Annotated in this window: 200 protein-coding genes, 1 tRNA gene, 3 rRNA genes, 2 pseudogenes and 1 riboswitch (2 of these 207 only partly in view); of the genes and pseudogenes, 89 read left to right on the forward strand and 117 right to left on the reverse strand. The window is 72.3% G+C overall.

Annotated elements, in window-relative coordinates; genetic code table 11:
* Window positions 1–256, forward strand: the final stretch of a protein-coding gene (locus D1J60_RS08470) for a DUF1015 domain-containing protein (RefSeq protein ID WP_125820697.1). Its footprint begins 1,016 nt before the window's first position; 256 of the gene's 1,272 nt are visible here — the last part of the coding sequence; its start codon lies off the left edge, out of view; its stop codon occupies window positions 254–256.
* 85 nt (window positions 257–341) lie between these two features.
* On the opposite strand, the gene D1J60_RS37675 is transcribed toward D1J60_RS08470, so the two are convergent.
* The 6 genes and pseudogenes from D1J60_RS37675 to D1J60_RS08505 form a co-directional block, all read right to left on the reverse strand.
* Entirely contained in the window at window positions 342–1,181 is an 840-nt protein-coding gene (locus tag D1J60_RS37675; protein WP_206436502.1) for a tetratricopeptide repeat protein, read from the reverse strand.
* A gap of 720 nt (window positions 1,182–1,901) precedes the next feature.
* Window positions 1,902–2,543: pseudogene (locus D1J60_RS38610) on the reverse strand (RNA helicase); the annotation flags it as partial.
* Between the two features lie 198 nt (window positions 2,544–2,741).
* Window positions 2,742–2,858 (reverse strand): 5S ribosomal RNA (rrf, locus tag D1J60_RS08485).
* Between the two features lie 106 nt (window positions 2,859–2,964).
* Window positions 2,965–6,078: ribosomal RNA gene (locus D1J60_RS08490) — 23S ribosomal RNA — on the reverse strand.
* Between the two features lie 281 nt (window positions 6,079–6,359).
* Window positions 6,360–7,883 (reverse strand): 16S ribosomal RNA (locus tag D1J60_RS08495).
* Together the 16S, 23S and 5S rRNA genes form the textbook arrangement of a ribosomal RNA operon.
* Before the next feature lie 541 nt (window positions 7,884–8,424).
* On the reverse strand, window positions 8,425–9,066 hold the full coding sequence (locus D1J60_RS08505) for a DNA-3-methyladenine glycosylase (protein WP_125820700.1): 642 nt from the start codon (window positions 9,064–9,066) through the stop codon (window positions 8,425–8,427).
* Window positions 9,067–9,166: 100 nt separating this feature from the next.
* Between D1J60_RS08505 and D1J60_RS08510 the strand changes: the two genes are divergently transcribed.
* The 3 genes from D1J60_RS08510 to D1J60_RS08520 all read left to right on the forward strand — a co-directional run bounded on the left by D1J60_RS08510 (window position 9,167) and on the right by D1J60_RS08520 (window position 11,179).
* The gene (locus D1J60_RS08510) at window positions 9,167–9,949 is read left to right on the forward strand and encodes a sporulation protein (RefSeq protein WP_125601053.1); all 783 of its coding nucleotides are present in this window, start codon (window positions 9,167–9,169) and stop codon (window positions 9,947–9,949) included.
* Window positions 9,950–9,989: 40 nt separating this feature from the next.
* Window positions 9,990–10,526, forward strand: coding sequence for a YbhB/YbcL family Raf kinase inhibitor-like protein (locus tag D1J60_RS08515; protein WP_125601056.1), 537 nt, complete (start codon window positions 9,990–9,992; stop codon window positions 10,524–10,526).
* 149 nt (window positions 10,527–10,675) lie between these two features.
* Window positions 10,676–11,179 (forward strand): HNH endonuclease, encoded by a 504-nt coding sequence (locus D1J60_RS08520; protein WP_042800736.1) that lies wholly within the window; start codon window positions 10,676–10,678, stop codon window positions 11,177–11,179.
* A 48-nt stretch (window positions 11,180–11,227) separates the two neighbouring features.
* On the opposite strand, the gene D1J60_RS08525 is transcribed toward D1J60_RS08520, so the two are convergent.
* The 4 genes from D1J60_RS08525 to D1J60_RS08540 form a co-directional block, all read right to left on the reverse strand.
* Window positions 11,228–11,998, reverse strand: a complete 771-nt coding sequence (locus tag D1J60_RS08525; protein WP_125601081.1) for a sulfite exporter TauE/SafE family protein — start codon at window positions 11,996–11,998, stop codon at window positions 11,228–11,230.
* Window positions 11,999–12,093: 95 nt separating this feature from the next.
* On the reverse strand, window positions 12,094–13,068 hold the full coding sequence (locus D1J60_RS08530; RefSeq protein WP_125601060.1) for an SPFH domain-containing protein: 975 nt from the start codon (window positions 13,066–13,068) through the stop codon (window positions 12,094–12,096).
* 84 nt (window positions 13,069–13,152) lie between these two features.
* On the reverse strand, window positions 13,153–13,581 hold the full coding sequence (locus D1J60_RS08535; RefSeq protein ID WP_125601062.1) for an NfeD family protein: 429 nt from the start codon (window positions 13,579–13,581) through the stop codon (window positions 13,153–13,155).
* Window positions 13,582–13,646: 65 nt separating this feature from the next.
* On the reverse strand, window positions 13,647–14,447 hold the full coding sequence (locus D1J60_RS08540; protein WP_125601065.1) for an ABC transporter ATP-binding protein: 801 nt from the start codon (window positions 14,445–14,447) through the stop codon (window positions 13,647–13,649).
* A 135-nt stretch (window positions 14,448–14,582) separates the two neighbouring features.
* Between D1J60_RS08540 and D1J60_RS08545 the strand changes: the two genes are divergently transcribed.
* Window positions 14,583–15,356, forward strand: coding sequence for a hypothetical protein (locus D1J60_RS08545; RefSeq protein ID WP_125820701.1), 774 nt, complete (start codon window positions 14,583–14,585; stop codon window positions 15,354–15,356).
* 76 nt (window positions 15,357–15,432) lie between these two features.
* On the opposite strand, the gene D1J60_RS08550 is transcribed toward D1J60_RS08545, so the two are convergent.
* The 3 genes from D1J60_RS08550 to D1J60_RS08560 form a co-directional block, all read right to left on the reverse strand.
* Window positions 15,433–15,678, reverse strand: coding sequence for a chaplin (locus D1J60_RS08550; RefSeq protein WP_042803098.1), 246 nt, complete (start codon window positions 15,676–15,678; stop codon window positions 15,433–15,435).
* A 161-nt stretch (window positions 15,679–15,839) separates the two neighbouring features.
* Entirely contained in the window at window positions 15,840–16,499 is a 660-nt protein-coding gene (locus D1J60_RS08555; protein WP_007263346.1) for a response regulator transcription factor, read from the reverse strand.
* Window positions 16,492–17,628, reverse strand: coding sequence for a GAF domain-containing sensor histidine kinase (locus D1J60_RS08560; RefSeq protein ID WP_125601071.1), 1,137 nt, complete (start codon window positions 17,626–17,628; stop codon window positions 16,492–16,494). Before D1J60_RS08560 ends, D1J60_RS08555 begins: the two co-directional genes overlap by 8 nt.
* A gap of 472 nt (window positions 17,629–18,100) precedes the next feature.
* On the opposite strand from D1J60_RS08560, the gene D1J60_RS08565 reads away from it, so the two are divergent.
* Window positions 18,101–18,739, forward strand: a complete 639-nt coding sequence (locus tag D1J60_RS08565; protein WP_125820702.1) for a transglycosylase SLT domain-containing protein — start codon at window positions 18,101–18,103, stop codon at window positions 18,737–18,739.
* Between the two features lie 98 nt (window positions 18,740–18,837).
* Here D1J60_RS08565 and D1J60_RS08570 read toward each other — a convergent pair whose 3' ends face one another.
* Window positions 18,838–21,342, reverse strand: a complete 2,505-nt coding sequence (locus tag D1J60_RS08570; RefSeq protein ID WP_125820703.1) for an FHA domain-containing protein — start codon at window positions 21,340–21,342, stop codon at window positions 18,838–18,840.
* A 334-nt stretch (window positions 21,343–21,676) separates the two neighbouring features.
* On the opposite strand from D1J60_RS08570, the gene serB reads away from it, so the two are divergent.
* Window positions 21,677–22,876 (forward strand): phosphoserine phosphatase SerB, encoded by a 1,200-nt coding sequence (gene serB, locus D1J60_RS08575; RefSeq protein WP_125605625.1) that lies wholly within the window; start codon window positions 21,677–21,679, stop codon window positions 22,874–22,876.
* Window positions 22,877–22,945: 69 nt separating this feature from the next.
* Here the strand turns inward: serB and D1J60_RS08580 are convergent, their stop codons facing one another.
* The 4 genes from D1J60_RS08580 to D1J60_RS08590 all read right to left on the reverse strand — a co-directional run bounded on the left by D1J60_RS08580 (window position 22,946) and on the right by D1J60_RS08590 (window position 25,322).
* Window positions 22,946–23,467 carry a histidine phosphatase family protein gene (locus tag D1J60_RS08580; RefSeq protein ID WP_125820704.1) on the reverse strand — a complete coding sequence of 174 codons (522 nt, stop codon included), beginning with the start codon at window positions 23,465–23,467 and terminating at the stop codon, window positions 22,946–22,948.
* A gap of 88 nt (window positions 23,468–23,555) precedes the next feature.
* Entirely contained in the window at window positions 23,556–23,756 is a 201-nt protein-coding gene (locus D1J60_RS08585) for a hypothetical protein (RefSeq protein ID WP_125820705.1), read from the reverse strand.
* 157 nt (window positions 23,757–23,913) lie between these two features.
* Window positions 23,914–24,033 (reverse strand): SGM_5486 family transporter-associated protein, encoded by a 120-nt coding sequence (locus tag D1J60_RS38615; RefSeq protein WP_260614628.1) that lies wholly within the window; start codon window positions 24,031–24,033, stop codon window positions 23,914–23,916.
* 5 nt (window positions 24,034–24,038) lie between these two features.
* The gene (locus tag D1J60_RS08590; RefSeq protein WP_125820706.1) at window positions 24,039–25,322 is read right to left on the reverse strand and encodes an MFS transporter; all 1,284 of its coding nucleotides are present in this window, start codon (window positions 25,320–25,322) and stop codon (window positions 24,039–24,041) included.
* Between the two features lie 105 nt (window positions 25,323–25,427).
* Here D1J60_RS08590 and D1J60_RS08595 point away from each other — a divergent pair, with 105 nt between their 5' ends.
* Window positions 25,428–26,105 (forward strand): FadR/GntR family transcriptional regulator, encoded by a 678-nt coding sequence (locus tag D1J60_RS08595; RefSeq protein WP_125823929.1) that lies wholly within the window; start codon window positions 25,428–25,430, stop codon window positions 26,103–26,105.
* 37 nt (window positions 26,106–26,142) lie between these two features.
* On the opposite strand, the gene D1J60_RS37970 is transcribed toward D1J60_RS08595, so the two are convergent.
* The 3 genes from D1J60_RS37970 to fabG all read right to left on the reverse strand — a co-directional run bounded on the left by D1J60_RS37970 (window position 26,143) and on the right by fabG (window position 28,274).
* Window positions 26,143–26,586, reverse strand: coding sequence for a hypothetical protein (locus D1J60_RS37970; RefSeq protein WP_125595341.1), 444 nt, complete (start codon window positions 26,584–26,586; stop codon window positions 26,143–26,145).
* A 192-nt stretch (window positions 26,587–26,778) separates the two neighbouring features.
* Complete coding sequence (fabI, locus tag D1J60_RS08605) at window positions 26,779–27,549, reverse strand: enoyl-ACP reductase FabI (RefSeq protein ID WP_007263356.1); 771 nt, start codon at window positions 27,547–27,549, stop codon at window positions 26,779–26,781.
* Window positions 27,550–27,554: 5 nt separating this feature from the next.
* On the reverse strand, window positions 27,555–28,274 hold the full coding sequence (fabG, locus tag D1J60_RS08610; protein ID WP_125595342.1) for a 3-oxoacyl-[acyl-carrier-protein] reductase: 720 nt from the start codon (window positions 28,272–28,274) through the stop codon (window positions 27,555–27,557).
* Between the two features lie 184 nt (window positions 28,275–28,458).
* Here fabG and D1J60_RS08615 point away from each other — a divergent pair, with 184 nt between their 5' ends.
* From D1J60_RS08615 to tyrS, 3 genes are read left to right on the forward strand one after another with little or no spacing between them, the layout of a single operon-like run.
* On the forward strand, window positions 28,459–29,982 hold the full coding sequence (locus D1J60_RS08615) for a TldD/PmbA family protein (protein WP_125595343.1): 1,524 nt from the start codon (window positions 28,459–28,461) through the stop codon (window positions 29,980–29,982).
* Complete coding sequence (locus D1J60_RS08620) at window positions 29,982–31,376, forward strand: metallopeptidase TldD-related protein (RefSeq protein WP_125595344.1); 1,395 nt, start codon at window positions 29,982–29,984, stop codon at window positions 31,374–31,376. Before D1J60_RS08615 ends, D1J60_RS08620 begins: the two co-directional genes overlap by 1 nt.
* A 52-nt stretch (window positions 31,377–31,428) precedes the next feature.
* Window positions 31,429–32,697 (forward strand): tyrosine--tRNA ligase, encoded by a 1,269-nt coding sequence (tyrS, locus tag D1J60_RS08625; protein WP_125820707.1) that lies wholly within the window; start codon window positions 31,429–31,431, stop codon window positions 32,695–32,697.
* Window positions 32,698–32,769: 72 nt separating this feature from the next.
* On the opposite strand, the gene D1J60_RS08630 is transcribed toward tyrS, so the two are convergent.
* Window positions 32,770–33,048, reverse strand: a complete 279-nt coding sequence (locus tag D1J60_RS08630; protein ID WP_125595346.1) for a GlsB/YeaQ/YmgE family stress response membrane protein — start codon at window positions 33,046–33,048, stop codon at window positions 32,770–32,772.
* Window positions 33,049–33,226: 178 nt separating this feature from the next.
* Here D1J60_RS08630 and D1J60_RS08635 point away from each other — a divergent pair, with 178 nt between their 5' ends.
* On the forward strand, window positions 33,227–33,559 hold the full coding sequence (locus D1J60_RS08635; protein WP_185899364.1) for a DUF3099 domain-containing protein: 333 nt from the start codon (window positions 33,227–33,229) through the stop codon (window positions 33,557–33,559).
* 138 nt (window positions 33,560–33,697) lie between these two features.
* A complete protein-coding gene (locus tag D1J60_RS08640) occupies window positions 33,698–33,928 on the forward strand; it encodes a hypothetical protein (RefSeq protein ID WP_125595347.1) in 231 nt (76 codons plus the stop codon).
* Between the two features lie 24 nt (window positions 33,929–33,952).
* On the opposite strand, the gene moaA is transcribed toward D1J60_RS08640, so the two are convergent.
* From moaA to D1J60_RS08655, 3 genes are all read right to left on the reverse strand, one after another.
* The gene (gene moaA / locus D1J60_RS08645) at window positions 33,953–34,942 is read right to left on the reverse strand and encodes a GTP 3',8-cyclase MoaA (protein WP_221890416.1); all 990 of its coding nucleotides are present in this window, start codon (window positions 34,940–34,942) and stop codon (window positions 33,953–33,955) included.
* A gap of 176 nt (window positions 34,943–35,118) precedes the next feature.
* A complete protein-coding gene (locus D1J60_RS08650) occupies window positions 35,119–36,756 on the reverse strand; it encodes a cation acetate symporter (RefSeq protein WP_125595348.1) in 1,638 nt (545 codons plus the stop codon).
* Entirely contained in the window at window positions 36,753–37,118 is a 366-nt protein-coding gene (locus D1J60_RS08655; protein WP_125595349.1) for a DUF485 domain-containing protein, read from the reverse strand. Before D1J60_RS08655 ends, D1J60_RS08650 begins: the two co-directional genes overlap by 4 nt.
* 257 nt (window positions 37,119–37,375) lie before the next feature.
* Between D1J60_RS08655 and D1J60_RS08660 the strand changes: the two genes are divergently transcribed.
* Complete coding sequence (locus tag D1J60_RS08660; RefSeq protein ID WP_125595350.1) at window positions 37,376–38,920, forward strand: S8 family serine peptidase; 1,545 nt, start codon at window positions 37,376–37,378, stop codon at window positions 38,918–38,920.
* A gap of 84 nt (window positions 38,921–39,004) precedes the next feature.
* Here the strand turns inward: D1J60_RS08660 and D1J60_RS08665 are convergent, their stop codons facing one another.
* Genes D1J60_RS08665 through D1J60_RS08675 form a run of 3 tightly spaced genes read right to left on the reverse strand, consistent with a single transcriptional unit; the run spans window position 39,005 to window position 41,674 of the window.
* Complete coding sequence (locus D1J60_RS08665; protein WP_125595351.1) at window positions 39,005–40,048, reverse strand: zinc-dependent alcohol dehydrogenase family protein; 1,044 nt, start codon at window positions 40,046–40,048, stop codon at window positions 39,005–39,007.
* Window positions 40,049–40,076: 28 nt separating this feature from the next.
* Window positions 40,077–40,730 (reverse strand): lysoplasmalogenase, encoded by a 654-nt coding sequence (locus tag D1J60_RS08670; protein WP_241253542.1) that lies wholly within the window; start codon window positions 40,728–40,730, stop codon window positions 40,077–40,079.
* Window positions 40,731–40,762: 32 nt separating this feature from the next.
* The gene (locus D1J60_RS08675) at window positions 40,763–41,674 is read right to left on the reverse strand and encodes a sterol desaturase family protein (protein WP_125820709.1); all 912 of its coding nucleotides are present in this window, start codon (window positions 41,672–41,674) and stop codon (window positions 40,763–40,765) included.
* Between the two features lie 121 nt (window positions 41,675–41,795).
* Here D1J60_RS08675 and D1J60_RS08680 point away from each other — a divergent pair, with 121 nt between their 5' ends.
* Entirely contained in the window at window positions 41,796–44,891 is a 3,096-nt protein-coding gene (locus D1J60_RS08680; RefSeq protein WP_241253184.1) for an NACHT domain-containing protein, read from the forward strand.
* 52 nt (window positions 44,892–44,943) lie between these two features.
* Here D1J60_RS08680 and D1J60_RS08685 read toward each other — a convergent pair whose 3' ends face one another.
* Genes D1J60_RS08685 through D1J60_RS08700 form a run of 4 tightly spaced genes read right to left on the reverse strand, consistent with a single transcriptional unit; the run spans window position 44,944 to window position 49,147 of the window.
* A complete protein-coding gene (locus tag D1J60_RS08685) occupies window positions 44,944–46,164 on the reverse strand; it encodes an amidohydrolase family protein (RefSeq protein WP_125820710.1) in 1,221 nt (406 codons plus the stop codon).
* A complete protein-coding gene (locus D1J60_RS08690; RefSeq protein ID WP_125595355.1) occupies window positions 46,161–47,453 on the reverse strand; it encodes an amidohydrolase family protein in 1,293 nt (430 codons plus the stop codon). Before D1J60_RS08690 ends, D1J60_RS08685 begins: the two co-directional genes overlap by 4 nt.
* Window positions 47,454–47,463: 10 nt before the next feature.
* On the reverse strand, window positions 47,464–48,348 hold the full coding sequence (locus D1J60_RS08695) for an SDR family NAD(P)-dependent oxidoreductase (protein WP_125820711.1): 885 nt from the start codon (window positions 48,346–48,348) through the stop codon (window positions 47,464–47,466).
* A 1-nt stretch (window position 48,349) separates the two neighbouring features.
* Entirely contained in the window at window positions 48,350–49,147 is a 798-nt protein-coding gene (locus D1J60_RS08700; protein WP_125820712.1) for an acetoacetate decarboxylase family protein, read from the reverse strand.
* Between the two features lie 139 nt (window positions 49,148–49,286).
* Here D1J60_RS08700 and D1J60_RS08705 point away from each other — a divergent pair, with 139 nt between their 5' ends.
* The 5 genes from D1J60_RS08705 (at window position 49,287) to D1J60_RS08725 (ending at window position 52,966) form a co-directional block, all read left to right on the forward strand.
* Window positions 49,287–49,937, forward strand: coding sequence for a TetR family transcriptional regulator (locus D1J60_RS08705; protein WP_125820713.1), 651 nt, complete (start codon window positions 49,287–49,289; stop codon window positions 49,935–49,937).
* A 75-nt stretch (window positions 49,938–50,012) separates the two neighbouring features.
* Complete coding sequence (locus D1J60_RS08710; RefSeq protein WP_125820714.1) at window positions 50,013–50,990, forward strand: DEDDh family exonuclease; 978 nt, start codon at window positions 50,013–50,015, stop codon at window positions 50,988–50,990.
* Between the two features lie 88 nt (window positions 50,991–51,078).
* Complete coding sequence (locus D1J60_RS08715) at window positions 51,079–51,312, forward strand: hypothetical protein (RefSeq protein WP_125595359.1); 234 nt, start codon at window positions 51,079–51,081, stop codon at window positions 51,310–51,312.
* Window positions 51,313–51,414: 102 nt separating this feature from the next.
* Window positions 51,415–52,200 (forward strand): SURF1 family protein, encoded by a 786-nt coding sequence (locus tag D1J60_RS08720; protein ID WP_125605738.1) that lies wholly within the window; start codon window positions 51,415–51,417, stop codon window positions 52,198–52,200.
* Window positions 52,201–52,210: 10 nt separating this feature from the next.
* Window positions 52,211–52,966, forward strand: a complete 756-nt coding sequence (locus D1J60_RS08725) for an SDR family oxidoreductase (protein ID WP_125820715.1) — start codon at window positions 52,211–52,213, stop codon at window positions 52,964–52,966.
* A gap of 74 nt (window positions 52,967–53,040) precedes the next feature.
* On the opposite strand, the gene D1J60_RS08730 is transcribed toward D1J60_RS08725, so the two are convergent.
* The 3 genes from D1J60_RS08730 to D1J60_RS08740 form a co-directional block, all read right to left on the reverse strand.
* Window positions 53,041–53,820, reverse strand: a complete 780-nt coding sequence (locus D1J60_RS08730) for an enoyl-CoA hydratase/isomerase family protein (RefSeq protein ID WP_125820716.1) — start codon at window positions 53,818–53,820, stop codon at window positions 53,041–53,043.
* Window positions 53,821–54,025: 205 nt separating this feature from the next.
* On the reverse strand, window positions 54,026–54,247 hold the full coding sequence (locus tag D1J60_RS08735) for a helix-turn-helix domain-containing protein (RefSeq protein WP_007263382.1): 222 nt from the start codon (window positions 54,245–54,247) through the stop codon (window positions 54,026–54,028).
* A gap of 374 nt (window positions 54,248–54,621) precedes the next feature.
* Window positions 54,622–56,220 carry an ABC-F family ATP-binding cassette domain-containing protein gene (locus D1J60_RS08740; protein ID WP_125601950.1) on the reverse strand — a complete coding sequence of 533 codons (1,599 nt, stop codon included), beginning with the start codon at window positions 56,218–56,220 and terminating at the stop codon, window positions 54,622–54,624.
* A 256-nt stretch (window positions 56,221–56,476) separates the two neighbouring features.
* Here D1J60_RS08740 and D1J60_RS08745 point away from each other — a divergent pair, with 256 nt between their 5' ends.
* Together D1J60_RS08745 and D1J60_RS08750 are read left to right on the forward strand one after the other, a co-directional pair.
* The gene (locus D1J60_RS08745) at window positions 56,477–57,367 is read left to right on the forward strand and encodes a neutral zinc metallopeptidase (RefSeq protein ID WP_125820717.1); all 891 of its coding nucleotides are present in this window, start codon (window positions 56,477–56,479) and stop codon (window positions 57,365–57,367) included.
* A gap of 69 nt (window positions 57,368–57,436) precedes the next feature.
* Complete coding sequence (locus D1J60_RS08750) at window positions 57,437–57,832, forward strand: VOC family protein (protein ID WP_125601944.1); 396 nt, start codon at window positions 57,437–57,439, stop codon at window positions 57,830–57,832.
* 143 nt (window positions 57,833–57,975) lie between these two features.
* Here the strand turns inward: D1J60_RS08750 and D1J60_RS08755 are convergent, their stop codons facing one another.
* Entirely contained in the window at window positions 57,976–59,301 is a 1,326-nt protein-coding gene (locus D1J60_RS08755) for a hypothetical protein (protein WP_125823931.1), read from the reverse strand.
* 230 nt (window positions 59,302–59,531) lie between these two features.
* Window positions 59,532–60,662: an alpha/beta fold hydrolase gene (locus D1J60_RS08760; RefSeq protein ID WP_125820718.1), complete on the reverse strand. Its 1,131-nt coding sequence runs from the start codon at window positions 60,660–60,662 to the stop codon at window positions 59,532–59,534.
* A 299-nt stretch (window positions 60,663–60,961) separates the two neighbouring features.
* On the opposite strand from D1J60_RS08760, the gene D1J60_RS08765 reads away from it, so the two are divergent.
* The 7 genes from D1J60_RS08765 (at window position 60,962) to D1J60_RS08795 (ending at window position 69,620) form a co-directional block, all read left to right on the forward strand.
* The gene (locus D1J60_RS08765) at window positions 60,962–62,236 is read left to right on the forward strand and encodes an inorganic phosphate transporter (RefSeq protein ID WP_125820719.1); all 1,275 of its coding nucleotides are present in this window, start codon (window positions 60,962–60,964) and stop codon (window positions 62,234–62,236) included.
* 28 nt (window positions 62,237–62,264) lie between these two features.
* On the forward strand, window positions 62,265–62,486 hold the full coding sequence (locus D1J60_RS08770) for a hypothetical protein (RefSeq protein ID WP_007263389.1): 222 nt from the start codon (window positions 62,265–62,267) through the stop codon (window positions 62,484–62,486).
* A gap of 157 nt (window positions 62,487–62,643) precedes the next feature.
* A riboswitch (cobalamin riboswitch) is annotated at window positions 62,644–62,730 on the forward strand.
* 58 nt (window positions 62,731–62,788) lie between these two features.
* Window positions 62,789–63,745, forward strand: a complete 957-nt coding sequence (locus tag D1J60_RS08775) for a cobalamin biosynthesis protein (protein WP_125820720.1) — start codon at window positions 62,789–62,791, stop codon at window positions 63,743–63,745.
* Window positions 63,742–65,268, forward strand: a complete 1,527-nt coding sequence (locus D1J60_RS08780) for a cobyric acid synthase (RefSeq protein WP_125820721.1) — start codon at window positions 63,742–63,744, stop codon at window positions 65,266–65,268. Before D1J60_RS08775 ends, D1J60_RS08780 begins: the two co-directional genes overlap by 4 nt.
* A 292-nt stretch (window positions 65,269–65,560) precedes the next feature.
* Complete coding sequence (locus D1J60_RS08785; protein ID WP_125820722.1) at window positions 65,561–67,660, forward strand: putative cobaltochelatase; 2,100 nt, start codon at window positions 65,561–65,563, stop codon at window positions 67,658–67,660.
* Window positions 67,660–68,259 (forward strand): cob(I)yrinic acid a,c-diamide adenosyltransferase, encoded by a 600-nt coding sequence (gene cobO, locus D1J60_RS08790; RefSeq protein ID WP_125603847.1) that lies wholly within the window; start codon window positions 67,660–67,662, stop codon window positions 68,257–68,259. The genes D1J60_RS08785 and cobO overlap by 1 nt, the downstream gene beginning before the upstream one ends.
* A gap of 5 nt (window positions 68,260–68,264) precedes the next feature.
* The gene (locus tag D1J60_RS08795) at window positions 68,265–69,620 is read left to right on the forward strand and encodes a cobyrinate a,c-diamide synthase (protein WP_125820723.1); all 1,356 of its coding nucleotides are present in this window, start codon (window positions 68,265–68,267) and stop codon (window positions 69,618–69,620) included.
* A gap of 20 nt (window positions 69,621–69,640) precedes the next feature.
* Here the strand turns inward: D1J60_RS08795 and D1J60_RS08800 are convergent, their stop codons facing one another.
* On the reverse strand, window positions 69,641–70,405 hold the full coding sequence (locus D1J60_RS08800) for a ZIP family metal transporter (protein ID WP_125603849.1): 765 nt from the start codon (window positions 70,403–70,405) through the stop codon (window positions 69,641–69,643).
* Window positions 70,406–70,512: 107 nt separating this feature from the next.
* On the opposite strand from D1J60_RS08800, the gene cobC reads away from it, so the two are divergent.
* Window positions 70,513–71,934: an Rv2231c family pyridoxal phosphate-dependent protein CobC gene (cobC, locus tag D1J60_RS08805; RefSeq protein WP_241253185.1), complete on the forward strand. Its 1,422-nt coding sequence runs from the start codon at window positions 70,513–70,515 to the stop codon at window positions 71,932–71,934.
* A gap of 702 nt (window positions 71,935–72,636) precedes the next feature.
* Window positions 72,637–73,302 carry an HAD family hydrolase gene (locus D1J60_RS08810; RefSeq protein ID WP_125820724.1) on the forward strand — a complete coding sequence of 222 codons (666 nt, stop codon included), beginning with the start codon at window positions 72,637–72,639 and terminating at the stop codon, window positions 73,300–73,302.
* Here the strand turns inward: D1J60_RS08810 and D1J60_RS08815 are convergent.
* On the reverse strand, window positions 73,283–74,527 hold the full coding sequence (locus D1J60_RS08815) for a transcriptional regulator (RefSeq protein ID WP_206436631.1): 1,245 nt from the start codon (window positions 74,525–74,527) through the stop codon (window positions 73,283–73,285). The genes D1J60_RS08810 and D1J60_RS08815 overlap by 20 nt on opposite strands.
* Window positions 74,528–74,872: 345 nt before the next feature.
* Here D1J60_RS08815 and D1J60_RS08820 point away from each other — a divergent pair.
* A pseudogene (locus D1J60_RS08820) lies at window positions 74,873–75,127 on the forward strand (hypothetical protein).
* 611 nt (window positions 75,128–75,738) lie between these two features.
* Window positions 75,739–76,929 carry a CapA family protein gene (locus D1J60_RS08825; RefSeq protein WP_241253186.1) on the forward strand — a complete coding sequence of 397 codons (1,191 nt, stop codon included), beginning with the start codon at window positions 75,739–75,741 and terminating at the stop codon, window positions 76,927–76,929.
* 19 nt (window positions 76,930–76,948) lie between these two features.
* Here D1J60_RS08825 and D1J60_RS08830 read toward each other — a convergent pair whose 3' ends face one another.
* Together D1J60_RS08830 and D1J60_RS08835 are read right to left on the reverse strand one after the other, a co-directional pair.
* Complete coding sequence (locus D1J60_RS08830) at window positions 76,949–77,872, reverse strand: SCO1860 family LAETG-anchored protein (protein ID WP_125820726.1); 924 nt, start codon at window positions 77,870–77,872, stop codon at window positions 76,949–76,951.
* Window positions 77,873–78,045: 173 nt separating this feature from the next.
* Window positions 78,046–79,140, reverse strand: coding sequence for an amidohydrolase family protein (locus D1J60_RS08835; RefSeq protein WP_125601576.1), 1,095 nt, complete (start codon window positions 79,138–79,140; stop codon window positions 78,046–78,048).
* A 64-nt stretch (window positions 79,141–79,204) separates the two neighbouring features.
* Between D1J60_RS08835 and D1J60_RS08840 the strand changes: the two genes are divergently transcribed.
* A complete protein-coding gene (locus D1J60_RS08840; RefSeq protein ID WP_125820727.1) occupies window positions 79,205–80,275 on the forward strand; it encodes an aminotransferase class V-fold PLP-dependent enzyme in 1,071 nt (356 codons plus the stop codon).
* 177 nt (window positions 80,276–80,452) lie between these two features.
* On the opposite strand, the gene D1J60_RS08845 is transcribed toward D1J60_RS08840, so the two are convergent.
* The 9 genes from D1J60_RS08845 to D1J60_RS08885 all read right to left on the reverse strand — a co-directional run bounded on the left by D1J60_RS08845 (window position 80,453) and on the right by D1J60_RS08885 (window position 90,660).
* On the reverse strand, window positions 80,453–81,538 hold the full coding sequence (locus tag D1J60_RS08845) for an aminotransferase class V-fold PLP-dependent enzyme (protein ID WP_125820728.1): 1,086 nt from the start codon (window positions 81,536–81,538) through the stop codon (window positions 80,453–80,455).
* A 93-nt stretch (window positions 81,539–81,631) separates the two neighbouring features.
* Window positions 81,632–83,593: a DNA/RNA non-specific endonuclease gene (locus D1J60_RS08850; protein WP_125820729.1), complete on the reverse strand. Its 1,962-nt coding sequence runs from the start codon at window positions 83,591–83,593 to the stop codon at window positions 81,632–81,634.
* Between the two features lie 242 nt (window positions 83,594–83,835).
* The gene (locus D1J60_RS08855; protein WP_125820730.1) at window positions 83,836–84,543 is read right to left on the reverse strand and encodes a DsbA family oxidoreductase; all 708 of its coding nucleotides are present in this window, start codon (window positions 84,541–84,543) and stop codon (window positions 83,836–83,838) included.
* Between the two features lie 62 nt (window positions 84,544–84,605).
* The gene (locus tag D1J60_RS08860) at window positions 84,606–85,097 is read right to left on the reverse strand and encodes a GNAT family N-acetyltransferase (protein WP_241253187.1); all 492 of its coding nucleotides are present in this window, start codon (window positions 85,095–85,097) and stop codon (window positions 84,606–84,608) included.
* A 62-nt stretch (window positions 85,098–85,159) separates the two neighbouring features.
* Complete coding sequence (locus tag D1J60_RS08865) at window positions 85,160–86,608, reverse strand: penicillin-binding transpeptidase domain-containing protein (protein ID WP_125601594.1); 1,449 nt, start codon at window positions 86,606–86,608, stop codon at window positions 85,160–85,162.
* A gap of 62 nt (window positions 86,609–86,670) precedes the next feature.
* Window positions 86,671–87,336: a response regulator transcription factor gene (locus D1J60_RS08870; protein ID WP_125820732.1), complete on the reverse strand. Its 666-nt coding sequence runs from the start codon at window positions 87,334–87,336 to the stop codon at window positions 86,671–86,673.
* Window positions 87,333–88,673, reverse strand: a complete 1,341-nt coding sequence (locus D1J60_RS08875) for a histidine kinase (RefSeq protein ID WP_125820733.1) — start codon at window positions 88,671–88,673, stop codon at window positions 87,333–87,335. Before D1J60_RS08875 ends, D1J60_RS08870 begins: the two co-directional genes overlap by 4 nt.
* 89 nt (window positions 88,674–88,762) lie before the next feature.
* Window positions 88,763–89,767 (reverse strand): hypothetical protein, encoded by a 1,005-nt coding sequence (locus tag D1J60_RS08880; RefSeq protein WP_241253188.1) that lies wholly within the window; start codon window positions 89,765–89,767, stop codon window positions 88,763–88,765.
* A 92-nt stretch (window positions 89,768–89,859) separates the two neighbouring features.
* Window positions 89,860–90,660, reverse strand: coding sequence for an IclR family transcriptional regulator (locus D1J60_RS08885; protein ID WP_125604074.1), 801 nt, complete (start codon window positions 90,658–90,660; stop codon window positions 89,860–89,862).
* A gap of 136 nt (window positions 90,661–90,796) precedes the next feature.
* On the opposite strand from D1J60_RS08885, the gene D1J60_RS08890 reads away from it, so the two are divergent.
* The 4 genes from D1J60_RS08890 (at window position 90,797) to D1J60_RS37195 (ending at window position 94,118) form a co-directional block, all read left to right on the forward strand.
* A complete protein-coding gene (locus tag D1J60_RS08890) occupies window positions 90,797–92,323 on the forward strand; it encodes an aldehyde dehydrogenase (NADP(+)) (RefSeq protein WP_125820734.1) in 1,527 nt (508 codons plus the stop codon).
* A gap of 42 nt (window positions 92,324–92,365) precedes the next feature.
* Window positions 92,366–92,587 carry a hypothetical protein gene (locus D1J60_RS08895; protein ID WP_125604072.1) on the forward strand — a complete coding sequence of 74 codons (222 nt, stop codon included), beginning with the start codon at window positions 92,366–92,368 and terminating at the stop codon, window positions 92,585–92,587.
* Between the two features lie 53 nt (window positions 92,588–92,640).
* Complete coding sequence (locus D1J60_RS08900) at window positions 92,641–93,828, forward strand: TerD family protein (protein ID WP_206436503.1); 1,188 nt, start codon at window positions 92,641–92,643, stop codon at window positions 93,826–93,828.
* Window positions 93,829–93,941: 113 nt separating this feature from the next.
* Window positions 93,942–94,118: a hypothetical protein gene (locus D1J60_RS37195; RefSeq protein WP_164720863.1), complete on the forward strand. Its 177-nt coding sequence runs from the start codon at window positions 93,942–93,944 to the stop codon at window positions 94,116–94,118.
* Window positions 94,119–94,170: 52 nt separating this feature from the next.
* Here D1J60_RS37195 and D1J60_RS08905 read toward each other — a convergent pair whose 3' ends face one another.
* A complete protein-coding gene (locus D1J60_RS08905) occupies window positions 94,171–95,619 on the reverse strand; it encodes an alkaline phosphatase PhoX (protein WP_125820736.1) in 1,449 nt (482 codons plus the stop codon).
* Window positions 95,620–95,969: 350 nt separating this feature from the next.
* Entirely contained in the window at window positions 95,970–97,472 is a 1,503-nt protein-coding gene (locus D1J60_RS08910; protein ID WP_125820737.1) for a hypothetical protein, read from the reverse strand.
* A gap of 329 nt (window positions 97,473–97,801) precedes the next feature.
* Between D1J60_RS08910 and D1J60_RS08915 the strand changes: the two genes are divergently transcribed.
* From D1J60_RS08915 to D1J60_RS08925, 3 genes are all read left to right on the forward strand, one after another.
* Window positions 97,802–99,643 carry an endonuclease/exonuclease/phosphatase family protein gene (locus tag D1J60_RS08915; RefSeq protein WP_125820738.1) on the forward strand — a complete coding sequence of 614 codons (1,842 nt, stop codon included), beginning with the start codon at window positions 97,802–97,804 and terminating at the stop codon, window positions 99,641–99,643.
* Between the two features lie 198 nt (window positions 99,644–99,841).
* Complete coding sequence (locus D1J60_RS08920; protein ID WP_241253189.1) at window positions 99,842–100,096, forward strand: hypothetical protein; 255 nt, start codon at window positions 99,842–99,844, stop codon at window positions 100,094–100,096.
* A 232-nt stretch (window positions 100,097–100,328) separates the two neighbouring features.
* Window positions 100,329–100,490, forward strand: coding sequence for an RICIN domain-containing protein (locus D1J60_RS08925; protein ID WP_241253190.1), 162 nt, complete (start codon window positions 100,329–100,331; stop codon window positions 100,488–100,490).
* Window positions 100,491–100,585: 95 nt separating this feature from the next.
* On the opposite strand, the gene dapD is transcribed toward D1J60_RS08925, so the two are convergent.
* Together dapD and D1J60_RS08935 are read right to left on the reverse strand one after the other, a co-directional pair.
* Window positions 100,586–101,566, reverse strand: a complete 981-nt coding sequence (dapD, locus tag D1J60_RS08930) for a 2,3,4,5-tetrahydropyridine-2,6-dicarboxylate N-succinyltransferase (protein ID WP_125820740.1) — start codon at window positions 101,564–101,566, stop codon at window positions 100,586–100,588.
* Between the two features lie 9 nt (window positions 101,567–101,575).
* Window positions 101,576–102,832, reverse strand: a complete 1,257-nt coding sequence (locus D1J60_RS08935) for an MFS transporter (RefSeq protein WP_125820741.1) — start codon at window positions 102,830–102,832, stop codon at window positions 101,576–101,578.
* Between the two features lie 105 nt (window positions 102,833–102,937).
* On the opposite strand from D1J60_RS08935, the gene D1J60_RS08940 reads away from it, so the two are divergent.
* The gene (locus D1J60_RS08940) at window positions 102,938–103,813 is read left to right on the forward strand and encodes a winged helix-turn-helix transcriptional regulator (protein ID WP_125820742.1); all 876 of its coding nucleotides are present in this window, start codon (window positions 102,938–102,940) and stop codon (window positions 103,811–103,813) included.
* Between the two features lie 254 nt (window positions 103,814–104,067).
* On the opposite strand, the gene D1J60_RS08945 is transcribed toward D1J60_RS08940, so the two are convergent.
* Window positions 104,068–104,604: a TetR family transcriptional regulator gene (locus D1J60_RS08945; RefSeq protein WP_125820743.1), complete on the reverse strand. Its 537-nt coding sequence runs from the start codon at window positions 104,602–104,604 to the stop codon at window positions 104,068–104,070.
* On the reverse strand, window positions 104,604–104,927 hold the full coding sequence (locus D1J60_RS08950) for a multidrug efflux SMR transporter (protein ID WP_125820744.1): 324 nt from the start codon (window positions 104,925–104,927) through the stop codon (window positions 104,604–104,606). Before D1J60_RS08950 ends, D1J60_RS08945 begins: the two co-directional genes overlap by 1 nt.
* A gap of 113 nt (window positions 104,928–105,040) precedes the next feature.
* Here D1J60_RS08950 and D1J60_RS08955 point away from each other — a divergent pair, with 113 nt between their 5' ends.
* Window positions 105,041–105,874, forward strand: a complete 834-nt coding sequence (locus tag D1J60_RS08955) for a hypothetical protein (protein WP_125820745.1) — start codon at window positions 105,041–105,043, stop codon at window positions 105,872–105,874.
* An 11-nt stretch (window positions 105,875–105,885) separates the two neighbouring features.
* Here the strand turns inward: D1J60_RS08955 and D1J60_RS08960 are convergent, their stop codons facing one another.
* The 9 genes from D1J60_RS08960 to D1J60_RS09000 form a co-directional block, all read right to left on the reverse strand.
* On the reverse strand, window positions 105,886–107,193 hold the full coding sequence (locus D1J60_RS08960) for a hypothetical protein (protein ID WP_241253543.1): 1,308 nt from the start codon (window positions 107,191–107,193) through the stop codon (window positions 105,886–105,888).
* A 230-nt stretch (window positions 107,194–107,423) separates the two neighbouring features.
* Window positions 107,424–107,768: a metal-sulfur cluster assembly factor gene (locus tag D1J60_RS08965; protein WP_007263433.1), complete on the reverse strand. Its 345-nt coding sequence runs from the start codon at window positions 107,766–107,768 to the stop codon at window positions 107,424–107,426.
* Entirely contained in the window at window positions 107,765–108,226 is a 462-nt protein-coding gene (gene sufU / locus D1J60_RS08970; RefSeq protein ID WP_125594331.1) for a Fe-S cluster assembly sulfur transfer protein SufU, read from the reverse strand. The genes D1J60_RS08965 and sufU overlap by 4 nt, the downstream gene beginning before the upstream one ends.
* 22 nt (window positions 108,227–108,248) lie before the next feature.
* Complete coding sequence (locus tag D1J60_RS08975; RefSeq protein WP_125594330.1) at window positions 108,249–109,505, reverse strand: cysteine desulfurase; 1,257 nt, start codon at window positions 109,503–109,505, stop codon at window positions 108,249–108,251.
* Window positions 109,502–110,266 (reverse strand): Fe-S cluster assembly ATPase SufC, encoded by a 765-nt coding sequence (gene sufC, locus D1J60_RS08980; RefSeq protein WP_125820747.1) that lies wholly within the window; start codon window positions 110,264–110,266, stop codon window positions 109,502–109,504. The genes D1J60_RS08975 and sufC overlap by 4 nt, the downstream gene beginning before the upstream one ends.
* A gap of 7 nt (window positions 110,267–110,273) precedes the next feature.
* Entirely contained in the window at window positions 110,274–110,591 is a 318-nt protein-coding gene (locus tag D1J60_RS08985) for a bifunctional 3-phenylpropionate/cinnamic acid dioxygenase ferredoxin subunit (protein WP_042820167.1), read from the reverse strand.
* A complete protein-coding gene (gene sufD / locus D1J60_RS08990; protein WP_125820748.1) occupies window positions 110,591–111,769 on the reverse strand; it encodes a Fe-S cluster assembly protein SufD in 1,179 nt (392 codons plus the stop codon). The genes D1J60_RS08985 and sufD overlap by 1 nt, the downstream gene beginning before the upstream one ends.
* Window positions 111,770–111,849: 80 nt before the next feature.
* The gene (gene sufB / locus D1J60_RS08995; RefSeq protein ID WP_125594328.1) at window positions 111,850–113,265 is read right to left on the reverse strand and encodes a Fe-S cluster assembly protein SufB; all 1,416 of its coding nucleotides are present in this window, start codon (window positions 113,263–113,265) and stop codon (window positions 111,850–111,852) included.
* Window positions 113,262–113,999, reverse strand: a complete 738-nt coding sequence (locus tag D1J60_RS09000; protein WP_125594327.1) for an ArsR family transcriptional regulator — start codon at window positions 113,997–113,999, stop codon at window positions 113,262–113,264. Before D1J60_RS09000 ends, sufB begins: the two co-directional genes overlap by 4 nt.
* Before the next feature lie 261 nt (window positions 114,000–114,260).
* Here D1J60_RS09000 and D1J60_RS09005 point away from each other — a divergent pair, with 261 nt between their 5' ends.
* The 4 genes from D1J60_RS09005 to D1J60_RS09020 all read left to right on the forward strand — a co-directional run bounded on the left by D1J60_RS09005 (window position 114,261) and on the right by D1J60_RS09020 (window position 118,193).
* A complete protein-coding gene (locus D1J60_RS09005) occupies window positions 114,261–115,187 on the forward strand; it encodes an ABC transporter ATP-binding protein (RefSeq protein ID WP_125820749.1) in 927 nt (308 codons plus the stop codon).
* On the forward strand, window positions 115,184–115,951 hold the full coding sequence (locus tag D1J60_RS09010) for an ABC transporter permease (protein WP_125594325.1): 768 nt from the start codon (window positions 115,184–115,186) through the stop codon (window positions 115,949–115,951). Before D1J60_RS09005 ends, D1J60_RS09010 begins: the two co-directional genes overlap by 4 nt.
* 111 nt (window positions 115,952–116,062) lie before the next feature.
* On the forward strand, window positions 116,063–117,199 hold the full coding sequence (locus D1J60_RS09015; RefSeq protein ID WP_125820750.1) for a hypothetical protein: 1,137 nt from the start codon (window positions 116,063–116,065) through the stop codon (window positions 117,197–117,199).
* A gap of 4 nt (window positions 117,200–117,203) precedes the next feature.
* Entirely contained in the window at window positions 117,204–118,193 is a 990-nt protein-coding gene (locus tag D1J60_RS09020; protein ID WP_185899168.1) for a COX15/CtaA family protein, read from the forward strand.
* Between the two features lie 111 nt (window positions 118,194–118,304).
* Here the strand turns inward: D1J60_RS09020 and D1J60_RS09025 are convergent, their stop codons facing one another.
* The 3 genes from D1J60_RS09025 to D1J60_RS09035 all read right to left on the reverse strand — a co-directional run bounded on the left by D1J60_RS09025 (window position 118,305) and on the right by D1J60_RS09035 (window position 120,840).
* On the reverse strand, window positions 118,305–119,399 hold the full coding sequence (locus D1J60_RS09025) for an amidohydrolase (RefSeq protein WP_125820751.1): 1,095 nt from the start codon (window positions 119,397–119,399) through the stop codon (window positions 118,305–118,307).
* 106 nt (window positions 119,400–119,505) lie between these two features.
* Window positions 119,506–119,874, reverse strand: coding sequence for a hypothetical protein (locus D1J60_RS09030; RefSeq protein ID WP_125820752.1), 369 nt, complete (start codon window positions 119,872–119,874; stop codon window positions 119,506–119,508).
* Between the two features lie 24 nt (window positions 119,875–119,898).
* On the reverse strand, window positions 119,899–120,840 hold the full coding sequence (locus tag D1J60_RS09035; protein ID WP_125820753.1) for a heme o synthase: 942 nt from the start codon (window positions 120,838–120,840) through the stop codon (window positions 119,899–119,901).
* 320 nt (window positions 120,841–121,160) lie between these two features.
* Between D1J60_RS09035 and tkt the strand changes: the two genes are divergently transcribed.
* The 5 genes from tkt (at window position 121,161) to pgl (ending at window position 127,894) form a co-directional block, all read left to right on the forward strand.
* Window positions 121,161–123,245 (forward strand): transketolase, encoded by a 2,085-nt coding sequence (gene tkt, locus D1J60_RS09040; RefSeq protein WP_125594320.1) that lies wholly within the window; start codon window positions 121,161–121,163, stop codon window positions 123,243–123,245.
* Between the two features lie 36 nt (window positions 123,246–123,281).
* Complete coding sequence (gene tal, locus D1J60_RS09045; RefSeq protein ID WP_125820754.1) at window positions 123,282–124,400, forward strand: transaldolase; 1,119 nt, start codon at window positions 123,282–123,284, stop codon at window positions 124,398–124,400.
* 2 nt (window positions 124,401–124,402) lie between these two features.
* Window positions 124,403–125,932 (forward strand): glucose-6-phosphate dehydrogenase, encoded by a 1,530-nt coding sequence (gene zwf, locus D1J60_RS09050; RefSeq protein ID WP_042803143.1) that lies wholly within the window; start codon window positions 124,403–124,405, stop codon window positions 125,930–125,932.
* Window positions 125,929–126,999 (forward strand): glucose-6-phosphate dehydrogenase assembly protein OpcA, encoded by a 1,071-nt coding sequence (opcA, locus tag D1J60_RS09055; RefSeq protein WP_125820755.1) that lies wholly within the window; start codon window positions 125,929–125,931, stop codon window positions 126,997–126,999. Before zwf ends, opcA begins: the two co-directional genes overlap by 4 nt.
* A gap of 112 nt (window positions 127,000–127,111) precedes the next feature.
* Window positions 127,112–127,894: a 6-phosphogluconolactonase gene (gene pgl, locus D1J60_RS09060; protein ID WP_125594317.1), complete on the forward strand. Its 783-nt coding sequence runs from the start codon at window positions 127,112–127,114 to the stop codon at window positions 127,892–127,894.
* Window positions 127,895–127,973: 79 nt separating this feature from the next.
* Here the strand turns inward: pgl and pgi are convergent, their stop codons facing one another.
* From pgi to D1J60_RS09125, 13 genes are all read right to left on the reverse strand, one after another.
* The gene (gene pgi / locus D1J60_RS09065; protein WP_125823935.1) at window positions 127,974–129,629 is read right to left on the reverse strand and encodes a glucose-6-phosphate isomerase; all 1,656 of its coding nucleotides are present in this window, start codon (window positions 129,627–129,629) and stop codon (window positions 127,974–127,976) included.
* A 171-nt stretch (window positions 129,630–129,800) separates the two neighbouring features.
* Window positions 129,801–130,136: an RNA polymerase-binding protein RbpA gene (locus D1J60_RS09070; protein WP_007263454.1), complete on the reverse strand. Its 336-nt coding sequence runs from the start codon at window positions 130,134–130,136 to the stop codon at window positions 129,801–129,803.
* A gap of 178 nt (window positions 130,137–130,314) precedes the next feature.
* Window positions 130,315–130,548 carry a preprotein translocase subunit SecG gene (secG, locus tag D1J60_RS09075; protein WP_125594341.1) on the reverse strand — a complete coding sequence of 78 codons (234 nt, stop codon included), beginning with the start codon at window positions 130,546–130,548 and terminating at the stop codon, window positions 130,315–130,317.
* Window positions 130,549–130,661: 113 nt separating this feature from the next.
* Entirely contained in the window at window positions 130,662–131,447 is a 786-nt protein-coding gene (tpiA, locus tag D1J60_RS09080) for a triose-phosphate isomerase (RefSeq protein WP_125594316.1), read from the reverse strand.
* Between the two features lie 6 nt (window positions 131,448–131,453).
* Window positions 131,454–132,665 (reverse strand): phosphoglycerate kinase, encoded by a 1,212-nt coding sequence (locus tag D1J60_RS09085; protein WP_125820756.1) that lies wholly within the window; start codon window positions 132,663–132,665, stop codon window positions 131,454–131,456.
* A gap of 157 nt (window positions 132,666–132,822) precedes the next feature.
* The gene (gene gap / locus D1J60_RS09090) at window positions 132,823–133,827 is read right to left on the reverse strand and encodes a type I glyceraldehyde-3-phosphate dehydrogenase (protein ID WP_125820757.1); all 1,005 of its coding nucleotides are present in this window, start codon (window positions 133,825–133,827) and stop codon (window positions 132,823–132,825) included.
* Window positions 133,828–134,059: 232 nt separating this feature from the next.
* Window positions 134,060–137,032, reverse strand: a complete 2,973-nt coding sequence (locus D1J60_RS09095; protein WP_125820758.1) for a M14 family metallopeptidase — start codon at window positions 137,030–137,032, stop codon at window positions 134,060–134,062.
* Window positions 137,033–137,193: 161 nt separating this feature from the next.
* Entirely contained in the window at window positions 137,194–138,189 is a 996-nt protein-coding gene (gene whiA, locus D1J60_RS09100; protein WP_030237199.1) for a DNA-binding protein WhiA, read from the reverse strand.
* The gene (yvcK, locus tag D1J60_RS09105; protein ID WP_125594312.1) at window positions 138,180–139,244 is read right to left on the reverse strand and encodes a uridine diphosphate-N-acetylglucosamine-binding protein YvcK; all 1,065 of its coding nucleotides are present in this window, start codon (window positions 139,242–139,244) and stop codon (window positions 138,180–138,182) included. Before yvcK ends, whiA begins: the two co-directional genes overlap by 10 nt.
* Entirely contained in the window at window positions 139,241–140,212 is a 972-nt protein-coding gene (gene rapZ, locus D1J60_RS09110; RefSeq protein ID WP_125820759.1) for an RNase adapter RapZ, read from the reverse strand. The genes yvcK and rapZ overlap by 4 nt, the downstream gene beginning before the upstream one ends.
* Window positions 140,209–142,212 (reverse strand): excinuclease ABC subunit UvrC, encoded by a 2,004-nt coding sequence (gene uvrC / locus D1J60_RS09115; RefSeq protein ID WP_125594310.1) that lies wholly within the window; start codon window positions 142,210–142,212, stop codon window positions 140,209–140,211. The genes rapZ and uvrC overlap by 4 nt, the downstream gene beginning before the upstream one ends.
* Before the next feature lie 250 nt (window positions 142,213–142,462).
* Complete coding sequence (locus tag D1J60_RS09120; protein WP_125820760.1) at window positions 142,463–143,263, reverse strand: hypothetical protein; 801 nt, start codon at window positions 143,261–143,263, stop codon at window positions 142,463–142,465.
* A complete protein-coding gene (locus D1J60_RS09125) occupies window positions 143,260–143,961 on the reverse strand; it encodes a papain-like cysteine protease family protein (protein ID WP_241253191.1) in 702 nt (233 codons plus the stop codon). Before D1J60_RS09125 ends, D1J60_RS09120 begins: the two co-directional genes overlap by 4 nt.
* A 249-nt stretch (window positions 143,962–144,210) precedes the next feature.
* Here D1J60_RS09125 and D1J60_RS09135 point away from each other — a divergent pair, with 249 nt between their 5' ends.
* The gene (locus tag D1J60_RS09135) at window positions 144,211–145,161 is read left to right on the forward strand and encodes a hypothetical protein (protein ID WP_125820761.1); all 951 of its coding nucleotides are present in this window, start codon (window positions 144,211–144,213) and stop codon (window positions 145,159–145,161) included.
* On the opposite strand, the gene D1J60_RS09140 is transcribed toward D1J60_RS09135, so the two are convergent.
* On the reverse strand, window positions 145,142–146,032 hold the full coding sequence (locus D1J60_RS09140) for an alpha/beta hydrolase (RefSeq protein ID WP_125820762.1): 891 nt from the start codon (window positions 146,030–146,032) through the stop codon (window positions 145,142–145,144). The genes D1J60_RS09135 and D1J60_RS09140 overlap by 20 nt on opposite strands.
* 75 nt (window positions 146,033–146,107) lie before the next feature.
* On the opposite strand from D1J60_RS09140, the gene D1J60_RS09145 reads away from it, so the two are divergent.
* Window positions 146,108–147,097 carry a DUF5937 family protein gene (locus tag D1J60_RS09145; RefSeq protein WP_125820763.1) on the forward strand — a complete coding sequence of 330 codons (990 nt, stop codon included), beginning with the start codon at window positions 146,108–146,110 and terminating at the stop codon, window positions 147,095–147,097.
* Here the strand turns inward: D1J60_RS09145 and D1J60_RS09150 are convergent.
* On the reverse strand, window positions 147,094–147,525 hold the full coding sequence (locus tag D1J60_RS09150) for a Rieske (2Fe-2S) protein (RefSeq protein ID WP_125820764.1): 432 nt from the start codon (window positions 147,523–147,525) through the stop codon (window positions 147,094–147,096). The genes D1J60_RS09145 and D1J60_RS09150 overlap by 4 nt on opposite strands.
* A gap of 90 nt (window positions 147,526–147,615) precedes the next feature.
* Here D1J60_RS09150 and D1J60_RS09155 point away from each other — a divergent pair, with 90 nt between their 5' ends.
* Window positions 147,616–148,506, forward strand: a complete 891-nt coding sequence (locus D1J60_RS09155; RefSeq protein ID WP_125820765.1) for a carbohydrate kinase — start codon at window positions 147,616–147,618, stop codon at window positions 148,504–148,506.
* Window positions 148,507–148,749: 243 nt separating this feature from the next.
* Here the strand turns inward: D1J60_RS09155 and uvrA are convergent, their stop codons facing one another.
* Window positions 148,750–151,740, reverse strand: a complete 2,991-nt coding sequence (uvrA, locus tag D1J60_RS09160) for an excinuclease ABC subunit UvrA (RefSeq protein WP_125820766.1) — start codon at window positions 151,738–151,740, stop codon at window positions 148,750–148,752.
* A 185-nt stretch (window positions 151,741–151,925) separates the two neighbouring features.
* Here uvrA and D1J60_RS09165 point away from each other — a divergent pair, with 185 nt between their 5' ends.
* Together D1J60_RS09165 and D1J60_RS09170 are read left to right on the forward strand one after the other, a co-directional pair.
* Window positions 151,926–152,621 carry a maleylpyruvate isomerase family mycothiol-dependent enzyme gene (locus tag D1J60_RS09165; protein WP_125597868.1) on the forward strand — a complete coding sequence of 232 codons (696 nt, stop codon included), beginning with the start codon at window positions 151,926–151,928 and terminating at the stop codon, window positions 152,619–152,621.
* A gap of 9 nt (window positions 152,622–152,630) precedes the next feature.
* The gene (locus D1J60_RS09170) at window positions 152,631–153,284 is read left to right on the forward strand and encodes an MBL fold metallo-hydrolase (RefSeq protein WP_125820767.1); all 654 of its coding nucleotides are present in this window, start codon (window positions 152,631–152,633) and stop codon (window positions 153,282–153,284) included.
* Window positions 153,285–153,356: 72 nt separating this feature from the next.
* Here the strand turns inward: D1J60_RS09170 and D1J60_RS09175 are convergent, their stop codons facing one another.
* A complete protein-coding gene (locus D1J60_RS09175) occupies window positions 153,357–154,787 on the reverse strand; it encodes a DUF2252 domain-containing protein (protein WP_125820768.1) in 1,431 nt (476 codons plus the stop codon).
* Between the two features lie 216 nt (window positions 154,788–155,003).
* Between D1J60_RS09175 and D1J60_RS09180 the strand changes: the two genes are divergently transcribed.
* The 3 genes from D1J60_RS09180 (at window position 155,004) to D1J60_RS09190 (ending at window position 157,933) form a co-directional block, all read left to right on the forward strand.
* Window positions 155,004–156,356: an MFS transporter gene (locus tag D1J60_RS09180; RefSeq protein ID WP_206436632.1), complete on the forward strand. Its 1,353-nt coding sequence runs from the start codon at window positions 155,004–155,006 to the stop codon at window positions 156,354–156,356.
* 111 nt (window positions 156,357–156,467) lie between these two features.
* Complete coding sequence (locus tag D1J60_RS09185; protein WP_125820770.1) at window positions 156,468–157,559, forward strand: glutamate--cysteine ligase; 1,092 nt, start codon at window positions 156,468–156,470, stop codon at window positions 157,557–157,559.
* A gap of 86 nt (window positions 157,560–157,645) precedes the next feature.
* Window positions 157,646–157,933: an SHOCT domain-containing protein gene (locus D1J60_RS09190; RefSeq protein WP_125820771.1), complete on the forward strand. Its 288-nt coding sequence runs from the start codon at window positions 157,646–157,648 to the stop codon at window positions 157,931–157,933.
* 40 nt (window positions 157,934–157,973) lie between these two features.
* Here the strand turns inward: D1J60_RS09190 and D1J60_RS09195 are convergent, their stop codons facing one another.
* The 6 genes from D1J60_RS09195 to D1J60_RS09220 form a co-directional block, all read right to left on the reverse strand.
* Window positions 157,974–158,441 carry a DUF6325 family protein gene (locus tag D1J60_RS09195; RefSeq protein WP_185899488.1) on the reverse strand — a complete coding sequence of 156 codons (468 nt, stop codon included), beginning with the start codon at window positions 158,439–158,441 and terminating at the stop codon, window positions 157,974–157,976.
* A 108-nt stretch (window positions 158,442–158,549) separates the two neighbouring features.
* Entirely contained in the window at window positions 158,550–159,233 is a 684-nt protein-coding gene (locus tag D1J60_RS09200) for a GAP family protein (RefSeq protein ID WP_125820772.1), read from the reverse strand.
* Window positions 159,234–159,260: 27 nt separating this feature from the next.
* Complete coding sequence (locus D1J60_RS09205; RefSeq protein ID WP_125820773.1) at window positions 159,261–161,123, reverse strand: glycoside hydrolase family 15 protein; 1,863 nt, start codon at window positions 161,121–161,123, stop codon at window positions 159,261–159,263.
* Window positions 161,124–161,176: 53 nt separating this feature from the next.
* Entirely contained in the window at window positions 161,177–161,596 is a 420-nt protein-coding gene (locus tag D1J60_RS09210) for an SHOCT domain-containing protein (RefSeq protein WP_125820774.1), read from the reverse strand.
* A gap of 37 nt (window positions 161,597–161,633) precedes the next feature.
* On the reverse strand, window positions 161,634–162,467 hold the full coding sequence (locus D1J60_RS09215) for a class II glutamine amidotransferase (protein WP_125820775.1): 834 nt from the start codon (window positions 162,465–162,467) through the stop codon (window positions 161,634–161,636).
* A gap of 125 nt (window positions 162,468–162,592) precedes the next feature.
* Window positions 162,593–163,903, reverse strand: coding sequence for a hypothetical protein (locus D1J60_RS09220; protein WP_241253192.1), 1,311 nt, complete (start codon window positions 163,901–163,903; stop codon window positions 162,593–162,595).
* Between the two features lie 209 nt (window positions 163,904–164,112).
* Here D1J60_RS09220 and D1J60_RS09225 point away from each other — a divergent pair, with 209 nt between their 5' ends.
* Window positions 164,113–165,435 (forward strand): MFS transporter, encoded by a 1,323-nt coding sequence (locus tag D1J60_RS09225; protein ID WP_241253193.1) that lies wholly within the window; start codon window positions 164,113–164,115, stop codon window positions 165,433–165,435.
* 74 nt (window positions 165,436–165,509) lie between these two features.
* On the opposite strand, the gene D1J60_RS09230 is transcribed toward D1J60_RS09225, so the two are convergent.
* From D1J60_RS09230 to uvrB, 4 genes are all read right to left on the reverse strand, one after another.
* Window positions 165,510–166,496, reverse strand: a complete 987-nt coding sequence (locus tag D1J60_RS09230; RefSeq protein ID WP_125820776.1) for a TerC/Alx family metal homeostasis membrane protein — start codon at window positions 166,494–166,496, stop codon at window positions 165,510–165,512.
* Between the two features lie 258 nt (window positions 166,497–166,754).
* Window positions 166,755–168,731: a TerD family protein gene (locus D1J60_RS09235; RefSeq protein ID WP_125820777.1), complete on the reverse strand. Its 1,977-nt coding sequence runs from the start codon at window positions 168,729–168,731 to the stop codon at window positions 166,755–166,757.
* Between the two features lie 45 nt (window positions 168,732–168,776).
* Entirely contained in the window at window positions 168,777–169,355 is a 579-nt protein-coding gene (locus D1J60_RS09240) for a TerD family protein (protein WP_125820778.1), read from the reverse strand.
* A gap of 84 nt (window positions 169,356–169,439) precedes the next feature.
* Entirely contained in the window at window positions 169,440–171,581 is a 2,142-nt protein-coding gene (gene uvrB / locus D1J60_RS09245; protein ID WP_125820779.1) for an excinuclease ABC subunit UvrB, read from the reverse strand.
* 247 nt (window positions 171,582–171,828) lie between these two features.
* On the opposite strand from uvrB, the gene D1J60_RS09250 reads away from it, so the two are divergent.
* The 3 genes from D1J60_RS09250 (at window position 171,829) to D1J60_RS09260 (ending at window position 174,852) form a co-directional block, all read left to right on the forward strand.
* Complete coding sequence (locus tag D1J60_RS09250) at window positions 171,829–172,731, forward strand: glycerophosphodiester phosphodiesterase family protein (protein WP_125604095.1); 903 nt, start codon at window positions 171,829–171,831, stop codon at window positions 172,729–172,731.
* Window positions 172,732–172,796: 65 nt separating this feature from the next.
* Entirely contained in the window at window positions 172,797–173,360 is a 564-nt protein-coding gene (locus D1J60_RS09255) for a methylated-DNA--[protein]-cysteine S-methyltransferase (protein ID WP_125820780.1), read from the forward strand.
* Between the two features lie 166 nt (window positions 173,361–173,526).
* Complete coding sequence (locus D1J60_RS09260; protein ID WP_125603376.1) at window positions 173,527–174,852, forward strand: MFS transporter; 1,326 nt, start codon at window positions 173,527–173,529, stop codon at window positions 174,850–174,852.
* Here D1J60_RS09260 and D1J60_RS09265 read toward each other — a convergent pair.
* Both D1J60_RS09265 and D1J60_RS09270 read right to left on the reverse strand, forming a co-directional pair.
* Complete coding sequence (locus D1J60_RS09265; RefSeq protein ID WP_125603377.1) at window positions 174,842–175,216, reverse strand: cupin domain-containing protein; 375 nt, start codon at window positions 175,214–175,216, stop codon at window positions 174,842–174,844. The genes D1J60_RS09260 and D1J60_RS09265 overlap by 11 nt on opposite strands.
* 73 nt (window positions 175,217–175,289) lie before the next feature.
* The gene (locus D1J60_RS09270) at window positions 175,290–176,075 is read right to left on the reverse strand and encodes a class I SAM-dependent methyltransferase (protein WP_125820781.1); all 786 of its coding nucleotides are present in this window, start codon (window positions 176,073–176,075) and stop codon (window positions 175,290–175,292) included.
* Between the two features lie 82 nt (window positions 176,076–176,157).
* Between D1J60_RS09270 and D1J60_RS09275 the strand changes: the two genes are divergently transcribed.
* The gene (locus D1J60_RS09275; RefSeq protein WP_125820782.1) at window positions 176,158–177,090 is read left to right on the forward strand and encodes a pseudouridine-5'-phosphate glycosidase; all 933 of its coding nucleotides are present in this window, start codon (window positions 176,158–176,160) and stop codon (window positions 177,088–177,090) included.
* Window positions 177,087–177,992, forward strand: coding sequence for a PfkB family carbohydrate kinase (locus D1J60_RS09280; RefSeq protein ID WP_206436504.1), 906 nt, complete (start codon window positions 177,087–177,089; stop codon window positions 177,990–177,992). Before D1J60_RS09275 ends, D1J60_RS09280 begins: the two co-directional genes overlap by 4 nt.
* 349 nt (window positions 177,993–178,341) lie before the next feature.
* Here the strand turns inward: D1J60_RS09280 and D1J60_RS09285 are convergent, their stop codons facing one another.
* The gene (locus tag D1J60_RS09285) at window positions 178,342–178,980 is read right to left on the reverse strand and encodes a uridine kinase (protein WP_125820783.1); all 639 of its coding nucleotides are present in this window, start codon (window positions 178,978–178,980) and stop codon (window positions 178,342–178,344) included.
* 92 nt (window positions 178,981–179,072) lie between these two features.
* Here D1J60_RS09285 and D1J60_RS09290 point away from each other — a divergent pair, with 92 nt between their 5' ends.
* Entirely contained in the window at window positions 179,073–180,518 is a 1,446-nt protein-coding gene (locus tag D1J60_RS09290) for a WGR domain-containing protein (RefSeq protein ID WP_125820784.1), read from the forward strand.
* On the opposite strand, the gene D1J60_RS38830 is transcribed toward D1J60_RS09290, so the two are convergent.
* Window positions 180,482–180,910: a cupin domain-containing protein gene (locus D1J60_RS38830; protein ID WP_125603382.1), complete on the reverse strand. Its 429-nt coding sequence runs from the start codon at window positions 180,908–180,910 to the stop codon at window positions 180,482–180,484. The two genes, D1J60_RS09290 and D1J60_RS38830, sit on opposite strands and share 37 nt — an antisense overlap.
* Window positions 180,911–181,033: 123 nt before the next feature.
* Here D1J60_RS38830 and D1J60_RS09300 point away from each other — a divergent pair, with 123 nt between their 5' ends.
* Entirely contained in the window at window positions 181,034–181,693 is a 660-nt protein-coding gene (locus tag D1J60_RS09300) for a DUF2293 domain-containing protein (RefSeq protein ID WP_125603383.1), read from the forward strand.
* Here the strand turns inward: D1J60_RS09300 and D1J60_RS09305 are convergent.
* Window positions 181,686–182,384 (reverse strand): chaplin, encoded by a 699-nt coding sequence (locus D1J60_RS09305; RefSeq protein ID WP_206436505.1) that lies wholly within the window; start codon window positions 182,382–182,384, stop codon window positions 181,686–181,688. The two genes, D1J60_RS09300 and D1J60_RS09305, sit on opposite strands and share 8 nt — an antisense overlap.
* Before the next feature lie 127 nt (window positions 182,385–182,511).
* Here D1J60_RS09305 and D1J60_RS09310 point away from each other — a divergent pair, with 127 nt between their 5' ends.
* Window positions 182,512–183,060, forward strand: coding sequence for a hypothetical protein (locus tag D1J60_RS09310; RefSeq protein WP_125820785.1), 549 nt, complete (start codon window positions 182,512–182,514; stop codon window positions 183,058–183,060).
* Here the strand turns inward: D1J60_RS09310 and D1J60_RS09315 are convergent.
* From D1J60_RS09315 to D1J60_RS37980, 3 genes are all read right to left on the reverse strand, one after another.
* Entirely contained in the window at window positions 183,041–184,246 is a 1,206-nt protein-coding gene (locus D1J60_RS09315) for an SWIM zinc finger family protein (RefSeq protein ID WP_125820786.1), read from the reverse strand. The two genes, D1J60_RS09310 and D1J60_RS09315, sit on opposite strands and share 20 nt — an antisense overlap.
* Complete coding sequence (locus D1J60_RS09320) at window positions 184,243–187,116, reverse strand: DEAD/DEAH box helicase (RefSeq protein ID WP_241253194.1); 2,874 nt, start codon at window positions 187,114–187,116, stop codon at window positions 184,243–184,245. Before D1J60_RS09320 ends, D1J60_RS09315 begins: the two co-directional genes overlap by 4 nt.
* A 129-nt stretch (window positions 187,117–187,245) precedes the next feature.
* Window positions 187,246–188,127, reverse strand: coding sequence for a hypothetical protein (locus D1J60_RS37980; RefSeq protein WP_241253195.1), 882 nt, complete (start codon window positions 188,125–188,127; stop codon window positions 187,246–187,248).
* 904 nt (window positions 188,128–189,031) lie between these two features.
* Between D1J60_RS37980 and D1J60_RS09330 the strand changes: the two genes are divergently transcribed.
* Both D1J60_RS09330 and D1J60_RS09335 read left to right on the forward strand, forming a co-directional pair.
* On the forward strand, window positions 189,032–189,670 hold the full coding sequence (locus D1J60_RS09330; RefSeq protein ID WP_241253196.1) for a hypothetical protein: 639 nt from the start codon (window positions 189,032–189,034) through the stop codon (window positions 189,668–189,670).
* A 74-nt stretch (window positions 189,671–189,744) separates the two neighbouring features.
* Complete coding sequence (locus tag D1J60_RS09335) at window positions 189,745–190,005, forward strand: DUF6343 family protein (RefSeq protein ID WP_185899614.1); 261 nt, start codon at window positions 189,745–189,747, stop codon at window positions 190,003–190,005.
* A gap of 208 nt (window positions 190,006–190,213) precedes the next feature.
* Here D1J60_RS09335 and D1J60_RS09340 read toward each other — a convergent pair whose 3' ends face one another.
* The 4 genes from D1J60_RS09340 to rpsA all read right to left on the reverse strand — a co-directional run bounded on the left by D1J60_RS09340 (window position 190,214) and on the right by rpsA (window position 194,221).
* A complete protein-coding gene (locus D1J60_RS09340; protein WP_125823940.1) occupies window positions 190,214–190,546 on the reverse strand; it encodes a tetratricopeptide repeat protein in 333 nt (110 codons plus the stop codon).
* Window positions 190,547–190,693: 147 nt separating this feature from the next.
* Complete coding sequence (gene coaE / locus D1J60_RS09345) at window positions 190,694–191,296, reverse strand: dephospho-CoA kinase (protein WP_125820790.1); 603 nt, start codon at window positions 191,294–191,296, stop codon at window positions 190,694–190,696.
* A 243-nt stretch (window positions 191,297–191,539) separates the two neighbouring features.
* Window positions 191,540–192,478 carry a PAC2 family protein gene (locus D1J60_RS09350; RefSeq protein WP_007263496.1) on the reverse strand — a complete coding sequence of 313 codons (939 nt, stop codon included), beginning with the start codon at window positions 192,476–192,478 and terminating at the stop codon, window positions 191,540–191,542.
* 228 nt (window positions 192,479–192,706) lie between these two features.
* Window positions 192,707–194,221, reverse strand: a complete 1,515-nt coding sequence (gene rpsA / locus D1J60_RS09355) for a 30S ribosomal protein S1 (RefSeq protein ID WP_007263497.1) — start codon at window positions 194,219–194,221, stop codon at window positions 192,707–192,709.
* A 408-nt stretch (window positions 194,222–194,629) separates the two neighbouring features.
* On the opposite strand from rpsA, the gene D1J60_RS09360 reads away from it, so the two are divergent.
* On the forward strand, window positions 194,630–195,460 hold the full coding sequence (locus D1J60_RS09360) for a class I SAM-dependent methyltransferase (protein ID WP_125602784.1): 831 nt from the start codon (window positions 194,630–194,632) through the stop codon (window positions 195,458–195,460).
* Between the two features lie 62 nt (window positions 195,461–195,522).
* Window positions 195,523–198,333 (forward strand): ATP-dependent helicase C-terminal domain-containing protein, encoded by a 2,811-nt coding sequence (locus tag D1J60_RS09365; RefSeq protein ID WP_125823941.1) that lies wholly within the window; start codon window positions 195,523–195,525, stop codon window positions 198,331–198,333.
* Here D1J60_RS09365 and D1J60_RS09370 read toward each other — a convergent pair.
* Together D1J60_RS09370 and D1J60_RS09375 are read right to left on the reverse strand one after the other, a co-directional pair.
* A complete protein-coding gene (locus D1J60_RS09370) occupies window positions 198,320–199,291 on the reverse strand; it encodes a DUF3068 domain-containing protein (protein WP_125820791.1) in 972 nt (323 codons plus the stop codon). The two genes, D1J60_RS09365 and D1J60_RS09370, sit on opposite strands and share 14 nt — an antisense overlap.
* Window positions 199,292–199,304: 13 nt before the next feature.
* A complete protein-coding gene (locus D1J60_RS09375; protein ID WP_125602786.1) occupies window positions 199,305–199,445 on the reverse strand; it encodes an SPW_0924 family protein in 141 nt (46 codons plus the stop codon).
* 128 nt (window positions 199,446–199,573) lie between these two features.
* On the opposite strand from D1J60_RS09375, the gene D1J60_RS09380 reads away from it, so the two are divergent.
* Window positions 199,574–199,969, forward strand: a complete 396-nt coding sequence (locus D1J60_RS09380) for a DUF6234 family protein (RefSeq protein ID WP_125820792.1) — start codon at window positions 199,574–199,576, stop codon at window positions 199,967–199,969.
* A gap of 12 nt (window positions 199,970–199,981) precedes the next feature.
* Here the strand turns inward: D1J60_RS09380 and D1J60_RS09385 are convergent, their stop codons facing one another.
* Window positions 199,982–201,253 carry a lytic murein transglycosylase gene (locus D1J60_RS09385; protein ID WP_125820793.1) on the reverse strand — a complete coding sequence of 424 codons (1,272 nt, stop codon included), beginning with the start codon at window positions 201,251–201,253 and terminating at the stop codon, window positions 199,982–199,984.
* 147 nt (window positions 201,254–201,400) lie between these two features.
* Between D1J60_RS09385 and D1J60_RS09390 the strand changes: the two genes are divergently transcribed.
* Entirely contained in the window at window positions 201,401–202,261 is an 861-nt protein-coding gene (locus D1J60_RS09390) for a DUF4184 family protein (RefSeq protein ID WP_125820794.1), read from the forward strand.
* Window positions 202,262–202,301: 40 nt separating this feature from the next.
* Here the strand turns inward: D1J60_RS09390 and polA are convergent, their stop codons facing one another.
* Window positions 202,302–205,022: a DNA polymerase I gene (gene polA, locus D1J60_RS09395; RefSeq protein ID WP_125820795.1), complete on the reverse strand. Its 2,721-nt coding sequence runs from the start codon at window positions 205,020–205,022 to the stop codon at window positions 202,302–202,304.
* Between the two features lie 162 nt (window positions 205,023–205,184).
* On the opposite strand from polA, the gene D1J60_RS09400 reads away from it, so the two are divergent.
* The 9 genes from D1J60_RS09400 to D1J60_RS09440 all read left to right on the forward strand — a co-directional run bounded on the left by D1J60_RS09400 (window position 205,185) and on the right by D1J60_RS09440 (window position 215,152).
* A complete protein-coding gene (locus tag D1J60_RS09400; RefSeq protein ID WP_125820796.1) occupies window positions 205,185–207,455 on the forward strand; it encodes an FdhF/YdeP family oxidoreductase in 2,271 nt (756 codons plus the stop codon).
* 51 nt (window positions 207,456–207,506) lie between these two features.
* Window positions 207,507–207,971 (forward strand): hotdog fold thioesterase, encoded by a 465-nt coding sequence (locus tag D1J60_RS09405; protein ID WP_125605995.1) that lies wholly within the window; start codon window positions 207,507–207,509, stop codon window positions 207,969–207,971.
* Between the two features lie 56 nt (window positions 207,972–208,027).
* Window positions 208,028–208,462, forward strand: coding sequence for a hypothetical protein (locus tag D1J60_RS09410; RefSeq protein WP_125820797.1), 435 nt, complete (start codon window positions 208,028–208,030; stop codon window positions 208,460–208,462).
* 122 nt (window positions 208,463–208,584) lie between these two features.
* A complete protein-coding gene (locus D1J60_RS09415; RefSeq protein ID WP_125820798.1) occupies window positions 208,585–209,085 on the forward strand; it encodes a Tat pathway signal sequence domain protein in 501 nt (166 codons plus the stop codon).
* A 298-nt stretch (window positions 209,086–209,383) separates the two neighbouring features.
* A complete protein-coding gene (locus D1J60_RS09420) occupies window positions 209,384–210,613 on the forward strand; it encodes a branched-chain amino acid ABC transporter substrate-binding protein (protein WP_164720865.1) in 1,230 nt (409 codons plus the stop codon).
* A gap of 116 nt (window positions 210,614–210,729) precedes the next feature.
* Window positions 210,730–211,650 carry a branched-chain amino acid ABC transporter permease gene (locus tag D1J60_RS09425; protein ID WP_125603304.1) on the forward strand — a complete coding sequence of 307 codons (921 nt, stop codon included), beginning with the start codon at window positions 210,730–210,732 and terminating at the stop codon, window positions 211,648–211,650.
* Between the two features lie 5 nt (window positions 211,651–211,655).
* A complete protein-coding gene (locus D1J60_RS09430; RefSeq protein WP_125820799.1) occupies window positions 211,656–213,473 on the forward strand; it encodes a branched-chain amino acid ABC transporter permease in 1,818 nt (605 codons plus the stop codon).
* Window positions 213,474–213,476: 3 nt separating this feature from the next.
* A complete protein-coding gene (locus D1J60_RS09435; RefSeq protein WP_125820800.1) occupies window positions 213,477–214,439 on the forward strand; it encodes an ABC transporter ATP-binding protein in 963 nt (320 codons plus the stop codon).
* Window positions 214,436–215,152, forward strand: a complete 717-nt coding sequence (locus D1J60_RS09440; RefSeq protein ID WP_007263512.1) for an ABC transporter ATP-binding protein — start codon at window positions 214,436–214,438, stop codon at window positions 215,150–215,152. The genes D1J60_RS09435 and D1J60_RS09440 overlap by 4 nt, the downstream gene beginning before the upstream one ends.
* Before the next feature lie 78 nt (window positions 215,153–215,230).
* On the opposite strand, the gene D1J60_RS09445 is transcribed toward D1J60_RS09440, so the two are convergent.
* Window positions 215,231–215,884, reverse strand: coding sequence for a response regulator (locus D1J60_RS09445; RefSeq protein WP_125603301.1), 654 nt, complete (start codon window positions 215,882–215,884; stop codon window positions 215,231–215,233).
* 93 nt (window positions 215,885–215,977) lie between these two features.
* Here D1J60_RS09445 and D1J60_RS09450 point away from each other — a divergent pair.
* The 4 genes from D1J60_RS09450 (at window position 215,978) to D1J60_RS09465 (ending at window position 217,926) form a co-directional block, all read left to right on the forward strand.
* Window positions 215,978–216,060 (forward strand) — tRNA-Leu (locus D1J60_RS09450).
* Window positions 216,061–216,146: 86 nt separating this feature from the next.
* Window positions 216,147–216,923 (forward strand): helix-turn-helix domain-containing protein, encoded by a 777-nt coding sequence (locus D1J60_RS09455; RefSeq protein ID WP_125820802.1) that lies wholly within the window; start codon window positions 216,147–216,149, stop codon window positions 216,921–216,923.
* A 44-nt stretch (window positions 216,924–216,967) separates the two neighbouring features.
* Entirely contained in the window at window positions 216,968–217,633 is a 666-nt protein-coding gene (locus tag D1J60_RS09460) for a MerR family transcriptional regulator (RefSeq protein ID WP_125820803.1), read from the forward strand.
* Between the two features lie 41 nt (window positions 217,634–217,674).
* The gene (locus D1J60_RS09465; RefSeq protein WP_125820804.1) at window positions 217,675–217,926 is read left to right on the forward strand and encodes an EF-hand domain-containing protein; all 252 of its coding nucleotides are present in this window, start codon (window positions 217,675–217,677) and stop codon (window positions 217,924–217,926) included.
* A 59-nt stretch (window positions 217,927–217,985) separates the two neighbouring features.
* Here the strand turns inward: D1J60_RS09465 and pyk are convergent, their stop codons facing one another.
* Window positions 217,986–219,413, reverse strand: a complete 1,428-nt coding sequence (gene pyk, locus D1J60_RS09470; RefSeq protein ID WP_125820805.1) for a pyruvate kinase — start codon at window positions 219,411–219,413, stop codon at window positions 217,986–217,988.
* Window positions 219,414–219,547: 134 nt separating this feature from the next.
* Complete coding sequence (locus D1J60_RS09475) at window positions 219,548–220,258, reverse strand: SIMPL domain-containing protein (RefSeq protein ID WP_125820806.1); 711 nt, start codon at window positions 220,256–220,258, stop codon at window positions 219,548–219,550.
* 141 nt (window positions 220,259–220,399) lie between these two features.
* Here D1J60_RS09475 and D1J60_RS09480 point away from each other — a divergent pair, with 141 nt between their 5' ends.
* Window positions 220,400–222,205 carry a 5'-nucleotidase C-terminal domain-containing protein gene (locus D1J60_RS09480; protein WP_125820807.1) on the forward strand — a complete coding sequence of 602 codons (1,806 nt, stop codon included), beginning with the start codon at window positions 220,400–220,402 and terminating at the stop codon, window positions 222,203–222,205.
* A 59-nt stretch (window positions 222,206–222,264) separates the two neighbouring features.
* Here the strand turns inward: D1J60_RS09480 and D1J60_RS09485 are convergent, their stop codons facing one another.
* From D1J60_RS09485 to gap (D1J60_RS09495), 3 genes are all read right to left on the reverse strand, one after another.
* Window positions 222,265–223,674: a SidA/IucD/PvdA family monooxygenase gene (locus D1J60_RS09485; RefSeq protein ID WP_125820808.1), complete on the reverse strand. Its 1,410-nt coding sequence runs from the start codon at window positions 223,672–223,674 to the stop codon at window positions 222,265–222,267.
* A complete protein-coding gene (locus D1J60_RS09490; RefSeq protein WP_125820809.1) occupies window positions 223,671–225,062 on the reverse strand; it encodes an aminotransferase class V-fold PLP-dependent enzyme in 1,392 nt (463 codons plus the stop codon). The genes D1J60_RS09485 and D1J60_RS09490 overlap by 4 nt, the downstream gene beginning before the upstream one ends.
* Before the next feature lie 243 nt (window positions 225,063–225,305).
* Window positions 225,306–226,258: the 3' portion of a type I glyceraldehyde-3-phosphate dehydrogenase gene (gene gap, locus D1J60_RS09495; RefSeq protein WP_125820810.1), read on the reverse strand. It continues 43 nt past the right edge of the window; only the last 953 of its 996 coding nucleotides appear in the window; the start codon falls outside the window, past its right edge; the stop codon is at window positions 225,306–225,308.

Here is a 226,258-nt window from a genome sequence, read left to right on the forward strand (position 1 = left end):
CGCGACCGTGCTGCACGCTTCCCTGCTCGACGCCCTGTGGCAGATCCCGGACGCCCCCGAGCACATCTCGTACATCCACGACGCCGCCGCGACCGTCGCGATGGCCGAGCGGCACGGCGGCACCGCGGTCCTCCTGCACCCCGTACGGGAGGAGGTCGTCCGGGACCTGGCCCGGCAGGGCGTCACGATGCCCCGCAAGTCCACCTCGTTCGGCCCGAAGCCGGCCACCGGCCTGGTGCTCCGCAGCCTGGGCTGACGGCCCCGCCGGGCGTCCCGGAACGACGGAAGGGCGGCACCCCCGAGGGGGTGCCGCCCTTCTTCTCGTCGTCCGAGCGCCGCGGTTACGCCTTGCCGCGCTCGTCGTCCTCGACGACCACGAGCTCGTCCGCCAGGTCGACGTCGGCGTCGTCGGCGGGCTCGTACTCCTCGTCGTCCTCGTCGTAGTACTCGGCCTGGTCGGCGGCGCGCTCGGCGGCGGCAACCTCGGCCGGGTCCTCGTCCTCGTCGTCCTCGTCGTCGAGGTCGGCGTCGTCGAGGTCCGCCTCGGCCGCGGCGGCGTCCACGAACTCCACGCCGTCGATCTCGGCGAGCCGGTCGGAGGCGTCGGTCGCGCCGTCCTTGTCGGCCTCGAGGGTCTTGGCGAACCACTCGCGGGCCTCGTCCTCACGGCCCGCCGCGAGGAGGGCGTCGGCGTAGGCGTACCGCAGGCGCGCGGTCCACGGCTGCACGGAGCTGGAGGCCAGCTCGGGGCTCTGCAGGGTCACGATGGCGGCGTCGATTTCGCCCATGTCCCGGCGGGCACCGGCCGCGACGAGACGCATCTCGACCTGGCCGGCCTTGTCCAGCTTCTGCACCTCGGGCTCGCCGGCCATAGCCAGGGCCCGCTCCGGACGGCCCAGGCCGCGCTCGCAGTCGGCCATGACGGGCCACAGCTCGACGGAACCGGTCATCCGCTTGGCGGCACGGAACTCGGCGAGCGCCTCGCTGTACTTCTGCGTCGCGTACGCGGCGAAGCCGGCGGCCTCGCGCACGGCGGCGACGCGGGAGGCCAGCCGCAGGGCGATGCGGGAGTACGCGTACGCCTGCTCGGGGTCCTCGTCGATCAGCCGGGCGACCATGACCAGGTTCCGCGAGACCTCCTCGGCCAGCCCCTTGGGCAGGCTCAGGAGCTCCTGGCGCACATCGGCGTCGATCTCGTTGCCGGTGACGTCGTCGTCGATCGGAAGCCGCTTGACCGGGTCGCGGTCGGAGCGGAAGTCGCGGTCACCGCGGTCGTCACGGCGGAAGCCGCCACGGTCGCCACCACGGTCATCGCGGCCACCACGGTACCCACCACGGTCGCCCCGGTCATCGCGACGGAAGCCGCCACGGTCGCCGCCGCGGTCGTCACGACGGGGGTACGAGGGACGGTCCCCACCACGGGACCCACCGCGCTCGTCGTCGCGACGCGGGTACGAGGGGCGCTCGCCCCGGTCGTCGCGACGGAAGGACGGACGGTCCCCGCCACGGTCGTCGCGGCGCGGGTACGAGGGACGGTCGCCGCCACGGTCGTCACGACCGCCGCGGAAGCCCCCACGGTCGTCATCACGACGCGGGTACGAGGGACGGTCCCCCCGGTCGTCACGGCGGGGGTACGAGGGACGGTCCCCGCCGCGGTCGTCGCGGCGCGGGTACGAGGGACGGTCGCCGCCACGGTCGTCACGACCGCCGCGGAAGCCACCACGGTCGTCGTCACGACGCGGGTAGGACGGACGCCCACCACGGTCGTCATCACGACGCGGGTACGAGGGACGCTCGCCCCGGTCGTCACGGCGGAAGGACGGACGGTCCCCGCCGCGGTCGTCGCGGCGCGGGTAGGACGGGCGGTCGCCGCCACGGTCGTCACGACCGCCGCGGAAGCCACCACGGTCGTCATCACGACGCGGGTACGACGGACGGTCGCCACCACGGTCGTCACGACGCGGGTAGGACGGACGGTCGCCACCGCCGGCGGGACGCCCGCCGCGGTCGTCACGGCGGAAGGACGGACGGTCCCCGCCGCGGTCGTCGCGGCGCGGGTACGAGGGACGGTCGCCGCCACGGTCGTCACGACCGCCACGGAAGCCACCACGGTCGTCATCACGACGCGGGTACGAGGGACGCTCGCCACCACGGTCGTCACGACGCGGGTACGAGGGGCGGTCCCCCCGGTCGTCACGACGGAACGACGGACGGTCCCCACCACGGTCATCGCGGCGCGGGAAGGACGGACGGTCCCCACCACGGTCGTCACGACGCGGGTAGGACGGGCGGTCGCCGCCACGGTCGTCACGACCGCCGCGGAAGCCACCACGGTCGTCATCACGACGCGGGTACGACGGACGGTCGCCACCACGGTCGTCACGACGCGGGTAGGACGGACGGTCGCCACCGCCGGCGGGACGTCCACCACGGTCGTCACGACGGAAGCCGCCACCGGCGGGCCGGCCGCCGCGGTCGTCGCGACGGAAGCCACCGCGGTCACCGCCGCGGTCGTCACGGCCCCCTCGGTAGCCGCCCCTGTCACCGCCGTCGCTGCGCCGAGGCTCGCGCTCCGGACGATCGTCGGAGTAGTTGGACATGGGTGTGACTCCTGTCTTCGGGGTACCGCTAGTCATTCTCGCGCAGCCAGCCCATGGCCGCGCTTCGACGTAAAGATGGGAAAAACAAAAAGGACCCTTGGTCCAGCGTTGAACGCTGGACCAAGGGTCCTTTGAAAGATTGTTCGGCGGCGTCCTACTCTCCCACAGGGTCCCCCCTGCAGTACCATCGGCGCTGAAAGGCTTAGCTTCCGGGTTCGGAATGTAACCGGGCGTTTCCCTAACGCTATGACCACCGAAACCCTATCGGTTTCGAGCGAACAAGCACACTCTGTAGTTGTGTTCCAGCTCTAGAAACCAGCAACCGTTCGTTGCTTCAGAACTAACACAGTGGACGCGAGCAACTGAGGACAAGCCCTCGGCCTATTAGTACCAGTCAGCTCCACCCGTTACCGGGCTTCCACATCTGGCCTATCAACCCAGTCGTCTACTGGGAGCCTTACCCTCTCAAGGAGGTGGGAATACTCATCTTGAAGCAGGCTTCCCGCTTAGATGCTTTCAGCGGTTATCCCTCCCGAACGTAGCCAACCAGCCATGCCCTTGGCAGGACAACTGGCACACCAGAGGTTCGTCCGTCCCGGTCCTCTCGTACTAGGGACAGCCCTTCTCAATATTCCTACGCGCACAGCGGATAGGGACCGAACTGTCTCACGACGTTCTAAACCCAGCTCGCGTACCGCTTTAATGGGCGAACAGCCCAACCCTTGGGACCGACTCCAGCCCCAGGATGCGACGAGCCGACATCGAGGTGCCAAACCATCCCGTCGATATGGACTCTTGGGGAAGATCAGCCTGTTATCCCCGGGGTACCTTTTATCCGTTGAGCGACGGCGCTTCCACAAGCCACCGCCGGATCACTAGTCCCGACTTTCGTCCCTGCTCGACCCGTCGGTCTCACAGTCAAGCTCCCTTGTGCACTTACACTCAACACCTGATTGCCAACCAGGCTGAGGGAACCTTTGGGCGCCTCCGTTACCCTTTGGGAGGCAACCGCCCCAGTTAAACTACCCATCAGACACTGTCCCTGATCCGGATCACGGACCGAGGTTAGACATCCAGCACGACCAGAGTGGTATTTCAACGGCGACTCCACAACCACTGGCGTGGCTGCTTCAAAGTCTCCCACCTATCCTACACAAGCCGAACCGAACACCAATATCAAACTGTAGTAAAGGTCCCGGGGTCTTTCCGTCCTGCTGCGCGAAACGAGCATCTTTACTCGTAGTGCAATTTCACCGGGCCTATGGTTGAGACAGTCGAGAAGTCGTTACGCCATTCGTGCAGGTCGGAACTTACCCGACAAGGAATTTCGCTACCTTAGGATGGTTATAGTTACCACCGCCGTTTACTGGCGCTTAAGTTCTCAGCTTCGCAACCCCGAAAGGTCACTAACCGGTCCCCTTAACGTTCCAGCACCGGGCAGGCGTCAGTCCGTATACATCGCCTTACGGCTTCGCACGGACCTGTGTTTTTAGTAAACAGTCGCTTCTCGCTGGTCTCTGCGGCCACCCCCAGCTCAGAGAGCAAGTCTCATCACCAGGAATGGCCCCCCTTCTCCCGAAGTTACGGGGGCATTTTGCCGAGTTCCTTAACCATAGTTCACCCGAACGCCTCGGTATTCTCTACCTGACCACCTGAGTCGGTTTAGGGTACGGGCCGCCATGAAACTCGCTAGAGGCTTTTCTCGACAGCATAGGATCATCCACTTCACCACAATCGGCTCGGCATCAGGTCTCAGCCTTAACGTGTGACGGATTTGCCTACCACACGGCCTACACCCTTACCCCGGGACAACCACCGCCCGGGCTGGACTACCTTCCTGCGTCACCCCATCGCTTACCTACTACCACCTTGGATCGCCGGCTCCACCACTTTCCATTCCCGAAGGGTCCGGAACGGCTTCACGGGCTTAGCATCAGAGGATTCGATATTGGGCGTTTCAAAGCGGGTACCGGAATATCAACCGGTTGTCCATCGACTACGCCTGTCGGCCTCGCCTTAGGCCCCGACTTACCCTGGGCAGATCAGCTTGACCCAGGAACCCTTAGTCAATCGGCGCACACGTTTCTCACGTGTGTATCGCTACTCATGCCTGCATTCTCACTCGTGAACCGTCCACAACTAGCTTCCGCTGCTGCTTCACCCGGCACACGACGCTCCCCTACCCATCACAGCGGGCGTTGGCCCTATTGCTGCAATGACACGACTTCGGCGGTACGCTTGAGCCCCGCTACATTGTCGGCGCGGAATCACTTGACCAGTGAGCTATTACGCACTCTTTCAAGGGTGGCTGCTTCTAAGCCAACCTCCTGGTTGTCTCTGCGACTCCACATCCTTTCCCACTTAGCGTACGCTTAGGGGCCTTAGTCGATGCTCTGGGCTGTTTCCCTCTCGACCATGGAGCTTATCCCCCACAGTCTCACTGCCGTGCTCTCACTTACCGGCATTCGGAGTTTGGCTAAGGTCAGTAACCCGGTAGGGCCCATCGCCTATCCAGTGCTCTACCTCCGGCAAGAAACACACGACGCTGCACCTAAATGCATTTCGGGGAGAACCAGCTATCACGGAGTTTGATTGGCCTTTCACCCCTAACCACAGGTCATCCCCCAGGTTTTCAACCCTGGTGGGTTCGGTCCTCCACGAAGTCTTACCTCCGCTTCAACCTGCCCATGGCTAGATCACTCCGCTTCGGGTCTAGAGCGTGCAACTCAATCGCCCTATTCGGACTCGCTTTCGCTACGGCTTCCCCACACGGGTTAACCTCGCTACACACCGCTAACTCGCAGGCTCATTCTTCAAAAGGCACGCAGTCACGAGGATCCGAAGATCCCGACGCTCCCACGGCTTGTAGGCACACGGTTTCAGGTACTATTTCACTCCGCTCCCGCGGTACTTTTCACCATTCCCTCACGGTACTATCCGCTATCGGTCACCAGGGAATATTTAGGCTTAGCGGGTGGTCCCGCCAGATTCACACGGGATTTCTCGGGCCCCGTGCTACTTGGGAGATGAGCAAGCAAGCCGTACAGATTTCAGCTACGGGGGTCTTACCCTCTACGCCGGACCTTTCGCATGTCCTTCGCCTATCCATACGGTTTCTGACTCGCCTCACAGCCGGCAGACTGTGAAAGCTCATTCCCACAACCCCGCATGCGCAACCCCTGCCGGGTCTCACACGCATACGGTTTGGCCTCATCCGGTTTCGCTCGCCACTACTCCCGGAATCACGGTTGTTTTCTCTTCCTGAGGGTACTGAGATGTTTCACTTCCCCTCGTTCCCTCCACACTGCCTATGTGTTCAGCAGTGGGTGACAGCCCATGACGACTGCCGGGTTTCCCCATTCGGACACCCCCGGATCAAAGCTCAGTTGGCAGCTCCCCGGGGCCTATCGCGGCCTCTCACGTCCTTCATCGGTTCCTGGTGCCAAGGCATCCACCGTGCGCCCTTAAAAACTTGGCCACAGATGCTCGCGTCCACTGTGTAGTTCTCAAGCAACGACCAGCCACCCATCACCCCACCAGACAAGCTGGCGAGTTCACTGGGGCCGGCGCTGAAGACCAGCCATACGGCCGTGCCTTCAGGACCCAACAACGTGCCAGGCACGATCTCTTTCAGTGACTCACTTTCCACGCCGAAGCAGTACTCGTGATCCATCCAGAAGACCGTGCCAAATAATCAACGTTCCACCCATGAGCTGACCGTGCAGAACGTTTGTCTGCAATCGGTACTGTGCTCCTTAGAAAGGAGGTGATCCAGCCGCACCTTCCGGTACGGCTACCTTGTTACGACTTCGTCCCAATCGCCAGTCCCACCTTCGACAGCTCCCTCCACAAGGGTTGGGCCACCGGCTTCGGGTGTTACCGACTTTCGTGACGTGACGGGCGGTGTGTACAAGGCCCGGGAACGTATTCACCGCAGCAATGCTGATCTGCGATTACTAGCGACTCCGACTTCATGGGGTCGAGTTGCAGACCCCAATCCGAACTGAGACCGGCTTTTTGAGATTCGCTCCACCTCACGGTATCGCAGCTCATTGTACCGGCCATTGTAGCACGTGTGCAGCCCAAGACATAAGGGGCATGATGACTTGACGTCGTCCCCACCTTCCTCCGAGTTGACCCCGGCGGTCTCCTGTGAGTCCCCATCACCCCGAAGGGCATGCTGGCAACACAGGACAAGGGTTGCGCTCGTTGCGGGACTTAACCCAACATCTCACGACACGAGCTGACGACAGCCATGCACCACCTGTATACCGACCACAAGGGGGGCACTATCTCTAATGCTTTCCGGTATATGTCAAGCCTTGGTAAGGTTCTTCGCGTTGCGTCGAATTAAGCCACATGCTCCGCCGCTTGTGCGGGCCCCCGTCAATTCCTTTGAGTTTTAGCCTTGCGGCCGTACTCCCCAGGCGGGGAACTTAATGCGTTAGCTGCGGCACCGACGACGTGGAATGTCGCCAACACCTAGTTCCCAACGTTTACGGCGTGGACTACCAGGGTATCTAATCCTGTTCGCTCCCCACGCTTTCGCTCCTCAGCGTCAGTAATGGCCCAGAGATCCGCCTTCGCCACCGGTGTTCCTCCTGATATCTGCGCATTTCACCGCTACACCAGGAATTCCGATCTCCCCTACCACACTCTAGCTAGCCCGTATCGAATGCAGACCCGAGGTTAAGCCTCGGGCTTTCACATCCGACGTGACAAGCCGCCTACGAGCTCTTTACGCCCAATAATTCCGGACAACGCTTGCGCCCTACGTATTACCGCGGCTGCTGGCACGTAGTTAGCCGGCGCTTCTTCTGCAGGTACCGTCACTTTCGCTTCTTCCCTGCTGAAAGAGGTTTACAACCCGAAGGCCGTCATCCCTCACGCGGCGTCGCTGCATCAGGCTTTCGCCCATTGTGCAATATTCCCCACTGCTGCCTCCCGTAGGAGTCTGGGCCGTGTCTCAGTCCCAGTGTGGCCGGTCGCCCTCTCAGGCCGGCTACCCGTCGTCGCCTTGGTGGGCCATTACCCCACCAACAAGCTGATAGGCCGCGGGCTCATCCTTCACCGCCGGAGCTTTCCACCACAGGAGATGCCTCCCGCAGTCGTATCCGGTATTAGACCCCGTTTCCAGGGCTTGTCCCAGAGTGAAGGGCAGATTGCCCACGTGTTACTCACCCGTTCGCCACTAATCCACCCCGAAGGGCTTCATCGTTCGACTTGCATGTGTTAAGCACGCCGCCAGCGTTCGTCCTGAGCCAGGATCAAACTCTCCATGAATGTTTACCGGTAATCCGGTCCACACCACGAAAGAGCGGGCCAGTCACGGTCGGAATAAGACCGACTGACCACAACGTCCTCGCTGTGTTCGTTGCCTGCAAGCATCACCCGAAGGCGACCTCACAGGTCTTTTTCAAAGGAACCTCATCCACCGGAGTGGACGGGGTATCAACTTCTGGCGTTGATTTTTGGCACGCTGTTGAGTTCTCAAGGAACGGACGCTTCCTTTGTACTCACCCGCAGTAACACTTACTGGGGCTTTCCTCCGGGCTTTCGTTCTTGCGATTCAGACTCTATCAGAGTCTTTCTCGCTTGCTTTCCAGGTCCTGCGCTTTCGCGCTTTCCCTTTCGGCGTGGTCACTACGTTAACGCTTTTCCCTGCCGACTCATAATCGAGCCGGTCGGCAGGGAATTCGGGCATGCCGAATAGGACCCCGCCAGGGGTACGTCGTAGGTAGTGGTTTGGCCGCTCCGGGGGGCTGCTGAAGACAGCGACCCGTTCAAGCGGCTCGGGCTACGTTAGGCGTCTCCCAAGATCGAGTCAAGTTGCGCGGCGGCGCGGCGCGTGGGCCCGGTAGGGGCTCACGGTGGGGTCGCCGGTGATCCAGTAGCGGTAGGGGTGGGCCGCGCCGGCTCCGCCGACGCCCGTGCGGGGGCCGTTGCCGACCTGGTCGGACGGGGTGTGGGTGCCGGCGAGCAGGGACAGGGGGGAATCGGGGCCCGCGCAGAGGTCCGTCCCGTCCAGGGAGCGGTCGATGCCCAGGGCGGTGGCCAGGCGGGCCGGCCCCTTGGCGAATTCACGCGGGTATCTGGCTGAAAGGCGGCGTTTGGCGGCCAGGTCGGCGCCCACCGTCACCTCCCCGGCGCGCAGCAGTACACCGCTCGCGTGGCCCGGCGGGCCGCAGACGAGGTTGAGGCTGAACCACATGCCGTAGATGAAGTAGACGTACGCGTGTCCGGGCGGGCCGAACATCGACGCGTTGCGGGCGGTACGGCCGCGGTAGGCGTGGGAGCCGGGGTCGGCCTCGCCCTCGTACGCCTCCACCTCCGTGATGCGCAGTTCCATGGGGCCGTCCGGGGTGCGGCGGACCAGGATCCTGCCGAGCAGGTCGGGGGCCACGGTGAGGACCGGGCGGTCGAAGAAGGACCGGGACAGGGGCGTACGGTCGGGGCGCGCGCTCATCCGGTCGAGGGTAGTGGAACGCGCGCCGCTGCAACCGGGCCCTATGGTTCCGCAGTGGTAAGGGGTCAGTGGATCCGTATATCTGTGTAGGGGAGAGAGCATGGGCTTCAGGAAGCTGTTCGCGAGCCTGGGTGCCGGCGGTGCGTCGGTGGACACGATCATCACCGAGCCGAACGTGGTGCCGGGCGGGATCGTCCAGGGCGAGGTGCGGATCCAGGGTGGGTCCGTCGAGCAGCAGATCGAGGGTCTGTCGGTGGGGCTCCAGGCGCGGGTGGAGGTGGAGGGCGGCGACGGCGAGTACAAGCAGGACGTCGTCTTCACCAAGCAGCGCCTCGGCGGTGCCTTCAAGGTGCAGCCCGGTGCGCTGCACGTGGTGCCCTTCGGGCTGGAGATCCCGGCGGAGACGCCGGTGACCCACTTCGGCGGCCGGCACCTGCACGGGATGAACATCGGGGTCAGCACGGAGCTGGAGATCGCGCGTGCGGTGGACGCGGGTGACCTGGACCCGATCAACGTGCACCCGGTGCCGGCGCAGCAGGCGATCCTGGACGCCTTCGGGCAGCTGGGCTTCACGTTCCGCAGCGCGGACATGGAGCGCGGGCACATCCGGGGGACCCGGCAGACGCTGCCGTTCTACCAGGAGATCGAGTTCCTGCCGCCGTCGCAGTACCGGGGTCTGAACCAGGTCGAGCTGACCTTCGTCTCGGACGGCCACGAGATGGACGTCGTGCTGGAGATGGACAAGAAGCCGGGGCTGTTCAGCGAGGGCAGCGACACCTACCGCTGCTTCCAGGTGGGTCTGCAGTCGTACCAGGGGACCGACTGGGCGGCGTACCTGAACCAGTGGATCGCCTCGGTCGGTTCGCAGCGCAACTGGTTCTAGGCTCGGGCGGGTACCCCTCATCCGATCCAGGAGGACAGCAGTGGCCGAACAGAAAAGGGCTCCCCTTCCGCACGACTTCCACCCCGAGGTGGCGTCCTTCACGGTGACCAGCGAGGATGTCTCGCCCGGTGCCGATCTGCACGCGGCCCAGGTCCTGACGGGCAAGAACCTCTCCCCGCAGCTGAGCTGGGAGGGCTTCCCCGAGGGGACGAAGAGCTTCGCGGTGACCTGCTTCGACCCGGACGCGCCGACGGGCAGCGGGTTCTGGCACTGGGTGCTGTTCGACATCCCGGCTTCGGTGACCTCGCTGCCGGCCGGCGCGGGCAGCGGGGACTTCGAGGGGCTGCCCGAGGGGGCGGTGCACGTGCGCAACGACTACGGCACGCGCGACTTCGGCGGTGCCGCCCCGCCGCGCGGGGAGCGGCACCGGTACGTGTTCACCGTGTACGCGGTGGACCGGGAGGAGCTGGGTCCGGACGAGGACTCCTCGCCGGCGGTGGTCGGTTTCCACCTCCGGTTCCACGCGCTCGGCCGTGCCCAGCTGATCGGTGAGTACGAGTCGCCCGCGGCGCGTTGATCGTTCTCCCGCTGTTCGCCCGGTCCTGGTCTAAAGAAGGCCAGGACCGGGCATTTTTATTGCGTTGTCCCGCGTGGCGCGCGCGGCCAGAGTGGTTGCGGGCCTTGCCGCCAGGGTGGTCGCGGGCCTGCACACGGGAGGTGGGCGAGATGCGGGACACGCTGGTACTGAACGCGAGCTTCGAGCCGCTGTCGACGGTGACGCTGAACCGGGCGGTCGTGCTGGTTCTGCAGGACAAGGCCGTCGTCGAACAGTCGCATCCCGAGCTGCGTGTGCGTGCGGCCACCATGGAGCTTCCGATGCCGCGGGTGATCCGGTTGTGCCGGTACGTGCGGGTGCCCTTCCGAAGACATGCTCCCTGGTCACGGCGGGGGGTGCTGGTCAGGGACCAGCACCGGTGCGCGTACTGCGGGAAGCGCGCGACGACCGTGGACCACGTGCTGCCGCGGGCCCAGGGGGGTGGTGACACGTGGCTGAACACGGTGGCCTCCTGTGCCGAGGACAACCACCGCAAGGCGGCGCGGACGCCGGAGGAGGCGGGGATGCCGTTGCTGCGGAAGCCCTTCGTGCCTTCTCCGGCGGACGCGATGCTGCTGGCTCTGGGGGTGGGCGGGGAGGACGCGCTGCCGGAGTGGCTGGCGCGCACCGCGTAGTCCGGCGTCCCCGCGGGCCCGTGGGGCGGCGTATTTCTTCTACGTCGCTCAGCGGAGCAGCAGTTGGACGATGGCGAGGATCCCGACCGTCACGATGACTCCGCGCAGGGCGGTCGGGGGGAGCCGGCGGCCGACCTTGGCGCCGATCTGGCCGCCGATGGTGGAGCCGACGGCGATGAGGAGGACGGCCGTCCAGTCGAAGTCGGCGACGAAGAGGAAGAAGACGGCGGCGATGCCGTTGACGAGCGCGGCGACCACGTTCTTGACGGCGTTGATCCGTTGCAGGTCCTCGTGGAGCAGCAGGCCCATCAGTCCGACGTAGAGGACTCCCTGGGCGGCGCCGAAGTAGCCCCCGTAGGCACTGGAGAGCAGCATGCCGGCCAGGAGCGGTGTGCCGCCGTCCGATCCGCCCGGATCGCGTCCCGCCGCTTCCTGGCGGCGGCGCAGGGCCGCGGCGAGCCGGGGCTGGAGGACGACGAGGACGAGGGCCAGGCCGATGAGGACGGGCACGATCGTGTCGAAGGAGTCCGACGGCAGGGTCAGGAGCAGGATGGCGCCGGCGAGTCCGCCGACGAGGGAGACGGAGCCGAGGCGGACGATGCGGGCGCGCTGGCCCTGGAGTTCCTTGCGGTAGCCGATGGCTCCGCTGATGGAGCCGGGCACCAGGCCGAGGGTGTTGGAGACGTTGGCGGTGACCGGGGGCAGGCCGGTGGCGAGGAGTACCGGGAAGGTGATCAGGGTGCCGGAGCCGACGATGGTGTTGATGGTCCCGGCGCCGATTCCGGCGCCGAAGACCGCGAGGGATTCCCAGATGGACATGGACATGGACGGAGCCATCCCCTTTGCGTGAGTGAGTCGCCTCCCCGCCGTGAAGGTCGAGGGGCCTCACTGATCATGCACGAGGGGTGGTCTCGTCAGTCGATGGGGGGCTGCTCGCGCCGCTCGGCGGGGGTGTCCTGGGCGGGAATGCCCTTGCCGGGGTTCTGCGGGTTGAAGCCCGTCGAACCGCCTCCGAGGGGGCCGAAGTTACCCATGGCGCCCGAGAGGCCCTTGAGTGCGTCCCCGATCTCGCTGGGCACGATCCAGAGCTTGTTGGCGTCGCCTTCGGCGATCTTCGGGAGCATCTGCAGGTACTGGTAGGCGAGGAGCTTCTGGTCGGCGTCGCCGGCGTGGATGGACTCGAAGACGGTGCGGATGGCCTGGGCCTCGCCCTCGGCCTTGAGGGCGGCGGCCTTGGCCTCACCTTCGGCGCGGAGGATGGAGGACTGCTTCTCGCCCTCGGCTCGCAGGATCTCCGACTGGCGGACGCCCTCGGCCTGGAGGATCGCGGCGCGCTTGTCGCGGTCGGCGCGCATCTGCTTCTCCATCGAGTCCTGGATGGAGGTCGGCGGCTCGATGGCCTTCAGCTCGACGCGGTTGACGCGGATGCCCCACTTGCCGGTGGCCTCGTCGAGGACCCCGCGCAGGGCTGCGTTGATCTCCTCGCGGGAGGTGAGGGTCCGCTCCAGGTCCATGCCGCCGATGATGTTGCGCAGGGTGGTGACGGTGAGCTGCTCGATGGCCTGGATGTAGCTGGCCACTTCGTACGTGGCGGCGCGGGCGTCGGTCACCTGGTAGTAGATGACGGTGTCGATGTTGACGACCAGGTTGTCCTGGGTGATGACCGGCTGCGGCGGGAAGGGGACGACCTGTTCGCGGAGGTCGATCCGGTTGCGGATGGAGTCGATGAACGGGACGACGATGTTGAGGCCCGCGTTGAGGGTGCGGGTGTAGCGGCCGAACCGCTCGACGATGGCGGCGCTGGCCTGCGGGATCACCTGGATCGTCTTGACCAGGGCGATGAAGACCAGTACCACCAGGATGATCAGGACGATGATGATCGGTTGCATGTGGTTCCCCGTGCCCTTCCGGCTGTCTGTGCTGCCCCGTTGCTCGGAGTCTCGCAGACCCCGGGGCCGCGGGTGGGCTGCTTGTCACATGACGACCGCGGTCGCTCCGTCGATGTCGACGACGTCGACGGACTGGCCGGGTTCGAAACTGGTGTCCGAGTCGAGGGTACGGGCGGACCAGATCTCGCCGGCCAGCTTGATGCGGCCGCCGCTGCCGTCGACCCGTTCGAGGACGACGGCGGATCTTCCCTTCAACGCCTCGATTCCGCTGCGGTGTTGGGGCCGCTGGTCGCGGTGGCGGTTGGCGATGGGCCGTACGACGGCGATCAGCGCGACCGACACGATGACGAAGACCAGGACCTGGGCCACCGCTCCCCCGCCGACGGCCGCGGTGACGGCCGCGGCGACCGCGCCGACGGCGAACATGCCGAACTCCGGCAGGGCGGTCAGGACCAGGGGGATGCCCAGTCCGACCGCGCCGATGAGCCACCACACCCATGCGTCGATGTCCACATGGTCATGGTAGGTCGGGCGGGCGCGGCCGGACAGGGCGCGAACGTCGGGGCCTGACGCCGGGCCTAGCGCAGGGGCAGGCCCTGGGCGCTCCAGCGGTCGTGCTCGTTGCGGTCGACGATGAGCGGGAGGCCGAAGCAGAGGGAGAGGTTGCGGGAGGTCAGCTCCAGGTCGATGGGGCCGGCGGCGACGACCTTGCCCTGCCGGATCATCAGGACGTGCGTGAAGCCGGGGGCGATCTCCTCGACGTGGTGCGTGACCATGACCATGGACGGGGCCATGGGATCGCGGGCGAGGCGGCCGAGGCGGCGGACGAGGTCCTCGCGGCCGCCGAGGTCGAGGCCGGCGGCGGGCTCGTCGAGGAGGAGCAGCTCGGGGTCGGTCATCAGGGCGCGGGCGATCAGGGTGCGCTTGCGCTCGCCCTCGGAGAGGGTGCCGAACTTGCGGTCGAGGTAGTCGGTCATGCCGAGGCGGTCGAGGAACGCGCGGGCGCGCTGCTCGTCGATGTCCTCGTACTCCTCCTGCCAGGTCGCGGTCATGCCGTAGGCGGCGGTGAGCACGGTCTGCAGGACGGTCTGCCGCTTCGGGAGCTTGTCGGCGAGCGCGATGCCGGCGACGCCGATGCGCGGGCGCAGCTCGAAGACGTCACTGCCGGGCTTGCCGAGGGTGCTGCCGAGGATCGTGGCGGTGCCCTTGGTGGGGAAGAGGTAGCTGGAGGCGAGGTTCAGCAGCGTGGTCTTGCCGGCGCCGTTGGGGCCGAGGATGACCCAGCGCTCCCCCTCCTTGACCGACCAGGAGACCTGGTCCACCAGAGCCCGGCCCTCGCGGACCACGGATACGTCCACCAGCTCCAGAACATCGCTCATGAGCGTGTTGTCACCCCTTGCAGTCACGGTTCTCTGTGCGCGCCTGTAGGCGCGGCCCCAGGGGAAAACCTACGCCACTCCGAGCGGGCTCCGGGCGCCAGGCCGGGTCGGGGGGCGGATCCGTAGAGTGGGGGGATGCTTTTCGAACCACGTTCAGGGCGGTTGGCCGCCTGGGGGAACGCTCTGCTGGCAGGTCTGGTCTCGCCCGACGAGGCGGCGCTGTCGATCGTGGGCGAGGACGCCGTGCACCGGGTCGCCGGGCTGCCGGGTGAGGCGGGGCCGGTGGGGCTCACGCTGGCGCTGGGGCGGCTGCGGGCGCTGGGGGTGACCGGGCTGCGGGTGGCGCTGCCGGTGGCGGGGCATCCGCTGGGGCTGAGCGGGCCGCCGGAGTTCAACGCGCGGGCGCTGGAGGCCGAGGAGGCGGTGGTGTGCGCGGGGGCCGCGCTGGGGCTGGTGCCGGAGGTCACGGAGGCGGGCCCGGCGGGTGACGTGCACGTCTCGGTGGTGTGGCACTGCCTGGCGGTGCGGGAGGCCCCGCCGGCGGACGTGCCGTCGCTGGGCGAGGCGGAGCGGGAGCTGGCCGAGGCGCTGCGGGAGGCGACGGTGGTGCTGACCCGGCTGGACGTGGCGGCGTCGGGGCCGGTGGCCCAGGCGGCGCTGTCTGCGTACCGGGCGCGGGCGGAGGCGGGGCGGGACGCGCTGGCGCCCGGGTACCCGGCGCGGGCGGTGCGGGTGCTGGCGCTGGCGCAGCGGGTGGACCTGATGGTGTCGCTGGCGTACGAGCGCGGGCACGGGGGCGCGGTGGCGGCCTCGGAGATGGCGGCGCGGGCGGAGGCGCTGCGGCCGGTGGAGCGGGTCGCCCGGCGGGCGCTGGTGGCGGCGTACAACTCGGCGGTGGAGGCGCTCTAGCCGTCCGGGTGCGGATGTGCCGCGGCCCCGCTTCCCGGGGAGAGGTGGAAGCGGGGCCGTTTTCTGGGGCCGGGGGTCAGGCGTTGACGCCGGTGTTGCCCCAGGCGCCGTTGAGCAGGCCGATCACGCTGACGGTGTTGCCGACCACGTTCACGGGGACGTGCACGGGGACCTGGAGCAGGTTCCCGGAGGCCACGCCGGGCGAGTTCAGGGCCTCGCCCTCCGCGGACGCACCGCCGTGCGCCGAGGAGACACCGGCGCCGGCGGCGACGAGGCCGCCCGCGATCATGGTGACGGCTGCGGCCTTCTTGAAGTTCTTCACGTTCTCGTCCTCCAGTACGTCTGCCGCGACCAGCCGTCGCGGCACGCCATGGAGAACGGCGTCCTCCGGCCCGGGATACGCCATGTGGGCTACATACACCCGACCGTATGAATCTCGGATCGGCCCATTACTCGGATCGGCCCACTATTCGGATCGGCCCGTCACTCCGCGATGCCGTGCCGTACGGCCCACAGCGCGGCCTGGGTGCGGTCGGAGAGGTCCAGCTTCATCAGGATGTTCGAGACGTGCGTCTTGACCGTCTTCTCGGACAGCACGAGCGTCCTGGCGATCTCCCGGTTGGAGCGGCCGTCGGCGATGAGGCCGAGGACCTCGCGTTCGCGGTCGGTCAGCGAGCCGGGGCGGCCGCCGGGGCCGCTCTGGTCGTCCTGGGCGGCCAGCAGGGCCTCGGCGACCTCCGGCTGGAGCAGGACGTGTCCCGCGTGCACGGAGCGGATGGCTCCGGCCAGGGCGTCGGGGTCGATGTCCTTGTAGAGGTATCCGGCGGCGCCGGCCCGCAGTGCGGGGACGACGGTCCGCTGTTCGGTGAAGCTGGTGACGATCAGGACCCGGGCCGGGTTCTCCAGGTCGCGCAGCCGCCGCAGGGCCTCGATGCCGTCGGTGCCGGGCATCTTGACGTCCATGAGGATCACGTCGGGCCGCAGTTCCTCGGCGCGGGCGGTGCCCTCCGCCCCGTCGGCGGCCTCTCCGACCACCTCGATGTCCTCCTGTACCTCCAGGAAGGTGCGCAGGCCGCGGCGGACCACCTGGTGGTCGTCGACGAGCAGGACGCGGATCCGGCCGCGGCCGGGGGTGTCAGCCACCGGGGACCTCCATCTCGATCGTGGTGCCCTCACCGGGCTCCGAGCGGACCTCCAGCCGTCCTCCGGCGCCGCCGGCCCGGTCGCGCATGGAGACGAGCCCGAGGTGGCGGCCGGCCGTGCGGACGGTGGAAGGGGAGAAGCCCCGGCCCCAGTCCCGTACGCGCAGGACGGCGCCGCCCGCGGGGGTGCGGGCCAGGGTGACCTCGACGCGGTCCGCGCCGGAGTGCCGCAGGGCGTTGTGGAGGGCCTCCTGGGCGACCCGCAGCAGTGCCTCCTCCTGGGCGGCGGGCAGGGCCCGTACGCCGTCACAGGTGAAGGTGACGCGCGCGGTGTGGGCGCGGTCGAGTACGCGGACGTGGTCGCGCAGGGTGTGGACGAGGCCGTCCTCGTCCAGGGCGGCGGGCCGCAGCTCGGTCACGGCGGCGCGGAGCTCGTCGGCGGCCTCGGCGGCGAGCGCGGCGACCTGCTGGAGCTCCCCCTTGGCCCGGGCCGGGTCGCGGTCGACGAGGGCGGCTGCGGCCTGGGCGGTCAGGCGCAGGGAGAACAGCTTCTGGCTGACGGCGTCGTGCAGCTCGTGGGCGAGCCTGGAGCGCTCCTCGGCGATGGTCAGCTCGCGGCTGCGCTCGTAGAGGCGGGCGTTGGTGAGGGCTATGGCCGCGTGCTGGGCGAGGAGGGACAGGAGCGCCTCGTCCTCGTCGGTGAAGCCGCCGGGGCCGTTCTTGTTGGCGAGGAAGAGGGCGCCGAGGTTCTCCTCCCCGTCCCTGATGGGCAGGCCGAGGAAGCCGGACATCTCGGGGTGGGCGGCGGGCCAGCCCCCGAAGCGCGGGTCGTCGCGCACGTCGGCGAGCCGCTCGGGGGTCTCCTCGTGGAGCATGGCGGCGAGGATGCCGTGCTGGCGGGGCAGCGGGCCGATGCGGCGCCACTGCTCCTCGCTGATGCCGTCCACGACGAACTGGGCGAAGCCCCCGTGGTCGTCCGGGACGCCGAGGGCGGCGTACTCGGCGTCGAGCAGTTCGCGGGCGGAGGCGACGATCGTGCGCAGGACGTCGTGGACCTCCAGCCGCCGGCTCATGGCGAGCAGCGCGGTGCTGACGGCCGCCAGTCCTCCCGTAGCGGGTCCGTTGTGCATGGGGTCACCGTACCGGCGGCCCTGACCTGCGGGATCGGGCGTCGGACGTAGGTCCCGCGTCCCGGGGGCGTACGGCTTCGGGAGGGGGTCCGGGGGCCGCTCCTCTGCCCTGGGTATGAGGGGGCGGACGCTCGCCTCGTCCGTAAGGCGGAGTTCGCTCACGCATTGAATTGCGGTCGCAACTCAGGGTGAGGCAGCCGCCCGGCCGGTGTGAGCCCCGGCATAGGACGCACGTCACTTACGAAGCCGCGTAGTGGACGGATAAAGACTCCGTGAGTGCTGCTGCGCCTAGCGGCGGGGGTGGAAATCCCGCGTCGGCGGGAGGCCCTGATCCACTAACGGGGATCGTACGTCACACCTTTGCCAGGCGATTTTGCCGCCGCTAAGAATGGCTGCCGTCGCACAGCGCCGCGGATCCCGGATCCGAGCGGCGCTTTCCTGCGGCCCCGGCTATTCGAAGAGGTTGCCCCGCATGTCTGCTTCCAGCACTCCCGGTCACTATCGTCTGACGAAGGCACACAAGCTGTCGATCGCCGGTGTCGCCACCCTCGGTGCCGCCGCCCTCGCCTTCTCCCTCGTCCCCGCCGGTACCGAGACCGCTCAGGCCCAGACGTTCGAGGCCGCTCCGGTCGCCTGGACCGAGTCCGTGCAGAAGCACGTCGGCGCGCAGCAGGCCGTCGCCGACCAGAAGGCCAAGGACGCGGCGAAGGCCGCGGCCGAGGCGCAGGCGAAGAAGGACCGCGAGGCCAAGGAAGCCGCCAGCCGTTCCGCGGCCCGTACGCCGGTCTTCGCGAACAACCTCGACGGCTGGATCAAGGAAGCGCTCTTCATCATGAAGCGCGAGGGCATTCCGGGCAGCTACTCCGGCATCCACCGCAACATCATGCGCGAGTCGAGCGGCAACCCCCGCGCGATCAACCTGTGGGACATCAACGCGAAGAACGGCATCCCGTCGAAGGGCCTGCTCCAGGTCATCCAGCCGACCTTCAACACGTACCACGTCAAGGGCACCAAGTTCGACCTGTACGACCCGGTCGCGAACATCGTCGCCGCGTGCAACTACGCCGCCGACCGCTACGGCTCGATGGACAACGTGAACAGCGCCTACTAGGCACCGCACGCCCCCCATGCGCCTCAGGGCGGCCCCCGGACTTCCGGGGGCCGCCCTGAGGCGTTCGTGCGCGTGCGCGGTCCTGGCGGACCCGCCCGCTACTTGCGCATGACCTCGGGCTCGTGGCGGCGCAGCAGGCGCGCCACGGCGAAGCCGCAGATCACACCGAGCGCCAGCAGGACGAAGACGTCCAGGAACCACTGGCCGGCGGTGTGGTCCCACAGCGGGTCGGTGTTGGTGGGGTTCTGCGGGTCCCAGGGCGCCATGAGCTTGCCCAGGTTCAGGGTGGTGCCGGCGGCGCCGATGGCCCAGCGGGACGGCATCAGGTAGGCGAACTGCTCCAGGCCGATCTTGTCGTACAGCTGGAACAGGATGCCGGTGAAGACGACCTGGACGATGGCGAACATGACGAGCAGCGGCATGGTCTTCTCGGCGGTCTTCACCAGCGAGGAGATGACGAGGCCGAACATCATGGCGGTGAAGCCGAGCGCGGTGACCGAGATGCAGAGTTCGACGGCCGGGTTCATGAAGAGGCCCTCGGCGGGCAGCTTGCGCGGGGTGAAGGCGATGGCGCAGATGATCACGCCCTGGAGGGCGGTGATCACGCCGAGGACGATCACCTTCGACATGAGGTACGCGGACCGGGACAGGCCGGTCGCGCGCTCCCGCTCGTAGATGACCCGTTCCTTGATCAGCTCGCGGACCGAGTTGGCCGCTCCCGAGAAGCACATGCCGACCGCGAGGATCAGCATGATCGTGCCCGCGTCGCCGTTGAAGCGCGACGGCGGGGTCGGCGGGGCGAGGCCGAACTTCGCGGGGATCACGATGGACACCACGCCCAGGACGGCGGGCATCAGCACCATCAGGGCGAGGAAGCCGACGTCGGAGGCGATCACCGAGACGTAGCGGCGCATCAGCGTCCACAGCTGCGATCCCCAGCCCTGCGGCTTCGGCGGGATCATCTGCTGCGGGGCCATCGCGACCTGCTGCGGGGCGACCGCGTCGAGGTCGGCGGCGTACAGCTGGTAGTGCTGCGAGCCCTTCCAGCGGCCGGCCCAGTCGTATTCGCGGTAGTTCTCGAAGGCGGAGAACACGTCGGCCCAGGTGGTGTAGCCGAAGAAGTTCAGCGCCTCGTCCGGCGGGCCGAAGTAGGCGACGGACCCGCCCGGGGCCATGACGAGCAGCTTGTCGCACAGCCCCAGCTCCGCCACGGAGTGGGTGACGACGAGGACCGTGCGGCCGTCGTTGGCGAGGGTGCGCAGCAGCTGCATGACGTCGCGGTCCATGCCCGGGTCGAGGCCGGAGGTGGGCTCGTCCAGGAAGATCAGCGACGGCTTGGTGAGCAGCTCCAGGGCCACGGACACGCGCTTGCGCTGACCACCCGAGAGCGAGGTGATCTTCTTGTCCTTGTGGATGTCGAGCTTGAGCTCGCGCAGCACCTCGTCGACGCGGGCGGCGCGCTCGGACTCGGCGGTGTCGCCCGGGAAGCGGAGCTTGGCCGCGTACTTCAGGGCGGTCGAGACCTTCAGCTCCTTGTGCAGGATGTCGTCCTGCGGGACCAGGCCGATGCGCTGGCGGAGCTCCGCGAACTGCTTGTACAGGTTGCGGTTGTCGTAGAGGACGTCGCCCTGGTCGGCGGGCCGGTAGCCGGTGAGCGCCTTCAGGAGCGTCGACTTGCCGGAGCCGGAGGGGCCGATGACGCCGATGAGCGACTTCTCCGGGACGCCGAAGGTGACGTCCTTGAGGATCTGCTTGCCGCCGTCGACGGTGACCGTGAGGTGGCGGGCCGAGAAGGAGACCTCACCGGTGTCGACGAACTCCTCGAGCCGGTCGCCGACGATCTTGAACGTCGAGTGGCCGACGCCGACGATGTCGTTCGGGCCGAGGAGCGCGGTGCCGGACTTGGGCAGCGGCTGGCCGTTGACGTAGGTGCCGTTGTGGCTGCCGAGGTCGTGGATCTCGAAGCGGCCGCCGGTGGAGCGGAACTCCGCGTGGTGGCGCGAGACCTGGAGGTCGGAGACGACGAGCTCGTTCTCCAGGGCGCGGCCGATGCGCATGACGCGGCCGACGGCGATCTGGTGGAACGTCGTCGGGCTGCGGTGGTCCCCGGCGTACCCGGGGGCCGCGGCCCCCTGCTGCGCGGGAATGCCGCCACCGGCGCCGCCGCCCTGCTGCTGCGGCACGTACGGCTGCTGCTGCGGCTGCTGGTCCCAGGCGGGCTGCTGCCGCGGCTGCTGCTGGGCCGGGGCCTGGCCCTGGGCCTGGTACGCCTGCTGCTGCGCCGGGGCCTGATAGGCCGGCTGCTGCGCCTGGGCGGCGCTCGGATTCAGCCGCGGGCCGTCGGTGGCGTTGCCCAGGTGCACCGGCGTGCCGGGCACGAGTTCCGTCTGCTGGACCCGCGCGCCGTGCACGTACGTGCCGTTGGTGCTGCCGTGGTCCTCAAGGGCCCAACCCCGGCCGTTCCAGCTGATGGTGGCGTGCCGCCACGACACCCTGGCGTCATCGATCACCACGTCTCCCTGGGGATCGCGCCCCAGCGAGTACGACCTGGACGGATCGAGCGTCCAGGTCCTTCCGTTCAATTCCAGTACGAGTTCCGGCACTCCAGCCCCACTTAAGGTCCCCCGAGAATCCCCCTGGCGTCCAGGGAGAACGACGTCAGGGAGTCTAGGGATGGCGAACATCCGGTGGAACTATTTCAGGCCTGCGGCCACATGTGGAATCGGGGCCTTCCGCGGGCGGCCGTGGGCGGCCGCCGGCAGGGGTGAAAGGCACCCGGAGAGTGCGATACGGGACTTCTCGCCCGGGCGATCCTTCACAGGGTTCTCGCACGGCGCGCACGCCTTCCTCCGAGGCGGGCCGGCGTGGGGGGCGACGCGTTCAGAACATGGGACGGGGATCCGGGAGAGGCGGGCGGGAAGATACGGTGTGGGCACCATGAGCGCTTCGCAGACCTCCGACGTCCCCACCCTCCTCGTCAAGATCTTCGGCAAGGACCGTCCCGGGATCACCGCCGGGCTGTTCGACACCCTCGCCGCCTACTCCGTCGATGTCGTCGACATCGAGCAGGTCGTCACCCGCGGCCGCATCGTCCTGTGCGCCCTCGTCACCAAGCCCGCCGCCGGCTCCGAGGGCGAGCTGCGCGCCACCGTGCACAGCTGGGCCGAGTCGCTCAGACTGCAGGCGGAGATCATCTCGGGTACCGGTGACAACCGGCCGCGCGGCAGCGGCCGCTCCCACGTCACGGTCCTCGGGCACCCGCTCACCGCCGAGTCCACCGCCACCATCGCCGCCCGGATCACCGCGACCGGCGGAAACATCGACCGCATCTTCCGGCTCGCCAAGTACCCGGTGACGGCGGTCGAGTTCGCCGTCTCCGGCGTCGAGACCGAGCCGCTGCGCACGGCACTGGCCACCACCGCCGCGCAGATCGGGGTGGACGTGGCCGTGGTCTCGGCCGGGCTGCACCGCCGGGCGCAGCGGCTGGTGGTCATGGACGTGGACTCGACCCTGATCCAGGACGAGGTCATCGAGCTCTTCGCCGCGCACGCCGGCTGCGAGGCCGAGGTCGCCGAGGTGACCGAGCGGGCCATGCGCGGCGAGCTGGACTTCGAGCAGTCCCTGCACGCCCGGGTGGCGCTGCTGGCGGGGCTGGACGTGTCGGTGGTGGACAAGGTCCGTTCCGAGGTGCGGCTGACGCCGGGCGCGCGGACCCTGATCCGGACGCTGAAGACGCTGGGCTACCAGGTGGGCGTGGTCTCCGGCGGGTTCACGCAGGTCACGGATGACCTGCGGGAGCGGCTGGGGCTGGACTTCGCCTCGGCGAACACCCTGGAGATCGTCGACGGGAAGCTGACCGGCAGGGTCACCGGGGAGATCGTGGACCGGGCGGGCAAGGCCCGGCTGCTGCGCCGTTTCGCCGGGGAAGCCGGGGTGCCGCTGTCGCAGACGGTGGCGATCGGTGACGGCGCCAACGACCTGGACATGCTGAACGCGGCCGGGCTGGGTGTGGCCTTCAACGCCAAGCCGGTGGTCCGCGAGGCCGCGCACACCGCCGTGAACGTCCCCTTCCTGGACGCCGTGCTGTACCTGCTCGGCGTCACGCGGGAGGAAGTGGAAGCGGCCGACCTGGCCTGACCCCGTACGGACGTACGCACGTACCGCGCCCGGCCGGGTCCTTCCGGCCGGGCGCGCGTCGTGGCGGGCTCAGTGCTCTTTGGGCGTCCAGTAGTCCAGCAGGGTGCAGGCGCCCGGTTCGAGGGACTTCCAGGTGCCGGTGAAGGAGACGATGGCCAGCGCGGCGGTCGGGAAGCCCGTACGGGTCATCCGGGCCAGGGCGTCGCCCTCGGAGCGTCCGGACAGGACGTCGGCGAGGGCGTGCATGCCGGGGTTGTGGCCGATGACGAGGAGGTCGGACACCTCGTCGGGGGTCTCGTTCAGCAGGGCGATGAGCTCGCCGGGCGACGCCTCGTAGATCCGCTCCTCGTACGAGGTCTTCGGCCGGGACGGGAGCTCCTGGACGGCGAGCTTCCAGGTCTCGCGGGTGCGGGCGGCGGTGGAGCAGAGGGCCAGGTCGAAGGGGATGCCGGTTTCGGCCAGCTTCAGTCCGACGGCGGGCGCGTCCTTGCGGCCGCGTTCCGCCAGCGGGCGTTCGTGGTCGGACACCTGCGGCCAGTCGGCCTTGGCGTGCCGGAGGAGGGCGATCCTGCGGGGTGTGTCGGCGCTCATGGCCCCCAGCTTCGCACGAAACGAGCCACCGGGCGCAGGGTGTTGGAGGGCCTCCGCGCCCCGGTGGGGCGTGCCCGGCGCACGCGGCTCAGCCGACGGCGCGCAGCAGCTGGTGGGTGACCTGGACGAGGGCGGAGCCCCCGTCGGTGGCGGCGTGCGCCTGGCCGGAGCCGGCGAGGAGGAGCAGGAGGAGGCCGAAGGCGAGCGCGGGCAGGGCCAGCGTCCACCAGTGCAGCCGGGTGTCGGGGGCGGTGGTGCGGGGGGCGGGAAGGTGCGCGGGGGCCGACATGGCCGCCTCCGTGGGTGTGCGGGTGGGACGGGCTCGCTCTCCTTCGAATCTATGGATCCGAAGGGCGGGTTCCCATCCGGGGCACACCCCAGGCGACCCTGAACCTGGCCCCCTAGGGGATGGTGGGGTTATCCCCACCCTCCCCCGGGCCGTGGTGTCAGGGGGAGGCGACGGTCGCGACGACCGCGATGACGATGGTCACCAGCAGCATCGCGCCGAGCACGAGGCCGAGCTTCTTGTGGCCGTTTGGGGGGTTGGGTTCGAGTACGGGCGACATGCCGTTCAGTCTCCCATGCCGCATTCGTCCTCGATCGTGCGGTCCCGGCCGGCGAGGACGCCGAGGGCGATCTGGGGGACGAGGAGGGCCGCCATCAGGGCCAGCGGGATGTCCCAGCCGCCGCTGTGCTGGTAGAGGGTGCCGATGACCAGGGGTCCGGGGATGGAGATGAGGTATCCGGTGCTCTGGGCGAAGGCGGAGAGCTTGACGACCCCGGCCGGGGACTTGGCGCGCAGCCCGATCATGGTGATGACGAGGGGGAAGGCGCAGTTGGAGATCCCGAGCAGCAGGGCCCAGGCCCAGGCTCCGGCGGCGGGGGCGAGGTAGAGCCCGAGGTAGCCGGCGAGGCCGAAGAGGCCGAGGACGGCGGCGATGGCGCCCTGGTTGCGCATCCGTCCGGCGAGGCCGGGGATGACGAAGGCCAGGGGGACGCCCATGACCATGGTGACGGCGAGCAGGACTCCGGCGGTGGAGGCCGAGACGCCCGCGTCGCGGAAGATCTGCGGGAGCCAGCCCATGGTGACGTAGGCGCCGGTGGCCTGGAGGCCGAAGTAGCAGGCCAGGGCCCAGGCGGTGCGGCTGCGGACGACGGAGGGGCCGGTGGCCCCGGCCGCGGCGGCGGGGGCGGCGGCCTTCTCGCGGCGGCCCGCGGCGGCGATCGGCAGCCAGGGCAGTACGGCGGCGACGGCGAGGACGGCCCAGATCAGCAGGCCGGTGCGCCAGCTGCCGCCGAGGGCGCCGGTGAGGGGGACGGTCGCGGCGGCGGCGAGGGAGGTGCCGGCGGCCAGGGCCATGGAGTAGAGGCCGGTCATGGTGCCGACCCGGTCCGGGAAGTAGCGCTTGACGATCACCGGGAGCAGCACGTTGGTCAGGGCTATGCCGGCCAGGGACAGGGCGCTGGCGGCGAGGAACCCGGCGGCGGCGTGGGTGAAGGGGCGGATCAGCAGGCCGGCGGCGACGGCGGCCATGCCGGCGCAGACGACGGCGGCCGGGCCGAAGCGGCGCGAGAGCCGGGGGGCGGTGACGCCGAAGACGGCGAAGCAGAGGGCGGGGACCGAGGTGATGAGCCCGGCGACGGCGCCGCTCATGTGGAGGCCGGTGCGGGCCTCTTCGAAGAGGGCTCCGAGGCTGGTGATGGCGGGCCGCAGGTTGAGGGCGGCCAGCACGATTCCGACGACGAGCACCGGGCCCAGCCACCGGGGGGCGGCGTCGGCGGGTGCGGGCAGGGCGGTGGAGGCGCCGTTCGCGACCGCGGGGCGGTTCATGGTCTGGATGTCTTCGTCGTGCATCCAGCCATCATAGAATCATGGGATGATTGGTTGTCCAGTCCGGAACCGTTCCGCACGGCTCCGTCCGTCGCCGCTCCGGCCGACCCCGAGGGGATTCCACCCGCCATGCCGCTGACCTCGCCCCGGCGATCCGCGCTCGTCGACCAGGTGATCGCCCAGCTGAGGAACCAGATCACCTCCGGCGAGTGGCCGGTCGGGAGCCGGATCCCCACCGAGCCCGAGCTGGTGGAGCTGCTGGGCGTCGCACGCAACACCGTGCGGGAGGCGGTCCGGGCCCTCGCGCACAACGGGCTCCTGGACATCCGCCAGGGTTCGGGTACGTACGTGCTCGCCACCAGCGAGCTGGCCGGGGTGATGCACCGGCGCTTCGCCGGGGCCGACCCGCGGCACATCGCGGAGCTGCGCTCGACGCTGGAGTCCTCGGCGGCCCGGCTGGCGGCGGAGCGGCGGACCGGCCGGGACCTCGTCCAGCTGGACGCGCTGCTGGCGCGGCGCGAGGAGGCGTGGGCGAGCGGGGACGCGGAGCTGTTCGTGGCGGCGGACGTGAGCCTGCACATGGCGGTGGTGACGGCCTCGCACAACGACGTGCTGATCGAGCTGTACGCGGACCTCGGCGATCTGGTCGCGGACTGGCTGCGGACGGACGTCGGCACCGAGCTGAACCCTGCGGACCACCTGGACCACGCCCGGCTGATCGAGGCGATCCGGCGCGGGGACGGGGACACGGCCGCGGCGGAGGCCGCGGGCTACCCCTTCGTCTGCCTGGGCAAGGCCCCGGCCTGATCCCGGCCCGACCCGGGCCCGGTCCGAAGGGCGCGGCCTACGGGCCTTCGGGGGTGCGCTGGTGGCTCACCCAGGCCGTGCGGACCTCCTTCCAGCAGCGGCCGGTGAGCCGGGTGCGGCCGGCCGGGTCCAGGGGGACGAGAGCGGCGTCCGCGTCGACGTCCCACCAGCGCTCGCACTCGACGTGCAGGCGGAGCAGGTCGGTCTCGGGGTAGCCGTTGTGGCAGGACGCGACCACCGTGGAGCCGGTGATCCGCGTGTCGCAGTCGGCGCCGAACAGCTCCAGGACGGGGGGCCGCGCGGGCCGTACGGGTGGCTCGGCGGGGATGTCGTCGAGGTGCACGACGGCCCGGCCGGCCGCTTCGGGGCCGGGGGCGGGTTCCCGTACGCCGGGCTGGGCGAGGGCTCCGGGGCCCAGGAGGCCGGTCAGGAACACTGAGGTGACCAGCAGCGATACCGCTCGGCTCGGCCTCGCGCGCACCCGTACCTCCTCCCCGGACACACCGGGAAGATCCCGGCATGGTCATTTTGCAGGTATCTGTCCCGGTTTTCGACTCGGGTGGATCCACCCCGGGCTCGGACATCCGGTCGAACACGACGGAAAACGGCGATGGCCGCGCCCTCCGGAAGGAGGGCGCGGCCATCGCCGCGGTACGGGAGGGCGGTCCTGGGATCAGGCACCCATCGCGTGCAGGCCGCCGTCCACGTGGACGATCTCGCCGGTGGTCTTCGGGAACCAGTCCGAGAGCAGCGCGACGACACCGCGGCCCGTGGGCTCCGGGTCGCTCATGTCCCACTCCAGCATGGAGCGGTGGTTCCAGGTGTCCGCCAGGTCGGAGAAGCCCGGGATGGACTTCGCGGCCATCGAGCCGAGCGGGCCGGCCGAGACCAGGTTGCAGCGGATGTTCTCCTTGCCCAGGTCGCGGGCCAGGTAGCGGCTGGTGGCCTCCAGGGCGGCCTTGGCCGGGCCCATCCAGTCGTACTGCGGCCAGGCGAACTGCGCGTCGAAGGTCAGGCCGACGACGGCCGCGCCCTCCGCCGGGAAGAGCGGCTTGCAGGCCATGGTCAGCGACTTCAGCGAGAACGCCGAGACGTGCATGGCGGTGGCGACCGACTCGAACGGGGTGTTCAGGAAGTTGCCGCCGAGGGCGTCCTGCGGGGCGAAGCCGATGGAGTGCACGACGCCGTCGAGGCCGCCGAGCTCGTCGCGGACGAGGCCCTCCAGGCGGGCGAGGTGCTCGTCGTTGGTGACGTCGAGCTCGATCACCTTGACCGGCTTGGGCAGCTTCTTGGCGATGCGCTCGGTCAGCGACGGCCGCGGCCACGCGGTGAGGATGACCTCGGCGCCCTGCTCCTGGGCCAGCCGGGCGGTGTGGAAAGCGATGGAGGACTCCATCAGCACACCCGTGATGAGGATGCGCTTGCCCTCGAGAATTCCGCTCATGGTGATCAGTGACCCATGCCCAATCCGCCGTCAACGGGAATGACGGCTCCGGTGATGTACGCGGCGTCGTCGGACGCCAGGAAGCTGACGGCTGCCGCGATCTCCTCGGGCTGCGCGTAGCGGGCGAGCGGCACGCTCGCCACGATGCCCGCACGCTGCTCGTCGGTGAGCACCTTCGTCATGTCGGTGTCCACGAAGCCGGGGGCGACCACGTTGAAGGTGATGTTGCGGGAGCCCAGCTCACGGGCGAGCGAGCGGGCGAAGCCCACCAGCGCGGCCTTGGAGGCGGCGTAGTTGGCCTGGCCGGCCGAGCCCAGCAGGCCCACGACCGAGGAGATCAGGACGACGCGGCCCTTCTTGGCGCGGAGCATGCCGCGGTTCGCGCGCTTGACCACGCGGAAGGTGCCGGTGAGGTTGGTGTCGACGACGGACGCGAAGTCCTCCTCCGACATCCGCATCAGCAGCGTGTCCTTGGTGATGCCGGCGTTGGCCACCAGCACCTCGACGTTGCCGTGCTTCTCCTCGATCTCCTTGTAGGCCTGCTCCACCTGCTCGGAGTCGGTGATGTCACAGCGCACCGCCAGCACACCGAGCGAGGTGAGCTCCTGCGGGGGCTCGCCCGAGCGGTACGTGATGGCGACCTTGTCGCCGGCCTCTGCGAAGGCTCGGGCGATGGCGAGGCCGATGCCCCGGTTTCCTCCGGTGACGAGAACCGAGCGGCTCAACGGATCACCCTTTCGCTAGCGGTCTGATGAGCAAAAACCTATAGGCCGCGCCGGTAATCCGGAGAATCGGGCTCCGACAGGGCCTCGCGATCCGCTCTGTCGAGTCCCTACAGAAAGATGTAGGCACAGCCGCCCCGGGCGCGACATGATCGGGGCGACCGGCCCCGACCCCGGGAGGACTTCCGTGGCCCATTCCATCGACGCGGCTTTCACCGCGCTGCCCCTGCGGGCGCTCGCCGACGCGGCACTCGCCCGGGCCCGCGCGCTGGGCGCCGACCATGCCGACTTCCGGCTGGAGCGGATCCGCAGCGCCTCCTGGCGGCTGCGCGACGCCAAGCCCTCCGGCGGCTCCGACACCACCGACCTCGGTTACGCGGTCCGGGTGGTGCACGGCGGCAGCTGGGGCTTCGCCTCCGGCGTGGACCTGACCATGGACGGCGCCGCCCGGGTGGCCTCGCAGGCCGTGGCCATGGCGAAGCTGTCCGCCCAGGTGATCAAGGCGGCCGGTTCGGACGAGCGGGTGGAGCTGGCCGAGGAGCCGGTGCACGCCGACAGGACCTGGATCTCCGCCTACGACGTCGACCCCTTCGAGGTGCCGGACGCCGAGAAGTCGGCGCTGCTCGCCGACTGGAGCGCGCGGCTGCTGGCGGCCGAGGGCGTGGCGCACGTGGACGCGTCGCTGCTCGCCGTCCACGAGAACAAGTTCTACGCCGACACCGCGGGCACCTCGACCACCCAGCAGCGGGTGCGCGTCCACCCCCAGCTCACCGCGGTCGCCGTCAACGGGACCACCGGCGAGTTCGACTCGATGCGCACCATCGCCCCGCCCACCGGGCGCGGCTGGGAGTACCTGACCGGCACCGGCTGGGACTGGGACGCCGAGCTGGAGCAGATCCCGGCGCTGCTCGCCGAGAAGATGCGGGCCCCCGGCGTGCGGGCCGGGCGCTACGACCTGGTCGTGGACCCGTCCAACCTGTGGCTCACCATCCACGAGTCCATCGGCCACGCCACCGAGCTCGACCGGGCGCTGGGCTACGAGGCCGCGTACGCGGGGACCTCCTTCGCCACCTTCGACCAGCTCGGCAAGCTCAAGTACGGCTCCTCGATCATGAACGTGACCGGTGACCGCACCGCCGAACACGGCCTGGCCACCATCGGCTACGACGACGAGGGCGTCGAGGCGCAGAGCTGGGACCTGGTCAAGGACGGCACCCTGGCCGGCTACCAGACCGACCGGCGGATCGCCCGGCTGACCGGGCTCGGCCGCTCCAACGGCTGCGCGTACGCCGACTCCCCCGGGCACGTGCCCGTGCAGCGGATGGCGAACGTCTCGCTCCAGCCGGATCCGGGCGGGCTCTCCACGCAGGACCTGATCGGCGGGGTGGAGCGCGGGATCTACGTGGTCGGCGACCGGTCCTGGTCGATCGACATGCAGCGCTACAACTTCCAGTTCACCGGGCAGCGCTTCTTCCGGATCGAGAACGGCAGGCTGGCCGGACAGCTGCGCGACGTCGCGTACCAGGCCACGACCACCGAGTTCTGGGGCTCCATGGAGAAGGTCGGCGGGCCGCAGACCTACGTCCTGGGCGGGGCCTTCAACTGCGGCAAGGCCCAGCCGGGACAGGTCGCGGCGGTCTCGCACGGCTGCCCGTCGGCCCTGTTCCGCGACGTGAACATCTTGAACACCACCCAGGAGGCCGGACGCTGATGTCGCCGAACCGCACGAAGCCCCACGAGATCGTCGAGCGGGCCCTGGAGCTGTCCACCGCCGACGGCTGCGTCGTCATCGCGGACGAGGAGTCCAGCGCCAACCTGCGCTGGGCCGGGAACGCGCTCACCACCAACGGCGTGACCCGCGGCCGGACGCTGACGGTCATCGCCACGGTCGACGGCGCTCAGGGCACGGCCTCGGGGGTCGTCTCGCGCTCCGCCGTCACCGCCGCCGACCTGGAGCCCCTGGTCCGGGCCGCCGAGGCGGCCGCGCGGGCGGGCGGCCCCGCCGAGGACGCCCAGCCGCTGGTGACCGGCACCCCGGCCTCCCCGGACTTCACCGACGCGCCGGACGAGACCTCCTCGGCGGTGTTCGCGGACTTCGCCCCCGCCCTCGGCGAGGCCTTCGCCCGGGCCCGGGCGGGCGGCCGCGAGCTGTACGGCTTCGCGAACCACGAGCTGACCTCGACGTACGTCGGCACCTCGACGGGGCTGCGGCTGCGCCACGACCAGCCCAACGGCACCCTGGAACTCAACGCCAAGTCGCCCGACCGGCTGCGTTCGGCCTGGGCCGGCCGGGCCACCCGGGACTTCAAGGACGTGGACCCCACGGCCCTGGACGCGGAGCTGGCCGTGCGCCTGGGCTGGGCCGAGCGGAAGGTCGAGCTGCCGGCGGGCCGGTACGAGACCCTGCTGCCGCCGACCGCGGTGGCCGACCTGCTGATCTACCAGATGTGGTCGGCGACGGCCCGGGACGCGACGGAAGGCCGGACGGTCTTCTCCAAGCCCGGCGGCGGCACCCGCATCGGGGAACGGCTGTCGCGGCTGCCGCTGACCCTGCGCAGCGACCCGAACGCGCCGGGCCTGGAGTCCTCGCCGTTCGTGATCGCGCACAGCTCGGGCGACGACGCGTCGGTCTTCGACAACGGCCTGCCGGTCCCGGCGACGGAGTGGATCAAGGAGGGCGAGCTGGCCCGGCTGACCACGACCCGGCACACCGCGGCGCTGACCGGGCTGCCGCTCGCGCCGGCGTTCGGGAACCTGATCCTGGACGGGGGCGGCGAGAAGTCCCTGGACGAGATGGTGGCGGGCACCGAGCGGGGTCTGCTGCTGACCTGCCTGTGGTACATCCGCGAGGTGGACCCGGCCACGCTGCTGCTCACCGGCCTGACCCGGGACGGGGTCTACCTGGTGGAGAACGGGCAGGTCACGGGCGAGGTGAACAACTTCCGGTTCAACGAGTCGCCGGTGGACCTGCTGTCGCGGGCCTCGGAGGCGGGGCGTACCGAGAAGACCCTTCCGCGCGAGTGGGGCGACTGGTTCACGCGGGCCGCGATGCCGCCCGTCCGCATCCCGGACTTCAACATGAGTTCGGTCAGCAAGGGCGTCTGATCCACCTAGACTGAGCTCGGCATTTCCACAATTCGTAAGGAGTCGAGAGACCGTGACGGACATCGTCGACGAACTGAAGTGGCGCGGGCTGTTCGCCCAGTCCACGGACGAAGAAGCGCTGCGCAAGGCCTTCGCGGACGGTCCCGTCACGTTCTATTGCGGCTTCGACCCGACCGCGGCCTCGCTGCACGTGGGACACCTCGTGCAGGTGCTCACCGTGCGCCGGCTCCAGCAGGCCGGCCACCGGCCGCTGGCGCTGGTCGGCGGGGCAACCGGCCAGATCGGTGACCCGCGTCCGACGGCGGAGCGCACCCTGAACGACCCGGAGACGGTCGCGAACTGGGTGAACCGGCTGCGCACGCAGATCGAGCCGTTCCTGTCCTTCGAGGGCGAGAACGCGGCGGTCATGGTGAACAACCTGGACTGGACGGCGGGGCTGTCCGCCATCGAGTTCCTGCGGGACATCGGCAAGCACTTCCGCGTCAACAAGATGCTGACGAAGGACTCGGTCGCCAAGCGGCTGGACTCCGAGCAGGGCATCAGCTACACGGAGTTCAGCTACCAGCTGCTCCAGGGCATGGACTTCCTGGAGCTGTACCGCCGCTACGGCTGCACCCTCCAGCAGGGCGGCTCCGACCAGTGGGGCAACCTGACGGCGGGCCTCGACCTGATCCACCGGGTCGAGCCGGGGGCGCACGTGCACGCGATGGCGACCCCGCTGATGGTCAAGGCGGACGGCACCAAGTTCGGCAAGTCCGAGAGCGGCGCCGTGTGGCTGGACCCGGAGATGACCACCCCGTACGCGTTCTACCAGTTCTGGCTGAACGTGGACGACCGGGACATCTCCACCTACATGCGGATCCTGTCCTTCAGGTCCCGTGAGGAGCTGGAGGAGCTGGAGGCGCAGACCGCGGAGCGTCCGCAGATGCGGGCCGCCCAGCGCGCGCTGGCGGAGGAGCTGACCACGCTGGTGCACGGTGCGGACCAGTGCGCCGCCGTGATCGCCGCGTCGAAGGCGCTGTTCGGCCAGGGCGAGCTGGCGGAGCTGGACGAGGCCACGCTGGCCGCGGCCCTCTCCGAGCTGCCGCACGCCCGCGTCACCGAGCTCGCGCAGGTCGTGGACCTGTTCGCGGAGACCGGCCTGGTCGCCAGCAAGTCCGCGGGCCGCCGGACCGTGAAGGAGGGCGGTGCCTACGTGAACAACGTGAAGGTCACCGCCGAGGACGCGGTCCCCGCGCCGGAGGACCTGCTGCACGGGCGCTGGCTGGTGCTGCGCCGCGGCAAGAAGAACCTGGCCGCGGTGGAGGTCACCGGCGCCTGACGCGCAGGGAGCACGGCGAAGGGGCCGGCGCGGACTTCACCGTCCGCGTCGGCCCCTTTCGCCGTGCCCGGGTCAGACCGTGTGGCGTCTGCCGCCCCGCAGGGCCATGTAGACCATGTCGCCGAGGCCGACGATGACCACGGCCCCGATGAGCTGGAAGAGGTGCCGGAGCCAGTCGATGCCCTTGGTGTCCTCGACGCCGACCCAGTGCGCGACCGCGTTGCCGAGGATGGCGCCGACGATGCCGAAGAGGGTGGTCAGCCACAGCGGCTGGTGTTGCTTGCCCGGCAGGATGGCCCGGGCTATGAGGCCCAGCACGAAACCGACGATGATCGCCCACAACCATTGCATGTCGAGCCTCCTCGTGGCGCGTTGTGCGCATGTGGGCCCAGTCTCGGCCCATCAGGCGTACAGCGCATTTCGGACACTCCCGTTCGGGGGACACCCCCTCTCCTGGTCCCGGCGGGCGCGGCGTACCGTGGAGTGGTCCGGACCGGGAGTGTCCGGCGGGCTGATCGGGCGGTGGAGTATGCAGCGGACGAAGCGGAACGGAGCCGAGGTCTTCCGGATCACGGGGGCCCGGATGGGCCTCGCCGAGGACGTACGGGGGCGCCAGCGCCGGTACGTCATCTCGATGGGGATCCGGACCCTGTCGGTGGTCGCCACGGTGGTCCTGTGGAACGTGGAGCGCCATGTGGCCGTGGTGACGCTGGCCGCCGGCCTGCTGCTGCCGTACATCGCCGTCGTCATCGCCAACGCGGGGCGCGAGTCGACGCCCAATCTGCCGTCGAACTTCATCCCCGCCCCTGTGCGCCCGGCACTGGACGCGGGAAACCTCAATAAAAGCTCAGATCAATCATGAAGTTCCGGTGCACCCCACGGGGTCGTGCGTGACATACTGCCTACGCGCTCCGCATCCCCCGTCGGAGCGACGGACCGACGCCGGGCAGCTCCCCCCGTGGCTGCCCGGCGTCGCCCTTCCGTTTGTAGGGTTGGGGCCGTGACTTCTCCCGAAACCCCCACCTGCTCCGCCAAGGGCTGCCGCGACGCGGCCGTCTGGGTCCTGGCGTGGAACAACCCGAAACTGCACACGCCGGAGCGGCGCAAGACCTGGCTGGCGTGCGCGGAACACCGCGAACACCTCTCCCAGTTCCTGGGGGTCCGCGGTTTCCTCAAGGACGTCGTGAGGCTGGAGGAGTGGGTCCAGCCCGAAGGCTCCGAGCGCCCGTGACCGCGGCCCGGGGCACCCGGGGTGTCAGCCGCCGATCGCCGACATGGGGCGGTCGGGCTGCAGGAAGGACGGGTCGTCGAGTCCGGACCCGGCCTTCTTGCCCCACATCGCCACCTTCCACAGGCGGGCGATCTCCTCGTCCGGGGCGCCCGAGCGCAGCGCGGAGCGCAGGTCCGACTCCTCGGTGGCGAACAGGCACGTACGCACCTGGCCGTCGGCCGTGAGCCGGGTGCGGTCGCAGGCTCCGCAGAAGGGGCGGGTGACGGAGGCGATGACGCCGACGGTGGCCGGGCCGCCGTCGACCAGCCAGCGCTCGGCCGGGGCCGAGCCGCGCTCCTCGGCGCCTTCCTCGGTGAGGGTGAAGCGGGTGCGCAGGGAGGCCAGGATGTCCCCGGCGGTGATCATGCCCTCGCGCTTCCAGCCGTGCTGGGCGTCCAGGGGCATCTGCTCGATGAAGCGGAGTTCGTACTCGTTCTCCACGGCCCAGGCGAGCAGGTCGGGCGCCTCGTCGTCGTTCAGGCCCGGCATCAGGACGGCGTTGACCTTGACGGGGGTGAGGCCGGCCTCGCGGGCGGCGGCCATACCGTCGATCACGTCGTGGTGGCGGTCGCGGCGGGTGAGGGTCTTGAAGACCTCGGGCCGCAGGGTGTCGAGGGAAACGTTCACCCTGTCCAGGCCGGCGGCCTTGAGGGCCTGGGCGGTGCGCTTGAGGCCGATGCCGTTGGTGGTCAGCGACATCCTGGGGCGGGGCTCCAGGGCCGCGCACTGCTCCACGATGCCGACCAGGCCGGGCCGCAGCAGCGGCTCCCCGCCGGTGAAGCGGACCTCGGTGACACCGAGGCTGGTCACGGCGATGCGGATCAGCCGGACGATCTCGTCGTCACTCAGCAGATCGGACTTTCCCAGCCACTGCAGGCCCTCCTCGGGCATGCAGTAGGTACACCGCAGGTTGCACCGGTCGGTGAGTGAGACGCGCAGGTCAGTGGCCACGCGGCCGTACGTGTCGAGAAGCACTGTGGGCCCCCTCCCCTGTCCGGATCTAGAGGTTTCGTCAGTTCGAGCGTACGCGACCGGTGTGTCGCACAGGGATGCCCGAATGAACGATACGTAACGCGGCCGCGTCGTAGGGAAGTACGACGCGGCCACGCACGGTGTTCGTACGGTTTCGGGCAGCCCCTGCCGAGGCGCCCTCAGTGGGCTCCGGTGCCGGTGAGGGAGCGCACCTCCAGCTCGGCGAACTTCTGCGGGTCGGCCTCTTCCTTCGACAGGACCGTCCCCAGCCACCCCAGGAGGAAGCCGAGGGGGATGGAGATGATCCCCGGGTTCTCCAGCGGGAACCAGTAGAAGTCGGCGTCCTTGAACATCGAGGTGGGCTTGCCGGAGACGACGGGCGAGAAGAGGACGAGCCCGACCGCCGCGATCAGCCCGCCGTAGATCGACCACAGCGCGCCCTGCGTGGTGAAGCGCTTCCAGAAGAGGCTGTAGAGGATCGTCGGGAGGTTCGCGGAGGCGGCGACCGCGAAGGCGAGGGCGACCAGGCCGGCCACGTTCATGTCGCGGGCGAGGGCCCCGAGGAAGATGGCGACGGCGCCGATGACCACGGTGGACCAGCGGGCGGCGCGCACCTCCTCCTTCTCGGTGGCCTCTCCCTTGCGGATGACGTTCACGTAGATGTCGTGCGCGAAGGAAGAGGAGGAGGCCAGGGTCAGGCCCGCGACCACGGCGAGGATGGTGGCGAAGGCCACCGCCGAGATCACCGCGAGCAGGACGGCGCCGCCGGTGGAGTCCGGTCCGCCGCCGATCTCCTGGGCGAGGAGCGGTGCGGCGGTGTTGCCGGCCTTGTTGGAGGCCAGGATGTCGGCGCGCTTGAGCAGGGCCGCGGCGCCGAAGCCGAGGGCGATGGTCATCAGGTAGAAGGCGCCGATGATGCCGATGGCCCAGTTCACGGACTTGCGGGCGGCCTTGGCCGTGGGGACGGTGTAGAAGCGGATCAGGATGTGCGGCAGGCCGGCGGTGCCGAGGACCAGGGCGAGGCCGAGGGAGATGAAGTCGAGCTTGGTGAGCCCGTCCTTGCCGTACTTGAGCCCGGGTTCGAGGAACTTGGTGCCCTGGCCGCTGTTCTCCGCGGCCTGGCCCAGCAGGGCGGAGATGTTGAAGTCGAACTTCAGCAGCACCAGGAAGGTGATCAGCAGGGCGCCGGCGATGAGCAGGACGGCCTTGACCATCTGGACCCAGGTGGTGCCCTTCATCCCGCCGATCGTGACGTAGACGATCATCAGCAGGCCGACCAGGGCGACGACGGCGACCTTCCCGCCGTCGCTGGTGATGCCGAGGAGCAGCGAGACGAGCACGCCGGCGCCGGCCATCTGGGCGAGCAGGTAGAAGATCGAGACCACGATGGTGGAGGTGCCGGCGGCGGTGCGGACGGGCCGCTGGCGCATCCGGTAGGCGAGGACGTCGCCCATCGTGTAGCGGCCGGAGTTGCGCAGCGGCTCGGCGACCAGCAGCAGGGCCACCAGCCAGGCGACGAGGAAGCCGATGGAGTAGAGGAAGCCGTCGTAGCCGAAGAGGGCGATGGCTCCGGCGATGCCGAGGAAGGACGCGGCGGACATGTAGTCGCCGGAGATGGCGAGGCCGTTCTGGAAGCCGGTGAACTGGCGGCCGCCTGCGTAGAAGTCGGCGGCGTCCTTGGTCTGGCGGCCGGCCCAGACGGTGATGACGAGGGTGGCGACGACGAAGAGCCCGAAGAGGGTGATGATCAGCGGGCGGTGCTCGCTCGCCCCGGCGGCGGACGTCAGGCCGGGGAGGGTGTGGGCGCTCGGGGTCATGCTCCGGCCTCCATGCGCTTCTTGATGGCCGCGGCCTTGGGGTCGAGCTCGGCGGCGGCGTGCCGCGAGTAGAGCCAGGCGATCAGGAAGGTCGTCAGGAACTGGGCGACGCCGAGGACCAGGGCGACGTTGATGTTGCCGAAGAGCTTGGTCCCCATGAAGCCGCCCGCGTAGCTGGACAGCAGGACGTAGAGCAGGTACCAGGCGATGAAGGCCACGGTGAGCGGGAAGGCGAAGGACCGGTAGGAACCGCGCAGTTCGGCGAATTCGGGGCTCTGCTGGACGCGCGTGAACTCTTCGGCCGACGGGAGTGCCGGGGCCGGTCCCGCGCCGCCCGGCGGCGGCGCTGCTTCGGTGGTCACGGGGGGTTCTCCTTGTGACGCGGGTGCGGTGGGGACGACGGACAAAACAACCTCCGTGTGGGGGGACGGTGGTGCTGATCCCCCCTGTCAACGGCACGGCCGGCGTGTCGGGACGGTTCAACACCCGCTGATTCTTTGAGAACTTCTTTCTCGAACTGATGGCGCAAACGGGAACGTCAGCGCTAGGTTCGCGTGTCATGAACCCGTCCGACGCGACCGCGTGCGGACGGCTTTTTCACGGATGATGTGGAGAACCCATGGCTCATCTGGGACACGGCCGCCGGCGAGCCCTCGCCGTACCGGTCGGCCTGGCGCTCACTGCCTCGCTCGCCTTCCTGCCCTCGGTGGCGGCCTCGGCCGCCCCGCTGGGCAACACGGCGGACTCGGTGACGGCCGCGAAGCCCGCCGCCACCGGCCCGAAGCTGTCCTACGTGGCGAACCTGAACGTGTACGCCACGGCGACGGCGGCGAAGAAGGCCATCGAGCGGGCCGGTGGGACGGTCGTGGTCGCACACGAGCAGATCGGGGTCATCGTCGCGCACTCCGAGAACCCGGACTTCGCCAAGCAGCTGCGGGCGCAGCGCGGCCTGTTCGCGTCGGTCGGCGCCACCCGCACGACCGCCCTGAAGGCGGTGCAGACCACCGAGGAGGGCACGACCCAGACGCTGAGCGCGGCCGACGCCGCGAAGGCGGCGGCGCAGGCCGAGCCGGGCCAGGAGCCCCTGGAGTCCAACCAGTGGGACCTGCGGGCTATCAAGGCCGACGCGGCGCACAAGATCAACGATGGCAGCCCCGACGTCACCGTGGGCGTCATCGACACGGGTGTCGACGACACTCACCCCGACTTGGCCCCCAACTTCTCCAAGGAGCAGTCGGCCAACTGTGTCGGCGGTGTCGCCGACACCACCGACGGGGCGTGGCGCCCGTACCCCAACGGCAGCGACCACGGCACCCACGTCGCCGGCACCATAGCCGCCGCCCGCAACGGGATCGGAGTCAGCGGTGTCGCGCCGGGCTCGAAGGTCGCCGGCATCAAGGTGAGCGAGCCCGGGACCAGCCTCTTCTACACCGAGGCGGTCGTCTGCGGCTTCATGTTCGCCGCCGAGAAGGGGATCGAGGTGACCAACAACAGCTACTACGTCGACCCGTGGAACTACACCTGCAAGAACGACGACGACCAGAAGGCGCTGGTGGAGGCCCTCACCCGGGCCACCAAGTACGCCGAGCGCAAGGGCGTCCTCAGCGTGGCCTCGGCCGGCAACTCCAACCACGACCTGGCGGCGGACTCGATCGAGGACACCACCAGCCCGAACGACAGCACCCCGGTGCCGCGCACCATCGACCCGAAGGTCTGCCTGGACCTGCCCACCCAGCTGCCGGGCGTGGTCACGGTGAGCGCGACGGGCGACAAGGGCCTCAAGTCGTACTACTCCAGCTACGGCCTGGGCGTCGTCGACGTCGCGGCCCCCGGCGGCGACAAGTGGCAGGTCCCGGCCACCCCGGACGCCAACGGCCGCGTGCTGTCGACCGTCCCGGGCGGCGGCTACGGCTACAAGCAGGGCACCTCGATGGCCGGCCCGCACGTCGCGGGCGTCGCGGCGCTCCTCAAGAGCGCCCACCCGAACGCCACGCCCTCGCAGCTCCAGGCCATGCTGAAGGCCCAGGCCACGAAGGTCGCCTGCCCGGAGAAGATCTACGACGCCACCGGCAACCTCGTCAACGCCACCACCTGCACCGCCAAGTGGGGCCAGACGGCGTACTACGGCTCGGGCGTGGTGGACGCGCTCAAGGCCGTCCAGTAGCAGCCACGGCCGTACCGCACGCGTGAACGCCCGAGGGCCGGGCGGGGTGCTCCCCCGCCCGGCCCTCGCGCGTGCGCCGCCCGGTCAGGGCTTGATCAGGACCTTCAGCGCGCTGCGGTCGTCCATCGCGCGGTAGCCGTCCGGGACCTCGTCCAGGCGGACGGCCCGGTCGAAGACGGGGGCCGGGTCGATCGCGCCGCTCAGCACGTCCTCCAGCAGCTCCGGAATGTAGGCCCGGACCGGGGCCACGCCGCCGCGCAGGGTGATGTTCCGGTCGAACATCACGCCGAGGTCGAGGCCGGTGCCGCTGCCGTGCGGTACGCCGACGTAGCCGATGGCCCCGCCGTCGCGGGTGATGTTCACGGCGGTCCGCATGGACTGCTCGGTGCCGACGGCCTCGATGACGGCGTGCGCGCCCTGGCCCCGGGTCAGCTCGCGGACGGCGGCCTCGGCGGCCTCCCCGCGCTCGGCGACGACGTCGGTGGCCCCGAAGAGCTTGGCGATGTCCGTGCGGGCGCTGTGCCGGCCGAGCGCGATGATCCGCTCGGCGCCGAGCCGCTTGGCCGCGAGGACCCCGCACAGCCCGACCGCGCCGTCGCCGACGACGGCGACGGTGGAGCCCGCCCGGACGCCCGCGCCCAGGGCGGCGTGGTGGCCGGTGCCCATGACGTCGGACAGCGCGAGCAGCCCGGTCAGCAGGTGGTCGTCGGAGGCGGCCGCGGCGGGCAGCTTCACCAGGGTGCCGTCGGCGTGCGGGACCCGGACGGCCTCGCCCTGGCCGCCGTCGGAGCCGACCGAGCCCCAGAAGCCGCCGTGCACGCAGGAGGTGTACAGGCCCTCGGAGCAGTAGTCGCAGGTGCCGTCGGACCACATGAAGGGGGCGACGACCAGGTCCCCCGCCTTGAGGCCCGAGACGGCGGAGCCGGTCTCCTCGACGACGCCGAGGAACTCGTGCCCGATCCGCTGGCCCGGCTGGCGGGCGGCCTCGCCGCGGTAGGCCCACAGGTCGCTGCCGCAGATGCAGGCGCGCAGGACGCGGACGACGGCGTCCTCGGGGCGCTGGATCGCAGCGTCGGGCACCTCCTCCACGCGGATGTCGTGCGGGGCGTGGATGACGGTGGCGCGCATGGTGGTGCAGCCCTCCGGATCAAGTGGTTCAGTCTTGTATGACTTCCCTACCGTACGCCTGCCCGCGGGTGATCGCGCCCGTGGCCAGCAGGTACTGGGCCGCCAGGTAGGTGGCCATGATCCAGAAGTCGGGGCGCGGCAGCTGCGGCCACTCGGCGACCCCGGTCGCGATGAGGGTGTCGGAGAGCAGGAACAGCGCCCCTCCGGCGCCCGCCGCGCGCCCCAGCGCGCTGGAGCGGTAGGCCATGGCGGTGAGCAGCAGGCTGTACCCGGCGACCGGGACGCGCAGGCCGGCCGGCAGGTCGGGCCACAGCAGCGCGACGGTCCCGACGAGTGCGAGGGCGTACGCGCCCCCGAGCGCGGGGCTCGTCCGTGCCCGCCCGAAGAGCGCGAGGTAGCAGACGTGCCCGGCGGCGAAGGAGCCCATGCCGACGAGGAAGGCGGGCTCGGCGTCGAAGAGCAGCGCGAGGTCCCCGCCCCAGCCGAAGAGCAGGGCGGCGACCAGCAGCCGGGGCGCGCCGCGGGTGATCACGTACGCCACCAGCAGCGGCATCAGCAGCGGCTTGGCGAGGACGTGCCCGAGGTGCCAGCCGGCCAGCAGCGAGGCGAGGTCGGCGGCGGTGGCCGCCGCGAAGCCGGCGAGCAGCACGCGCCCGGCCCGCCCGGCGGCCGCGGGCCGCACGGCCCAGGAGGGCGTACGGGTGCCCGCGGCGCTCACGCGGCGCGCTCCGGCGCCGTCGCGGCGGCGGGGGTGGCGGATGCGGCGGCCGCGGCCTGCGCCGCTTCGGCCCGCTGGGCGGCGGGCTGCCAGCCCGGGCCCCGGAAGACCCGCCCCGCGCGCTCGCGCCAGCTGTCGGCGGCGCGTACGTCGCGGGCGATGGCGGCGTACTCGTGGGTGGCGACGCGCAGCGGGTTGTGGGTGCCGATGTTCTTGGTCAGGCCGTAGACGGGCCGCTCCGTCTCCCCGACCCAGGAGCCGAACATCCGGTCCCAGACGATCAGGATCCCGCCGAAGTTGCGGTCCAGGTAGCCGCCCTGGGAGGCGTGGTGGACGCGGTGGTGGGAGGGGGTGTTGAAGACGTACTCGTAGGGCCGCGGGAGTTTGCCGATCCGCTCGGTGTGCACCCAGAACTGGTAGAGCAGGTTGATGCCGTAGCAGAAGGGGATCGCGGCCGGGTGCACGCCGAGGGCGACCATCGGCAGGTAGAACCACCAGGTGGTCGCGCTGGTCCAGGGCTGGCGCAGGGCGGTGGTGAGGTTGAACCTGCGGCTGCTGTGGTGGACGACGTGGCAGGCCCACAGGATCCGGATGACGTGGTGGAGCCGGTGCTGCCAGTAGTAGAGGAAGTCCTGGACGAGCAGCATGAGCAGGGCGGTCCACCACAGGAACGGCACCCGCAGCGGGGTGAGTTCGTAGACGGCGGTGAAGACAGCGACGACCGGGATCTTCCAGAGCAGGTCGAAGCCGATGCTGCCGATCCCCATGGTGACGCTCGTCACCGCGTCCTTGGTGTCGTAGCCGGCCGCGTCCTCGTCGGGATGGAGCCGGTAGCTGACCACCTCGATGACGGTGAGCAGCACGAAGGCGGGTATGGACCACAGCACGACATCGGGCAGGTTCGGCATGCCCGCACCATAGAGGCGCTTTCGGGGGTGCCGCTAGAGGTTGTTACCGATCGGTATCCGACGAAGTTACCGGCGGTACCCGCGATACTGGCGACCGGATCGGGGAGGTCCTGTGACGGGTGTGGAAAGCGTTCTCCTACGGGTGGCGGGCACCGCCGCGAGCGCCGTGGTCAAGTCCTTCCTGGCGCGGGCCCCCGGCGCGGGCCTGGCCCCCGCCCCGGTCCCCCTCGGCCGTCGCTGGTTCAAGCCCCCGGCGGAACTGCGCGACCCGGAGATCAGCCGGCTCACCGAGACGCTGGCCGGACGGCTCGATGCGGCCTCGGCCGCCCTGCCGGAGAACGAGCGGCTGGCCGCGGTGGACGCCGTCGGGGACGCCTTCGCCGCCCTCGGCACCCTGGACATGGACGACCTGCTCGCCCTGGACCTCTCACCCGAGGCCCTCGCGGAGCGCGTCCTGGCCCACACCCCGCCGGCCGGCCTCAGCGAGGCCGCACAGGCCCTGTACCGGGAACTGGTCGCCCAGAGCTGCCGGCACGCGGTGGAGCACATGACGGGCCTGCCGGCCTTCGCCCCACGGGCCGCCGTCGAGAACATCCGGCGCACCGGCGAACTGGCCAGGGCCGTCGAGGAGCTGAAGGAGCGGGCCGACGGCGCCGCCCACACCTTCGAGCAGCAGTACGCCGACTACGTCGCCGACACCCACGGCCGGCTCCAGCTCTTCGGCATCACGCTCAGCCGCTCCCCGCAGGAATGGCCGCTGGACGTGGCCTACTTAGGCCTCGCGGTGAGCGGGGAGCAGCTGCTCCCCGGGAACCCCGCCTCCCACCGCACGGTCCGCAGGGCGGACGACGCCCTGGCCTGCGCCGAACGCACGCTGCTGCGCGGCCCCGCGGGTTCGGGCAAGAGCACCCTCGTGCAGTGGCTGGCCGTCAACGCGGCCCGGCGCTCCTTCACCGGCGCCCTCGCCCCGTGGAACGCCTGTGTGCCGTTCGTCCTGCGGCTGCGTTCCTTCACCGCCGCCGAACGCCTGCCCGTCCCCGCCGAGTTCCTGCTCGAATCCGGGGTTCCGCTGACCCCTCCCCCGGGCTGGACCGAGGACGTCATGCGCGAGGGACGCGCCCTGGTCCTGGTCGACGGGGTGGACGAGGTACCGCTGCGCCTGCGGGGGCGCACGCAGATGTGGCTGCGCGGCCTGATCTCCGCCTTTCCCCACGCCCGGTACGTGGTGACCACCCGCCCGTCGGCGGTCCCCGAGGACTGGCTCGCCGGCCAGTCCTTCACGGCCCACTCCCTGCTGCCCATGGAACGGGAGGACATCGGCTCCTTCATCGGGCACTGGCACGCCGCCGCGCGCGCCGAGTGCTCCGACGACGCCCAGCGCGCGACCGTCGGCCAGTACGAGGCCTCGCTGCGGCTGGCCGTCAGCACCCGCCGTGACCTGGGCAAGCTCGCCGCCAACCCGCTGATGTGCGCCCTGCTCTGCGCGCTCAACCGGGACCGCCGCATGCAGCTGCCCCGGGCCCGCAAGGAGCTGTACGACGCCGCGCTGGAGATGCTGCTCGTACGGCGGGACGCCGAGCGGGAGATCACCGACGTGGAGGGGGTCCGGCTCACCCGTGACGAGCAGACCGTGCTGCTCCAGCGGCTGGCGTACTGGCTCATCCGCAACGGGCAGGCCGAGGCCGACTGCGGCGAGGTCGTGGAGCTGGTGGAGGAGTGGCTGGACTCCATGGCGCAGGTCCGGTCGCAGGGCACCGCGGTCGAGGTCTTCAACCACCTGCTGATCCGCAGCGGGCTGCTGCGCGAACCCGTCCCGGGCACCGTGCACTTCGTCCACCGGACCTTCCAGGACTACCTCGGCGCGAAGGCCGCGGTCGAGGCCCGCGACCTGGGCGTGCTGGTGAGCAACGCCCACGACGACACCTGGGACGACGTGGTGCGCATGGCCGTGGGGCACGCGCGTCCCGACGAGCGCGCCACGCTGCTGCGCCGGATCCTGGCCCGGGCGGACAGGACGAAGAAGTACCGGGGCCGGCTGGTCCTGCTGGCCGCCGCCTGCCTGGAACACGCGCCGGAACTCGACCCGGCGGTACGCCACGAAGTCGAGCGCCGCACGGCCGAACTCCTGCCGCCGCGCACCCCCGCACAGGCGGAGGAGCTGGCGAAGGCGGGGCCGCTGGTGCTGGAGCTGCTGACGGAGCCGCTGTTCCTGGAGGAGGACGCGGCGGCGGCCACGGTGCGGACGGCCACGCTGATCGGCGGGGACCAGGCGGTGGAACTGCTGGCGCGGTTCCGCCCCGACGACCGGTACAAGGTGCGGTGCGAACTGGCCGACGGCTGGGACCGCTTCGAGCAGGTGGAGGAGTACGCGGACGCCGTGCTCGCGCGCACCCGGCTCGACGACGTCCAGCTGTGGGCGCGCACCCCGGCGCAGCTGGCGGTGCTCCCCCGGCTGACCGGGCTCCGGCGGATCGCCCTGTCCGGGGGCGGGGGCCTGCCGCCGCAGGTGCGGGGCCTCGCACGGCTGGAGAACCTCGTGCTCCTGCAGAGTTCGCTGACGGACCTGTCCGCCCTCTCGGTGTTCGGGGAACTGCGGTACCTGGGCCTGTACGACTGCCGGCGGATCGCGTTCCTCGACCCGCTGACCGAGCTGCGGTCCCTGGAGAGCCTCACCCTCGTCAACGCCTCGGAGCGGCTGGGCCTCGCCCCGCTGGCCCGCATGGAGGCGCTGGCGTACCTGTTCCTCAACTACGCGGTGCCCGGCGTCGACCGGGTCTCCGACCTGCCCGCGCCCGAAGGGCTCAGGCACCTGCACCTGCACCCGCGGGCCGCGCACCTGGCCCTCGACGGGATCGAGCGCTGGCCGGGACTGAGCTGGCTGACCTTCTCCGGGCCCGCGCGGACGGCCGACTTCCTGGCCCTGCCCGATCCGTCCGCCCTCAAGGGGCTGCAGGTCATCGGCGCGGAGGTCGGCCCCGAGGTACCGCTGCGCTGTCCCGGGCTCGAGATGCTGGCCCTGAGCGACTGCACCGTCCCGCAGGGGCTGTCCGCCCTGCTGGACCTCCCGGAGCTGACCCGGCTGACCCTTCTGAACGGGGGCGAGTACGACCTGGCGCCCCTGGCCCGGGCGCCCGGAATCGGCGTCCACGTGGGAGCCGGCGTCCGCGTGCTCGGGGCCGAAGCGCTCTCCCCCGGGCAGATCACCCACCTGCCCTGACCCGCCGGGGCCGCCCCCACGGACCGGGGCCGCCCCGGCGGGAGCCGGAGGGCTACCAGACGCGGACCGACGCCCCCCGGGCGAAGGCCGGGCTGGTGGCCTCCGGGGGGATCCGGGTCAGGGGCTCGGCGATCTCCGAGACCAGCGGGCCGTGCTTCGCCGCGAGCGGGTCCAGCAGGGCCAGGTCGAAGCCGTACACGCGGGCCGCGTTGCCGCCGGCCATCGCCGCGACCTCCTCCCGCGGCAGGCCCGCGTACGCGATCCGCAGGCCTTCGCGGGAGAAGGGGGCGGTGCCCTCGTCGTGGGGGAAGTCGCTGCCCCACATGATCTTGTCCAGGCCGATCCGCTCCCGCAGCGGGACCTCGTGGGGGCGCATGAAGCTGGCACCGACGAAGCAGTTGTCCCGCCAGACCTCGCTCGGCCCCCGGCCCATGGACTCGGCCAGGCCCGCGCCGAACTTGGCCTCGGCGGTGGAGGACGCCGCGACCAGGCGGCCGTGGTAGTAGTCCAGCATCTCCAGCACGCCCGGGATCCAGCCGGAGCCCTGCTCCGTCAGGACCAGCTTGAGGTCCGGGTGGCGCCGGAAGGCGCCGCCGAAGATCAGGTGCCACAGGGCGCGGTGCGAGAACCAGGTGGTCTCCACCATGAAGACGGCCCGCGCGGCCGGTTCGTCACCGAGCGGCGGCGACGCCGAACCGCCGTGGTGGTTGACCGGGACGTCCAGCTCCGCGCACACCGCCCAGATCGGGTCGTACGCGGCCGAGTACAGCTCGGGGACGGGTGAACCGGGCGGGACGCCGGGCAGCAGGATCCCGCCGGTCAGGCCGTCGTCCCGGGTGCGGCGGATCTCGGCGACGGCCGCGTCCACGTCGTTGAGGAGGATCTGCGCGACGCCCGCCCGCCGCCCCGGGGCGTCCGCGCAGAAGTCCGCCAGCCACCGGTTGTGCGCCTGGAGGCCGGCCCACCTCAGCTCGTACTCCTCGGCCGTCGGCGGCTGGGCCATCAGCGAGGCCTTGGGGAAGAAGGGCGGGATGGTGTTCGGGAAGATGACTTCGGCGACGATGCCGTCCGCTTCGAGCTCGGCCAGGCGCCGGGCCGAGTTCCAGTTGAGGTCGGCCGAGTCGGCGAGGAGGTCCTCGTACGGGTTGACGTACGCGGCGGCCCAGGCGTCGAAGGCCTCGTGGTGGCGCTTGGCCAGGTACGGCCTGTAGTCGAGCAGGTCGGCGCCCGCGTGGCAGTCCGCCGAGATCACCGTGTAGCGGTCCTCCGTCATGACCACACCCCCGTGACCGGGAAGTCGTGGTCCGTGAGCCAGTGCCGGCCCACCTCGCGGGAGCGGGCCCAGGAGGCCTCCACCGCCGCCTGGTCGGGGCTCTGGCCCAGCTCGGCCGGGGTGGGGCCGATGCGGCGGGCGATCGGGGCGAGTGCCCCGGTGTCGAAGCCGAAGACCTCGGCGGCGGCCAGGCCGAGCATCCGGCGGGTCTCGGAGACCGGGATGTCGTGGAAGGTGTTCCTCAGCCAGTTGCGGGTGTCGGGCCAGGTGCCCTCGGGGTGCGGGAAGTCCGAGCCCCACAGGATGTTGTCCACGCCGATCTCGTAGCGCTGGGCCAGCTCCCGCCGCTTGGTGTTGGTCGCGCAGACGAACACCTGCCGGTCCAGGTACTCGCTCGGCGGGCGCTTCAGCTCCGAGAAGGGCGAGAGCTTCTTGCCGCCGTGCGCGCCGAGGTAGAGGCGGTCCATGAACCACAGCAGGTTCGGCAGCCACCAGCAGCCCGACTCGGCCACCCCGAACCTGAGGCCGGGGTGGCGTTCGAAGACCCCGGACCAGAGCAGGAACCACAGCGGGCGGGCCGGCCACCAGGTGACCTCGGAGACGTAGATGCCCAGGTGGTCGCCGTACTCCTGGCGGGGCGCGGCACCCGAGTGGGTGACGATCGGCATCCCCGTCTCGGCGGCGGCCGCCCACACGGGGTCGTAGCGGCGGTCGTGGTAGGGCTCCCGGTCCACCCACATGGAGGGGATCATCAGGGCGCCGAGGCCGGACTCCTTGGCCCGGTGGATCTCGGCGACCACCCTGGCCGGCTCGCCGGTGATGGGCAGCAGGGCGACACCGCAGTGCCGTTCGGGGTTCCGCCCGACGAACTCGGCCAGCCAGCGGTTGTGGGCCTGCGCGCCGGCCATGCCGAGCTCGGGGTCCTGGTCGCCGGACAGGCCCAGGCCCACCCCGAAGGGGGCGGCGGTCTGGCTGTCGACGGCGTCCGCGTCGGGGAAGACGACTTCGGCGGCCACCCCGTCGCCGTCGAGCTCCTTGAGGCGCTGGGTGCTGTCCCAGCCGCCCTTGAGGCCTTCCTCGTGGTCGTGGAACCACTTCTCGGCGAAGGCCTCGTTGCGCACGCCGAGCCGGGTGGCCTCCTCGCGGCGGGCGTCGCGCTGGCCGAGGAACTCGTCGAACTGCCGGTGGAAGCGGGAGTCGAGGTAGGGGCGGTACTGCTCGGTGGGCAGCCCCGCGTGGCAGTCGGAGGAGATGATCAGGTACGGGTCTTCGTACGTCTCGTCAGGCACGGCGGTCCCCTCAGTCGAGGATGAAGCTCTCCAGGTAGGCGGGATTGGCGCGGTCGAGCATGGACTGCGACCGGGCGCGGATCTGGCGGTCGCTGTGCTCGCCGGCCGGCAGCATCCAGAAGCGGTCGGCGCGGATGCCGTCGACGACCTGCTCGGCGACCTCCTCGACCGGCGTGAAGCGCACCTCGTGCCCGGCCTCCCTCATCGCGGCCTCGTACTGGTCGAGGCTGCGGTACGGGGACCTGCGCGGCCGTTCCTTCGCGAAGCGCTCGGGCCGGTTGCGGTGGGACTCCCACAGGCCGGTGCGCAGCATGTGGGGGCCGGGGAAGAGGACGGAGGCCCCGACGGAGGCGCCCTCGGCCTTGAGGTGGGCGTAGAGGGACTCGGTCATGGTGACCACGGCCGCCTTGGTGACGGCGTACACGGAGGCGGTGGGCAGGGGCGCGATGCCGCCGTCGCCGGAGGAGGTGTTGACGACGTGGCCGGGGCCGCCGGAGGCGATCATGCGGGGGACGAAGGCCTGGATGCCGTGGAAGACGCCCCAGACGTTGACGGAGAAGGCCCACTTCCAGTCGTTGGGCTCGTGTTCCCACATGCGGCCCTCGGCGCCGGAGCCGACGCCCGCGTTGTTGCAGAGGACGTGGACGGCGCCGAAGGTCTCGTAGGCGGCGTCGGCCAGGGCGGTGACGGAGTCGCGTTCACTGACGTCGACGGGCCGGGCGAGGACCTCGGCGCCTTCGCCGGCGAGTTCGCCGGCGGCCTTGCGCAGGGCGGCCTCCTCCACGTCGGCGAGGACCACCTTGAGTCCCTCGGCGGCGAAGCGGCGGGCCATGGCGAGGCCGATGCCGCTGGCGGCGCCGGTGACGACGGCGACCTGTCCGGGTTCGAGCCTCATCTCACACGCTCCCCTCGGGCGGGCCGTCGAGGATCTGGAGGGGGTCGTCGTAGCGCTGGTGGAGGTACGGCAGGAGGGCCTGGGCGCTGACCCGCTCGACGACCCGGCCCTTCTGGTCGGTGGTCTTCTCGCCGACGGTGAGTTCCACGAGGCGGCGTACGGGGAGGTCGGCGACGGGGTCGTACATCGACTCGCGCAGGACGACGTCACCGGTGACGTGCTCCAGCTTGCGGACCTTCTCGTTGCGCGTGCAGTGCACGAGGACCGGGTCGCCGTCCAGGCCGGAGCCGTCGACCGCCGGGAGGAACTTGAAGTAGAAGTCCGTCTTCACCGTCGGCTCGGGCAGCGGCAGCTCGCGGTCCACGGCCCCGCGCACCTCGACGAAGGCGATCCCGTGCCGGGCGAGGGCGGCCCGTACGACGAGCCCCTCGCGCTCGACGGTGACCTCGCCCAGCTTCTTCGGCTCGCCGAACACCTCGCGGCCGCCGGTCAGGGCGCGCTCGTGGGTCATCGGCATGACCAGCGGGTACCAGCCCTCGACCCCGCCGTGCCGGGCGGCCACGGCCACCGAGCCGGCGCCGAGGGGGTAGCCGGGCAGGTCGACCTTGCTGATGTTGGCCCGTACGAGGGGCCGTTCGGCGGGCTTGAGCGGCGGCGGCAGGACCGCCGCCACCACGTCGGGGTCGGTCTCCCAGACGGCGACCACGCCCGTGGACCAGATGTCGGGGAGCTTGGCGCTCTTCTCGCGCGACGCCGCGATCTCGGCCTCGGTCCGCGCTCCGTACCGTATGCGTGCCATGTCTCGCACCACCCTTCCGAGGGTCCCCCCGGCGGGGGCCGGAGGCGGTTCTGTAACACAGTTACACCGCTGCCGATGAAGGGTAAAGACCCCTGCACGAACAGAACTGACGTACCGACAGATTGGCGGCCACGGTCCCATGGCGAGAAGCGCACTGACCCGCGAGGAGGTGCTGGAGGCCGCCGCGGCCCTGGTCAGGCGGCACGGTCCGGCGGCCCTGACCATGCGGGGACTCGCCGCCGAGCTGGGCACGGCCGTGACCTCCATCTACTGGCACGTCGGCAACCGCGAGCGGCTGCTCGACGCCCTCGTGGAACGGACCGTCCAGGAGATGGGCGCCCTCCGGCCCGCCGGCCGCACCCCGGCCGAGCGGATCGTCTCGGTGGCCAGGACCCTGCGGCGCGAGATCCGGGCGCGCCCGCACCTGATCGCGATGGTCCACGAGCGCGGGCTCACCGAGCGGATGTTCCTGCCGGCGCAGCGGGCGCTGGTCGACGAGGTGCACGCCGCCGGGCTGCGCGGGGCGCGGGCCGCCGACGCCGTGCGCGCCGTGCAGTTCCAGGTCGTCGGCTTCCTGCTCGTCGAGCGCAACCGTGAGCGCTCCCCCGCCCAGTCGCCGGGCGAGGGCGAACTCTGGGACCCCGGGGCCGCCCCGGGCGACCCGGCGCTCGCCCGCGCCCTGGCCCGCCCGGCGGACCCGGAGCGGCTGTTCCTGCTGTCGGTGCGGGCGCTCACCGAGGCCCTGCTCACGGGGCCCGACGGTCGGCGGATCGCCCCCTCGGGACCGTGACCGGGCCGGAGGACGGCCCGGGCTGAGGGGGCATCGGGCCACGGGTGTCAGTCCGTGCCGATATCCTCTGTGACCATGCTCGACGACCGTACGACCGCAGAGGCGGAATGGCCGACCGCGTACCCCCAGGGGTACGCGGTCGTCGACGTGGAGACCACCGGACTCGCTCGCGACGACCGGATAGTCTCGGCGGCCGTCTACCGGCTCGACGCCCGGGGCAACGTGGAGGACCACTGGTACACCCTGGTCAACCCGCGCCGTGACCCGGGACCCACCTGGATCCACGGGCTCACCACCGCGATGCTCCAGGACGCCCCCCTCTTCGAGGACATCGCCGAGGAGTTCGCGGGCCGGCTCGCCGACCGGGTCCTCGTCGCGCACAACGCCATCTTCGACTGGCAGATGATCTCCCGGGAGTACGCGCGGGCCTCCGCGGCCGCGCCCGTACGGCAGCGGCTGTGCACCATCGCCCTGTCGAAGGAGCTGAACCTCCCGCTGCCCAACCACAAGCTGGAGTCCCTCGCCGCGCACTACGGCGTGGTCCAGCAGCGCGCCCACCACGCGCTCGACGACGCCCGGGTGCTGGCGGAGGCGTTCCGTCCCTCGCTGCACGCGGCCGCGCGGGACGGCGTACGGCTGCCCCTGCTGGAGTGCCGCCCGCTGACGGAGTGGTCGGACTCCCCCGCGGCGCCGCGGGTGGGCTACCAGTCCTCGTACGGGAACGGCGGCAGCTGGCGGGCCTCGCGCAAGCGGCCCCCGTGCCCGTACCCGAACCCGGGGCGCTTCGAGGACGGCAAGCCGCTCAGGCAGGGCATGCGGATCGCCTTCTCCGGTGACACCTCCGTGGACCGGGAGCTGCTGGAGGACCGGGCGGTGGAGGCCGGGCTGCACGTCGCGACGAGCGTGTCCCGGCTCACCAGCCTGCTCGTCACCAACGACCCCGACTCCTCGACCTCGAAGACGGTCAGGGCGAAGTCGTACGGCACCCCGATCGTGGACGAGGCGGCCTTCACCCAGCTGCTGCGTGACGTGGCGGCCGCCGAGGAGAAGTAGCGGGCGCGTTGCTCCGGCCGGGTGCAGGCGCGGCGACTCACCCCGGTGGATCTTGTTCCGTCCGCCCGCCCCGCACAGCATGCGGCGCATGGCACGTTGCGAGGTCTGCGGAAACGATTACGGCATGTCCTTCGAGGTGCACGCGCAGGGCGCGGTGCACGTCTTCGACTGCTTCTCCTGCGCCATCCACCGCATGGCGCCCATCTGCGAGCACTGCCGGGTCCAGATCATCGGGCAGGGCGTCGAGGTCGAGGGCCAGTGGTACTGCGGCGGGCACTGCGCCCGCGCGGAGGGGAAGGTGGGCATCGTCGACCGCGTCTGACCGCCCGCACGTCCCTCCCCGTCCTCTCCCCGGCCCCCTCCCCGGACCCCGGAAGGCCACCCGGCCGCCGGGGTCCTCGTCGTGGGGGGTACCGTCGTGGGCGTGTACCGCTTTGTGCTGACCCGGCAGTGGGTGTCCCTCACCTTCGTCGCCCTCGTCCTCATCCCCGTGATGATCAAGCTGGGGTTCTGGCAGTTCCACCGCCACGAGCACCGGGTCGCCCAGAACGAGCTGATCGCGAAGAACCTGTACGGGAAGCCGGTGCCGGTGACCGAGGTCACCTCCCCCGGCCACACCGTCCCGAGGGCCGACTACTGGCGTGCCGTCACCGCCACCGGCACGTACGACCCCGCGCACGAGGTCGTCGTACGGATGCGCACCTCGAACGGCGACAAGGTCGGCTTCCACGTGGTGACGCCGCTGGTGCTGGGCGACGGCCGGGCGGTGCTCGTCAACCGGGGCTGGGTGGCCGGCGGCGACGACCCGCGCGCCTACCCGCCGGTGCCGGCCGCGCCCTCGGGCGAGGTCACGGTGACCGGCCGGCTCAAGGCCGACGAGACCAGCGGTGGCAGCGGGATCAAGGACCGCAAGGGCCTGCCCGACCGCCAGGTGATGCTGATCAACAGCGAGCAGCAGGCGGCTGCCCTGGGCAAGCCGGTGCTCGGCGGCTACCTCGAACTGACGGGTCCCGAGCCGGCCGGCGGCAGCCCCGAGATGGTGGCCGAGCCCGACCACGACTCGATCGGCGCGCACATGGCGTACGCGATCCAGTGGTGGCTGTTCGCGTCGGCGGTGCCGGTGGGGTGGCTGGTGCTGGTGCGGCGGGAGAAGCGCGACCGCGAGGAGGCGGCGGCCAAGGCCGTGTCGCCGGAGCCCGCTTCGGCGTAGGTTGTCCCGCATGGATCTTGGACTGAAGGACCGTGTCTACGTCGTCACCGGTGCCACGCGGGGCCTCGGCTTCGCCTCCGCGCGCGAGCTCACCGCCGACGGGGCGAAGGTCGTACTGACGGGCCGGGACGAGAAGCGGGTGGCGGACGCCGCCGCCGAACTCGGCCCGAACGCGGTGGGCGTGGTGGCGGACAACTCCGACCCGGACGCGGCCGCCCGGCTGGTGGCCACCGCGCGGGAGCGCTTCGGCCGCTTCGACGGCATCCTCATCAGCGTCGGCGGCCCACCGCCGGGCCTGGCGGCGGACAACACCGACGAGCAGTGGGCGGCGGCGTTCGACACCGTCTTCCTGGGCGCGGTCCGCCTCGCGCGGACGGCCGCGGCCGAGCTGGGCGAGGGCGGGGTCATCGGCTTCGTGCTGTCGGGGTCGGTGCACGAGCCGATCCAGGGGCTGACCATCTCGAACGGCTTGCGGCCGGGGCTGGCGGGCTTCGCCAAGTCCCTGTCGGTGGACCTGGGGCCGCGGGGGATCCGCGTGGTGGGGCTGCTGCCGGCGCGGATCGACACGGACCGGGTGCGGGAGCTGGACGCGCTGTCCGGCGACTCGGACGCGGCCCGCGCGGCCAACGAGTCCCGCATCCCGCTGCGGCGCTACGGCACCCCGCAGGAGTTCGGCCGCACGGCGGCGTTCTTCCTGTCCCCGGCGGCGTCGTACCTCACGGGCGTGATGCTCCCGGTGGACGGCGGATCCCGCCACGGCTTCTGATCTCTTGCGCGCCGCGCGCCCGGAGGGCCGGGACGGGGTTCCCGTTCCGGCCCTCCGGGCGCGCGCGCGGGGCCTCAGTCGGACAGGCCCGCGAGGTCGCGCAGCCGGCGGGCCTGGGCGGCGCGCTCGGCGGCGCGCTGGTCGTCGTACGTACGGGAGGTGGCCGCGGCCAGCAGGGCCTTGGTCTCGATGACGGCGTCGCGGGGTGCGGCCAGCAGGGCGGTGGTGAGGTCCTGGACGGCGTCCTCCAGCTCGGAGGCCCGGACGACCAGGTTGGCCAGGCCGACCCGCTCGGCCTCCTCGGCCTGCACGGAGCGGCCCGTGGCACAGATCTCCAGCGCGCGGGCGTAGCCGACCAGGGCGGTCAGCGGCTGGGTGCCGGCCAGGTCGGGGACCAGGCCCAGGCTGGTCTCGCGCATGGCGAACTGCACGTCGTCCGCGACGACGCGCAGGTCGCAGGCGAGCGCGAGCTGGAAGCCGGCGCCGATCGCGTGCCCCTGTACGGCGGCGATGGAGACGATGTCATTGCGTCGCCACCAGGTGAACGCCTCCTGGTACTCGGCGATGGTGGAGTCGAGCAGTTCGTCGGAACCGCGCGCCAGATCGAGGAAGGACGGCTCGCCCTCGAAACCCTCGGGGGTGAACGCCTGCCGGTCGAGCCCGGCGGAGAAGGACTTGCCCTCGCCGCGCAGCACGACGACCCGGACGGTGCCGGGCAGCGACCGTCCGGCCTCCGCCAACGCCCGCCAGAGCGCGGGGGATTGGGCGTTTCGCTTGGCCGGATTGGTCAGTGTCACCGTGGCGACCGTGTCGTCGATGGTGAGCCGTACGCCATCCTTGTCGAGCAGAGCCATCTGGTGCCTCCGGTGTGCAGTCGCGGCCGTGTGCCCGGCCTAAGTGACTGCACAGTAACCACCCAGCCGGCCGCGGGGCCGACCGGGGGTCACCGAAAGTACCGTGCGTGGATCGGAACGAAACCGACAGCATGGATCAGACAGCATGAAAGAGAACGGAGCTGTCGGGCGGTCGACGGCACCGGCCCCGGCCTGACGGCCAGGGTCAGGCCGCGGCCGCCTTCTTGCCGCGTGTCGCGCCACCGCGACCACGCAGCGTGACTCCGGACTCGCTGAGCATCCGATGGACGAATCCGTAGGACCGGCCGGTCTCTTCGGCCAGCGCCCGGATACTCGCACCGGAGTCGTACTTCTTCTTCAGGTCTGCCGCGAGCTTGTCGCGCGCGGCGCCGGTCACCCGGCTGCCCTTCTTCAGAGTCTCGGCCACCCGTGCCTCCTCATGGGAAGTGCGCTCTGGACTTCTCATGATCACCCCTCCCCGGCTTCCTGGCCACCCATTCAGCAAGGTCGGTACGACGGCATTTCCCGGTCCGTGGACACACGAGCAGAACGGAATCTCCTCTTCCGCCGCATGACCTCCGTCACATTCCCCCGGCGCCGGGGGGAATCACCAGGTCAGGGGGCCGGAAGGGGAAAGCAGTCGACCCCGGACGCGCGTCCACGAGGGCGCGGCCGGGGCCGGTGTACAGGGCGCGGGGGTACGAGACCGTCTCACTCAGATGATGGATCACGTCTGAGCCGAATGATCCATAAGGAACTGGATCACCCCCGCGGGGCGTCGGGCGGGGCCGCCCGCGGCGGTCAGGCGAGGGCGACCAGGTCCCGGTAGTCCGGGCCCCACAGGTCCTCGACCCCGTCCGGGAGCAGGATGATCCGCTCCGGCTCCAGGGCCTCCACGGCGCCCTCGTCGTGCGTGACGAGGATGACCGCGCCCTTGTAGGTGCGCAGCGCGCCCAGGATCTCCTCGCGGCTGGCCGGGTCGAGGTTGTTGGTGGGCTCGTCGAGGAGCAGCACGTTCGCCGAGGAGACGACCAGGGTGGCCAGGGCCAGACGGGTCTTCTCGCCGCCGGAGAGCACGCCCGCGGGCTTGTCCACGTCGTCGCCGGAGAACAGGAAGGAGCCGAGCGTCTTGCGCACGTCGACGAGGTCCAGGTCGGGCGCGGAGGAGCGCATGTTCTCCAGGACCGTGCGCTCGGGGTCGAGCGTCTCGTGCTCCTGGGCGTAGTAGCCCAGCTTGAGGCCGTGCCCGGGCACGACCGTGCCGGTGTCGGGCTTCTCGGTGCCCGACAGCAGGCGCAGCAGGGTGGTCTTGCCGGCGCCGTTGAGGCCGAGGATGACCACGCGGGAGCCCTTGTCGATGGCCAGGTCGACGTCGGTGAAGATCTCCAGCGAGCCGTAGGACTTCGACAGGCCCTCGGCGGTCAGCGGGGTCTTGCCGCAGGGCGCCGGGTCCGGGAAGCGCAGCTTGGCGACCTTGTCGGAGGCGCGGACGGCCTCCAGGCCGGAGAGCAGGCGGTCGGCGCGCTTGGCCATGTTCTGGGCGGCGACGGTCTTGGTGGCCTTGGCGCGCATCTTGTCGGCCTGGGCGTTGAGGGCCGCGGCCTTCTTCTCGGCGTTCTGGCGCTCGCGCTTGCGGCGCTTCTCGTCGGCCTCGCGCTGCTGCTGGTAGAGCTTCCAGCCCATGTTGTAGACGTCGATCTGGGACCGGTTGGCGTCGAGGTAGAAGACCTTGTTGACCACGGTCTCGACGAGGTCGACGTCGTGGGAGATCACGATGAAGCCGCCGCGGTAGTTCTTCAGGTAGTCGCGCAGCCAGACGATCGAGTCGGCGTCGAGGTGGTTGGTGGGCTCGTCGAGGAGCAGGGTGTCGGCGTCCGAGAAGAGGATCCGGGCGAGCTCGACGCGGCGGCGCTGGCCGCCGGAGAGGGTGTGCAGGGGCTGGCCGAGGACCCGGTCGGGGAGGCTGAGGGCGGCCGAGATGGTCGCGGCCTCGGACTCGGCGGCGTAGCCGCCCTTGGTCAGGAACTCGGTCTCCTGGCGCTCGTACTGCTTGAGGGCCTTGTCGCGGGTCGCGCCGGAGCCGGTGGCGATGCGCTCCTCGTTGGCGCGCATCTTCTTGATCAGTACGTCGAGGCCGCGCGCGGAGAGGATCCGGTCGCGGGCGAGCACGTCGAGGTCGCCGGTGCGCGGGTCCTGCGGGAGGTAGCCGACCTCACCGGAGCGGGTGATGGTGCCGCCGGCGGGCTGGCCCTCGCCCGCGAGGCACTTGGTGAGGGTGGTCTTGCCCGCTCCGTTGCGGCCGACGAGCCCGATGCGGTCGCCCTTGGCGACACGGAAGGACGCGTTCTCGATGAGGATGCGGGCGCCGGCGCGCAGCTCGATGCCGGTGGCGGTGATCACGGAAATACTCCAGGGCGGTGGGGACGGCGGAAGTGGGGGCAGGACGCGCGATGCTTCGACGCCGCTAATCCGCGAGGAGATTTGCCATGGGATTCATTCTACCGGGGGTGCGCAACCACTTTTCTGGGCCTCCCGTCCCCCGTTCGGCGTACGGGCCACGCCGGGCCGCCCGGCCACGTATCAGGATGAAGGGGCCGACACTCGCCGCAGGGGAGGGTGGCGGCCCCTGGGGTCTCACCGATACGGGCGGTGCGGGATGCAGTTCGACGACAACGCCAATCTGGACACGTCCGAGGTCAAGGACGTGCGCGGCAGCCGTGTCCCGGGCGGGAGGGCCACGATCGGCGGCGGCCTCGTCGGCCTGATCGCGCTGGTGCTGGGGCTGCTCTTCGGGGTGGGCCCGGAGCAGCTGGGCCTGTCGGACGGCAGTCCGGAGCCGGTGTCGACCGCCTCGTCGGCCGCGCAGGTGCAGCAGTCCTGCAGGACCGGGCAGGACGCGAACCAGCGCGAGGACTGCCGGCTGGTCGCGGTGGTCAACAGCACCCAGGACTTCTGGAGGCAGGAGTTCCAGAGGCGCGGCGGCGCCTACCGCCCGGCGTCGACGGTCTTCTTCACCGGCCGGGTGAACACCGCCTGCGGGGCGGCCACCGCGGCGGTCGGGCCCTTCTACTGCCCCGGCGACCGGCAGGTCTACCTGGACCTGGGCTTCTTCGACGAGCTGCGGACGAAGTTCGGGGCGAGCGGCGGCCCCTTCGCCCAGGCCTACGTGGTGGCCCACGAGTACGGGCACCACATCCAGAACCTGACCGGCACGCTCCAGCGGGCCCAGGACGGGCGGCAGGGCGCGAACAGCAACGCGGTGAAGGTCGAGCTCCAGGCCGACTGCTACGCGGGGGTGTGGGCGCACAACGCGACGAGGACCCCGGACGAGTCCACGGGGCGGCCGCTGATCACCAGCCTCACCGACCAGGACATCCAGGACGGGCTGGACGCGGCGGCGGCGGTCGGCGACGACCGGATCCAGGAGAAGTTCCAGGGCCGCGTCACCCCGGAGTCCTGGACCCACGGCTCGGCCGAACAGCGCCAGCAGTGGTTCTACCAGGGCTACCGCACGGGCGACATGGCCCAGTGCAACACCTTCCGCTGACGGCCGGTGCCGCCTGCCATGCTGTGACGTGGGTCACTTGAGCCGTCGTCACAAGAGGGAGTGATCGTCATGGCAGGCGTTCCGTCCATCTACCCCACGCTGCTCTACCGCGACGCGAAGGCGGCGGTCCAGCAGCTCACCGAGGCGTTCGGGTTCACCCAGGTCGCGGTCTACGAGGGCGACGACGGCTCGGTGATGCACGCGGAGCTGGCGTACGGGAGCGGCGCGGTGATGCTCGGCAGCAAGGGCCGCGGCGGCGCCTTCGACAAGGCCATGGAGGCGGCGGGCCCGGCCGGGGTCTACGTCGTGGTCGACGACGTGGACGCCCATCACCGGCGGGCGGCCGAGCACGGCGTGGAGATCCTGATGGAGCCCACCGACCAGGACTACGGGTCCCGGGACTACATGGCCCGGGACGCCGAGGGCAACGTCTGGAGCTTCGGGACGTACGCGCCCCAGCTGTGACGCCGTCCCCGCGCCCCGCCGGGGGCGTCGCGGGGAGCCGCGCGAGGCGGCCACGGACGGGCCGCGGGCGCGCGCCGGGCCGGACGCGGCCGTGCCGGGGGCGTGGCTCCCGGCGGGCGGTCCGCAATCCGCCCGGCCAGGGCTCAGGCGCCGCCGGTGTGGACCTGGAAGGCGGCCCGGCGGACCGCCTTGGCGAGGGCCGGGTCGGGGTGGGCGGCGGCCAGCGCGACCAGCACCTGCACCGTGCGGGGGTGGCCGACCGCACGGACCTCGTCCAGCAGCCGGGGCACGGTGGTGCGGACGGCGGAGTCGAGGTGCCGGGCGAGCAGGTCGGCCTCGCCGTGGTCGGCGATGGCGGCGGCGGTGTCCACCCACAGCCAGGTCGACTCCTCGGGGGTGAGCACGTCCTGGGCGTCGTCGGGGTCCACCCCGTCGTGCTCGGCCAGCCAGAGCAGGGCGTACGGCCGCAGCGCGGGCTCGCGCAGGGCCGTGCGCACCTCGCGCTCGGCGGGGGCCCCGACCACCCGCAGGGCCTCGAAGGCCAGGCCGCGCAGCAGGGCGTCCTCGCCGCGGGCGGCGTGCAGCAGCTCGCTGACGGCGTGGCCGACGGGCCGGGCGGCGAGCCAGGCCCGGTACTCGGCGCGGGCCGGGCCGGGGGTGAGCCGGGCGCAGCCGTGCAGCATGGCGGCGGCGGACTGCTCGATGTTCCCGGCCGGGCTCTGGGCGGCGACGCAGATCTGCTCCAGCTTCACCCACACGGCCCAGCTGCCGAGGGGGGTGAGGGTGGCGCGGGCGGGGCCGAGGGTGAGGGCGTCCACGGCGGCGAGTCCGCCCAGGGCCCAGCGCAGCAGCCGGGCGAGCGGCAGCGGCCGGGGTTCGGCGGGGGTGGTGGAGCCGGCGGCGGGCTCGGGGCCGTAGGGGACCTCGCAGCGCTCGTCGCGCAGCTCGGTGACCCGCTGGCCGAGCAGGTCCAGGAGGTCGGGGACGGTCACCGGGCCGGCGGACAGCTGGAGCAGCGACAGCAGCTGCGGCATGGCCTCGACCACCTCGGCGACGGCCGAGGGGGCGATGTCCGCGGGGGCGGGGTGGACGAGCGACCAGGCGTCGAAGAGGGCGACCCAGCCGCGCAGTACGGCGGTGTCGTCGCGGTCCCAGGCGTGCAGCCGCCAGCCGGGGCGGGCGTGGCCGCCGTGGACCTCGACGAGGCCGGAGAGGCGGGCGCGGTCCCAGCCGACCCGGATCTGCCCGTGCGTCAGGCCCAGTTCCGCGGCGGCCCGTTCGACGTCGACGGCGGGCAGGGCGCCCGAGGGCGCGGGGCGGCCGCCGTCGCCCGCGCCGAGGTTCAGCTCGGCCCAGCGGGCCAGCCGTACGGCGTCCACGAGCGAGGCGCGGGCGCGGTTCGCCAGGTCCGCCGTGGCGGGGGTGCCCGCCGGGGGCCTGGCGGCCGGCCGGGTTCGCCGGTCGGTCACCGCCTTGCGCGCCGTGGCGACGGAGCGCTGGGAGACGAGTCGGAGTCTGGAGTCGCGAGCCAACTGCTCATCAGGCTTTCGGGACGTCACGGAAGCAGTCTCGCCCGTCACTGGCCGAAAGCCCAAACGGAACGGGTCATTTCCACAGGTCACAGGGTGGATGAACCGGGAGGAATCCCCCACGGCGCCCCGTCCGCCACAGGCCCTTCACCCAGGCGCCACATCACACGTCACATGAGGGGGGTCAGGAAGCGCCGCAGCGCCTCCTCGTAGCGCAGCGGGTCGGCGTTCCACATCGCCCCGTGCCCCGCGTCCATCACGGTGTGCAGGGTGACCAGGTCGGGCCGGGCGGCGGCGAGCCGGCGGGAAGGCTCCCAGGGGGCGATCGTGTCGGCGGGCCCGTGGAAGAGCAGGACGGGCACGCGCAGTGCGCCGGGGTCGGCCCCCGGCGGGAGGTGGTCGGCGCGCAGCCCGGCGCGGCCCTCGGCGGCCCGGACGGCGAGCGGGAGCAGCGGGGCCGGGGTGCCGCGGGCGGCGGCCAGGGCGCGCAGGGTGGTGTGCCAGTCCATGACGGGCGAGTCCAGCACCAGCCCGGAGACCCGGCCGGCCAGGGCGGAGCGCTCCAGGACGCGCAGGGCCATGGCGGCCCCGGTGGACCAGCCGTACAGGACCACGCGGCGGGCCCCGTAGCGCAGGGCGTAGCGGATGGCGGCGTCCAGGTCCCGCCACTCCGACTCGCCGAGGTGGCCGAGGCCGTCCGGGGAGGCGGGGGCGCCGAGGTCGCCCCGGTAGCCGAGGTCGAGCACCGGCAGGCGGTGGCGGTGCAGGAAGGGCATGACCGTCATCGGGTGCTCCCGGCCGGTGCCGAGCCCGTGGACGGTGATCACCCAGGTGCCCCGGGCGCCGGGCAGGAACCAGGCCGGGAGCGGGCCGAGCTCGCCGGGGACGTCCACGTCGGCGTGGTCGAGCCCGAGCGCGGAGCGCGGGTCGCCCCGGTGCACCTGGGGGGTGAGGGCGACCCGGGTGCCGGGGGTCAGCTCGCCGTGGCTGACGGACAGGAGGCGGCGTACGACGGTGTCCGGGCCGTGCGGGACGCCGGTGAGGACGGAGCCGACCACGGCGTGCACCCCCGGCGCCTCCAGGGCGTGGACGCCGGGGCGCAGGGAGGCCAGGGAGCGGGTGAGGAACACCCGGCCGGGTCCGGTGGCGTGCACGCTCAGGCGGGGGCCGCCGGGCAGCGGGCGGCCCGGTTCGGGCCGCAGGGCCGCGTCGGCGGCGTACCGGCCGGCCGCGACCGCGGCCGCTCCGGCGCCGATCAGGGTCGTGGTGACGGCCGCTGCCGTCGCTGTGGCGGTACGCACCGTTCCAGTCTGTGCGCGCGGGGACGGAGGGGCCACCGGAGCGGATCGCTCCGAACGGAGTGATCTAGCTCTCTTTCCGGGGTCCGGGGAGGGGTGCCCACCGGCCCCGGAACCTACCCGGAGGGGTCCGTTCACCCTGCTTTGACGTGCAGGAATCGGGACGGCTACGGCAGAATCAGGACGAATGGTCCGATCGTGTGGCGCGTGGGGACACCGTGTCGCCCGAGTCAGTTCATCTTCCGTTCACCCAGGTTGCTTACGTTCGCCGAGCCACTGACGCCAAACAGAAGCCTGGGTAAATGGAGCACATAACGCTTCTCCTCGGGATCGTGATCATCACCGCTCTCGTGTTCGACTTCACGAACGGTTTCCACGACACAGCCAACGCGATGGCCACCACCATCTCGACCGGCGCCCTCAAGCCCAAGACGGCGGTGGCCATGTCCGCCGTGCTCAACCTCGTCGGCGCGTTCATGTCCGTGGAGGTCGCCAAGACGATCTCCAAGGGCCTGGTCAACGAGGAGGGCATCCAGCCCGAGGTGATCTTCGCGGCCCTGGTCGGCGCGATCCTCTGGAACCTCGTCACCTGGCTGGTCGGCCTCCCCTCCAGCTCCTCCCACGCCCTGATGGGCGGCCTGGTCGGTGCGGCCGTCGCCTCCGCCGGCCTCGGCGCCGTCAACGGCGACACGCTCGTCACCAAGGTGCTGCTCCCCGCCGTCGCCGCGCCGATCGTGGCCGGTGTGGCCGCGATGCTGGCCACGAAGGTCACGTACAAGCTGAACGGCAAGATCGGCGAGAAGACCTCGGCCAAGGGCTACAAGGCCGGCCAGATCGCCTCCGCCGGTCTCGTCTCCCTCGCGCACGGCACCAACGACGCGCAGAAGACGATGGGCATCATCACCCTGGCCCTGGTCGCCGGCGGTGCGCTCGCGCCCGGCTCCAACCCCCCGGTCTGGGTCATCGTCTCCGCCGGCATGGCCATCGCGCTCGGCACCTACCTGGGCGGCTGGCGCATCATCCGCACCATGGGCTCCGGCCTGACCGACCTGCAGCCGCAGCAGGGCTTCGCCGCCCAGACCTCGGCCGCCAGCGTCATCCTGGCCTCCTCCAACCTCGGCTTCTCCCTCTCCACCACGCACGCCTGCTCCGGCGCCGTCATGGGTGCGGGCCTCGGCCGCAAGGGCGGTGTGGTCCGCTGGTCCACCGCCACCCGCATGTTCGTCGCGTGGGGCCTGACCCTGCCGGCCGCCGCCCTCGTCGCCTCCGGCGCCGAGCTGGTCATGCGCACCGGTGACATCGGCGTCATCGCCGTCACCGTCTTCCTGGTCGGCTCCTGCGTGGCCATCTGGCTGATCTCCCGCCGCCAGGTCGTCGACCACACCAACGTCAACGAGAACGGCACCGCCTCCACCGAGGCCGAGGAGCCGGGCGTGGTCACCACGGCCATGGCCGCCGTCGCGGTCCCGCCGCTGGCGGGCACCACCGCCGCCGTCACCGACGAGGACCTCAAGGCCACCATCCCGGCCGCGACGGCCGCCCCGACGACCCCCACGGCCCCGGCCGCGGCGGTCTGACCCCGAGAACGACAGAGGAAACGGCAGTATGAAGATCGACTGGGCAGCACTCGGCTCCGTCTTCGGGGTCAGCCTCTCCGCCACCGTCGCCCTCGTGGCCCTCTTCACCCTGGGCCTGGTGGGCCTCTCCAAGCACGAGGCCGCCACCGAGCAGGGCGGGGCCGCCACCCTGGCCCGCAGCGGCGCATACGCCTGCTTCGCCCTCTGCGCGGCGGCCGTGGCCTACGGCATCTACCTGATCGTCAGCTGACACCGCCGCACCGCGTACGAGGCTCCCTCCGGTATCCACCGGAGGGAGCTTTCGCGTACCCGCGCCCCTCCACCGCCCTCCGTCCCACCAGGTCAACGGCAAGTTGACGGGCGTTCGCGGGGCGTGGTGGACTGCCCGAGCCAACACGGCGGCATGGAGAGGAAGTCCGGTGCGAATCCGGCGCGGTCCCGCCACTGTCACCGGGAGACGCACGCCACGCGTGCGCCCCGGGAGCCAGGAACTCTCGCCGCCGGACACGTCGAACCAGGGCGCGGACCCTGAGTGAGGACATACCTGCCACCATGCGTGCCGACCGCGTCTTCGCGTACGGCGCCACGGCGGGGCTGATCGGCGACCGGATCCTCGGGGATCCGCGCCGGGGGCACCCCGTGGCCGCCTTCGGACGAGCCGCCGCCGCCGTCGAGGGCGCCCTGTGGCGCGACGACCGCGCCCGCGGCCTCCTGCACACCCTCCTCTGCGCGGGCGGAGCCGCCGCCGTCGGCGCGCTGGGCGCACGCGCCGTGCGCTCCCGGCACGCGGCCGTTCGTATCGCCCTGACCGCCGCGGCCACCTGGGCCGTCGTCGGCGGCACATCCCTCGGCCGGGAGGCCCGCGCCATCGGCGGGGCGCTCGCCGCCGGGGACGCGGAGGTCGCCCGGGAGCGGCTCCCGCACCTGTGCGGGCGCGACCCCCAGGCGCTGGACGAGCAGCAGATGGCCCGGGCCGTCGTGGAATCCGTCGCCGAGAACACCTCCGACGCGGTCGTCGGGGCCCTGGTGTGGGGCGCCCTCGCCGGAGTCCCCGGACTGCTGGCCTTCCGCGCCGTGAACACCCTGGACGCGATGGTCGGCCACAAGTCGCCCCGTTACCTGCGCTACGGCTGGGCCTCCGCCCGCCTCGACGACCTGGCCGGCTGGCCCGGCGCCCGCCTCACCGCCCTCGCCGCCGTGGCCGCCGGCCCCGACCGGCGCGGAGCCGTACGGGCCTGGCGCGCCGACGCCGCCGCCCACCCCAGCCCCAACGCCGGCCCGGTCGAGGCCTCCTTCGCCGGAGCGCTCGGCGTCCGGCTCGGCGGGACCCTCTCCTACGGCGGCCGGATCGAACACCGGGCGGTGCTCAACGGGGAGCGGGGGCGGCCCGTGGAGGTCGCGGACATCGAACGGGCCGTACGGCTGTCGCGACGGGTGACCTGGCTGGCGCTCGGCGCCTGCGTGGCCGTGCGCTCGGCCGTGGCGATGACGAGAAGGGGACGGGCATGAGCGGGACCGGGAGGGGGCGCGGCGGCGGACTGCTGGTCGCCGGTACGACCTCCGACGCGGGCAAGAGCGTGGTCACGGCCGGCATCTGCCGCTGGCTGGCCCGCCAGGGCGTGAAGGTGGCCCCGTTCAAGGCCCAGAACATGTCGCTGAACTCGTTCGTCACGCGGGAGGGCGCCGAGATCGGCCGCGCCCAGGCCATGCAGGCCCAGGCCGCCCGGGTCGAGCCGACGGCGCTGATGAACCCGGTCCTGCTCAAGCCGGGCAGCGACCGCAGCAGCCAGGTGGTGCTGCTGGGCAAGCCGGTCGGCGAGATGAGCGCACGCGGCTACCACGGCGGCCGCCAGGAGCAGCTCCTCGGCATCGTCACGGACTGCCTGAAGCAGCTGCGGGGCACGTATGACGCCGTGATCTGCGAGGGGGCGGGCAGTCCGGCCGAGATCAACCTGCGCCGGACCGACATCGTGAACATGGGCATCGCGCGGGCCGCGCGGTTCCCGGTGGTCGTGGTCGGCGACATCGACCGGGGCGGGGTCTTCGCCTCCTTCTTCGGGACCACGGCCCTGCTGTCGGCGCAGGACCAGTCGCTGATCGCCGGGTACATGGTCAACAAGTTCCGCGGGGACGTGTCCCTCCTGGAGCCGGGCATGGAGATGCTGCGCGGCCTGACGGGCCGGGCGACGTACGGGGTGCTGCCGTTCCGGCACGGGCTGGGCATCGACGAGGAGGACGGCCTGCGGGTCTCCCTGCGGGGCGCGGTACGCGAGTCCGTGGTCGCCCCGCCCGTCGGCCAGGACGTGCTGCGGGTCGCGGTGTGCGCGGTGCCGCTGATGTCGAACTTCACCGACGTCGACGCGCTGGCGGCCGAGCCGGGCGTGGTCGTGCGGTTCGTGGACCGGGCCGAGGAACTGGCCGACGCCGACCTGGTCGTCGTACCGGGCACGCGCGGCACGGTGAAGGCGCTGGAGTGGCTCCGGGAGCGCGGCCTCGCCGACGCGCTGGCCCGGCGGGCCGCGGAGGGGCGGCCGGTGCTCGGCATCTGCGGCGGCTTCCAGGCCCTGGGCGAGCACATCGAGGACGAGGTCGAGTCGAAGGCCGGCTCGGTGGCGGGGCTGGGGCTGCTGCCCGTACGGGTGCGCTTCGCGGTGGAGAAGACCCTGGCCCGGCCGGAGGGCCGGGCGCTGGGCGAGGAGGTCACCGGCTACGAGATCCACCACGGGGTGGCCGAGGTGCTGGGCGGGGAGCCCTTCCTCGACGGCTGCCGGGTCGGATCGGTGTGGGGCACCCACTGGCACGGCTCGCTGGAGTCGGACGGCTTCCGCCGGGCGTTCCTCCGGGAGGTCGCCTCGGCCGCCGGGCGCCGCTTCGTGCCGTCGCCGTCCACCTCCTTCTCCTCCCTGCGGGAGGAACAGCTGGACCTGCTGGGCGACCTGATCGCCGAGCACGCGGACACGGATGCGCTGCTGCGGCTGATCGAGAACGGCGCCCCGGCGGGCCTCCCGTTCCTCCCCCCGGGCGCGCCGTGACGGCCCCGCCCCTGCGGGGCTGCTCCCCTACCCGCCCTTCGCCCGTTCCCAGGGGCGCTGCCCCTGACCCCGTTGCGCTCAAACGCCGCGCGGGCTGGACGTATCCAGCCCCGCCGGCGTTTGAGGCGCGGGGGTCCGGGGCGCAGCCCCGGGGAACGGGCGAAGGGCGGGTAGGGGACCCAGCCCCGCGCAGCGGCACCGGCCCCGGCCTGCCCGACCGCACGGCAAGCCCCTGCACCGCGCCCCCCGACAGCCCGCGCACGCGTACCCGTACAGGAGGAGTGAGCAACCCATGAGCACGCCCTACCCGTTCACCGCAGTGGTCGGCCAGACCGACCTGCGGCTGGCGCTCCTGCTCAACGCCGTGAGCCCGGCGGTCGGCGGTGTGCTCGTGCGCGGCGAGAAGGGGACCGCCAAGTCCACCGCCGTGCGCGCGCTGTCCGCGCTGCTGCCGCACGTGGACGTCGTCCCCGGCTGCCGGTTCTCGTGCGCGCCCACCGCGCCCGACCCGGCCTGCCCGGACGGCCCGCACGAGCCCGGCCCCGGCGCCGGCCGCCCCGCGCGCATGGTCGAGCTGCCCGTCGGCGCCTCCGAGGACCGCCTCGTCGGCGCCCTCGACATCGAACGCGCCCTCGCCGAGGGCGTGAAGGCCTTCGAGCCCGGCCTGCTCGCCGACGCGCACCGCGGGATCCTGTACGTCGACGAGGTCAACCTGCTCCACGACCACCTCATCGACCTCCTCCTCGACGCCGCCGCCATGGGCGCCTCGTACGTGGAGCGCGAGGGCGTCTCCGTACGCCACGCCGCCCGGTTCCTGCTCGTCGGGACGATGAACCCCGAGGAGGGCGAGCTGCGCCCGCAGCTGCTCGACCGGTTCGGGCTGACCGTCGAGGTCGCCGCCTCCCGGGAGCCCCGGCAGCGCGTCGAGGTGGTGCGCCGCCGGCTCGCGTACGAGGACGACCCCGCGGGCTTCGCCGCCCGCTGGGCCGGGGACGAGAGCGAGGTGCGGGCGCGGGTCGTGGCCGCGCGGGCGCTGCTCCCGCAGGTCCGGCTCGGGGACACCGCGCTGCTGCAGATCGCCGCCACCTGCGCCGGGTTCGAGGTCGACGGCATGCGCGCCGACATCGTGATGGCCCGTACCGCGACCGCGCTGGCCGCCTGGGCGGGACGGACCTCGGTGCTGAAGGAGGACGTCCGGCAGGCCGCCCTGCTGGCCCTCCCCCACCGGCGCCGGCGCAACCCGTTCGACGCGCCCGGCCTGGACGAGGACAAGCTCGACGAGATCCTCGACGGCTTCCCCGACGAGGAGCCGGAGCCCGAGCCCGACCCGGAGCCCGGGGGCCCGGACGACGGCGGCCCCGGCGACGGCGGCGGCCCCGGCGGGGACGGCGGCGGTGTGCCGCCGCAGGACGCCGGCCCCGAGAGCGGGCACGCGCCCGAGGAGACCGCCCCACCGCAGGAGGCTCCCGAGCCGCAGCCCTCCACTCCCCGGCAGGGCGCCGGCGGCGCCGAGCAGGCCGCCGTGGGCGCCGCCGAACCGTTCCGCACCAAGACGCTCAGCGTGCCCGGCCTCGGCGAGGGCGCGGCCGGCCGGCGTTCGCGCGCCCGTACCGCGCACGGCCGCACCACCGGCGCCCAGCGCCCCCGGGGGCAGCTGACGAAGCTGCACCTGGCGGCCACCGTGCACGCCGCCGCCCCGCACCAGAAGGCGCGCGGGCGCACCGGCCGCGGCCTCGTCGTGCGCCGGGACGACCTGCGCCAGGCCACCCGGGAGGGCCGCGAGGGCAACCTCGTGCTGTTCTGCGTCGACGCCTCGGGCTCGATGGCCGCCCGGCAGCGGATGAGCGCCGTCAAGGGCGCGGTGCTGTCCCTGCTGCTGGACGCCTACCAGCGCCGGGACAAGGTCGGCCTGATCACCTTCCGCGGGGCCGACGCCGAGCTGGCCCTGCCGCCCACCTCCTCGGTGGACGCGGCCGCCACCCGGCTGGAGAAGCTGCCCACCGGCGGCCGCACCCCCCTCGGCCCGGGCCTGCTCAAGGCCCGTGAAGTGCTGCGGATCGAGCGGCTGCGGGACCCCTCGCGCCGCCCGCTGCTGGTGGTCGTCACCGACGGCCGGGCCACCTCGGCCGGGTCCGTCGGCGGCGACCCGCGCGAGCTGTCGGGCCGCAGCGCCCGGCTGCTGGCCGCCGAGGGCATCGCGTCGGTGGTGGTGGACTGCGAGTCCGGGCCGGTCCGGCTGGGGCTCGCGGGGGCGCTGGCCGCCGATCTGGGCGCGCCCGCAGTGACCCTCGACGGGCTGCGGGCCGACTCGCTGGCCGGGCTCGTGAAGAACGTACGTACCGCGGTGACCCACACCGCGTCACCCGACAGCATCCCCAGGAGGGCCGCGTAATGCCGCAGGGACAGCCGACCGTCGTTCCGGACGACGGTCTCACGACGCGTCAGCGCCGCAACCGTCCGCTCGTCTTCGTCCACACCGGGCCCGGCAAGGGCAAGTCGACGGCCGCGTTCGGCCTGGCGCTGCGCGCCTGGAACCAGGGCTGGCCGATCGGGGTGTTCCAGTTCGTCAAGTCGGCGAAGTGGAAGGTCGGCGAGGAGAACGCGCTGAAGGTGCTGGGCGCCTCCGGCGAGGGCGGGTCCGTCGTCTGGCACAAGATGGGCGAGGGCTGGTCCTGGGTCCAGCGGGACGCGCAGCTCGACAACGAGCAGGCCGCCAAGGAGGGCTGGGAGCAGGTCAAGCGCGACCTGGCCGCCGAGACGCACAAGCTGTACGTGCTCGACGAGTTCGCGTACCCCCTGCACTGGGGCTGGATCGACGTGGACGAGGTGATCGAGGTGCTGCGGGACCGCCCCGGCACCCAGCACGTGGTCATCACCGGGCGCAACGCCCCGGAGAAGCTGCTGGAGTTCGCGGACCTGGTCACCGAGATGACCAAGGTCAAGCACCCCATGGACGCCGGCCAGAAGGGCCAGAAGGGCATCGAGTGGTGACGTCCGTGAACGTGCCCCGGCTGGTCATCGCCGCGCCGTCCTCCGGCAGCGGCAAGACCACCGTGGCGACGGGCCTGATGGCGGCCTTCGCGGAGCGCGGCCTCGCCGTGTCCCCGCACAAGGCCGGGCCCGACTACATCGACCCCGGCTACCACGCGCTGGCCACCGGCCGACCGGGCCGCAACCTCGACGCCTTCATGTGCGGGCCGGAGCTGGTCGCGCCGCTGTTCGCGCACGGGGCGGCCGGCTGCGACCTGGCCGTGGTCGAGGGCGTGATGGGGCTGTACGACGGCGCCGCCGGGCGGGGTGAGCTGGCCTCGACGGCGCAGGTGGCGAAGCTGCTGCGGGCGCCGGTGGTGCTCGTGGTGGACGCCTCCTCGCAGTCCCGGTCGGTGGCGGCACTGGTGCACGGCTTCGCCTCGTTCGACCCCCAGGTGCGCCTGGGCGGGGTGATCCTCAACAAGGTGGGCTCCGACCGGCACGAGGCGATGCTGCGCGAGGCGCTGGAGGAGGCCGGCACGCCGGTCCTCGGCGTCCTGCGGCGGGCCCCGCAGGTGGCGACGCCGTCCCGGCACCTGGGCCTGGTCCCGGTCGCCGAGCGGCGGGCCGACGCGGTCGCCGCCGTCGCGGCGCTGGCCGAGCAGGTACGGGCCGGCTGCGACCTGGACGCGCTGATGGCGCTGGCGCGCACGGCTCCGGCGCTGGAGTGCGAGCCGTGGTCCGCGCGGGAGGCCGTCAGCCCCCTCGGGGGGCCGCGTCCCGTCGTCGCCGTCGCCGGCGGCCCCGCGTTCACGTTCTCGTACGCCGAGCACGCGGAACTGCTGCGCGCCGCCGGTGCGGAGGTGGTCACCTTCGACCCCCTCCACGACGAGGCGCTCCCCGAGGGCACGAGCGGGCTCGTGATCGGCGGCGGCTTCCCCGAGGTGTACGCCCCCGAGCTGTCCGCGAACGAGCCCCTGCGGGGGGCGGTCGCGGACTTCGCGGCGGCCGGCGGGCCGGTGGCCGCCGAGTGCGCCGGACTGCTGTACCTGGCGCGTTCCCTCGACGGGAAGCCGATGTGCGGGGTCCTCGACGCCGACGCCCGGATGTCGGAGCGGCTGACCCTCGGCTACCGCGAGGCCGTCGCGGTGTCGGACAGCTCGCTCGCCGCCGCCGGGACGCGGCTGCGCGGGCACGAGTTCCACCGGACGGTGGTCGAGCCGGGTGCCGGGGCGGCGCCCGCGTGGGGGTTCACGCATCCCGAACGCCGCGTCGAGGGCTTCGTACGGCAGGGCGTGCACGCCAGCTACCTGCACACCCACTGGGCGGCGCAGCCGTCGGTCGCCCGGCGCTTCGCGGAAGCCGCGGCAGCGCACCGGTGACCGGCCTCCCCGGCCGGGGGTCAGTCCGCGATGCCGACCACGAGCCAGATCCCGGCCACCCCGCCCACCGTGCACATCAGCGTGGACAGGGCGGGGTGTTCGTGGTGCGCCTCGGGCAGGATCTCGGCGGCGGCCAGGTACAGCAGGGCCCCGCCGAAGAACCCGAGGTACGCCCCGAGGAGTTCCCCCGGAAGGGTGAACAGCAGGGTGGACGCGGCGCCGACGACCGGGGCGACGGCGTCCGCGAAGAGCATCAGCAGGGCCTTGCGGCGCTCGTTCCCGTAGAGGCGGGTGAGCGTGTAGGTGTTGAACCCGTCGGCGAAGTCGTGGGTGATGACGGCCAGCGCCACGGCCACGCCCATGCCGCCGCCGACCTGGAAGGCGGCCCCGAGGGCCACTCCGTCGGCGACGCTGTGGCCGACCATCGCGGCGGCCGCGGTCAGGCCGACCTGCGGGACGCGTCCGCCGCCGTGGCCGTGCCCGTCATGGCCGCCGGTGCCGCCGTTGTCCGCGGCGCCGTGTGCGGCCTGGCGTACGGCGAGCACCCGCTCCACCACGTGGGCGACAAGGAAGCCGCCGACGAAGAGCAGCAGGGCCAGCGGGACTCCGAACACCTCCTGCCCGGCGGCGTGCACGGCCTCCGGGAGCAGGTCGAGGCCGACCACGCCGAGCATCAGCCCGCCGGCCAGGCCCAGCACCAGGTGGCGGCGGTCGGTGACGCGTTGCGCCGTCCAGCCGCCCGCCAGCGTCATGAGGAACGCGCCCAACGCCACGATCACCGCCATGCGCCCCTGCATACCGACTGGCGGCCGGGTGCGCACTTCCGCACGCGGGTGGCGGGCGGCAGCGTGTTGACGAAGACAGACGGACGAGGGACGGAGGAGGTATCCCGGTGGGCGAGTACGTGACGCGGCTGGTGGTCGGGGTCGGCGGGCGTGCGGGGGTCTCCGTCGAGGAGGTCTGCGCGCTGGTCGAGGAGACGCTGCGGGGGGCCGGACTGGCCACCGGGGCGGTGACGGCGCTGGCGACGGTGGAGTCGAAGACCGGCGAGCCGGGCATCGCGGGGGCGGCGGAACGTTTCGGCGTCCCGCTGGTCGGCTATCCGGCGGAGCGGCTCGCGCTGATCCCGGTACCGCACCCCTCCGCGTCGGTACGGGCCGCCTCCGGCACGGCCTCGGTGGCGGAGGCGGCGGCCCTGGCGGGCGGCGGGGAACTCCTCGTGCCGAAGCGGCGGTCGGTGGCGGCGACGTGCGCGGTGGCCACCGCCGAGGAGCACGACCTGCGCCACCACGGCGACGCGGAGGTCGCGGACGCGGGCGGGACCCTGGTCGACCTCGCGGTGAACGTACGCTCCGACACGCCGCCGGCGTGGCTCAAGGAGCGGATCGCCGCCTGCCTGGGCGACCTGTCGGCCTACCCCGACGGACGGGCGGCGCGCGCCGCGGTGGCGGCCCGGCACGGGCTCCCCGTCGAACGGGTGCTGCTGACGGCCGGGGCGGCGGAGGCGTTTGTACTGATCGCGCGGGCCCTGGGAGCCGTACGGCCGGTCGTGGTGCACCCGCAGTTCACCGAGCCGGAGGCGGCCCTCCGCGACGCCGGGCACCGCGTGGAACGGGTCCTGCTGCGCCCCGAGGACGGCTTCCGGCTGGACCCGGCGGCGGTGCCGGAGGAAGCCGACCTGGTGGTGGTCGGCAACCCCACCAACCCGACGTCGGTCCTGCACCCGGCCGGTGCCCTGGCGGCGCTGGCCCGGCCCGGGCGGACCTTGGTGGTGGACGAGGCGTTCATGGACGCCGTCCCGGGCGAGCGGGAGGCGCTGGCCGGGCGGATGGACGTGCCCGGACTGGTCGTCCTGCGCAGCCTGACCAAGACGTGGGGGCTGGCGGGGCTGCGCATCGGGTACGTGCTGGCCGAGCCGGAGGTCATCGCGAAGCTGGCCGCCGCGCAGCCGCTGTGGCCGGTGTCGACGCCGGCCCTGGTGGCGGCGGAGGCCTGCGTCTCGCCGCCGGCGCTGGCGGAGGCGGAGGCCGCCGCACGGCGGATCGCGGTGGACCGGGAGCACCTGCTGGCGGGGCTCGCGGAGTTCGAGGAGGTCACGGTGTCGGGCGTCGCCGAGGGCCCGTTCGTCCTGGTCCGCATCCCGGGCGCGGCGGACGTACGCACCCGCCTGCGCGCCCTCGGCTTCGCGGTACGCCGGGGCGACACCTTCCCGGGCCTGGACCCCGACTGGCTCCGCCTGGCGGTCCGCGACCGAGCGACAACGGGCCGCCTCCTCCAGGCCCTGGACCACGCGTTGGCGTTGGGGGGGCGGTAGGGGGCTCGCGGTGGGGGCCGGCTATCTCCCCCTCGAGGGGGCGGGGCGGGGCGGTGGTTGCCCACCCGCCTCCCTGTCTGCGGGTCCGGGGGCCGGGGGGCGGTATCCCCACGGACCGGATCAGAGCAGGTTGGGGGCTTCCCGTCAGTCCCATCGTCCTTCCGGTTCGGGTCGGTCCCTCAAGGGCGCTCCTTCGTCGCGTCACTTCGTGATCGCCTTCGGCGACCCTTGACCGACCGACCCGAACCGGAAAGCCGAAAGACTGCCGGGAAACCCCCAAAGAAACGGGACGGACGATCCTTGGAGGAGCGGGTTTCTCAGTGCTGAGACGACGGGCCGGTGGCCGGCCCGCCGGGCATCCGGGCCCTCAGGAGGCGTGCTTCCGGGGCCCGTGCGCGGCTACCCGCACGAGAGGTTGATCGGAGCGACCTGGGAACCCCCCACGCGCGTCAGATCGCTACGCGCTCCTCATTTCCCAGCGTCCGACGACCGCCTTGGGCTGATACCCGCACGAGAGGACGAACAGAGCAGCCCAGGAATCCGACGGGCGCGACAGATCGCTACGCGCTCCTCTGGTCTCGGCGGCCGGCGGCCGTCCTGGGCTGATACCCCTGCGGAGGATGGTGTTTCACTGCCCGCGCCAGGCTCCCAATCCTCGGCTTTGCCTGCCGAGTTCCGAGAAGTCGTCACTAGGCTTCACGCATGACGATTCGCGCAGTGGTCTTCGATGTCGGCGAGTGCCTGGTGGACGAGACGCGGGAGTACGGCACATGGGCCGACTGGCTCGGCGTGCCCCGGCACACGTTCGCCGCGATGTTCGGGGCCGTGATCGCTCAGGGCCGCGACTACCGCGATACCTTCCAGGTCTTCCAGCCCGGCTTCGACCTGTACGAGCAGCGCGAGGCCCGGGCTGCGGCCGGGCATCCCGAGCACTTCGATGAAGGAGACCTGTACGGGGACGTTCGCCCCACTCTCGCGCAGCTGCGCGAGGGCGGGCTGTGGCTGGGCATCGCAGGGAATCAGACGGTTCGTGCCGGCAAGATCCTTCGCGAGCTCTTCGCCACGGACGTCGATCTGATCGGGACCTCTGACGACTGGGGGGCGAGCAAGCCCGATCCCGAGTTCTTCGTCCGTGTCGCCAAGGCCGTTCCGTTTGCGCCCGACGAGATCCTCTACGTGGGCGACCGTGTCGACAACGACCTGCGGCCCGCTGTGGCCGCCGGCATGCACAGCGCCCTGATCCGGCGCGGCCCCTGGGCCACCGTCCAGTGGGAATCGGAGGAGGCCAAGGCGCTGCCGACCTTCAGGGTCGGCAGCCTCCTCGACCTCCCGCGCCGGATCGACGAGTTCAACGCGTCAACGCGCTGAGGGTCGTCGCCCAGCCGTACAGCCGGTCGTCGAGTTCGCGTACGCACTGCTCGTGCTGCCACGGCGCGAGCGCGCGGCGCGTCTCGCGGACCCTCTCCATCCCGGTCGCGTACCAGTGCGTCTCCAACTGCTCCAGTGCCCGAACCGCAAAGGCGCACGCAGCCTCGGGGGCCCCGGCAGCGGCCTCCACGGCCCCCAGGTCGGCGAGGACCACTGTCCGCTGCTTGTCGGCATCGGGCGGCAGGGTTTCGAGGACTCCCACGAGCGTCTCCCTGGCCTGCGGGAGATGGCCGGCTGCGAGCTGGGTGTTCCCCTTGAACGCGGCCAGCCGGACGGGGCTGAACCAGTCCATCCAGTCAGGGGAGGCGTGCTCTGTACCCGCCGCCAGCAGGTCCTCGCCATGGGTGATGAGGTTCAGGGCTGTCCGCGTCTGCCCGCCCCTCGTCTCGCATTCGGCCTCGACCGCGTCGAGCCACGCCAGGAATTCTGCGGAAGCCGGCCCCCTGCGGGCATAGGTCCGGGCCATCACCATCCGCTCGGCGGCGCCCGCGCGATCTCCGGCCCACCCCGGGATGAAGGCCATGTGAGCCAGCACAGCGGCGCCGAGCAGGGAATCGTCCGCTTCTCCCGCAGCCTGAAGGCCACGCAGCCACGTGTCGCCCGCTTGCTCGGGCTCTCGGAGGTCGAAGAACTCGATGCGGCCCGCAAGGAGGAACGACTCGGCCAGTGCTGCGGCGACGGCCTGTCGCGTGGCGCCCGCCGTTGCGGGGAGCAGAGCCTCGCCGAGTACGGCGTGGGCGCTGACCGGTGGATGAAGGACCGCCGGTGCCACGGTCCAGTAGAGCCGCCGGTGGGCCCGAGTCACGGCGAGGTAGTCGGCGGCCGCACTCGCGGGCTGCGCCGTGGCCGGATGCTGCACCGGGAGCCGCAACGTCGGCGCGACGGGTACGCGTCTGACCGTCAGCGTGCGATCGTGCCCGGCGGGTGGGGTGAAGCCGAGGGCCTCGATGTCCTGCCCGAGCAACTCCGTCAGCGCCTGCTGGGCCGCAGCGTAGGGCCAGGGAGGTGCATCCGACTCCCACCGCCGGACTTGCCGCACGTCGATGGAAACACCTCGACCGGAGAGAGCCTCAACAAGCGCCTGCTGCGACAGATATCCAGCAGCCACACGGGCGGCTTTGAATCGGACGTTCCCGGGTGACCTTGCCACGCTCAACCTCCGCATGTGTGTCAGATGGACGACCACTCTCCCAACAAGTCCCCACCAGGGCCACGTTTTACCCCGCTGGAGGAACAGAGGTCCTCAAATAGGGAGCCAGAAGGCCGCGATAAGTCCTAGCTGGGCCGTCCCTCAAGGGCGAACCTCGAACCCCGAACAGGAGCAGGGCGATCCGCCCACTGACCACGGCAGGAAGTGACATGACCAGTCGCACCCGAGACGTGCCTAGCGTCGACAGTTGGGATGAGCCCTCGCCGAGGGTGAGGGTCACAGAGCAACCGAGTCTCGAACTCCTCGACCGGGCGTTGGCCGGCTGGGAGCGCTTCCTCGACACCTTCGAGGGAGCATTCGATGAGTGAGTGCTACGAGTACGTCCCCCACCGCCTCCTCCGCCGCCGCGTCCGTGACATCGCCTCCGGCGTCGAGGGCGTCCTCATGGCCGTGATCAACTAGAACGTCTCCGACACCGGCATCGAACGCTGGATGGAACTCGCCTACATCCGGGGCGCCTCCGGCCGCGAATTCACCACCGCCGCCACCAACGTCGAACCCGCCCCTGACCAGCCCCAGACGGCCGCCGGCCGCCGAGATCAGAGAAGCGCGTAGCGATCCGTCGCGCCCGTCGGCTTCCTGGGCTGCTCTGTTCGTCCTCTCGTGCGGGTACCAGCCCATGACGGCCGCCGGACGCCGAGGAAGGAGGAGCGCGTAGCGATCTGACGCGCCTGTCGGCTTCCCCGGGGGCTCTGGTCAACCTCTCGTGCGGGTAGCCGCGCCCCTGGCCCGGAATCTCGACTCCTGAGGGCCCGAATGCCCGGCGGGCCGGCGCCCGGCTCCGCCGTCTCATCGCTGAGGGAGCCGCTCCTCCAACGTTGGACCGTGCCGTTTCTTTGGGGGTTTCCCGGCAGTCTTTCGGCTTTCCGGTTCGGGTCGGTCGGTCAAGGGTCGCCGAAGGCGATCACGAAGTGACGCGACGAAGGAGCGCCCTTGAGGGACCGGCCCGAACCGGAAGGACGATGGGACTGACGGGAAGCCCCCAACCTGCTCTGATCCGGTCCGTGGGGATACCGCCCCCGCACGACCGCCCCGCAGACAGGGAGGCGGGTGAGCAACCCCCGCCCCCACCCCCTCGAGGGGGAGATAGCAGGCCCGCACCGCGCGCGCCCCGCCCCCCGGCGCGCCTAGCATGGCCGGAGCTGGCGACGAACAGGGGGCGGTACATGAGGACGGCGGCGCGGATAGGGATCGGGGTGGCCGCGGTGGCGCTGGTCGGCGGGGGTGTGTATGCCGTGCCCCGGGTGCTGGGGGACGGGGTCGAGGGTGCCGCCGAGCAGCGGTTGCAGGGGAAGCCGGGGACCGGGAAGGCCGCGCCGGCCGGGGCGCCGTTCACGCTGGTGGCGACCGGCGACATCATTCCGTACCCCTCGATCATCCAGCGCGCGGCGGACGACGCCGGCGGCAAGGCCGGCGAGTACGACTTCCGGAAGATACTCGCGGGCGTCAAGCCCATCGTGTCCGCCGCCGACCTGGCGATATGCCACCACGAGATACCGTACGGCCGGCCCGGCGGCCCCTACACCGGCTATCCGGCCTTCAAGGCCCCGCACCAGCTGGCCGACGCCCTCAAGGACGCCGGGTACGACAGCTGTTCCACCGCTTCGAACCACACCCTCGACGACGGCTACGACGGCCTCGCCCGCACCCTCGACCACCTCGACCGGGTCGGCCTGAAGCACGTCGGCTCGGCGCGCAGCGCCGAGGAGGCCAAGGCGCCCGCCCTCCTCTCGGCCGGCGGCGCGAAGGTCGCCCAGCTGGACTACACGTACGGGACGAACGGCATACCGGTCCCGGCGGGCAAGCCCTGGTCCGTCAACCTGATCGACCAGGCCCGGATCATCGCCGACGCCCGCGCGGCCCGGGCGGCCGGCGCGAACGTCGTGCTCCTCAGCGTCCACTGGGGCACCGAGTGGCAGACGGCTCCCGACCAGCAGCAGAAGGACCTGGCGCAGGCGCTGACCGCCTCGCGCGGGCCGGACGGCCTGCCCGACATCGATCTGATCCTCGGTACGCACAACCACGTGCCGCAGCCCTACGAGAAGATCAACGGCACCTGGGTGGTGTTCGGGATGGGCGATCAGGTCGCGAGCTTCTACGAGCCGGAGAAGGCGCGGGGCAACATGTCCTCGATCCCCCGGTTCACCTTCGCCCCGTCGGCGAAGAACGGTGGCCGCTGGGAGGTGGTGAAGGCCGAGTACCTGACGCAGTTCTCGGACATGAAGCCGCCGTTCCGGGTCGTCTGCGCCTCCTGTACGCCGGACCGTGCCGACTACGCGAAGGCCGACAAGGAGGTCACGGCTGCCGTCACCTCGCGCGGGGCCGCCGGCCAGGGGCTGGAGCGCGCCACCCGCTGAGGGGGCGGCGTCACCGGGTCTACCGGGTCCTGCCGCGCCGGGTCACGACGAGGGCGCCCGCGCCGACGGCGAGCAGCAGGATGGCGCCGCCCGCGACGTAGGGGGTGACCGAACCGGCGCCGGTCTCGGCGAGGTTGGCCTGTGCGGGGGTCTGCTTCGTGTTCGTGGTCTGCGCCGCCGTCTGCGGCTTGACGTCGGGCTTGCTGTCGGGCTTGGCCTCCGGCTTCGCGCCCTTGGGGGCTTCGCAGTGGGCTTCGGCCAGGACGATCTCGCCGTCGACCTGGGCCACGTTCAGGTCCAGCGGGTTGACCGACACCTTCAGGCGCAGCGCGGCCGCCGCGGCGGTGGTGGAGGTGGTCTGCGTGCCGGAGAGCTCCAGGGAGACGGATCCGACGCCGGGGACGTCGATCTTGGTGGCGGGGCCGCCGGCGGTGACGGTGACCTTCTTGCCGAGGGCGGTGACGGTGCCGAGGACGTTCGAGGTGGCGACGGGCTTCTTGCCGGCTTCGCAGACGGCCTTGGAGGTGACCTTCTCGACCTCGATGAGGGAGAGCCGGGGCAGTCCGGGGACGTGGACCTTGGCGTGGGCGAGGTTCGATTCGGCCTGGGCGGTGTTCTTGTCGGCGGTGGCCTTGGCGGTGGCGACGTCGGCCTTCAGGACGCTGACGGGCTGCCCCTGTTCGGCGCCGTCGAGGGTGACGGTGAGGGCCGTCTTCTCGGCGGTGGCGGGGGCGGTGACCTCGTTGAGGGTGGTCTTCAGCGGGACGTGGACGGCCTTGTTGAGCAGGCCCACGTCCAGTCCGGCCCGCAGGACGACGGCTCCGGACGTTCCCTCGCTCCCGGCGCCGCCGCCCGTGGCGAGGGCGGGCGGCGCGGTGAGCAGGGCTACCGCCCCCGTGGCGAGCAGAACGGCCGCGGGCATGCGGAAGGTGTTGCTGTTCAAGATGGTGGAACCCCCAAGGAGTTGGGTGCCGCCGGGGGCCAATGGGGGACATCGCGCGCGCCGGCGGCTTCGACGTTCGAATCCTTACGCACGGGGAGTGAACGGTCAGCGACCCGACGTGAGTTCACCCCAAAGGGTGGATTCCACGCATGTTTTCGATTTGTGACGCCCCGCTAGGCGCGGATCACCCCGTTCACGACGACCCGGTCCGGCTGTGCCAGGGCCCGTACGTCGGCCCGGGGGTCGGTGGCGTAGACGACGAGGTCGGCCGGGGCGCCTTCGGTGAGGCCGGGGCGGCCGAGCCACGCGCGGGCCGCCCAGGCCGTGGCCGAGAGGGCGTCCAGCGGCGGGATGCCGGCCTTCACGAGCTCCGCGACCTCGGCGGCGACCAGGCCGTGCGGCAGGGAGCCGCCCGCGTCGGTGCCGACGTACACCTGGATGCCCGCGTCCCAGGCCGCCCGGACGGTGTCGTAGCGCCGCTCGTGGAGCCGGCGCATGTGCGCCGACCAGCGGGGGAACTTGGCCTCGCCGCCCGCCGCCAGCTTCGGGAACGTGGCGATGTTGACGAGGGTCGGGACGATCGCCACGCCGCGCTCCGCGAAGAGGGGGATGGTGTCCTCGGTGAGCCCGGTGGCGTGCTCGACGCAGTCGATGCCCGCCTCGACGAGGTCCCGCAGCGAGTCCTCCGCGAAGCAGTGCGCGGTGACGCGGGCGCCGAGCCGGTGCGCCTCGGCGATGGCGGCCTCGACCTCGGCGCGCGGCCAGCAGGCCGTCAGGTCGCCGGCGTCGCGGTCGATCCAGTCGCCGACGAGCTTGACCCATCCGTCGCCGCGCCGGGCCTCCTGGGCGACGTACTCGACGAGCTGCGGCGGTTCGATCTCGTGGGCGTAGTTGCGGATGTAGCGGCGGGTGCGGGCGATGTGCCGGCCCGCTCGGATGATCTTCGGGAGGTCGTCGCGGTCGTCGATCCAGCGGGTGTCGGAGGGGGATCCGGCGTCGCGGACGAGGAGGGTGCCGGCGTCCCGGTCGGTGAGGGCCTGCGCCTCGGCGGTGGGGGCGTCGACCGGGCCGTGGGCGTCGAGGCCCACGTGGCAGTGCGCGTCGACCAGGCCGGGCAGGGCCCATCCGGTGACCGTGGTGACCTCGCGGGCGGCGGTCGGCCGCTCGTAGGAGATCCGTCCGCCGACGACCCACAGTTCGTCGCGCACCTCGTGGGGCCCGACGAGTACGCGTCCCTTCACATGGAGCACACCGTTGTGATCACTCATGTCCGCACTGTACGTGCGTGCTGGGTAGGCTCGGCCGGTAACCCCGGACGAAGAGAGCACCGACGTGACCCACCCCCTGCTGGACCTGCCGCCGCTGACCGCCGAGCACTTCGCGTCGATCGAGCGGGGGGTGGCGCGGCTGCTGGACACCCGGCACGACGTGGTGGTCACCCAGGGCGAGGCGCTGCTGCCGCTGGAGGGGTGCATCCGCTCGGGGGCGCGGCCGGGTTCGACGGCGCTGAACGTCGTCACCGGGCCGTACGGGACCACCTTCGGCAACTGGCTGCGCGACGCCGGGGCGAACGTGGTGGACCTGGCGGTGCCCTTCGACACGGCGGTGAGCGGCGAGCAGGTGGCCCGGGCGCTGGCGGAGCACCCGGAGATCGACTTCGTGTCGCTGGTGCACGCGGAGGCTGCCACGGGCAACACCAATCCGGTGGCGGAGATCGGTGAGGCGGTACGGGCGCACGGGGCGCTGTTCATGCTGGACGCGGTGGCTTCGGTGGGGGCGGAGCCGCTGCTGCCGGACGCGTGGGGCGTGGACCTGTGCGTGATCGGCGCGCAGAAGGCGATGGGCGGCCCGGCGGGGGTGTCGGCGGTGTCGGTGAGCGACCGGGCGTGGGAGCGGTTCGCGGCCAACCCGGCGGCGCCGCGCCGCTCGTACCTGTCGCTGCTGGACTGGAAGGAGCGCTGGATCGACGGCGGCCGCAGGGCGCTGCTGCACGCGCCCGCGCAGCTGGAGATGCTGGCGCTGGAGGCGTGCCTGGACCGGATCGGGGCCGAGGGGCTGGCGGGTGTGCTGGGGCGGCACGCCGCGGCCGCCCGGGCCACCCGTGCGGGGGCCGCGGCGCTCGGTGTCGCCCCGTGGGTGGGCGACACCGCGCAGGCCGCTCCGGTGGCGACGACGCTGCGGGTCGCGGACGCCTCGACGGTGGTGGCGAAGGCGGTGGCGGCGGATCCGGCGGCCCCGCTGGCGGCGGGCGGCGGGGCGCTGGCCGGGGAGATGGTCCGGGTCAACCACTACGGCCCGGACGCGTCGCCGGAGGCGGTCGGGGCCGCGCTGGGGGCGCTGGCCCGTGCCCTGGACGCCGATCCGGCGCCGGCTCTGGCCGCGGCTTCGGCGTCCTGGGCGTAGCTCCGGGGCCGCGCCGTGCCCGCCGGACGCGCGTGCGGGCCGGCCCGGACGCGACTCCGGCCGGACGGACGTGTCGGCCTGACGTGTCCGCCGGACGTGTCGGCCGGACGGACGTGCCGGGCCGCAACCGCCACCTCCGGAAGCCGGGCGGCGGACGCGCGTCCCCGCGGGCGCCGGTCAGCCGGCCAGGGCGTCCAGCAGCCGGTCCACGTCCGCCTCGGTGTTGTAGAGGTGGAAGGAGGCCCGCAGGGCGCCGTCGCGGGCGGAGGTGTGGATCCCGGCGGCCGCCAGGTCGGGCTGGCGGTGGGCCAGGCCCGGTACCGACACGATGGGGGCGTCGCCGGGGACTGGCTCGTGGCCGAGGCGGGCGAGTCCTTCCCGGTAGCGGGCGGCGAGGGCGGTGTCGTGGGCGTGGACGGCGTCGATGCCGACGCGCTCCAGCAGCGCCAGTGAGGGCTCGGCGGCGTGGTACGGGAGGAAGGCCGCGGACTCGTCGAAGCGGCGGGCGTCCCCGGCCAGTTGCCGCATCGGGCCGTAGACGGCGTCCCACTTGGACTCGGCCGCCACCCAGCCGGCGTGCAGCGGGGTGAGGCCGGGCTGGGCCTCCTCCGAGACCGTCAGGTACGAGGCGCCGCGGCCGCCGAGCAGCCACTTGTAGCCGCCGGTGACGGTGTACTCGTACGGCGTGGCGTCGAAGGGCAGCCAGCCGGCGGCCTGGGTGGCGTCCACGAGCATCCGCGCCCCGTGGGCGGTGGTCGCCGTACGGACGGCGGCGAGGTCCGCGCTCCGGCCGTCGGCGGACTGGACGGCGCTGAGGGCGACGAGGGCGGTGTCGGGGCGGACGGCTTCGGCGAGGGATTCCAGCGGGGCGAAGCGGACCTTGAGGTCGCCGCGGAGCACGAAGGGGTTCATGACGGAGGCGAAGTCCCGCTCGGGCACCAGGACTTCGGCGCCGACGGGCAGCGAGGCGGCGATCAGCCCCACGTGGACGGCGACGGACGAGCCGATGGCGACGCGCCGCGGATCGGTCGAGACCAGCCGGGCGAAGGCGGCCCGCACCTGCTCGACGACGCCGAAGTCGCCCGCTCCGGCGGGCAGTCCGGCGCCCGCCGCCTCGGCCAGCTCCCGTACCGCGGCGACGGAGGCCTTCGGGAGGACTCCGGCGCCGGCGGTGTTGAGGTAGGTGGTGGAGTGCGCGAACTCGGCGGCGCACACGCGGGAAACGCGGGAAGCGTGGGACACGTGGGTGAGCGGAAGATCCATGCCGTCCACTCTGCGCCGACGCGGACTGAAAGTCCATTGCCTGTTTTTACACGCAGTCACAAAGCGATGCTTATGGGAGGGGCTCGGGGCGGGTCAACTCCAGTCGATGTCGGCCAGGCTCTCCAGCGGGGCGCGGTCCTCCAGGGACTCCGGCACCACGAGCGTGTCCGCCTCGGTCATCGCGGCCGGGAAGCGCAGGTGCGCCTGCCGCTGGATCTCGGTGGCCTTGACCTGGAACACGCGGAACTCGTCCAGCTCGAGGGCCTCGGGCAGGTTCAGGTTCTGCGTGAGCAGGAAGGCCTTGCACTTGAGCTTTCCCCGGTCCGAGTAGACGAGGACCTTCCAGAAGGCGCGGGGTATCCGGACGCCCTTGAAGAGGCGGTCGTCCTCCTGGAAGACGGGTCCGCCGAAGACGCTGACCCTGAGGTCGTCGACGTCGACGTCCTCGAACACGGCGTCCTCCAGCTTGCCCCAGATGCCGCCCCGCATGCTCTGGTTGAAGTCGTCCATCTGCGGGGTGATGTTGGTGTAGAAGAACGAGTCCCGGTTGGCCTTCTCCGCCTCGGGCAGCGGCCCCCAGCAGAGGTCGGCGCGGCGGGCGATGTGACCGCGGTCGAGCCGGTTGTTCCTGCCGCGGTACAGCTCGTTGCTGACCTGGGCCTCGGCCGGCAGCCGGGGGTCCTTGACGAACTCGATCCCCTCACGGCTGAGCTTCTTGATCGCGCCGCCGTCGATGTTCCAGGCCACCCAGAAGGCGAACCGCCGCTGCTTGCTCAGCGCCAGCGAGAAGTGGGTGTACGGGATCACCTCGGAGCCGTCGAGCCGGACGGCGTCCTCCTTGACCGAGGGGTTGAGGGACGGGGTGCCGATCGGCACGGTCAGGAAGCCCGGGTCGTAGCCCGTCAGCGCCTCCAGGGAGCCGGCCGCCGGCCGCTCCAGGGTGACCTTCAGCTGCTCGAAGACCGCGTGCGGGAAGCAGGCCAGGGCCCGGTCCTCGGGGTCGGAGTCGCCCTCGCCGCCGAAGTGCAGTCCGGCCAGCACGTCGGTCGGCTTGCCCGTGCGCGAGGTGAACATCCAGGCCGCGCCGGAGTCGCCCGGCTTGCTGATCTCGTCGCCGGGGGCCGGGTGCCTGGGGTCGGGGCCTATCTCGAAGCACTCGATCTCCTTCACCCCGACGGGGCGGCCGTAGTCCACGCTGACCTTGGCGAAGGGACGGGTCACCACGCCGTGGGTGACGCCGGTGGTCCGGCCGCTCTTGATCACCTTGTCGTCGATCTGCGGCTCGCCGAGCTTCCTCGGGGTGACCCCGAGGCTGAGGATGTCCGTCTCGACGGCGCGCTCCGTGATGGTCGAGACGGCGCAGTCGCCGGCCGTGCCGAGGTGGGCGCGGCGCAGGGCGCCGAGGCGGTTGGCGGCGGTGCGGCTGTCGTCGTCGGTCCCCGGCTGTACGACCTGGTCGCCCATCCGGCCGTCGTGCCCGCCCAGCACGTGCCAGTTGCTCAGCAGGCAGGGGGCGCCGTCGTTCTTGTCGAAGACGATGCAGCCGAGGGTGCCGGCGTGCAGGTGGACGTTTCCGACGCTCACGCCCGGACGGACCGGGTCCACGCGCTTCTGCCGTTCCGGCGTCTGCGCCTCGGGGACGACGAGGAAGTGGGGCTGGTAGCTGCGCTCGATCACGTCGGTGGGCAGGACGATGCCGCCGCCGATGTCGATGGCCGGGGGTATCTCCGCGGTGCCCAGCGACCGCATCACCTCGGGCTGCACCTTGCTGTCCACGGTGAACTGGAGGGTGAGTTCCTTGCCGCGCTTGCCGTTGGTCTCCTTGTAGCCGATGCCGATCGAGGAGATGTTCGGGTCCTTGAGGTAGCCGGAGCCGTGGGTGCGGATGAACCGCTTGGCCGAGCTGACGATCTTGTCCTGGGCGTCCGCGGGGGTGGCGGCGGGCCTGGCTGCCGTGGTCCCGGCTGCCGTGCTCCTGGCTCCTGCGCTCCTGGCTGCCGTGCTCCTGGCTGCCGTGGTCCCGGGCTTGGCGGACGCACGCTTCGTGGCGGTCATCGGGGTCTCCTTCCGCAAAGGAGTCGGGTCCCCGAGTTGGTTGAAGCGGAAGCGAATTGGCTCCCCCGGCCGCCGCCGGAGGTGCCCCCGGCGGGCAGGGCGGGGCCTGTGCCGTGCGCGTGTACGTCCAGCCTACGGCCGGGCCGGCGGGCGGGCGCGCCGAGCGGCCGGCGGCCGCGCTTACGTGCGGCGGGGCGCCCGGTACGGGAGGTACGCGGGCGCCCCGGCGGCGGGAGGGGCGGTCAGCCCTGGGGGACGGCGCAGGCGCCGTCGGGCTCGCAGGCCTCGGCGTCGGGGGCCGTCTCCACGGTCTCGCGCCCGGCCCAGGCCTGCTCCAGGGCCCGGGTGAAGACCTCGGCGGGCTGGCCGCCGGAGATGCCGTAGCGGCGGTCGAGGACGAAGAACGGCACGGCGTTGGCGCCCAGTTCGGCCGCCTCGCGCTCGTCGGCCCGTACCCGGTCCGCGTAGGCGGAGACGTCGGCGAGCACCTCGCGGGCCTCGGCCTCGTCCAGTCCGGCCTCGACGGCCAGGGCAAGCAGCACCTCGGGGTCGAAGACGGACCGCTGCTCGGCGAAGTTGGCCCGGAAGGCGAGGTCGAGGAGCTGCTCCTGCCGGCCGCGGGCGGCGGCCAGGTGCAGCAGGCGGTGGATGTCGAAGGTGTTGCCGTGGTCGCGGCCGTCGGTGCGGTAGTCCAGGCCCTCCGCGCGGGCGCTGGCGGCGACGTGCTCCTCCATCGCGCGGGCCTCGTCGAGGGTGCGTCCGTACTTGCGGGCGAGCATCTCCAGGACGGGGGCCGTGACGCCCTTGGGGCCGTTGGGGTCGAGTTCGAAGGAGCGGAAGACGACCTCCACCTCGTCGCGGTGCGCGAACTCGGCCAGGCCCTTGGCGAACCGGGCCTTTCCGATATAGCACCAGGGGCAGGCGATATCGGACCAGATTTCGACGCGCATGTTCCTTCTTCTCTCCGGGTACGACTGGACGGTTTCCGGTTCAACCATCCGGGGGTCCCGTCTCATTCCCCGGACGCCGGACAGACCTCGAGCCAGAGCGTGCGGTGGGAGCCCGCCGGGGTCCCCGCCGGGTCGGGGCGCCAGCCGTGGGAGGCGTAGAAGGCCTGGGCGCGCAGGTTGTGCTCGTAGACCTCCAGGCGGACCCGCTCGATCCCGGCCCGCCGCCAGGCGGCGAGGCAGGCCGCGTGCAGGGCGGCTCCGGTGCCCCGGCGCCACTGGTCGGGGTCCACGTGGAGCTGGGTGAGGGTGGTCACGCCGTCGGCGGTGAGGAAGGCCGCCACCCCGGTGACCCGGCCGTCCCGCTCGGCGCACAGCACCTGGCCCTGCGCCGCCGGGCGGGCCACCGCCCGCTCCCAGCCCTCGCGGCTGCGCGCCGCCTCGGACTCGCCCGCGTAGGCCGCCTCGGGCACGCGGCCCCGGTAGTAGGTGGCCCTGGCCCTGGTGTGCAGGGCGGCGATGGCGTCGAGGTCGCTGGCGAGCGCGGTCCGGATCATGGGAGGGGGAACGCCCCGGGAACCGTGTCGGTTCCCGGGGCGTCGGCACCGGCGCGCGGCGGCTACTTCTTCAGCCACGCCGCCATCATCTTCTGGGCGATCGGCGCGGCCAGCTTGCCGCCGCCGATCTCGGAACGGTCGGTGTCCGAGTTCTCGATCATCACGGCGACGGCGATCTGCTTGCCGCCCGCCTTCGCGTACGAGGTGAACCAGGCCAGCGGCGGGATGTTGTTGTTGACGCCCCGCTGGGCCGTGCCGGTCTTGCCGCCGACCTCGGCGCCCGCGACCTGGGCGGGCTTGCCGCCGCCCTCGGTGGCCACCGTGCGCATGGCGTCCTGGAGCATGGAGGCCGTCTTCGGGTTCATCACCTGCTCGGTCTTCGGGTCCTTGAAGTCCTCCAGCACGTTGCCGTCGGCGTCGGTCACCTGGGAGACCATGTGCGGGGCGACGAGCTTGCCGCCGTTCTGGATCGCGGCGGTCACCATGGCCATCTGGAGCGGGGTGGCCTGTACGTCGAACTGGCCGATACCCGTCTGCGCGACCTGGTCGACCGACAGCTTCTTGGTGGGGTACTTGCTCGGCGGGTTGGTGCGGACCGGGGTGTCGATCGGGGTGTTGAAGCCGAGCTTCTCCGCCATCGCCCGCATCTTGTCCTGGCCGAGCTTGGAGGCGAGGTCCGCGAAGACGTTGTTGCAGGACAGCTTGAGGGCGGTGCGGGCCGAGACGTTGTTGCAGGCCTCGTCGCCCGCCTCGCTGGGCAGCTTGGTGCGGGTGCCGGGGATCGTGTACGCGCCCTGTACGCCGGTCGGCGTGTCGATGCTCGTCACCAGGCCGTTCTCGATCGCCGCGGCGAGGGTGACCAGCTTGAAGGTGGAGCCGGGGGCCTGCGGTTTGCGCAGGGCCACGTTCTCCATGGCCTTGCCCTTGTCGGCGGACAGTTCGTCCCAGGCCGCCTGGTCGTTCGCACCGGTGATGCGGCCCGGGTCGTAGGACGGGTTGTTGACCACGGCGAGGATCTGGCCCGTCGCCGGGTCGATGGCCACGGCCGCGCCCTGCTTGCCGTTCAGCGCGTCGTACGCGGCCTTCTGCACGCCCTTGTCGATGGTGGTGAGGACGTTGCCCGGGTCGGCCCGCTTGTTGGTGAGCATGTCCATCACCGTCTTCAGCCGGGTGTCCGAGCCGTTGAGGACGTTCTTGTAGACGCCCTCCAGCATCGTCGTGCCGAAGGCCTGGGAGCTGTGGCCGGTGATGGGGGCGTAGAGCGGACCGTCCACGTAGGTCCGCTTGTACCCGAAGTCCTTGCCGCCCGTCTTCGTGGAGCCGGTGATCGACTCACCGCCCACGATGATGTTCCCCAACGGGTTCTCGTACTGCCCGATGAGGTTGCGCCGGTTGTTCTTGTCGTCTGCGAGGGCCTGGCCTTGGTACGCCTGCACCCAGGTGACCCGCACCATGAGGGCCAGCACCAGAAGCAGACAGAAGACCGACGCACGCCTGATCGTCTTGTTCATCCCCCAGAAGGACGTACCAGCGGCCGTGACCGTTCCGCTCTGCCCCGATTGTGGCCGGGTTCTCAGCCTTTCTTCATGATGAAGCCCCCCTCGTAGGCGGCGATGACGGCCTGGGTGCGGTCGCGGGAGCCGGTCTTGGCGAGGACCGCGGCCACATGGGTCTTGACCGTCTGCGGGCCCACGCCCAGGTGCTCGCTCATCTCCTGGTTGGACAGTCCGGTGGCCATCAGGCGCAGGACGTCGGCCTCCCGGTCGGTGAGCCGCGCCGCCCAGGCGGGTGCCGGGGGCTGGGCGGCCGCGGCGTGGGCGGCGGCCAGGGCACGGACCGCCGCCGGGAACAGCAGCGAGTCCCCGCGGGCGACGAGGCGGACCGCGCCGATCAGCTCGTCGGGGTCGGCCCGCTTGAGGAGGAAGCCGGATGCGCCGGCGCGCAGCGCGTCGTAGACGTAGGAGTCGTTCTCGAAGGTGGTGACGACCACGATCCGGGGCGGGGTGGGCATGGAACGCAGGATCTGGGCGGTGGCCCCGAGGCCGTCGATCTCCGGCATGCGGACGTCCATCAGCACCACGTCGGGGGTCAGCGAGCGGACCAGGGCGACGGCCTCGGCGCCCGTGGCCGCCTCGCCGACGACCTCCATGTCGGGTTCCGCGTCGAGGATGACCCGCAGTGCGGTGCGGACCATCCGCTCGTCGTCGGCGACGACGACGCGCAACGGCGGCCGGCTCATCGCCCGGCTCCGCCGGCCGCGCCGGCCGGTGTGGTGGGGGAGCCGAGCGGGAGGACCGCGCGCAGCCGCCACCGGCCCTCGTGCGGGCCGGCCTCGACGCGGCCGCCGAGCAGGGCGGCCCGCTCGGCGGCGCCGCGCAGTCCGCGGCCCCCGGTGGTGCGCCGCCGCTCGGCGTCGGGGGCGGGCGGGGCCTGGGCGGGCGGGTTGGTCATGGTGATCTCCAGTTCGCGGTGGCCGTCGGGGGTGTGGACGCGCAGGTGCAGGGCGATGGGGCCCAGGCCGTGGCGCAGGGCGTTGCTCAGGCCCTCCTGGACGATCCGGTAGGCCTCGCGGGAGGCGATGGCCGGGAGCTGCTCCCAGTCCCCGGCCGGGCCGGGGTCCTGGCTGGCGGTGACGGTGGTGCCGCCGGCCCGGGTGCGGGCCAGCAGCCCGTCGAGGTCGGCCGCGAGGGTCGGGGCCGGCGCGGCGTCGGCCCGGGCGGGGTCCCCGTCGCGCAGCAGGCCGAGGACCGTGTCGAGCTCGCCGACCGTGCGCCGGGTGGTCTCCTCGATCGCGGCGAGCGCCTCCCTCACGAACTCCGGGTCGCGGTCGAGCACCCGCCGGGCCGCGCCCGCCTGGAGGGTGACGGCGCTCAGGGCGTGCCCCACGGCGTCGTGCAGCTCCCGCGCCAGCCGGTTGCGGACGGCGAGGTCGGCGGCCCGTTCCTCGGCGGCGGCCAGCCGGTCCGCCGCGGTCGGTCCGAGGAGCACGGGTGCCAGCCGGGCCAGCAGCGCCGCCGCCACCGCGGAGCTCACGACGACCAGGACCAGCAGCCCCACCCCGAGGAAGGGAGTGACGTACGGGTTCGCCGCGCTGCTGAACCAGCCCGCCCCGAGGGGTGCCCGGCGCAGGGTGGCGGAGAACGGTACGAGGATCAGCACCAGCGCCATGGGGGTGGCCGCGAGGGTCATCCCGCTGATCACCGCGCCGACGCCCAGGTGCAGGGTCCACCAGGCGGCGGCCCGCCACCGGGAGCCCCACGAGCGGGCGGGCCCGTCGGCCAGCAGGTCCCCCGGGACCCCGCACAGGGCCCGCACGGCCGTCACCGACAGCGGCCGCACCAGCCCGAACAGCCCGGTCACGGCGGCCGGGGGCAGCGCGGCGGCGTAAGAGGCGAGGGTCAGGGTCGGGGAGGCCAGGACGTTGCCCCGGCCGGCCACGACACCGACCCATACCTGGCTGAGCAGGAAGTAGGGCATCAGCAGGGCGCCGCCGAGTATCAGGTGCACCCAGCGCAGCCGGGCCCGCGCCCCCAGTACGGCCGCGCTCCGGCGGCGCACCGCCGCTGTCCCGCTCATGCCCGTCCCTCCCCCGTTCTTCCCCGTGCCCCGCGCCCTCGCGCCCCCGTGCCCCGTGCCCCGTGCCCCGTGCCCCCGGTCCGTACGTGTCAGCCTTCGCGGCGGGAGCGGAGGTGGCGTACGAGGACCGCCCCCGCGAGCAGCCCGGTGATCATCTCGCCAGCGTAGGTCAGGCGGTCGACGGTGGTGGCCGGTTCGCCCGCCCTGAAGTCCACTCCGAACGTGGTGGCCAGCATGAACGCGCCCCAGGCCAGCATCGTCGCCGAGCCGGTCCAGGTGAGGGCCAGCGGCCACCGCGCCGGGCGCGCACCGCCCCGGGCCAGCAGCAGCGCCCCGGCCGCCGCCGCGAACGCGCACACCGCGTAGGCCCCCGACACCACGCCCGTCTCCGCCGAGTACGCCGCCACCCGCTGGGCGGGCAGCCCGGCGCTCCCGCCGAAGGCCCAGTACAGGTACGCCGCGCCCAGCACGGTGCCCGCCAGTGCCGCGGCTCCCGCCACCACCCCCGTGGGAGACGGGAGCCGCTGCCCCGGCGCGCCCAGCCGGCGTCCGCCCCAGCGCTCCCGCGCATGGGAGACGAACAGTCCGGCCAGGGCTGTTCCCTGGGCGATGAAGCCGGTGTAGACGACGACGAACACCCAGGATTCCAGGAAGGGTGCGTGTCCCGCCTTCGCCGCTTCCCCGACGCCCAGGCCCACGGCCTTGACGAGGGCTTGCGCGGGGAACCCCAGGGCGATCGGGGTGAGCAGGCCGGTGGCCACGTACGCCGGAACGACGAGGAGCCATCCCGGCAGCCGTCTGCCCCAGGGCCTGGTGAGCGCCAGGACGAGCACGATGACGGTGGCGTCCATGGCCAGGGTCACCGCGTTGGCGACGGTGACCGGGATGCCGCCCTCCAGCAGCACGCTGCCCTCGGGTATCCCGATGTGGCTCCCGGCCAGCCAGGCCGCCTTGAGGGTCAGGTAGGGGACGGTGGCCGCCAGCGCGACGGCCCGCAGGACCCGCCGCCCCGTCCCGAGACGGGGCGAGGGGATGCCGGTGTCGCCGGTGGTGTCGGCCGGGCGGCTCGCGTGGACTGCTCGTGTCGTCGTCATGTCCCCACGGTCGCCCGCGCCGGCCCCCCGCCGCCTCCCCCGCGAAGGTGAACCGCCTCCCCCGCACGGGGGAGGCGGTGCCCGGCGGGGTCTCACATGCGCCGGGTCACGACCGAGAGCCGGTCGCGCGCCTCGAACAGGGCCGCCTTGATGGCCCGTTCGTGGTCCTCCGTCAGCCGTGCCACCGGCACCGAGCAGCTCACCGCGTCGCGGGCCGGCGTCCGGTACGGGATGGCCACGCCGAAGCAGCGCAGGCCGAGCGTGTTCTCCTCCCGGTCCAGCGCGTACCCCTGCTCCCGGACCAGCGCGAGCTCCTCCACCAGCTGCTCCCGGTCGGTGATGGTGTGCTCCGTGACCGCCTCGAGCCGCTTGGGCAGCAGCGCGCGCACCTCCTCGTCGGTGTGCGAGGCCAGCAGCGCCTTGCCGAGGGCCGTGGAGTGGACGGGGAGCCTGCGCCCCACCCGGGTGAAGGGCCGCAGGTAGTGCTGGGACTGGCGGGTGGCCAGGTAGACCACGCTCGTCCCGTCCAGCCGCGCCAGGTGGATGGTCTCCGTGGTGTCGTCGGAGAGCCGGTCCAGGGTGGGCCGGGCCGCCGCGACGACCTCGTCGCCGTCGATGTACGAGCTCCCGACCAGCAGGGCCCGTACGCCGATGCCGTACCGCGTGCCGGTGGCGTCGGTCTCCACCCAGCCCAGGTTCACCAGCGTGCGCAGCAGCATGTAGAGGCTGGACTTGGGCAGGGAGAGGTCGTTCTGGATGTCGGCGAGGCTGTGCAGGCCCGGCCGTGCCGCGAAGTGCTCCAGCAGCAGGACGGTGCGCACCGCCGACTTCACCGGCGCCGCCGGCCCGGGGACCCCCGGCTCGGCCGGGCCGGCCGTCTCCGCTGTCGTCATACGCCTCTTCCCCTCTGGTCGGCTCTGATCGCCTCTTGTCACCCGGTGGACGCGGAAATAGAGTCCGCAGCAGCAGTGATCATTCATCCACCGGAACGGCGTTCAGAATACTGAACGGTCCAGGAGGTAGCGGGCCATGGCAGGGACACCAGTCTGGAGTGTGGACCCCCGCACCGGGAAGCAGCTCGAAGAGGTTGCGGCGGAAGCCACACCCCAGGACGTGGACCGGGCCGTGCGCGCGGCCCACCAGGCCCGCGGGGCCCTCGCCGACGCGGCCCTGCGGGCCCGTTTCCTGCGCACCGCCGCCGAGTTCCTCGACGGGGCCGGGCAGGCCGTGGTGGAGGCCGCCGACGCCGAGACCGCGCTGGGCTCCGGCCGCCTCACCGGCGAGCTGGCCCGCACCACCGGCCAGCTGCGCGCCTTCGCCGACGCCGTCGAGGAGGGCTCCCACCTCGACGTCCGGATCGACCGGGCCGACCCCTCCCTCAGCCCGCCGCGACCCGAACTGCGCCGCTACAAGGTGCCGCTGGGCGTGGTCGCCGTCTACGCCGCCTCCAACTTCCCGCTGGCCTTCTCCGTGCCCGGCGGCGACACAGCGAGCGCGCTGGCCGCGGGCTGCCCGGTGGTGGTCAAGGCCCACCCCGACCACCCGGCCACCTCCGAGCTGTGCGCCTCCCTGCTGCGCCGGGCCGCGGTGGCGTGCGGGCTGCCCGCGGAACTGGTCACCGTCCTGCACGGCTTCGACGCCGGGGTGGAGCTGGTCCGCCACCCCCTGGTGTCCGCCGCCGGGTTCACCGGTTCCGTCCGCGGCGGCCGGGCGCTGTTCGACGCGGCCGCCGCGCGGCCGGTGCCGATCCCCTTCCACGGCGAGCTCGGCTCCCTCAACCCCGTCGTCGTCACCCCGGCGGCCGCCGCCGAGCGCGCCGAGGAGATCGGCTCCGGGCTCGCGGGCTCGGTCACCCTCGGCGTGGGCCAGTTCTGCGTCAAGCCCGGCCTGGTCCTGGTCCCCGAGGGCCCCGACGGCGACCGGCTGACCGGAGCGCTCGCCACGTCCCTCGGCGAGAGCGGCCCCGGGGTCCTGCTCGACCACCGGATGCGGGAGAACTTCCTGGCCGGCGTCCGGGAACGGGCCGCCCTCCCCGGGGTCACCGCGCCCGTCGCCCCCGGTCCGGGCGGCGAGCACGCCGTCGGCGCCGGCTTCCTGAGCGTGCGGGCGGCCACCCTGCTGGAGGGCGGCGCCCACGAGGTGCTCCTGGAGGAGTGCTTCGGGCCCGTCACCGTCGTCGTCCGGTACGCCGGCCAGGGCGAGGCCGCTGCGGTCCTGGACCGGCTCGGCGGGAACCTGAGCGCCACCCTGCAGCTCTCGCGGGCCGAGACCGAGGGCGCGCCCGGACCGGCCGCCGCGCTGATCGCGCAGGTCACGGGGCTGGCCGGGCGGATCGTGGTGAACGGCTGGCCGACCGGCGTCGCAGTGGCCCCGGCCCAACACCACGGCGGCCCGTACCCGGCGGCCACCTCGCACTCCACCTCCGTCGGCGGCACCGCGATCGAGCGGTGGCTGCGCCCGGTGGCCTACCAGTCGGTGCCCGATGCCCTGCTCCCGCCGGAGCTGCGCGAGGCCAACCCGCTGGGCCTGCCGCGCCGCGTGACCGGCACCGCGTAATTCCGTTGCCGCCCCGCCCGCCGGCGGGGCAGGCTGCGCTCCATGCCGAAGCCACAGGGGTTCACGTACGAGGTGCACAGCGACCGCACCGTCCGCATCACGCACCGGGGCCGCGCCGCGGGCACCCTGCGGGGGCCCCGGGCCGACAAGTTCCTGGCCGAGGTCGAGTCCGGTGACGCGCAGCTGGTGATGGCCCGCTGGACCGGCTCCTACAAGTTCGGCAACGAGCGCGCCGCCCGCGAGCACCCCCGCAACCGGCGCTGAAAATCCCGCCGAGGGTAAGGGAACGGCAAAGCCGCTCCGCTCGTTCTCCGGGCATGACCGCTATGACCCCTGGTTCCAACCTGCCGCTCGACACCGCCCGCGTGACGGTGGACGTGGCTGCCCCGGTGCGTCTCGACGTGTCGGGGCTCCTGCTCGCGGCGGACGGCAAGGTGCGCTCCGACGCCGACTTCATCTTCTACAACCAGCCCTCCGGGCCCGGTGTCAGCTACCGGTCCGGTGGCGGTTCGGCGCCGGACTCCATCACCGTGGACACCGGCGGGCTGCCGCCCGGCATCGAGCGGATCGTGGTCACCGCCAGCCCCGACGCCGCCGGGCAGACCTTCCAGGGCGTCGAGCCCACCGCCACCGTGCGGGACGCGGCCGGCGGCGCGGTGATCGCCACCTTCACCCCGCCGCGGCTCGGCCCGGAGACGGCCCTCGTGGTCGTGGAGATCTACCAGCGCGGCGGCGTCTGGAAGGTGCGCGCGGTCGGCCAGGGGTACGCCAACGGCCTCGCTGGCATCGCCACCGACTTCGGCGTCTCCGTGGACGAGGAGCCGGCCCCGCCGGCGGCCGCCGCCGCTCCGGTCACCCCGGCCGCTCCGGTCGCCCCGCCGGCCCCTGTCGCCCCGCCGGCCCCCGCCGCCGCTCCCGTGGGCGGCGGGAAGATCAACCTCGACAAGGGCCGGGTCAGCCTCCAGAAGAACCAGACCGTGTCCCTGGTCAAGGGCGGCCGCCCGCTGCTCTCCCAGGTCAAGATGGGGCTGGGCTGGGAGCCGGCCTACGGCGGCCGCGACATCGACCTCGACGCGTCCGTCATCGCCTACGGCCCGCAGCGCAACTTCATCGACAGCTGCTACTTCGGCAAGCTGTCGATCCTCGGCGGAGCGATCAAGCACTCGGGCGACAACCTCACGGGTGACGGCGCCGGGGACGACGAGGTGATCGTCGTGGACCTGGGCCGGCTGCCCGCCGAGGCCACCGGCCTGGTCTTCACGGTGAACTCCTTCTCCGGCCAGAAGTTCACCGAGGTCGCCAAGGCCTACTGCCGTCTGATCGACGCCGCGAGCGGGGAGGAGCTGGTCCGCTTCGACCTCACCAGTGCCGAGCCGCAGACGGGCGTGATGATGGCCAAGCTCATCAAGCAGTTCTCCGGCGAGTGGGAGATGACGGCCATGGGCGAGTTTGTGAAGTCCCGCACAGTGCGCGGCATGGTCAAGCCCGCCTCGCAGGCACTCTGAGCAGGTGGGCGGGCATATGCCGACACCCTGGAGCCGAGCGGCGCCCGTCCGGGTGATGGATGCCACGCGTAATCCGGAGGTGGCTGTCAGTGCCCGCCCGTAGCCTTGGATCCATGCAGAACACACTCCAGCCCGCGGGTCCCGCGCGCCCGTCCGCCGCTGAGGCGAACGAGGCGATACGGCACCTCGTCGAGACCTGGGACGGGGAGTGGCCCTCGGAGGCGTACGAGTTCCTGCTCGGGGAGTGGGCAGTGGCCTCCCGCGCCGAGGAGCTGGCCGCCGTCCAGTAGCCGGCCTCCCGGGGCACAGGGGTGCCCCGGGACCGCCGGTCCGGCGCCCGCGTCAGCGCGGGGAGCGCCGCCAGGGGCCGGTGATGGCGAGCATGATGCCCGGGTCCTGGATGTTGGCGTACAGGGTGCGCCCGTCCGGGGAGAAGCAGACCCCGGTGAATTCCGAGTACTCCGGCTTGTCGGCCGTCCCGATGTTGAGTTCGTTGCGCGCCAGCGGGTAGACGCGGCCCGACTCCGTGGCGCCGAGCAGGTGTTGCAGGCCCTCGCCGTCCTCGGCGATGACCAGGCCGCCGTAGGGCGACACCGTGATGTTGTCGGGGCCGTCGTACCCGCCGTCGGCGCCCGGGTCGCGGTTGACGCCGATCAGGACGACGAGCCGGATGGTGCGCCGCTTGGGGTCGTAGAACCACACCTGGCCGTCGTGCGCGGCGCCCGGGCTCTCCTCGCGCGCGTAGGAGGAGACGAAGTAGGCGCCCCCGTCGGCCCACCACATGCCCTCCAGCTTGCGGGCGCGGGTCACCGCCCCCGCCGCGAACTGCTTGCGCACCGAGAGGCTGCGGGCGTCGCGGTCGGCGACCTCCGCCCAGTCGACCCCGTACACGGTGCCGGTCTTCGTGGCGCGCGAGAGGTCGTCCACGAAACGGCCCTGGCTGTCGAAGCACTTGGCGGCGGCGAGCACCCCCGCGTCGGGGGCGAGGGTGCGCAGCCGGCCGCGCCCGTGCCGGAAGCCGTGCGGCGGGGTCCAGCGGTAGAGGAGCCCGTTGGGGCCGGAGGCGTCCTCGGTGAGGTAGGCGTGGCCCTGGCGCGGGTCGATGACGACGGCCTCGTGGGCGTAGCGTCCGAACGCCTTGACCGGCCGCGGGTCGCGGTTGGCCCGGCGGTCGTGCGGGTCGACCTCGAAGACGTAGCCGTGGTCCTTGGTCATGCCGTTCTTGCCGGCCAGGTCCTCGGTCTCCTCGCAGGTCAGCCAGGTTCCCCAGGGGGTGGCTCCGCCCGCGCAGTTGGTCGACGTACCGGCGACGCCCACCCATTCGGCGACCTCGCCGCCGCGCCGGACCTCCACGACGGTGCAGCCGCCGGAGGCGGCCGGGTCGTAGACGAGGCCCTCGGCGAGCGGTACGGGGTGCGCCCAGCCGCTGCGCGGGCCCTTCAGCTCGTGGTTGTTGACGAGGAGGGTGACTCCGTGGTGCCCCTCGAAGGCGGCGGTCCCGTCGTGGTTGGACGGGGTGCTCTCGCCGGATTCGAGGGTGGTGACCCCGCTGCGGGTGATCACGCGGTAGGTGAACCCGGCGGGCAGGGCGAGGAGTCCGGCGGGGTCGGGGAAGAGCGGCCCGTAGCCGGGGGCGTGCGGGCGGCCCTGGGCGTCGCGCGCGTCGGGCCGGGGGTCGTCGGCGGCGAGTGCCCCGGGGGCGGTGGCGAGGGCGCCGACCGTCCCGGTCAGTGCGACGCCCGCGCCGGCGATGACGGTGCGGGCGGTGAAGTCTCTGCGGCTGAGGGGCATCGGGTCTCCAGGGGTGGGGAGGTGGTGCGCCTGGCGTACGGTCGCAGGCGCACACGCTCCCGCCCGTACGTGAACGGCGGCTGAACTACCCGCGAATGCGGGCCGAGCCCTTGCCCGTCGGCGGAATGGCGGGATTGATGCGAACGCCGCCCCGGAATCGGCCTGTTGTGCACCCCCCGCCGGAACCGCCTGCGGTCCCGGCCCCGCACCCCCACCGCCGCGCCGGAGCATCCGCCCGGATCCCGCTCGCCCGCCGGAGCGCCCGTCCGGACGCCGCTCCCCCGCCCAGGCACGCGTCCGAACGCCGGGGGGCCTCCGACGGGCGCCCGGGCGGGCCGCCGCCGCGCTGGTCAGGGCTGCCGGGAGCGGGCCTTGAACGCGGCCTTCCGCGCCTCCTTCGAGGCCTTCTTGTCCGGGTGCAGCCGGCCCATGGCCTCCAGCACGTACGCGGTGGCGGGGTGCTCCACCCGCCACGCCTGCTCGAAGAAGCCGGTGTGGTGCTCCGTCAGGCTCCGCATCAGCAGCGGCAGCTCCTCGGTCTCCCCGTCGGCCGCGAGCTGCGCCGCGATGGTGTCCACCGTCAGCCAGAACACCATCATCTCGTCCGGCGCCGGTACGTCGGCCACCCCGTGCTCGGCGAGCCACACCCGGGCGAGTCCGCCGAGCTCCGGGTCGTCCAGGACGGCCCGGACCGCCGGCTCGGCCTCCGGCCCGGCCGGGGCGAGGGCCTGCTGGCAGCGCAGCCGGCGCAGCGGGGCGCCCTCGTCGTCACCGCGCGCGGCGGCCAGCAGTTCGGCGACGGCGTCCGGCAGGTCGCGTCCGGCCAGCCACTGCTCGATCTCGGCCTGGGCGGCGCCGCCCGGGTAGTAGGAGACGGCGTCGAGCAGCGCGTCGGCGCCCTTGTCGGCGAGCTCCCCGACGGCCGGGGCCTCGACCCCGGCTTCGAGCATCCGGGCGCGGACGCCGTACAGGCCGAGCGGGGTCAGCCGTACCATCCCGTACCGGGACACGTCCTCGTCGTCCTCCGGGCCCGCCCCGGCGCCCTGGCCCGCCTCCCCGGAGGCGGGTTCGTCCGCCTCGGCGAGCAGCGCCTCGTCCACGGGGCGGTACTCGACCAGCCCGATGGGCTCCAGCTGACGGAACTGGTCGTCGAGGCGCATCATCGCGTCCGAGACCTGTTCCAGGACGGCGTCGGTGGGGTCGCCCATCTCGTCGGGCACGATCATCGAGGCGGCGAGCACCGGCAGCGGCACCGGGCCCTCGCCGGCACCGCCTTCGGTGACGGTGAGCAGGTAGAGGTTGGCGAGGACCCCGTCGAGGAAGTCCGCTTCCCGCTGGGGGTTCCAGTCGAGGCGGTCGAAGTCGATCTCGCCGCCCGCGTCGAGGGCGTCGACGAGGTCGTCCAGGTCGGGTACGGCCGCGTCCGCGAGGACGGTGTCCAGGGCGGCGAGCCACAGGTCGAGCACGTCACCGGGGGCGCCGCCGGCCAGCAGCGCGAGGTCCTCGCCGGGGGTGGCGGTGCCGTACTCGGGCTCGCCCGCCTCGGCGCCGTCGCCGCTGTCCTCCTCCGGCTCGGTGACGTCGACGAGGCCGGTGTCCACGGCGACCCGCCAGGCCTGGCTCGCGTACACGGGCGAGTCCTCGTCGGCGGTGTCGAGGCCGAGGACGCCGACGGCCTCGGGGAGCTGGTCGGGGGCGAGTTCGCCCCCGACGTCCACGCGGGTGTCGGGGCCGGCCCAGCGGGCGAGGCGTACGGCGCGGGCGAACAGCGGGGCGACGAGGGCGTCGCGGGCCAGCTCCGCATCGGAGTGCAGCCGTACCGGCGGCAGCGTGGGGTGCGGCTCTGCGGACATGGGGTGGTTCTCCTCGGACGGGACGCACGGGGCGGTGGGGCGGTTGAGCGGTGGGGTGTCCGGCTGGCGGTGCCCGGGCGGCGGGATGCCGTCCGGCCGTGTGGCCGAGAACACATGCGGACGGGCCGTCAGGCCCGTTGCGGCGACCCAGCGTAGACGCAATCGGGGTGCGCCCGGCGGCCATCACCTTTGGTTCATCCCACAGTCGGCCTCCGTATCCCCTGGAGACCTTGACAACGTCCCTGGTCACCCAGGAAATTGACGCGCGTAGATGTACACGGGCCGTCAAGAGCCCGCACCTTCTCCTCCACACACCGGAGTTCCCGCCCATGCGCTCCTCGCATCCCCGTTCCGCCGCCGTCGCGGCCCTCGTCGCCACCGCGCTGGCCACCGGCCTGCTCGCGGGCACCGCCGACGCGGCCGAAGGCGCCGTGTCCGCCGATCCGATACGCATCCACGACATCCAGGGCACCACCCGGATCTCCCCCCTGAACGGCAAGCCGGTCGCCGACGTCCACGGCGTCGTCACGGGCGTGCGCACCTACGGCTCGCGCGGCTTCTGGATCCAGGACCCGGACGCCGACGACAACCCGGCCACCAGCGAGGGCGTCTTCGTCTTCACCGGCTCCGTCCCGACCGTCGCCGTCGGCGACGCCGTGAAGGTCTCCGGCACGGTCGGCGAGTACGTCCCGGGCGGCGCGAACTCCGGCAACCAGTCCGTCACCCAGATCGCCAAGCCGACCGTGACGGTGCTCTCCTCGGGCAACGCCCTGCCCGAGGCCACCGCGGTCAACGAGTACTCCGTCCCCGCGGAGTACGCCCCCGCGGGCGACCCGGCGGCCGGCGGCAGCGTCAACGGCCTGACCCTGGAGCCCTCCCGCTACGCCCTGGACTTCTACGAGTCCCTGGAGGGCATGAACGTCAGGATCGGCACCTCGCGCGTGGTCGGCGCCACCGACGCGTACGGCGAGCTGTGGGTGACGGTGAAGGGCTGGGAGAACGCCGCCAAGCGCGGCGGCACCGTCTACGGCTCGTACGAGTCCCAGAACACCGGCCGCCTCCAGATCCAGCAGCTCGCCCCGCTCGCGCAGCAGCCCTTCCCGGTGGCCAACGTCGGCGACAAGCTGACCGGCACCACCGAGGGCCCCCTGGACTTCAACCAGTTCGGCGGCTACACGCTGGTGGCGCGCGCCCTCGGCACGGTCAAGGCGGGCACCCTGGCCCCGGAGAAGACCAAGGCCCAGTCGCCCGGCGAGCTCGCGGTGGCCACGTACAACGTGGAGAACCTCGACCCGACCGACCCGCAGGAGAAGTTCGACAACCTCGCGAAGGCGGTCGTGACCAACCTGGCCTCGCCCGACATCGTGGCCCTGGAGGAGATCCAGGACGACAACGGCGCCAAGAACGACGGCACCGTCTCGGCCGAGCAGACGCTGACCAGGTTCACCGACGCGATCAAGGCGGCGGGCGGCCCGGCCTACCAGTGGCGCTCCGTCACCCCCGAGAACAACAAGGACGGCGGCGAGCCCGGCGGCAACATCCGCCAGGTGTTCCTGTTCAACCCGGAGCGCGTCTCCTTCACCGACCGCGCCGCGGGCGACGCGGTGACGGCGACCGGTGTGACGACCGAGCGCGGCAAGGCCGCCCTGACCCACTCCCCCGGTCGGATCGACCCGGCGAACCCGGCGTGGGGCGACAGCCGCAAGCCGCTGGCCGGCGAGTTCCTCTTCCGCGGCCGCACGGTCTTCGTGATCGCCAACCACTTCGCCTCGAAGGGCGGCGACGAGGGCCTGACCTCGCACCACCAGCCTCCGGCGCGCAAGTCGGAGGAGAAGCGGCTCCTGCAGGCGCAGGCCGTCAACGGGTTCGTGAAGCAGCTGCTGGCGGTCGACAAGAACGCGGCCGTGCTCGCGGTCGGCGACATCAACGACTTCGAGTTCTCCGGCACGGCCAAGGCGCTGGAGGACGGCGGCGCGCTGTACTCGGCGATCAAGTCGCTGCCGAAGGCGGAACGTTACTCCTACGTCTACCAGGGCAACGCCCAGGTGCTGGACCAGATCCTGACCAGCCCGTCGATCAAGAACTTCGCGTACGACAGCGTGCACATCAACGCCGAGTTCTCCGCGCAGAACAGCGACCACGACCCGCAGGTGCTGCGCTTCCGCCCGTAACAGGGACCGCTGGGGCCCGGACGCCGTCCCCGTCCGGGCCCCACGAGGGGTTCAGGCCGGTCCTCGAACCGTGGGTACGGGACTTTCGGCCCTGGCGTGACGCTGGACACACAGGGGACAAAATCTTCCGGTTGTGGTGTTGAGTGTCCCCACGCCCGAACTTGCCCTCCTTGTACCCCCGCATCCCGGGAGGACCGCGTGTTCCCGTCCATGTCGCTCGCCCAGGAAATCGGCCTCGCCGTCCTCGCCGTGGCCGTCCTCGTGTGGGTCGTCGGTCTCGGCCACATGCTGTGGGACAGCCGCTTCCACCACCCGGAGCCAGGCGCCTGCGAGGGCCTGCCGGTGATCCCGTCCCAGCGCACCGCGGCCACGCACCCCATGGAGTCGGTGGAGCTGACCGAGGCGGAGGAGCGGGCCTTCGCGGGCCTGATCCGCACGATCGCCCTGAACTGACCGGGCGCCCCGCACCGACCGGGTGCCCCCCGGAACATCCCGGAACGCCCCTCGCCCCCGTGGCGCGAGGGGCGTTCCGGCGCGTCCGGGCGTCGGCGCCGGCATCGGTTGCGGGGCCGGTCACGCCCCCCGACAGTGGGAGAGGCAGCCGCCGCCCCGACCGCCGGGGCCCGGGCGCCGGACGTGCGCCGCGGACGACGCGGCGGCCGCGACGGCCGCGGTCGCGGTCGCGGTGGCTAACGTCCCGGAGGGCACGTACCAGCTGGTGAACGTCCAGACCGGCAAGTGCGCGACCGTCGCGGGCGGGACCACGACCGCCAACAACCACCCGCTCGTCCAGTTCGACTGCGACACCCACCCCTCGCGCCGCTGGTTCCTGCGCCTGGTGGACTGAGCGTCCCGCCCCGCCGGAAACGGCGAGTGCCCTCCCGCGCACGGCGGGAGGGCACTCGGTGGTGACGTGGCGGCAGACGGGCGCTGCCCGCGGCGTCAGTTGTGGCTGTGCAGGACCTCGTTGAGGCCGCCCCAGTTCGCCTTGTACGGGCGGGCCTCGACGGCGCCGGTGACCGAGTTGCGGCGGAAGAGGATGTTGTCGGCGCCGGAGAGCTCCAGGGCCTTGACGATCTGGCCGTCCGGGAGGGTCACCCGGGTGCCGGCGGTGACGTAGAGGCCGGCCTCGACGACGCACTCGTCGCCGAGCGCGATGCCGATGCCCGCCTCGGCGCCGACCAGGGTGCGCTCGCCGATCGAGATGATCTGCTTGCCGCCGCCCGAGAGGGTGCCCATGGTGGACGCGCCGCCGCCGATGTCGGAGCCGTCGCCGACGACGACGCCCGCGGAGATGCGGCCCTCGACCATGGAGGTGCCCAGGGTGCCGGCGTTGAAGTTGACGAAGCCCTCGTGCATGACGGTGGTGCCCTCGGCGAGGTGCGCGCCGAGGCGGACGCGGTCGGCGTCGGCGATGCGCACGCCCTTGGGGGCGACGTAGTCGGTCATGCGCGGGAACTTGTCGATCGAGGTGACCTGGAGGTGCAGGCCCTCGGCGCGCGCGTTCAGCCGGACGGTCTCGACCTGGTCGACGGCGACGGGGCCGAGCGAGGTCCAGGCGACGTTGGTGAGCAGGCCGAAGACGCCGTCCAGGTTCTGGCCGTGCGGCTTGACCAGGCGGTGGCTCAGCAGGTGCAGGCGCAGGTACGCGTCGTGCGCGTCCAGCGGCTTGTCCTCCAGGGAGGCGATGACGGTGCGGACGGCTACGACCTCGACCCCGCGGACCGCGTCCGAGCGGATGGCCTTGGCCGCGGCGGCGCCGAGGAGCTCCACGGCCTGCTCGGCGGTGAGGCGCTCGGTGCCGGCCGGGCCGGGCGCGTCGGCCAGCTCGGGGGCGGGGAACCAGGTGTCGAGGACGGTGCCGTCGGCGGTGATGGTGGCAAGTCCGGCGGCGACGGCGCCGGTGGTACGCGTAGCAGTCATGCCCGAAACCTAACCGGCGACGGGCCGCGGTCGCGAACCGGTCTCATGTGCCGGGCGCGCGGCGTGTCGCTGCGCGCGCCGCCGGGCGGCGCGCGCCTCGGTGCGGTGCCGGGCCAGGACGACCGCGCCGGCGCCCGCCGCCAGGGCGGCGCACAGCGGCCACAGGAGGCCGGGGGCGGCCGCGTACACGGCCCCGCCGGCGGGCGGGGCGAGGACGGTCCCGCTGACCGAGACCCCGGCGTACAGGCTCTGGAAGCGGCCGACGGCGTGCTCGGGCGCCTGGTCGGCGACGTAGGCGGTGGCGGTGGTCTTGTAGAGGATCTCGCCGAGGCTGAGCAGCACCATCATGGCGACGGCGGTCGCCGCGCCGGCGCCGAGGAGCAGGGCCGCGTACCCGGCGCCGACGAGGACGAGTCCGCTTCCGATGACCGCCAGCGGCGGCCGGTCGCGCAGGGCGACGGCGGCGGGCAGTTCCAGCAGCAGGATGACGGCTCCGTTGAGGGCGACGATCAGCCCGAAGGCCCGTACGTCGAGGCCGTGGTCGGCGAGGTAGACGGGGAAGAGGGAGTACTGCTGGCGGTAGACCACGTCCACGACCAGGACCGCGCCGAGCAGCACCGGCACCGCGGGGCGCGCCCGCAGCTCCGCCCACACGCCGCCGCGGCCCTGACCCCCGTCCGGGGCCGCGGCGGGTGTGCGGGCGGCGCCGCGCGCCGGGACGACGCGGGCGGTCCAGGCGGCGAAGAAGAGGGTGCCGAGGCCGTCTGCGAGGAAGAGCCAGTCGTACGAGAGCCCGGAGGCGAGCAGGGCGCCCAGCGGCGGGCCGAGGGTGAAGCCGCCGTTGGAGACGGCGCGGACGACGGCGAAGGCCTGGCGGCGGGCCCCCTCGGGGACGGTGACGGCGACCAGGGCGGAGTTCGCCGCGCGGATGACGCCCGAGGCGTACTGGGCCACCGTCAGGGCGGCGTACAGCAGCGGGGTGGGCAGCGCGGGGAAGGCCATCAGGGCGAGCCCGCCGAGGGCGGAGGCGGCGAGCAGCACCCGGCGGTGGCCGAAGCGGTCGCCGTACCAGCCGCCCGTGAAGTTGCCGGCGACGAGCCCGATGCCGCCGATGCCGGTGGCCAGGCCCGCCTGGGCGGCGCCGAGGCCGCGGGGGCCGGTCAGGTAGAGGAAGACGAAGACGAAGGTGAAGCTGACGACGGCGTTGACGAAGACCCCCGCGGCCAGCAGCCACACGACCCTCGGTACGTCCTTGAACCCCTGCAAGCCCCGCAGCACACCCGTGTCCCCCGTATCGGTCCGTAGTGAGTTCCTTTTGGGAACGGACTATGTCAGCATGACAGCCTTGGGTCAACGGACAAAGGAGTTCCCATGGCCCAGCGCACGCACCTCGGTGACGCGGACTGCTCCATCGCCCAGGCCCTCGACGTCGTGGGCGACTGGTGGACGCTGCTGATCGTGCGGGACACGGCGCGCGGCCTGTACCGCTTCGAGGAGCTCCAGCGCGAGCTGAGAGTGTCCCGGAAGGTGCTCGCCGAGCGGCTGAAGCTGCTGGTCGAGGCCGGGGTGCTGACGCGCGAGCCGTACCAGGAGCGCCCGGTGCGGCACGAGTACCGGCTGACCCCGCGCGGGCGGGGGCTGCTGCCGGTCCTGGTGGCCCTCCAGGACTGGGGAGACACCTGGGTCCTGGGAGAGGGAGAGATGACGGCGACGACCGAGGAGTCCTCGAAGGAGGCCGTACGGGTCCACGCGCTGCGCGGCACCCGGCTGCCGGAGCTGCTGCTGCCGGACCGTTTCGGCGAGCTCCGCGACCCCGTGGCGGACACCCCGTTCACCGTCCTGTACTGCTTCCCCGGCGGGTACGCCCGGGCCGAGTCCTACCCGCCCGGGTGGGCCGGGATCCCCGGCGCGAAGGGCTGCACGCTCGAATCGTGCACGTTCCGCGACCAGTTGGCGGAGTTCACCGCCGCCGGCGCCACCGTGCACGGCGTCTCCACCCAGCGGCCGGACGAACAGCGGGAGTTCGCCGAGCAGGAGCGGCTGCGCTTCCCGCTGCTGTCGGACGCCGGGCTGGACCTGGTGACGGCGCTGCGGCTGCCGACGTTCCGCGCGGCGGGGGTGAGCCGGATCAAGCGGCTGACGCTGGTCGTGGACCGGGAGCGGGTGGTGCGGGAGGTCTTCTACCCGGTGACCGACATCGAGGCCGGCGTCACGGCGGCACTGGCGGCCGTGCGCTCCGCGGGCTAGCCGGACCCCTCGGGCTGCGGGGGCCCGCCGCTGCGCGGGGCTAGGTCCCCCACCCGCCCTTCGCCCGTTCCCCGGGGCTGCGCCCCGGACCCGCCCCCAGACCCCCGCGCCTCAAACGCCGGCGGGGCTGGAATTTGCCGGCCGTCGGCGGCAGCTTCAGCCCCGTCGGCGACTGAGGCGAGAACGGTTGACGGGCGGGGAGGGGCGAGCCCCGCGCAGCGGCACCGTGCCCGGTCCGGGCGCCCAGGCGCGGGCTACGCGGGGCGCAGGACGCGGGTCAGGATCTCGCGGGCCGGGCCCTCCTCGTACGGGGTACCCGTCAGGAGGACCTGGAGGCTGATGCCGTCCATCACCGCCACCAGGGCCCGCGCCGTGAGCGGATCGGTGTGCTCCGCCAGGGCGTCGGCCACGGACTCGCACCACCGCGCCGCGACCGGCCGCAGCGCCGGCCGCCGCAGGGCGGCCAGGTAGAGCTCGTACTCCAGCTCCACCCGCCCCCGGTCGGCCTCCAGGGCCTCCCCCAGCAGCCGCGCCAGCGCACCGGCGAGGTCCTCGCCCTCGCGGAGCACCAGCGCGGGCGCGTACGCCTCGCTCGCCTGCCGCAGGGCGGCGACCAGCAGGTCGTCCAGGGTCTTGAAGTGGTACGTCGTCGAGCCCAGCGGCACGTCCGCCTCCGCCGCCGCGCTGCGGTGGCTGAGCCCCGCGATCCCCTTGGCCCCCACCACCCGGATCGCGGCGTCGATGATCCGCTGCCTGCGGTCGGGGTCGTAGCGGCGCGCCCCGGCGGCCATCAGTGGGCCGCCCCGCCCAGGTTCAGCAGCACCACGCCGCCGATGACCAGCGCGATCCCGGCGATCTTCGCGGCGGTGGCGGTCTCGCCCAGGAACACCATCCCTATCGCGGCGATGGCGGCGGTGCCGACCCCGGCCCAGATCGCGTACGCCGTGCCCACCGACATCGACTTCAGCGTCTGGGCGAGGAGGGTGAAGGCGATGACGTAGCCCACCAGGGTGCCCAGCGAGGGCCACAGCCGGGTGAAGCCGTCGCTGTACTTCATGGCGGTGGTCCCCGCGACCTCCGCGGCTATGGCCATGGCGAGCAGTACGTAGGGCATGTGTACGATAGTACACATCGATCGGCCGATGCGTACAGATGTACACACGCACGGACGGTCACAGTCGCGCCCGACGGAGCTACGGTGGCCCCCTCAGGGGACGGGGGCCGCTCATGGCGCAGCATTGGACCCACGCGGGCGGCGGCTGGCTGCCCCCTCGACGGCCCCGGCCCGGCGTGGTGCCGCTACGGCCCCTGGGGCCCGGGGAGATCCTCGGCGGCGCGGCCGCCACCCTGCGCCGGTACGGGGGAACCCTGTGCGGCGCGCTGCTCCTCGGCCAGCTCGCGGGGGCCCTGGTGGTCGCCGCGGCGGCCGGGGCGGCCACCCTGGCCTCCCTCAGCCGCAGCTCCGGGAGCCGGGTCTTCGTCTGGACCCTGTTCCCGGCGGCGGCCCTGTTCCTGCTGTTCACCTGCGCCCTGGCCACAGCCCTGATCGCGGTGCTGCTGCGCCCGGCGGTGCTCGGCCGTGCCGTGACCGTACCGGGACTGCTGCGGGCCGCGCTGACCCGGACCCCGGCCGTCCTCGGGGCGCAGCTGCTGGCGCTGTGCGCCGCGACGGCCCCGGTCGTGGGGGCCGGCGCCGCCGGGCTGCCGGTGCTCGCGCTGCTGCCGCTGCTGCCGGTGGCCCTCTGGCTCGGGGTGCTGTTCGCGCTGGCGCCCACCGCCGCCGGGTACGAGGGGCTGCGACCGGTGGCGGCGCTGCGGCGTTCGGCGCGCCTGGTGCGGGGCGCGTGGTGGCGGACCCTCGGGGTGACGGCTCCGGCGGTGGCGTTCACCTGCGCGGCCGGGTACGCGTTGCAGGCCTGGTTCGGCCCGGCGGGGGCGCTGTCGGCGCTGGTGCTGCTGCCGGCCTTCCCGCAGCTGCCCGCCGGGCTGCTCTACGTGGACCGGCTGATCCGCCGCGAGCACCTCGCCGAGGCGCTCGCGACGGACGCGGCGGACACGTAGCCGTTCGGCCTTCAGCCGAGGGTGAACCAGGCCGCGCGGGACTTCTTCCACTCCGGGTGCGTGAGGTCCTTGGCCTCGATGCCGTCGCCGTACAGGTCGGCGGAGCCGCTGTCGGTGAGGAGCTGGACCCGGGCGCCGGGGGCGTTCAGGTCCGGCACCTCCACGATGGCCTCCCAGCCGCCGGGGTCGGTGGTGGGCAGGTCGGCGCGCTTGACGGGGGCGTGGCCGGGGACGCCGTCCCACTGGTAGAGGGCGTACGGGTCGGAATTGTCGTCCGCCGCCCAGGAGCCCGCCAGGATCAGGTACTGGTTCGCGGCGTTCTTCCTGACGTCCCGCACCGACAGTCCGCCGAGGTCGAGCTCGACGCCCGCGCCGAAGACGGCCTTGGCGCCGCTCGACAGCACCTGGTCGAAGTTGGTGACCGGCACCAGCAGGGCCTTGCCACCCGGCACGGCCGGGGCGAGCGGGGCGCGGAAGCCGAGGTAGGCGGTGGTGGTGGAACCGGGCGCGAACTCCAGGCCCTCCACGTTGAACCCGTCGATCTGCTTCGGCGCCTCCCCGGCCGCGGTGCCGGCCGCGAAGCCGTACCGGTTGCCGTTCGCGGTGTCCCAGGCGACGAGGTCCTCGCGGAGCTTCTTGTACGAGCGCCCGTACGCGAGCTGCGTGCCCGGTCCGGAGCCGTTGACGGTGGTGGTGAACACCGTGTTGCGGGGCGCCTTGTACTCGCCGTCCTTGTTGTTGCCGAGGGAGCCCGTCCAGTAGATGGTGTCCCCGATCCGGGTGGCGCCCTCGATGTCCACCTCCTTGGTGACGCCCAGCTGGGAGCTGAAGTCCCAGGTGCGCACGGGGGCGGCGGAGCGGGAACGGTCGTACAGGCGCAGCACGTTGTTCTCGTCGTCGGCGACGACGGTGTAGCCGCCGCCGACGTCCACGGCGGCCGAGGAGTCGCCGGCGCCGCTGAAGTAGCGGGCGTCGGCCGGGTTCTGGACGGGGGCGGACGCGGCGTAGGAGAGGGTCTTGGTGGCGGTCTTGCCGCCGAGCCCGGTGACCTTGATCGTCAGGGTGGTGTAGCCGCGGGCGTGCGCGGTGACGGCCAGCTGCCGTACGGCCCCGCTGCCGGTGACGGTGACGTCCCCGGTGCCGGCGACGGAGGCCCTGCTGGAGGCCGAGGCGCTGACGGTCAGCGCGGAGGCGTCGGCGCCGCTCTGTCCGACGGTGACGCCGACGCTCTGGTCGCCGACCCCGTTCACGGAGCCGGACAGGTACCCGGCGGACAGCGAGATGGTCGGGGTCCCGTAGGTGACCGCGTGCGCGGGCATGACCGTCGCGGCGACGATCAGTGCGGCGGTGCCCGCGGTACCGGCGATGCCGAGCTGCTTCTTCAAGGTGGCGTCCTCTCCCTCACGGCGTCACGCTGTGACGGCCGTCGAGAAGGTTCGGCCACCGTGGCCAACTCCCGGTGCACGTCACGCGTCGGCCCGGAGAACCCCGGAGAACGGGGAGGGCCCCCGGCACGACCGTGCCGGGGGCCCTCACGCCGGGGCGCCGCTCAGACGTTGAAGCCGAGCGCGCGCAGCTGCTCACGGCCGTCGTCCGTGATCTTGTCCGGGCCCCACGGGGGCATCCAGACCCAGTTGATGCGGAGTTCGTTGACGATGCCCTCGGTCGCCGACTTCGCCTGGTCCTCGATGACGTCCGTCAGCGGGCAGGCCGCCGAGGTGAGCGTCATGTCGAGGGTGGCGATGTTCGCGTCGTCGATGTGGATGCCGTAGATCAGGCCCAGGTTGACGACGTCGATGCCCAGCTCGGGGTCGACCACGTCGTAGAGGGCCTCGCGGACCTCCTCCTCGGTGGCCGGCTTGATCGACGCCTCGGGCGTCGCGTTCTCGGTCATGCCGTCTTCCTCTCCGCGTCGCCCAGCACCTGGGCGGTCGCGTCCTTCCACGCCATCCAGCTCAGCAGAGCACACTTCACGCGCGCGGGGTACTTGGAGACGCCGACGAACGCGACCGCGTCCTCCAGCACCTCTTCCATCTCCTCGTCCGGTTCCAGCTTGCCCTTGGACTGCATCAGCTCCAGGAACACGCCCTGGATCTTCTGCGCCTCGGCCAGCTCCTTGCCGACGAGCAGCTCGTTGAGCACGGACGCGCTGGCCTGGCTGATGGAGCAGCCCTGGCCCTCGTAGGAGACGTCGGTGAGCGTCTGCCCGTCGTACTTCACGCGGAGCGTGATCTCGTCGCCGCACGTCGGGTTGACGTGGTGCACCTCGGCGTCGCCGTCGCGCAGGCCGCGCCCGTGCGGGTGCTTGTAGTGGTCCAGGATGAGTTCCTGGTACATCGAATCCAGCTTCACAGCCTCGTCCTCGCCGCCTTCGTCAGCCGAAGAAGTTCCGTACGTGCTCCAGCCCGTCGATCAGCGCGTCGACCTCGGCGGGAGAGGAGTACAGGTAGAAAGACGCTCGCGTGGTCGCGGGAATTCCGTACCGGAGGCACACGGGGCGTGCGCAGTGGTGTCCCACGCGGACCGCGATGCCCTGCTCGTCCAGTACCTGGCCCACGTCGTGCGGATGGATGTCGCCGAGCGTGAAGGAGATCGCCGCGCCGCGGTCCTCGGCCGTGGTGGGGCCGATGATCCGCAGGTCGGGCACCTCCAGGAGGCGCTTGACCGCGTACTCGGTGATCGCGTGCTCGTGCGCCGCGATGTTCTCCATGCCGATCGAGGTCAGGTAGTCCACGGCCGCGCCGAGGCCGACGGCCTGGGCGATCGGGGGCGTGCCGGCCTCGAACTTGTGGGGCGCCGGGGCGTACGTGGAGGAGTGCATCGAGACGGTCTCGATCATCTCGCCGCCGCCGAGGAACGGGGGCAGGTCCTCCAGGAGCTCCTGGCGGCCCCACAGGACGCCGATGCCGGTCGGGCCGCACATCTTGTGGCCGGTGAAGGCCACGAAGTCGGCGCCGAGGGCCTGGACGTCCAGCGGCATGTGCGGAGCGGCCTGCGAGGCGTCGATCAGCACCAGCGCGCCGACCTCCTGCGCGCGGCGGACGATCGCCTCGACCGGGTTGACGGTGCCCAGGATGTTGGAGACCAGCGTGAAGGAGACGATCTTCGTCTTCTCCGTGATGACCTCTTCGATGGTGGACAGGTCGAGCCGGCCGTCGTCGGTGAGGCCGAACCACTTCAGCTTCGCGCCGGTGCGCTGCGAGAGCAGCTGCCACGGGACGATGTTGGAGTGGTGCTCCATCTCCGTGATGGCGATCTCGGTGTCACGGTCGACCCGGTAGGGCTCGTCGGCCCAGCCGAGCATGTTCGCGACGAGGTTGAGCGACTCCGAGGCGTTCTTGGTGAAGATGACCTCGTCGCGGCTCGGCGCGTTGATGAAGGCGGCGACCTTGTCGCGGGCGCCCTCGTACAGTGCCGTGGCCTCCTCGGCCAGCACGTGCACGCCGCGGTGGACGTTGGCGTTGTGCCGCTCGTAGTAGGCGTTCAGCGCGTCGAGCACCTGGCGCGGCTTCTGCGAGGTCGCCGCGTTGTCCAGGTAAACGATCTTCTTCCCGTCGTGGACCACACGATCCAGCAGGGGGAAGTCCTTGCGGATCGCCTCGATGTCGAGGAGGCCAGGCAGCTGTGTCACGCGGTCGCGCCACCCTTCACGTACTTGTCGTAGCCCTCGTTCTCCAGCTGGTCGGCGAGCTCGGCGCCGCCGGACTCGGCGATGCGGCCGTTCGCGAACACGTGCACGAAGTCGGGCTTGATGTAGCGCAGGATGCGCGTGTAGTGGGTGATCAGCAGGGTGCCGACCTCACCGCCCTCGCGGACGCGGTTGACGCCCTCGGAGACGATGCGCAGGGCGTCGACGTCCAGGCCGGAGTCCGTCTCGTCGAGGATCGCGATCTTCGGCTTGAGGAGCTCCAGCTGGAGGATCTCGTGGCGCTTCTTCTCACCGCCGGAGAAGCCCTCGTTGACGTTGCGCTCGGCGAAGGCCGGGTCCATCTGGAGCTGCTCCATCGCGGACTTGACCTCCTTCACCCAGGTGCGCAGCTTGGGGGCCTCGCCGCGGATGGCGGTGGCGGAGGTGCGCAGGAAGTTGGAGACCGAGACGCCGGGGACCTCGACCGGGTACTGCATGGCGAGGAAGACGCCGGCGCGGGCGCGCTCGTCGACGGACATCTCCAGGACGTCCTCACCGTCGAGGGTCACGGTGCCACCGGTGATGGTGTACTTCGGGTGACCGGCGAGGGAGTACGCCAGGGTGGACTTGCCGGAGCCGTTGGGGCCCATGATGGCGTGCGTCTCACCCTGCTTGACCGTCAGGTCGACACCCTTGAGGATCTCGCGGGCGCCGTTCTCGGCCTCGACGGAGACGTGCAGGTCGTGGATTTCAAGCGTTGCCATGGGTACCTCAGGACTCCTGGGTGAGGGAGACGAGCACGTCGTCCCCTTCGATCTTGACGGGGTAAACGGGGACGGGGCGCGTCGCGGGCAGACCGGAGGGCTTGCCGGTGCGCAGGTCGAAGGCCGACCCGTGCAGCCAGCACTCGATCATGCAGTCCTCGACCTCACCCTCCGAGAGCGAGACGTTCGCGTGCGAGCAGATGTCGTTGATCGCGAAAACCTCCCCCTCGGTGGAGACGATGGACACCGGCGTGCCGTCGAGTTCCACCCGCTTGGGGGTGTTCTCCTCCAGCTCGCTCAGCGCACAGGCCTTGACGTACGTCATCAGACGGCCGCCGCCAGCTCGGCCTCGATCTTGGTGATGAGGCGCTCCTCGATGTCCGCGACACCGATCTGCTGGACGAGCTCGGCGAAGAAGCCGCGGACGACCAGGCGGCGGGCCTCGTGGGCCGGGATGCCGCGGGCCTGGAGGTAGAAGAGCTGCTCGTCGTCGAAGCGGCCGGTCGCGGAGGCGTGGCCGGCGCCGACGATCTCGCCGGTCTCGATCTCGAGGTTCGGCACCGAGTCGACGCGCGCGCCGTCCGTGAGGACGAGGTTGCGGTTCATCTCGTAGGTGTCGGTGCCCTCGGCGGTCTTCTCGATGAGCACGTCACCGATCCAGACGGCGTGGGCGTCCTGGCCCTGGAGCGCGCCCTTGTAGACCACGTTGGACTTGCAGTGCGGGGCGTCGTGGGTGACCAGGAGGCGGTGCTCCTGGTGCTGGCCCGCGTCCGTGAAGTACACGCCGAGCATCTCGGCCTCGCCGCCGGGGCCCGCGTAGCTGACGCGCGGGTGCAGACGGACCAGGTCGCCGCCGAAGGTCACGACGACGGACTTGAAGACGGCGTCGCGGCCGACGAGGGCGTTGTGCTGCGAGGTGTGGACCGCGGTGTCGTCCCAGTCCTGGACGGACACGAAGGTCACCTTGGCGCCGTCGCCGACGAGGATGTCGACGTTGGCGGCGCGGACGCCGTCGCCGGTGTGGTCGATCACGATGATCGCCTCGGCGAAGGGCTTGATGTCGAAGACGGTGTGCCCGAAGGTCGTGCCGCCCTCACCGTGGAGCGCGACCCGGATGGGCTCGGCGAGCACGGTCTCCTTGGGCACGGTGACGACCGTGGCCTTGGCGAACGAGGAGAAGGCCTGCGCGGCAACGCGGTCGACGGGGGTTCCGGCCTTGCCGATCCGCTCGTCGTCGCGCTCGACGGACTCGACCGTCACGCCCTCGGGGGCGTCGATCTGGGCCTTCATGGTGCCGTTGGCGACCGCGGTTCCGTCGTGCAGGCCCTTGAGGCGGGCCAGCGGGGTGAACCGCCACTCCTCCTCGCGGCCGTTCGGGACGGGGAAGTCGGCCACGTCGAAGGACGGGGGCGCGCTCATCCGGGTGGCGACGGTGGACTCGGCGGCCACCGCGATCGCGCCGGCGGTGGTGGAGCCCGCCGGAATGTTCTGAGCCTCAGCCATGGCTGTCGTCTTGCTCTCTTCCATACGTGTGACGAATGTGCTGCGGGACGGGGGCGGCCGCGGGGGCGGCCGCCGTCGGACTAGCCGACCGAGCCCTCCATCTGCAGCTCGATGAGCCGGTTGAGCTCCAGCGCGTACTCCATCGGCAGCTCCTTCGCGATCGGCTCGACGAAGCCGCGCACGATCATCGCCATGGCCTCGAACTCGGTGAGCCCGCGCTGCATCAGGTAGAAGAGCTGGTCGTCGGAGACCTTGGAGACGGTGGCCTCGTGGCCCATCGTCACGTCGTCCTCGCGGACGTCCACGTAGGGGTAGGTGTCCGAGCGGGAGATGGTGTCGACGAGGAGCGCGTCGCACAGCACGTTGGACTTGGAGCCCGCGGCGCCCTCGCCGATCTCGACCAGACCGCGGTAGGAGGTGCGGCCGCCGCCTCGCGCCACCGACTTGGAGACGATGTTGGAGGAGGTGTTCGGCGCCATGTGGACCATCTTGGAGCCGGCGTCCTGGTGCTGGCCCTCGCCCGCGAAGGCGATGGACAGGGTCTCGCCCTTGGCGTGCTCGCCCATCAGGTAGACGGCCGGGTACTTCATGGTGACCTTGGAACCGATGTTGCCGTCGATCCACTCCATGGTCGCGCCCTCGTACGCCACGGCGCGCTTGGTGACCAGGTTGTAGACGTTGTTCGACCAGTTCTGGATGGTCGTGTAGCGGCAGCGGCCGCCCTTCTTCACGATGATCTCGACCACGGCGCTGTGCAGCGAGTCCGAGGAGTAGACCGGGGCGGTGCAGCCCTCGACGTAGTGGACGTAGGCGTCCTCGTCGACGATGATCAGCGTCCGCTCGAACTGGCCCATGTTCTCCGTGTTGATGCGGAAGTAGGCCTGGAGCGGGATGTCCACGTGGACACCCTTGGGGACGTAGATGAAGGAGCCGCCCGACCACACGGCGGTGTTCAGCGACGCGAACTTGTTGTCGCCGACCGGGATGACCGTGCCGAAGTACTCCTGGAAGAGCTCCGGGTGCTCCTTGAGCGCGGTGTCCGTGTCGAGGAAGATGACGCCCTGCTCCTCCAGGTCCTCGCGGATCTGGTGGTAGACGACCTCGGACTCGTACTGGGCCGCGACACCGGCGACGAGGCGCTGCTTCTCCGCCTCCGGGATGCCGAGCTTGTCGTACGTGTTCTTGATGTCCTCGGGCAGGTCCTCCCAGGAAGCGGCCTGCTTCTCGGTGGAGCGCACGAAGTACTTGATGTTGTCGAAGTCGATGCCGGAGAGGTCGGAGCCCCACATCGGCATGGGCTTCTTGCCGAACAGCTTGAGGCCCTTGAGGCGGAGGTTCAGCATCCACTCCGGCTCGGACTTCTTCGCCGAGATGTCGCGGACGACGTCCTCGGACAGACCCCGCTTGGCGGCGGCGCCGGCCGCGTCGGAGTCGGCCCAGCCGTACTCGTAGTTGCCCAGACCCTCGAGCTCAGGGTGAGCAGTCTCCGTGGTCATGCGGGGTTCCTCCCGGCCGTACTTGCAGATGCTGATGTGTCGGTCTGTGTCGCGCTTCGCGGGATGAACGTGGTGCACACCCCGTCGCCGTGGGCGATCGTGGCGAGGCGCTGCACATGCGTCCCGAGCAGGCGGGAGAAGACCTCGGTCTCCGCCTCGCAGAGCTGCGGGAACTGCTCGGCGACGTGTGCGACCGGGCAGTGGTGCTGACAGAGCTGTTCACCGCTGTGCGGACCGGGAGCGCTCTTCGCCGTAGCAGCGTACCCGTCCGCGGTCAACGCCTTGGCCAGGGCCTCGGTACGGGCCCCGGGGGCTGCCGCCTCCACGGCTTCCCGGTAGCTCCGCGCCTGCGTCTCCATCCGCGCCCTCGCGAAGGCGGCGACGGCCGCCTCGCCCTTGTCGCCGCCGCCGACGGACTGCGCGATCCAGCGCAGGGCGTCCGCGGCGAGGGTGTCGTAGGACTGGTCGAAGGCGTCCCGGCCGCAGTCGGTCAGCGCGAAGACCTTGGCGGGCCGGCCCCGGGTGCGCGCGCCGTACACGCGCTGCTCACGGGGTGCGACCACGTCGTCGGCGACGAGCGTGTCGAGGTGGCGGCGGACGGCGGCCTGGGTGAGGCCGAGGCGCTGCGCGAGGTCGGCGACGGTGGAGGGGCCGTGGTCCAGGATGGACCGCGCGACCCGGTTGCGGGTTGACCGCTCCCCGGTCGCGAGCTCCCCCTGGGGGGCCTCGCTCATCCGTTCGCCGTTTTTCACAACGCCATTGTTGCGTAATTAGGGGAGCCCCGACAAGCCGTGACGGACGCCACGCCCGGTGGCGTCCATCACTAAGGGTTACCTTATTTATCTACGGAGAGTTAATCGGAGGATGGAATTCCGCTTTCATTCCCGCCCGGAGGAGCCGCGTCCGCCGACCGGTGTTCGAATCGATTCCGCCTTTCCGGCCCGGTCCACCCCGGGGCGGAGGCCCTCTTCCCCGCCTCCGTAGACTCAGTCACCATGAGCAACGACCCCGCCGTGGAAATCCGCGGACTGGTGAAGCGGTACGGCCCCAAAACGGCGGTGGACGGCCTCGACCTCACCGTCCCGCGCGGCTCCGTCACCGCCGTCCTCGGCCCCAACGGCGCGGGCAAGACCACCACGGTGGAGACCTGCGAGGGCTACCACCGCCCCGACGCCGGCACCGTCCGCGTCCTCGGCCTCGAGCCGGTCGCCCAGGCCGAACGGCTGCGCCCGCGCATCGGCGTGATGCTCCAGTCGGGTGGCGTCTACTCCGGCGCCCGCGCGGTGGAGATGCTGCGCCACATGGCGAAGCTGTACGCCGACCCCCTCGACGTCGACACCCTCGTGGAACGCCTCGGCCTCGGCGGCTGCGGCCGCACCGCCTACCGACGGCTCTCCGGCGGCCAGCAGCAGCGGCTCGCCCTCGCCATGGCCGTCGTCGGCCGGCCCGAGCTGGTCTTCCTGGACGAGCCCACCGCCGGCCTCGACCCCCAGGCCCGCCGCGCGACCTGGGACCTCGTACGCGAACTGCGCGCCGACGGCGTCACCGTCGTCCTCACCACCCACCACATGGACGAGGCCGAGCAGCTCTGCGACGAGGTCGCCATCGTGGACGCGGGCAAGGTCATCGCGCACGGCAGCCCCGAGCAGCTGTGCCGCGGCGGCGCCGAGAACACCCTGCGCTTCACCGGCCGCCCCTCCCTCGACCTCCCCTCCCTGCTCAAGGCCCTGCCCGACGGCACCCAGGCCGCCGAGCTCACCCCCGGCGCCTACCGGGTCACCGGCGACGTGGACCCGCAGCTGCTGGCCACCGTCGCCTCCTGGTGCGCCCAGCACGGGGTCATGCCCGACAGCCTCTCCGTGGAGCGGCACACCCTCGAAGACGTCTTCCTGGAGCTGACCGGTAAGGAGCTGCGCGCATGAGCGCCGGTACGTTCTCCCCCCGGCCGGGGGCCGCGCCGGTGTCGCGGATGATCTGGGCGCAGACCGCGCTGGAGACCCGGATGCTGCTGCGCAACGGGGAGCAGCTGCTGCTGACCGTGATCATCCCGGCGCTGCTGCTGACCCTCTTCTCCGCCGTCGACATCGTCGACACGGGAGAGGGGAAGCGCGTCGACTTCCTGGCGCCGGGCGTCCTCGCGCTCGCCGTGATGTCCACCGCCTTCACCGGCCAGGCCATCGCCACCGGCTTCGACCGCCGCTACGGGGTGCTCAAGCGGCTCGGGGCCTCCCCGCTGCCGCGCCGGGCGCTGATGACCGCCAAGACCCTGTCGGTGCTGGTCACCGAGGTGCTCCAGGTGGCCCTGCTGACGGTGATCGCCCTCGCGCTGGGCTGGTCCCCGCACGGGAACCCGCTGTCGGTCGCGGTGCTGCTGCTGCTCGGCACGGCCGCGTTCTCCGGGCTCGGCCTGCTGATGGCGGGGACCCTCAAGGCCGAGGTGACCCTCGCCGCGGCCAACCTGGTGTTCCTGCTGCTGCTGGTCGGCGGCGGGGTGATCGTGCCGCTGGAGAAGTTCCCCGAGGCGGTGCGGTCCGTGCTCGGCCTGCTGCCGGTCTCGGCACTGTCCGACGGGCTGCGCGCGGTGCTCCGCGACGGGGCCGCGCTGCCCTGGGGCGACGCGGCCGTACTCGGCGTCTGGGCGGTCCTCGGGCTCGGCGCCGCCGCGAAGTGGTTCCGGTGGGAGTGATCCGGTCCGGCGGGTCCGGCCCGCTCCACCGGGAGTGAATCGGCGTCCCGGATCGTTGGCCCGGCGGGAGGATGACCAGCCTCCGCACATCGCAACGCCGGGGGGCACGGCATGGAGCAGCGGGAGGCCGCGCTGCGGCTGGACGGACAGTGGGCGCGGATCCGGTCGGGGGACGAGCCGGCCGGGCCCGCCGAGAGCGAGCGGCTGCTGCGGGAGCTGATCGGCGCGCTGCGCGGGCCCGCGCGGACCGACCCCGAGTGCGCCGCCCGGCTCGGGCTGCGCCTGGGCGACCTCGCGGCACGCCGGTTCGGGGGCGGCGACCGGGCCGGGGCGCTGGCCGCCGTCGAGGAGGGGCTCGGGTACGCGCGGCGGGCCGCGCCGCACGCGCCGGAGTTCGCCCGCTGGTACGCCCGGGGGCTGATCAACCAGGGGGTCTGGCTGGCGTGGCCGCTGAGCGACGGGGCCCGCCTGCCCCGGCACCCGCTGGGCGCGGGCGGCGAGAGCGGCCCGGGGGCGATGGAACGGGCGGCCGGCGAGCGCGCCCGTGACGTGACGCGGGCCGCCGTGGAGGTCTGGGCCGGGCTGGACCAGGAGGACCCGGTCAACCGGCGGGGTCTCGCGCAGGCCAAGGTGTTCCTCGCGGACCGGCTGGCGGAGCTGGGCTCCGCGACGCAGGCGGTCGCCTGGGCGGTGGACGCCGAGGCCGGGTTCCGCCGGCTGCTGCTCGCGGACCCCGGGCCCGAGGCGGCGCAGGAGGCCGGGGAGGCCCTGGACCACATCGGCCGCCAGCTGGAGCTGCGGCTGCGCTTCCTGGGCTTCGACGCGCTGGCGGGGCTCCGGGCCGACGGGCTGCTGCCGGAGCGGCTGCTGCCGCAGGCGGTGGTGGCGGCCCGGATCCAGGGCGTGCCCGAGGCGGTGATCGGGGGCCGGCTGGGGCTGGACGCCGAGCAGGTGGCCACGATGCTGGAGGTGACCCCGTGGCTCGCGGTGTGGCGGGTCGAGGTGCGGGGCGCCGACGGGCTGTGGACCGTACAGCCGGAGCCCTGGCAGGGCTCGGCGCAGGTGCGGGGGCTGACCGCCGAGGAGGTGGGGGCCGACCTGGTGCGGGGGTTCGCCGCCTCGCCGCTGCACCCCGGCGAGGGCGGCCTGTGGCGGGTGCTGGTGTGGTGGCACGAGGAGGGGGATCCGGCGGGGGCCCGGTTCCGCTTGGTCCTCGGGCCCGACGCTCCCGCCGGTACCCCCTCGTGAAACTTTGCACAAGGCGCCGCATACGATAGGCGCCGTGTTGAACCCATTCGCATACATCGCCGACCGCTGGACGCCGTCACCCCGGACCGTCCGGCGGGCCGCGTCCGCCGCGCTCCTGATGAGCGTGGCCATCATCGTCACCGGCGGCGCGGTGCGGCTGACCGGATCCGGTCTCGGCTGCGACACCTGGCCCAAGTGCACCGACGACAGCCTCGTCGTCACCCAGGCCCAGGGCTTCCACGGAGCCATCGAGTTCGGCAACCGGATGCTGACGTACGTGCTGTGCGCGGCCGTCGGCTGGTTCATCCTCGCGGCGCGCGCGGCCACGCCGTGGCGGCACTCGCTGACCAGGCTCGGCTGGACCCAGTTCGCCCTGGTGATGGGCAACGCGGTCCTCGGCGGCATCACGGTGCTGACCGGGCTCAACCCGTACAGCGTCGCCGGGCACTTCCTGCTGGCCACCACCCTGATCGCGGTCACCACCGTCTCCTGGCAGCGCACCCGCGAGGGCGACGGCGCCCCCCGGCCGCGGGTCCCCGGGCCCGTGCGCAAGCTGTCGTGGGCGCTGGTCGCCACCACCCTGGTACTGATCGCGGCGGGCACGGTCGTCACCGGTTCCGGTCCGCACGCGGGCGACAAGAGCGAGATCAAGCGCATGCCGTTCGACTGGGCGGTCACCGCCCACGTGCACGCCATCGCCGCCTGGCTGGTCTGCGCGCTCGCCGTCGCGATGTGGCTGGTGCTGCGCGTGGTCGACGCCCCCGCCGACACCCGGGCGCGCGCCCGCGACCTGCTGGTCGTGCTGCTCGCCCAGGGTGCGATCGGCTACGTCCAGTTCTTCACGAAGCTGCCCGAGGTGCTGGTCGCCGCGCACATGCTGGGCTCCTGCCTGGTGTGGATCTCGGTGCTGCGCCTGGCCCTGGGCCTGCGCGAGCGCTCCGCCGGCCCGGTGGAGGCCCCCGCGCGGGACGAGGAGCAGCTCTCGGCGGTCTGAACGCCGCCGGTCCGACGCCGGTCTGACGCCGCCGGTCCGCGCCGCCCGGTCCGCCCCGCCCGGTCCGCCCCGCCCGGTCCGGCAGGACACGGCCGGCGGCGCACGACGCCGTCAGCCGCGCTCGTCGAGCCGGTAGACGCGCCGGGCGTTGCCGGCCGCGAGCATCCCGGCGACGCGCTGCGCGTCCTGCCAGGACCAGGCGCCCTCGGCGACCCAGCCCCCCAGGACCCGGCCCAGCGCCTCGCGGAACACCAGGGCGCCGACCGCGTGCAGCTCGGGCAGGTCCCGCCCGCCGCTGGAGTAGAGCAGCTTGCCGAAGGGCGCGGCCTCCAGCAGCTCCCCCAGTACGGCGGCGGCCCGCGCCCCCGTGCGTGCGAGGGCCGGGCCGAGGTCGGCGTGGACGTGCGGGTGCTCCGCCGCCAGGCGGGCCGTCTGCCGGTGGTACGGGTACCCGGCGGCCAGCACCAGCCGCGCGCCCAGGCCCGCCGTGGACCGGGCGAAGCCGCCCAGCGGCCGCGGGTCGGCCCCGCCGGTGTGCAGCTGGAGCGGCAGTCCCGAGGCCACCGCGCTCCACACGAGGTGCCGCAGGAGCACGGGGTCCCGCAGTTCCCCTCCCCTGGTGCGCCCGGCCAGCCACCGTCCGGCCGCCGCCCGGACCTCGCCGGGGCCGGGCGGTCCCGGGGCGCCGGCCAGGGCGGCGGCGCAGCCCGTACGGGCCCCGCAGGCGAAGCCGACGGCTCCGGCGGCGGCGTGGTGGACGGCCGCGGCGAGGTTGGCGAGGAAGGCGGCGACGGTCCCGGAGGTGTCGGCGGCCTGCTCGGCCAGTAACTCCAGCCGGGCCAGCTCGAAGGCCTGCGCGTCCCCGGCGAGGGCCAGCTCCTTGGGTCCGGTGAGGTCCCCGGGGGCTCCCGTGTCGACGAGGTACGCGCCCGTCCCCGAGCCCCGCAGCAGCCGTCTGGTGCTCTCCGCCGCGCCGAGCTCGCGCCGCCGGGCCAGGTACCGGGCGGGCGGGCAGTGCGGCTCCAGGCCGAGCAGGGGCGGGCACCAGCGGCGCACGGCGAAGCCGGTCTGGGTGTCGAAGAAGGTCGTGCCCGGCGCGGGCGGGCCGGCCGAGCGGATCAGCTGGGCCTCGAAGGTGGCGATGCCCAGCTCCGTGCGGAGCACCCCGCGGCAGCGCTGGTCGACCAGGGGCGGCGTTTCGATCATCCGGTCATCCCGTTGCGGACGTGGGGAAGGGGCTTCCGCACGTCCTAACGGGTGAGCGGGGTGTGAAGTATTGCCCGCTCTGTTGACCGACCGCGGTGTTCGAGGATCAGGCGGCCGGGTTGGCGGGGCCGCCGATCTGGATTCCGGCCATCCGGGTCCACTCGTACGGGCCGGTCTTCACCCGGGCGGCGAACTCCCCGTCGAACTCCTCGTGGAGCGTCAGCCCGGCCTGTTCGGCGGCGAGCCGGGCCACGGCGTACGTCGGGGCCACCAGGTCGCCCCAGCCGCCGTCGGCGCCCACCAGGACGATCCGGGTCCCGGCCTGGCCGATGTACGCGAGCTGGCCCTCGGCGCCGCCGTGCTGCTTGGCGAACGCGCCGATCTGCCGGGCCAGCTTCGCGGCCGTGCGGCTGTGCTTCTTGTCCGCGGGCGCTGCGGCCCCGGAGGTGTCTGCGGTGTCTGCGGTCTCTGCCATGGACGGCATGCTACCGGCGAGTAATCAGCGGAGGAAGGGATCCACGGCCACGGCGACGAAGAGGAGCGACACATAGGTGATCGACCAGTGGAACAGCCGCATCTCCTTGAGCTTCGCGCCCGTCACCCCGGCCTTGGCCCGGGCGCTCAGCGCGTGCGCCTCCCACAGCCACCAGCCGCCGGCCAGCAGCGCGACCGAGGTGTAGAACCAGCCCGTGTACCCCAGCGGGGTCAGCAGCAGCGAGACCGCCACCATCACCCAGCTGTAGAGGACGATCTGACGCGCCACGGCCTTGTTGCCCGCCACCACCGGCAGCATCGGCACGCCGACCCGCGCGTAGTCGTCCTTGACCTTCATGGACAGCGGCCAGTAGTGCGGCGGCGTCCAGAAGAAGATGACCAGGAAGAGGATGACGGCGGCCCAGGAGACCTCGTTCTTCACCGCCGACCAGCCGATGAGCACCGGCATGCAGCCGGCGATCCCGCCCCAGACGATGTTCTGCGCGGTGCGCCGCTTCAGCAGCATCGTGTAGACGACGACGTAGAAGAGGAGCGCGCCGAGCGCGAGGGCGGCCGACAGCCAGTTGACCAGCAGCCCGAAGAACAGCGTCGAGACGACGCCGAGCGAGATGCCGAACACCAGGCACTCGGCCGGGCTCACCATGCCGGTCACCAGCGGGCGCTGGGACGTGCGGTCCATCAGCGCGTCGATGTCGCGGTCGATGTACATGTTCAGCGCGTTGGCGCCGCCCGCGGACAGGTAACCGCCGAAGCAGGTGGCGAGCACCAGCCACAGCGACGGCACGCCCTGCTCCGCGAGGAACATCACCGGCACTGTGGTGATCAGCAGAAGTTCGATGATCCGCGGCTTGGTCAAAGCCACGAAAGCCATGACCCGGGCCCCGAACGGCCGGTGACCGGGGCTCGTCCCGAGCACCCCCGCTGGACGGGATTCGACGGCCGTCACGCACACCCCTGAGAGAGAATCCAGCAAGCTTCCGAAGCGATGCCTCCAGCAAATGAAGGCTCGGTAAAGGCTTGCGCGTACCACGCCACTGTAGACGTAGCTCTTACCTCGCCCCGCGCGGGGGTCGCCTCGTGTTGAGCCGATCGGACCGCCGGCAAGATCACCGGGGGCGGATCCCAGGTGAACGGCGGACAGCGGGACCGCGACGCACTGCGTGCACTCGAATAGCCGCACGCCCTGGCGGGGGTAGGCTCGGAATCGCGCCGGTGTCACCGTTCGTCACCGGCAAAACAACATGTGGAGAGGAGCCCTGACCAACGGTGAGCACCAAGCCGACCACCCCAGAGCTCGAGTGGACCGAACTGGACCAGCGGGCCGTCGACACCGCCCGCATCCTGGCCGCCGACGCGGTCCAGAAGGTCGGGAACGGACACCCCGGTACGGCGATGAGCCTGGCCCCCGCCGCGTACACGCTTTTCCAGAAGGTCATGCGGCACGACCCCTCGGACCCCCAGTGGGTCGGGCGTGACCGTTTCGTGCTCTCCGCGGGGCACTCGTCCCTGACGCTCTACACCCAGCTCTACCTCGGGGGGTTCGGCCTGGAGCTGGACGACCTCAAGGCCTTCCGCACCTGGGGCTCCAAGACCCCCGGCCACCCGGAGTACGGCCACACGGCCGCCGTGGAGACCACCACCGGCCCGCTGGGCCAGGGCGTCGCCAACGCGGTGGGCATGGCCATGGCCGCCCGCTACGAGCGCGGCCTGTTCGACCCCGAGGCCGCCGAGGGCACGTCCCCGTTCGACCACATGGTCTACGCGATCGCGGGCGACGGCTGCCTCCAGGAGGGCATCTCCCACGAGGCGTCCGCGCTGGCCGGCCACCAGAAGCTCGGCAACCTGGTGCTGCTGTGGGACGACAACCACATCTCCATCGAGGGTGACACGGAGACGGCCGTCTCCGAGGACACCCTCAAGCGCTACGAGGCGTACGGCTGGCACGTCCAGCGCGTCGAGCAGCAGGAGAACGGCGACCTCGACCCGAAGGCCCTGTTCGCCGCCCTCCAGGCCGCCAAGGCCGAGACCGGCCGCCCGTCCTTCATCGCGGCCCGCTCGATCATCGCCTGGCCCGCGCCGCACGCCCAGAACACCGAGGCCGCCCACGGCTCGGCCCTCGGCGACGACGAGGTCGCCGCGACCAAGCGCGTGCTCGGCTTCGACCCGGAGCAGACCTTCGAGGTCTCCGACGAGGTCCTCGGCCACACCCGCGGCCTGGTCGACCGGGGCCGTGACGCCCGCGCCGCCTGGGAGAAGGACTTCTCCGCCTGGCGCACCGCCAACCCCGAGCGCGCCGCCGCCTTCGACCGCATCGAGGCCAACGAGCTGCCGGAGGGCTGGGAGGACAAGCTCCCCGTCTTCGAGACCGGCAAGGGCGTCGCCACCCGCGCGGCCTCCGGCAAGGTCCTCGAAGCCCTCGGCGCGGTCATCCCGGAGCTGTGGGGCGGCTCGGCCGACCTGGCCGGTTCCAACAACACCACCATCGACAAGAACTCCTCGTTCCTGCCGGTGGGCAACCCGCTGCCGGAGGCCGACCCCTACGGCCGCACCATCCACTACGGCATCCGCGAGCACGCGATGGCCGCCGTGATGAACGGCATCACCCTGCACGGCCACACCCGCATCTACGGCGGCACCTTCCTGGTGTTCTCCGACTACATGCGCAACGCCGTCCGCCTGTCCGCGCTGATGCACCTGCCGGTGACGTACGTGTGGACGCACGACTCCATCGGCCTCGGCGAGGACGGCCCGACGCACCAGCCGGTCGAGCACGTCGCCTCGCTGCGCGCCATCCCGGGTCTGAACGTCGTCCGTCCGGCGGACGCGAACGAGACCGCCATCGCCTGGCGCGAGATCCTCAAGCGGCACACCAAGGTGTACGGCAAGGGCGCCCCGCACGGCCTGGCCCTCACCCGCCAGGGCGTTCCCACGTACGAGCGCAACGAGGACGCGGCCAAGGGCGGCTACGTGCTGTTCGAAGCCGAAGGGGGCGACGCCCAGGTCGTCCTCATCGGCACCGGCTCCGAGGTCCAGCTCGCCGTCGCCGCGCGCGAGGCCCTGCAGGCCGAGGGCGTCCCGGCGCGCGTGGTCTCGATGCCCTCCGTCGAGTGGTTCGAGGAGCAGACCCAGGAGTACAAGGACAGCGTCCTGCCGCCGTCGGTGAAGGCGCGAGTCGCGGTCGAGGCCGGCATCGGCCTGACCTGGCACCGTTACGTCGGGGACGCGGGCCGGATCGTCTCGCTGGAGCACTTCGGTGCCTCGGCCGACGGCGCCGTCCTGTTCCGCGAGTTCGGCCTCACCGCCGAAGCCGTGACCGCAGCCGCCAAGGCCTCCATCGCCGCCGCGCGCTGAAGACCGGTACCTGAACCAGTAGGAGATGTAATTCTGATGGCAGACGCACTCAAGCGCCTCTCCGACGAGGGCGTGGCGATCTGGCTGGACGACCTGTCCCGCAAGCGCATCACGTCCGGCAACCTCGCCGAGCTCATCGACCAGCAGCACGTGGTCGGTGTCACCACCAACCCGTCGATCTTCCAGAAGGCGATCAGCAGCGGTGACGGTTACGAGCAGCAGCTCGCCGACCTCGCCGCCCGCAAGGTCACCGTCGACGAGGCCATCCGCATGATCACGACGGCGGATGTCAGGGACGCCGCCGACATCCTGCGTCCGGTCTTCGACTCGACCGACGGCCAGGACGGCCGCGTGTCCATCGAGGTCGACCCGCGCCTGGCGCACGACACCGTGGCGACCGTCGCCGAGGCCAAGCAGCTCGCCTGGCTGGTGGACCGCCCGAACACGCTCATCAAGATCCCGGCGACCGAGGCCGGCCTGCCGGCGATCACCGAGGTCATCGGCCGGGGCATCAGCGTCAACGTCACGCTGATCTTCTCGCTGGAGCGCTACCGCGCGGTCATGGACGCCTACCTGGCGGGCCTGGAGAAGGCGAAGGCCGCCGGCCTGGACCTCTCCAAGATCCACTCGGTCGCCTCCTTCTTCGTGTCCCGCGTGGACACCGAGATCGACAAGCGCCTCGACGCCATCGGCACCGACGAGGCCAAGGCCCTGAAGGGCAAGGCGGCCCTCGCCAACGCCCGTCTGGCCTACCAGGCCTACGAAGAGGTCTTCGGCGGCGAGCGCTGGGCGGCCCTGGACAAGGCGCAGGCGAACAAGCAGCGCCCGCTGTGGGCCTCGACCGGCGTCAAGGACCCGGCGTACAAGGACACCCTGTACGTGGTGGACCTGGTCGCCCCCGGCACCGTCAACACCATGCCCGAGGCCACCCTGGAGGCCACCGCCGACCACGGCGAGGTCTCCGGCGACACCATCCGCGGCACCTACGAGCAGGCGCGCGCCGAGCTGGACGCGGTCGCGAAGCTCGGCATCTCGTACGACGATGTGGTGCAGCTGCTGGAAGACGAAGGCGTCGAGAAGTTCGAGGCGTCCTGGAACGACCTGCTGAAGTCGACCGAGGCGGAGCTGACGCGCCTCGCCCCCGCGGAGGACTGAGTATTTTGTCGGTAAACGGAGCGAACCCGCTTCGTGACGCACAGGACCGGCGGCTCCCGCGCATCGCGGGGCCGTCCGGCCTGGTCATTTTCGGCGTTACGGGTGACCTGTCGCGCAAGAAGCTCATGCCCGCCGTCTACGACCTCGCCAACCGCGGCCTGCTGCCCCCGGGCTTCTCGCTGATCGGTTTCGCCCGCCGCGAGTGGCAGGACGAGGACTTCGCCCAGGAGGTGTACGAGGCCGTCAAGCAGCACTCGCGCACCCCCTTCCGCGAGGAGGTCTGGCAGCAGCTGGTGCAGGGCTGCCGGTTCGTCCAGGGCGAGTTCGACGACGACGCGGCCTTCGAGACGCTCAAGTCGACCATAGAAGAACTCGACAAGGCCCAGGGCACCGGCGGCAACTTCGCCTTCTACCTGTCGGTCCCGCCGAAGTTCTTCCCCAAGGTGGTCCAGCAGCTCAAGAACCACGGGCTGGCCCAGAAGGAGGGCTCCTGGCGGCGCGCCGTCATCGAGAAGCCCTTCGGCCACGACCTGAAGAGCGCGGAAGAGCTCAACCAGGTCGTCCACGAGGTCTTCCCGCGTGACGAGGTCTTCCGGATCGACCACTACCTCGGCAAGGAGACCGTCCAGAACATCCTGGCGCTCCGCTTCGCCAACACGATGTTCGAGCCGATCTGGAACCGGTCGTACGTCGACCACGTCCAGATCACCATGGCCGAGGACATCGGCATCGGCGGCCGGGCCGGCTACTACGACGGCATCGGCGCGGCCCGCGACGTCATCCAGAACCACCTGCTCCAGCTGCTGGCGCTCACCGCGATGGAGGAGCCCGGCTCCTTCCACCCCAAGGCCCTGGTGGCGGAGAAGCTGAAGGTGCTCAGCGCCGTCGAGATCCCCGAGGACCTCGGCAAGCACACCGTGCGCGGCCAGTACTCGGCGGCCTGGCAGGGCGGCGAGAAGGTCGTCGGGTACCTCGAAGAGGACGGCATCGACCCCAAGTCGAAGACCGACACCTACGCGGCCATCCGGCTGGAGATCAACAACCGCCGCTGGGCGGGCGTCCCGTTCTACCTGCGCACGGGCAAGCGCCTGGGCCGCCGGGTGACCGAGATCGCGGTGGTCTTCAAGCGGGCCCCGTACCTGCCCTTCGAGTCGGGCGCGACCGAGGAGCTGGGGCAGAACGCCCTGGTCATCCGGGTCCAGCCGGACGAGGGCGTGACGGTCCGCTTCGGCTCGAAGGTACCGGGCACCTCCATGGAGGTCCGGGACGTCACGATGGACTTCGCCTACGGCGAGTCCTTCACGGAGTCCAGCCCCGAGGCCTACGAGCGGCTCATCCTCGACGTCCTCCTCGGCGACGCGAACCTCTTCCCGCGTCACCAGGAAGTCGAGCTGTCCTGGAACATCCTCGACCCGATCGAGGAGTACTGGGACAAGCACGGCAAGCCCGCGCAGTACCCGGCGGGCACGTGGGGGCCGGTCGAGGCGGACGAGATGCTCGCACGAGACGGACGGAGCTGGCGCCGGCCATGAAGATCGACCTCACGGAGACCACCTCCAGCAAGATCAACGCCGCGTTGGTGCAGGCACGCCGGGACATCGGCACGCCGGCCATCGGCATGGTCCTCACGCTGGTGATCGTGACCGACGAAGAGAACGCGTACGACGCGCTCAAGTCGGCGAACGACGCGTCCCACGAACACCCCTCGCGGATCGTCGTCGTGGTCAAGCGCGTCAGTCGCTCCCCGCGCAGCCGCCGCGACCCCCGCCTCGACGCGGAGCTGCGCGTCGGAGCGGACTCGGGCACCGGGGAGACGGTCGTACTGCGCCTGCACGGTGAACTGGTCAACCACGCCCAGTCGGTCGTGCTCCCGCTGCTCCTGCCGGACGCCCCCGTGGTCGTCTGGTGGCCGCAGGGCGCTCCGGCCGACCTGGCGGGCGACCCGCTGGGCGCGCTGGGACAGCGCCGGATCACGGACACGTACTGCTCGGAGGACCCCATCGGGGCCCTCGGCCTGCGGGCAGAGGCGTACGCGCCGGGCGACACCGACCTGTCGTGGACCCGGATCACCCCGTGGCGCTCCATGCTGGCCGCCGCGCTCGACCAGCAGACGGTCTCGGTGGTCTCCGCGACCGTCGAGGGCGAGGACGAGAACCCGAGCTGCGAGCTGCTGGCCATGTGGCTGGCGGACCGCCTCGGCGTCCCCGTCAAGCGGACCCTGTCGGACGGGCCCGGACTGACGGCCGTACGCCTGGAGACCAAGGACGGCGCGATCGTCCTGGACCGCGCGGACGGCGCGCTGGCGACGCTGTGCATGCCGGGGCAGCCGGACCGCGCGGTGGCGCTCAAGCGCCGCGACACGGCGGAGCTGCTGGCGGAGGAGCTGCGCCGGCTGGACCCGGACAACACGTACGAGGCGTCCCTGAAGTTCGGCGTCACCCGTCTGGCCGCGGCGTCCACCGCTCCGGCCGAGCCGGCTGCCGCCGAGGCGGACGCCCCGGCCGACGCCCCGGCTCCGGCGGACTCCGCCACCGGGGCCGACGCCCCGGCCCCGGCGAAGCCCGCGGCCAAGCCGTCCAAGCGGGCGGCGGCCAAGTAACACCCCGGCCGCCCCCGACCCCGCGCCCCCACGGGCGGGGTCGGGGGCGGCCCGGGTTCCGCTCCGTACCGCGACCACCCCAGAACTACCAAGAAGGCGGCAGCACATGGGTATGACGACTCCCCAGGTCGTCGTCCACCGGGACAAGGAGCTGATGGCCCAGGCCGCGGCGGCCCGGCTCATCACGAAGATCGTGGACGCGCAGGCCGCCCGCGGCAGCGCCTCGGTCGTCCTGACCGGCGGCCGCAACGGCAACGGCCTGCTCGCGGCCCTCGCCGCCGCCCCCGCGCGGGACGCGGTCGACTGGTCCCGGATCGACCTCTGGTGGGGCGACGAGCGCTACGTCCCCGCCGACGACCCCGAGCGCAACCACGTCCAGGCCCGCGAGGCGCTGCTGGACGCCGTCCCCGTGGATCCGGCCCGCGTGCACGCGATGCCCGCCTCCGACGGCCCGTACGGCGACGACGTGGACGCCGCCGCGGCCGCGTACGCCGCCGAGCTGGCGAAGGCCGCCGGGCCCGAGGACCACGGCCCGGTCCCCACGTTCGACGTGCTGATGCTGGGCGTGGGCCCGGACACCCACGTGGCGTCCCTGTTCCCCGAGCACCCGGCCGCCCGGGAGACCGAGCGCACGGTCGTCGGCGTCCACGGCGCCCCGAAGCCGCCGCCGACGCGCGTCTCGCTCACCCTTCCGGCGATCCGCGCGGCCCGCGAGGTCTGGCTGCTGGCGGCCGGCGAGGACAAGGCGGGAGCGGTCGCCATCGCCCTCGGCGGCGCCGGCGGGGTGCAGGCCCCGGCCGCGGAGGCGTACGGCCGCAGCCGCACCCTGTGGCTGCTGGACCGCGCGGCGGCGGCCAAGCTGCCCGCCGGTCTGTACCCCCCGGCCTCCGCCTGACCCGGACGGACGGCGAGCGCGAAGGGCCCCGCACCGGATCCTGTCCGGTGCGGGGCCCTTTCCCGTGCGTCAGGCCGGGTCAGCCACGGCCGCGCAGCTCCCGGTACGCGGCCACCAGCGCCCGCGTCGACGGGTCGAGGCCCTCCACGTGCGAGCCCCCGGTCAGCGCCGGCTCCACGCGCTTGGCGAGGACCTTGCCGAGTTCGACGCCCCACTGGTCGAAGGAGTCGATGTTCCACACCGCGCCCTGGACGAACACCTTGTGCTCGTAGAGGGCGATGAGCTGGCCCAGCACCGACGGGGTCAGTTCACCCGCGAGGATCGTCGTCGTCGGGTGGTTGCCCCGGAAGGTCTTGTGCGGGACGAGCTCCTCGGCGACGCCCTCCGCGCGGACCTCCTCGGCGGTCTTGCCGAAGGCCAGGGCCTGCGTCTGGGCGAAGAAGTTCGCCATCAGCAGGTCGTGCTGGGCCGCCAGCGCCGGCGGGAGCTCCGCCACCGGGCGGGCGAAGCCGATGAAGTCCGCCGGGATCATCTTGGTGCCCTGGTGGATCAGCTGGTAGTAGGCGTGCTGTCCGTTGGTGCCGGGCGTGCCCCACACCACCGGGCCGGTCTGCCAGTCCACCGGATTGCCGTCCCGGTCCACGGACTTGCCGTTCGACTCCATGTCGAGCTGCTGCAAGTAGGCGGGGAAACGGGAGAGGTAGTGGCTGTACGGGAGCACCGCGTGCGACTGCGCGTCGAAGAAGGCCCCGTACCAGATGCCCAACAGGCCCAGCAGGAAGGGGGCGTTGGCCTCCACCGGCGCGGTGCGGAAGTGCTCGTCCATGGCGTGGAAGCCGCCGAGCAGCTCGCGGAAGTTGTCCGGGCCGATGGCGATCATCAGGGAGAGGCCGATGGCGGAGTCGAAGGAGTAACGTCCGCCGACCCAGTCCCAGAAGCCGAACATGTTGGCCGGGTCGATGCCGAACCCGGTGACCTTCTCGGCGTTGGTGGACAGGGCCACGAAGTGCCGTGCCACGGCTGCCTGGTCGCCGCCCAGCCCCGCGAGCAGCCATTCCCGCGCCGAGGTGGCGTTGGTGATGGTCTCGATGGTGGTGAAGGTCTTCGAGGCGATGATGAACAGGGTCTCCGCGGGGTCGAGCTCGCGCACGGCCTCGTGGAGGTCGGCGCCGTCCACGTTGGAGACGAACTTCAGGGTCAGGTCGCGGTCGGAGAAGGCGCGCAGCGCCTCGTACGCCATGGCGGGGCCGAGGTCGGAGCCGCCGATGCCGATGTTGACCACGTTCTTGATGCGCTTGCCGGTGAAGCCGGTCCACTCCCCCGACCTGACCTGGCCGGAGAAGGCCGCCATCTTGTCGAGGACCTCGTGCACGCCGGGGACGACGTTCTCGCCGTCGACCTCGACGACGGCTTCCCGGGGGGCGCGCAGCGCGGTGTGCAGGACCGCGCGGTCCTCCGTCACGTTGATCTTCTCGCCGCGGAACATGGCGTCGCGCAGCTCGGCCACGCCGGTGGCGGCGGCCAGTTCGCGCAGCAGCCCGAGCGTCTCGTCGGTCACGAGGTGCTTCGAGTAGTCGATGTACAGGTCCCCGACCCGCAGCGTGTAGCCGGTGGCCCGGTCCGGGTCCGACTCGAACAGCTCCCGCAGATGCGTCTGCCCCAGCTCTTCCCGGTGCTTGCCGAGTGCGTGCCACTCGGGCGTCCGGTTGAGCCTCGTACGGCTGTCTGCGTTCATCTCGGACATCAACCCACTTCTTCCGTCCTGTTGTGCCCCGCCAGCGTCCAACCTAAGGGATCGGAAGGGGGACAACGCACACAAAGGGGCCCGGCCCACGGGATTCGTTCTCCCGCGGGCCGGGCCCCGAGTCGCTCTCGAGCGCGGCGCGTCGTGCTGGGACGGGCGGGCTCAGATCTCGCCGCGGAGCTTGGCGAGGGCCTCGGCGAGGATGGCCTCGCCGTCGGCGTCGGTGCGGCGCTCGCGGACGTACGCGAGGTGCGTCTTGTACGGCTCCGTGCGCGGCGGCGCGGGCGGGTTGTCCCGGTCCTGGCCGGCCGGGAACCCGCAGCGCGGGCAGTCCCAGGTGTCCGGCACCTGCGCGTCGCTGGCGAAGCTGGGCTGCGTCTCGTGCCCGTTCGAGCACCAGAAGGAGATGCGCAGGCGCGGCGCGGATTCACCGCGCTCGGCCTCGCCCATCGGCCCGGCTCCGACCCGACTTCCACGAATCGCGTTGCCACTTGCCACGGTCGTAACTCCCTGCGTGATGGTGCCGCGGAGCGTGCGGGATGTCCGCTGCGGGCGCCCCAGTCTACGTAAGGCCCAACGCGCGTCCAGCAACCGGAGTTACTCGCTCCAGGCGCGGACGCAGGCCCTCATGATAGGCCGGGCGCAGCCGGCGGGACGGCCCGAATGGCCAGAACCGTCAGGAGCCGTTGGACTTCATGAGCAGGCCGAGCGCGACGATGCAGGCGAACCACAGCAGGCCGACGACGACCGTGATGCGGTCGAGGTTGCGCTCGGCCACGGAGGAGCCTCCGACCGAGGACTGCATGCCGCCGCCGAACATGTCGGAAAGGCCGCCACCCTTGCCCTTGTGCATCAGCACGAGCAGCATCAGCAGAGCGCTGAAGACGATCAGGGCGACCGAGAACCCCATAACCACGGCTGATTCCTACTTTCTGGGCTTGCTGGAGGAAGCGGGGGCCGGCTGCCGCGCGTACGCGGCCCCCGGCCCCCGCAAGGGTACGACGGATCGGCCCTACCGCATACTCACTGGTCGCGGAAGCGGACGATCTTGACGAACTCGTCCACGTCCAGCGCCGCGCCGCCGATCAGGGCGCCGTCCACGTCGGGCTGGGCCATGATCGCGGCGATGTTGCCGGACTTGACCGAGCCGCCGTACTGGATGCGGACCTTGTCGGCCAGCTCCTGGGAGTACAGCTCCGCGAGGCGGCCGCGGATCGCACCGCAGACCTCCTGCGCGTCCTCGGGGGTGGCGACCTCGCCGGTGCCGATCGCCCAGACCGGCTCGTACGCGATCACGATGGACTCGACCTGCTCGGCCGGGACGCCCTGGAGGCCGCCGTCGACCTGCGCCAGGGTGTGCGCGACCTGGTTGCCGGCCTTGCGGACGTCCAGGCCCTCGCCGACGCACAGGATCGGGGTGATCCCGTTGCGGTAGGCGGCCTTGACCTTGGCGTTGCAGACCTCGTCGGTCTCGCCGTGGTACTGGCGGCGCTCGCTGTGGCCGACGGCGACGAAGGTGCAGCTCAGCTTCGACAGCATCGGGCCGGAGATCTCGCCGGTGTAGGCGCCGGAGTCGTGCGCCGAGATGTCCTGGGCGCCGTACTTGATCTTCAGCTTGTCGCCGTCGACCAGGGTCTGCACCGAGCGCAGGTCGGTGAAGGGCGGGAGCACCGCGACCTCGACGGCGTCGTAGTCCTTGTCGGCGAGGGCGAAGGCGAGCTTCTGGACGTGGGCGATGGCCTCGAGGTGGTTGAGGTTCATCTTCCAGTTGCCCGCCATCAGCGGGGTGCGGCCGTTGACAGTGGTCATGGGGGTTCAGCCCTCCAGGGCGGCGAGGCCGGGGAGCGTCTTGCCCTCGAGGTATTCGAGGCTGGCGCCACCACCGGTGGAAATGTGACCGAAGGCGTTCTCGTCGAAGCCGAGGATGCGGACCGCGGCGGCGCTGTCGCCACCGCCGACCACGGTGAAGGCCCGGCTGTCGACGAGGGCCTGCGCGACGGCGGTGGTACCGCCCGCGTAGTCGGGGTGTTCGAAGACGCCGACCGGGCCGTTCCAGAAGACGGTCTCGGCGTCGGCGATCTTCGAAGCGTACAGCTCACGGGTCTTGGGGCCGATGTCCAGGCCCTCCTTGTCCGCGGGGATCTTGTCCGCGTCGACCGTCTCGAAGACGGCCGGGGTCTTGCCCTTGAGGTCCGGGAAGTCGGCGGAGACCAGGACGTCGACGGGCAGGACCAGCTCGACGCCGGTCTTCTCGGCGCGCTCCATGTACTCCGTGACCTTGGGCAGCTGGTCTTCCTGGAGCAGGGAGATGCCGACCTCGTGGCCCTTGGCCTTGAGGAAGGTGTAGGCCATGCCGCCGCCGATGAGGATGCGGTCGGCCTTGCCGAGGAGTTCGTCGATGACGGCGAGCTTGTCGGAGACCTTGGCGCCGCCGAGGACGACCACGTAGGGGCGCTTGACGTCGGCGGTCAGCTTCTTCAGGACGCCGACCTCGGTGGCGATGAGGTAGCCGGCCGCGTGCGGGAGGCGCGCGGGCAGGTCGAAGACCGAGGCGTGCTTGCGGTGGACGGCGCCGAAGCCGTCGCCGACGTAGACGTCGGCCAGCTCGGCGAGCTGGTCCGCGAAGGCGCCGCGCTCGGCGTCGTCCTTCGAGGTCTCGCCGGCGTTGAAGCGCAGGTTCTCGAGGACCGCGACCCGGCCGTCGGCGAGGGCCGCGACGGTCTCCTTGGCGGAGGCGCCGACGGTGTCGGTGGCGAAGGCCACCTCCGTGCCGAGCAGCTCGCCGAGCCGCTTGGCGGCCGGGGCCAGCGAGAACGCCGGGTCCGGGGCGCCCTTGGGGCGGCCCAGGTGCGAGGCGACGACCACGCGGGCGCCGGCCTCGGCGAGCTTCTCGATGGTCGGCTGGACGGCGCGGATGCGGCCGTCGTCGGTGATCTCGCCGTTCGCCAGCGGAACATTGAGGTCCGCGCGGACGAATACCCGCTTGCCGGCCACGCCCTCGGCGAGCAGTTCGTCGATCGTCTTCATGTGTTTCCTACTCCTTGGGAGACCTTCGCCCGGTGGGCGAGGAGGGGAGGGCCAGGCAAGCAACAGGGCCCGAACGGCGCCTCATCGCGCCGAGCGGACCCTGTGCTCACATCGTGTTGCCTATTGCCTTGCCCTACGCTTTTGGGATCTGACGGCCTTAGAGCTGACCGCCGACGAAGACGGTGAGGTCGACGAGTCGGTTGGAGTAGCCCCACTCGTTGTCGTACCAGCCGACGACCTTGACCTGCTTGCCCTGGACCATGGTCAGGGAGGAGTCGAAGGTGCAGGAGGCCGGCCAGTTCACGATGTCGGAGGAGACGATCGCGTCCTCGGTGTAGTCGAGGATGCCCTTGAGCTGGCCCTCCGCGGCCTTCTGGAAGGCGGCGTTGATCTCGTCCTTGGTGACCTCGCGGTCGAGCTCCAGTACGAGGTCGGTGACCGAGCCGGTCGGGACCGGGACGCGCATGGCGATGCCGTCGAGCTTGCCCTTGAGCTGCGGCAGGACCAGCGCGGTGGCCTTGGCGGCACCGGTGGAGGTCGGGATGATGTTCTCGGCGGCGGCGCGGGCGCGGCGCAGGTCCGAGTGCGGGAAGTCCAGGATGCGCTGGTCGTTGGTGTAGGCGTGGACCGTCGTCATCATGCCCTTGACGATGCCGAAGTTCTCGTCGAGGACCTTGGCCATCGGCGCCACGCAGTTGGTGGTGCAGGAGGCGTTGGAGATGACGTGGTGCTTGGCCGCGTCGTACTTGTCCTGGTTGACGCCCATCACGATGGTGATGTCCTCCTCCTTGGCCGGGGCCGAGATGAGGACCTTCTTCGCGCCGGCCGCGAGGTGCTTGGCGGCGTCGGCCTTCTTCGTGAAGATGCCGGTGGACTCGATGACGATGTCGGCACCCAGCTCGCCCCAGGGGAGGTTCGCGGGGTCGCGCTCGGCGAAGGTCTTGAAGGTGTTGCCGCCGACGGTGATGGTGTCGTCGGTGTGGGAGACCTCGGCCTTGAGGCGGCCCAGAATGGTGTCGTACTTGAGCAGGTGCACCAGGGTGGCGTTGTCCGTCAGGTCGTTGACACCGACGATCTCGATGTCCGCTCCCTGCTCGAGAAGAGCCCGGAAGTAGTTACGGCCAATTCGGCCAAAACCATTGATGCCTACGCGGATCGTCACGAACCGATCTCCTCGTTGGTGCGCCGGCCTGTCCCGCCGGCGAGCTGTATGGGATGTCCCCGACCGCTTACGACCCTACCTCTCTGTGAGCTTTTGAGTGACATCGGTCGGAGCCTGACACTCCCCGCTCTGTGCGGGGTACATGCCCGGGGCCCTGTACCAATGGCCTCGGCACGGGACCCCCGGGACTTCGGTCCCCGTCACCGAGAGTGAACGGGGACCGGGTCGTGGATCAGCGGTCCAGGGACCTGAGCGCGCTGCCGAGCACCGCGGCGCGGTCGGCCGGGGCCGTGAGGTGCTCCAGCCCGAAGCCGAGGAGGACCGTGTCACGCGTAGTGACCGCCGCGTAGGACTTGAACAGCTCCCCGGTCCTGGACCAATCTCCCGGAACGTCGGGACTTCCGGCGGGCGCCGGCTGCGCGGTCCACGCGCCGAGGGAGGTCTCGAAGCCCTCGGCGGGCTGGTCGGCACCGCCGACGGACAGCCGCGCCTCGTCGGCGAAGACGCCCCGGCCGCCCGAGGCGGGGTCGGTGATGTAGGCGAGGGAGACCTCCACCGTCTTGCCCGCGTAGGCGCTCAGGTCGAAGCCGACCTGCTTCCAGCCGCCGGAGGAGCCGGTGAAGCTGTTCCACGCTCCGCTACTGCCGGAGGCGGTGCAGCCGCCGCCGGCGAGGGTGAGGTAGCGGCGCAGGAAGGGGTGGCCGTTGACGAAGAAGCCGGCCTCGCACTCCGCCGGGACTGTGGCGGAGCTCAGCCCTCCCGAGTCCGGGAGTGTGGTCCAGTCGTCCCCGCCGGCCGTACGGGCCTCCAGGACGGCGTGGTCGTAGCCCTCCTCGGTGTTCCAGTTGAGGGCCGTCTTCAGCTTCGGCTGGTCGGCGGCGGTCACCTTGGTGAGGTCGATGGTGCGCGTGAGGCGCTTCCAGTCGCCGTCGTCATGGGTCGCCGACGCCATCCCGGTGCCCGCGTAGGGGGCGTACGGGTTGGTCACCCCGGCGTACTGGCCCGCCTGGGCGCTCTTGAACTGCGGGAACCGGGCCGCCGGGAGCGTGTCGGAGGTGACGGTGTAGGCACCGGGGGCGTTCAGCGGGTTGCCGGCCGCGTCGCCGAGGGAGCCCTTGGCGCCGGCCAGGGTGCCCGCGCCGGTGAAGCCGGTCGGGCCCTTGACCGGGGCACGGCCGTACGCGCCGAGGTAGTACTGGCTGAAGTCGTCGGTGAGGGCGCGGCCGACCTGGGCCCGGCCGCCGGCCAGCTCACCGGCCTCGACGAGCTTGCCGCCCTCGTTGAGGAAGTCGCGGACCGCCAGCTGGGTGGGTCCGCCGGGGGCGCCGGCGCCCGTGTAGTGGACGGCCGTGCGGAAGTGGGAGAGCACGCCGAGGTGGTGCGGGACGCCCTGCGCGGCCACGTCCCACACGGCGGCCGACTTCCCGTTGGCCCGCAGCGCGTCCACGTATTCCCGGGCGTGCTGGGCCGTGGCGCCCTCCTCGGCGATCACCAGGACGTCCGCGCGCGGCCGCTCGGCCACGGTGTACGTGAAGTGCTCGCTGGAGACCTTCTCGCCGGAGCGGTCGCGTCCGGTGAACCAGACCTCGACCTTGTCCCCGGGCTTGGCGCCGTCCACCGTGCCCCGGTACTCGTCGAACCAGTTGTTGTCGTCCCCGCCGTAGACGTCCCCGCCCTTCCAGGCCCTGAGCCCGTCGTCGTGCGCACGGCCGCCGTTGACACGGAAGTTGAGGCGCTTGTCCTTCAGCGCCTTGCGGGCCGTGACGGCGACCGTCTGGTCCTCGCCCCGGGCCGCGTAGGAGGTGGTGAAGGGGTCGGGGGTGAAGTCGGCGGCGCTCAGGCCGACGGAGGAGGAGGGCCGGTCCGGGTGTGCGGCGCTCTCGCCGACGCTCAGCGCGAAGGGGACGTTCTTGGCGAACTCCTGCTGGATCAGCTTCTCGTCGTCGGGGAAGTTGAAGCCGGAGGCGCAGTCCTCGGGCTTCCAGGCGTCGTTCGGGTCGATCGCGGAGGCCGTCTGGCAGGTGGTCATCTCCGGCGTGAACATCATGACGCCGTTGACGTTGGCCGCGTGGCCGTCCGCCTCGCCGTTGGTCGTGTACAGCTCCGAGGAGATCTGGGGGTAGTAGCCGGGCACGGCGGGGTTCTCGGGGGTGCCGGCGAGGGCCTTGTAGGCGATGTCGTCGGGGGTGGGGGTGGCGACCTGCCAGCCGACGCCGTACAGGATCAGCTCGGACGCCGAGTGGTAGTTGATCGCGTACTCGAAGCCGATGCGCTTCTCGAAGCCGTCGAGGGCCGTGGTCTCGGGCTCGGACTGCGCCCTGGGGCCGCGGAAGGTCTCGCTGGAGGGGTTCGGGGAGGAACCCTCGTTGTCGTAGCCCCACTTGTGGGCGAAGTTGCGGTTGAGGTCGACGCCGTCCACCGCGGTGATCTTGCCGTCCCCGTCGTTGTCGCGGAGGTTCTTGCGCCACAGGCGGGTGCTGTCGGAGGTGAACGTGTAGTCGTAGCCGTCGGGGTTGGCGGAGAGCAGGAACCACAGCTCGGTGGAGTCCACCAGCTTGGTGATCCGCTGGTCCTTGCCGTAGTTGTCGAGGGTGTGGTGCATCAGCCGCCGGGTCATCTCGGGGGTGATCCACTCCCGGGCGTGCTGGTTGGACAGGTAGAGCACGGACGGCTTGGCGCCGTCCCTGGTCCGCTTGGCGTCCTTGGTGACCTTGAGGGCGAGGATGTCCTTGCCCTGGAGGCTCTTGCCGATGGAGACGACCTTGGTGAGCGCCGGCTTCTCCCGGGCGGTCCGCAGGATCTCCTCCTGGAGGCCGCCCTTGCCGCTGTACGGGCGGAAGACGCCGTCCCCGGCGGCCTTGGCACGGGCCAGGCCCTGGGCGGGCACCTTGCGCTCGGCGAGCTTGACCCCCTGGGCGGCGAGCTGCCCGGCCTGCTCCCCGGTGAGGAAGAGCTCGACGCGGGCGGTGCCGGTCTCCGGGGCGCGCTCGGAGAGTTCGTGGGCGTCCTGGCCGGCGGCGAGGACGAGCGGGACCTGCTCGCGGGTGATGTCGGCGTCGTAGACCCGTACCTCGTCGGCACCGGAGGCCGCGCCGGACGCGGGCCGGGCCTGGGCCCGGGCGTGGGCCGCGGCGGGTACCGCGGCCAGTGTGCTTGCGAAGACGAGTGCGCTTGCGGCGAGGATCGAACTCGCGCGGTGCCTCATGTGCCCCCCTGGGCGTCGTCTGCCACGAAAGCTTCGGACGCAAGGCTCACGATCCGAAGATGCACATGTCAATGGGACAAACGGGTGCGGAGCGGGAACGGGACGGGCCCGCACGCGGGTGGGCGTGCGGGCCCGTCGGGAGCGTTCCGGAGAACCGCGGGTCAGCCGGCCATGTTGTCGGCCAGTTCCTCGCTGAGGTCCAGGTTCGACTCGGTGCCCGGAATGCCGAGGTCCTGGGCCCGCTTGTCGGCCATCGCCAGCAGGCGGCGGATCCGGCCGGCGACGGCGTCCTTGGTCAGCGGCGGGTCGGCGAGCGCGCCCAGCTCCTCCAGGGAGGCCTGCTTGTGCTCCATGCGCAGCCGGCCGGCCGCGGCGAGGTGCTCGGGGACCTCCTCGCCGAGGATCTCCAGCGCGCGCTGGACCCGGGCGCCGGCGGCCACCGCGGCCCGTGCCGAGCGGCGCAGGTTGGCGTCGTCGAAGTTGGCGAGGCGGTTGGCGGTGGCGCGCACCTCGCGCCGCATCCGCCGCTCCTCCCAGGCCAGCACCGACTCGTGGGCGCCGAGGCGGGTCAGCAGGGCGCCGATCGCGTCGCCGTCGCGGACCACGACCCGGTCCACGCCGCGTACCTCGCGCGCCTTGGCGGCGATGGAGAGCCTGCGGGCGGCGCCCACCAGGGCCAGGGCCGCCTCCGGGCCGGGGCAGGTGACCTCCAGGGAGGAGGAGCGTCCCGGTTCGGTGAGGGAGCCGTGGGCCAGGAAGGCACCGCGCCAGGCCGCCTCCGCGTCGCAGGTGGCGCCGGAGACCACCTGCGGGGGAAGACCCCGGATGGGGCGGCCGCGGCCGTCCACGAGGCCCGTCTGGCGTGCCAGCTGGTCCCCGCCCGCGACGACGCGCACGACGAAGCGGCTGCCCCGGCGCAGCCCGCCCGGGGCCATGACCACCAGGTCGGAGGAGTGGCCGAAGATCTCCAGGATGTCCTTGCGCAGCCGTCGGGCCGCGATCCCGGTGTCCAGCTCCGCCTCGATGACGATGCGGCCGCTCACCAGGTGCAGGCCGCCCGCGAACCGCAGGATCGCCGAGACCTCCGCCTTCCTGCAGCAGGTCCGGGTGACGGGGAGGCGTGAGATCTCATCCTTCACCGCGGGCGTCATCGCCATGGGCCGATCCTTCCATGCATCCGAAAAATACGGTCGTACGCGGCGGCCAGCAGCTCCGGATCGTGCTTCGGAGAACCGTCCTGTCTGGCCACGGGAGCCAGCTCGACCGCGGCACCGAACCGTTTCGCGGCATCGGCGAGGGACTCGCGGTCGGGCACGGCGGCCTCGTCGGCCAGCACCACGTCCAGGGCGAGTTTAGGGGCGTGTCGGGCCAAAACCTCCAAATGACGCTGCGGAGAGAAGCCCTCGGTTTCGCCGGGCTGCGGCGCCAGGTTCAGTGACAGGACCCGCCGGGCCTTGGTCTGTACCAGCGCGTCCAGCAGCTCCGGCACGAGCAGGTGCGGGATCACGGAGGAGAACCAGGACCCCGGGCCCAGCACCACCCAGTCGGCGTCGAGCACGGCGGCGACGGCCTCCGGCACGGCCGGCGGGTCCGTCGGCACGACCTGCACCGAGAGCACCTCGCCGGGTGTGAGGGCCACCGTGGCCTGCCCCCGGACCGTGTCGACCTCGTCCGGGCGGGCCGGGTCGTGCCCCTTGACCAGCGCCTGGAGCTCCAGCGGCACCGCCGACATCGGCAGCACCCGGCCCTGCGCGCCGAGCAGCTTCCCGACCAGGTCGAGGGCCTGGACGGGGTCGCCGAGCTGCTCCCAGAGGGCGACGATCAGCAGGTTGCCGACCGCGTGCCCGTGCAGATCGCCCTCGGACTGGAAGCGGTGCTGGATGACCCGGGCCCAGGTCTGGCCCCAGTCGTCGTCGCCGCACAGCGCGGCCAGCGCCTTGCGCAGGTCGCCCGGCGGCAGCACGCTCAGCTCCTCCCGGAGCCGTCCGCTGGAGCCGCCGTCGTCCGCGACGGTGACCACGGCCGTGAGCTCGCCGGTGATCCGGCGCAGCGCGGCGAGGGAGGCCGACAGGCCCATGCCGCCGCCGAGGGCGACGACCTTGGGCGCGGCCACCTTCGACGCCGCGCGGCGGCCGGCGCGGCCTTCGCCCTCCTCGCCCCGTCCGGGGGTCAGACGGCGCAGGCGGCGCAGCCGCAGGGTGCGTCCGGTCACTCGCGCCCCATGTCCCGGTGGACGACGACGGTCTCGACTCCCTCGGAGGCGAGGCGGGCGGCGAGCTTCTCCGACATGGCCACGCTGCGGTGCTTGCCGCCGGTGCAGCCGACGGCGATGGTCACGTACCGCTTGCCCTCGCGGCGGTAGCCGGCGGCGATGAGCTGGAGCAGCTCGGTGTAGCGGTCGAGGAACTCCTTGGCGCCGGGCTGGCTGAAGACGTAGCCCGACACCTCCTCGTTGAGCCCGGTGAAGGGGCGCAGCTCCGGGACCCAGTGCGGGTTGGGGATGAAGCGGCAGTCGACGACGAGGTCGGCGTCGACGGGCAGCCCGTACTTGAAGCCGAAGGACATGACGGTGGCCCGCAGCTCGGGCTCCTCGTCGCCCGCGAACTGGGCGTCCATCTTGGCGCGCAGCTCGTGCACGTTCAGGCTGGAGGTGTCGATGACCAGGTCGGCGTCACCGCGCAGCTCGCGCAGCAGGTCGCGCTCGGCGGCGATGCCGTCGACGATGCGGCCGTCGCCCTGGAGGGGGTGCGGGCGGCGGACCGACTCGAAGCGGCGGACCAGCGCGTCGTCGGAGGACTCCAGGAAGACGATGCGCCGGGTGACCCCGCGGGCCTCCAGGTCGGAGAGGGACTCGCGCAGGGCGTCGAAGAACTGGCGGCCGCGGACGTCGACGACGACGGCGATCCGCGCGACGTTGCCCTGGGAGCGGGCGCCGAGCTCCACCATGGTGGGGATCAGCGCCGGCGGGAGGTTGTCGACGACGAACCAGCCGAGGTCCTCCAGACACTTGGCCGCCGTACTGCGGCCGGCTCCGGACATCCCGGAGATGATCACCAGCTCGGGGATGGCGGTCTCGGCGTTGTCGCCGGGCTCCACGGTCGTGCCCGTACTCACCTGTGCTCCGTCTCGGTCGTGCTCGTTCGCGTGCTCGGTCGTCTGTGCGGTCTCGTGCTGGGTCATGGCGCGGTCCCCCGTTCGGACGATGTCTCCGCAGGTGCGGAGGCCTCGTCCTCAATGATCTCTCCTGTCGCCGTGTTGACGGCAGGACCGGCGGGAACCGCCCCGGCGAGGGCGGCGGCCACGGTCTCCGCCGTCTTGCGGCCTATGCCCGGGACCTCGCAGATCTGGTCGATTGTCGCCTGTCTCAGCTTCTTCACCGAACCGAAGTGCTTCAGCAGGGCCAGCTTGCGGCTCTCGCCGAGGCCGGGGACCTCGTCCAGCGGGCCCGCCTTCAGGCGCTTTCCGCGCTTGTTGCGCTGGTACTGGATGGCGAAGCGGTGGGCTTCGTCACGTACCCGCTGGAGCAGGTAGAGGCCCTCGCTGGTGCGGGGCAGCACGACGGGGTCGTCCTCGCCGGGCAGCCAGACCTCCTCCAGCCGCTTGGCGAGCCCGCACACGGCCACGTCGTCGATGCCGAGCTCCTCCAGGGCCCGCTTGGCGGCCGCGACCTGGGGCTGCCCGCCGTCGACGACGACGAGCTGCGGCGGGTACGCGAAGCGCTTGGGGCGTCCGTCCTCCTCGGGGACCTCCCCGTCCTCGGCGTCCCACTCGCCCGTCTTCAGCTTCTCCTGGAGGTAGCGGCGGAAGCGGCGGGAGACGACCTCGTGCATGGAGCGGACGTCGTCCTGCCCCTCGAAGCCCTTGACCTGGAACCGGCGGTACTCGCTCTTGCGGGCGAGTCCGTCCTCGAAGACGACCATGGACGCCACGACGTCGTCACCCTGGAGGTGGGAGATGTCGAAGCACTCGATGCGCAGCGGCGCGCCGTCCAGCTCCAGGGCGACGGCGATCTCCTCCAGGGCCCGGGAGCGGGTGGTGAGGTCGCTGGCGCGCTTGGTCTTGTGCAGGACGAGGGACTGCTGGGCGTTGCGGTGGACGGTCTCCATCAGCGCCTTCTTGTCCCCGCGCTGCGGGATGCGCAGGCTGACGCCGGACCCGCGCCGCCCGGCGAGCCACTGGCTCAGGGCGGGCGCGTCCTCGGGCAGCGCCGGTACGAGCACCTCCTTGGGGACGGCCTCGCCCTTCTCCTCCCCGTACAGCTGCTGGAGGGCGTGCTCGACGAGCCCGGCGGTGTCGACGGCCTCGACCTTGTCGGTGACCCAGCCGCGCTGGCCGCGGACCCGGCCGCCGCGGACGTGGAAGATCTGCACGGCCGCCTCCAGCTCGTCCTCGGCGACCGCGATGAGGTCGGCGTCGGTGGCGTCGGCGAGGACGACCGCGTTCTTCTCCATGGCGCGGCGCAGGGCGCCTATGTCGTCGCGCAGCCGGGCGGCCTTCTCGTACTCCATCTCCTCGGCGGCCTCGTGCATCTGCTTCTCCAGCCGGGAGAGGTAGGTGCCGGTGCGGCCCGCCATGAAGTCGCAGAAGTCCTCGGCGAGTTCCCGGTGGTCCTCGGGCGTGACCCGGCCGACGCAGGGCGCGGAGCACTTGCCGATGTAGCCGAGCAGGCAGGGGCGGCCGATCTGGGCGGACCGCTTGAACACCCCGGCGGAACAGGTGCGCACCGGGAAGACGCGCAGCATGAGGTCGACGGTCTCGCGGATCGCCCAGGCGTGCCCGTACGGGCCGAAGTAGCGCACGCCCTTCTTCTTGGGCCCGCGCATGACCTGGACGCGGGGGTACTCCTCGTTCATCGTCACGGCGAGGGAGGGGTAGCTCTTGTCGTCGCGGTACTTGACGTTGAACCGGGGGTCGAACTCCTTGATCCAGGAGTATTCGAGCTGGAGGGCCTCGACCTCGGTGGACACGACGGTCCACTCGACGGAGGCGGCCGTGGTGACCATGGTGGCGGTACGGGGGTGCAGGCCGGCGATGTCCTGGAAGTAGTTCGCCAGGCGCTGGCGCAGGCTCTTGGCCTTCCCGACGTAGATCACTCGGCGGTGTTCGTCGCGGAACTTGTAGACCCCCGGGGAGTCGGGGACCTGCCCGGGCTCGGGACGGTAGCTGGAAGGGTCGGCCATGCCAACCACCCTACTGGCGGAGGCCGACAACCCCCCGCACCCCGGCCCGGTCCACCCGGCCCGGCAGCCGACGCCGGCGCCGGCGTTTGAGGCGCGGGGGTTCGGGGGCGGAGCCCCCGGGGGGCCGGGGCGCAGCCCCGGGGAACGGGCGAAGGGCGGGGAGGGGACCAGCCCCGCAGGGCCGACCCCCCACCCCCGCCCCCCCGGCGAAGGGCGCCGGCCGGGCCCCGCGGAGCGGAGCACCCGGGGGCTACGCCACGCGCACCCGGCGCCGCCGGAGCAGGACGACCGCCCCGCCCGCGCCCAGCGCCAGCGCCCCGGCTCCGGCGCCGACCGCCGCCGGGACCCCGCCCGGGCCACCGGGCTCACCGGCGCCGGCGCCGTCGGCGAAGCCCCCGGCCCGGCCCCCCTCGGCGTACGCGGACCCGGGCAGCTTGTCCCCGTACAGTCCCGTCACCCGGGTCCGGTATCCGGCGAGCGTCGTCCCCCGGTCCCCCACGGCCCGCGCCGCGTCCTCGTCCAGCGGCAGCACCCGGTCTCCGCGTGCCACGTACCAGGCGTCGATCTGCGGCTCGCGGAACACGGTCCCGCCGGGCAGTTTCTCCGCGCCCAGCCGGGCGTAGCGGAACTCGTCGTCGCCGGTGGCGATGTTCACCACCTGCCAGCCCGCCCCGGTCTTCGCGGTCCACAGGGCGGCCTTCTGCCCGTCGGAGGAGACGGCCGCGCTCGCCAGGAACTCCAGCCGCGCGACCGGCGCACCGGCCTTCCCGGCGACGAAGTCCGGGGAGAGGTAGCTCACCGGGGTCACCTCTGCCTCGACCCGGGGCTGCGCGGCGGCGACCGACACCTTCCCCTCGCGGGCGAAGAACCGGGAGAGGGTGGCCAGGGTGTCGGGCGCGGCGGCGGCCTCGTGGGCGGCCGCCCGGTTCTCGGCGGTGGCGGTCTGCGGCTGCGGTACGGGCGCGGCGGCGGCCTGGCCGCCCGTGACCAGTACGGCTACGGCGGCGGCGAGGGCCGCGGCCGCGGAGGCGCGGAGCGTCATGGCGGTCACGCCCCGATCCGGTAGAGGGAGTGGGTCCAGGAGAAGGTGCTGTTGTCCACGTACCAGGCGTGGGAGGCCCAGTTGTAGCGGTCGCTGGAGGGCCAGGGGTCGCCCCAGTAGACCCAGTTGCTCGCGGTGTCGTAGCCGTAGAGGACGTGCATGTGGCCGCCGCCGTTGGACCACTGGATGCGGGTCTCTATGGGGCGGTTGGCGTTGATCTCGCTCTGCACGGTGGAGTACTGGAGCCAGCCGGTCACGTAGCTGCCGGAGTTGATGCCGGCCCAGCGCAGCGCGGTCTGGACGTTGCCGAGGGTGGCCTGGTTGTTGGGGCACTCGGTGCCCTGCTGGCGGTTGAAGGCGGCGTTGCAGAACTGGTTCTGGCTGTAGTTGCGGCCGAACCAGGTGGCGATGGTGTTGCCGCCGGCTGCCCAGCACCAGTTGTTCTTCTGCTGGGCCTGCATGGTGATGCCCAGCCGCTTGGAGGCCAGGGCGGCGCTCGGGGCGTCCGCGGCCGGGCCGGCGGCGGTGGCGGTACCGGCGCCGATGCCCACGGGCAGCAGGACGAGGAGCAGGGCGGAGACCAGGGCGGCGATCAGGGCGGAGGTCTGGACGGAGGTCTGGGCGGAGGTCTGGGCGGAGGTCTGGGCGGAGGTCTGGGCGGAGGTCTGGGCGGCGGCCGGGGACGGCCGCCCTCTTCTGTTGCGCATCGCGTTCCTCCCGAATGGGGACCCGAGGTGGGGACTCGGGGTGTGTGGGGGTGGAGGAGCGCGTCCGGACGCTGTGGAGGAGCATCAGGGTGTTGTCGCGATCAGGTCAACACGCTTCAATACGCGGTGACATTGCAGTGTGAACGGTGGGGCTGTGGTGTGAACGGTTGCTGCCGTTCCACCAGGTCCCCCGGTACCACCGGCCCGGCCCCCCACCCGGCGCGTGTGAACGTTCACAGAGGAGTCGCCATGCGGCCCACCGGCGACCCGCCAGACGCGCCGGACACGGCGCAGCTCGCACGGATGCTGCGCGACGGCCCCTTCCACGCCGCCTTGCGCGCCGCCATCGCCGCCCGCGGCCTGCCCCTGCAACGCGTCCAGCACCGGCTGGCCGCGCGCGGCATCAAGCTCGGCGTGACCAGCCTCAGTTACTGGCAGCAGGGCGCCCGCCGGCCCCGCCACCCCGAGTCCCTGCGGGCGGTCTCCGCCCTGGAGGAGATCCTGGAACTGCCCGGCGGCTCCTTGCTGCGGCTGCTGACCGGCCCCCTCCCCGACGCCGGCCCGCCCCGCCCGGCCGCCCGCTCCTACCGGGCGCTGGTGAGCGTGGGCGCGGCGGTGGAGGGGCTGCTGGCCGGGATGGAGCTCCCGGCGGACGGCGGCCTGCACACGGTCGGCCACCACGAGCGGGTCCGCATCGGCCCGGGCGGCGAGCTGCGCACGCGGGAGTCGCAGCAGATCGTCCGGGCCCACCGCGACGGCGTCGACCGCTACCTCGCCGTCCACCACGGCGATCCGGGGTGCGACGCCACGCGGGTGGAGGTGACGGCGTACGAGAACTGCCGCACGGGCCGGGTGCGCTGCCACCGGGAGGCCGGGGTGGTGGTGGCGGAGCTGCTCTTTGACGCGCGGCTGCGGCGCGGGGACACGTACGTCTTCGGCTACGGGATCACGGACGGCACGGGCGGCCGCAGCACGGAGTACGTGCGCGGCTTCAGCTACGCGGGCGGGCAGTACGTGCTCCAGGTCGCCTTCGACGAGGCGGCCCTCCCGGTCCGCTGCCGCCGCTTCGCCCGCACGGGCCCCGGCGCCCCCCGCACCGCCCTCGTCGACCTCACCCCGAGCGGCCGGCACCGCGCGGTGCACCTGCTGGAACAGGAGGTGCGGCGCGGGATCCTGGGCATCACCTGGGACTGGGAGTAGGAGCGGCGTCACTCCCGGCCCGGCGGCCGGCGAGGAAGGCCTCCACCGTCGCCGCGAACGCCCCCGGGTCGTCCAGCCAGGGGTAGTGACCGGCGCCCGGCTGGACGGCGAGCACCGCCCGGGGGAAGAGGGACGCGGCGTCCCTGGCCGACCGGGCGGTGGGCCACAGGTCCAGCTCGCCCGCGAGGAGCAGCACGGGGCAGGGCAGGGCCCCCAGACGCCCGCGCAGGTCCTCGGTGTCGGGCACGTAGTCCTTGTAGTAGTGCTCGCTGACGGGCAGCGAGCGCTGGGCGGGGTCGGCGGCGGCGTGCGCGCGGGCGGCGTCGTCCCAGCGCCCGTACATCAGCGGTTCGAAGGCGAAGCGGTACCGCGCCGCCTCGGCGAAGGTGCGCGCGGTCCTCATCCGGCGGTGCGCCACCGCGGCGTCGGCGTGCCAGGGCTCCGCCGCACGGGCGGCGATCACCTCCGCCACACCGGTGTCGGAGGGCAGTCCGACGGCGGCGAACGAGGGGGTCACCAGGGTCAGGCCGGCCAGCCGGTCGGGGTGGGCGGCGGCGTAGAGCATGGCCAGGCTGCCGCCGGCGGAGTGGCCGAGCAGGTCGAGGCGTTCCAGGCCCAGGTGGCGGCGGAGCGCCTCGACGTCGGCCACCAGCCGGTCGACCCGGCACGTGGCCAGGTCGGCGGGCATCGCGGAGGCGCCGGTACCGCGCGTGTCGGGCAGGATCAGGGTGCGGTGGGCGGACAGGCCGCCCAGGTCGCCGAGGTAGTCGGCGGCGCGGCCGGGGCCACCGGGGAGGCAGAGCAGTGGCGGCCCGGCGCCGAGCGTGCGGAAGGCGAGCGTCGTGCCGTCGTACGAGGCGAAGAACTCCATGGCGGACAGCCTGCGGCGCGGCGCCCGGGCCCGGCTATCGTTCAGCCACGGCTAAACGATCGGGGGCGGGCGGACATGCCGGTGGAGATCCGCCTCTCGGCGGCCGAGGTGGCGCGGGTACGGCTCGCGGTGTCGCCGCTCGCCGAGACCGTGTTCGGCGTACGGGCGGCGCTCGGTGCCGGCGGGCACGAGGTGCACCGGCCCTGGGTGCGCGAGGCGCAGCCGGTGCTGGCGGCGGAACCGGAGCTGCCGTTGCTGCGGACGCTGCTCGGGGGCTGCCTGCCGTCGTTCCTGTTCCCCGTGCCCGGGGAACGCCTTCCCGCGTTCGGCACCGAGCTCGCGGACCTGCGGGAGACGGACCCCGCGTTCGTGACGGCCGAGTGCGCCGCGCTGGGCGCCCGGGCGGGACGGCTGCCGGAGCCGGCGGCGCTGCTGGAACGGGTGGCGGGTGCGCTGGCGCGCTGTCATTCCCGGCTGGTGGCCCCGCACTGGGGGCGGATGCGGGCCGTGCTGGAGGCGGACCTCACGCGACGGGCGGTGACGCTGGCCGACTGCGGGGTGGAAGGCCTCCTCGCGCAGCTGCACCGGGATGTGGTCTGGCGGGAGGGCGAGTTGGTGGTGCACGGACGCCGCCGTGCGGGCGCGGTGTGCACGATCGAGGCGGGCGGGCACGGGCTGGTGCTGATGCCGTCCGTCTTCGGCTGGCCGGACGTCGTCGTAGACCACTCCCCGCGCACGGCCGCCTCCATCCGCTATCCGGCGTCCGGTGTCGGACTGCTCTGGGAGGAGCCCCGTCCGACGTCCGCCGGGCTCGCCGCCGTCCTCGGCCGCACCCGCGCCGCGCTGCTCGCCGAACTGGGCGAGCCGCTCAGCACCCCCGACCTCGCCGCCCGCCTGGGCGTCACCGCGAGCGCCGTCTCCCAGCACTTGGGGGCGCTCCGCGGGGCGGGCCTGGTGACGACCCGCCGCACGGGCCGTTCCGCCGTACACCTGCGCACCCGCACGGGCACGGCCCTCACCGGCGGAGCGGCCGGACCGGCGGGCCCGGCCGACGACAGACCCTAGCCCGCGATCAGCTTGCCGTTCTCCACCTTGACCGGGACCGCCGGCAGCGGGTCGGTGGCCGGACCGCGCAGGACCTTGCCGGTGGTGACGTCGAAGCGGCTGCCGTGGCAGGGGCAGTTGCCCTCGCCCTCGACGATCTTGTCCAGGACGCAGCCGGCGTGCGTGCACTGGGCGCTGAACGCCTTGTACTGGCCCTCGGCCTGGCAGCTGACGACGACCTTGCGCTCGCGGAACAGCTTCGCGCCGCCGACCGGGACGTCGGCCGCGCCGCCCAGCTCGACCGGCTCCTTCGGGACGGCCGGGCTGCCGGCGCCGCTGTCGCTCGCGGTGGAGCACGCGGTGAGCACCGCCCCCGCGCCCACGGCCCCGGCGAGCGCGGCGGCGCCCTTGAGGACGGTACGGCGGGCGGCGGGCTGCTGCGCGGACATGCGGTTCTCCTGGCACGAGTGGCGGGCCCCGGGTGCGGGTCCACGGGTCGACCCGACGATACCGGCGTCCGATGGGATACCTTCCCCCGCGTGATCGTCGTCGGTGGAGAAGCCCTGATCGACCTCGTGCCCGTCGAGCGGCCGGCGGGCGCCCTGCTGCCCCGGCCCGGCGGCGGGCCCTACAACACCGCCCTGGCTCTGGGCCGGCTCGGGGCGGAGGTCGCCTTCTGCTCCCGGGTGTCGGCGGACGGCTTCGGCGAGAGCCTGCTGGCGGGGCTGCGGACCGCGGGGGTGGACCTCTCGCTGGTGCAGCGCGGGCCCGAGCCGACCACGCTGGCCGTGCCCTCGCTGGGCCCCGACGGCTCGGCGGTGTACGGCTTCTACGTCGAGGGGACCGCCGACCGGCTGTTCGCCCTGCCGCCCGCGCTGCCCGCGGGGGTACGGGCCCTCGCGCTCGGGACCTGTTCCCTGGTGCTGGAGCCGGGCGCGTCCGCGTACGAGGCGCTGCTGCGCCGGGAGTCGCGGCGCGGGCTGCTGACCCTGCTGGACCCCAACGTCCGCCCGGCGCTGATCTCGGACCCGGAGGCGTACCGGGAGCGGTTCCTGGGGTGGCTGCCGTACGTGTCGGTGCTCAAGCTCTCGGAGGAGGACGCGGCCTGGCTGGGCGGCCGGGTCGGCGACTGGCTGGCGGCCGGGCCGTCGGCGGTGGTGCTCACCCGGGGTGCGGCGGGCCTGACGGTGTGGACCTCGGACGGCGCGGAGCACAGCGCGGCGGCCCTCCCGGTCGCCGTGGCGGACACGATCGGCGCGGGCGACACCGTCAACGCGGCGCTGCTGCACCGGCTCGCCGGGGCCCCGGACGCCGGCGCCGCCGACTGGCCGGACGTCCTGGCATACGCGGCCCGCGCGGCCGCACTGACCTGCACCCGCGCGGGCGCCGAACCCCCGTACGCGGCGGAGCTGGCCGAAGCCGCCGATTGAGGCGCGAGACCCGGGACGGAACCCCACGGCGTCCAGGCCCACGCCCCCCAAGGAGCCCGGGCCAACGCCCCGACGGGTCCGGGGCAACGCCCCGACGGGTCCGGGGCAACGCCCCGGGGAACGGGCGAAGGGCGGGTAGGGGACTCGCACCGCGCAGCGGCCCCGCCACCCCGGCCGGACCCGCGCAGCGGCGCCCGACCTGGCCGCACCGGCGCGGCGGCCCCGCCCTCCCCCGCCCAGGGGCTACGCCTTGCGGGTGCGGGCCGTCGCCTTCTTCGCCGGGGCCGCCTTCTTCGCCGGGGCGGCGGCCTTCTTGGCGGGCGCCGCCTTCTTGGCCGCCGCCCGCTTCCGCGCCGGAACCGCGACCGGCGGCGCCCCCGCGTCGGAGATGCGCTCCGCCCCCAGGATGTCCCGCAGGAACTTGCCCGTGTGGCTCGCGCCCACCGACGCGACCTGCTCCGGCGTGCCCTCGGCCACCACCAGGCCGCCGCCGTAACCGCCCTCGGGGCCCATGTCGACGACCCAGTCCGCGGTCTTGATGACGTCGAGGTTGTGCTCGATGACGATCACCGAGTTCCCCTTGTCCACCAGCCCGGACAGCACCTTGATCAGCTTCGAGATGTCCTCGAAGTGCAGCCCCGTCGTCGGCTCGTCCAGTACGTACACCGTCCGGCCCGTCGACCGCTTCTGCAGCTCCGAGGCCAGCTTGACGCGCTGGGCCTCACCACCGGACAGGGTCGGCGCGGACTGGCCGAGGCGGACGTATCCGAGCCCGACCTCGTTCAGCGTGCGCAGGTGCCGGGCGATCGTCGGCACGGCCTCGAAGAAGTCCAGGGCCTCCTCGATCGGCATGTTCAGGACTTCCGCGATGGACTTGCCCTTGTAGTGCACCTCCAGCGTCTCCCGGTTGTACCGGTCGCCGTGGCAGACCTCGCACGGGACGTACACGTCCGGCAGGAAGTTCATCTCGATCTTGATGGTGCCGTCGCCGGAGCAGTTCTCGCACCGGCCGCCCTTGACGTTGAAGGAGAAGCGGCCCGGCAGGTAGCCGCGCACCTTCGCCTCCATCGTCTCCGCGAAGAGCTTGCGCACGTGGTCGAAGACGCCCGTGTAGGTAGCCGGGTTGGACCGCGGGGTCCGGCCGATCGGCGACTGGTCGACGTGCACGACCTTGTCGACGAGGTCGTCGCCGTCCACCCGCGTGTGGCGGCCCGGCACCGACCGGGCGCCGTTGAGCTCGCGCGCCAGGTGCGTGTACAGGATGTCGTTGACCAGCGTCGACTTGCCGGAGCCGGAGACGCCGGTGACCGCCGTGAGCACGCCCAGCGGGAAGGACACGTCGATGTCCCGCAGGTTGTTCTCCTTGGCGCCGTGCACCGTCAGCTTGCGCTCGCCGTTCACGGGGCGGCGTACGTCGGGCACGGGGATCGACTTCTTGCCCGACAGGTACTGGCCGGTCATCGACTCGCCGTTCTCCAGCAGCTCCTTCAGGGAGCCGCTGTGCACGACCTTGCCGCCGTGCTCGCCGGCGCCGGGGCCGATGTCCACGACCCAGTCGGCCACCTTGATGGTGTCCTCGTCGTGCTCGACGACGATGAGCGTGTTGCCCATGTCCCGCAGCCGGACCAGCGTCTCGATCAGCCGGTGGTTGTCGCGCTGGTGCAGGCCGATGGACGGCTCGTCCAGTACGTACAGCACGCCGACCAGGCCGGAGCCGATCTGCGTGGCCAGCCGGATGCGCTGGGCCTCGCCGCCGGACAGGGTGCCCGCGGCCCGGTTCAGGGAGAGGTAGTCCAGGCCCACGTCCACGAGGAAGCGGAGGCGTTCGTTGACCTCCTTGAGGACCCGCTCGGCGATCTTCTTGTCGCGGGCGTCGAGCTTCAGCCGCCCCAGGAAGTCGGCACACTCGCTGATCGACATCGCGGCGACCTCGGCGATGGACCGCTCCATCACCGTCACCGCGAGCACGATCGGCTTGAGCCGGGTGCCCTCACAGGTCGGGCAGGGCACCTCGCGCATGTAGCCCTCGAAGCGCTCGCGGCTGGCGTCGCTCTCGGACTCGGCGTGCCGCCGCTTGACGAACGGGACGGCACCCTCGAAGGCCGTCGTGTACGCCCGCTCGCGCCCGTACCGGTTGCGGTAGCGGACCTCGATCTGGGTCTTGTGGCCGTACAGCAGGGCCTTCTTCGCCCGCTGCGGCAGCCCGGCCCAGGGGATGTCGGTCCGGAAGCCCAGCTCTCCGGCGAGGGCGCCGATCAGCCGCTGGAAGTAGTCCTTGGTGTGGCCGAGCGCCCACGGCGAGACCGCGCCCTCGTCGAGGGACTTGTCCTCGTCCGGGACGATCAGCTCCGGGTCGACCTCCATGCGCGTGCCGATGCCGGTGCACTCGGGGCAGGCGCCGAAGGGCGAGTTGAAGGAGAAGGAGCGCGGCTCCAGCTCCTCGAAGGAGAGGTCGTCGTAGGGGCAGTAGAGGTGCTCGGAGTACATCCGCTCGCGCTCGGGGTCGTCCTCGGCGAGGTCGACGAAGTCCAGGATCACCATGCCGCCGGAAAGGCCGAGTGCGGTCTCGACGGAGTCGGTGAGCCGGCGCTTGGCGCTGTCCTTGACGGTGAGGCGGTCGACGACCACCTCGATGGTGTGCTTCTCCTGCTTCTTCAGCGTCGGCGGTTCGGAGAGCTGGATGGTCTCCCCGTCCACGCGCGCCCGGCTGTAGCCCTTGGTCTGGAGGTCGGCGAAGAGGTCGACGAACTCGCCCTTGCGCTCGCGGACCAGCGGGGACAGCACCTGGAAGCGGCTGCCCTCGGGGAGCGCGAGGACCTTGTCGACGATCGCCTGCGGCGACTGCCGGGAGATCGGCCGGCGGCACTCGGGGCAGTGGGGCTTGCCGATGCGGGCGAAGAGCAGGCGGAGGTAGTCGTAGACCTCGGTGATCGTGCCGACGGTGGAGCGGGGGTTGCGCGAGGTGGACTTCTGGTCGATCGAGACGGCCGGGGAGAGGCCTTCGATGAAGTCGACGTCGGGCTTGTCCATCTGCCCCAGGAACTGCCGGGCGTAGGAGGACAGCGACTCGACGTAGCGGCGCTGCCCCTCGGCGAAGATCGTGTCGAAGGCCAGGGAGGACTTGCCCGAGCCGGAGAGGCCGGTGAAGACGATGAGCGAGTCGCGGGGCAGGTCGAGCGAGACGTTCTTCAGGTTGTGCTCGCGAGCGCCACGAACGATGAGACGGTCGGTCACGCCGGTCGCACCTTTCTTGAGTGAGCGGGGGCACGGGCCCCGACTGTCCAGGGTATGGGGGGCGCCGCTGCGATGGGATGGAGTCTGACTTCCGAGCGTATAGCACGCACATTCGATTTACGGCACTCCCGTGACCGCTTCACCCGATCGTGTGGCCAGGCCCCGTGAGCACTAGGCTCGGAACCATGACTGATCATGTGCACGACCTGGCCTCTGTACGTGAAGCCACGGACCGGCTGCTGACCGCAGTCGCGAAAATGGACAACGCCTCCCTCTCCGAGGAGTCACACCTCCCGGGCTGGACCCGCGGCCACATCCTGGCCCACCTGGCGCGCAACGCCGACGCCCTCGTGAACGTCCTCGAGGGCCGCCCCATGTACGAGAGCGCCGCCGCCCGCGACGCGGACATCGAGCGCGACGCCGGGCGACCCCTGGAAGAACACCTGACGGACCTCCGTGATTCCGCGGCCCGCTTCCTCGCCACCGCCGAGCCCGCCCAGGACTGGCAGCGCACCGTCGAGCTGCGCAACGGCGTCACCGACCTGGCCGCCAACGTGCCCTTCCGCCGCCTCGTGGAGGTCGAGCTCCACCACGTCGACCTGAACATCGGCTACGGGCTCGACGACCTCCCGACCGCGTTCGCCGACCGGGAGATCGCCTTCCTCGCCGACCGCTGGTCCGGCCGCCCCGACGTCCCGCCCGTCACCCTCCAGTTCTCGGACGGCGAGTTCGTCGCCCGCACGGGCGGCACCGAGGGCACCCCGGTGACCCTGAGCGGCACGCGGGAGGACCTGCTCGGCTGGCTGGCCGGCCGCGGACTCAAGGGCGCCCACCTCGCCATCGAGGCCGGAGACGCCGTGCCCGAACTCCCCGCGCTCTAGGATTCCGACATGACGTACAGCGGAGCGGTCAAGGTCGGCGGTCCGGCCGACGTGCACGAACTCGCGGACCTGATGATTTCCAAGGTCGCGGTGGGTTCCATGAACAACAACGCGTACCTGCTGCGCTGCCGGGCCACCGGCGAGCAGCTGCTGATCGACGCGGCGGCCGAGGCGGACACGCTGCTGAACCTGATCGGCGACGACGGCATCGCGTCCGTCGTCACCACCCACCGGCACGGCGACCACTGGGGCGCGCTCCAGGCCGTCGTCGACGCCACCGGCGCGCGCACCTACGCGGGCGCCTACGACGCCGAGGGCATCCCGGTCCCCACGGACGTGCCGGTCCAGGACGGCGACACGGTCACCGTCGGACGGGTGTCGCTGACCGCCCGCCACCTGGTCGGACACACCCCCGGCTCGATCGCGCTGGTCTACGACGACCCGCACGGCCACCCCCACGTGTTCACCGGCGACTGCCTGTTCCCCGGCGGCCCCGGCCGCACGACGCAGCCTGAGGAGTTCAACTCCCTGATGGACGGGCTGGAGGCCAAGCTGTTCGGCGTCCTCCCGGACGAGGCCTGGGTCTACCCGGGCCACGGGAACGACACGACGCTCGGCGCCGAGCGCCCGCACCTCGCGGAGTGGCGCGCACGAGGCTGGTGACCGTGGTGACCACGGCCGCCTCCGCCCGAAACGGGCGTGGGGCGGCCGCTGCTCTGTTGGCGCGGCACCCGGTCAGGCCCCCGGAAGCTCCTGCGCGGGAAGCCGGCCCGCGCGCACCGCGTCGACCAGGGCCTGGTGGTCGCGTTCGTTCTGGTCGGCGTACGCCTCGGCGAAGGTGACGAGCGCCCGGTCGAAGGCCACGCCGCCGCCCAGGTACGAGGCGATCGCGATCCGGTCGCCCGAGCGCGCGTGCGCACGGGCGAGGGTGAGGCCGCAGAGCTCCGCGAACGCCGCCAACTGTGCGGGCGACATCGTCTCCGGCATGGCGATCCCCTTCCAGTCGCGCAGCTGGCGGATGTAGAAGTCGCGCCGCCTGCCGTCGATCCCGTCCACCCGCTCCCAGCCCAGGAACATGTCGCTCGCCGCCTGCATCAGCCGCTGTCCCGACACGACGCGCTCGCCCTGGTTGCGGTAACTGCTCGCGCCGAGGTGGTCGGCGAGCACGGAGGTGCCGGCCTCCTTGGCCTGCAGGAGGAGCGGGTCCCGGTCGTCGCGGCCGAGGAGCAGCAGGATCCAGCAGCGGGTTCCGACGCTGCCGACGCCGACCACCTTGCGGGCCATGTCCACCAGCTGGTAGTCCTCCAGGAGGGTCCGCCGGTCACTCGCCATCGAGGAGCCGTAGGTGGCGATCAGGTGCTCGAACCGGTCCTCCATCGCGCTGCGCTCGGCGTCCGGCAGCAGGTCCGTGAGCGGCACCAGCAGCGGGGGGTCCGCCGCGATGCGCGGCCGGCCGTCGACCACCTCCGTGAGCTTGTCGAAGGCCTGTAGCGTGCCGCGTTCACGTGCCTTCGCCATCGCACGGGTGAGTTTCCTGCGGCCACCCTCGTCGAGCTGGGCCGCCGCGAAGGCCTCCAGACGGTCCTGGTCGATCCTGGCGTACCAGACGTCGAGGTTGCCCATGCCGGCGAAGCCGCGCATCGCCTCGCGGTACGAGCGCACGGCGGTGCCCACGATGCCCGCGCGCTCGGCGTCGTCGAAGCCGTTCGCCCGGGCGGCGATGACGAAGCTCGCCGACAGCCGTTTGACGTCCCACTCCCAGGGGCCGGGCAGGGTCTCGTCGAAGTCGTTGATGTCGAACATCAGCCGCCGCTCCGGGGAGGCCAGCAGCCGGAAGTTCAGCAGGTGCGCGTCCCCGCACAGCTGGGCCGTGATGCCCGAGTCGGGACTGCCGGCCAGGTCGGAGGCCATGATCGCGGCGGCTCCCCGGTAGAACCGGAAGGGCGATTCCAGCATCCTGCCGTAGCGGATCGGGACCAGCTCGGGTACCCGGTCCCCGGACTGCTCTTCCAGGATGGCCAGCGGGTCCGGCCGGTCCGGGGACGGCCGGTACACGGCGTGCCCCGAACGGGGTGAGCGGTTGCGGGCCTCCTTGCCCCGGGCGGCGCGTTCCTGGGGCGTGCTGCCGGGCACCGCGCGCATCGCGGCGGTCCTGCTCTGTGACATCGCTGTGCTCCTGCCTGGACCTGCGTCCTCAGCACCGGGTTTCAACCCTAGGACCTCACCCCGTGCCCCGCGCGGGGGCGGGACACGGGGTCCGGAGTGCGGCGGGCCGGGCCGGGGCGCAGTCTTGAGGCAGGGCACGCCGGTGGCGGCGGGCACGAAGCGGAGGGAGCGACGCCGGTGCCTGAAGCCGACACCTCGGGACGCACGACCGGTGCCATGCGCGGCGCGCTCGCCCCGCTCGCCCTGGCCCAGTTCATCTGCAGCTTCGCCGGTTCGAACATGAACGTGATGATCAACGACATCAGCCGGGACCTCGACACGACCGTCCAGGGCGTGCAGGTCGCGATCACGATCTTCCTCCTCGTCATGGCGGCGCTGATGATCCCCGGCGGCAAGCTGACCGACCGCTACGGACGCAAACGGTGCTTCCTGACGGGTCTCGCCGTCTACGGTGTCGGCGCCCTGCTGAGCGCGGCGGCGCCGGGCCTGGGCGTCCTCATCCTCGGCAACTCGATCCTCGAGGGCATCGGGACGGCCCTGCTCATCCCGCCCGTCTACATCCTCACGACGCTGCTGTTCACGGACATGACCTCACGCGCCCGCGCCTTCGGGACCATCATGGCCCTGGGCGGCGTCGGCGCGGCCGCCGGGCCGCTGATCGGGGGCCTCATCACCTCGGGCATCGGCTGGCGCGCGGCCTTCGTGTTCCAGGCCCTGGTGATCGCCCTGATCATCATGCTGAGCCGCCGGGTCGAGGACCCCCTTCCGCCCGATCCCACGCGACCCTTCGACACCGGTGGGGCGGTCCTCTCCGCCGTCGGGCTCATCCTCCTCGTCACGGGGATCCTGGCGGCCGACGACAACCTCTGGCTGATGCTCGCCCTGCTCGTCCTCGGTGCGCTCTTCCTGCTGTGGTTCTTCCTGTCGGTACGGGCCAAGGAGCGGGCCGGCAAGGAGCCCCTCCTGGCGACGAGCCTGTTCCGCAACCACACGTCCAACCTGGGTCTCGTCACGCAGAACATCCAGTGGCTGGTGCTGATGGGGACGTCGTTCGTCGTCGCCGCCTACCTCCAGGTCGTACGCGGGTACGACGCGATCCAGACCGGCGTGATCTTCACGGCGGCCACGGTCGGCCTGCTCGCGTCCTCCCTGGCCGCCGCCCGCCTCGCGAAGCGGCGCGCACAGCGCACGCTGATCATGACGGGCTTCGTGCTGACGACCGCCGGCATCGCCGTCCTGCTGGCCCTGGTGGGCGGCTCGCCGAATCCCTGGGCGTTCGTGCCCGGGCTGCTGCTGATCGGCCTGGGGCTCGGCGTGATGCTGACCCCGTCGGTCAACGTCGTGCAGTCGAGCTTCCCGGAGGAGCAGCAGGGCGAGATCTCCGGGCTGTCGCGCAGCGTGTCCAACCTCGGCTCGTCCCTCGGCACCGCGGTCGCCGGCACCATCCTCGTCGCCGGCCTCACCACCCACGCCTACGCCGCCGCGATGATCACACTGGCCGTCCTCGGGCTCGTCGGTCTCGCCGCGGCGGCGTTCCTTCCGCGGGGCACGGGGCCGAGCACCGTCTGAGCTCGGACTCGGGCGGCCCTCCACCGGCGTGAGGGCCCCGGCTTTTCCCCTATTGCGACGAAACGGTCCCCTCACCCGGGTGACCACGACGGGTTCGGGGTACCAACCAGCATGATCACTGTTGGGGTCGAGGAGGAATACCTGCTGGTCGACCCGGAGACGCTCCTGCCACTGCCGCTCGTGCAGGAGGTGCGTGCCACGGCCAGTCTGGCGCCGATCGCGGACGAACGAGAGGTCCAGGACGAACTGCTCCAGGCCCAGATCGAAGTCGCCACGCCCGTCTGCACGGGCCTGGAGGAGGTGGGGGGGCATCTCCTGCGGCTGCGTCACGCGGTCGCCTCCGCCGCCCAGGCCAACGGCTGCCGGATCGCCATGTCCGCCACCGCGCCGGTCCGGGACGTCGTCCCCGTGCCCGTCACCAGCACGGCGCGATATCTGAGGATGCGGGGGGAGGCCCGGCTGCTCGTCGACGAGCAGCTGATCTGCGGAATGCACGTCCACGTGGGGATTCCCGATCGGGAGACCGCGGTGGCCGTCCTGAACCGGCTGCGCGTCTGGCTCCCGACCCTGCTGGCGATGTCCGCGAACGGGCCGCTGTGGGACGGGCGGGACACCGGCTTCGCCAGCTGGCGCACGATCATCTTCGGCCGCTGGCCGGTCAGCGGCCCGCCGCCGCATTTCGCGGGGTTCGCCGACTACGACGCGCGGGCCGACGCGCTGGTGGAATCCGGGCTGATCCCCGACCGGGGACAGCTGTACTGGCAGGCCCGGCTCTCCGATCGCTACCCGACCATCGAGGTGCGCTGCTGTGACGTGCAGCTGGAGGCGGACGACGCGGTCATGCTCGCCGGCGTCGTCCGCGGGCTCGCCGCCACCGCGCTCGCCGAGGAGGAGGCGGGAACCGCCCTCGCGCCGTGCCCGCCGGAGATCCTGCAGGCCGCGACGTGGCACGCGGCCCGGCACGGGATGAGCGGCACCCTGATGGACCCGGAAGGCCGGCTGCGGAGCAGCGGGGACGTCCTGTGCGCGCTCCTGCGGCACATCGGCCCGGCCCTCGAGGAGAACGGTGACTTCCGCGAGGTGAGCTCGCTCGTCCACCGGCTGCTGCGCAACGGCACGTCGGCCGACCGCCAGCGACGGGCCCTGGCCGGTGCCGGCCGGCCGGGGCTCGCGGACCTGATCACCACGGGAGCCACCGGGTGAGCCGCCTGCCGAGGTGAGATGCTGGAAGCAGTGGAGGGCCGGCAGCTGGACTTCCGGGCCGGCCCCCGTCAGCAAGGGAGAACGACGTGCCCGGTCTTCTTCGAGGAGTAGCGCGCACCGCGGTGGTCGCCGGTACGGCGACGGCGGTGTCCAACCGCGTGTCGCGGCGCCAGGCGGGCCGGTGGGCCGCGCAGGACGAACAAGCCATGGCGCAGCAGCAGGCCGCCGCCCCGCCCGCCCCCGCCGCTCCGGCGATGGGGGATGACATGAGCAGCAAGATCGACCAGCTCAAGGAACTCGGAGCGCTGAAGGATCAGGGGATCCTGACCGACGCGGAGTTCGCGCAGCAGAAGAGCAGGATCCTCGGAACCTGATCGCCGAACCTGATGGCCGTCCGGAGGCGGCCTGCCTGGCTCACTGCGCCGGCCGGCCGCCTTCGGCCGCGTCTTCCTCCGCGTCGAGGGAGGCGAGCAGGGCCTGCACGGGGATGCGGCCACTCGCCACCAGCTGCGCGCCGCTGCGGCGCAGGGCCCGGGCGAAGGGGGCGGCCCACCGGTTCTCGTAGACCAGGATCGCGGCCGCGTTGCCCGGCTGGAGGGCGTTGCCCGCCTCGTCGAGGTCTTCCTGGTCGAGCAGTTCGGAGGACGCGCCCTCGAAGACGGACAGGCCGAAGGAGTTGTCCTCACCGTCGAGGTCCGTGAGTTCCAGGGCGGTGACGGTTCCGTCGGCGTCCTTCTGTACGAACCGCAGGTCGATGAGGTGGATGATGCCCTGTTCGACGAGGTCGATCAGCAGGGGGAACGCCTCGCCCGTCATACGGTTCCCGGGGAACTCGACGACCAGGTAGTCGACCGGGCCCATGTCTTCGATGTCGTCGCTCATGAGGGCTCCTCACGTGTGGCTCGACGGGCCGGCGGTGGGGGCCGGACAGCGCGTCGGCGGCCGGGCGGCCGCGTTCTCATTGCAGCATCCGCCGTGGGGCCCCGCACCTCAGCCGGTGAGCTGGTAGAGGCTCCTGGCGACGAGCCACAGTCCCAGGAGCAGGCACACGACCACGATCGCCTGGTCCTTGTGCCGTTCCAGCCACGCGCGCAGACCCAGCAGGGCGCGCTGCGCCTTCTCCGGCGAGAACACCATGTACAGCTCCATGGCCAGCAGGGTGGAGGTGGCCAGGAGGCAGAAGCCCATGAGGGCCAGGAAGGACTCCGCGTGGGAGAGGTCGGCCTGCACGACGGTGGCGGCCGCGGCGGCGACCATCCCCCAGGGCTGGAGGAGCACGGCGAGGGCCGCCGCGGACCAGGCGGTGGCTTCGTCCATCCGGGACCGCGTCGACGGTGCGGAAGCCTCGCCCCCCTCCCGCACGCGGGGATCCGGGGCCGTGGCGTCACGGCGGCTCCGGCGCCGCCGGCGCTCGCCGTACACGACCAAGCCGAAACCGATCACCAGAGTGGCGACGAGCGCAGCGATCGACGGAGGAGAGCGGGGCGGGGGCGGCTGCCCGCCGGTGAAGAGGAGGACCATCCCGATCACGGCCACCAGGCACGCCAGCCAGGCGAGGATGAAGACCAGTCCCAGCCGCACCCCGCGGGGTGCGGACACCACCAGGACGAAGGCCATGACGGGCAGCGGGAACAGGGTGACCGCCAGACCGATGAGGAGCAGGTCGAGCACCATCGCGGCGCACCCCTTCCACCGGCAGGCTCAGGCGGTGGCCACGGCCTGGTCGAGTTCGGAGTCGAGGGCGAGGGCGGCGGTGATGAGGGCGAGGTGGGTGAAGGCCTGGGGGAAGTTGCCCAGCTGTTCGCCGGTGAGTCCGACCTCTTCGGCGAAGAGCCCGACGTGGTTGGCGTAGGTGAGCATCTTGTCGAAGGAGTAGCGGGCCTGATGGACACGGCCGGCCCTGGCGAGGGCGTGGACGTGCAGGAAGGAGCACAGGGAGAAGGTGCCCTCGGAGCCCTGCAGACCGTCGGGGGAGGCGGCGGGATCGTAGCGGTAGACGAGGCTGTCGGAGACGAGTTCGCTCTCCATTGCGTCCAGGGTGGACAGCCAGCGCGGGTCCTTGGGGGCGATGAAGCCGACCAGGGGCATGAGCAGCAAGGAGGCGTCCAGGACGGTGTTGTCGTACTCCTGGACGAAGGCCTGGCGCTCTTCGCTCCAGCCGAGGGTCATGACCTGTTCCAGGATCGCGTCCCGCGTCGCCGTCCAGCGGGCCAGGTCGCAGGGGCGGGAGTTGGCCACGGCCTGGCGGATGCCGCGGTCCAGGGCGACCCAGCACATGAGGCGGCTGTACGTGAAGTCCTTCTGGCCGCCGCGGGTTTCCCAGATGCCCTCGTCGGGGCGGTCCCAGTGGTCGCACAGCCAGTCCAGCAGGGCGACGCAGCGCAGCCAGTCGTCGTAGCCGATGACGTTGCTGACCTGGCCGGTCTGGGCAAGGGCGTAGACGGCCTCGCCGTAGATGTCCATCTGGAGCTGGTCCGCGGCGCCGTTGCCCGAGCGTACCGGGCGGGATCCGCGCCACCCTTCCAGGTGGTCGAGGGTCTCCTCGGTCAGGTACGGGTCGCCGTCGACGCGGTACATGATCTGGAGGGGTTCGCCGTTGGGAGCGCCGCCGTCCCGCAGCCGCCGGAGGAGCCAGCTGCGGAAGGCGTCGGCCTCGTCGGTGAATCCGAGGGCGCGCATGGCGCGGACCGAGAGGGAGGCGTCGCGGACCCACGTGTAGCGGTAGTCCCAGTTCCGCTCCCCGCCCTCCTGTTCGGGCAGGCCCATGGTGGCGGCGGCGATCGGCGCGCCGGTCGGTGCGTACGTCATCAGCTTGATGGTGATCGCGGAGCGGTTGACCATCTGCTGCCAGCGGCCGCGGTAGGTACAGCGCGAGGTCCAGGCGTGCCAGAAGTCGCGGACGGCGTTGAACTCCTCCGTCATGTCGTGCACGTTGACCGCCGGCGGGGGCGCGCTGTCGGCGTCGCAGACGGTCAGGAGGACGGCCGCGCGTTCGCCCTCGGCCAGGGTCACCCCCGCGCGCACGTCCGTACCGTCGGCCTCCAGGTCGACCGGCCCCAGGGCTTGCAGGTACGCGGTGATGCCGGGGCCGTCGAAGCGGGCGGCGGCACCGTCGAACGCCAGGTCGTGCGGCGCCCGGCCGTAGTCGAAGCGCGGGCGGCACTCCAGGCTGAAGTGCGCCGTCCCGCGCACGCCCCGCATGACCCGCACCACCTGGTGCCGGTCGGTGACGGTGTGCGGATCGTGCACGGGCATGAAGTCGATGACCTCGCCCACGCCTTCGGGGCTGAGGAAACGGGTCACCAGGACGGCGGTGTCGGCCATGTAGAGCTGCTGGCTGATGGGCCGGGCGGGCCCCGCCGGCCCGTCGTCGGAGACTCCGGACGGGTCGGCGGTGATGGCGAAGTAGCCGCCCCGGCTGTCGTCGAGCAGGCTCGCGAAGATGCTGGGCGCGTCGAAGCGGGGTGAGCAGAACCAGTCGAGCACGCCCTCGGAGGAGACGAGGGCACACGTCTGCAGGTCTCCGATCAGACCGTGCTCGGCGATGGGCGGGTAGGGGCGCATCGGCCTCACCTTCCTGTGGATCCTGGTCCGGCCCGGTCCGCTGCGGTCCGGTGTCAGGAGCTGAGGACCTTGGCCTTGGCCTGCTCGTACTCGGCCGACGTGATGTCGCCGCGGTTCTTGAGCTCGGCGAGCCTCGCCAGCTCATGGCCGGGGCCGGTGGGCCCGGCGCTGTCACGAACGTAGGAGCGGAAGGCCTGCTCCTGCTGCTGGGCCAGCTTGAGCTCGCGTTCGCCCATTCCGCGGCCGCGGGCGATCAGGTAGACGAAGACGCCGAGGAACGGCAGCAGGATGACGAAGACCGTCCATCCCGCCTTGCCCCAGCCGCTCAGCCCGTCGTCGCGGAAGATGTCGGCGATGATGCGGAAGAGCAGCATGAACCAGAGCACCCAGAGGAAGATGAGCATCATGGTCCAGAAGAAGTTCAGCAGGGGGTAGTCGTACTCCTCTGCCAGGTCGATCAGCGCGTTCTGCATGGCCGGTTCTCCTGTCGGTCGGGAACGGTGTGGTCGTTCAGGCGGCCACCGGGGCGAAGGCGTGCATCTCGTCGACGCCCGGCTGCACGACGCCGTAGCTGCTCTCCGGTACCTCGTTCCAGGCGCCGGGCAGATCCCCGAGGGGTTCGGACACGATGAGGCGGGTCTCCTCGGAGACCTCCTGCAAGAACGGCATGTCCGGGTACAGCCTGCGCAGCGAGTCCACCCTGCTGCTGTAGTAGAGCGAGCGGGAGGCGCGCCCGCTGGAGTAGCGGAAGGCCCAGAGGCGTACGCCGTCGGTCATGGCGAGCGTCATCTGGAGCGGGAACTCCACGCCGTGCTCGTGCCCGACGCGCTCCACCACTCCCGCCATCCTGGCGATGGCGGTCGGCGGGTCCTGTTCCAGGCCGTACGTGAGGGCCAGGTAGAACATCACCTCGGAGTCCGTCGTTCCGCCGATGTCGGCGTAGAGGGCCGGATCGACGAGCAGGGTGAGGTCCCGGCGCATCAGGTGGAAGCCGGATATCGCTCCGTTGTGCATGAACATCCAGCGGCCGTGCCGGAAGGGGTGGCAGTTCGACTGCTGCACCGCCGTCCCGGTCGACGCCCGGATGTGCGCGAAGAACAGCGGTGAGCGGACGTGGTCCGCCATCTCCCTCAGGTTGCGGTTGTTCCAGGCGGGACCCACGTCCCGCAGGAGCGCCGGGGATTCGATGTCGTCCGCGTACCAGCCGACACCGAACCCGTCGCCGTTCGTCGTCTCCACTCCGAGCTTGGAGTGCAGGCTCTGGTCGATCAGCGAGTGAGCCGGCCTGTACAGGATGGTGTCGAGCAGCATGGGCGTACCCGAGTACGCGAGCCATCGGCACATGGTCATCACCTGCGTCTCTACGGCACCGTGGGAAACGAACTGCCGTCCCACGCGCCCCCGCGGTGGCCTGCCGTGCTCTCCCACCGCGCTGTGGTCGACCCGATGTGGATCTCTGTACGGCTTTCTCATTCTCGCGTCCCTCCCCCGGGAGCGCCACGCGGGACGCCGGCGCCGTCCCCGCGCCGGCCACCGGCCGCCAGCAGCGCCAGTACGGCCAGCACCGCGAGCAGGATGAGCACCAGCAGCAGGACGGTGAGCACCGTCGGGTGGTTCCACAGCGCGAACACCAGCGCGAGGACGAGCAGCACACCGGTGGTGAGCCAGCGCCGGTGGTCCTGGACCCAGATCCCGACGCGCCCCGTGTGCATTCCGTGGCCCGCTCCCCAGCCCACGGCGGAGTCGGCCGCGCGCTCCGCCCTGCCGCGCACGCCGCGCGGCAGCCGGCCGGCTCCGGACAGGTAGGCGCCGAGGGCGACGACGATCCCGAGGACGATCGCGGTCCGGATGCTGACCCTCAGGAACCGCACGAGCGTGTCGAAGATGGCCGCGGCCGCCGCGGGCGACTGGACCTGCTCCGGAAGGTGGTCGAGGTAGTAACGGCGGGCGAGGACCAGGCCGAGGGCCAGGACGAGGCAGGCGGCGGCCGCGCCCAGCATGGTGGTCACCAGGGCCCGGCGCCGGCGCCGGGCGAGCAGGACTCCGGCCACGCCGAGGAGCACGGTGAGCACGGGCAGCCAGTTGCCGAGGACGTCGAGGAGGTGAACCAGGCTCCTGATCTTCGCCAGTTCGTCGGACTGGAAGAGCACCATCTGCTTGTCGACCTCGGGGATCTTCTCGGCCGGGGAGATGCCGGCCTTCACGAGGTCCTCCTTGACCTTCTCCACGGCCTCGCCGATGTTCAGGCTGACGGTGCCGCCCTCGACCTCCAGCGCGCCGCGGCCCTCACCGGTCAGCGCGCGGTCCACGGCGCTGTGGGCGGCCCGGTTGGCGGTGGTCCAGATCCTCTCGAACCTGTCGCCCTCGACGAACCGGGTCGCCACCTTGGAGACGGCCGCGTCGGCGGCGGAGTCCAGTTGGGGGCCCAAGGCCCTGACGGCAAGGCCGACACGCGGCGGCAGCCCCTGCGATTCGAGCCACTTCGCCAGGTCGGACGTGACCTCGGCGCCGTCGACGCGGACGTCGGCCGCCTCGGTGATGCGGTGGACGGCGGCGGCCTGGACGTCCGGGTCCGAGGCGAGCGGGGCGACCGTGGAGACGTACCGGTCGGTGTCCAGCACGATGTCGTGGACCCACACGGTGAGCAGCGAGACCGGGACGAGGATGCACGTGAGCGTGATCAGCACGGCCGAAACGGTGCCGGCCACGACCCTCCGGGAACGCGAGGGCCGCCGTCCGGGGGCGGGCGCCTCGGCGGGCGGCTCGGATGGCAGGCTCATGGCGCTCCCTGGGGACGATGGAGGTGAAAAGCCGCTTCCCGGTCATTCGACACGCCGGACCGCCCGTCCGCGCGTTCAGTTGGGCTCATCGTGTGAGACGGGTGCGGCCGGTGGAGGCCGTGGTCAACCCCGCGGGGCCGGGCACTCCTTCCGGTCGACCTTGACCGAACGCATGTCCTGGGGCTGCGGGTTGGGGTAGTTGCTGCACCATGCAACGACACCCCTCCCGGCCCCCCTCCCCACCCTCGATGCTCCGGCTCGCCACCGCCGCCCTGGTCGGCACCGCCATCGAGTTCTACGACTTCTTCGTCTACGGCACGGCCGCCGCCCTGGTGCTCGGCCCGCTCTTCTTCCCCTCCTTCTCCCCGCTCGCCGGAACGCTCGCCGCCTTCGGCACGTTCGGCGTCGGCTTCCTCGCCCGCCCCCTCGGCTCCGCCCTCTTCGGCCACATCGGCGACCGCTACGGGCGCCGCCCGGTGCTGCTCGGCTCGCTGCTCCTGACCGGCCTCGCCACGGTCGCCGTCGGGTGCGTGCCCTCCTTCGCCTCCATCGGCATCGCCGCGCCGGTCCTGCTGCTCCTGCTGCGCTTCCTCCAGGGGCTGGGCCTGGGCGGCGAATGGGGCGGGGCGGTCCTGTTGACCGCCGAGCACGCCCCGGAGCGGCGGCGCGGTCTGTGGTCGAGCTTCCCGCAGATGGGCCCCGCCACCGGGTTCCTGCTGGCCAACGGCCTGACCCTGGCGCTGTCCGGGGCGTTGAGCGAAGCCCGGTTCACCGCCTGGGGCTGGCGGGTGCCGTTCTGGGCGGCCGGGCTGCTGGCGCTGGCCGGACTGTGGCTGCGCCGGTCGGTCGAGGAGACCCCGGAGTTCCGTGCGCTCGCCGAGTCCGGCCGGCAGGCCGACGCCCCACTGGCCGAGGCGGTGCGCGGCCACTGGGGGCTGCTCCTGCTGACCGGCGGGGCGATGGCCGTCGGGTACGCCGTCTTCTACGCGGTCACCACCTGGTCCCTCGCGTACGCCACCGCCCGGCACGGGGTGGACCGCACCGTGATGCTGGCCATCGTCATGGCCGCGGTCCTGCTCATGGGGTTGGTGACCCCCCTGCTCGCGGTGCTCGGCGACCGCTGGGGGCGGCGGCCGCTGTGCCTGGCCGGCAGCGCGGCGTGCGCGGCGTGGATGTTCCCGTTCGTCGCCCTGCTGCACACGGCGGACCCGCTGCTGATGACGGTGGGCTGCGTCGGCGCGCTGCTGGCGATGGTGCTGATGTTCGCCGTGGTCGGCGCCTACCTGCCCGAGCTGTACCCCCCGCGGCTGCGCTGCACGGGCGCGGCGGTCGGCTACAACCTGGGCGGTGTGCTCGGCGGTGCGCTGACCCCGGTCGTGGCGACGGCCCTGGCGGACGGCTCGGGCCCGCCGTGGGGCGTGGCGGTGTACCTGACGGCGGTCTCGCTGGTGAGCCTCGGCTGCTTCGCCCTGCTCCCGGACACCCGGCCGGCCGCGGTCCGGGCGGCGAGGAGCGAGCCGGCGGTGGCATGAGGCGCGTGGCGCGGGCCGGCACGCGATGGGCCCGGGAGCCGCTGCTCCCGGGCCCGTCCCTCACGGTCCGCCGGTCAGGCGTCGACGCTCTTCGGCTCCGCGGCGGCGGCCTCGGCCTGGGCCTGCTTCTTCGAGGCGATCAGGCTCGTGATGGTGGTGATCACCAGGACGCCGCAGATGACGCCGAGGGAGACCGGGATGGAGATCTGCGGGACGTGCACGCCGGACTCGTGCAGGGCGTGCAGCACCAGCTTGACGCCGATGAAGCCGAGGATCACCGACAGGCCGTAGCTGAGGTGGACCAGCTTCTTGAGCAGGCCGCCGATCAGGAAGTACAGCTGGCGCAGCCCCATGAGGGCGAAGGCGTTGGCGGTGAAGACGATGTACGGGTCCTGGGTGAGGCCGAAGATCGCGGGGATCGAGTCCAGGGCGAAGAGCACGTCGGTGGTGCCGATGGCGAGCATCACGACCATCAGCGGGGTCAGGACGCGCTTGCCGTTGTCGCGGATGAAGAGCTTGGTGCCGTGGTAGCGGTCGGCGACGCCGAACTTCTTCTCGATGGACTTGAGGAGACGGTTCTCCTCGAACTCGTCCTCGTCCTCGTCCTTGCGGGCCTCCTGGATCAGCTTCCAGGCGGTGTAGATCAGGAAGGCGCCGAAGATGTAGAAGACCCACGAGAAGGTGGTGATGATCGCGGCGCCGGCCGCGATGAAGATCGCGCGCAGGACGAGGGCGATCAGTACGCCCACCAGCAGGACGCGCTGCTGGAGGTGGGAGGGTACGGAGAACTTCGCCATGATCAGGACGAAGACGAACAGGTTGTCCACGCTCAGGGACTTCTCGGTGATGAAGCCGGCGAAGAACTCCTGGGAGGCCTGGGCGTTGCCGAAGAACAGCAGGCCGAGGCCGAAGAGGACGGCGAGCACGATCCAGACGACGGTCCAGATGCCCGCTTCCTTGATCGAAACGTCGTGCGGCTTGCGGCCGATGAGGAAATCGGCGCCGATGAGGATGCACAGACCGGCAACGGTCAGCACCCACAAGGTCATCGAAACGTCCACGGTATTCACGCCTCCGGCGGATGGCTCAGCACATGGTCAGCGTCATCGCTGCCGGAGGTCTCTTCCACCCGGCGGCCGTCCGGCCGCGGGCCGGCGCCCCGGGACCCACTGCGTAGATCGCCACAGTGGTCCGTATTGACGGGCACGCCGCGCAGGAAATAGCAGGAATACTCCCCTCCGCGGATCCCAGGGTACCCGCGGAGGAGGCGAAAGGTAAAGGGCTCCCCAAGAAGAGGTCAGCCACCGGTCATGGTCCGGTCACGGGCGGGCCGTGCCCCGCGCCTCCCGCACCCGGTCCAGGGCCCGTTCGAGCACCGTGCTGCCCTGCGGGGGGAGGTCCGGCTCGAAGGTCCAGGCGTGCTGGACCCAGGGGTCGGCGAGGTGGCTGTCCGGCACCGGGGACAGCCGCATCAGCGAGCGCCACAGCGGATCCAGCAGCGGCCCGTACGCGGAGGCCTCCTCCCGGTCGGCGACCATCAGCAGGTGCACCCCGACCGACGGGCCCTCGTCGGCCAGGTAGCGCAGCTGGGTGACCGCCCGGTCGTCGAACCCGTGCGGGAAGTCGTGCACGACCAGCAGCTGCTCGGCCCGGTCCACGTCCGCGGGCAGCTCCTCGGGGGCGCCGGCCCGCAGCGCCATCTGTACGAGGTCCACGCGCCGCGTGAGCCGCGCCAGGGTCCGGCCGACCTCCTCGGCGCCGGCGGCGGGCGGTGCCGCGAGGACCCCGGCCCGCACCAGCGGGGCCAGGGAGGCGGCGCCCGCCCCGGCGGCGTCGATGACGTGGACGGAGAACCGGTCGGCCGGGTGTACCGCGAGGAGCCGTACGGCGTGCGCGACGGCCATGTCCATGGCGGCGCGGCGCAGCCGGTCGGTGTCCATGGCCATGGCGGCCTCGGAGCCGGTGCGGCCGTTGTCGATCCACAGGCCGCGCTCCAGCGGGACCCGCATCAGCATCGGGATCCGCAGGCCCGGCATCTCGGGCAGGCTCAGGTTGCCCAGGCGCAGCGCGAGCGGGGCCTCCTCCGGCACGCCGCCGCCGTGCCAGACGGGGTTGTCCCAGCGCGCGTACGCGGCCGGCAGCGCGGGTTCGACCACGTCGGACTCGGCGACCAGCTGGGCGAGGTCCCGGTCCAGGACGGCCCTGGCCTGCGCGACCAGGTCGTCCCGGCGGGCCCGGGCGGTCTCGCGGGCGGCGTCCCCGGCGCCGCCGACGCGGTGGCGCGGGTCGGACAGGGCCTCGTCCAGTTCGCGGTCCAGCCGCGCGTCGGCGAAGTCGACGGCGCTGCGGTAGGCGGCGACCGTGCGGGCCAGGTCCTCGAACATGCCCCAGACCTGGTTGTAGAGCCGCTCGTCCATGGACCAGCCGCTGGCGTCGCCGGCGACCGGGGCCGGGGGCCGGCCGGGGTCCGCCGCGGGCGCGGGCCGGGGTGCGGGCTCGGGGGCCTCGGCGCCGGTGCGGCGGCGGCGCGGGTGGGCGTAGTCGATGGTGGGCGGGCCCTGCGCGGCCGCGGTGTCCCCCGGGGCGGCGGGGACGGGGCCGGGCGTGCCCGGGTAGGGGGCGCCGGAGACCGGGACCGGATCCGGCGGCTCGGGGGCGGCGGCCGGAGCCGGGGCCGCCTGCCGGTCGGACGGCGGGGCGTCCTGGGCCCGCGGGGGCAGGGCGGCGAGGGTCCGGTCGGCCCCGGCGGCGCCCTCGGGCCCGCGCAGGACGGCCGCGGCCAGCTCGGCGGCCTGCGGCGCGGGCAGGCCCCCGTCGGTGAGCAGGGCGCCGAGGCCCTCGGCGTATCCCTGGCCGACGGCCCGCACCTTCCAGGCGCCCTGGCGCCGGTAGAGCTCCAGGGCCACGACAGCGGTCTCGGCGCCGAGCCCGGTGAGGGTGAACCCGGCGAACTCGGGCCCGTCCGGCGGGGCCACCGCCGCGTGCGGGGCGGGCACGGAGCCGAAGCTCAGCGGCCCGCCGGGCGGCAGGACGAGGAGCAGGCCGATCCGGTGGACCTCCGCGGCGACGGCTTCGAGGTCGACGGCCAGCATGTGGCGGTCGGCGGCCTCCTGCGGCAGCCGGAGCCAGGCGGGGGCCCGGCCGCCCGGCCGGGCCAGCGCCCCGGGGCCCGCGAGGCGGCCCTCTTCGTCGGCCAGGGAGGCCAGGGCGAGCACGGGCGTGCCCGCCGAGACCCTGATCTCGACCCTGTCGTGGGGCACGGGGTGGTTCTGCCCCCGGACCAGTTCGGCCGTCATCGTGCAGCCCCTCCCCCGTGCCGTCTTCTCTTGTCGGTACTGCTCTTACAGGTGCGGCAGGATCGTCGGCATCAGGTCCTGGAAGGTCCGGCCGTTGGCCGGGTTTCCGAGGGCCGTCATCTGCCAGCCGCCGCCGGTCCGGGACACCTTCGCCATGATCTGCGCGGTGTACTGGCCGCCGCCGTCGAGGGTGTAGCGGGCCAGCTCCTGGCCGTTGGTCTCGTCGACGATGCGGCAGAAGGCGTTCTGCACTTCCTGGAAGGTCTGGCCGGTGAACGAGTTCACCGTGAAGACGATCGTGTCGATGTGGACCGGGACCCGCTGGAGGTCGACGAGGATGGCCTCGTCGTCCCCGCCCTGGCCGACGCCGCCGACCAGGTTGTCGCCGGTGTGGCGGACCGAGCCGTCGTCGCTCTGCAGGTGCCGGAAGAAGACCACGTCCACCGGCTGCTTGTCGGCGAAGAGCACCGCCGACGCGTCGAGGTCGATCTCCCGCGTCCGCGAGCCGAACAGCCCCCGGCGCTTGGCCGCCTGCCAGCCCAGGCCCATCCGGACCGCGGTCAGCGTGCCGCCGTCCTGCTTCTGCAGACTGATGGCCTGACCCTTGGTCATGTTGACCGTCACGCGCGTTCCCCTCTCCATAGCCCGCCCCTAAAGGCCCGCAGCGTGCGCCTGCGGCGTTTCCACACCCTACTGACCGCCCCGGGGTCAGGCGAGGCCCGCTTCCCTCATCTGGCGAAGCTCCTTCTTCAGCTCGCCCACCTCGTCCCTGATCCGGGCGGCGACCTCGAACTGGAGCTCGGCGGCCGCTCCCCTCATCCGCTCGGTCATCTGCTCGATGAGCGCGGCCAGTTCGGCGGCGGGCCGGTCGGTCACGACGGCGGCCTTGGCCGTCTTGCCGCCCTTGCCCTTGGCGACGGCCGCGGCCTTGCCGCCGAGCGCGGGGACCGGCGCCTTGGCGGCCTTGCCGTCCTTGGCCTGCCGGTAGCCGGTGCCGAGGAGCTCCTCGGTGTCCAGCTCCTCGCGGGCGATGGTGGCGACGATGTCGTTGATCTTCTTGCGCAGCGGCTGCGGGTCGATCCCGTTGGCCGTGTTGTAGGCGATCTGCTTCTCGCGGCGCCGGTTGGTCTCGTCGATGGCCTTCTCCATCGCCGGGGTCATCTTGTCCGCGTACATGTGGACCTGGCCGGAGACGTTGCGGGCGGCACGGCCGATGGTCTGGATGAGGGAGGTCCCCGAGCGCAGGAAACCCTCCTTGTCGGCGTCGAGGATCGCCACGAGCGACACCTCGGGCAGGTCGAGGCCCTCGCGCAGCAGGTTGATGCCGACCAGTACGTCGTACTCGCCGGCCCGCAGCTCGCGCAGCAGCTCGATGCGGCGCAGCGTGTCGACGTCGCTGTGCAGGTAGCGGACCTGGATGCCCAGCTCCAGGAAGTAGTCGGTGAGGTCCTCGGCCATCTTCTTGGTGAGGGTGGTGACCAGGACCCGCTCGTCCTTCTCCACGCGGCCCCGGATCTCGTGGACGAGGTCGTCGATCTGGCCCTCGGTGGGCTTGACCACGACCTCCGGGTCGACGAGGCCGGTGGGGCGGATGATCTGCTCGACGAAGCCGTCGGAGCGGGAGAGCTCGTACTTGCCGGGGGTGGCCGACAGGTAGACGGTCTGGCCGACCCGCTCGAGGAACTCCTCCCACTTCAGCGGCCGGTTGTCGAGCGCGGACGGCAGCCGGAAGCCGTGGTCGACCAGGGTCCGCTTGCGCGAGGCGTCGCCCTCGTACATGGCGCCGATCTGCGGCACGGTGACGTGCGACTCGTCGATGACGAGGAGGAAGTCCTCGGGGAAGTAGTCGATCAGGGTGTTCGGGGCCGAGCCGCGCTCGCGGCCGTCCATGTGCAGCGAGTAGTTCTCGATGCCGGAGCAGGACCCGATCTGGCGCATCATCTCCAGGTCGTAGGTGGTGCGCATGCGCAGCCGCTGGGCCTCCAGCATCTTGCCCTGCTTCTCCAGCTCCGCGAGCCGCCCGGCGAGCTCGGCCTCGATGCCGGTGATCGCCTTCTCCATGCGCTCGGGGCCGGCGACGTAGTGGCTGGCGGGGAAGACGTAGAGCTCGCGGTCCTCGCTGATGACCTCGCCGGTCAGCGGGTGCAGGGTGGACAGCGCCTCGATCTCGTCGCCGAACATCTCGATGCGGACGGCCAGTTCCTCGTAGACCGGGAAGATCTCGATGGTGTCGCCGCGCACCCGGAAGGTGCCGCGCGTGAAGGCCAGGTCGTTGCGGGTGTACTGGATGTCGACGAAGCGGCGCAGCAGCTGGTCCCGGTCGACCTCCTCGCCCACCTTGAGGCGGACCATCCGGTCCACGTACTCCTGCGGGGTGCCGAGGCCGTAGATGCAGGACACGGAGGCGACGACGATCACGTCGCGCCGGGTCAGCAGCGAGTTGGTCGCGGAGTGGCGCAGCCGCTCCACCTCCTCGTTGATCGAGGAGTCCTTCTCGATGTAGGTGTCCGACTGCGGTACGTAGGCCTCGGGCTGGTAGTAGTCGTAGTACGAGACGAAGTACTCGACGGCGTTGTTCGGCAGGAGCTCGCGGAACTCGTTCGCCAGCTGGGCGGCCAGCGTCTTGTTCGGCGCCATCACCAGGGTGGGCCGCTGGAGCTTCTCGATCATCCACGCCGTGGTGGCGGACTTGCCCGTACCGGTCGCGCCGAGCAGTACGACGTCCTTCTCACCTGCGCGGATGCGCTTCTCCAGCTCGGCGATGGCCGCCGGCTGGTCACCGCTGGGCTGGTACGGGCTGACGACCTCAAAGGGTGCCACCGTGCGTTCGATCTTCGATACGGGCCGCATGACTCCACCGTACGACCCCGCACCGACACTCACGTCCTTCCGCGGGGCCGCGGGGCCCCGCGACAGGTCCGGCGGGCGGAGCGGATCTCCTCCTTTCCGGTCTGTTTGTCGTAGTTCGGTGGCATCCCGGTGATCTTCGCGCCGATGATCGCCGTGCACGCTCCGCCGTGAAGTGCACCGCCGCAATGCCTCCCGCTCCGCACCCGTCTGACGCAGGACCAGGGCTCACGACCCGAGGAGAGACCACATGTACGTCCGACCCGCCACCGCGGCAGCCGCCGCGATCCTGGGTTTCGCCCTCACGGTGCTGGGCGGGACGGCCTCCCCGGCCGCCACCGGCCCCGGCTCCCCCGACGGCACGAGCGGGGTCCTGGGCCCCGTCGTGTACGCCCACCGGGGTGCTTCCGCGTACGCCCCGGAGAACACCCTCGAAGCGATCGACCTGGCCGGGCGGCTCGGCTTCGACTGGGTCGAGAACGACGTCCAGCGGACCAGGGACGGCGAGCTGGTGGTGATCCACGACGACACCCTCGCCCGCACCACCGACGCCGAGCAGGTCTTCCCCGGCCGGTCGCCCTGGCGGGTCAAGGACTTCACGGCGGCCGAGATCGCGCGGCTGGACGCGGGCAGCTGGTTCTCGCCGCGCTTCGCGGGCGCCCGGGTGCCGACGCTGCGGGAGTACATGGAGCGGGTCGGGGAGAACCGGCAGAAGCTGCTGCTGGAGATCAAGAAACCGGAGCTCTACCCCGGCATCGAGGGCGAGACGCTGGACCTCCTGGGCCGGCTGGGCTGGCTCGACGGGGACCACGTCGCCCGCCGCCTGGTCGTGCAGAGCTTCAGCGCCGACTCCGTGCGGATCGTGCACGGCCTGCGCCCCGACCTGCTGACGGCCTTCCTGGGTACCCCGCCCGTGGCCGACCTGCCCCGCTACGCGGAGTTCACGGACCGGATCAATCCGTGGCACACGACGATCACGGCGGACTGGGTGGCGGCGGTGCACGGCCTGACGGGGGCCCACGGCAAGGCCATGGAGGTGGACACCTGGATCGTGGACGACGCCGCCACCGCCCGCAAGGTCCGGGACATGGGCGTGGACGGGATCATCACGAACGCGCCCGACGTGGTGCGGAACGCCGTGATCGGCTTCTGACGCGGGAACGCCCCCGGGGCCCGGAATCCGGCCGCGCTGTCGGTGGCGGCCCGTACCGTGGAGCCGTGGACAGCACCGAGCGGCCCCGCGGGCCGCACCTCGAATGGACCGTCGTCCCCAGTGACATCGGCCCCCTGCTCCTGGCCGCGACCCCCGGGGGTCTGGTCCGGGTCGAGTTCCACGCGCGACCGGACCGGGCCGGCCGGATGATCGGCTCGCTGGTCTCCCGGCTCGGGGCGGACGCGTGGCGGCCCGACCCGGGCGAGGAGGTGCTGCTGGCCGAGCCGATACGCCAGCTGGAGGCGTACTTCGCCGGTTCTCTGCGGCGCTTCGAACTGCCGCTGGACTGGCGGCTCAGCTCCGGCTTCAACAAGCAGGTGCTGCTGGAGCTCGACCGCTCGGTGCCGTACGGATCGGTCGTCGGGTACGGGGAGCTGGCCGCCCGCGTCGGGCAGCCGGGGGCGGCCCAGGCCGTGGGCAACGCCATGGGCTCGAACCCGCTGCCCCTGGTGGTGGCCTGCCACCGCGTGGTGGAGAACGACGGCGGGATCGGCGGGTTCGGCGGCGGGGTGGAGACCAAGCGGATCCTGCTCGCGCTGGAGGGCGTGCTCCCGCAGCCCCTCTTCTGACCTGCGGGTTCCGCCGCGGTGCCAGCCGGTGGCCGCACGGCCCGGGGCGGGTATACCCGGTTCCCCCGCGCGGCCTGCGGTGGGAAACTGCCGCCGTGACCACTCCTGCCGCTCCAGGCCCCGTCCCGTCCGGCCCCGACACACCCCAGCGCCGGGGGTGTCCGGCATGAGCACCTCCCCCGACGCAGCCCCCGGCACCGCCCTCGGCAGCGGCGGCGCGGCCGCGCCGGTCGACGCCGCCGACCTGCCCCGGCTCCAGCGCCGGACGTCCGCGGTGCTCATGGCCAGCCAGATCCTGGGCGGCCTGGGCGTGCCGATCAGCATCGCCCTGGCCCCCGTGCTGGCCACCGAGATCAGCGGCACCGAGGCCCTGTCCGGCTTCGCCTCCACCGCCGCGGTGATCGGCACCGCCCTGGTCTCCCTGCCGCTCGCCGCCCTGATGACCGCGCGCGGACGCCGCCCGGGGCTCGTGGTGGCGTACGCCATCGGCACGCTCGGCGCGGCCCTGGTGGTCCTGGCCGCCTCGGTCAGGAGCTTCCCGCTGCTGATGCTCGGCATGGCCGCCTTCGGCGCGGCCTCCTCCGCCAACCTCCAGGCCCGCTTCGCCGCCGCCGACCTCGCCGCGCCCGACCGGCGGGCCCGCGCGATCTCGCTCGTCGTCTGGTCCTCCACCCTGGGCGCGGTGCTCGGGCCCAACCTCTCCGCCCCCGCCAGCGACAGCTTCGCCGGCACCTCCATACCCCAGACGGCGGGCCCCTTCGTGTGGGCCGGCGCCGTCTTCGTCCTCACCGGCACGCTGCTCGCGGTGTTCCTGCGGCCCGACCCGCTGCTGACCGCCCGGGCCCTGGCCGGGGCCGGGGAACAGTCCCGTCAGGCCCGCTCGCTGCGCGCCGGCCTGGCCGCCGTCAAGGCCTCGCCGCGGGCCAGGCTCGCGCTGCTGACCGTTGCCGTGTCCCACACCGCCATGGTCTCGATCATGGTGATGACGCCGATGGACCTCAGCCACCACGGCGCCGGCCTGCGCCTCGTCGGCCTGGTGATCAGCGGCCACATCGCGGGCATGTTCGCCTTCTCCCCCGTCATGGGCTGGCTCGCCGACCGCCTCGGCCGGCTGTCCGTGATCGGGCTCGCGGCCGGCCTGCTCTCCCTCGCCGCTCTGCTCGCCGGCACCGCCCACGGGAACCACGCCCAGAGCGCGGCCGGGCTCTTCCTGCTCGGGCTCGGCTGGTCCGCCGGCATGGTCTCCGGCTCGGCGCTGCTGACCGACTCGGTGCCGCAGGCCGCACGGGCCGCCGTACAGGGCCTGAGCGACCTGACGATGAACACCGCCGCCGGTGTCGGCGGGGCCGCCGCCGGGCTGGTCATGTCCCAGGCCGGCTACGGCTGGCTCAACGCGATCGGTGCGGCGCTCCTGCTGCCCATGGCGGCGCTCGCCCTGTTCACCGCCCGCCGCCACCCCCAGCCGGCGAAGCCGGGGGGCCTCAGCAGTTGATGTGGTAGGCCTTGCGCAGCGTCTCGTGGACCGTCCAGGTGGTCCGGTCGCCCTCGCGCAGCACGCAGGCCGAACCCGGACCCACCTCGAACGTCGCGCCGCCCTCGACCTCGATGGTGGCGCGGCCGCTGACCACCACGAACAGTTCGTCGGCCTCGGTGTCGGTGACCACCCCGGGGGTGATCTGCCAGATCCCCCGGATCTGAGAGCCGTCCGCCGACTCCCACAGCACCTTGCCGGTCACGGCCGGGGTGCCGGAGACGATCTGCGCGGGATCGAGCTCCTCGGCCTCCAGCTCGGCGTCGGGGACGTCCGCGACGGACACGGCGAAGGAGGCGGGGGCGCTGTGGTCACTGGTGCTCATGGTGCGTCAGCCTAGGGGCCCCGCCCCCGCCCGCGCGGTCACCAGAGCGTCCAGCGCGGGCGCGTACGACACGTCATTCCGTCGAGCGCGTCCGCACCACCGGCCGGCGCGCGCCGAGGACCGGCTGGTGGAAGCCGGTGTCCTCGGCGGAGTGCCAGACCGGCTCGCCGAAGCCCGCCCGCCGCACGTACGCCGACGTCTCCTCCTCGGGCAGCGCCCAGTACGTGGCGCTCGACGTCGTCGTGCTCCAGCCCTCGCCGGACGGCAGCAGCTGGAACAGCTCCACGTCGTAGCGCTCGCCGTCGGCGTGCCAGTGCCACAGCTGGAAGGTGACGGTGCGTCCCTCCGGTCCGGTCCGCACGTACGGGGCCTGGCTCGCGGGCCGGGTCCTGCGCAGCTCGCCGTAGGGACGGGTGGAGAGCAGCAGCAGCCCGCCGGGGCGCAGCACCCGGCGGCTTTCGGCCAGTGCGGCGCCCACGTCCTCGGCGGTCAGCAGGTGCGGGAGCGCGTTGTCGGCGCACACGACGGCGTCGAAGGAGGCGTCGGGGAAGGGCAGCGCGCGCATGTCCGCGGCGGCGACCGGCAGCGTCAGACCGCGGGCGGCCGCCTCGCGCGCGGCACGGGCCGCGGCGAGCGGGCTGAGGTCGGTGCCGGTGACCCGGTGGCCCAGGCCCGCCAGGCCCAGCGCCTGGGTCCCGATGCCGCAGGCGCTGTCGAGCACGGTGTGCGGCCCCGGGCCGAGCGAGGCGGTGAGCAGGGCGTCCAGAGCACGTCCCTGGCGGGCGATGCTCGCGTCCCAGTCCGCGTACATGAGGTCGTAGCGCGGGGCGAGTTCGTCGTAGAAGGTCCGGGTGTCCATCCGGGCACGCTACTCGGACAGGTTCGCGCCGGAGCGGGAGGGGCGTGTTTGGGGGCGTGAATCCCGTGCCAGGGATGGGGACATGCCACAGCACAGAGCATCCGAGATCCCGGTCCTGTCGCCAGAGGTGCGCGAGGCGCTCGCCGCGCGCCGGCCCGTCGTCGCCCTGGAGTCGACGATCATCGCGCACGGCCTGCCGCGCCCCCGCAATCTGGAGGTGGGGCTGGAACTGGAGGAACTGGTCCGGTCGGAGGGCGCCGTTCCGGCGACCGTGGCCGTGGTGGACGGGGTGCCGCGGGCGGGCCTGGACAAGGCCGCGCTGGAGCGGATCTCCGCGGGTGAGGGGGTGCGCAAGCTGGGCCACCGGGACCTCGCGCCCGCCCTCGCGGCGGGGGCGACCGGGGCGACGACGGTGTCGGCGACGGCCTTCCTGGCCGCGCGGGCGGGGCTGCGGGTGTTCGCGACGGGCGGGCTGGGCGGCGTACACCGTCAGTGGACGCTCTCGCAGGACGAGTCGGCGGACCTGTCGCTGCTCGCCCGGACCCGGATCACGGTCGTGTGCGCGGGGGTGAAGTCGATCCTGGACGTGCCGGCCACGCTCCAGCGCCTGGAGACGCTCGGGGTCGGCGTCGTCGGCTACCGGACGAAGCGGTTCCCCGGTTTCTACCTGGCCGATTCGGGAGAGCCGGTCGACTGGACGGTGGAGGAGCCGCAGGAGGTGGCGGCGGTGATGGCTGCTCAGGACGCCGTCGGAGGGCCGGAGTCGGCGCTGCTGGTCGCCAACCCGGTGGCCGAGGCGGAGCAGCTGGATCCGGCGCTGCACGACCGGGTCCTGGCCGAGGCGCTGGCCGAGTGCCGGGAGCGGGACATCACGGGGCAGGCGGTGACGCCGTTCCTGCTGGGGTTCCTGGTGCGGGCGACGGGCGGTGCGTCGCTGGAGGCGAACCTGGCGGCGGTACGCGGCAACGTACGGCTCGGCGCGCGGATCGCGCGGGCCTGGGCGGCCCGCGCATGACGGCGGCGCCGGCGGCACTGCCGGGGGCGCTGCTGGTGGTCGGCGACGTGGTGACGGACGTGGTGGCGGTGCACCGCGAGCCGCTGGCCCCGGCCACCGACACCGCCGCCCGCATCCGCACCCTCCCCGGCGGGGCCGGGGCCAACGCCGCCTGCTGGGCGGCCCGTACGGGCACGGCGGAGGTGCGCCTGCTCGCGCGGGTGGGCTCCGAGTCGGCCCGCTGGCACGAGCGGGCGCTGGTCGACGCGGGGGTACGGCCCCGGCTGGTGGTGGACCCGGCGGAGCCGACCGGGACGGTGGTGGCGCTGGTCGGCGAGGACGCGGAGCGGACCTTCCTGACCGACAGCGGGGCCTCGCTGCGGCTGTGCCCCGCCGACTGGGTGCCGGCGCTGCTGGACGGTGCCGGGCACCTGCACCTGTCGGGCTACCTGTTCTTCTCGGAGTGCAGCCGGGAGCTGGCCCTGGTCGCGCTGCGGGCCGCCCGGACCCGGGGGGTGCCGGTGAGCGTCGACCCGGCCTCGGCGGGGTTCCTGGCCGAGCTGGGCCCCGACCGCTTCCTGGCCGCCGTGGCGGGGGCGGGCGTGCTCCTGCCGAACGAGGACGAGGCCCGGCTGCTGGCGGGGGTCGGGGAACCGGCCCGGGCGGCGGAGGAGCTGAGCCGGCGGGTGCCGCTGGTGGTGGTGACCCGGGGTCCGGGCGGCGCGATCGTCGCCGAGGGCGGGCGGATCACCGCCGAGGTCGAGGCGGAGCCGGCGGAGGCGGTGGACACCACGGGCGCCGGGGACGCGTTCGCGGGCGGCTTCCTGGCGGCCCGCCTCGCGGGGGCGACCGCCGCGGACTCCGCCCGCGCCGGCTGCCGCGCGGCTGCCGCCGCCGTGGCCCGACTGGGGGGCCGGCCGTAGCTTGTCACGCGCCGCCGCGCCGGACTCCGTCCGTCGGGTGCGGGGCGGGGCCGGGCCCCGTGGCTGTGGCCGGTGGTCGTGTGCGGGTGGTCGTGCCGCTGCGCGGCGCTGGGTCCCCTACCCGCCCTTCCACCGTTCCCCGGGCTCCGCCCGGACCCGTTCCGGGCGGGCGCTCCGCGCCCGGTGCGCTCAAACGCCGCGCGGGCTGGAATTTCGCTGCGCGAAATCCAGCCCCGCCTGGGGGCACCTCCCAGCGGTAGCTGGGGGAGTTTGAGGCGCGGGGTCCGGGGCGGAGCCCCGGGGAACGGGCGAAGGGTGGGTAGGGGACCCGGCTCGCGCAGCGGCGGCGCTAGGTCGGCGGGAGGCCGGTCCAGGCCGGGTGGAGGGGGTCGTCCGCGCGGACGAGGACGTCGGCCGCGGAGGCCGGGTCCGTGTCCCGCGCGTACCGGGCGAACGCCGGCAGCGTCCACCGCTCGGCCTCCGGCGTCCGCCGCCCCAGCGCCCCCGCCGAGAGGCTGACGTGCACGCTCAGGTCGAACGGGAACCAGTGCCCCAGCAGCAGCGGCCCGTGCACGATCACCACCGCGCCCGGCGGGAGTTCGGTGTACGGGCTGCGGGTGGCCCGGTCGGTGACGGGGTCCCACAGGTCGGGCAGGACCCGCCCGCTGCCCCCGGGGTCCGTCGGGCCGAACACCTCGCGCCACAGCGCGCCCGTGTCGTACCAGCCCTGGAGGTACGCGTCCACGTCCTCGCGCCCGTACTCGAACCGCAGCGAGGCCGGCCGCAGGAACCCCCCGGCGGCCACCACGAGCACCGCCCGGCCGCGCGAGCGCAGCGCCCCGGCCAGTTCCTCCGCCAGGACCCCGGTGTCGGCCGCGGGCGCGCCGTCGATGCCGACCCGTTGCCAGGTGTCGCCCGCCGCGGGCGCGCCGAGGTGGCCGGCGAGCCGCTCGGCCATCCGCTGCCAGGTGATCGCTTCCAGCTTCACGAGCCCATTGTCAGTGGTGCGCCCTAACGTTTTTCACGAGGGATCACCGGTGGAGAAGAGCCGGCGGCCCTGCTCTTGGGGAGGGGTCTGTCATGGCTCGGGAGACGACGTATCTGGAGCTGTCGCAGGAGGACGGCGCGGCGCACAAGTTCTACGAGGTGACCGTGGACGGCGTGAGCGTCTCGGTGCGCTACGGCCGCATCGGCGCGGCCGGCCAGCTGCAGAGCTCCTCGTTCCCGACGGCCGAGAAGGCCCGCGCGGCGGCCGCCAAGAAGATCGGCGAGAAGGTCCGCAAGGGGTACGCGCCGGCGGTGCGGGGGGCGCGCGCCGCCCGGTCGGTGACGCGGCGGCAGGTGGCGTCGGCTCCGTCCACGGCCCGCGCGGTGGCGCCGGTGCTGTGGCGCTTCCGGACCGGCTCCTCGGCCTTCGGGATCCACGTGGACGAGGACCGCTGCTGGGTGGGCAACCAGGCGGGGGACGTCTACACGCTGAGCCACGGCGGCGAGGTGCTGGCCCGCTACTCCCTGCCGGACGGGGTGAAGTGCCTGGTGGCGGACGAGTTCTGGATATACGCGGGTTGTGACGACGGCACGGTGTACGACCTGTCGTCGAAGGTGCCGTTCGGGGCGTACGGGATAGCCGCGGACGTGGACATCTACTGGCTCGACATCCACGAGGGTGTGCTCAACGTCTCCGACGCGGGCGGCGGCCTGACGGTCATCGACCACGAGGACGAGCACCAGTGGTCGCGGAAGTCCTCCGGTACCGGTGCCTGGATGGTCCGGGCGGACGAGCGGGCCGTCTACCACGGGCACAGCGCCGGTGTGACGGCGTACGCGGCCGACGGCACGGGGCAGTTGTGGCACACCGCGACGCCCGGCGGGGTGCTGTTCGGCTGGCAGGAGGAGCACGCGGTGTACGCGGGCACGGTGCGCAACACCGTGCAGCGCCTGTCGAAGGCGACGGGGCGGGTCGAGGCCTCGTACCCGTGCGACGCGGCGGTGTACTCGTGCGCGACGTCCCCGGACGGCCGGCACGTCTTCGCCGGCGACTCCTCCTCGTCGGTGTACTGCTTCGACGCGGACGGGCGCCGGCTGTGGAAGCTGGGCACCGGCGGGGGTTCGGCCCTGTCGATGCAGTACCTGGACGAGCGGCTGTACCTGGTCACCACGGACGGGTCGCTGGTGTGCGTGGACGCGAGCGGTGCGGCCATCGCCGCGGCCCAGCAGGGTTCGGTCCCGACCGCGGTGGACGTGAAGTCGGCGGCCGCGCTGCCGGTGTTCACCCCGGCGGCGTCCGCGTCGGCGGTGGCCACGGTCTCGGTGGCCGCGGTGCCGGCCGGCGGTGTGGTGGTGGAGTGCGTCCAGCAGGGCGGGCGGATGCGGGTGCAGGTGGTCTCGGACGGCTTCGAGCACGGCTGGAACGTGCAGTTCCCGCGCGGGATCCGGGAGGCGGGCGCCCGGTACGTGGTGGACGGGCTGCACGCGGCGAGCGGGGGCTTCTACCGGGTGCGCGGGGAGATACGCCGGCTCGTCTGAGCGGTGCACCGGGGGTCCTGGGGACAGCCGCAGGGCACGGCGCCCCGGGGGGCCGGGGCGGCCACCGACCAGGGGTCGTCCTCGGTGAGGGCGCAGGTGATCTGGAGGACGACGGGCCGGGTCCCGAGGTTGCGGCCGAGGTGTACGTGGCCGGCACCGGCCGGTTCGACGAAGGTGGCGCCGGCCGGGTGCACCTCCACGGTGCCGTCGGACAGGATGCGGGTGAGGGTCCCGGACTTGACCACCGCCATCAGCGGGACGTGGTGGTAGTGCCATCCCGTGCAGCCGCCGGGGGCTATGACGACCTCCCGGCCGGTGAGGCCCGAGGGCCCCGTCTCGCGCGCCGCCGCCGCGGCTCCGGGGCGCCGTACCGTCGCCTGTCGTCCACCCATGTGCTCCTCCTCGCCAGGGGCTCACGGTAGACAGACCTCATGACTTCCAGTCGGATTTTATGAAAGACCAACAACCCTTCCGCGTCAGGTGATATAGGGCTCGGCGGGCGGTATCACAACGGCATGAGTCTCGTCGTCTTCGAGTCGCTGAAGCCGATCCACTGCGCCGCGTGCCGACGGGGGCCGCTGCGGCACCTCGTCCGCGAATCCGGCGTGCCCCGCTGCCTGGACTGCGCCGACCTGGGCCATCTCGTCTACCTGCCGCGCGGCGACACGGCGCTCACCCGCCGGGCCCGGGAGGGCAGTTCGCTGCACGCCGTCGTGGTGCGCAGGCACAAGGGCCGCCGCCGCTACGAACGCCAGGGGCTGCTGGTGGAGGACGCCGCGCTGGCCCGCGCCGAGCGGGCCTGCCTCGCCGACGCCGATGCCCGGGCCCGCCGCCGCGAGCGGGACCGGCAGCGCCGCGCGGCCGAGGACGTCCGGTTCACCGCCGCCTTCGCGGCCGAGATCCGGCGCCTGTTCCCCGGCTGCCCGGCCGACCGGGCCCAGGCGATCGCCGCCCACGCCTCGCTGCGCGGCAGCGGCCGGGTCGGGCGTACCGCCGCCGGCCGGGCGCTCGACGAGCAGGCCGTGTCGGTCGCGGTGCGGGCCGCGGTGCGGCACACCGACACCGAGTACGACGCGCTGCTGATGGCGGGGGTGCCCCGGTTCGCGGCCCGGGCCCGGCTGGCGGCGCGGATCGACGCGATCCTCGACGGCTGGCGTACGGGGGGCGTCAGCTGAGGCGGAAGCGGCGGTAGAGGAGCGCCCCGCCGAGCAGCAGGGCGCCGCTGCCGGGCACCAGGTAGCCGAGCCCGTCGGAACCGGTGTGGGCCAGGGCCGACGGGTCCCGCGGAGCGGGCGGGGCCGGCGGGGTGACCGGCCGCTGGGCGACCGGCGGCTGCACGGCGGGCGGCTGCACGGCGGGCGGCTGCACGGGCTTGCCGCCGGTCGGGGGCTCGCCGTTCACGGAGGTGTTCCCGTGGGAGCCGTTGCCGACGCCGACGACGTTCACCGAGTTGCCGCTGACGTTCAGCGGGAGGTCCACCGGGAGCTGGACGCCGTTGCCGGACAGCAGCCCGGGGGAACCCTTTCCGCTCCCCTCGGCGCTCGCCCCTCCCCCGTGCCCCCCGGACCCGGGTTTCGACGGATGGGAGGGCCGCGGGTCCGGATTCCCCCCGCCCGCAGCGGTGTTGGTACAGCCGTTGCCGGCGGCGGAGTTCAGCACGCCGACCACGCTGACCGTGTTCCCGCACACGTTCACCGGGGCGTGCACGGGCAGTTGCACCAGGTTCCCGGACAGCAGCCCCGGGGAGCGCTCGGTCTGCCCGCCCGCGTCGGCGTCGGCGTACGCGAAGCCGCCCACCCCCGCGACCGCCAGTCCGCCACCCGCGACCATCGCCGCGATCAAGCCGTTCCGACGAGTGTGACGCATCAGATTTCCTGCCTTCCGGAGGGTTTCAGGGCCATCGGGCCCGTACCGGAAACAACGCGGTAAACCCGTTCGGGTTATAGAGCCGGTAGGCATTTCACTCCATCGTGTACTGGGTAGTGCCTACTTCATGACTGAACGACCGCTCCTGCTGCTCGACGTGGACGGCCCGCTCAACCCGTTCCGGTCCCTCTTCGCAGGTCTGCGCGGCTACACCAGCCACCGGATGCGCCCGGACGTCTGGCTCTCCTACCGCGACCCGGAGTCCCGCAAGGCCCGGCGAGGCGTCCGGGTGCGCCTGCACCCCTCCCACGGCGCCCGGCTCCAGGCCCTGCCCTTCGAGCTGACCTGGGCCACGGCCTGGACCCACCAGGCCAACACCCTGATCTCCCCGCACATCGGACTCCCCGCCGACCTGCCCGTGGTCGAGTGGCCGGAACTCTTCGCCAAGGACCCCGACGGCCTCTCCTGGAAGACCCGCCCACTGCTCGACTGGGCGGCCGGCCGGCCCTTCGCCTGGGTCGACGACATGATCACCCCGCAGGACCGTGCCTGGGTCTGCGCCCACCACCCGGCACCGAGTCTCCTGCTGCGCGTCCATCCCCGCCACGGCCTGCGCGACCGGGACTTCGCGGCCCTGTCCGCCTGGGCGGGCGAGGTCAGCGCAGCAGGGCGGTGACCGGATCCGGCGACGGGCTGCCGGTGGGCCACCAGTCGTCGGCGTCCGGGCGGGACTCGTAGGCGTACCACAGGCCCTCGCGGCCCAGGCGGAGCTGACGGCCGCGGGCGGTGAGCCGGTTGCGGTCGGGGCGGAAGGAGCCCTGCCCGGCGGCGAGCAGGGCCGGCCGGGCCCGGTCGAAGGGCCCGGCCGGGGGGTCCCAGGGCTCGTCGAGCGCGGTGAGCGCGGGCAGGCCCCCCTGCCGCCAGGCCGCGGCGGCCCGCGCCAGGTCGGTGGTGCTGCGGCCGGTGGCGCGGGCCAGGTCCCGGTACAGGGTGCGGGCGGTGCCGGTGAGGCCCGAGGTGGGGTGCGCCGAGGCCAGCCGGACGGCGTCCTGCCAGAGGGTGAGCCCGCCGACGGGATCCTCGGCCGTGGCGAGCAGAGCCAGCGCACGGGCGGCCGCGTCCGTGGCGAGCTGCTCCAGCGCCAGCGGGTCCGGCGCGGCCGGATCGGCGGGGTAGGCGGGCGGCGGGCCCGCGACGGCGGGAGCGGCGAGCGGGGCGGGCAGCAGGGGCAGGCCGGTGCGGGCGAGTGCCGCCCGGGCCGGGACACCGGGGAAGTCCGGCGCCGCACCGGGCTGTTCGCGCGCCGCGTGGGCGGCGTTGCGCCGGGCCAGCTCGTCGAGGAGCTCGCGCTCGCCCCGGCCGCGCAGGAGCAGCAGGACGAAGGGGTCGGCGTCCAGGAGCCGGGCCGCCCGGTAGCACAGGGCCGCGGCGTGCTTGCAGGGCGGCAGCACCGTGTCCGGGCAGGAACAGCGCGCCGCGAGCTCGCCCGCACCGGGCAGCACGGTCTCCGCGAGGGACTGCGGGACCTCCCGCTCCAGCAGCGCGGCGAGGGCCGACGGGTCGGCGGCCAGCGCCTCCAGCAGGGCCGACCACTCGGCGTCCGCGAAGACGGGCAGGGTCAGCTCGGTGCGGTAGGGGCGGGCCCGGCTGCCGCGGACGTAGGCCACGATCCGGCCGGGTGTCACCGTGACCGCGTCGACATGCCCTTCGGCGGCGTACGCCTGCCCCCGCCGCAGGCGGGCCGCGTCCCGCGCGCGCTCCTCCAGCGCGGCCACCCAGGCCCGGCCCCACCAGGTCGCCGCCTCCACCCCGGCGGGCACGGTCTCGAAGGTGCGGCGGCGGTCGTCCCGCGCGGTGATCACACCGGCCTCCGCAGGGAGACGAGGTCGGCCAGCTCGCGGTCCGTCAGCTCGGTCAGCGCGGCCTCGCCGGAGCCGAGCACGGCATCGGCCAGCGCCCGCTTGGCCTCCAGCAGTTCCGCGATGCGGTCCTCGACGGTGCCCTCGGCGATGATGCGGTGCACCTGGACGGGCTGGGTCTGGCCGATGCGGTAGGCCCGGTCGGTGGCCTGCTCCTCCACCGCCGGGTTCCACCAGCGGTCGTAGTGGATCACGTGCCCGGCGCGGGTGAGGTTGAGGCCCGTCCCCGCGGCCTTGAGCGACAGCAGGAAGACGGGGACCTCACCGGACTGGAAGCGGTCGACGAGCTCCTCGCGGCGGGGCACGGGGGTGCCGCCGTGCAGGAGCTGCGAGAGGACGCCCCGGGAGGCGAGGTGCCGCTCCAGGATCCGGGCCATGGTCACGTACTGGGTGAACACCAGGACCGAGCCGTCCTCGGCCAGGATCGTGTCCAGCAGCTCGTCGAGCAGGGCCAGCTTGCCCGAGCGGTGCGCGAGGCGGGGCGCCGCGGCACCCGCCACGGCGCCCTCCTTCAGGCCGTACTCCTTCAGGCCGTACTCCTTCAAGAACTGCGCCGGGTGGTTGCAGATCTGCTTGAGCGAGGCCAGCAGCTTCATGATCATGCCGCGCCGCTCCATGCCCTCGCTGCCCTCGATCACGGCCATCGCCTCGTCCACCGCGGCCTGGTAGAGGGAGACCTGCTCGCGGGTCAGGGACACCGGATGGTCCGTCTCCGTCTTCGGGGGCAGCTCGGGGGCGATGCCGGGGTCGGACTTCTTGCGGCGCAGCAGGAACGGCCGGACGAGCGCGGCCAGCCGGGCCACCGCCGCCTCGTTGCCCCCGTCCTCCTCCTGCTGGTGCTCGACCGGGCGGGCGTGCCGGGCCCGGAAGGTGGTGAGCGGGCCCAGCAGTCCCGGCGTCGTCCAGTCGAGCAGCGCCCACAGCTCGGAGAGGTTGTTCTCGACGGGGGTCCCGGTGAGGGCCACCCGGGCCGGCGACGGGATGGTGCGCAGCGCCTTGGCCGTCGCCGAGTGCGGGTTCTTGACGTGCTGGGCCTCGTCCGCGACGACCAGGCCCCAGCCCTGCCCGGCCAGGCGGGCGGCGGCCGCGCGCATGGTCCCGTACGTGGTGAGGACGAAGCCGCCCTCCTCCAGCCCGTCGAGGCTGCGGCCCGCGCCGTGGAAGCGGCGCACCGGTGTCCCGGGGGCGAACTTCTCGATCTCCCGCTGCCAGTTGCCCAGCAGCGACGCCGGGCAGACCACGAGGGTGGGCTCGGGGCGGGCCCGGTGCAGGTGCAGGGCGATCAGGGTGACCGTCTTGCCCAGGCCCATGTCGTCGGCGAGGCAGCCGCCCAGCCCGAGCGAGGTCATCAGGTCCAGCCAGGCCAGCCCGCGCAGCTGGTAGTCCCGCAGGACCGCCTTCAGCGCCGGGGGCGGCGCGACCGGGGGAAGCTCCCCGGTGAGCCGGTCCCGCAGGGCGGCCAGCGCGCCGACGGGCACCACCGGCACCGTCTCACCGCCGACCTCGGCCTCGCCGCTCAGTACGGTGGCGAGCGCGTCGACCGGGTCCAGCAGGCCCAGCTCCCGCTTGCGGGCCTTGCGCACGAGCTCGGGATCGACCCGCACCCACTGGTCGCGCAGCCGCACCACGGGCCGGTGGGCCTGCGCGAGCGCATCCATCTCCCCCGGGGTGAGCCGGTCCCCGCCGAGGGCCAGTTCCCAGGAGAAGGCGAACAGGGCCGCCGCGTCGAAGAAGGCCGTGCCGTCGGTCGCGGAGCCGGGCGCGGCCGGCCGGACGACGGCGGTCGCCGAGAGCGTACGGGCCAGCTCGCGCGGCCAGTGCACGGGCACCCCGGCCGCCGCCAGCCTGGTCGCGGCGGTGCCCAGCAGGTCCTCCAGCTCGGGGTCCGACAGCGGGAGGGCGTCCGGCACCGGCTGGTCGAGCAGGCGCAGCAGGGGCGGCCAGACCCGGGCCGCCCGGCGCAGCGCGAGCACGGCGTCGATCCGGGCGCGCGGGCCGAATCCGGACGCCGCCGCGCCGGCCCACAGCAGGCCCGCGTCGGTGACCAGGGTCGGATCGGCCAGGCTGTGCACCTGGACCACGGCCGCTCCGGCGCGGCGTACGTCCTCCGGCTCGGCCTCGTCGAACAGCCGGAAGGAGGACAGGTCGAGCCGGAGCGAGATCCCCACCCCGGCATCGGCGCCGGCCGCGACCTGCGCCGCCCACTCCCGTATCCCCGGCACCCGCTGCGGCTCCCGGGCCGCGAACGGGCGCCCGGAGGCGAAGGGCGCGGCCGGCGTGCGCGGCAGCACGTCGGCGACGGCGTCGAGGAAGGCCCGGACCAGGGCCTCGGGCTCGGGCAGGGCCGTCGGGCGGCGTCCGGCGAGCGGGGTGGCGTACGCCTCGTACGGCAGGGCGGCCGCGACGGCGCGCAGGTAGCCGACGTCCTCGGCGTCCAGCGGCCCGGCACGCCAGGCGTCGACCCCGTCGGCCGTGAGCCCGGGCAGCAGGCGGCCCCGCGCGGCGAGGGACAGGGCCTGCGTGGCGGCGGTGCCCCAGGCGCGGGTGGCGGGATGCGCGGCGGGACTGCGGGCGGCCCGCACCAGCACGGGCAGGGCGGCGGCCACCGACAGCGCCACCGCGGGCACCGTGCGCGTGCGGACGCCGTCCCCGTGCGGCCGGACCACCTTCAGCGGATGCGGGCTCCCCAGCTCGGGCAGCGGGTCCCCCTCCGGGCACCAGAACGCCACCCGCCCCTCCCGGGGTACGGCGGCGGGGAGGAACACGGCGGCGCGGCGCAGCAACGGCTGCTGCGGCGGCGGCTGCGCGGTCACGGGGTCCCCCCTCCCTGGCGCTCGGCTCCGCCCGGTCATGGCGGTTCCACTGCCGCCGAGTCTAGGCGGCCCCACTGACAACGGGCGCTGACCTGCGGATACGCCCGCCGGGCACCGGAGGGGGGACGGTCAGCGTGACCAGCGGCCGAGTTCGCCCGCGAAGCCGTACGCGGGCCGGCCCGTGGCGGCGCTGGTGCGCCAGGGCACGCCGTCGTCGTCCAGGCGGAGGGTGCCGGACCCGCCGGGTCCGCTCCAGCGCAGTTCGAGGTACCAGTCGCAGTCGCAGCCCGTGGCGGCCGCGGTCACCCGGAGCACGGCCGGGTCGGCCGCCGAGACGCGCAGCGGGAAGGCCGGCGCGGGGAGCCGCGTCCCGGAGTCGTTGCCGGCGAGGGGCCGGGCCAGGGGCCGCGGCGCGTCCAGGTTCACGGCGAAGCCGGCCGGGGTGAGGCCCCCGCCGCAGCCCGGGGACATCTGGTAGACGTTCCAGGCCGGAGGGGTCCGGCGGCCGGTGACCCGCACCTCCAGCCCCTGGAGCACGACGGCCTGGTCCCCGGTGCCGTGCAGGGTGACCTCGACGGTCTGGCTCCCGGCGTGCACGGCCCGCTGCGCCCGCGCCCAGGCGGGCGCGTCCGCCTCCACGGGCGGTGCGGGGACGGACTCCGGGGCCCTGTCGGAGAGGTACGCGTGGTCGCAGCCGGCGGCCCACACGTGGGACCGGACGGCGGCCCTGAGCGGCGTCACCACCGGCCCGGGCGGGGGCGCGGCCGTGGCCGTGGCCGTCCCCCGGCTCGGGGCGGGCGGTGTCGTCGCCGGCGGGCTCGCGCTCGCCGACCCGGTGGGCCCGCCCGGTGCGGCCGAACCCGCCGGTCCGCCCGGACGGCCGGTGACCCCCGCCCCGTCCCCGGACCCCACCCCGGCCACGTCCCCGGCCCCCGCGGCCGAACCCGCCACCGGCCCCGCCTGCGGGGTCCGCGGCCAGGGCCCGGCCGCCGCGAGCACGACGGCGGCCACGGCAACCGCCACCACCCCGCCGACCCCCACGACCCGCCGCCGGTACCCCGCCCCACCCCGCCCCGCGCCCGCCGCCCCGGGCCCCCCGTCGCCGCCCCCGGAATCCACCCCGGCCCCGGCTCCAGCTCCAGCTCCAGCCCCGGGATCCGCAGCCCCCGCCCCGGCACCTTCCCCGGGCTCCGTCCCACCCCCGGCACCCCCCCGGGCCCCCACGCCGGAACCCTCCGCGGCGCCTGCGCGGGCATCCACCCCGGAACCGTCCCCGGGCTCCGTCCCGCCCCCGGCACCCACCCCCGTCACGGCCCCCGCACTGGCCGCTGCCGCGCTGCCGGTTCCGGACGCGGCCCCGGGCTCCGCTTCGGCCCCGGCCGCACCCTCGCCCCCGTCCCGCCCTCCGGACCCGGACCCGGCCGCACCCCCCGCCTCCGCCCCGGCCCCGGCCCGGCCCCCGGGCTCGGCCGCCGCCCCCGACGGGCCCCGGCCCGCCGCTCGGCGGGCGTCGGCCAGGAGCCAGGCGCGGTGCAGGGCCAGCGCCTCCTCCCGGGTGGCCCCGCAGGCCCGGGCGAAGCGGTCCACCACGGCGAACTCCGCCGGCACCGCCTCCCCCGCGCAGTACCGGTGCAGCGTCGAGGTGCTCGTGTGCAGCCGCCTCGCGAGCACCCCGTAACTCAGCCCGCCACGCTCCTTCAGCTCCCGCATCAGGCGCGCGAATTCCTCGGTCTCCGGCTCGGCCACGCCGCTCCCCCGTCCCATGACTCCGTTCCACCCCAGGGGTGTTCCCCCAGGTGACGGCACGTACAGCCGTTCCAGTGTCCCGGTTCCGCCGCAAACGGTGGCCCAACGCCCCCGGCCGGGGAAGGCTGTTCGGACAACGACCGCACGTACCGCTCTACGGGGAGACACCGTGTTCCGACCCACCGACACCCGCACCACCCGCACCACCCGCGTCCCGGCCCTCGTGGCCACCGCCCTCGCGGCGGCGGCCGCCCTCGCCCTCACCGCCTCCGGCACCGCCACCGCCGCGACCGCCCCCGGCTTCCTGAACGGCACCGACCTCCCCCCGCACCCCTCCTCCCCCTGGCACCCCGGCAAGATCACCAAGGGGCTGCCCGAGGACGCGCCGTTCTGCCTGGACGGGGTGCTGCCGGCGGCCGGCAGCTGGCACCGCGCGTTCGGCACCGAGTTCGACACCGGCGCCGTCCAGATCTCCGTGCGCGCCGCGTCCGACGCCGCCGCCGCGAAGCTCGCCACCGCCCTGGAGCGCAAGGTCGCCGCCTGCGCCGCCGACTGGCTGCGTACGAACCCGGGCGGCACGGCCTCCTGGCAGGACTACGGGAAGCTGGCCGTCGAGGAGGGCGCACACGTCTACGGCGTCGGCGCGTCCATCCCCGACTCGGAGCCGGGCGTGCACCTGTACGGGATCGGACGCGACGGCTCCACCGTGACCGTCGTGAAGTGGGGCCAGATGGGCAACCTGCCCGACGCCCCCGTGGCGGCCTTCAAGAAGACGACCACGACGGCCGTGAACAAGCTCAACCCCTGAGCCCGGGCTCCCGTCGCCGGCTCCCCGGTGGGACCATGGAACCGAGGCCTCTACCCCGAGGTGAGGCGATGGCCATGCGTACCGGAAACGAGCCGGTGACCGCCCGCAGTCCGCTGCGGCTGCGGTTCTGGCTGAGCCTGTGGGGGCTGCTCTGGGCCGGCGGCGGGGCGGCCGCGTTCTCGCTGGCCGGCCGTCCCGGATGGGCCGCCGCCTGCGCGGCCCTCGCGCTGGTGGCCGCCGTCGACCTGGCCGTCGTGATCCGGCACATCCACCAGGGCCCGCACTACCAGCCGGGCCCGGACGTCCCCCCGTACGAACCCCCGCACACCCGCTAGGCGGACGCGGACGGCCTAGGCCGTGTCTTCCGGATCTTGCTCCCCCAGCTACCGCTGGGAGGTACCCCCAGACCCGCGCCGCCCGGCACCGCACCTCGCCGCGTTGGCGGAGCACCCGAGTACGTCCAGTACAAGGGCGCCCCGCCAACGCGCCGATGCACGGCACCGGACAACGCGGGCTTAACCGGCAAGATCCGAAAGACACGGCCTAGCCGTCGAAGCGGGCCGCCGCCAGGTACTCGGGCTGCGGGTCGAGGGCGGCGGCGAGCCGGAAGTGGCGGCGCGCCTGCTCGGCCCGCCCGGCCCGCTCGTGGGTGCGGGCGAGCGCGAAGTGGGCGAAGGCGTTGTCCGGCTCCCGCTCCAGCACCAGCTCGAACTCCAGCTGCGCGGGCCGCAGCTGCGCGGCTGCGAAGAAGGCGCGGGCGCGCAGCAGCCGGGCGGCGGTGTTCTCGGGGTGGGCGGCTATGACGGAGTCGAGCAGCCGTACCGCGCCGCGCGGGTCCCGGGCGGCGAGGAGCTGCTCGGCGGCCCGGTAGTCGATGACGTGCGTCTCGGGGCTCGCGGACCCCGACGACCCGGCAGATCCGGATGCGGGTCCAGGTCCGGTGGACGGCGGCGGGGGCGTGGTGTCGGACACGTTGTCTTCCCTTCCCTCTACGGGCGCGTTCAACGCCTTCCGCCGCTGCGGCTATTCCGCCGCGGCGCGCGCGGTGAGCTCCGCCCAGACCTTGCGTACCTGGGGCTCCAGCGCCTCCAGCGGCCCGTCGTTGTCGATCACGAGCGTGGCCACCGCCAGCCGCTGCTCCCGCGTGGCCTGGGCGGCCATCCGGGCGCGGGCCTCCTCCTCGCTCATCCCGCGCTTCGCGGTCAGCCGGGCCAGCTGCGTGTCCGGGGCGGCGTCCACGACCACGACGAGGTCGTACAGGGGGGCGAGGCCGTTCTCCGTGAGGAGCGGTACGTCGTGCACCACGATCGCGTCAGGTCCCGCGGCTCCCTCCAGTTCGGCGGACCGGGCCCCGACGAGCGGGTGCACGATGGCGTTGAGGGTCTGGAGCTTCGCCGGGTCGGAGAAGACGACCGCCCCCAGCTTGGGCCGGTCCAGCCGCCCGTCCGCGGTGAGCACGGAGTCCCCGAAGGCCTCCACCACGGCCGCGAGCCCGGGCGTGCCCGGCTCCACGACCTCCCGCGCGATGCGGTCGGCGTCGACGACGACCGCCCCGTACCCCGCCAGCAGCCGGGAGACCTCGCTCTTGCCGGCACCGATTCCGCCTGTCAGGCCCACTTTCAGCATGGTCAGCACCCTAGGCGGTGTCCCCCTCCCGAGGAACACCGCCCGCCGAACGCCGGGCCCTGGCGCACCGCCCCGGCTCTAGGCCGTGTCTTCCGGATCTCGCCTGACCCGCGCCGCCCTGCACCGCACCTCGCCGCGTTGGCGGAGCACCCGAGTACGTCCAGTACAAGGGCGCCCCGCCAACGCGCCGATACACGGCACCGGACAACGCGGGCTTAACCGGCAAGATCCGAAAGACACGGCCTAGCCCTCGCCCTCGCGCTCCGCCAGGAACCGCTCGAACTCGCGGCCGATCTCGTCCGCCGACGGGATCTCGGCCGGCTCGGCGATCATGTTGCCCCGGGTCTCGGCGCCGGCGGCGGCGTCGTACTGGTGCTCCAGGCCCTGGACGAGGCTGACGAGCTCCTCGTCGCCCTCGCGGATCTGCCGGTCGATCTCCGTCTGCGTGCGGTGCGCCTCGGTGCGCAGGGCGTGCGCGACGGCCGGCAGGACCAGCCCGGTGGCGGCCGTGATGGCCTCCAGGGCGGTCAGTGCCGCGTCGGGGTACGGGGAGCGGGCGACGTAGTGCGGGACGTGGGCGGCGACGCCGAGCACGTCGTGTCCGGCCTGGGCGAGGCGGAACTCGACCAGCGATTCCGCGCTGCCGGGCACCTGGGCCTCGTCGAAGGGGCTGCGGTGGCCGGGCATCAGGTCGGTCCGGTTGCCGTGCGGGGTGATGCCGACGGGCCGGGTGTGCGGGACGCCCATGGGGATCCCGTGGAAGTTGACCGAGAGGCGGACGCCGAGACGCTCCACGATCTGCCGGACGGCGACGGCGAAGCGCTCCCACTCGACGTCCGGCTCGGGGCCGGAGAGCAGCAGGAACGGAGCGCCGGTGGCGTCCTGGACCAGGCGCACCTCCAGGCGGGGCTCCTCGAACTCGGTCCAGTGGTCGCGCTGGAAGGTCAGCAGCGGGCGGCGGGCCCGGTAGTCCACCAGCCGGTCCGCGTCGAAGCGCGCGACCACCTGGTGGGGCAGGGTGTCGAGGAGGCGTTCGACGATCTGCTCGCCGGTCTCGCCCGCGTCGATGTACCCCTCGAAGTGGTACAGCATGACCAGTCCGGCCGAGTCCTGGGTGAGCGCCAGGTCCGCCACCGCCAGACCCTTGGCATCCCATTCGTACAGACCCTGTGGATCAAGCACTGTCACCACTCCTCCCTCGCGCCGTGTTCCCTGCGAAGAACGTCCGGGGCCGCGCGGCCATTCCCGCGCCGGCGGCATTAACACGAACGCAACGCGACGGAGGGCGGACACGCGGTGCCGACGTCGTCCGCCGTACCCCGCACCCGGGAACGCGGCGAGGCCCGCCCCCCGAAGGGGACGGGCCTCGTCGTTCAGCTCAGCTCACACCGGAGTGTGATCGCGCTGCGATCAGCTCTGGCCGCCGGCCAGCTTCTCGCGGAGCGCGGCCAGGGCCTCGTCCGACGCCAGGGCGCCGGAGGTCTCGTCCGCACCCTCGGAGGAGTACGAACCACCGGAGACGCCCGCACCGGCGTTGCCACCGGCGGCCGGGGCGGCAGCGCCCTCGGCGGCAGCGGCCTCGTCGGCCTCGCGGCTCTTGATGACCTGGGCCTGGTGCTGCTCGAAGCGGACCTGCGCCTCGGCGTACTGGCGCTCCCACGTCTCGCGCTGGGTCTCGTAGCCCTCGAGCCAGTCGTTGGTCTCGGGGTCGAAGCCCTCGGGGTAGATGTAGTTGCCCTGGTCGTCGTAGGACGCGGCCATGCCGTACAGGGTCGGGTCGAACTCGACCGACGCCGGGTCGGCACCGAAGGACTCGTTGGCCTGCTTGAGGGACAGCGAGATCCGGCGACGCTCGAGGTCGATGTCGATGACCTTGACGAAGATCTCGTCGTTGACCTGGACGACCTGCTCCGGGATCTCCACGTGGCGCTCGGCCAGCTCGGAGATGTGGACCAGACCCTCGATGCCCTCGTCCACGCGGACGAACGCACCGAACGGAACCAGCTTGGTGACCTTACCCGGGACGACCTGGCCGATCTGGTGGGTCCGGGCGAACTGCTGCCACGGGTCCTCCTGCGTCGCCTTCAGCGACAGGGAGACGCGCTCGCGGTCCATGTCCACGTCGAGGACCTCGACGGTGACTTCCTGACCGACCTCGACGACCTCGGACGGGTGGTCGATGTGCTTCCAGGACAGCTCGGAGACGTGGACGAGACCGTCGACGCCGCCCAGGTCCACGAAGGCACCGAAGTTGACGATCGAGGAGACGACGCCGGAGCGGACCTGACCCTTCTGCAGGGTGGTGAGGAACGTCTGGCGAACCTCGGACTGGGTCTGCTCGAGCCAGGCGCGGCGGGACAGGACCACGTTGTTGCGGTTCTTGTCCAGCTCGATGATCTTCGCCTCGAGCTCCTTGCCCACGTAGGGCTGGAGGTCGCGGACGCGGCGCATCTCGACGAGGGAGGCCGGCAGGAAGCCACGGAGGCCGATGTCGAGGATGAGACCACCCTTGACGACCTCGATGACGGTACCGGTGACGATGCCGTCTTCTTCCTTGATCTTCTCGATCGTGCCCCAGGCACGCTCGTACTGAGCGCGCTTCTTGGACAGGATCAGGCGGCCTTCCTTGTCCTCCTTCTGGAGAACCAGGGCCTCGATCTCGTCGCCGACCTTGACGACCTCGTTCGGGTCGACGTCGTGCTTGATCGAGAGCTCGCGGCTCGGGATCACGCCTTCGGTCTTGTAACCGATGTCGAGCAGGACCTCGTCCCGGTCGACCTTCACGATGACGCCGTCGACGATGTCGCCGTCGTTGAAGTACTTGATCGTCTCGTCGATCGCGGCCAGGAAGGCTTCCGCGTTACCGATGTCGTTGACCGCTACCTGCGGAGGGGTGGTGGCGGTGGTCTCGGTGCTGCTCGTCATGTGGGAAAGGGCTCCGGTTACGGACAGAAAGTCGTAGGTACTGCTACGCCGGGAGCCCTTATCGGCACCTGCCGAAGAAGCCGGACAGCCAAAGAAGCCCCAAGATCCCCTGAAAGGGGGAAGGGCCTCGAAAACCGAGGGGACATTCAACAGATGCAAGCGCAGCCTGCTAGGTCTGAGGAGCACAGGCTCGCAGCGCAACTTGTAGCATACGGGGGCAGCCGGACAGGGTCAATGCGCGAAGGCGCACACCGCGGGCAGATCACCGCATAACCGGCGCAATTCGTGGGCGGGGACGCGGCGATGAGCGCTCCGCACGAGTTTTTCCGGCCCACCCGGACGACCGCCGCGCCGCCGAGCCGGCACCGAGCACCACCGAGCCATCCGCAGACTACGACGACGGGCCCCATGAACCAAGAGGACTACGCCCCCGAAACCGACGCCGAGGACGACGCCGAGGCCACCCGGCGGGACGCCGGCGAGGCGGAGAGCAGCCGGGCCAGCCGCGGCTGGTGGGACCGCAACGCCGACGAGTACCAGAGCGAGCACGGCGCCTTCCTCGGCGACGACCGCTTCGTCTGGGGCCCCGAGGGCCTGGACGAGGCCGAGGCCGCGCTCCTGGGCCCCGCCGGCTCCCTCAGGGGCAAGGACGTCCTGGAGATCGGCGCCGGCGCCGCCCAGTGCTCGCGCTGGCTCGCCGCGCAGGGCGCCCGCCCGGTCGCCCTGGACCTCTCGCACCGCCAGCTCCAGCACGCCCTGCGCATCGGCGGTGACGTCCCGCTCGTCGAGGCCGACGCCGGCCGGCTGCCCTTCCGCGACGGCTCCTTCGACCTAGCCTGCTCCGCGTACGGGGCGGTCCCCTTCGTCGCCGACCCGGTGAACGTGATGCGCGAGGTGCGCCGCGTGCTGCGCCCCGGCGGCCGCTGGGTCTTCTCCGTGACCCACCCGATCCGCTGGGCCTTCCCCGACGAGCCGGGCGCCGAGGGGCTCTCCGTCTCCGCGTCCTACTTCGACCGGACCCCGTACGTCGAGCAGGACGAGCAGGGCCGCGCCGTCTACGTCGAGCACCACCGCACGGTCGGCGACCGGGTCCGCGACGTGGTCGCGGGCGGGTTCCGGCTGCTGGACCTGGTGGAGCCGGAGTGGCCGGAGTGGAACGGCCAGGAGTGGGGCGGCTGGTCCCCGCTGCGCGGCAACCTGATCCCCGGTACCGCGATCTTCGTGTGCGAGAGGGACTGATCCCTTTGACCGGGCAGACCGGGCAGAACGGGCAGGCTGGGGAGGCCGGGCGGACCGGGCGGATCCGGCAGGCCTCCGCGCCCCGCCGGGCCGCCCTCGACTCCCTCCCCGTACGGGAGGCCCTGCCCGCCCTCGTCTCGGCGCTGGACGGCCATGGCACCGCCGTGCTGTGCGCGCCGCCCGGCACCGGCAAGACCACCCTCGTGCCGCTCGTGCTCGCCGGGCTGGTGGGCGGCGGCCCGCGGCGCCGGGTGGTCGTCGCCGAGCCCCGGCGGATCGCCGCCCGGGCCGCGGCGCGGCGGATGGCGTGGCTGCTGGGCGAGGCCGTCGGCGGCTCGGTGGGCTTCACGGTGCGCGGTGAGCGCCTCGTGGGCCGGGACACGGCCGTGGAGGTGGTGACCACCGGGGTGCTGCTCCAGCGGCTCCAGCGCGACCAGGAGCTGGCCGGGGTGGACGTGGTGGTGCTGGACGAGTGCCACGAGCGGCACCTGGACGCCGACACGGTCGCCGCGTTCCTGCTGGACGTGCGCGCGACCCTGCGCCCGGAGCTGCGCCTGGTGGCGGCCTCGGCGACGACGGACGCGGCCGGCTGGGCCGGGCTGCTGGGGGACGCGCCGGTGGTGGAGGCCGCGGGGGTGGCGTTCCCGGTGGAGACGGTGTGGGCGCCGCCGGCCCGGCCGGTGCGGCCGCCGCACGGGATGAGGGTGGATCCGGCGCAGCTGGCGCACGTGGCCTCGGTGGTGCGGCGGGCGCTGGCGGAACGTTCCGGCGACGTGCTGTGCTTCCTGCCCGGCGTCGGGGAGATCGCCCGGGTGGCCGGGCAGCTGGCCGGGGTGGACGCGGAGGTGCTCCAGGTCCACGGCCGGGCGCCGGCCGCGGTGCAGGACGCGGCGCTGACCGCCTCGGAGCACCGCCGGGTGATCCTGTCGACGGCCGTCGCGGAGTCGAGCCTGACCGTGCCGGGCGTACGGGTGGTCGTGGACTCCGGGCTGGCCCGCGAGCCCCGGGTGGACCATGCCCGGGGGCTGGGCGCGCTGGCGACGGTACGCGCTTCCCGCGCGTCGGGCCGCCAGCGGGCGGGCCGGGCGGGGCGCGAGGCGCCGGGCGTGGTGTACCGGTGCTGGGCCGAGGCGGAGGACGTGCGCCTGCCGGCGTTCCCCGCGCCGGAGATCCGGATCGCGGACCTGGCGCCGTTCGCCCTCCAGGCGGCCTGCTGGGGCGACCCGGACGCGGCGGGGCTGGCGCTGCTGGACCCGCCGCCGGCCGGGGCGATGGCCGCGGCGCGGGAGGTGCTGGTGGCGGTGGGCGCCGTGGACGCGGCCGGGCGGCCGACCCCGCGCGGGCTGCGGATGGCCCGGCTGGGCCTGCACCCGCGGCTGGCGCGGGCCCTGCTGGACGGCTCGGCCGCACTGGGTGCCCGGCGGGCGGCGGAGGTGGTGGCCCTGCTGAGCGAGGAGCCTCCGCGGGAGTACGGGGACGACCTGGCTTCGGCCTGGCGCTCGGCGCGGCGCGGCGGTGACGCGTACGCGGCGCGCTGGCGCACGGAGACGACCCGCCTGGAACGCGCGGCGCGCCCCGCCGGTGCCGCGGGGGCCACGGCAGGTGACACCGGGTTCGCCGCCGCCGGTGCCGCGGGGGCCACGGCAGGTGACACCGGGTTCGCCGCCGCCGGTGCCGCGGGGGCCACGGCCGGTGCGCGGGGCCTCTCCCCCACCCCGCCCCTTCCCGAAACCGCTGCGCGGGCTGGATCGGCGCAGCCGAATCCGGCCCCGCCGGCGTGTGAGGCGCGGGGGTCCGGGGGCGGAGCCCCCGGAGGGGGTCCGGGCGCAGCCCGGGGAACGGGCGAAGGGCGGGTAGGGGACCTCGCCCCCGGCGGGCACCCCGCCACGGGTTCCGACGACCACGCCGCCGCGCTGGTCGCGGCCCTCGCGTTCCCCGAGCGGGTGGCGAAGGCCAAGGGCGCGGGGGCGTTCCTCATGGCCGGCGGGACCGCCGCCGAGGTCGGGGAGGGCTCCGCCCTGCGGCACGCGCCCTGGCTGGCGGTGGCCGTCGCCGACCGGGCCCCGCATTCCGCGTCCGCACGGGTCCGGCTGGCGGCGGTGCTCGACGAGGACACCGCCCGGGCGGCCGCCGCGCACCTGTTCACCGCCTCCGAGGAGGTGCGCTGGGAGGACGGCGACGTGGTCGCCCGCGCCGTCGAACGGCTCGGGGCGGTCGAGCTGGTCGCCCGGCCGCTGCGCGACCCGGCCCCGGAGCTGGTGCGGGCGGCCCTGCTGGAGGGGCTGCGCGCGGAGGGGCCGGGGCTGCTGCGCTGGTCACCGGACGCGCTGGCGCTGCGGGCCCGTCTCGGGTTCCTGCACCGCACGCTCGGCGGCGCCTGGCCGGACGTGTCGGACGACGCGGCGCTGCTGGAGCGGGCCGGGGACTGGCTGGAGCCCGAGCTGTCGCGTGCCCGCCGCCGCGCCGACCTGGGGCGGATCGACGCGGGGCAGGCCCTGAACCGGCTGCTGCCGTGGGCCACCGGCGAGGCGGCCCGGCTCGACGAGCTGGCGCCCGAGCGGATCGAGGTGCCCAGCGGGTCCCGGATCCGGGTGGACTACGCGGCCGAGCAGCCGGTGCTGGCGGTGAAGCTCCAGGAGCTGTTCGGGCTGGCCGAGACCCCGCGGGTCGCGGGGGTCCCCGTACTCGTGCACCTGCTGTCGCCGGCCGGGCGGCCCGCCGCCGTCACGGCGGACCTCGCCTCGTTCTGGCGGGGCGGCTACCGCGCCGTCCGGGCGGAGCTGCGCGGCCGCTATCCGAAGCACCCGTGGCCGCTGGACCCGGCGACGGCCGAGCCGACCCGGCACACCAACGCCCGGCTCAGGGGGCGCTGACCCCGGGGGCCCGGCGTCCCCGGGCCTCCAGCCAGAGGGCGGCGGCGAGCAGCGCCAGGCCGGTCAGGGCGAGTCCGGCCGGGGCGTAGGTGTGGAGGGCGAGGACCTTCGTACGGTTGGCGGCGACCAGGTCGAGGGTGTGCTTGGCGTAGTCCTCGCGCAGGGTGACGTGTCCGGCGAAGGCGGTCAGTCTGCCGTCGGGGGCTCCGGCGGCGATGCCGCCGCGCATCTCCTGCTGGATGTCCTGTTCGGCGTTGACGGGCGCGCCGGTGACGGGGTCGACCCAGAAGCGGGCCTTGACCGTGTACCAGAGGGTGGTGCCGGTGGTCTGTTCGATGGTGGCGGGGTCGATGCCCTCGATGGGCATCTTCTTGGGCATGGGGACCTTGGTCCAGGGGACGGTCTGCTCGAAGTAGTAGACGTCCATGCCGCGGTAGGTGCGCGGGCCGACGTAGTGGATCGGTGAGGAGGTGCGGGTCTGCGCGTCGAAGTAGAGGTAGTCGCGCGGCTCGGTGAAGAAGGGCCATTTGAACTCGATGCCCTCGCGCTTGACCGGGTCCCCGTCGACCATCTCGCCGGTGGCGTGCACCGGGTCCTGGGTGTGGGCGTCGAAGATGTAGCGCTCGGGGATCTGGGAGACCATCTTGCCGTCGGGGCCGATGATGTAGGAGAGGGTGTCCCAGACGACGACGTCCTTGCCGGCGTCGGCCTCGATCTCCCGGGACGCCTCGACGTTGCCCTTGAGGGTCTGGACGATGGTGACCTTGTCGACCTTCTTGGGCTGCATGCCGCCCGCGTAGTCGAGGAGGGTGGCGTCCTTGGCCTCCAGGACCATCTCCTGGTACTGGCTGGGCGGGATCTTGGCGAGCCGGGGGTACGCGTACCAGCGCAGCAGCGGTGCGAGGGCTGCGCAGAACACGGCCAGGGCAAGCAGTACGAGGCTCGCTCTGCGTCGCACGGCCGGGCCTCCTCTACTTTCCGGGCGCGGGGGGCGCGGTGGTGAGCAGCGGCCTGGGCGAGGTCTCGCCCTCCGGCACGCCGGCGGCGGTCACGGCGAGGACGAGGGCGAGCGCGGCGGCCAGCCCGACGGCGGCGGCGGCGAGTGCGCGCACGGCAGAGCCTCCGGGATCTGATGGGGCGTCAGGGAGGCGTACCGTAGCAACGCGGGGGTGAGATGAGAACCGTCGGGCTGAGTACGCGTACTCATGCCCGGGCCGCCCGCAGGCTGCAGGCTGCGGACATGAGTACGACGACGGCCGCCCCGGAGCGGCGCAGGGACCTGGGTGCCGACATCGCCGGGGCGGTGGGGCTCGTCATCGTCGAACTGGTCGCGCTCGCCGGCGTCTTCGTGGTGTGGGTGCTCACCGGACTGGACCTGGACCCGGTCACGGAACCCGAGCCGCACCCGGTGTGGGGGTACCTGGTGGCCGCCGGGGTGCTGGCCGCGCTGATGGCGCGGGTCGCGCTGCGGGCGTCGCGGCGGGGCGCGGGGGTGACGGCGGTGACCCAGAGCGTGATGGCGATGGCCACGGTGACGGCGATCGTCATGGGGGCGGCCTACCAGGTGCACGAGGACAGGCCGGCGCCGACGAGCCCGTGCCGGGATTCACCGTCGGCGCCGTGGTGCAACGGCTGAGCGGGGCTGACGCTAGGGCCTGGCCGGCGACTGGGTCGCGGCCGGGGTGGCGCTCGGGGTGGCACTCGGGGTGGCACTCGGGGAGGCCGACGGTCCGGTCTTCGGGGCAGTGACGGTCGGGGACGGCGTCGGCTTCGGGGTCGGGGTGGGCGTCGGGCTCGGCGTGGACGACGGCTTCGGGGTGGGGGTCGGGGTGGGCGTGGGGGTCGGCGTCGGCTTCGTCGACGGAGTCGGCGTCGGCGTCGGGGTGGGCGTGGGCTTCGGGGACGGGGTGGGCGTCGGGGACGGGGTCGGCGTGGGCTTCGGGGACGGGGTGGGCGTCGGCGTGGGCGTCGGCTTCGGGGACGGGGTGGGCGTCGGGGTCGGCTTCGGGTCCGACGGCCGGGGGCCCGCCGGGACGCCCGCGCCCGTGCCGCTGCCGCCCGCGTCCGGGACCTCGTGCGCGCCCTGGAGGTAGTACGTGAACCAGGACCGCACCGTCCGCAGGTACTCCCCGGACTGGTTGTACGACAGCACGGCCCGGTCCAGGCCGGACCCCGTCCGCAGGTCGCGGCCTCCCGCGCACAGGTAGCGCCCGGCCGCCAGCGCGGCGTCGTGGACGTTGTTCGGGTCGCGCCGCCCGTCGCCGTTCGCGTCCTGGCCCCAGGCCGCCCAGGTGGACGGGATGAACTGCATCGGCCCGACGGCCCGGTCGTAGCGGGTGTCGCCGTCGAAGGCCCCGCGGTCGGTGTCGGAGATGTTCGCGAAGCCGTTCCCGTCGAGCACCGGGCCGAGGATGGGCCGCAGGGTGGTCCCGGCGGCGTCCACCTGCCCGCCGCGCGCCTGCCCCGACTCGACCTTGCCGATCGCCGCGAGGAGTTGCCAGCGCAGCCCGCAGCCGGGGTCGTCCGCCGCCACCCGCTGCTCGGCCGCGCGGTACGCCGCGAGCACGCTCGCCGGTATCCCCTGCGCGCCCTCGGTCACCGGCCGGTCCGCCGCCGGCACCGCGGCCGGTGACGGCACGTCCGCGGCCTCCGGCTGCACGGGGGCGCCCGACTGCCCGTCCGGCAGGACCACCGCGGGTGGCTGGGGGCTTACGAGGGGCGGCAGTTCGGTGAAGTAGGAGGAGTCCCCGCCGGCGCCCGGGGCCGCCTGCCCGGCCGCCTCCTCGCCGGCCGCCGTGACGCGCTCCTCGTCTGCGCCCGCGGGGGCCTGGGACGCCGTCATGGCGGCGGCCACCAGAGCCGAGACCAGAGCCGCGGCCGCGCCCCTGCGCAGGCCGCGTCCGAATATCCGTGCCGACATGACGGGTCCCCTCCCCTAGACGTCCGCGTGACCCTACGTCAGCTCCCTTCACAGGACACGTGGTGCGCCGCGGAAATTCACCACATCCCCACGTTCCCTCGCAGCTCACGCATACTGTGCGGACCCCAAGCGCCCCGAGGAGCTCCCGTGCCGTTCACTCTCAGCCACGCGGCCGCCGTGCTTCCGGCCATACGCCGGGCCGGGCACGCCCGGGGGCCGCTGGTCGCCTCGGCGCTCGTCCTCGGGTCGTTCGCCCCGGACACCTTCTACTTCGCGGACGCGGTCGTGAACGGCGTGATGGGCTACGGGCACTTCGCGCACTCCCTGCCCGGAGTGGCCACCGTGGACGCCGCCTTGACCGCGCTCCTCGCGGCGTGCTGGCTGCTGCTGCGCGAGCCGCTCCTCGCGCTCCTGCCGCGGGGCGGCCGGGGCCGGGTGCACGCCTTCGTCCGGGGCGAGGACTGGCGGGGACGCCCGGCGGCCGCGCTCGCGCTGTGGTTCTACCTGTCGGCCGTGGCGGGCTCCCTCACCCACGTGGTGTGGGACAGCTTCACGCACCCGGGCCGCTGGGGGACGAACGCCCTGCCCTGGCTCGGGGATCCGCTCGCCTTCGGCCTGCCCCTCTACTCCTACGTCCAGTACGGCTCCTCGGCGGTGGCCGCCTGCCTGCTGCTCTGGTTCACCGTGACCGGCCTGCGGCGGCTGCCGGCCCGCCCGGCGCCCGCCTGCGTGCCCGTCCTCGGCCGCGGTGAGCTGTGGGCCGCCGCGGCCCTGATCGCCGGCTGCGCGGCCGTCGGGATCACCCTGCGGGTGGTCCGCTTCTACACCTTCTACGACCGGATCCGCAGCCCGCTCGACATCATCCCGACCGTCTGCTTTGGCGCGGGCGGCGGCCTCGCGGTCGGCCTGCTGCTGTACGGGGCGCTCGTGCGGCTGCGCCACCGCCGCGACGGGGACCGGCCCGGCCGACCGGCCCCGCACGAGCGGACGCCCGTCCCCACCGCCTGAGGCGGCGGGGGGACGGGCGTCCGGAGCGCGCGTACGGGGATCAGTGCGCGGCGGACTCCCAGTCGCCGCCGACGCCCACCGACACGTCCAGCGGGGCGCGCAGCTCGACGGCCGCCCCCATCTCGCGGCGCACCAGTTCCTCGACCCGCTCCCGCTCGCCGGGGGCGATCTCCAGGACGATTTCGTCGTGGACCTGGAGCAGCATCCGCGACTTCAGCCCGGCCTCGGCGAGGGCCCTGTCCACGCGCAGCATGGCCACCTTGACGATGTCGGCGGCGGTGCCCTGGATCGGGGCGTTCAGCGCCATCCGCTCGGCGGCCTCGCGGCGCTGGCGGTTGTCGCTGTTGAGGTCCGGCAGGTAGCGGCGGCGGCCGAAGACCGTCGCCGTGTAGCCGGTCGCGCGGGCCTCGTCCACCACGCGCTGGAGGTAGTCGCGGACGCCGCCGAACCGCTCGAAGAAGGTCTCCATCAGCCCGCGCGCCTCGGCCGGCTCGATGTTCAGCTGCTGTGCCAGGCCGAACGCGGACAGCCCGTACGCCAGCCCGTACGACATGGCCTTGATCTTGCGGCGCATCTCGGCGTCGACCTGGGAGCGCTCCACGCCGAACACCTGCGAGGCGACGGTGGTGTGCAGGTCCTCGCCGGACAGGAACGCCTCGATCAGGCCCTCGTCCTCGGAGAGGTGGGCCATGACGCGCAGCTCGATCTGGCTGTAGTCGGCGGTCATCAGGGACTCGTAGCCCTCGCCGACGACGAAGCCGCGGCGGATGGCGCGGCCCTCGTCGGTGCGCACCGGCACGTTCTGCAGGTTGGGGTCGGTGGAGGAGAGCCGGCCGGTGGCCGCCGTGGTCTGGCTGAAGCTGGTGTGCACCCGGCCGTCGGCGGCGATCGACTTGACCAGGCCCTCGACGGTCACCCGCAGCTTGGCCTGCTCGCGGTGCCGCAGCATGATCACCGGCAGTTCGTGGTCGGTCTGCGTGGCCAGCCAGGCCAGCGCGTCCGCGTCCGTGGTGTAGCCGGTCTTGGTCTTCTTCGTCTTCGGCAGGTCCAGCTCGCCGAAGAACACCTCCTGGAGCTGCTTGGGCGAACCGAGGTTGAACTCGTGGCCGACCGCCGCGTGCGCCTCCTTGACCGCCTGCTGCACGGCGCCCGCGAACTGCTGCTCCATGCCCTCCATGTGGTCGCGGTCGGCGGCGATGCCGGCCCGCTCCAGGCGCGCCAGCAGCTCGGAGGTGGGCAGCTCCATCTCGTGGAGCAGCTCGACCGCGCCGACCTCGGGCAGCTTGGCCGTGAAGGCGTCGCCGAGGTCCAGGACGGCGCGGGCCTGTGCCATCAGGGCGTCGGCCTCGGCGGTGTCGTCGGCGCCGAAGGCGAGCTGGCCGTCGGCGGCCGGGGGCTGGAGCTCGCGGCCCAGGTACTCCACGGACAGCACGTCCAGCGCGAAGGAGCGCCGGCCCGGCTTGACGAGGTAGGCGGCGAGCGCGGTGTCCATGGTGACGCCGGCCAGGGTCCAGCCGTGCTCGGGGAAGACCCGCATCAGGCCCTTGGCGTTGTGCACCACCTTGGGGCGGGCCGCGTCGGCGGCCCAGGCGGCGAAGGCCCGCTCGTCGGCCTCGTCGAGCGCGGACGGCTCGAACCAGGCGGCCGCGCCGCCCGCCGAGGCCAGCGCGATCTCGCTGACGTTGCCCGTGCCCAGCATCCAGCTGTCGACGGTGGACACGCCCAGCGGTCCGCCCGCGTGCTCCTGGAGCCACGGCGCGAGCTCGCCCGCGCCCAGCACCGAGCCGTCCAGCTCCACGCCGGCCGCCGGGGCGGGGGCCTCCACCTCGGCAGCGCCCGGGTCCACGGCCAGCAGCCGCTCGCGCAGGGAGGCGTTGCGGATCTCCAGCACGTCCAGCACGCCGGTGACGGCGGAGCGGTCGTACGGGGCGCGGGCCAGGTCGGCCGGGGTCTTGGGCAGCTCCACGTCCTTGACCATCTCGGTCAGGACGCGGTTGAGCTTCACGGCCTCCAGGTGGTCGCGGAAGTTCTGCCCGGCCTTGCCCTTGACCTCGTCGGCCCGCTCCACCAGCTCCGCGAACGACCCGAACTGGGTGATCCACTTCGCGGCGGTCTTCTCGCCCACGCCCGGGATGCCCGGCAGGTTGTCCGACGGGTCGCCGCGCAGCGCCGCGAAGTCCGGGTACTGCTGCGGGGTGAGGCCGTACTTCTCCTCGACCTTTTCCGGCGTGAACCGGGTCAGCTCGGAGACGCCCTTCGTCGGGTACAGCACCGTGGTGTGCTCGGAGACCAGCTGGAAGGAGTCGCGGTCGCCCGTGACGATCAGGACGTCGAAGCCGAGGGCCTCCGCCTGCGTCGCCAGCGTCGCGATCACGTCGTCGGCCTCAAAGCCGTCCACCGCGAACCGCGGCACCTTCATCGCGTCGAGCAGCTCGCCGATCAGCTCGACCTGCCCCTTGAACTCGTCCGGGGTCTTCGAACGGTTCGCCTTGTACTCGGGGAACTCCGTCGTGCGCCACGTCTTGCGGGACACGTCGAACGCCACCGCGAAGTGCGTGGGGGCCTCGTCGCGCAGCGTGTTCGCCAGCATCGACGCGAAGCCGTAGATGGCATTGGTCGGCTGGCCCGTGGCCGTGGTGAAGTTCTCCGCGGGCAGCGCGAAGAACGCCCGGTAGGCCAGGGAGTGCCCGTCCATGAGCATCAGGCGGGGGCGGTCCGCTGCGGTCGGCTGGTCGGTCTTCTTCGATGCTGTCTCTGCCACGCCCCCGATCCTAGGGCTCCCCGCTGACAATTCCGGCGCGGGCGCCCGCCGCGGGCCCGGGGCTGCGCCGGACCGCCCTCCCCACCCGCTCCGCGGCCGTGCAAGGATCGGAAGACGCGGCAGGACCTGCTGCACCCGTACGCACGCTCGAAGGAGAGCGCGATGGCGACCAAGCCGCCCACAGGTGACCCGGTACAGGACGCACCGCACGTCACGCCGCCCCAGCACGCCGCCGCGGGGCTCCCCGCCATCGCGCACACCCTGAAGATCGCGAACGAGCAGATGGGCCTGGCGCGCACCGCGCGGACCCTGCTCAAGGTCAACCAGAAGGACGGCTTCGACTGCCCCGGCTGCGCCTGGCCCGAGGGGGACAAGCGGCACACCGCCGAGTTCTGCGAGAACGGCGCCAAGGCCGTCGCCGAAGAGGCCACGCTGCGCCGCGTCACCCCGGACTTCTTCGCCGCCCACCCGCTGCCCGAGCTCGCCGCCCGCAGCGGCTACTGGCTCGGCCAGCAGGGCCGCATCACGCAGCCGATGTACCTGCCGGAGGGCGCCGACCGGTACGAGCCCGTCAGCTGGAAGAAGGCCTTCGCGATCATCGCGGAGGAGCTCGGCGCCCTCTCCTCGCCCGACGAGGCCCTCTTCTACACCTCCGGCCGCACCAGCAACGAGGCCGCGTTCCTCTTCCAGCTGTTCGCCCGCGAATTCGGCACCAACAACCTGCCGGACTGCTCCAACATGTGCCACGAGTCCTCCGGCTCCGCACTGAGCGAGACCATCGGCATCGGCAAGGGCAGCGTCTCCCTCGAAGACCTCCACCGCGCCGACCTGATCATCGTCGCCGGACAGAACCCGGGCACCAACCACCCCCGCATGCTCTCCGCGCTGGAGAAGGCCAAGGAAGCCGGCGCGAAGATCATCTCGGTGAACCCGCTGCCCGAGGCCGGCATGGAGCGGTTCAAGAACCCCCAGACCCCCCTGGGCATGCTCAAGGGCACCCCCCTCAACGACCTCTTCCTGCAGATCCGCATCGGCGGCGACCAGGCCCTCTTCCGCCTCCTCAACAAGCTCGTCATCGAGACGGACGGCGCCCTCGACGAGGACTTCATCCGCGAGCACACCCACGGCTACGAGGCCCTCGCCACCGCCGCCAAGGACGCGGACTGGGACGAGACCCTCACCGCCACCGGCCTCACCCGCCCCGAGATCGAACGCGCCCTCGCCATGATCCTGGCCTCGGAGCGCACCATCATCTGCTGGGCCATGGGCCTCACCCAGCACAAGCACTCCGTCGCCACCATCCGCGAGGTCGTCAACCTCCTCCTGCTCCGTGGCAACATCGGCCGCCCCGGCGCCGGCGTCTGCCCCGTCCGCGGCCACTCCAACGTCCAGGGCGACCGCACCATGGGGATCTTCGAACGCCCCGCCCCCGCCTTCCTCGACGCCCTCGACGAGGAATTCGGCATCACCTCGCCCCGCACCCACGGCTACGACGTGGTCCGCTCCATCGAGGCCCTGCGCGACGGCCGGGCCAAGGTCCTCTTCGCCATGGGCGGCAACTTCGTCGCCGCCACCCCCGACACCGACGTCACCGAGGCCGCGATCCGCCGCGCCTCCCTCACCGTCCACGTCTCCACCAAGCTCAACCGCTCCCACGCGGTCACCGGCCGGCGCGCCCTGATCCTGCCCACCCTCGGCCGCACCGACAAGGACGTCCAGAAGAGCGGCCGCCAGTTCGTCACCGTCGAGGACTCCATGGGCATGGTCCACGCCTCCCGCGGCAACCTCGCCCCCGCCTCCCCCCACCTCCTCTCCGAACCGGCCATCGTCGCCCGCATGGCCCGCGCCGTCCTCGGCACCGCATCCCAGACCCCCTGGGAGGAGTTCGAGAACGACTACGCGGCCATCCGCGACCGCATCGCCCGCGTCGTCCCCGGCTTCGAGGACTTCAACGCCCGCGCCGCCCGCCCCGAGGGCTTCCGGCTCCCCCACGGCCCCCGCGACGAACGCCGCTTCCCCACCAAGACCGGCAAGGCCAACTTCACCGCCGCCCCCGTCGAGTACCCCCGGGTGCCCGCCGGCCGGCTCCTCCTGCAGACCCTGCGCAGCCACGACCAGTACAACACCACCATCTACGGCCTCGACGACCGCTACCGCGGCATCACCGGCGGCCGCCGCGTCGTCATGGTCAACCCCCAGGACGCCGCCGAGCTCGGCCTCGCCGACGGCTCCTACACCGACCTCGTCGGCGAGTGGAAGGACGGCGTCGAACGCCGCGCCCCCGGCTTCCGCGTCGTCCACTACCCCACCGCACGCGGCTGCGCCGCCGCCTACTACCCGGAGACCAACGTCCTGGTCCCCCTGGACTCCACCGCCGACACCAGCAACACCCCCGCCAGCAAGTCCGTCGTCGTCCGCTTCGAACCGGCCTGATAGAACGAGCCCAGACACTGGTTAACGATCGTTGACGAACGGAGCAGCCCCATGGCCGCCGAGCAGCAGCACGCCGTGAAGTTCCCCCAGGAAGTCCTCGACGAGTACGCCGCCCTGGGCATAGACCTCCCCGCCCTCTTCTCGGCGGGCGCCCTCGGACAGCGCATGGAGATCCAGATCCTGGAGGCCTCCGCCGAACGCGTCGTCGCCACCATGCCCGTCAAGGGCAACACCCAGCCCTACGGACTCCTGCACGGCGGCGCCTCCGCCGTGCTCGCCGAGACCCTCGGCTCCGTCGGCGCCATGATGCACGGCGGCAGCAAGAAGATCGCCGTCGGCGTCGACCTCAACTGCACCCACCACCGCGGCGTCCGCGACGGCCACGTCACCGGCACCGCCACCCCCGTCCACCGCGGCCGCTCCACCGCCACCTACGAGATCGTCATCACCGACGAGCAGGACCGCCGCGTCTGCACCGCCCGCCTCACCTGCCTGCTGCGCGACACGGACTCTTAACACCCCGGCCGGTACGAGCCGTTGTGCCGCCCGCGGCGCCGGTCTAGCGTTCCCGCATGGGATCCGGACCGGCGCCGCGCGGCGTCACGGCCGCACGCGGGACGACGGCGCTCCTCGCCGCCGGCCTCACCACGGCCACCCTGACCGTCACCCTGCTGTCGGGCTGCGCCGGCCCCACCCGCGCGCCCCACACCGCCCCCGCCCCGCGCACCACCCCGCCCCGGGCCCTGTGCGCCGCCCTCGTCACCCACTGGGCAGGGGTCGTCCTCGACGCCGCAGCGGACGAGGACGCCGTCGGCCTCGACTACCAGTCCATGGGCCTGTCCGGCGACCAGAACGAGATCCTGCGCGCCGTCCTCGAAGCCGCCCGCGCCGGGCAGCGCGCCGGCGGCAGCGCCGCGGCAGTCCGCGAGGGCGCCGCCCGCGACGCCGAAGCCCGCTGTGCCGAGCACCACCGCTCGGGCACCCCCACCGGCGGGCCCTGGCAGTGAGCGCCGGCATCGGCCCGGTGGAGCCCGGGGAAGGCACCGAGGACGGACACGGGCCGCGCAGGGGTCCCCGTACGCCCGGCGCGGACTGGATCCGCTCCCGCTACGCCCGCCACCGCAGGGCCGTGCTGAGCGTCGCGTCGGCCGCCGTACTGGCCGCGGCCGCCGCCCGCATCTACGCCACGCGCCCGGAGCCGCCCCGCCCGCAGGCCCCGCCCGCCCCCTCCCAGGCGCTCTCCCTCACGTACGCGGGGCCCGTGGAGCCTGCTCCGGACGGCGCCGCGTTCGCCTTCACTGTGCGTGTGCGGACGGCGGTCGGGCCGGCCGTCACGGTGGAGCGGATCGGCCAGCCCTCTCAGGCCCTCGGCGTGACGATCCGGCCATCCCTTCCGGCCACGGTCCGGGCGGGGGAAGTCCGTGAGCTCCTCGTCCTCATTCAGGCAAAAGACTGCGTGCATGTAGCACGGAATTCGGGTCTTCCTTTCCTGGAAGTGACCCTGAGTAATGGATTCCAGAAAGAGGATCACAGTTACATCCCCGGTGACCGATATGCCGGGGATCTTTCCGTCGCGCTGACCAGGGCCTGTCCCGAAGCCCGAGATGCGGCCACCCCCGGACCGTCATGAGCAAAAACCCCCAGAGTCCTGGCCTGTCAGGACTCAAACCGCTCGATGGTCCTGCCCCGTCTCAGGATGCGGACAAGACGAACCGGCCTGAATTCCCCCGTTCCACCCGCCGTGAACCGCTATGTATTACGCCGTGGCATAACAAGAGAGTCACATCATTGGCCTCAGCCCTCCATAACCGCCGATGAGCCGCCTAGAGTCACGGCCAGTTACCGCGACCGCCGGATTTCTTCAGTTCGGTCCCCGCGTTCGACTCGACGCGTCCCACGGGGGACGCGGCGCCAGGAAAGGACTGATCGTGCGTTCTCGTCAGCTCATCGCCGTGACCGCCGCCCTCGCCGCGGGCGCTCTCACTCTCACCGCCTGCGGCTCGCGCGACGACAAGGGCGGAGCCGCCGACGCCGGCGGCACCACCGTCGTCATCGGCGTCGACGCCCCGCTGACGGGCGACCTCTCCGCCCTCGGCCTCGGCATCAAGAACTCCGCGGACCTCGCCGCCAAGCAGGCCAACGAGAAGAAGTACGTCAAGGGCGTCACCTTCAAGATCCAGGCCCTCGACGACCAGGCGCAGGCCTCCTCCGGCCAGCAGAACGCCACCAAGCTCACCGCCGACAAGAACGTCCTCGGCGTCGTCGGCCCCCTCAACTCCTCCGTCTCCGAAGCCATGCAGAAGGTCTTCGACGACGCGAAGCTGGCCCAGATCTCCCCGGCCAACACCAGCCCGTCGCTGACCCAGGGCCCGAAGTGGAACGAGGGCGTCAAGAACCGCACCTACAAGAGCTACTTCCGCACCGCCACCACGGACGCCATCCAGGGCCCGTTCGCGGCGCAGTACCTCTTCAACAAGGCGGGCAAGAAGAAGGTCTTCATCATCGATGACAAGAAGACCTACGGCTCCGGCCTCGCCGGCACCTTCAAGGGCGAGTTCACCAAGCTCGGCGGCCAGGTCGCCGGCGAGGGCCACATCGACCCCGAGTCGAAGGACTTCTCGGCCATCGTCACCCAGGTGAAGTCCTCGGGCGCCGACGTCGTCTACTACGGCGGCGAGTACCCCGCGGCCGGCCCGCTCAGCAAGCAGATCAAGGCCTCCGGCACCAACATCCCCCTCGTCGGCGGCGACGGCATCTACGACAAGAAGTACGTCGAGCTCGCGGGTGAGGGCGCCACCGGCGACCTCGCCACCTCCGTCGGCGCGCCCGTCGAGAGCCTGCCGTCCGCCAAGGAGTTCGTCGACAACTACAAGAAGGCCGGCTACAAGGACCCGTTCGCGGCCTACGGCGGCTACTCCTACGACTCCGCCTGGTCCATCATCGAGGCCGTCAAGAAGGTCGTCGACGACAACGGCGGCAAGCTGCCCGCCGACGCCCGCGCCAAGGTCCTCGCCGCCGTCCAGAACGTCTCCTTCGAAGGCGTGACCGGCAAGGTCTCCTTCGACGAGTTCGGCGACGCCACCAACAAGCAGCTCACCGTCTACAAGGTCGAAGGCGGCGACTGGAAGTCCGTCGAGTCCGGCACCTACGGCGGCTGACCTCCACCGGCTGGCCCCCTGAACCGCCAGCCCCTCACCCCTCACCTGCCGCGCGGGGCGCGCAACAATGCGCCCCGCGCGGTGTCACATCCGTCGAAAGACTCGGAGGACCTGCGGTGCACGAACTGCCGCAACAGCTGGTCAACGGCCTGCTACTGGGATCCATGTACGGGCTCGTCGCCATCGGCTACACGATGGTCTATGGCATCGTCCAGCTCATCAACTTCGCCCACGGCGAGATCTTCATGATCGGAGGGTTCGGCGCCTTCTGGGTCTGGACGGCTCTCCCCGGCGGCACCACCATGTGGGTCGCCCTCCCCCTCATGATCATAGGCGCGATCATCGTCGCCACCCTCGTCGCCGTCGGCGCGGAACGCTTCGCCTACCGGCCCCTGCGCAACGCCCCACGGCTCGCGCCGCTCATCACCGCCATCGGCCTCTCCATCGTCCTCCAGCAGGCGGTCTGGGCCTGGTACCCCTCCTCCGTGGTCTTCCCCGAGATCTCCGGCGGCCCCTTCCACCTCGGCAGCATCACCATCCAGACCGGTGACGTCTTCCTCCTGATCGCCGCCCCGCTCTCCATGGCCTTCCTCGGCTTCTTCGTCAAGAAGACCCGCAGCGGCCGCGGCATGCAGGCGACCGCCCAGGACCCCGACACCGCCAAGCTCATGGGCATCAACACCGACCGCATCATCATGATGGCCTTCGCCCTCGGTGCCGCCTTCGCCGCCATCGGAGCCGTCGCCTACGGCCTCAAGTACGGCGAGGTCAACTTCAAGATGGGCTTCCTGCTCGGCCTCAAGGCCTTCACCGCCGCCGTCCTCGGCGGCATCGGGAACATCTACGGCGCCATGATCGGCGGCATCGTCCTCGGCCTCGCCGAAACCCTGACCACCGCCTACATCGCCGACGTACCGGGCATGCAGCAGCTCGGCGGCCAGTCCTGGGGCAACACCTGGGCGTTCGTACTCCTCATCCTCGTGCTCCTCTTCCGGCCCCAGGGCCTGATGGGCGAGCGCGTGGCGGACAGGGCGTGAGAACCATGACGACCACCATCACAGACAACACGCCGCAGGCCGAGCCCACCGGCCGCCGGGGAATCGTCTTCCCCGAGAAGACCGCCCGGGCCGTGGCCACCGCCGGCGGCGCCCTCACGGTCATCAGCTGCTTCCTCGCCTGGACCTGGACCTCCGCCTTCCCCGGCGACCTCACCGTCTACGGGTACCCGGGCGGCCTCCAGTGGCTCGTCCTCGTCGGCGGCGCCCTCACCGCGCTCTTCGGCCTCAGCTCCTACGGCATCAAGGGCCTCCAGTGGATCGCCCCCGCCGGAACCGACGCCGCCATCAAGCTCTGCGCCCTCGGCACCTTCCTCACCGTGGCCTACACCGCCTGGGCGATCAGTAACACCCTCGGCGGCCTCGTCAACCTGGAACCCGGCGGCTTCATCGCCCTCGCCACCGCGCTCGTCGCCTGGCTCGGCGCCCGCTCCCTGCCCTTCGAGCGTCCCGTGACCGAACTCGCGGACCCCGAAGACACCTGGTGGGAGCAGACCAAGCACAACATCGGCAACAGCTGGGCCGTCACCAAGGCCGCCCACGCCGGCGGCACCCCCAAGCCGGCCCGCGCCCTCCCGGCCTACGCCGAGATCCTGATCATCACCGCGGTGCTCGCCGTCGCCCTCGGCGTCTTCACCTACGGCGTCACCACCCCGTACCAGGAACTCTTCATCGGCTTCCTGATCACCGCCGGCTTCGGCTTCACCGCCCTCAACAAGGCCGGCCTGGTCGCCCGCTTCACCACCCTCACCAACAAGCACCGCAACGTCGCCCTCGTCGGCGCCTTCGTCGCGGCCGCCGCCTTCCCCCTCACCCAGACCGACGACCAGTACGCGACCCTCGGCGTCAACATCCTCATCTTCGCCACCGTCGCCCTCGGCCTGAACATCGTCGTCGGCCTCACCGGCCTCCTCGACCTCGGCTACGTCGCCTTCCTCGGCGTCGGCGCCTACACCGCGGCCCTGGTCTCCGGCAGCCCCAACTCCCCCTTCGGCGTGCACCTGCCCTTCTGGGCCGCACTCCTCGTCGGCGCCCTCGCCTCCATGGTCTTCGGCGTCCTCATCGGCGCCCCGACCCTGCGCCTGCGCGGCGACTACCTCGCCATCGTCACCCTCGGCTTCGGAGAGATCTTCCGGATCTCGATGAACAACCTCGACGGCGTGAGCGGACCCGACCTCACCAACGGCCCCAACGGCGTCGCCAACATCCCCAACGTCAACCTCTTCGGGTTCGACTTCGGCGCCAGCCACAGCATCGCCGGATTCACCATCGGCCGCTTCGCCAACTACTTCCTGCTGATGCTCCTGGTCACCCTCATCGTGATCATGGTCTTCCGCCGCAGCGCCGAATCCCGCATCGGCCGCGCCTGGGTCGCCATCCGCGAAGACGAGACCGCCGCCGAAGCCATGGGCATCAACGGCTTCCGCGTCAAGCTCATCGCCTTCGCCCTCGGCGCCACCCTCGCCGGCCTCGCCGGCGCCGTACAGGCCCACGTGAACTACACCGTCACCCCGGACCAGTACGTCTTCGCCAACGCCGTCCCCCCGAACTCCGCCTTCCTCCTCGCGGCAGTCGTACTCGGCGGCATGGGCACCATCTCCGGCCCCCTCGTCGGCGGCGCCCTCCTCTTCATGATCCCCAACAAGCTCCAGTTCCTGGGCGAGTACCAGCTCCTCGTCTTCGGCATCGCACTCGTCATCCTGATGCGCCTGCGCCCCGAAGGCCTCATCCCCAACCGGCGCAACCAGCTCGAACTCCACAAGGACCTCGAAGCGCCCACAGTCCTCGGCAAGGCAGGGGCCTGATCCATGACCACCACCACGACCGAAACGGCCACCGGCGAGACCGTCCTCGACGCCCGTGGCGTCACGATGCGCTTCGGCGGCCTCACCGCCGTCAAGAACGTCGACCTCACCGTCCGCAGCGGCGAGATCGTCGGCCTCATCGGCCCCAACGGCGCCGGCAAGACCACCTTCTTCAACTGCCTCACCGGCCTCTACATCCCCACCGAGGGCGAAGTCCGGTACAAGGGCACGGTCCTGCCCCCCAAGTCCTTCAAGGTCACCGCGGCCGGCATCGCCCGCACCTTCCAGAACATCCGTCTCTTCAACAACATGACGGTCCTGGAAAACGTCCTCGTCGGACGCCACACCCGCACCAAGGAGGGCCTCTGGTCCGCCCTCCTGCGCCTGCCCGGCTTCGGCCGGGAGGAGCAGGCCAGCCGCGAGCGCGCCATGGAACTCCTGGAGTTCATCGGCCTCGACCACAAGGCCGAACACCTCGCCCGCAACCTCCCCTACGGCGAGCAGCGCAAGCTGGAGATCGCCCGCGCCCTCGCCAGCGACCCGGGCCTCATCCTCCTGGACGAGCCCACCGCCGGCATGAACCCGCAGGAGACCCGGGCCGCCGAAGAACTCATCTTCGCCATCCGGGACAAGGGCATCGCCGTCCTCGTCATCGAGCACGACATGCGCTTCATCTTCAACCTCTGCGACCGCGTCGCCTGCCTCGTCCAGGGCGAGAAGCTCATCGAGGGCAGCGCCGCCGAGGTCCAGGGCGACGAGCGCGTCGTCGCCGCCTACCTCGGCGAGCCCTTCGAAGGCGCCCCCGGCGCCGAGGAGGTCGCCGAAGTGGAGGCCGCCGAGGAAGCCGCCGAAGCCGAGGTCGTGGCCGAGGCCGAAGCCGTGGTGGAAGCCGCGGAGAACGACGCCGCGGAGAACGACGCCGCTGACGCGGACAGCACCACCAGCACGGACGGAGAAGCCAAGTGACCGCACTCCTGGAGGTCGAGGACCTCCGCGTCGCCTACGGCAAGATCGAAGCCGTCAAGGGCATCTCCTTCAGCGTCAACGAGGGCGAGATCGTCACCCTCATCGGCACCAACGGCGCCGGCAAGACCACCACCCTGCGCACCCTCTCCGGCCTGATCAAGCCCAAGGGCGGCCAGATCAAGTTCCAGGGCAAGTCGCTGAAGAAGGTCCCGGCGCACGACATCGTCTCGCTCGGACTCGCCCACTCCCCCGAGGGGCGGCACATCTTCCCGCGCATGACGATCGAGGACAACCTCCTCCTCGGCGCCTTCCTCCGCAACGACAAGGAAGGCATCCAGAAGGACGTCCAGCGCGCCTACGACCTCTTCCCGATCCTGGGAGAGCGCCGCAAGCAGGCCGCCGGCACCCTCTCGGGCGGCGAGCAGCAGATGCTGGCCATGGGCCGCGCGCTCATGTCGCAGCCGAAGCTGCTGATGCTGGACGAGCCCTCGATGGGCCTGTCGCCGCTCATGATGCAGAAGATCATGGCGACCATCTCCGAGCTCAAGGCGGCCGGCACCACGATCCTGCTGGTCGAGCAGAACGCCCAGGCCGCGCTGTCGCTGGCCGACCAGGGCCACGTCATGGAGATCGGCAAGATCGTCCTGTCGGGCCCGGGCCGCGAGCTCCTCGTCAACGAGGACGTCCGCAAGGCCTACCTCGGCGAGGACTAGTCCGCGCCGGCTCCGCGAAGCCGTGAGGCCCGTCTCCCCTCGGGGGGAGACGGGCCTCACGCGTTCCTCTCGCCCCGCCTACTTGGCGGCGTTCTGCTTCTTCTCCTCGGCGTCCTCAATGACCGCCTCGGCGACCTGCTGCATGGACATGCGGCGGTCCATGGAGGTCTTCTGGATCCACCGGAACGCGGCCGGCTCGGACAGCTTGTACTCGGTCTGCAGGATGCTCTTGGCCCGGTCGACGAGCTTGCGGGTCTCCAGGCGCGCGGAGAGGTCCGCGACCTCCTTCTCCAGCGCCTTCAGCTCGGCGAACCGGGAGACGGCCATCTCGATGGCCGGGACGACGTCGCTCTTGCTGAAGGGCTTGACCAGGTACGCCATGGCCCCGGCGTCCCGGGCCCGCTCGACGAGGTCGCGCTGCGAGAACGCGGTGAGCATGAGCACGGGGGCGATGGACTCCCCCGCGATCTTCTCGGCGGCGGAGATCCCGTCGAGCACGGGCATCTTCACGTCGAGGATCACGAGGTCGGGCCGGTGCTCCCGGGCCAGCTCGACGGCCGTCTGCCCGTCCCCGGCCTCGCCGACGACGGAGTAGCCCTCCTCTTCGAGCATCTCTTTCAGGTCGAGACGGATGAGCGCCTCGTCCTCGGCGATGACGACGCGGGTCGTCAGCGGCGGAACGTGCGACTGGTCGGCGTCGGGCGTGGGCGTCGACTCGTGCTCGGCGGTCACGGGGTGCTCCTCTTTGCGGGGCTGTGCTGCTTGGATGAGCCTACCTAGCAGCGGCGGCGCATGGTCACCCGGTACACTCCGACGAGCAACCCGGCCGGGTTGGCGGAATGGCAGACGCCGAGGTCTCAAACACCTCTGTCCGAAAGGGCGTGCGGGTTCGAATCCCGCACCCGGCACATCGTTCGATAAGCGGACGCTCACCTTCGCGTGAACGTTCGCTTTTTCGCATCCCGGAAGAGGCGGACTGGCCCAATGTGGCCGCATGTCCCTGCACAGCCTCCAGGTGAGGCAGACCGCACTTTCGCTCCTCCGCTCCGGGGTCCGCAACGCCGAGGTCGCCCGGCAGCTGAACGTCCCCGTCGGCACGATCGGATACTGGAAGCACATGGACCGCGCCAAGCGCGGCGAGTGTCCAGGACGGGGCTTCCACGACTGTCCGAGATGCGACGGGGTGCCTCTGAACCATGCCGCCTATGCGTACCTCCTGGGCCTCTATCTGGGCGACGGCCACATCAGCCACTACTCCGGGCACCGGACGCTCAGCCTCATGATCACGCTGGACGACCACTGGCCGGGAATCCAGGACGAGGCGGAAGCCGCGCTCCGGTCGGTGTTCCCCACACACCGGACGTGCCGGGTCCGGGTCAAGGGCGCGCACAACATCAAGGTCTACTCCAAGCACCTGCCCTGCTTGTTCCCCCAGCACGGCCCGGGGAGGAAGCACGAGCGGCTCATAGCCCTCGCCCCCTGGCAGCAGGAGATCGTCGATCAGCACCCCTGGAACTTCATCCGGGGGTTGATCCACTCGGACGGCTGCCGGATCACGAACTGGACGGTGCGGAAGGGGAAGCGTTACGAGTACCCCCGCTACTGGTTCACGAACGTGTCCGACGACATCCGGAGGCTGTTCACGAACACCCTCGACCGGCTCGGCGTCGCCTGGCGGAACTGCACGCGGCACGGCAGGCCGTACAACGTCTCCGTCGCCCGCAAGGAATCCGTCGCCCTCATGGACGCCCACGTCGGGCCGAAGTACTGAGGCCGGCTTGACCCTCCAGTGGGTGGAGACCGCAGGGTAGGGGCATGGACGGCGTGACGGAGTTGTATGCGATCGGGGAGCTGGCCCGCAGGACCGGGTTGGCGGTGCGGACCATCCGTTTCTACTCCGACGAGGGCATCGTCGCGCCGGCCTGTCGTAGTCGTGCCGGGTACCGGCTGTACGACGACGGCGCGCTGGTGCGGCTGGAGCTGGTGCGGACGCTGCGGGAGCTGGGGGTGGATCTGCCCAGCGTGCGGCGGGTGCTGGATCGGGAGCTGTCGGTGGCCGAGGTGGCCGCCGTGCACGCCGATGCGGTGGAGGCGCAGATCCGGGCGTTGCGGTTGCGTCGGGCGGTGCTGCGGTTGGTGGCGGAGCGCGGGTCGGGTCCGGAGGAGGTTCGGTTGATGCATGACGTGACGCGGTGGGCGGGCGAGGAGCGGCGGCGGCTGGTGGAGCTGCTGGTGGAGGGGGCCGAGGAGTCGGTGGCGGCGATGGTGCGGGCTTCGGCGCCGGAGTTGCCGGAGGATCCGTCGTCGGAGCAGGTGGCGGCGTGGGTGGAGTTGGCGGGGCTGGTGGGGGATGCGGGGTTCCGGGAGGAGTTCAGGCGGGCGCCGGGGGTGGTGGGGCCGGTGGATCCGCGGGTGGAGCGGTACTGGAGGTTGGTGTGGGTGGTGAACGGGTGGGAGGTGGTGCCGGGTTTGGTGCCCTAGGTTGAGGGGGTCAACGGTGTGCGTGGTGGAGGGACGTTTCGGTGAGCGAGAAGGCTCGGAAGCTGTTCGATGCGCTGGATCTGAACCATGACGGGGAGCTGACGCGGGCCGAGGTGATTTCGGCGTTGCGTACCCAGGGGCCGACGCTGGCCGCGCGGGGGGATCTGCCGTTCTGGGGGTTGGGGGACGCAGACGCGTCGTCGGCGTTGTTCGACGCGGCGGACAAGAACGGTGACGCGGTGTTGTCGTTCGAGGAGTTCGAGGCCGAGGTGGACCGCCGGTTCGGCTGGTGACACCCGTGAACGGCGCCGTCGGCCGTCCCCCACCAGGGACGGCCGACGGCGTCGTGGTGTCAGCGGACCGGGTCGCCGATGTGGTGGATGCGGACGAGGTTGGTCTTGCCGGTGACGCCGGGGGGTGAGCCGGCGGTGATGACGACGACGTCGCCGGGGACGCAGCGTCCGATGCGCAGGAGTTCCTCTTCGACCTGGGCGACCATGGCGTCGGTGGAGTCGACGTGGGGGCCGAGGAAGGTTTCTACGCCCCAGGTGAGGTTGAGCTGGGAGCGGGTGGCGGGGTCGGGGGTGAAGGCGAGGAGCGGGATGGGGCTGCGGTAGCGGGAGAGGCGGCGGACGGTGTCGCCGCTCTGGGTGAAGGCGACGAGGAACTTCGCGCCGAGGAAGTCGCCCATTTCGGCGGCCGCGCGGGCTACGGCTCCGCCCTGGGTGCGGGGCTTGTTGCGGTCGGTGAGGGGCGGGAGTCCCTTGGCGAGGATGTCCTCTTCGGCGGCTTCGACGATGCGGGACATGGTGCGGACGGTGTCGATGGGGTGTTTGCCGACGCTGGTCTCGCCGGAGAGCATGACGGCGTCGGTGCCGTCGATGACGGCGTTGGCGACGTCGGAGGCCTCTGCGCGGGTGGGGCGGCTGTTGTCGATCATCGAGTCGAGCATCTGGGTGGCGACGATGACGGGTTTGGCGTTGCGCTTGGCGAGTTTGATGGCGCGCTTCTGGACGATGGGGACTTGTTCCAGGGGCATTTCGACGCCGAGGTCGCCGCGGGCGACCATGATGCCGTCGAAGGCGGCGACGATGTCGTCGATGCTTTCGACGGCCTGGGGCTTCTCGATCTTCGCGATGACGGGGAGGCGGCGGCCTTCCTCGTCCATGATGCGGTGGACGTCTTCGATGTCGCGGCCGGTGCGGACGAAGGAGAGGGCGATGACGTCGGCGCCGGTGCGCAGGGCCCAGCGGAGGTCTTCGATGTCCTTGTCGGAGAGGGCGGGGACGGAGACGGCGACTCCGGGGAGGTTGAGGCCCTTGTGGTCGGAGACCATGCCGCCTTCGATGACGCGGGTGTGGACGCGGGGGCCGTCGACGGAGGTGACTTCGAGGGTGACGCGGCCGTCGTCGACGAGGATGCGTTCGCCGGGGGTGACGTCGTCGGCGAGGCCCTTGTAGGTGGTGCCGCAGGTGTGGCGGTCGCCCTGGTGGTCTTCGACGGTGATGGTGAACTCGTCGCCGCGTTCAAGGAGTACGGGGCCTTCGTGGAAGCGGCCGAGGCGGATCTTCGGGCCTTGAAGGTCGGCGAGGACGCCGACGCTGCGGCCGGTCTCGTCGGAGGCCTTTCGTACGCGTTGGTAGCGCTCCTCGTGTTCGGCGTAGGTGCCGTGGCTGAGGTTGAGGCGGGCGATGTCCATGCCGGCTTCGACCAGGGCTTTGATCTGGTCGTATGAGTCGGTGGCGGGGCCCAGGGTACATACGATTTTCGCTCGGCGCATGGGGCGAGCGTATGCCCTACCGGGGGGTAGGAAATGTGGTCCGGGCGTCTCCTCAACCACCTTTGGGCGAAAGCTTGTTGACATTTTTTGAATGTGCGTGGGGGTGCTCTGATGAGCACCCCCACGGGGGCTGTTCAGAGCTGCGGCGGGGTCATGGTGAAGCGGGCGTTGACCTGGGCGAAGACGGTCTGGCGCTGGGGTTCGAGGTCGAGGGGCGGGGCGCCGGCGTCTTCGGCGGATGCGGCGAAGGCCATGGTGCGCAGGGCGCCGCCGGGCTGGGGGTAGGGGGTGGCGTCCTCGGCTCCGAGGTCGGCGAGTTCGACGAGGGCGGCGAGGTCGGCGCCGAGGGCGTGGGCGTATTCGCGGGCGCGCTGGACGGCTTCGAGTACGGCTTGGCGGCGGGCTTCGCCGTGGGCGGGAGAGGTGGGGCGCAGGGCCCACCAAGGGCCGTCGACCTGGGTGAGTTCGAGGTCGGCGAGGCGGGTGGTGAGTTCGCCGAGGGTGGTGAAGTCGTTGAGTTCGGCGGTGATGTGGACGCGGCCGTGGTAGGCGCGGACGCGTTCGCCGCGGCCGTGGCGGGTGGGTTCGGGGGTGATGGAGAAGGAGCCGGTTTCGATCTTCTCGACGGGTTCGCCGTAGCTCTTGAGGAGTTCGAGGACGGTGGTGTTGCGGCGGGTGAGGTCGTCGAGGGCGGTGCGGCGGTCGGTGCCCCGGGCGCTGACGGTGATGCCGATGCGGGCGATTTCGGGGTCGACTTCGAGGCGGGCTTCTCCGCGGACGGCGACGCGGGGGACCTCGGGGGTTCCGTAGGGCTGGTGGGCGGCGTTCGAGGCGTCCTGGGTCATGGTTTCACTCTCGCACCGGTGCCCGTTCTGGTGTGGTCATCGGATCGAAACCTGCGGGGGGTGTTGCGGTTTGTTACCGGTGGGTCAGAATCTACGCGCGTCGTTCACGCTTCGTAACACGCCTCACAAGGGGAGATGGCAATGGCGTTTGACCGTAGGACTTTCATGGGGGCTTCGGCCGCCACGGGTGCCGCCGTGGCGGTGGCGGGGGCCACGAGCTCGCCGGCGGCCGCCGCGACCGCGCCCGCGGAAGGGTCGCGGGGGTCCAGGACCTACGCGTTCACCGTGATGGGCACGACCGACCTGCACGGGAACGTCTTCAACTGGGACTACTTCACGGACAAGGAGTTCGACGACAAGGCGCACAACGACGTCGGCCTGGCGAAGATCTCGACGCTGGTGGAGCAGGTCCGCGCGGAGAAGGGGCGGTGCAACACGCTGCTGATCGACGCGGGTGACACGATCCAGGGGACGCAGCTCTCCTACTACTACGCGAAGGTGGACCCGATCACCGCGCGGCGTGGTCCGGTGCACCCGATGGCGCAGGCGATGAACGCGATCGGCTACGACGCGGCGGCGCTGGGGAACCACGAGTTCAACTACGGCATCCCGGTGCTGCGGAAGTTCGAGGAGCAGTGCCACTTCCCGCTGCTGGGGGCGAACGCGCTGGACGCGAAGACCCTGCGGCCGGCGTTCGCGCCGTACAGCATGCACCGGCTGCGGACCCCGCACGGGCGTGACGTGAAGGTGGCGGTGCTGGGTCTGACGAACCCGGGCATCGCGATCTGGGACAAGGCGAACGTCCAGGGGCGGATGACGTTCCCGGGGCTGGAGGAGCAGGCGGCGAAGTACGTGCCGAGGCTGCGGTCCATGGGCGCGGACGTGGTGATCGTGTCGGCGCACTCGGGGTCGAGCGGTACGTCCTCGTACGGCGACCAGCTGCCGTACGTGGAGAACGCGGCGGGCCTGGTGGCCGAGCAGGTGCCGGGGATCGACGCGATCCTGGTGGGCCACGCGCACACGGAGATCCCGGAGTACCGGGTGAAGAACAAGGCGACCGGCAAGGACGTGGTGCTGTCGGAGCCGCTGAAGTGGGGGCAGCGGCTGACGCTGTTCGACTTCGAGCTGTCGTGGGAGCGGGGCCGCTGGTCGGTGGCGAAGGTCTCGGCGAAGGTGCTGAACTCGAACACGGCGGCCGAGGACCCGAAGATCACGGGGCTGCTGTCGGACGAGCACCGCAAGGTCGTCGCGTACGTCAACCAGGTGATCGGGACGTCGACGCAGGCGATGTCGTCGGCCGAGGGGCCGGTGAAGGACGTGCCGATCATCGACCTGATCAACCACGTGCAGGCGGAGACGGTGAAGGCGGCGCTGGCCGGTTCCGAGTGGGGGAAGCTGCCGGTGCTGTCGCAGGCGTCCTGCTTCTCGCGGACCGCGGCGATCCCGGCCGGCCAGGTGACGATCAAGGACGCGGCGGGGCTGTACCCGTTCGAGAACACCCTGGAGGCGCGCCTGCTGACGGGCGCGCAGCTGAAGGACTACCTGGAGTACTCGGCGCGGTACTACGTGCGGACGGCTCCGGACGGGGCGGTGGACCCGGCGAAGCTGACGAACGCGGAGAGCATCCCGGACTACAACTACGACGCGGTGTACGGGCTGACGTACGACATCGACATCGCGCAGCCGGTGGGTTCGCGGATCACGGGGCTGTCGTTCGCGGGGAAGCCGGTGGATCCGGCGGCGCAGTTCGTGTTCGCGGTGAACAACTACCGGGCTTCGGGCGGCGGGGCGTTCCCGCACGTGCCGAAGGCGAAGCAGCTGTGGGCCAACTCCGACGAGATCCGTAACACGATCATCCAGTGGGTGAAGGCGAAGGGCACCGTGGACCCGGCGGCGTTCGCCTCGGTGGACTGGCGTCTGACGCGGGCGGGCGTGCCCGTGTTCTAGGCCCTCTTCGTGGTGCGTGCGGCCGGGTCCTGCTGTGGCGGGTCCCGGCCGTGTGCGTTTCAGGGGTGGTCGACGAGGGGCCGGAGGTTGACGGCGCGGCGGGGGCGGGCGGGGTCGCGCTGTTCAAGGCCGAAGGTGGTGAAGGCGGTGCGGTGGGGCTGGGGGTAGGGCTCCTTGCCGGTGAGGGTGTTGAGGATGGCGGCGCTGCGCCAGGCGGCGAGACCGAGGTCGGGGGTGCCGACGCCGTGGGTGTGGCGTTCGCCGTTCTGGACGAAGACGGTGCCGCTGACGGAGGGGTCGAGGACCATGCGGTAGCGGTCGTCGATGCGGGGGCGGCCGGAGGAGTCCTTGCGCATGTACGGGTCGAGGCCGGCGAACAGGCTGGTGAGGGGGCGTTCCCGGTAGCCGGTGGCGAGGACGACGGCATCGGTGGTGAGGCGGGAGCGGGTGCCCTGCTGGTCGTGTTCGAGGTGGAGTTCGACCTTGGTGGTGGCGACGCGGCCGGCGGTGCGGACGGTGACCCCGGGGGTGAGGACGGTGTCGGGCCAGCCGCCGTGGAGGGTGCGGCGGTAGAGCTCTTCGTGGATGGCGGCGATGGTGGCGGTGTCGATGCCCTTGTGGAGCTGCCACTGGGCGGGGACGAGCCGGTCGCGGACGGGTTCGGGGAGGTCGTGGAAGTAGCGGGTGTAGTCGGGGGTGAAGTGTTCCAGGCCGAGCTTGGAGTACTCCATGGGGGCGAAGGAGGGGGTGCGGGCGAGCCAGGTGAGGCGTTCGCGGCCGGCGGGGCGGTTGCGGAGCAGGTCGAGGAAGACCTCGGCGCCCGACTGGCCGGAGCCGATGACGGTGACGTGCTCGGCGCCGAGGATGCGGGCGCGGTTGTCGAGGTAGTCGGCCGAGTGGATGACGGGGACGGTGGGGGCGTCGGCGAGGGGGCGCAGGGGTTCGGGGACGAACGGGGCCGTGCCGATGCCGAGGACGAGGTTGCGGGTGTAGGTGCGGCCGAGGGCTTCGGCTTCCCCGTCGGTGTCGAGCTGGGTGTAGTCGACTTCGAACAGGTCGCGTTCGGGGTTCCAGCGGACGGCGTCGACCTGGTGGCCGAAGTGGAGGCCGGGGAGGCGTCCGGCGACCCACCGGCAGTAGGCGTCGTATTCGGCCCGCTGGATGTGGAACTGCTCGGCGAAGTAGAAGGGGTAGAGCCGTTCCTTGTGCTTGAGGTAGCTGAGGAAGGTCCAGGGGCTGGCGGGGTCGGCGAGGGTGACGAGGTCGGCGAGGAAGGGCACTTGGAGGGTGGCGCCGTCGAGGAGGAGGCCGGGGTGCCAGCGGAAGTCGCGGCGCTGGTCGTAGAAGACGGCGGCGAGGGGGTCGGCGCCCTGTTGGGGGAGGCCGTGGGCGAGGGCCGCCAGGGAGAGGTTGAAGGGGCCGATGCCGATTCCGACGAGGTCGTGGGGTGCATCGTGCTGGGCGGTCATCGGTGGCTTCTGCCTTCCAGGAGGGCGACGAGGGTGTCCAGGTCCCGCGCGGTGGTGTGGGGGTTGAGCAGGGTCGCCTTGAGCCAGAGCCGGCCGTCGGCGGTGGCGCGCCCGAGGACGGCGGTGCCGTCGTGGAGGAGGGTGCGGCGCAGGGCGGCGAGGCGGTCGTCGTCGGTGGGGGTGGGCCGGAAGAGGACCGTGCTGATGGTGGGGTGCGCGTGGAGTTCGAAGCCGGGGTGTGCGTCGAGGATTTCGGCGAGCCTGTGGGCTGCGGCGCAGGTGTGGTCGATGAGCCGGGCGAGGCCGTCGCGGCCGAGTGAGCGGAGGGTGGCGGCGATCTTGAAGGCGTCGGGGCGGCGGGTGGTGCGCAGGGAGCGGCCGAGGAGGTCGGGCAGGCCGGCTTCGGTGTCGTCGGCGGCGTTGAGGTAGTCGGCCTGGTGGGCGAGGGGTGCCAGCAGGGTGGTGTCGGGGACGGCGAGGAGGCCGGCGGCGACGGGTTGCCAGCCGAGTTTGTGCAGGTCGAGGGTGATGGACCGGGCGCGGTGGAGGCCGCCCAGCTTGCCTCGGTGGCGGGGGCTGAAGGCGAGGGCCCCGCCGTAGGCGGCGTCCACGTGGAGTTCGGCCCCGTGGCGTTCGCAGACGTCGGCGAGGGCGTCGAGGGGGTCGATGAGGCCCGCGTCGGTGGTGCCGGCGGTGGCGGTGACGAGGGCGGGGCCGGGGGTGCCGGCGAGGGCCGCGTCGAGGGTGGCGGGGTCGAGGGTGCCGGCGGGGGTGGGGAGGGCGGTGGCCGGGGGCAGCCCGAGGAGCCAGGCGGCGCGGGGCACCGAGTGGTGGGCGTTCGCGCCGTGCAGGACCGTGAGGCGGGGGCCGTGGCGTTCGCGGGCCAGGAGGAGGGCCAGCTGGTTGGCTTCGGTGCCGCCGGTGGTGAGGAGGGCGTCGGCGCGGGGGGTGTCGTAGAACTCGGCGGCGAGGGCGCGGGTGAGGAGGGCCTCGATGGCGGAGGCGGCGGGCGCCTGGTCCCAGGAGTCGAGGGAGGGGTTGAGGGCGCTGACGGCGAGGTCGGCGGCGGCCGCGACCGCGAGCGGGGGGCAGTGCAGGTGGGCCGCGCAGAGGGGGTCAGCGGGGTCGGCGGCGCCGGCCGCGAGGGTGTGGACGAGGGTGGCGAGGGCTTCGTGGTCGCCGGTGCCGTGGGTGGGGAGTACGTCGCCCAGTGCGGCCCGGACGCGGGCCGTGACGGGGGCGGGGCCGCCGGCGGGGAGGGGACCCTTGCGCTCCGCGGCGCCGGTGTGGAGGGCGGTGAGGACCGTGTCGAGGAGGGGGCGGAGCGATTCTGCCGCGTGGGGGCCGCCGGCCAGCGGGGGCGCGGCGGCGGGCCCTGGCTCGGTCATCGGTCCTCCTGCTGTCACCGGGGTGGGCGGGACACCCGGCCGGTACAACGATCAGACCCGAATGGGGTAACCGGTGGAGGAGGATGAATTGCCCGGCCCTCGAACGCACCGGCCCTCGAACGCCGGCGGGGCCGGCTTCGGCCGGCCGGGGGCTGGAGGGCGCCGGCCCGGTTCGGACATGGGTGAGCGCCGCAGTTGCCAGGTCAGTACCAACTGCGGCGCTCGGTATGGGAGGGGCTGGGGTCAGCCTGCGAGGAGGGTGAGGGTGTCGATCACGCGGTTCGAGAAGCCCCACTCGTTGTCGTACCAGGCGACGACCTTGATGTGGCGGCCCTCGACGCGGGTGAGCTCGGAGTCGAAGATCGACGAGGCGGGGTTGCCCGTGATGTCGGAGGAGACCAGCGGGTCCTCCGAGTACTCCAGCACGCCGGCCAGCGGGCCCGCTGCGGCGGTGCGGTAGGCCTCCAGGACCTGCTCGCGGGTCACGTCGCGGGCGACGGTGGTGTTGAGCTCGACGATGGATCCGACCGGGACCGGTACGCGGATCGAGTCGCCGGAGAGCTTGCCGTCGAGCTGCGGCAGGACCAGGCCGATGGCCTTGGCGGCGCCCGTCGAGGTCGGGACGATGTTGACGCCGGCGGCGCGGGCGCGGCGCGGGTCGCGGTGCGGGCCGTCCTGGAGGTTCTGCTCCTGGGTGTAGGCGTGCACCGTGGTCATGAAGCCGTGCTCGATGCCGGCGAGTTCGTCCAGGACGGCGGCCAGCGGCGCGAGGGCGTTGGTCGTGCAGGAGGCGTTCGAGACGACCGTGTGCAGTTCCGCGTCGTAGGCGTCGGTGTTGACGCCGTAGGCGAGGGTGACGTCGGCGCCGTCGGAGGGCGCGCTGACGAGGACCTTGCGGGCGCCGGCCTTGATGTGGGCGCGGGCGGCCTCGGCGGAGGTGAAGCGGCCGGTGGCCTCCAGGACGAGGTCGACCTCGAGGTCGGCCCACGGCAGCTGGGCCGGCTCGCGTTCGGCGAGGACCTTGATGCGACGGCCGTCGACGACCAGGACGTCGCCCTCGACGGTGACCGGGCGGCCGAGGCGGCCGGAGGTGGTGTCGAAGGCGAGCAGCCGGGCGAGGGCGGTGGGCTCGGTGAGGTCGTTGATGGCGACGACCTCGAGGTTCGTGTCGCGTTCGAGGAGCGCGCGCAGCACGT

Source organism: Streptomyces sp. W1SF4, assembly GCF_003950035.1.
GTDB lineage: Bacteria > Actinomycetota > Actinomycetes > Streptomycetales > Streptomycetaceae > Streptomyces > Streptomyces racemochromogenes.

Coding starts and splice junctions, on each gene's coding strand:
- serB (WP_125605625.1), top strand. CDS start 21,677: ATGAGCGCTTCGCAGACCTCCGACGTCCCCACCCTCCTCGTCAAGATC.
- D1J60_RS09010 (WP_125594325.1), top strand. CDS start 115,184: ATGAGCGCCGGTACGTTCTCCCCCCGGCCGGGGGCCGCGCCGGTGTCG.
- D1J60_RS08505 (WP_125820700.1), bottom strand. CDS start 9,066: ATGAGCGCGCGCCCCGACCGTACGCCCCTGTCCCGGTCCTTCTTCGAC.
- D1J60_RS08775 (WP_125820720.1), top strand. CDS start 62,789: ATGCGTGCCGACCGCGTCTTCGCGTACGGCGCCACGGCGGGGCTGATC.
- D1J60_RS08815 (WP_206436631.1), bottom strand. CDS start 74,527: ATGCGGAGGTTGAGCGTGGCAAGGTCACCCGGGAACGTCCGATTCAAA.
- D1J60_RS08875 (WP_125820733.1), bottom strand. CDS start 88,673: ATGAGCGGGACAGCGGCGGTGCGCCGCCGGAGCGCGGCCGTACTGGGG.
- D1J60_RS08590 (WP_125820706.1), bottom strand. CDS start 25,322: ATGCACGACGAAGACATCCAGACCATGAACCGCCCCGCGGTCGCGAAC.
- D1J60_RS08905 (WP_125820736.1), bottom strand. CDS start 95,619: ATGCCCCTCAGCCGCAGAGACTTCACCGCCCGCACCGTCATCGCCGGC.
- D1J60_RS09480 (WP_125820807.1), top strand. CDS start 220,400: ATGGCGTTTGACCGTAGGACTTTCATGGGGGCTTCGGCCGCCACGGGT.
- D1J60_RS09195 (WP_185899488.1), bottom strand. CDS start 158,441: ATGAGCGACGACATCGAAGACATGGGCCCGGTCGACTACCTGGTCGTC.
- D1J60_RS08865 (WP_125601594.1), bottom strand. CDS start 86,608: ATGAACAAGACGATCAGGCGTGCGTCGGTCTTCTGTCTGCTTCTGGTG.
- fabI (WP_007263356.1), bottom strand. CDS start 27,549: ATGAGCGGAATTCTCGAGGGCAAGCGCATCCTCATCACGGGTGTGCTG.
- D1J60_RS09385 (WP_125820793.1), bottom strand. CDS start 201,253: ATGTCGGCACGGATATTCGGACGCGGCCTGCGCAGGGGCGCGGCCGCG.
- D1J60_RS08890 (WP_125820734.1), top strand. CDS start 90,797: ATGGCAGGGACACCAGTCTGGAGTGTGGACCCCCGCACCGGGAAGCAG.
- D1J60_RS08880 (WP_241253188.1), bottom strand. CDS start 89,767: ATGACGACGACACGAGCAGTCCACGCGAGCCGCCCGGCCGACACCACC.
- D1J60_RS08800 (WP_125603849.1), bottom strand. CDS start 70,405: ATGGCGGTGATCGTGGCGTTGGGCGCGTTCCTCATGACGCTGGCGGGC.
- D1J60_RS09000 (WP_125594327.1), bottom strand. CDS start 113,999: ATGAGCGAGGCCCCCCAGGGGGAGCTCGCGACCGGGGAGCGGTCAACC.
- tpiA (WP_125594316.1), bottom strand. CDS start 131,447: ATGACCACTGTCAACGGCCGCACCCCGCTGATGGCGGGCAACTGGAAG.
- D1J60_RS09175 (WP_125820768.1), bottom strand. CDS start 154,787: ATGTCACAGAGCAGGACCGCCGCGATGCGCGCGGTGCCCGGCAGCACG.
- D1J60_RS38830 (WP_125603382.1), bottom strand. CDS start 180,910: ATGGGTGGACGACAGGCGACGGTACGGCGCCCCGGAGCCGCGGCGGCG.
- D1J60_RS08675 (WP_125820709.1), bottom strand. CDS start 41,674: ATGCCGAACCTGCCCGATGTCGTGCTGTGGTCCATACCCGCCTTCGTG.
- D1J60_RS09270 (WP_125820781.1), bottom strand. CDS start 176,075: ATGGACACCCGGACCTTCTACGACGAACTCGCCCCGCGCTACGACCTC.
- D1J60_RS08750 (WP_125601944.1), top strand. CDS start 57,437: ATGGCAGGCGTTCCGTCCATCTACCCCACGCTGCTCTACCGCGACGCG.
- D1J60_RS08910 (WP_125820737.1), bottom strand. CDS start 97,472: ATGTCCGCAGAGCCGCACCCCACGCTGCCGCCGGTACGGCTGCACTCC.
- D1J60_RS08835 (WP_125601576.1), bottom strand. CDS start 79,140: ATGAGTGATCACAACGGTGTGCTCCATGTGAAGGGACGCGTACTCGTC.
- D1J60_RS09290 (WP_125820784.1), top strand. CDS start 179,073: ATGGCTCGGGAGACGACGTATCTGGAGCTGTCGCAGGAGGACGGCGCG.
- D1J60_RS09205 (WP_125820773.1), bottom strand. CDS start 161,123: ATGCGCCCCTACCCGCCCATCGCCGAGCACGGTCTGATCGGAGACCTG.
- sufD (WP_125820748.1), bottom strand. CDS start 111,769: ATGGCTGAGGCTCAGAACATTCCGGCGGGCTCCACCACCGCCGGCGCG.
- D1J60_RS08700 (WP_125820712.1), bottom strand. CDS start 49,147: ATGGCACGCATACGGTACGGAGCGCGGACCGAGGCCGAGATCGCGGCG.
- D1J60_RS08780 (WP_125820721.1), top strand. CDS start 63,742: ATGAGCGGGACCGGGAGGGGGCGCGGCGGCGGACTGCTGGTCGCCGGT.
- D1J60_RS08955 (WP_125820745.1), top strand. CDS start 105,041: ATGGCGCAGCATTGGACCCACGCGGGCGGCGGCTGGCTGCCCCCTCGA.
- D1J60_RS09490 (WP_125820809.1), bottom strand. CDS start 225,062: ATGACCGAGCCAGGGCCCGCCGCCGCGCCCCCGCTGGCCGGCGGCCCC.
- D1J60_RS09435 (WP_125820800.1), top strand. CDS start 213,477: ATGACCACCACCACGACCGAAACGGCCACCGGCGAGACCGTCCTCGAC.
- D1J60_RS08885 (WP_125604074.1), bottom strand. CDS start 90,660: ATGACGACAGCGGAGACGGCCGGCCCGGCCGAGCCGGGGGTCCCCGGG.
- D1J60_RS08895 (WP_125604072.1), top strand. CDS start 92,366: ATGCCGAAGCCACAGGGGTTCACGTACGAGGTGCACAGCGACCGCACC.
- D1J60_RS09165 (WP_125597868.1), top strand. CDS start 151,926: ATGACTGATCATGTGCACGACCTGGCCTCTGTACGTGAAGCCACGGAC.
- D1J60_RS08715 (WP_125595359.1), top strand. CDS start 51,079: ATGGCACGTTGCGAGGTCTGCGGAAACGATTACGGCATGTCCTTCGAG.
- D1J60_RS09400 (WP_125820796.1), top strand. CDS start 205,185: ATGGCGACCAAGCCGCCCACAGGTGACCCGGTACAGGACGCACCGCAC.
- rpsA (WP_007263497.1), bottom strand. CDS start 194,221: ATGACGAGCAGCACCGAGACCACCGCCACCACCCCTCCGCAGGTAGCG.
- D1J60_RS08785 (WP_125820722.1), top strand. CDS start 65,561: ATGAGCACGCCCTACCCGTTCACCGCAGTGGTCGGCCAGACCGACCTG.
- whiA (WP_030237199.1), bottom strand. CDS start 138,189: ATGGCGATGACGCCCGCGGTGAAGGATGAGATCTCACGCCTCCCCGTC.
- D1J60_RS08695 (WP_125820711.1), bottom strand. CDS start 48,348: ATGAGGCTCGAACCCGGACAGGTCGCCGTCGTCACCGGCGCCGCCAGC.
- D1J60_RS08635 (WP_185899364.1), top strand. CDS start 33,227: ATGCAGCGGACGAAGCGGAACGGAGCCGAGGTCTTCCGGATCACGGGG.
- D1J60_RS08520 (WP_042800736.1), top strand. CDS start 10,676: ATGCGGGACACGCTGGTACTGAACGCGAGCTTCGAGCCGCTGTCGACG.
- rapZ (WP_125820759.1), bottom strand. CDS start 140,212: ATGACCCAGCACGAGACCGCACAGACGACCGAGCACGCGAACGAGCAC.
- D1J60_RS09310 (WP_125820785.1), top strand. CDS start 182,512: ATGACTGAACGACCGCTCCTGCTGCTCGACGTGGACGGCCCGCTCAAC.
- D1J60_RS08525 (WP_125601081.1), bottom strand. CDS start 11,998: ATGTCCATCTGGGAATCCCTCGCGGTCTTCGGCGCCGGAATCGGCGCC.
- D1J60_RS08945 (WP_125820743.1), bottom strand. CDS start 104,604: ATGGCCGCCGGGGCGCGCCGCTACGACCCCGACCGCAGGCAGCGGATC.
- D1J60_RS09275 (WP_125820782.1), top strand. CDS start 176,158: ATGCCACAGCACAGAGCATCCGAGATCCCGGTCCTGTCGCCAGAGGTG.
- D1J60_RS09150 (WP_125820764.1), bottom strand. CDS start 147,525: ATGTCCGCGCAGCAGCCCGCCGCCCGCCGTACCGTCCTCAAGGGCGCC.
- D1J60_RS08585 (WP_125820705.1), bottom strand. CDS start 23,756: ATGTCGGCCCCCGCGCACCTTCCCGCCCCCCGCACCACCGCCCCCGAC.
- D1J60_RS09265 (WP_125603377.1), bottom strand. CDS start 175,216: ATGAGCACCAGTGACCACAGCGCCCCCGCCTCCTTCGCCGTGTCCGTC.
- D1J60_RS09015 (WP_125820750.1), top strand. CDS start 116,063: ATGGAGCAGCGGGAGGCCGCGCTGCGGCTGGACGGACAGTGGGCGCGG.
- D1J60_RS09140 (WP_125820762.1), bottom strand. CDS start 146,032: ATGGAGTTCTTCGCCTCGTACGACGGCACGACGCTCGCCTTCCGCACG.
- D1J60_RS08965 (WP_007263433.1), bottom strand. CDS start 107,768: ATGACCGAGAACGCGACGCCCGAGGCGTCGATCAAGCCGGCCACCGAG.
- D1J60_RS09220 (WP_241253192.1), bottom strand. CDS start 163,903: ATGAGCCTGCCATCCGAGCCGCCCGCCGAGGCGCCCGCCCCCGGACGG.
- D1J60_RS09405 (WP_125605995.1), top strand. CDS start 207,507: ATGGCCGCCGAGCAGCAGCACGCCGTGAAGTTCCCCCAGGAAGTCCTC.
- D1J60_RS09170 (WP_125820767.1), top strand. CDS start 152,631: ATGACGTACAGCGGAGCGGTCAAGGTCGGCGGTCCGGCCGACGTGCAC.
- D1J60_RS08620 (WP_125595344.1), top strand. CDS start 29,982: ATGTCGCCGAACCGCACGAAGCCCCACGAGATCGTCGAGCGGGCCCTG.
- D1J60_RS09305 (WP_206436505.1), bottom strand. CDS start 182,384: ATGCGTCACACTCGTCGGAACGGCTTGATCGCGGCGATGGTCGCGGGT.
- D1J60_RS09335 (WP_185899614.1), top strand. CDS start 189,745: ATGCGTACCGGAAACGAGCCGGTGACCGCCCGCAGTCCGCTGCGGCTG.
- D1J60_RS08560 (WP_125601071.1), bottom strand. CDS start 17,628: ATGCACAACGGACCCGCTACGGGAGGACTGGCGGCCGTCAGCACCGCG.
- pgl (WP_125594317.1), top strand. CDS start 127,112: ATGACGACTCCCCAGGTCGTCGTCCACCGGGACAAGGAGCTGATGGCC.
- D1J60_RS09200 (WP_125820772.1), bottom strand. CDS start 159,233: ATGGTGCTCGACCTGCTCCTCATCGGTCTGGCGGTCACCCTGTTCCCG.
- pyk (WP_125820805.1), bottom strand. CDS start 219,413: ATGCGCCGAGCGAAAATCGTATGTACCCTGGGCCCCGCCACCGACTCA.
- D1J60_RS09235 (WP_125820777.1), bottom strand. CDS start 168,731: ATGACGGCCGAACTGGTCCGGGGGCAGAACCACCCCGTGCCCCACGAC.
- D1J60_RS09210 (WP_125820774.1), bottom strand. CDS start 161,596: ATGCAGAACGCGCTGATCGACCTGGCAGAGGAGTACGACTACCCCCTG.
- D1J60_RS09280 (WP_206436504.1), top strand. CDS start 177,087: ATGACGGCGGCGCCGGCGGCACTGCCGGGGGCGCTGCTGGTGGTCGGC.
- tal (WP_125820754.1), top strand. CDS start 123,282: ATGGCAGACGCACTCAAGCGCCTCTCCGACGAGGGCGTGGCGATCTGG.
- D1J60_RS08860 (WP_241253187.1), bottom strand. CDS start 85,097: ATGATCCGGACCGCGCTCGCCAGCGACCTCGACGCCATCGCCGCCCTG.
- D1J60_RS08685 (WP_125820710.1), bottom strand. CDS start 46,164: ATGACGGAGGACCGCTACACGGTGATCTCGGCGGACTGCCACGCGGGC.
- D1J60_RS08660 (WP_125595350.1), top strand. CDS start 37,376: ATGGCTCATCTGGGACACGGCCGCCGGCGAGCCCTCGCCGTACCGGTC.
- D1J60_RS08765 (WP_125820719.1), top strand. CDS start 60,962: ATGGAGCACATAACGCTTCTCCTCGGGATCGTGATCATCACCGCTCTC.
- D1J60_RS08665 (WP_125595351.1), bottom strand. CDS start 40,048: ATGCGCGCCACCGTCATCCACGCCCCGCACGACATCCGCGTGGAGGAG.
- D1J60_RS09360 (WP_125602784.1), top strand. CDS start 194,630: ATGAACCAAGAGGACTACGCCCCCGAAACCGACGCCGAGGACGACGCC.
- D1J60_RS08870 (WP_125820732.1), bottom strand. CDS start 87,336: ATGAGCCGGCCGCCGTTGCGCGTCGTCGTCGCCGACGACGAGCGGATG.
- D1J60_RS09180 (WP_206436632.1), top strand. CDS start 155,004: ATGCGCGGCGCGCTCGCCCCGCTCGCCCTGGCCCAGTTCATCTGCAGC.
- D1J60_RS09455 (WP_125820802.1), top strand. CDS start 216,147: ATGTCCCTGCACAGCCTCCAGGTGAGGCAGACCGCACTTTCGCTCCTC.
- D1J60_RS08915 (WP_125820738.1), top strand. CDS start 97,802: ATGCGCTCCTCGCATCCCCGTTCCGCCGCCGTCGCGGCCCTCGTCGCC.
- D1J60_RS08900 (WP_206436503.1), top strand. CDS start 92,641: ATGACCGCTATGACCCCTGGTTCCAACCTGCCGCTCGACACCGCCCGC.
- dapD (WP_125820740.1), bottom strand. CDS start 101,566: ATGACTGCTACGCGTACCACCGGCGCCGTCGCCGCCGGACTTGCCACC.
- D1J60_RS09085 (WP_125820756.1), bottom strand. CDS start 132,665: ATGAAGACGATCGACGAACTGCTCGCCGAGGGCGTGGCCGGCAAGCGG.
- D1J60_RS09485 (WP_125820808.1), bottom strand. CDS start 223,674: ATGACCGCCCAGCACGATGCACCCCACGACCTCGTCGGAATCGGCATC.
- D1J60_RS08770 (WP_007263389.1), top strand. CDS start 62,265: ATGAAGATCGACTGGGCAGCACTCGGCTCCGTCTTCGGGGTCAGCCTC.
- D1J60_RS08825 (WP_241253186.1), top strand. CDS start 75,739: ATGAGGACGGCGGCGCGGATAGGGATCGGGGTGGCCGCGGTGGCGCTG.
- D1J60_RS08960 (WP_241253543.1), bottom strand. CDS start 107,193: ATGCCCGCGCACGCGGTCACCTACGGGACCCCGACCATCTCGCTGTCC.
- cobO (WP_125603847.1), top strand. CDS start 67,660: ATGCCGCAGGGACAGCCGACCGTCGTTCCGGACGACGGTCTCACGACG.
- D1J60_RS38615 (WP_260614628.1), bottom strand. CDS start 24,033: ATGTCGCCCGTACTCGAACCCAACCCCCCAAACGGCCACAAGAAGCTC.
- D1J60_RS09380 (WP_125820792.1), top strand. CDS start 199,574: ATGAGTACGACGACGGCCGCCCCGGAGCGGCGCAGGGACCTGGGTGCC.
- D1J60_RS08705 (WP_125820713.1), top strand. CDS start 49,287: ATGGCGAGAAGCGCACTGACCCGCGAGGAGGTGCTGGAGGCCGCCGCG.
- sufC (WP_125820747.1), bottom strand. CDS start 110,266: ATGGCAACGCTTGAAATCCACGACCTGCACGTCTCCGTCGAGGCCGAG.
- D1J60_RS08985 (WP_042820167.1), bottom strand. CDS start 110,591: ATGACGTACGTCAAGGCCTGTGCGCTGAGCGAGCTGGAGGAGAACACC.
- D1J60_RS09430 (WP_125820799.1), top strand. CDS start 211,656: ATGACGACCACCATCACAGACAACACGCCGCAGGCCGAGCCCACCGGC.
- D1J60_RS09250 (WP_125604095.1), top strand. CDS start 171,829: ATGTACGTCCGACCCGCCACCGCGGCAGCCGCCGCGATCCTGGGTTTC.
- secG (WP_125594341.1), bottom strand. CDS start 130,548: ATGGGGTTCTCGGTCGCCCTGATCGTCTTCAGCGCTCTGCTGATGCTG.
- opcA (WP_125820755.1), top strand. CDS start 125,929: ATGAAGATCGACCTCACGGAGACCACCTCCAGCAAGATCAACGCCGCG.
- D1J60_RS09300 (WP_125603383.1), top strand. CDS start 181,034: ATGAGTCTCGTCGTCTTCGAGTCGCTGAAGCCGATCCACTGCGCCGCG.
- D1J60_RS09025 (WP_125820751.1), bottom strand. CDS start 119,399: ATGATCGAAACGCCGCCCCTGGTCGACCAGCGCTGCCGCGGGGTGCTC.
- D1J60_RS08650 (WP_125595348.1), bottom strand. CDS start 36,756: ATGACCCCGAGCGCCCACACCCTCCCCGGCCTGACGTCCGCCGCCGGG.
- D1J60_RS08530 (WP_125601060.1), bottom strand. CDS start 13,068: ATGCAACCGATCATCATCGTCCTGATCATCCTGGTGGTACTGGTCTTC.
- D1J60_RS08630 (WP_125595346.1), bottom strand. CDS start 33,048: ATGCAATGGTTGTGGGCGATCATCGTCGGTTTCGTGCTGGGCCTCATA.
- D1J60_RS08745 (WP_125820717.1), top strand. CDS start 56,477: ATGCAGTTCGACGACAACGCCAATCTGGACACGTCCGAGGTCAAGGAC.
- D1J60_RS08845 (WP_125820728.1), bottom strand. CDS start 81,538: ATGGATCTTCCGCTCACCCACGTGTCCCACGCTTCCCGCGTTTCCCGC.
- D1J60_RS08710 (WP_125820714.1), top strand. CDS start 50,013: ATGCTCGACGACCGTACGACCGCAGAGGCGGAATGGCCGACCGCGTAC.
- D1J60_RS09410 (WP_125820797.1), top strand. CDS start 208,028: ATGGGATCCGGACCGGCGCCGCGCGGCGTCACGGCCGCACGCGGGACG.
- D1J60_RS09125 (WP_241253191.1), bottom strand. CDS start 143,961: ATGCGCAACAGAAGAGGGCGGCCGTCCCCGGCCGCCGCCCAGACCTCC.
- pgi (WP_125823935.1), bottom strand. CDS start 129,629: ATGAACGCAGACAGCCGTACGAGGCTCAACCGGACGCCCGAGTGGCAC.
- D1J60_RS08540 (WP_125601065.1), bottom strand. CDS start 14,447: ATGAGCGATGTTCTGGAGCTGGTGGACGTATCCGTGGTCCGCGAGGGC.
- D1J60_RS08940 (WP_125820742.1), top strand. CDS start 102,938: ATGGCCCAGCGCACGCACCTCGGTGACGCGGACTGCTCCATCGCCCAG.
- D1J60_RS08580 (WP_125820704.1), bottom strand. CDS start 23,467: ATGAGCGCCGACACACCCCGCAGGATCGCCCTCCTCCGGCACGCCAAG.
- D1J60_RS09030 (WP_125820752.1), bottom strand. CDS start 119,874: ATGGCAGAGACCGCAGACACCGCAGACACCTCCGGGGCCGCAGCGCCC.
- D1J60_RS08510 (WP_125601053.1), top strand. CDS start 9,167: ATGGGCTTCAGGAAGCTGTTCGCGAGCCTGGGTGCCGGCGGTGCGTCG.
- D1J60_RS09215 (WP_125820775.1), bottom strand. CDS start 162,467: ATGTGCCGATGGCTCGCGTACTCGGGTACGCCCATGCTGCTCGACACC.
- uvrB (WP_125820779.1), bottom strand. CDS start 171,581: ATGCGGCCCGTATCGAAGATCGAACGCACGGTGGCACCCTTTGAGGTC.
- D1J60_RS09225 (WP_241253193.1), top strand. CDS start 164,113: ATGCAACGACACCCCTCCCGGCCCCCCTCCCCACCCTCGATGCTCCGG.
- D1J60_RS09185 (WP_125820770.1), top strand. CDS start 156,468: ATGATCACTGTTGGGGTCGAGGAGGAATACCTGCTGGTCGACCCGGAG.
- D1J60_RS09460 (WP_125820803.1), top strand. CDS start 216,968: ATGGACGGCGTGACGGAGTTGTATGCGATCGGGGAGCTGGCCCGCAGG.
- D1J60_RS08545 (WP_125820701.1), top strand. CDS start 14,583: ATGCTTTTCGAACCACGTTCAGGGCGGTTGGCCGCCTGGGGGAACGCT.
- coaE (WP_125820790.1), bottom strand. CDS start 191,296: ATGCTGAAAGTGGGCCTGACAGGCGGAATCGGTGCCGGCAAGAGCGAG.
- D1J60_RS09095 (WP_125820758.1), bottom strand. CDS start 137,032: ATGAGGCACCGCGCGAGTTCGATCCTCGCCGCAAGCGCACTCGTCTTC.
- D1J60_RS09005 (WP_125820749.1), top strand. CDS start 114,261: ATGAGCAACGACCCCGCCGTGGAAATCCGCGGACTGGTGAAGCGGTAC.
- D1J60_RS09135 (WP_125820761.1), top strand. CDS start 144,211: ATGCGGCCCACCGGCGACCCGCCAGACGCGCCGGACACGGCGCAGCTC.
- D1J60_RS08855 (WP_125820730.1), bottom strand. CDS start 84,543: ATGCGCGTCGAAATCTGGTCCGATATCGCCTGCCCCTGGTGCTATATC.
- D1J60_RS09475 (WP_125820806.1), bottom strand. CDS start 220,258: ATGACCCAGGACGCCTCGAACGCCGCCCACCAGCCCTACGGAACCCCC.
- D1J60_RS08565 (WP_125820702.1), top strand. CDS start 18,101: ATGTCTGCTTCCAGCACTCCCGGTCACTATCGTCTGACGAAGGCACAC.
- uvrC (WP_125594310.1), bottom strand. CDS start 142,212: ATGGCCGACCCTTCCAGCTACCGTCCCGAGCCCGGGCAGGTCCCCGAC.
- D1J60_RS37195 (WP_164720863.1), top strand. CDS start 93,942: ATGCAGAACACACTCCAGCCCGCGGGTCCCGCGCGCCCGTCCGCCGCT.
- D1J60_RS08725 (WP_125820715.1), top strand. CDS start 52,211: ATGGATCTTGGACTGAAGGACCGTGTCTACGTCGTCACCGGTGCCACG.
- D1J60_RS08730 (WP_125820716.1), bottom strand. CDS start 53,820: ATGGCTCTGCTCGACAAGGATGGCGTACGGCTCACCATCGACGACACG.
- D1J60_RS09145 (WP_125820763.1), top strand. CDS start 146,108: ATGCCGGTGGAGATCCGCCTCTCGGCGGCCGAGGTGGCGCGGGTACGG.
- D1J60_RS08595 (WP_125823929.1), top strand. CDS start 25,428: ATGCCGCTGACCTCGCCCCGGCGATCCGCGCTCGTCGACCAGGTGATC.
- D1J60_RS09260 (WP_125603376.1), top strand. CDS start 173,527: ATGAGCACCTCCCCCGACGCAGCCCCCGGCACCGCCCTCGGCAGCGGC.
- sufB (WP_125594328.1), bottom strand. CDS start 113,265: ATGACCACGGAGACTGCTCACCCTGAGCTCGAGGGTCTGGGCAACTAC.
- D1J60_RS08950 (WP_125820744.1), bottom strand. CDS start 104,927: ATGCCCTACGTACTGCTCGCCATGGCCATAGCCGCGGAGGTCGCGGGG.
- D1J60_RS08850 (WP_125820729.1), bottom strand. CDS start 83,593: ATGACCGCCACGAAGCGTGCGTCCGCCAAGCCCGGGACCACGGCAGCC.
- D1J60_RS08810 (WP_125820724.1), top strand. CDS start 72,637: ATGACGATTCGCGCAGTGGTCTTCGATGTCGGCGAGTGCCTGGTGGAC.